General features: G+C 53.1%; 209 protein-coding genes, 2 tRNA genes, 1 pseudogene and 1 riboswitch (1 of these 213 cut by a window edge). Of the genes and pseudogenes, 101 read left to right on the forward strand and 111 right to left on the reverse strand.

The annotated features are described in order from the left end of the window. Positions 1 to 582, reverse strand: a pseudogene (locus J4E05_RS18910) (hypothetical protein); the annotation flags it as partial. On the opposite strand from J4E05_RS18910, the gene J4E05_RS18915 reads away from it, so the two are divergent. Beyond that, the gene (locus J4E05_RS18915; RefSeq protein WP_349598876.1) at positions 548 to 1,081 is read left to right on the forward strand and encodes a hypothetical protein; all 534 of its coding nucleotides are present in this window, start codon (positions 548 to 550) and stop codon (positions 1,079 to 1,081) included. The pseudogene J4E05_RS18910 and the gene J4E05_RS18915 sit on opposite strands and share 35 nt — an antisense overlap. Before the next feature lie 20 nt (positions 1,082 to 1,101). Here the strand turns inward: J4E05_RS18915 and J4E05_RS18920 are convergent, their stop codons facing one another. From J4E05_RS18920 to J4E05_RS18970, 11 genes are all read right to left on the reverse strand, one after another. Beyond that, positions 1,102 to 2,001 carry a hypothetical protein gene (locus J4E05_RS18920; RefSeq protein WP_349598879.1) on the reverse strand — a complete coding sequence of 300 codons (900 nt, stop codon included), beginning with the start codon at positions 1,999 to 2,001 and terminating at the stop codon, positions 1,102 to 1,104. Beyond that, positions 1,998 to 2,261, reverse strand: a complete 264-nt coding sequence (locus J4E05_RS18925) for a hypothetical protein (protein WP_349598881.1) — start codon at positions 2,259 to 2,261, stop codon at positions 1,998 to 2,000. Before J4E05_RS18925 ends, J4E05_RS18920 begins: the two co-directional genes overlap by 4 nt. Beyond that, a complete protein-coding gene (locus tag J4E05_RS18930) occupies positions 2,243 to 4,627 on the reverse strand; it encodes a VirB4 family type IV secretion system protein (protein ID WP_349598884.1) in 2,385 nt (794 codons plus the stop codon). The genes J4E05_RS18925 and J4E05_RS18930 overlap by 19 nt, the downstream gene beginning before the upstream one ends. Next, a complete protein-coding gene (locus J4E05_RS18935) occupies positions 4,624 to 4,926 on the reverse strand; it encodes a hypothetical protein (RefSeq protein WP_349598887.1) in 303 nt (100 codons plus the stop codon). The genes J4E05_RS18930 and J4E05_RS18935 overlap by 4 nt, the downstream gene beginning before the upstream one ends. Before the next feature lie 2 nt (positions 4,927 to 4,928). After that, positions 4,929 to 5,246 (reverse strand): TrbC/VirB2 family protein, encoded by a 318-nt coding sequence (locus J4E05_RS18940; protein ID WP_349598890.1) that lies wholly within the window; start codon positions 5,244 to 5,246, stop codon positions 4,929 to 4,931. A 46-nt stretch (positions 5,247 to 5,292) separates the two neighbouring features. Beyond that, entirely contained in the window at positions 5,293 to 5,733 is a 441-nt protein-coding gene (traM, locus tag J4E05_RS18945) for a conjugal transfer transcriptional regulator TraM (protein WP_085586314.1), read from the reverse strand. Continuing rightward, entirely contained in the window at positions 5,733 to 6,476 is a 744-nt protein-coding gene (locus J4E05_RS18950) for a P-loop NTPase family protein (RefSeq protein WP_349598893.1), read from the reverse strand. The genes traM and J4E05_RS18950 overlap by 1 nt, the downstream gene beginning before the upstream one ends. After that, a complete protein-coding gene (locus tag J4E05_RS18955) occupies positions 6,463 to 6,699 on the reverse strand; it encodes a helix-turn-helix domain-containing protein (protein ID WP_349598896.1) in 237 nt (78 codons plus the stop codon). Before J4E05_RS18955 ends, J4E05_RS18950 begins: the two co-directional genes overlap by 14 nt. Then, entirely contained in the window at positions 6,696 to 7,067 is a 372-nt protein-coding gene (locus J4E05_RS18960; protein ID WP_349598899.1) for a hypothetical protein, read from the reverse strand. The genes J4E05_RS18955 and J4E05_RS18960 overlap by 4 nt, the downstream gene beginning before the upstream one ends. A 445-nt stretch (positions 7,068 to 7,512) precedes the next feature. After that, a complete protein-coding gene (locus tag J4E05_RS18965; protein WP_349598902.1) occupies positions 7,513 to 8,823 on the reverse strand; it encodes an MFS transporter in 1,311 nt (436 codons plus the stop codon). A 229-nt stretch (positions 8,824 to 9,052) separates the two neighbouring features. Continuing rightward, on the reverse strand, positions 9,053 to 10,099 hold the full coding sequence (locus J4E05_RS18970; protein WP_349598905.1) for an aldo/keto reductase: 1,047 nt from the start codon (positions 10,097 to 10,099) through the stop codon (positions 9,053 to 9,055). 553 nt (positions 10,100 to 10,652) lie between these two features. Here J4E05_RS18970 and J4E05_RS18975 point away from each other — a divergent pair. Genes J4E05_RS18975 through J4E05_RS18990 form a run of 4 tightly spaced genes read left to right on the forward strand, consistent with a single transcriptional unit; the run spans position 10,653 to position 13,319 of the window. After that, the gene (locus tag J4E05_RS18975; RefSeq protein ID WP_349598908.1) at positions 10,653 to 10,949 is read left to right on the forward strand and encodes a BufA1 family periplasmic bufferin-type metallophore; all 297 of its coding nucleotides are present in this window, start codon (positions 10,653 to 10,655) and stop codon (positions 10,947 to 10,949) included. 53 nt (positions 10,950 to 11,002) lie between these two features. After that, positions 11,003 to 11,947 carry an MNIO family bufferin maturase gene (gene bufB / locus J4E05_RS18980; protein WP_349598911.1) on the forward strand — a complete coding sequence of 315 codons (945 nt, stop codon included), beginning with the start codon at positions 11,003 to 11,005 and terminating at the stop codon, positions 11,945 to 11,947. Further along, entirely contained in the window at positions 11,944 to 12,759 is an 816-nt protein-coding gene (locus J4E05_RS18985) for an HvfC/BufC N-terminal domain-containing protein (RefSeq protein WP_349598914.1), read from the forward strand. The genes bufB and J4E05_RS18985 overlap by 4 nt, the downstream gene beginning before the upstream one ends. Positions 12,760 to 12,764: 5 nt before the next feature. Further along, the gene (locus J4E05_RS18990; RefSeq protein ID WP_349598916.1) at positions 12,765 to 13,319 is read left to right on the forward strand and encodes a DoxX family protein; all 555 of its coding nucleotides are present in this window, start codon (positions 12,765 to 12,767) and stop codon (positions 13,317 to 13,319) included. On the opposite strand, the gene J4E05_RS18995 is transcribed toward J4E05_RS18990, so the two are convergent. Further along, positions 13,316 to 14,317: an aldose epimerase family protein gene (locus J4E05_RS18995; RefSeq protein WP_349598919.1), complete on the reverse strand. Its 1,002-nt coding sequence runs from the start codon at positions 14,315 to 14,317 to the stop codon at positions 13,316 to 13,318. The genes J4E05_RS18990 and J4E05_RS18995 overlap by 4 nt on opposite strands. Before the next feature lie 152 nt (positions 14,318 to 14,469). Between J4E05_RS18995 and J4E05_RS19000 the strand changes: the two genes are divergently transcribed. From J4E05_RS19000 to yjfF, 4 genes are all read left to right on the forward strand, one after another. Continuing rightward, positions 14,470 to 15,423: an ABC transporter substrate-binding protein gene (locus tag J4E05_RS19000; protein ID WP_085595291.1), complete on the forward strand. Its 954-nt coding sequence runs from the start codon at positions 14,470 to 14,472 to the stop codon at positions 15,421 to 15,423. A gap of 122 nt (positions 15,424 to 15,545) precedes the next feature. After that, entirely contained in the window at positions 15,546 to 17,051 is a 1,506-nt protein-coding gene (locus J4E05_RS19005) for a sugar ABC transporter ATP-binding protein (RefSeq protein ID WP_349598921.1), read from the forward strand. Further along, on the forward strand, positions 17,048 to 18,100 hold the full coding sequence (locus tag J4E05_RS19010; protein WP_349598924.1) for an ABC transporter permease: 1,053 nt from the start codon (positions 17,048 to 17,050) through the stop codon (positions 18,098 to 18,100). The genes J4E05_RS19005 and J4E05_RS19010 overlap by 4 nt, the downstream gene beginning before the upstream one ends. Beyond that, on the forward strand, positions 18,097 to 19,071 hold the full coding sequence (yjfF, locus tag J4E05_RS19015; protein WP_085595297.1) for a galactofuranose ABC transporter, permease protein YjfF: 975 nt from the start codon (positions 18,097 to 18,099) through the stop codon (positions 19,069 to 19,071). The genes J4E05_RS19010 and yjfF overlap by 4 nt, the downstream gene beginning before the upstream one ends. A gap of 107 nt (positions 19,072 to 19,178) precedes the next feature. Here yjfF and J4E05_RS19020 read toward each other — a convergent pair whose 3' ends face one another. After that, positions 19,179 to 19,925 (reverse strand): FadR/GntR family transcriptional regulator, encoded by a 747-nt coding sequence (locus J4E05_RS19020; protein ID WP_085595310.1) that lies wholly within the window; start codon positions 19,923 to 19,925, stop codon positions 19,179 to 19,181. Between the two features lie 619 nt (positions 19,926 to 20,544). Between J4E05_RS19020 and J4E05_RS19025 the strand changes: the two genes are divergently transcribed. Together J4E05_RS19025 and araD1 are read left to right on the forward strand one after the other, a co-directional pair. Continuing rightward, a complete protein-coding gene (locus J4E05_RS19025) occupies positions 20,545 to 21,318 on the forward strand; it encodes an SDR family NAD(P)-dependent oxidoreductase (RefSeq protein ID WP_085595312.1) in 774 nt (257 codons plus the stop codon). A gap of 29 nt (positions 21,319 to 21,347) precedes the next feature. Continuing rightward, positions 21,348 to 22,337 (forward strand): AraD1 family protein, encoded by a 990-nt coding sequence (araD1, locus tag J4E05_RS19030; protein ID WP_085595299.1) that lies wholly within the window; start codon positions 21,348 to 21,350, stop codon positions 22,335 to 22,337. Positions 22,338 to 22,520: 183 nt separating this feature from the next. On the opposite strand, the gene J4E05_RS19035 is transcribed toward araD1, so the two are convergent. Further along, positions 22,521 to 22,886, reverse strand: coding sequence for an antibiotic biosynthesis monooxygenase family protein (locus tag J4E05_RS19035; protein ID WP_349598929.1), 366 nt, complete (start codon positions 22,884 to 22,886; stop codon positions 22,521 to 22,523). Beyond that, positions 22,883 to 23,368: a hypothetical protein gene (locus J4E05_RS19040; RefSeq protein WP_349598932.1), complete on the reverse strand. Its 486-nt coding sequence runs from the start codon at positions 23,366 to 23,368 to the stop codon at positions 22,883 to 22,885. The genes J4E05_RS19035 and J4E05_RS19040 overlap by 4 nt, the downstream gene beginning before the upstream one ends. Positions 23,369 to 23,460: 92 nt before the next feature. Between J4E05_RS19040 and J4E05_RS19045 the strand changes: the two genes are divergently transcribed. Next, complete coding sequence (locus J4E05_RS19045) at positions 23,461 to 23,931, forward strand: MarR family winged helix-turn-helix transcriptional regulator (protein ID WP_349598935.1); 471 nt, start codon at positions 23,461 to 23,463, stop codon at positions 23,929 to 23,931. Positions 23,932 to 24,164: 233 nt separating this feature from the next. Here the strand turns inward: J4E05_RS19045 and J4E05_RS19050 are convergent, their stop codons facing one another. Further along, positions 24,165 to 25,379, reverse strand: a complete 1,215-nt coding sequence (locus J4E05_RS19050) for an MFS transporter (RefSeq protein ID WP_349598938.1) — start codon at positions 25,377 to 25,379, stop codon at positions 24,165 to 24,167. A 90-nt stretch (positions 25,380 to 25,469) separates the two neighbouring features. Here J4E05_RS19050 and J4E05_RS19055 point away from each other — a divergent pair, with 90 nt between their 5' ends. Further along, positions 25,470 to 26,447: an AraC family transcriptional regulator gene (locus J4E05_RS19055; RefSeq protein WP_085595837.1), complete on the forward strand. Its 978-nt coding sequence runs from the start codon at positions 25,470 to 25,472 to the stop codon at positions 26,445 to 26,447. 21 nt (positions 26,448 to 26,468) lie between these two features. Here the strand turns inward: J4E05_RS19055 and coaA are convergent, their stop codons facing one another. After that, the gene (gene coaA / locus J4E05_RS19060) at positions 26,469 to 27,425 is read right to left on the reverse strand and encodes a type I pantothenate kinase (RefSeq protein WP_349598941.1); all 957 of its coding nucleotides are present in this window, start codon (positions 27,423 to 27,425) and stop codon (positions 26,469 to 26,471) included. 276 nt (positions 27,426 to 27,701) lie between these two features. Next, positions 27,702 to 27,896 (reverse strand): hypothetical protein, encoded by a 195-nt coding sequence (locus J4E05_RS19065; protein WP_349598944.1) that lies wholly within the window; start codon positions 27,894 to 27,896, stop codon positions 27,702 to 27,704. A 315-nt stretch (positions 27,897 to 28,211) separates the two neighbouring features. On the opposite strand from J4E05_RS19065, the gene J4E05_RS19070 reads away from it, so the two are divergent. Next, the gene (locus J4E05_RS19070; RefSeq protein ID WP_349598946.1) at positions 28,212 to 30,026 is read left to right on the forward strand and encodes an alpha-amylase family glycosyl hydrolase; all 1,815 of its coding nucleotides are present in this window, start codon (positions 28,212 to 28,214) and stop codon (positions 30,024 to 30,026) included. Here the strand turns inward: J4E05_RS19070 and J4E05_RS19075 are convergent. Continuing rightward, a complete protein-coding gene (locus J4E05_RS19075) occupies positions 30,002 to 30,946 on the reverse strand; it encodes a LysR family transcriptional regulator (protein WP_349598949.1) in 945 nt (314 codons plus the stop codon). The two genes, J4E05_RS19070 and J4E05_RS19075, sit on opposite strands and share 25 nt — an antisense overlap. A gap of 106 nt (positions 30,947 to 31,052) precedes the next feature. Between J4E05_RS19075 and J4E05_RS19080 the strand changes: the two genes are divergently transcribed. Next, positions 31,053 to 31,895: an SDR family oxidoreductase gene (locus tag J4E05_RS19080; protein WP_349598952.1), complete on the forward strand. Its 843-nt coding sequence runs from the start codon at positions 31,053 to 31,055 to the stop codon at positions 31,893 to 31,895. Positions 31,896 to 31,980: 85 nt separating this feature from the next. On the opposite strand, the gene J4E05_RS19085 is transcribed toward J4E05_RS19080, so the two are convergent. Then, positions 31,981 to 33,219, reverse strand: coding sequence for a glycosyltransferase family protein (locus J4E05_RS19085; protein ID WP_085589203.1), 1,239 nt, complete (start codon positions 33,217 to 33,219; stop codon positions 31,981 to 31,983). A 2-nt stretch (positions 33,220 to 33,221) separates the two neighbouring features. Continuing rightward, positions 33,222 to 34,049 carry an HAD-IIB family hydrolase gene (locus J4E05_RS19090; protein WP_349598955.1) on the reverse strand — a complete coding sequence of 276 codons (828 nt, stop codon included), beginning with the start codon at positions 34,047 to 34,049 and terminating at the stop codon, positions 33,222 to 33,224. A 331-nt stretch (positions 34,050 to 34,380) separates the two neighbouring features. Between J4E05_RS19090 and J4E05_RS19095 the strand changes: the two genes are divergently transcribed. Continuing rightward, the gene (locus J4E05_RS19095; RefSeq protein WP_349598958.1) at positions 34,381 to 36,009 is read left to right on the forward strand and encodes an OpgD/OpgG family glucan biosynthesis protein; all 1,629 of its coding nucleotides are present in this window, start codon (positions 34,381 to 34,383) and stop codon (positions 36,007 to 36,009) included. A gap of 13 nt (positions 36,010 to 36,022) precedes the next feature. Here J4E05_RS19095 and J4E05_RS19100 read toward each other — a convergent pair whose 3' ends face one another. Next, on the reverse strand, positions 36,023 to 36,148 hold the full coding sequence (locus tag J4E05_RS19100; RefSeq protein WP_349598961.1) for a hypothetical protein: 126 nt from the start codon (positions 36,146 to 36,148) through the stop codon (positions 36,023 to 36,025). Positions 36,149 to 36,307: 159 nt separating this feature from the next. Between J4E05_RS19100 and J4E05_RS19105 the strand changes: the two genes are divergently transcribed. The 3 genes from J4E05_RS19105 (at position 36,308) to J4E05_RS19115 (ending at position 37,506) form a co-directional block, all read left to right on the forward strand. Beyond that, positions 36,308 to 36,481: a hypothetical protein gene (locus tag J4E05_RS19105; protein WP_349598964.1), complete on the forward strand. Its 174-nt coding sequence runs from the start codon at positions 36,308 to 36,310 to the stop codon at positions 36,479 to 36,481. 132 nt (positions 36,482 to 36,613) lie between these two features. Then, a complete protein-coding gene (locus J4E05_RS19110; protein WP_085589153.1) occupies positions 36,614 to 36,913 on the forward strand; it encodes an ElaB/YgaM/YqjD family protein in 300 nt (99 codons plus the stop codon). Then, complete coding sequence (locus J4E05_RS19115) at positions 36,910 to 37,506, forward strand: phage holin family protein (RefSeq protein ID WP_349598968.1); 597 nt, start codon at positions 36,910 to 36,912, stop codon at positions 37,504 to 37,506. Before J4E05_RS19110 ends, J4E05_RS19115 begins: the two co-directional genes overlap by 4 nt. Positions 37,507 to 37,639: 133 nt before the next feature. On the opposite strand, the gene hpt is transcribed toward J4E05_RS19115, so the two are convergent. Continuing rightward, the gene (gene hpt / locus J4E05_RS19120; RefSeq protein ID WP_085589150.1) at positions 37,640 to 38,176 is read right to left on the reverse strand and encodes a hypoxanthine phosphoribosyltransferase; all 537 of its coding nucleotides are present in this window, start codon (positions 38,174 to 38,176) and stop codon (positions 37,640 to 37,642) included. Between the two features lie 90 nt (positions 38,177 to 38,266). Next, positions 38,267 to 38,986 (reverse strand): glutathione S-transferase, encoded by a 720-nt coding sequence (locus tag J4E05_RS19125; RefSeq protein ID WP_349598971.1) that lies wholly within the window; start codon positions 38,984 to 38,986, stop codon positions 38,267 to 38,269. Between the two features lie 319 nt (positions 38,987 to 39,305). Here J4E05_RS19125 and J4E05_RS19130 point away from each other — a divergent pair, with 319 nt between their 5' ends. Then, positions 39,306 to 39,524, forward strand: coding sequence for a DUF3126 family protein (locus tag J4E05_RS19130; protein WP_085589144.1), 219 nt, complete (start codon positions 39,306 to 39,308; stop codon positions 39,522 to 39,524). Between the two features lie 181 nt (positions 39,525 to 39,705). Here J4E05_RS19130 and J4E05_RS19135 read toward each other — a convergent pair whose 3' ends face one another. Continuing rightward, on the reverse strand, positions 39,706 to 40,560 hold the full coding sequence (locus J4E05_RS19135; RefSeq protein WP_349598974.1) for an oxidoreductase: 855 nt from the start codon (positions 40,558 to 40,560) through the stop codon (positions 39,706 to 39,708). A 141-nt stretch (positions 40,561 to 40,701) separates the two neighbouring features. On the opposite strand from J4E05_RS19135, the gene J4E05_RS19140 reads away from it, so the two are divergent. From J4E05_RS19140 to J4E05_RS19150, 3 genes are all read left to right on the forward strand, one after another. Beyond that, positions 40,702 to 41,613, forward strand: a complete 912-nt coding sequence (locus tag J4E05_RS19140; protein WP_349598977.1) for a LysR family transcriptional regulator — start codon at positions 40,702 to 40,704, stop codon at positions 41,611 to 41,613. A gap of 223 nt (positions 41,614 to 41,836) precedes the next feature. After that, positions 41,837 to 42,298 (forward strand): Rrf2 family transcriptional regulator, encoded by a 462-nt coding sequence (locus J4E05_RS19145; RefSeq protein WP_349598980.1) that lies wholly within the window; start codon positions 41,837 to 41,839, stop codon positions 42,296 to 42,298. A 201-nt stretch (positions 42,299 to 42,499) separates the two neighbouring features. After that, positions 42,500 to 43,825: a methyl-accepting chemotaxis protein gene (locus J4E05_RS19150; protein WP_349598983.1), complete on the forward strand. Its 1,326-nt coding sequence runs from the start codon at positions 42,500 to 42,502 to the stop codon at positions 43,823 to 43,825. 112 nt (positions 43,826 to 43,937) lie between these two features. On the opposite strand, the gene J4E05_RS19155 is transcribed toward J4E05_RS19150, so the two are convergent. Beyond that, positions 43,938 to 45,278 carry an MFS transporter gene (locus tag J4E05_RS19155; protein ID WP_085589134.1) on the reverse strand — a complete coding sequence of 447 codons (1,341 nt, stop codon included), beginning with the start codon at positions 45,276 to 45,278 and terminating at the stop codon, positions 43,938 to 43,940. Between the two features lie 394 nt (positions 45,279 to 45,672). Between J4E05_RS19155 and cyoA the strand changes: the two genes are divergently transcribed. The 13 genes from cyoA (at position 45,673) to J4E05_RS19220 (ending at position 56,405) form a co-directional block, all read left to right on the forward strand. After that, the gene (cyoA, locus tag J4E05_RS19160) at positions 45,673 to 46,773 is read left to right on the forward strand and encodes a ubiquinol oxidase subunit II (RefSeq protein WP_349598986.1); all 1,101 of its coding nucleotides are present in this window, start codon (positions 45,673 to 45,675) and stop codon (positions 46,771 to 46,773) included. Positions 46,774 to 46,848: 75 nt separating this feature from the next. Then, positions 46,849 to 48,852 (forward strand): cytochrome o ubiquinol oxidase subunit I, encoded by a 2,004-nt coding sequence (gene cyoB / locus J4E05_RS19165; RefSeq protein ID WP_085589131.1) that lies wholly within the window; start codon positions 46,849 to 46,851, stop codon positions 48,850 to 48,852. A gap of 10 nt (positions 48,853 to 48,862) precedes the next feature. Next, complete coding sequence (gene cyoC, locus J4E05_RS19170; RefSeq protein ID WP_349598989.1) at positions 48,863 to 49,486, forward strand: cytochrome o ubiquinol oxidase subunit III; 624 nt, start codon at positions 48,863 to 48,865, stop codon at positions 49,484 to 49,486. Continuing rightward, entirely contained in the window at positions 49,483 to 49,884 is a 402-nt protein-coding gene (gene cyoD, locus J4E05_RS19175; RefSeq protein WP_349598992.1) for a cytochrome o ubiquinol oxidase subunit IV, read from the forward strand. The genes cyoC and cyoD overlap by 4 nt, the downstream gene beginning before the upstream one ends. A gap of 90 nt (positions 49,885 to 49,974) precedes the next feature. After that, positions 49,975 to 50,751: an SURF1 family protein gene (locus J4E05_RS19180; RefSeq protein WP_085589124.1), complete on the forward strand. Its 777-nt coding sequence runs from the start codon at positions 49,975 to 49,977 to the stop codon at positions 50,749 to 50,751. Between the two features lie 171 nt (positions 50,752 to 50,922). After that, the gene (locus J4E05_RS19185) at positions 50,923 to 51,396 is read left to right on the forward strand and encodes a MaoC family dehydratase (RefSeq protein ID WP_349598995.1); all 474 of its coding nucleotides are present in this window, start codon (positions 50,923 to 50,925) and stop codon (positions 51,394 to 51,396) included. 2 nt (positions 51,397 to 51,398) lie between these two features. Further along, positions 51,399 to 51,977, forward strand: coding sequence for a TetR/AcrR family transcriptional regulator (locus J4E05_RS19190; protein ID WP_349598998.1), 579 nt, complete (start codon positions 51,399 to 51,401; stop codon positions 51,975 to 51,977). Between the two features lie 163 nt (positions 51,978 to 52,140). Further along, positions 52,141 to 53,133: an Ldh family oxidoreductase gene (locus J4E05_RS19195; RefSeq protein WP_085589118.1), complete on the forward strand. Its 993-nt coding sequence runs from the start codon at positions 52,141 to 52,143 to the stop codon at positions 53,131 to 53,133. A 115-nt stretch (positions 53,134 to 53,248) separates the two neighbouring features. Continuing rightward, positions 53,249 to 54,193 carry a 2-dehydro-3-deoxygalactonokinase gene (locus J4E05_RS19200; protein WP_349599001.1) on the forward strand — a complete coding sequence of 315 codons (945 nt, stop codon included), beginning with the start codon at positions 53,249 to 53,251 and terminating at the stop codon, positions 54,191 to 54,193. A gap of 48 nt (positions 54,194 to 54,241) precedes the next feature. After that, a complete protein-coding gene (locus J4E05_RS19205) occupies positions 54,242 to 54,853 on the forward strand; it encodes a 2-dehydro-3-deoxy-6-phosphogalactonate aldolase (RefSeq protein ID WP_349599004.1) in 612 nt (203 codons plus the stop codon). Between the two features lie 73 nt (positions 54,854 to 54,926). Then, positions 54,927 to 55,709, forward strand: a complete 783-nt coding sequence (locus J4E05_RS19210) for an SDR family NAD(P)-dependent oxidoreductase (protein ID WP_085589114.1) — start codon at positions 54,927 to 54,929, stop codon at positions 55,707 to 55,709. Positions 55,710 to 55,716: 7 nt separating this feature from the next. Beyond that, positions 55,717 to 55,968 carry a GIY-YIG nuclease family protein gene (locus tag J4E05_RS19215; protein WP_085589112.1) on the forward strand — a complete coding sequence of 84 codons (252 nt, stop codon included), beginning with the start codon at positions 55,717 to 55,719 and terminating at the stop codon, positions 55,966 to 55,968. 89 nt (positions 55,969 to 56,057) lie between these two features. Then, positions 56,058 to 56,405 carry a hypothetical protein gene (locus J4E05_RS19220; protein WP_349599007.1) on the forward strand — a complete coding sequence of 116 codons (348 nt, stop codon included), beginning with the start codon at positions 56,058 to 56,060 and terminating at the stop codon, positions 56,403 to 56,405. A 140-nt stretch (positions 56,406 to 56,545) separates the two neighbouring features. On the opposite strand, the gene J4E05_RS19225 is transcribed toward J4E05_RS19220, so the two are convergent. From J4E05_RS19225 to J4E05_RS19275, 11 genes are all read right to left on the reverse strand, one after another. Continuing rightward, positions 56,546 to 58,498, reverse strand: a complete 1,953-nt coding sequence (locus J4E05_RS19225; protein ID WP_349599010.1) for a sensor histidine kinase — start codon at positions 58,496 to 58,498, stop codon at positions 56,546 to 56,548. Further along, complete coding sequence (locus tag J4E05_RS19230; protein ID WP_349599013.1) at positions 58,495 to 59,604, reverse strand: ABC transporter substrate-binding protein; 1,110 nt, start codon at positions 59,602 to 59,604, stop codon at positions 58,495 to 58,497. The genes J4E05_RS19225 and J4E05_RS19230 overlap by 4 nt, the downstream gene beginning before the upstream one ends. Continuing rightward, positions 59,601 to 61,886 (reverse strand): two-component system response regulator, encoded by a 2,286-nt coding sequence (locus J4E05_RS19235; RefSeq protein WP_349599015.1) that lies wholly within the window; start codon positions 61,884 to 61,886, stop codon positions 59,601 to 59,603. Before J4E05_RS19235 ends, J4E05_RS19230 begins: the two co-directional genes overlap by 4 nt. Positions 61,887 to 62,064: 178 nt before the next feature. Next, positions 62,065 to 62,700, reverse strand: a complete 636-nt coding sequence (locus tag J4E05_RS19240; protein ID WP_349599018.1) for a CDP-alcohol phosphatidyltransferase family protein — start codon at positions 62,698 to 62,700, stop codon at positions 62,065 to 62,067. A gap of 148 nt (positions 62,701 to 62,848) precedes the next feature. After that, positions 62,849 to 63,571, reverse strand: a complete 723-nt coding sequence (locus J4E05_RS19245; protein WP_349599021.1) for a GNAT family N-acetyltransferase — start codon at positions 63,569 to 63,571, stop codon at positions 62,849 to 62,851. Positions 63,572 to 63,678: 107 nt separating this feature from the next. Further along, positions 63,679 to 64,599 (reverse strand): nitrilase-related carbon-nitrogen hydrolase, encoded by a 921-nt coding sequence (locus tag J4E05_RS19250; RefSeq protein WP_349599024.1) that lies wholly within the window; start codon positions 64,597 to 64,599, stop codon positions 63,679 to 63,681. Between the two features lie 105 nt (positions 64,600 to 64,704). Then, on the reverse strand, positions 64,705 to 65,751 hold the full coding sequence (locus J4E05_RS19255) for an extracellular solute-binding protein (RefSeq protein WP_349599027.1): 1,047 nt from the start codon (positions 65,749 to 65,751) through the stop codon (positions 64,705 to 64,707). A gap of 100 nt (positions 65,752 to 65,851) precedes the next feature. Further along, the gene (locus J4E05_RS19260; RefSeq protein ID WP_349599030.1) at positions 65,852 to 66,646 is read right to left on the reverse strand and encodes an ABC transporter permease; all 795 of its coding nucleotides are present in this window, start codon (positions 66,644 to 66,646) and stop codon (positions 65,852 to 65,854) included. Next, positions 66,643 to 67,533 (reverse strand): ABC transporter permease, encoded by an 891-nt coding sequence (locus J4E05_RS19265; protein WP_085589093.1) that lies wholly within the window; start codon positions 67,531 to 67,533, stop codon positions 66,643 to 66,645. Before J4E05_RS19265 ends, J4E05_RS19260 begins: the two co-directional genes overlap by 4 nt. Positions 67,534 to 67,536: 3 nt before the next feature. Then, positions 67,537 to 68,628, reverse strand: a complete 1,092-nt coding sequence (locus J4E05_RS19270) for an ABC transporter ATP-binding protein (RefSeq protein WP_349599034.1) — start codon at positions 68,626 to 68,628, stop codon at positions 67,537 to 67,539. A 351-nt stretch (positions 68,629 to 68,979) separates the two neighbouring features. Then, complete coding sequence (locus J4E05_RS19275; protein ID WP_349599037.1) at positions 68,980 to 70,725, reverse strand: SulP family inorganic anion transporter; 1,746 nt, start codon at positions 70,723 to 70,725, stop codon at positions 68,980 to 68,982. A gap of 261 nt (positions 70,726 to 70,986) precedes the next feature. Between J4E05_RS19275 and J4E05_RS19280 the strand changes: the two genes are divergently transcribed. Further along, entirely contained in the window at positions 70,987 to 72,192 is a 1,206-nt protein-coding gene (locus J4E05_RS19280; protein ID WP_349599040.1) for a pyridoxal phosphate-dependent aminotransferase, read from the forward strand. A gap of 150 nt (positions 72,193 to 72,342) precedes the next feature. Here J4E05_RS19280 and J4E05_RS19285 read toward each other — a convergent pair whose 3' ends face one another. Then, positions 72,343 to 73,521 carry an acyl-CoA desaturase gene (locus J4E05_RS19285; RefSeq protein ID WP_349599043.1) on the reverse strand — a complete coding sequence of 393 codons (1,179 nt, stop codon included), beginning with the start codon at positions 73,519 to 73,521 and terminating at the stop codon, positions 72,343 to 72,345. A 516-nt stretch (positions 73,522 to 74,037) separates the two neighbouring features. Between J4E05_RS19285 and J4E05_RS19290 the strand changes: the two genes are divergently transcribed. After that, positions 74,038 to 74,940, forward strand: a complete 903-nt coding sequence (locus tag J4E05_RS19290) for a hypothetical protein (protein WP_349599046.1) — start codon at positions 74,038 to 74,040, stop codon at positions 74,938 to 74,940. Between the two features lie 68 nt (positions 74,941 to 75,008). Here J4E05_RS19290 and J4E05_RS19295 read toward each other — a convergent pair whose 3' ends face one another. The 5 genes from J4E05_RS19295 to J4E05_RS19315 all read right to left on the reverse strand — a co-directional run bounded on the left by J4E05_RS19295 (position 75,009) and on the right by J4E05_RS19315 (position 81,114). Beyond that, the gene (locus J4E05_RS19295; RefSeq protein ID WP_349599049.1) at positions 75,009 to 75,947 is read right to left on the reverse strand and encodes a GIY-YIG nuclease family protein; all 939 of its coding nucleotides are present in this window, start codon (positions 75,945 to 75,947) and stop codon (positions 75,009 to 75,011) included. A gap of 148 nt (positions 75,948 to 76,095) precedes the next feature. Further along, on the reverse strand, positions 76,096 to 78,015 hold the full coding sequence (gene cysN / locus J4E05_RS19300) for a sulfate adenylyltransferase subunit CysN (protein WP_349599052.1): 1,920 nt from the start codon (positions 78,013 to 78,015) through the stop codon (positions 76,096 to 76,098). Continuing rightward, on the reverse strand, positions 78,015 to 78,908 hold the full coding sequence (gene cysD / locus J4E05_RS19305; protein ID WP_246832871.1) for a sulfate adenylyltransferase subunit CysD: 894 nt from the start codon (positions 78,906 to 78,908) through the stop codon (positions 78,015 to 78,017). The genes cysN and cysD overlap by 1 nt, the downstream gene beginning before the upstream one ends. A gap of 212 nt (positions 78,909 to 79,120) precedes the next feature. Beyond that, positions 79,121 to 79,582, reverse strand: a complete 462-nt coding sequence (locus J4E05_RS19310; RefSeq protein WP_085589195.1) for an Lrp/AsnC family transcriptional regulator — start codon at positions 79,580 to 79,582, stop codon at positions 79,121 to 79,123. 122 nt (positions 79,583 to 79,704) lie between these two features. After that, positions 79,705 to 81,114, reverse strand: a complete 1,410-nt coding sequence (locus tag J4E05_RS19315; RefSeq protein ID WP_349599056.1) for an aminotransferase — start codon at positions 81,112 to 81,114, stop codon at positions 79,705 to 79,707. Between the two features lie 100 nt (positions 81,115 to 81,214). On the opposite strand from J4E05_RS19315, the gene J4E05_RS19320 reads away from it, so the two are divergent. Continuing rightward, a complete protein-coding gene (locus tag J4E05_RS19320; RefSeq protein WP_349599059.1) occupies positions 81,215 to 81,583 on the forward strand; it encodes a hypothetical protein in 369 nt (122 codons plus the stop codon). Positions 81,584 to 81,609: 26 nt separating this feature from the next. Here the strand turns inward: J4E05_RS19320 and astB are convergent, their stop codons facing one another. Genes astB through J4E05_RS19340 form a run of 4 tightly spaced genes read right to left on the reverse strand, consistent with a single transcriptional unit; the run spans position 81,610 to position 86,776 of the window. Continuing rightward, entirely contained in the window at positions 81,610 to 82,980 is a 1,371-nt protein-coding gene (gene astB / locus J4E05_RS19325; RefSeq protein WP_349599061.1) for an N-succinylarginine dihydrolase, read from the reverse strand. Further along, entirely contained in the window at positions 82,977 to 84,455 is a 1,479-nt protein-coding gene (gene astD, locus J4E05_RS19330; RefSeq protein WP_349599064.1) for a succinylglutamate-semialdehyde dehydrogenase, read from the reverse strand. The genes astB and astD overlap by 4 nt, the downstream gene beginning before the upstream one ends. A gap of 55 nt (positions 84,456 to 84,510) precedes the next feature. Further along, positions 84,511 to 85,530, reverse strand: coding sequence for an arginine N-succinyltransferase (locus J4E05_RS19335; RefSeq protein ID WP_349599067.1), 1,020 nt, complete (start codon positions 85,528 to 85,530; stop codon positions 84,511 to 84,513). A gap of 4 nt (positions 85,531 to 85,534) precedes the next feature. Further along, a complete protein-coding gene (locus J4E05_RS19340; protein WP_349599070.1) occupies positions 85,535 to 86,776 on the reverse strand; it encodes a hydrolase in 1,242 nt (413 codons plus the stop codon). 235 nt (positions 86,777 to 87,011) lie between these two features. On the opposite strand from J4E05_RS19340, the gene J4E05_RS19345 reads away from it, so the two are divergent. Both J4E05_RS19345 and J4E05_RS19350 read left to right on the forward strand, forming a co-directional pair. Then, on the forward strand, positions 87,012 to 88,232 hold the full coding sequence (locus J4E05_RS19345; RefSeq protein ID WP_349599073.1) for an aminotransferase-like domain-containing protein: 1,221 nt from the start codon (positions 87,012 to 87,014) through the stop codon (positions 88,230 to 88,232). Between the two features lie 347 nt (positions 88,233 to 88,579). Continuing rightward, complete coding sequence (locus J4E05_RS19350; protein ID WP_349599076.1) at positions 88,580 to 89,773, forward strand: MFS transporter; 1,194 nt, start codon at positions 88,580 to 88,582, stop codon at positions 89,771 to 89,773. A gap of 230 nt (positions 89,774 to 90,003) precedes the next feature. On the opposite strand, the gene J4E05_RS19355 is transcribed toward J4E05_RS19350, so the two are convergent. Genes J4E05_RS19355 through J4E05_RS19365 form a run of 3 tightly spaced genes read right to left on the reverse strand, consistent with a single transcriptional unit; the run spans position 90,004 to position 92,524 of the window. After that, positions 90,004 to 90,126: a DUF2474 family protein gene (locus J4E05_RS19355; protein ID WP_085589074.1), complete on the reverse strand. Its 123-nt coding sequence runs from the start codon at positions 90,124 to 90,126 to the stop codon at positions 90,004 to 90,006. Positions 90,127 to 90,128: 2 nt separating this feature from the next. Further along, entirely contained in the window at positions 90,129 to 91,121 is a 993-nt protein-coding gene (gene cydB / locus J4E05_RS19360) for a cytochrome d ubiquinol oxidase subunit II (protein WP_085589073.1), read from the reverse strand. A 17-nt stretch (positions 91,122 to 91,138) separates the two neighbouring features. After that, entirely contained in the window at positions 91,139 to 92,524 is a 1,386-nt protein-coding gene (locus tag J4E05_RS19365) for a cytochrome ubiquinol oxidase subunit I (protein ID WP_349599079.1), read from the reverse strand. Positions 92,525 to 93,095: 571 nt separating this feature from the next. Between J4E05_RS19365 and J4E05_RS19370 the strand changes: the two genes are divergently transcribed. Continuing rightward, complete coding sequence (locus J4E05_RS19370) at positions 93,096 to 93,983, forward strand: hypothetical protein (RefSeq protein WP_349599082.1); 888 nt, start codon at positions 93,096 to 93,098, stop codon at positions 93,981 to 93,983. A gap of 167 nt (positions 93,984 to 94,150) precedes the next feature. On the opposite strand, the gene J4E05_RS19375 is transcribed toward J4E05_RS19370, so the two are convergent. Then, complete coding sequence (locus J4E05_RS19375; RefSeq protein ID WP_349599085.1) at positions 94,151 to 95,038, reverse strand: LysR family transcriptional regulator; 888 nt, start codon at positions 95,036 to 95,038, stop codon at positions 94,151 to 94,153. 118 nt (positions 95,039 to 95,156) lie between these two features. On the opposite strand from J4E05_RS19375, the gene J4E05_RS19380 reads away from it, so the two are divergent. Then, positions 95,157 to 96,314: a YeiH family protein gene (locus J4E05_RS19380; RefSeq protein ID WP_349599088.1), complete on the forward strand. Its 1,158-nt coding sequence runs from the start codon at positions 95,157 to 95,159 to the stop codon at positions 96,312 to 96,314. Positions 96,315 to 96,679: 365 nt separating this feature from the next. Here J4E05_RS19380 and J4E05_RS19385 read toward each other — a convergent pair whose 3' ends face one another. Both J4E05_RS19385 and adh read right to left on the reverse strand, forming a co-directional pair. Then, positions 96,680 to 97,114, reverse strand: a complete 435-nt coding sequence (locus J4E05_RS19385) for a DUF779 domain-containing protein (RefSeq protein ID WP_349599091.1) — start codon at positions 97,112 to 97,114, stop codon at positions 96,680 to 96,682. Positions 97,115 to 97,186: 72 nt separating this feature from the next. Next, positions 97,187 to 98,707 (reverse strand): aldehyde dehydrogenase, encoded by a 1,521-nt coding sequence (gene adh / locus J4E05_RS19390; protein WP_349599094.1) that lies wholly within the window; start codon positions 98,705 to 98,707, stop codon positions 97,187 to 97,189. A gap of 368 nt (positions 98,708 to 99,075) precedes the next feature. Here adh and J4E05_RS19395 point away from each other — a divergent pair, with 368 nt between their 5' ends. Continuing rightward, positions 99,076 to 101,019, forward strand: a complete 1,944-nt coding sequence (locus J4E05_RS19395) for a sigma-54-dependent Fis family transcriptional regulator (RefSeq protein ID WP_349599097.1) — start codon at positions 99,076 to 99,078, stop codon at positions 101,017 to 101,019. A 574-nt stretch (positions 101,020 to 101,593) separates the two neighbouring features. On the opposite strand, the gene J4E05_RS19400 is transcribed toward J4E05_RS19395, so the two are convergent. Beyond that, entirely contained in the window at positions 101,594 to 102,100 is a 507-nt protein-coding gene (locus J4E05_RS19400) for an Lrp/AsnC family transcriptional regulator (protein ID WP_085589064.1), read from the reverse strand. Positions 102,101 to 102,241: 141 nt separating this feature from the next. Here J4E05_RS19400 and asnB point away from each other — a divergent pair, with 141 nt between their 5' ends. The 3 genes from asnB (at position 102,242) to J4E05_RS19415 (ending at position 108,147) form a co-directional block, all read left to right on the forward strand. Continuing rightward, positions 102,242 to 104,182, forward strand: coding sequence for an asparagine synthase (glutamine-hydrolyzing) (asnB, locus tag J4E05_RS19405; RefSeq protein WP_349599100.1), 1,941 nt, complete (start codon positions 102,242 to 102,244; stop codon positions 104,180 to 104,182). Positions 104,183 to 104,538: 356 nt separating this feature from the next. Continuing rightward, positions 104,539 to 106,113 (forward strand): glycerol-3-phosphate dehydrogenase, encoded by a 1,575-nt coding sequence (gene glpD, locus J4E05_RS19410; protein ID WP_349599102.1) that lies wholly within the window; start codon positions 104,539 to 104,541, stop codon positions 106,111 to 106,113. A gap of 147 nt (positions 106,114 to 106,260) precedes the next feature. Further along, a complete protein-coding gene (locus J4E05_RS19415) occupies positions 106,261 to 108,147 on the forward strand; it encodes a Na/Pi cotransporter family protein (RefSeq protein ID WP_349599105.1) in 1,887 nt (628 codons plus the stop codon). Between the two features lie 252 nt (positions 108,148 to 108,399). On the opposite strand, the gene J4E05_RS19420 is transcribed toward J4E05_RS19415, so the two are convergent. Beyond that, entirely contained in the window at positions 108,400 to 108,885 is a 486-nt protein-coding gene (locus tag J4E05_RS19420) for a GNAT family acetyltransferase (RefSeq protein ID WP_349599108.1), read from the reverse strand. A gap of 254 nt (positions 108,886 to 109,139) precedes the next feature. Further along, a complete protein-coding gene (locus J4E05_RS19425; RefSeq protein WP_349599111.1) occupies positions 109,140 to 109,856 on the reverse strand; it encodes a hypothetical protein in 717 nt (238 codons plus the stop codon). Positions 109,857 to 110,062: 206 nt separating this feature from the next. Here J4E05_RS19425 and J4E05_RS19430 point away from each other — a divergent pair, with 206 nt between their 5' ends. From J4E05_RS19430 to J4E05_RS19440, 3 genes are all read left to right on the forward strand, one after another. Further along, on the forward strand, positions 110,063 to 110,788 hold the full coding sequence (locus J4E05_RS19430; protein ID WP_085589052.1) for a response regulator: 726 nt from the start codon (positions 110,063 to 110,065) through the stop codon (positions 110,786 to 110,788). After that, positions 110,785 to 112,464, forward strand: a complete 1,680-nt coding sequence (locus J4E05_RS19435; protein ID WP_349599114.1) for an ATP-binding protein — start codon at positions 110,785 to 110,787, stop codon at positions 112,462 to 112,464. The genes J4E05_RS19430 and J4E05_RS19435 overlap by 4 nt, the downstream gene beginning before the upstream one ends. Positions 112,465 to 112,611: 147 nt before the next feature. Further along, positions 112,612 to 113,916: an adenylate/guanylate cyclase domain-containing protein gene (locus tag J4E05_RS19440; RefSeq protein WP_085589050.1), complete on the forward strand. Its 1,305-nt coding sequence runs from the start codon at positions 112,612 to 112,614 to the stop codon at positions 113,914 to 113,916. A gap of 154 nt (positions 113,917 to 114,070) precedes the next feature. Here J4E05_RS19440 and J4E05_RS19445 read toward each other — a convergent pair whose 3' ends face one another. Both J4E05_RS19445 and J4E05_RS19450 read right to left on the reverse strand, forming a co-directional pair. After that, positions 114,071 to 115,345 (reverse strand): RNA polymerase sigma factor, encoded by a 1,275-nt coding sequence (locus J4E05_RS19445; protein WP_349599117.1) that lies wholly within the window; start codon positions 115,343 to 115,345, stop codon positions 114,071 to 114,073. A 624-nt stretch (positions 115,346 to 115,969) separates the two neighbouring features. Continuing rightward, positions 115,970 to 116,045 (reverse strand) — tRNA-Thr (locus J4E05_RS19450). Positions 116,046 to 116,610: 565 nt separating this feature from the next. On the opposite strand from J4E05_RS19450, the gene J4E05_RS19455 reads away from it, so the two are divergent. Beyond that, positions 116,611 to 117,390 carry a class II glutamine amidotransferase gene (locus tag J4E05_RS19455; RefSeq protein WP_085589044.1) on the forward strand — a complete coding sequence of 260 codons (780 nt, stop codon included), beginning with the start codon at positions 116,611 to 116,613 and terminating at the stop codon, positions 117,388 to 117,390. Between the two features lie 41 nt (positions 117,391 to 117,431). On the opposite strand, the gene J4E05_RS19460 is transcribed toward J4E05_RS19455, so the two are convergent. Then, on the reverse strand, positions 117,432 to 118,205 hold the full coding sequence (locus tag J4E05_RS19460; RefSeq protein WP_349599120.1) for a DeoR/GlpR family DNA-binding transcription regulator: 774 nt from the start codon (positions 118,203 to 118,205) through the stop codon (positions 117,432 to 117,434). 216 nt (positions 118,206 to 118,421) lie between these two features. Here J4E05_RS19460 and J4E05_RS19465 point away from each other — a divergent pair, with 216 nt between their 5' ends. Genes J4E05_RS19465 through J4E05_RS19490 form a run of 6 tightly spaced genes read left to right on the forward strand, consistent with a single transcriptional unit; the run spans position 118,422 to position 124,423 of the window. Continuing rightward, positions 118,422 to 119,402, forward strand: a complete 981-nt coding sequence (locus J4E05_RS19465; RefSeq protein WP_349599123.1) for an ABC transporter substrate-binding protein — start codon at positions 118,422 to 118,424, stop codon at positions 119,400 to 119,402. After that, positions 119,402 to 121,129, forward strand: coding sequence for an ABC transporter permease (locus J4E05_RS19470; RefSeq protein ID WP_349599126.1), 1,728 nt, complete (start codon positions 119,402 to 119,404; stop codon positions 121,127 to 121,129). Before J4E05_RS19465 ends, J4E05_RS19470 begins: the two co-directional genes overlap by 1 nt. After that, positions 121,117 to 122,232, forward strand: a complete 1,116-nt coding sequence (locus tag J4E05_RS19475) for an ABC transporter ATP-binding protein (protein ID WP_349599129.1) — start codon at positions 121,117 to 121,119, stop codon at positions 122,230 to 122,232. Before J4E05_RS19470 ends, J4E05_RS19475 begins: the two co-directional genes overlap by 13 nt. After that, positions 122,232 to 123,320, forward strand: coding sequence for an MBL fold metallo-hydrolase (locus J4E05_RS19480; protein WP_349599132.1), 1,089 nt, complete (start codon positions 122,232 to 122,234; stop codon positions 123,318 to 123,320). Before J4E05_RS19475 ends, J4E05_RS19480 begins: the two co-directional genes overlap by 1 nt. A gap of 9 nt (positions 123,321 to 123,329) precedes the next feature. After that, positions 123,330 to 123,932 (forward strand): histidine phosphatase family protein, encoded by a 603-nt coding sequence (locus J4E05_RS19485; RefSeq protein WP_349599135.1) that lies wholly within the window; start codon positions 123,330 to 123,332, stop codon positions 123,930 to 123,932. After that, positions 123,929 to 124,423: a phosphatase domain-containing protein gene (locus J4E05_RS19490; RefSeq protein ID WP_085589034.1), complete on the forward strand. Its 495-nt coding sequence runs from the start codon at positions 123,929 to 123,931 to the stop codon at positions 124,421 to 124,423. The genes J4E05_RS19485 and J4E05_RS19490 overlap by 4 nt, the downstream gene beginning before the upstream one ends. A gap of 66 nt (positions 124,424 to 124,489) precedes the next feature. On the opposite strand, the gene J4E05_RS19495 is transcribed toward J4E05_RS19490, so the two are convergent. Both J4E05_RS19495 and J4E05_RS19500 read right to left on the reverse strand, forming a co-directional pair. Further along, a complete protein-coding gene (locus J4E05_RS19495) occupies positions 124,490 to 124,942 on the reverse strand; it encodes a thermonuclease family protein (RefSeq protein ID WP_349599138.1) in 453 nt (150 codons plus the stop codon). Between the two features lie 33 nt (positions 124,943 to 124,975). Next, a complete protein-coding gene (locus tag J4E05_RS19500) occupies positions 124,976 to 125,530 on the reverse strand; it encodes an AAA family ATPase (protein ID WP_349599141.1) in 555 nt (184 codons plus the stop codon). Positions 125,531 to 125,677: 147 nt separating this feature from the next. On the opposite strand from J4E05_RS19500, the gene J4E05_RS19505 reads away from it, so the two are divergent. Continuing rightward, entirely contained in the window at positions 125,678 to 126,115 is a 438-nt protein-coding gene (locus tag J4E05_RS19505) for a GNAT family N-acetyltransferase (RefSeq protein WP_349599144.1), read from the forward strand. A gap of 38 nt (positions 126,116 to 126,153) precedes the next feature. On the opposite strand, the gene J4E05_RS19510 is transcribed toward J4E05_RS19505, so the two are convergent. Further along, on the reverse strand, positions 126,154 to 127,140 hold the full coding sequence (locus J4E05_RS19510; protein WP_085589026.1) for a LysR family transcriptional regulator: 987 nt from the start codon (positions 127,138 to 127,140) through the stop codon (positions 126,154 to 126,156). Positions 127,141 to 127,383: 243 nt separating this feature from the next. On the opposite strand from J4E05_RS19510, the gene chvE reads away from it, so the two are divergent. From chvE to araD, 4 genes are all read left to right on the forward strand, one after another. Continuing rightward, positions 127,384 to 128,475, forward strand: coding sequence for a multiple monosaccharide ABC transporter substrate-binding protein (gene chvE / locus J4E05_RS19515; RefSeq protein WP_085589024.1), 1,092 nt, complete (start codon positions 127,384 to 127,386; stop codon positions 128,473 to 128,475). A 170-nt stretch (positions 128,476 to 128,645) separates the two neighbouring features. Next, positions 128,646 to 130,166 (forward strand): multiple monosaccharide ABC transporter ATP-binding protein, encoded by a 1,521-nt coding sequence (gene mmsA / locus J4E05_RS19520; protein ID WP_349599148.1) that lies wholly within the window; start codon positions 128,646 to 128,648, stop codon positions 130,164 to 130,166. Positions 130,167 to 130,176: 10 nt separating this feature from the next. Further along, on the forward strand, positions 130,177 to 131,361 hold the full coding sequence (gene mmsB, locus J4E05_RS19525) for a multiple monosaccharide ABC transporter permease (RefSeq protein ID WP_349599151.1): 1,185 nt from the start codon (positions 130,177 to 130,179) through the stop codon (positions 131,359 to 131,361). A gap of 177 nt (positions 131,362 to 131,538) precedes the next feature. Beyond that, a complete protein-coding gene (gene araD / locus J4E05_RS19530) occupies positions 131,539 to 133,284 on the forward strand; it encodes an L-arabinonate dehydratase (protein ID WP_349599154.1) in 1,746 nt (581 codons plus the stop codon). A gap of 205 nt (positions 133,285 to 133,489) precedes the next feature. On the opposite strand, the gene J4E05_RS19535 is transcribed toward araD, so the two are convergent. Together J4E05_RS19535 and J4E05_RS19540 are read right to left on the reverse strand one after the other, a co-directional pair. Next, a tRNA-Val gene (locus tag J4E05_RS19535) sits at positions 133,490 to 133,566 on the reverse strand. 91 nt (positions 133,567 to 133,657) lie between these two features. Continuing rightward, positions 133,658 to 134,329, reverse strand: coding sequence for an HAD-IA family hydrolase (locus J4E05_RS19540; RefSeq protein WP_349599157.1), 672 nt, complete (start codon positions 134,327 to 134,329; stop codon positions 133,658 to 133,660). Between the two features lie 238 nt (positions 134,330 to 134,567). Between J4E05_RS19540 and glmU the strand changes: the two genes are divergently transcribed. Both glmU and glmS read left to right on the forward strand, forming a co-directional pair. Continuing rightward, on the forward strand, positions 134,568 to 135,914 hold the full coding sequence (gene glmU, locus J4E05_RS19545) for a bifunctional UDP-N-acetylglucosamine diphosphorylase/glucosamine-1-phosphate N-acetyltransferase GlmU (RefSeq protein ID WP_349599160.1): 1,347 nt from the start codon (positions 134,568 to 134,570) through the stop codon (positions 135,912 to 135,914). A 116-nt stretch (positions 135,915 to 136,030) separates the two neighbouring features. After that, entirely contained in the window at positions 136,031 to 137,854 is a 1,824-nt protein-coding gene (gene glmS, locus J4E05_RS19550) for a glutamine--fructose-6-phosphate transaminase (isomerizing) (protein ID WP_349599163.1), read from the forward strand. A gap of 139 nt (positions 137,855 to 137,993) precedes the next feature. On the opposite strand, the gene J4E05_RS19555 is transcribed toward glmS, so the two are convergent. Beyond that, positions 137,994 to 138,530: a carboxymuconolactone decarboxylase family protein gene (locus tag J4E05_RS19555; RefSeq protein WP_349599166.1), complete on the reverse strand. Its 537-nt coding sequence runs from the start codon at positions 138,528 to 138,530 to the stop codon at positions 137,994 to 137,996. A 126-nt stretch (positions 138,531 to 138,656) separates the two neighbouring features. Between J4E05_RS19555 and J4E05_RS19560 the strand changes: the two genes are divergently transcribed. The 9 genes from J4E05_RS19560 (at position 138,657) to J4E05_RS19600 (ending at position 147,175) form a co-directional block, all read left to right on the forward strand. After that, positions 138,657 to 139,655, forward strand: a complete 999-nt coding sequence (locus J4E05_RS19560) for a cupin domain-containing protein (protein ID WP_349599169.1) — start codon at positions 138,657 to 138,659, stop codon at positions 139,653 to 139,655. A gap of 218 nt (positions 139,656 to 139,873) precedes the next feature. Beyond that, complete coding sequence (locus J4E05_RS19565) at positions 139,874 to 142,954, forward strand: hypothetical protein (protein WP_349599171.1); 3,081 nt, start codon at positions 139,874 to 139,876, stop codon at positions 142,952 to 142,954. 192 nt (positions 142,955 to 143,146) lie between these two features. Then, complete coding sequence (locus J4E05_RS19570; RefSeq protein ID WP_349599174.1) at positions 143,147 to 143,548, forward strand: DUF805 domain-containing protein; 402 nt, start codon at positions 143,147 to 143,149, stop codon at positions 143,546 to 143,548. 224 nt (positions 143,549 to 143,772) lie between these two features. After that, on the forward strand, positions 143,773 to 144,060 hold the full coding sequence (gene groES, locus J4E05_RS19575) for a co-chaperone GroES (protein WP_085589000.1): 288 nt from the start codon (positions 143,773 to 143,775) through the stop codon (positions 144,058 to 144,060). Positions 144,061 to 144,122: 62 nt separating this feature from the next. Further along, entirely contained in the window at positions 144,123 to 145,778 is a 1,656-nt protein-coding gene (gene groL, locus J4E05_RS19580) for a chaperonin GroEL (protein ID WP_085588998.1), read from the forward strand. A gap of 162 nt (positions 145,779 to 145,940) precedes the next feature. After that, complete coding sequence (locus J4E05_RS19585; protein ID WP_349599179.1) at positions 145,941 to 146,270, forward strand: ArsR/SmtB family transcription factor; 330 nt, start codon at positions 145,941 to 145,943, stop codon at positions 146,268 to 146,270. Then, entirely contained in the window at positions 146,263 to 146,481 is a 219-nt protein-coding gene (locus J4E05_RS19590) for a hypothetical protein (protein WP_349599181.1), read from the forward strand. Before J4E05_RS19585 ends, J4E05_RS19590 begins: the two co-directional genes overlap by 8 nt. Next, positions 146,481 to 146,780, forward strand: coding sequence for a DUF3817 domain-containing protein (locus J4E05_RS19595; RefSeq protein WP_349599183.1), 300 nt, complete (start codon positions 146,481 to 146,483; stop codon positions 146,778 to 146,780). Before J4E05_RS19590 ends, J4E05_RS19595 begins: the two co-directional genes overlap by 1 nt. Before the next feature lie 41 nt (positions 146,781 to 146,821). Then, on the forward strand, positions 146,822 to 147,175 hold the full coding sequence (locus J4E05_RS19600; protein ID WP_494324088.1) for a HemJ family protein: 354 nt from the start codon (positions 146,822 to 146,824) through the stop codon (positions 147,173 to 147,175). A 107-nt stretch (positions 147,176 to 147,282) separates the two neighbouring features. Here J4E05_RS19600 and J4E05_RS19605 read toward each other — a convergent pair whose 3' ends face one another. Then, positions 147,283 to 148,377 (reverse strand): NADH:flavin oxidoreductase/NADH oxidase, encoded by a 1,095-nt coding sequence (locus J4E05_RS19605; RefSeq protein ID WP_349599186.1) that lies wholly within the window; start codon positions 148,375 to 148,377, stop codon positions 147,283 to 147,285. 273 nt (positions 148,378 to 148,650) lie between these two features. Between J4E05_RS19605 and J4E05_RS19610 the strand changes: the two genes are divergently transcribed. Next, positions 148,651 to 149,154 (forward strand): Hsp20/alpha crystallin family protein, encoded by a 504-nt coding sequence (locus J4E05_RS19610; protein WP_349599188.1) that lies wholly within the window; start codon positions 148,651 to 148,653, stop codon positions 149,152 to 149,154. Between the two features lie 107 nt (positions 149,155 to 149,261). On the opposite strand, the gene J4E05_RS19615 is transcribed toward J4E05_RS19610, so the two are convergent. Beyond that, positions 149,262 to 150,362: a PLP-dependent cysteine synthase family protein gene (locus tag J4E05_RS19615; RefSeq protein ID WP_349599191.1), complete on the reverse strand. Its 1,101-nt coding sequence runs from the start codon at positions 150,360 to 150,362 to the stop codon at positions 149,262 to 149,264. Between the two features lie 189 nt (positions 150,363 to 150,551). Here J4E05_RS19615 and fliN point away from each other — a divergent pair, with 189 nt between their 5' ends. The 4 genes from fliN (at position 150,552) to J4E05_RS19635 (ending at position 157,536) form a co-directional block, all read left to right on the forward strand. Next, positions 150,552 to 150,854 carry a flagellar motor switch protein FliN gene (fliN, locus tag J4E05_RS19620; protein ID WP_085589182.1) on the forward strand — a complete coding sequence of 101 codons (303 nt, stop codon included), beginning with the start codon at positions 150,552 to 150,554 and terminating at the stop codon, positions 150,852 to 150,854. Positions 150,855 to 151,427: 573 nt separating this feature from the next. Continuing rightward, positions 151,428 to 153,788 (forward strand): glucose/quinate/shikimate family membrane-bound PQQ-dependent dehydrogenase, encoded by a 2,361-nt coding sequence (locus tag J4E05_RS19625; protein WP_349599194.1) that lies wholly within the window; start codon positions 151,428 to 151,430, stop codon positions 153,786 to 153,788. Between the two features lie 826 nt (positions 153,789 to 154,614). Further along, a complete protein-coding gene (locus J4E05_RS19630; protein ID WP_349599589.1) occupies positions 154,615 to 156,483 on the forward strand; it encodes a ribonucleoside-diphosphate reductase subunit alpha in 1,869 nt (622 codons plus the stop codon). A gap of 24 nt (positions 156,484 to 156,507) precedes the next feature. Then, positions 156,508 to 157,536 (forward strand): ribonucleotide-diphosphate reductase subunit beta, encoded by a 1,029-nt coding sequence (locus J4E05_RS19635; RefSeq protein WP_085588976.1) that lies wholly within the window; start codon positions 156,508 to 156,510, stop codon positions 157,534 to 157,536. A gap of 157 nt (positions 157,537 to 157,693) precedes the next feature. Here the strand turns inward: J4E05_RS19635 and J4E05_RS19640 are convergent, their stop codons facing one another. The 3 genes from J4E05_RS19640 to J4E05_RS19650 form a co-directional block, all read right to left on the reverse strand. Continuing rightward, positions 157,694 to 158,467: a tetratricopeptide repeat protein gene (locus tag J4E05_RS19640; protein WP_349599198.1), complete on the reverse strand. Its 774-nt coding sequence runs from the start codon at positions 158,465 to 158,467 to the stop codon at positions 157,694 to 157,696. Positions 158,468 to 158,485: 18 nt separating this feature from the next. Continuing rightward, positions 158,486 to 158,839 (reverse strand): DUF2794 domain-containing protein, encoded by a 354-nt coding sequence (locus J4E05_RS19645; RefSeq protein ID WP_085588972.1) that lies wholly within the window; start codon positions 158,837 to 158,839, stop codon positions 158,486 to 158,488. A gap of 198 nt (positions 158,840 to 159,037) precedes the next feature. After that, complete coding sequence (locus J4E05_RS19650) at positions 159,038 to 159,496, reverse strand: hypothetical protein (RefSeq protein WP_349599201.1); 459 nt, start codon at positions 159,494 to 159,496, stop codon at positions 159,038 to 159,040. Positions 159,497 to 159,983: 487 nt separating this feature from the next. On the opposite strand from J4E05_RS19650, the gene J4E05_RS19655 reads away from it, so the two are divergent. The 3 genes from J4E05_RS19655 to der all read left to right on the forward strand — a co-directional run bounded on the left by J4E05_RS19655 (position 159,984) and on the right by der (position 163,752). After that, positions 159,984 to 160,634, forward strand: a complete 651-nt coding sequence (locus tag J4E05_RS19655; RefSeq protein ID WP_085589180.1) for a tetratricopeptide repeat protein — start codon at positions 159,984 to 159,986, stop codon at positions 160,632 to 160,634. Between the two features lie 52 nt (positions 160,635 to 160,686). Then, the gene (locus J4E05_RS19660) at positions 160,687 to 162,036 is read left to right on the forward strand and encodes an outer membrane protein assembly factor BamB family protein (protein ID WP_085588968.1); all 1,350 of its coding nucleotides are present in this window, start codon (positions 160,687 to 160,689) and stop codon (positions 162,034 to 162,036) included. A gap of 114 nt (positions 162,037 to 162,150) precedes the next feature. Beyond that, entirely contained in the window at positions 162,151 to 163,752 is a 1,602-nt protein-coding gene (der, locus tag J4E05_RS19665) for a ribosome biogenesis GTPase Der (RefSeq protein ID WP_349599205.1), read from the forward strand. A 289-nt stretch (positions 163,753 to 164,041) separates the two neighbouring features. On the opposite strand, the gene J4E05_RS19670 is transcribed toward der, so the two are convergent. Then, complete coding sequence (locus J4E05_RS19670) at positions 164,042 to 165,079, reverse strand: aldo/keto reductase (protein WP_349599208.1); 1,038 nt, start codon at positions 165,077 to 165,079, stop codon at positions 164,042 to 164,044. Between the two features lie 101 nt (positions 165,080 to 165,180). Between J4E05_RS19670 and J4E05_RS19675 the strand changes: the two genes are divergently transcribed. Continuing rightward, a complete protein-coding gene (locus J4E05_RS19675; RefSeq protein WP_349599211.1) occupies positions 165,181 to 166,095 on the forward strand; it encodes a LysR family transcriptional regulator in 915 nt (304 codons plus the stop codon). 55 nt (positions 166,096 to 166,150) lie between these two features. Here J4E05_RS19675 and J4E05_RS19680 read toward each other — a convergent pair whose 3' ends face one another. From J4E05_RS19680 to rpsF, 12 genes are all read right to left on the reverse strand, one after another. Beyond that, the gene (locus J4E05_RS19680; protein ID WP_349599214.1) at positions 166,151 to 166,864 is read right to left on the reverse strand and encodes an SDR family NAD(P)-dependent oxidoreductase; all 714 of its coding nucleotides are present in this window, start codon (positions 166,862 to 166,864) and stop codon (positions 166,151 to 166,153) included. Next, a complete protein-coding gene (gene purF, locus J4E05_RS19685) occupies positions 166,861 to 168,321 on the reverse strand; it encodes an amidophosphoribosyltransferase (protein WP_085588959.1) in 1,461 nt (486 codons plus the stop codon). The genes J4E05_RS19680 and purF overlap by 4 nt, the downstream gene beginning before the upstream one ends. 228 nt (positions 168,322 to 168,549) lie before the next feature. After that, positions 168,550 to 169,236, reverse strand: a complete 687-nt coding sequence (locus tag J4E05_RS19690; protein ID WP_085588957.1) for a CvpA family protein — start codon at positions 169,234 to 169,236, stop codon at positions 168,550 to 168,552. A gap of 112 nt (positions 169,237 to 169,348) precedes the next feature. After that, positions 169,349 to 170,761, reverse strand: a complete 1,413-nt coding sequence (radA, locus tag J4E05_RS19695; RefSeq protein ID WP_349599218.1) for a DNA repair protein RadA — start codon at positions 170,759 to 170,761, stop codon at positions 169,349 to 169,351. Positions 170,762 to 170,854: 93 nt separating this feature from the next. Beyond that, positions 170,855 to 171,631, reverse strand: coding sequence for an ABC transporter ATP-binding protein (locus J4E05_RS19700; RefSeq protein WP_085588953.1), 777 nt, complete (start codon positions 171,629 to 171,631; stop codon positions 170,855 to 170,857). A 17-nt stretch (positions 171,632 to 171,648) separates the two neighbouring features. Further along, positions 171,649 to 172,422 (reverse strand): MlaE family ABC transporter permease, encoded by a 774-nt coding sequence (locus J4E05_RS19705; protein WP_085588952.1) that lies wholly within the window; start codon positions 172,420 to 172,422, stop codon positions 171,649 to 171,651. 60 nt (positions 172,423 to 172,482) lie between these two features. Further along, positions 172,483 to 173,604, reverse strand: a complete 1,122-nt coding sequence (gene alr, locus J4E05_RS19710; RefSeq protein WP_085588950.1) for an alanine racemase — start codon at positions 173,602 to 173,604, stop codon at positions 172,483 to 172,485. 29 nt (positions 173,605 to 173,633) lie between these two features. Continuing rightward, entirely contained in the window at positions 173,634 to 175,175 is a 1,542-nt protein-coding gene (locus tag J4E05_RS19715) for a replicative DNA helicase (RefSeq protein ID WP_085588948.1), read from the reverse strand. 210 nt (positions 175,176 to 175,385) lie between these two features. Beyond that, on the reverse strand, positions 175,386 to 175,976 hold the full coding sequence (gene rplI, locus J4E05_RS19720; protein WP_085588946.1) for a 50S ribosomal protein L9: 591 nt from the start codon (positions 175,974 to 175,976) through the stop codon (positions 175,386 to 175,388). Continuing rightward, positions 175,976 to 176,917 carry a DUF2232 domain-containing protein gene (locus tag J4E05_RS19725; RefSeq protein WP_085588944.1) on the reverse strand — a complete coding sequence of 314 codons (942 nt, stop codon included), beginning with the start codon at positions 176,915 to 176,917 and terminating at the stop codon, positions 175,976 to 175,978. The genes rplI and J4E05_RS19725 overlap by 1 nt, the downstream gene beginning before the upstream one ends. A gap of 50 nt (positions 176,918 to 176,967) precedes the next feature. Further along, positions 176,968 to 177,201 carry a 30S ribosomal protein S18 gene (gene rpsR, locus J4E05_RS19730; protein WP_085583988.1) on the reverse strand — a complete coding sequence of 78 codons (234 nt, stop codon included), beginning with the start codon at positions 177,199 to 177,201 and terminating at the stop codon, positions 176,968 to 176,970. A 23-nt stretch (positions 177,202 to 177,224) separates the two neighbouring features. After that, positions 177,225 to 177,593: a 30S ribosomal protein S6 gene (gene rpsF, locus J4E05_RS19735; protein WP_085588942.1), complete on the reverse strand. Its 369-nt coding sequence runs from the start codon at positions 177,591 to 177,593 to the stop codon at positions 177,225 to 177,227. Positions 177,594 to 178,040: 447 nt separating this feature from the next. Here rpsF and J4E05_RS19740 point away from each other — a divergent pair, with 447 nt between their 5' ends. From J4E05_RS19740 to mltG, 6 genes are all read left to right on the forward strand, one after another. After that, positions 178,041 to 179,834: a chloride channel protein gene (locus tag J4E05_RS19740; protein WP_349599226.1), complete on the forward strand. Its 1,794-nt coding sequence runs from the start codon at positions 178,041 to 178,043 to the stop codon at positions 179,832 to 179,834. A gap of 274 nt (positions 179,835 to 180,108) precedes the next feature. After that, on the forward strand, positions 180,109 to 181,050 hold the full coding sequence (gene fabD / locus J4E05_RS19745; protein WP_085588939.1) for an ACP S-malonyltransferase: 942 nt from the start codon (positions 180,109 to 180,111) through the stop codon (positions 181,048 to 181,050). 39 nt (positions 181,051 to 181,089) lie between these two features. Further along, on the forward strand, positions 181,090 to 181,830 hold the full coding sequence (gene fabG / locus J4E05_RS19750; protein ID WP_085588938.1) for a 3-oxoacyl-[acyl-carrier-protein] reductase: 741 nt from the start codon (positions 181,090 to 181,092) through the stop codon (positions 181,828 to 181,830). A gap of 166 nt (positions 181,831 to 181,996) precedes the next feature. Continuing rightward, entirely contained in the window at positions 181,997 to 182,233 is a 237-nt protein-coding gene (locus tag J4E05_RS19755) for an acyl carrier protein (RefSeq protein ID WP_073956513.1), read from the forward strand. 86 nt (positions 182,234 to 182,319) lie between these two features. After that, positions 182,320 to 183,579, forward strand: a complete 1,260-nt coding sequence (gene fabF / locus J4E05_RS19760; RefSeq protein WP_349599231.1) for a beta-ketoacyl-ACP synthase II — start codon at positions 182,320 to 182,322, stop codon at positions 183,577 to 183,579. 89 nt (positions 183,580 to 183,668) lie between these two features. After that, on the forward strand, positions 183,669 to 184,583 hold the full coding sequence (gene mltG / locus J4E05_RS19765) for an endolytic transglycosylase MltG (protein ID WP_349599234.1): 915 nt from the start codon (positions 183,669 to 183,671) through the stop codon (positions 184,581 to 184,583). Between the two features lie 271 nt (positions 184,584 to 184,854). Here mltG and J4E05_RS19770 read toward each other — a convergent pair whose 3' ends face one another. Next, positions 184,855 to 185,646, reverse strand: coding sequence for an SDR family NAD(P)-dependent oxidoreductase (locus tag J4E05_RS19770; RefSeq protein WP_349599237.1), 792 nt, complete (start codon positions 185,644 to 185,646; stop codon positions 184,855 to 184,857). A gap of 193 nt (positions 185,647 to 185,839) precedes the next feature. Between J4E05_RS19770 and J4E05_RS19775 the strand changes: the two genes are divergently transcribed. Together J4E05_RS19775 and gmk are read left to right on the forward strand one after the other, a co-directional pair. Further along, positions 185,840 to 186,721 carry a YicC/YloC family endoribonuclease gene (locus tag J4E05_RS19775; RefSeq protein ID WP_085588930.1) on the forward strand — a complete coding sequence of 294 codons (882 nt, stop codon included), beginning with the start codon at positions 185,840 to 185,842 and terminating at the stop codon, positions 186,719 to 186,721. A gap of 24 nt (positions 186,722 to 186,745) precedes the next feature. After that, positions 186,746 to 187,378: a guanylate kinase gene (gmk, locus tag J4E05_RS19780; protein WP_085588928.1), complete on the forward strand. Its 633-nt coding sequence runs from the start codon at positions 186,746 to 186,748 to the stop codon at positions 187,376 to 187,378. Positions 187,379 to 187,550: 172 nt separating this feature from the next. Here the strand turns inward: gmk and rsmA are convergent, their stop codons facing one another. The 7 genes from rsmA to J4E05_RS19815 form a co-directional block, all read right to left on the reverse strand. Next, the gene (gene rsmA / locus J4E05_RS19785; protein WP_349599241.1) at positions 187,551 to 188,423 is read right to left on the reverse strand and encodes a 16S rRNA (adenine(1518)-N(6)/adenine(1519)-N(6))-dimethyltransferase RsmA; all 873 of its coding nucleotides are present in this window, start codon (positions 188,421 to 188,423) and stop codon (positions 187,551 to 187,553) included. Beyond that, positions 188,416 to 189,480, reverse strand: a complete 1,065-nt coding sequence (gene pdxA, locus J4E05_RS19790; RefSeq protein ID WP_349599244.1) for a 4-hydroxythreonine-4-phosphate dehydrogenase PdxA — start codon at positions 189,478 to 189,480, stop codon at positions 188,416 to 188,418. The genes rsmA and pdxA overlap by 8 nt, the downstream gene beginning before the upstream one ends. Positions 189,481 to 189,512: 32 nt before the next feature. Beyond that, complete coding sequence (locus tag J4E05_RS19795) at positions 189,513 to 190,754, reverse strand: peptidylprolyl isomerase (RefSeq protein WP_349599247.1); 1,242 nt, start codon at positions 190,752 to 190,754, stop codon at positions 189,513 to 189,515. Between the two features lie 45 nt (positions 190,755 to 190,799). Next, on the reverse strand, positions 190,800 to 193,034 hold the full coding sequence (locus J4E05_RS19800) for an LPS-assembly protein LptD (protein ID WP_349599250.1): 2,235 nt from the start codon (positions 193,032 to 193,034) through the stop codon (positions 190,800 to 190,802). A 4-nt stretch (positions 193,035 to 193,038) separates the two neighbouring features. Further along, positions 193,039 to 194,142 carry an LPS export ABC transporter permease LptG gene (gene lptG, locus J4E05_RS19805; RefSeq protein ID WP_349599253.1) on the reverse strand — a complete coding sequence of 368 codons (1,104 nt, stop codon included), beginning with the start codon at positions 194,140 to 194,142 and terminating at the stop codon, positions 193,039 to 193,041. Beyond that, positions 194,139 to 195,278: an LPS export ABC transporter permease LptF gene (gene lptF, locus J4E05_RS19810; protein ID WP_349599256.1), complete on the reverse strand. Its 1,140-nt coding sequence runs from the start codon at positions 195,276 to 195,278 to the stop codon at positions 194,139 to 194,141. Before lptF ends, lptG begins: the two co-directional genes overlap by 4 nt. A gap of 218 nt (positions 195,279 to 195,496) precedes the next feature. Continuing rightward, positions 195,497 to 197,311 carry an acyl-CoA dehydrogenase gene (locus tag J4E05_RS19815; RefSeq protein ID WP_349599259.1) on the reverse strand — a complete coding sequence of 605 codons (1,815 nt, stop codon included), beginning with the start codon at positions 197,309 to 197,311 and terminating at the stop codon, positions 195,497 to 195,499. A 322-nt stretch (positions 197,312 to 197,633) separates the two neighbouring features. Between J4E05_RS19815 and J4E05_RS19820 the strand changes: the two genes are divergently transcribed. Beyond that, positions 197,634 to 199,190: a S41 family peptidase gene (locus J4E05_RS19820; protein WP_246832862.1), complete on the forward strand. Its 1,557-nt coding sequence runs from the start codon at positions 197,634 to 197,636 to the stop codon at positions 199,188 to 199,190. Positions 199,191 to 199,307: 117 nt separating this feature from the next. On the opposite strand, the gene J4E05_RS19825 is transcribed toward J4E05_RS19820, so the two are convergent. The 3 genes from J4E05_RS19825 to J4E05_RS19835 form a co-directional block, all read right to left on the reverse strand. Then, positions 199,308 to 200,177, reverse strand: a complete 870-nt coding sequence (locus tag J4E05_RS19825; protein WP_349599262.1) for an NAD(P)-dependent oxidoreductase — start codon at positions 200,175 to 200,177, stop codon at positions 199,308 to 199,310. Positions 200,178 to 200,401: 224 nt separating this feature from the next. After that, complete coding sequence (gene ppk2 / locus J4E05_RS19830) at positions 200,402 to 201,568, reverse strand: polyphosphate kinase 2 (protein WP_246832861.1); 1,167 nt, start codon at positions 201,566 to 201,568, stop codon at positions 200,402 to 200,404. A 138-nt stretch (positions 201,569 to 201,706) separates the two neighbouring features. Further along, the gene (locus J4E05_RS19835) at positions 201,707 to 202,060 is read right to left on the reverse strand and encodes a DUF1127 domain-containing protein (protein WP_349599266.1); all 354 of its coding nucleotides are present in this window, start codon (positions 202,058 to 202,060) and stop codon (positions 201,707 to 201,709) included. 132 nt (positions 202,061 to 202,192) lie between these two features. On the opposite strand from J4E05_RS19835, the gene J4E05_RS19840 reads away from it, so the two are divergent. Then, the gene (locus J4E05_RS19840; RefSeq protein ID WP_349599269.1) at positions 202,193 to 203,170 is read left to right on the forward strand and encodes a transcriptional regulator GcvA; all 978 of its coding nucleotides are present in this window, start codon (positions 202,193 to 202,195) and stop codon (positions 203,168 to 203,170) included. Between the two features lie 36 nt (positions 203,171 to 203,206). Here J4E05_RS19840 and J4E05_RS19845 read toward each other — a convergent pair whose 3' ends face one another. After that, on the reverse strand, positions 203,207 to 203,623 hold the full coding sequence (locus J4E05_RS19845) for a DUF1489 family protein (protein WP_085588910.1): 417 nt from the start codon (positions 203,621 to 203,623) through the stop codon (positions 203,207 to 203,209). Between the two features lie 206 nt (positions 203,624 to 203,829). Between J4E05_RS19845 and J4E05_RS19850 the strand changes: the two genes are divergently transcribed. Genes J4E05_RS19850 through J4E05_RS19860 form a run of 3 tightly spaced genes read left to right on the forward strand, consistent with a single transcriptional unit; the run spans position 203,830 to position 206,305 of the window. Then, on the forward strand, positions 203,830 to 204,123 hold the full coding sequence (locus J4E05_RS19850) for a DUF2849 domain-containing protein (protein ID WP_349599273.1): 294 nt from the start codon (positions 203,830 to 203,832) through the stop codon (positions 204,121 to 204,123). A gap of 12 nt (positions 204,124 to 204,135) precedes the next feature. Next, positions 204,136 to 205,791 carry a nitrite/sulfite reductase gene (locus J4E05_RS19855; RefSeq protein WP_349599276.1) on the forward strand — a complete coding sequence of 552 codons (1,656 nt, stop codon included), beginning with the start codon at positions 204,136 to 204,138 and terminating at the stop codon, positions 205,789 to 205,791. Further along, a complete protein-coding gene (locus J4E05_RS19860) occupies positions 205,778 to 206,305 on the forward strand; it encodes a DUF934 domain-containing protein (RefSeq protein ID WP_349599279.1) in 528 nt (175 codons plus the stop codon). The genes J4E05_RS19855 and J4E05_RS19860 overlap by 14 nt, the downstream gene beginning before the upstream one ends. Before the next feature lie 145 nt (positions 206,306 to 206,450). Here J4E05_RS19860 and J4E05_RS19865 read toward each other — a convergent pair whose 3' ends face one another. Both J4E05_RS19865 and J4E05_RS19870 read right to left on the reverse strand, forming a co-directional pair. Continuing rightward, positions 206,451 to 207,242, reverse strand: coding sequence for a CbtA family protein (locus J4E05_RS19865; protein WP_349599281.1), 792 nt, complete (start codon positions 207,240 to 207,242; stop codon positions 206,451 to 206,453). 27 nt (positions 207,243 to 207,269) lie between these two features. Then, complete coding sequence (locus J4E05_RS19870) at positions 207,270 to 207,443, reverse strand: CbtB domain-containing protein (RefSeq protein ID WP_085584033.1); 174 nt, start codon at positions 207,441 to 207,443, stop codon at positions 207,270 to 207,272. A 53-nt stretch (positions 207,444 to 207,496) separates the two neighbouring features. Next, a riboswitch (cobalamin riboswitch) is annotated at positions 207,497 to 207,719 on the reverse strand. 233 nt (positions 207,720 to 207,952) lie between these two features. Here J4E05_RS19870 and J4E05_RS19875 point away from each other — a divergent pair. After that, positions 207,953 to 209,629, forward strand: a complete 1,677-nt coding sequence (locus J4E05_RS19875) for a methyl-accepting chemotaxis protein (RefSeq protein ID WP_349599284.1) — start codon at positions 207,953 to 207,955, stop codon at positions 209,627 to 209,629. Between the two features lie 249 nt (positions 209,630 to 209,878). On the opposite strand, the gene J4E05_RS19880 is transcribed toward J4E05_RS19875, so the two are convergent. Then, complete coding sequence (locus J4E05_RS19880; protein WP_349599287.1) at positions 209,879 to 210,313, reverse strand: helix-turn-helix domain-containing protein; 435 nt, start codon at positions 210,311 to 210,313, stop codon at positions 209,879 to 209,881. A gap of 586 nt (positions 210,314 to 210,899) precedes the next feature. On the opposite strand from J4E05_RS19880, the gene J4E05_RS19885 reads away from it, so the two are divergent. Beyond that, the gene (locus tag J4E05_RS19885; RefSeq protein WP_349599290.1) at positions 210,900 to 212,567 is read left to right on the forward strand and encodes a methyl-accepting chemotaxis protein; all 1,668 of its coding nucleotides are present in this window, start codon (positions 210,900 to 210,902) and stop codon (positions 212,565 to 212,567) included. Positions 212,568 to 212,681: 114 nt separating this feature from the next. Here the strand turns inward: J4E05_RS19885 and J4E05_RS19890 are convergent, their stop codons facing one another. From J4E05_RS19890 to J4E05_RS19915, 6 genes are all read right to left on the reverse strand, one after another. After that, on the reverse strand, positions 212,682 to 213,605 hold the full coding sequence (locus tag J4E05_RS19890; RefSeq protein WP_349599293.1) for a hydroxymethylglutaryl-CoA lyase: 924 nt from the start codon (positions 213,603 to 213,605) through the stop codon (positions 212,682 to 212,684). 2 nt (positions 213,606 to 213,607) lie between these two features. After that, a complete protein-coding gene (locus J4E05_RS19895) occupies positions 213,608 to 215,608 on the reverse strand; it encodes an acetyl/propionyl/methylcrotonyl-CoA carboxylase subunit alpha (RefSeq protein ID WP_349599296.1) in 2,001 nt (666 codons plus the stop codon). Between the two features lie 4 nt (positions 215,609 to 215,612). After that, positions 215,613 to 216,419 carry an enoyl-CoA hydratase/isomerase family protein gene (locus J4E05_RS19900; RefSeq protein ID WP_349599299.1) on the reverse strand — a complete coding sequence of 269 codons (807 nt, stop codon included), beginning with the start codon at positions 216,417 to 216,419 and terminating at the stop codon, positions 215,613 to 215,615. Positions 216,420 to 216,434: 15 nt separating this feature from the next. Continuing rightward, positions 216,435 to 218,042, reverse strand: coding sequence for a carboxyl transferase domain-containing protein (locus J4E05_RS19905; protein WP_349599302.1), 1,608 nt, complete (start codon positions 218,040 to 218,042; stop codon positions 216,435 to 216,437). A gap of 435 nt (positions 218,043 to 218,477) precedes the next feature. Further along, a complete protein-coding gene (locus J4E05_RS19910) occupies positions 218,478 to 219,074 on the reverse strand; it encodes a 2-hydroxychromene-2-carboxylate isomerase (RefSeq protein WP_349599305.1) in 597 nt (198 codons plus the stop codon). Between the two features lie 130 nt (positions 219,075 to 219,204). Beyond that, positions 219,205 to 219,678: an Lrp/AsnC ligand binding domain-containing protein gene (locus tag J4E05_RS19915; RefSeq protein ID WP_085588851.1), complete on the reverse strand. Its 474-nt coding sequence runs from the start codon at positions 219,676 to 219,678 to the stop codon at positions 219,205 to 219,207. Between the two features lie 230 nt (positions 219,679 to 219,908). Between J4E05_RS19915 and putA the strand changes: the two genes are divergently transcribed. Continuing rightward, positions 219,909 to 223,718 carry a bifunctional proline dehydrogenase/L-glutamate gamma-semialdehyde dehydrogenase PutA gene (gene putA / locus J4E05_RS19920; RefSeq protein WP_349599591.1) on the forward strand — a complete coding sequence of 1,270 codons (3,810 nt, stop codon included), beginning with the start codon at positions 219,909 to 219,911 and terminating at the stop codon, positions 223,716 to 223,718. Between the two features lie 74 nt (positions 223,719 to 223,792). On the opposite strand, the gene J4E05_RS19925 is transcribed toward putA, so the two are convergent. After that, a complete protein-coding gene (locus J4E05_RS19925; RefSeq protein ID WP_349599308.1) occupies positions 223,793 to 224,014 on the reverse strand; it encodes a helix-turn-helix domain-containing protein in 222 nt (73 codons plus the stop codon). Then, positions 224,014 to 224,565 carry a DUF2975 domain-containing protein gene (locus J4E05_RS19930; RefSeq protein ID WP_085588845.1) on the reverse strand — a complete coding sequence of 184 codons (552 nt, stop codon included), beginning with the start codon at positions 224,563 to 224,565 and terminating at the stop codon, positions 224,014 to 224,016. The genes J4E05_RS19925 and J4E05_RS19930 overlap by 1 nt, the downstream gene beginning before the upstream one ends. Positions 224,566 to 224,882: 317 nt before the next feature. Here J4E05_RS19930 and J4E05_RS19935 point away from each other — a divergent pair, with 317 nt between their 5' ends. Beyond that, positions 224,883 to 225,518 carry a BON domain-containing protein gene (locus J4E05_RS19935; protein ID WP_349599311.1) on the forward strand — a complete coding sequence of 212 codons (636 nt, stop codon included), beginning with the start codon at positions 224,883 to 224,885 and terminating at the stop codon, positions 225,516 to 225,518. A gap of 162 nt (positions 225,519 to 225,680) precedes the next feature. Continuing rightward, on the forward strand, positions 225,681 to 225,914 hold the full coding sequence (locus J4E05_RS19940) for a (2Fe-2S)-binding protein (RefSeq protein ID WP_085588841.1): 234 nt from the start codon (positions 225,681 to 225,683) through the stop codon (positions 225,912 to 225,914). A gap of 138 nt (positions 225,915 to 226,052) precedes the next feature. On the opposite strand, the gene J4E05_RS19945 is transcribed toward J4E05_RS19940, so the two are convergent. Next, positions 226,053 to 227,102 (reverse strand): Glu/Leu/Phe/Val dehydrogenase dimerization domain-containing protein, encoded by a 1,050-nt coding sequence (locus J4E05_RS19945; protein ID WP_349599315.1) that lies wholly within the window; start codon positions 227,100 to 227,102, stop codon positions 226,053 to 226,055. 399 nt (positions 227,103 to 227,501) lie between these two features. Here J4E05_RS19945 and J4E05_RS19950 point away from each other — a divergent pair, with 399 nt between their 5' ends. Then, a complete protein-coding gene (locus J4E05_RS19950; protein ID WP_085588838.1) occupies positions 227,502 to 227,735 on the forward strand; it encodes a hypothetical protein in 234 nt (77 codons plus the stop codon). Between the two features lie 156 nt (positions 227,736 to 227,891). On the opposite strand, the gene J4E05_RS19955 is transcribed toward J4E05_RS19950, so the two are convergent. The 3 genes from J4E05_RS19955 to J4E05_RS19965 form a co-directional block, all read right to left on the reverse strand. Then, positions 227,892 to 228,491 carry a 2-hydroxychromene-2-carboxylate isomerase gene (locus J4E05_RS19955; protein ID WP_085588836.1) on the reverse strand — a complete coding sequence of 200 codons (600 nt, stop codon included), beginning with the start codon at positions 228,489 to 228,491 and terminating at the stop codon, positions 227,892 to 227,894. A 68-nt stretch (positions 228,492 to 228,559) separates the two neighbouring features. Beyond that, positions 228,560 to 229,729: a putative glycoside hydrolase gene (locus J4E05_RS19960; RefSeq protein WP_349599319.1), complete on the reverse strand. Its 1,170-nt coding sequence runs from the start codon at positions 229,727 to 229,729 to the stop codon at positions 228,560 to 228,562. A 2-nt stretch (positions 229,730 to 229,731) separates the two neighbouring features. Next, positions 229,732 to 230,686, reverse strand: partial view of an NAD(P)/FAD-dependent oxidoreductase gene (locus J4E05_RS19965; RefSeq protein ID WP_349599322.1) — the 3' portion only. It continues 182 nt past the right edge of the window; 955 of the gene's 1,137 nt are visible here — the last part of the coding sequence; the start codon falls outside the window, past its right edge; its stop codon occupies positions 229,732 to 229,734.

The raw sequence follows: 230,686 nt of genomic DNA on the forward strand, positions 1-230,686 counted from the left end.
AATGCTGACTGCGATCTGGCTGAAATAAATCACCATCAGAAGCAGCCAGGGAATGGCGATCAGGACGCCATAAACCCCGGCCATCAGATTGCCGAGCGAGAATTCAGACCAGACTTCAAATGCCATCCGAATGACCGCGCGAAAGCCGATTTCCGCGACATAAACCAGTTGGGTCATACCGTTGTAGTCAGCAGAGGCATCTCTTATTAGGCCATTGATTTCGCCGCCTGCCGTGGACGCTGCTTTCAGCACGACGCTTGCGGCCCCGCCCATTGTGGCAAGCGAGGTGTTATAGATCAGATTGACAAGTATCGCGCCCTGGCCCGATAAAAGGCCCGCGCCTATTGTGATGAAGAACAACTCATGCGAGAATCCGATCAGATCGGACTTTGCCATCACCATTTTGATACCGTGGACGATAAACCAAATGGCGACGACAGACCCAAAGATGACCACCATCGGCGTGGTCAGCACCTTGCTTAAAGCATCGGTATATCCGGCAGCTGCATCCAGATACCGCTGCATCGGTTCGCACATGAAACAGCGAATGGCTGTTTCTATTGGCTTATTTTCAAATTCCATCGTGCTGGCCCTCCTGCTGTTTAGTGCCCCAGCACAGGCGGCCTGCAACACATGTGCGAAGCAGGGCGATTTTTTTGATTACGGCTATGCTGAACGGATGTGGAACCAGCTTCAGACCCGCGATCAGTTCTGGGCCGAATGGAACCGTGTCTTCCCGGTGGCCAAGGCGGCTTTTGATGCCGGTCTGTTGACGGGCACTGTTTCGCAGATGCGTGACGCGATTAAGGATCGTGACGACGCCACCGAAATCATGCAGGGTTACGATCTCTGGATTGCTCAATCCAAAGTCTGGGTGAAGGTCGCCAGTGATCAATATGCCGCAGGGTCTGTTGCTGGGATTAATCAAGCCGACGAAGATCGCCAAATGTGCGCTTGGGCTCGTCGGGATGATATTTTTAAACATCAATGCAATGGCTTGCCGGACTGGCGTACCAATGAACAAGCTGAAGCTGACGCCGAAAAATATGCTCGGTGGCAGAAAAAACTGGCCAATCAGTAAGTTATTCAAAGAGGCGATCCTCATTCATCGCCTCCTTCCTGCTCACCGCCATCCCCGGAGGGACGGAACTGCAACAGCATGTTGGCCTGAATGCGGATCAGCTGCGCCATTTGCTGCTGTTGCTGCACCTGGATGCGGCTTTGATGCAGTTCCGCTTTCAGCAGGGTGGCGATGAAGGTTTTAAGATCGCCCGCTTGTTCGCCTTGTGATTCCAGCTCTTCGATAATGTCCTGATTGATCTCGGCCAGTTCGGTCGAGGTGCGATCTGCTTGCGCCAGCCCGGTATTAACCGCCTCACGCGCCATTTTCGCCCGGCGTTCTTCGGTCGCCTTGCGCGCTGCCGCCCTTGCTGCAAAATAAAGCCGCTGTTCTGCCGGGCTGTCGGGGTTTTTCCAGTTCGGCGCATTGCCGTCTCCCCCCGAGCCGCCCGAACTGCCGCCCCAGCTCCCGCCTTCCGGCATCGCCCAGTCATCCGGGCTGCCTTCTTCACCAAACTTCCAGCTTTCCGGGTCCCTGGGATCAAACCACAGGGTGGAGTTATAGAAGAACCGCCGGGCACAGATGCTTTTCCAGTCAACATCATCAAGATTGATCCCGGGCATCAGCTTGGAGAAATCGGGCAGCAAACAGGAGATGTCGCGATTGATCTGCTGGCCGAGCTTGGCAAGGTTGAGAATGGGCACCGCGACCTGGCCGAGCTTGCCAATGGCATTGATCTGGTCCTGGGCGGTCTTGCTGATCTTGCCGAGCAGGTCTGTCTGTTTCATCAGCTCGTCAAACTGCTGTTGCAGCTTGTTGAACTGTTCGGTGATCTTGACAAACGAGGTGGCGTCAAACACCGGATAGGTGGCCGAAGCGGGCAGGCTGGTCAGGGTGAGCAGCCCGGCAACGGCAAGGATGCGCAGATGTTTTTTGTTCATTTCATCCCCCGTTTCAAACGGCAGACAAGAACAGCGCGCAGAACCAGCAACAGGCTTGCGAGACATTGCAGGCTTACCAGGATCAGCCCGGCAACCGGTGCCATGACCAGAAGCCCGGCGGTCAGGACCAACCCGGCCAGTGTGACGATCAGAAACAGAAGATCATCCCGGGATGCTGTGATTGAGGATGCGATCAGGGTTTTGTTCTGCCGTGGGGCTGTGAACCGCCCCGGGGCAGAGCTCAAAGGTGGTTGCGCCATGCGTCCCCCCATTTGCTTTGCAAGGTTTCCATCAGTTTGTTTTCGTCAGGACCGGAGCGGTAAAAGCGCAGCGGATCGCCCAGCGGCGAAAGGTCGACATTGAGAATGGCGCTTTCTTCATAGCCACTGACTTCGTCGCGCTTGATGATCAGAACCCTGCGGTCATTGAACTCTTCCGAGCGCGTGCGGCCCTTCACAAAGGCCTTTTGCTCGTCATTGAGATTGAAGGGTTCCAGGCTTTCGTCATCGATCTTGGAATTGGGAAAGAAGATGAACACGGCGGTGTTTTCGATAAAGGCTTCCGCCTTGCCGCTTTTGACCAGTGCTGCCGGGTCCTGGAAAATCATGCCGACAATGCCGTTGAGCTTGCGATATTCCCGGTACATCTCGGCAGCCAGATCGCAAAAACCGGGATTGCGCAGCAAATTGGCCGCCTCTTCGATCAGGATGATGAAACCGCGCAAGTTCGGTGCGACCGATTTGGCAATGGTCTCGGCGATATGGCCCACAATCGGCGCACCCAGCGACGGGTCTTTCAATGCCTCGTTCATATTGATGCCGACCATGTGCGACTGGTTGAGCATGCCGCCCAGACTGTCATGGGGGGCATTCATGATGTGGCTGCGCAGCCCGGCATTGCCCTTGTCGTCGATCACCCATTGCGCAAACGCCCGGCGCAGTTCGGAGCGTTTGGCAAAGGCATAGGGAAACAGGGCATTAAGTGTGCGGTTGGGCGGATCAATCTGAAAGGCCAGATCAATCGCATGCGACAGGGCCTCGCGATCATCCGGGGCCAGTTCAATCCCGGCCATGGCCTTGAGAATGAAATTGATGCGTTCGCGATTGGCCGGATTGTCTTCCCCGACATCCAGCGGGTTTAAGGCCAGCTTCTCATAGGGCTGATAGAGCCCGCCGAGTGCCTCGACCATGAAGCGCGAGCCTTCCTTGGAATCAAAGATAAAGGAGCGGATGCGATCAAACTTTGACGCCCCGCTGAGAAGATGCATCAGCAGTGTTGATTTACCGCTGCCTGCCGGGGCAAAGACGAGAAAGTTGGCCAGTGTCTTGGGCTTGTTGGTGACATGGAAGTTTGCCGCATAGGCCTGACCACTGGTCGTGGTAAACCAGCGCAACGGGGCTGGGCCGAGCGGGCTTTCGGTGAGACCGGTGGCCGAATGCTGCATCGCCCACAGGGCGGCAATATTCTCGCTGCGCAGTTCGAGCGAGGACATGAAGCGCCCGCCCGGGATCAGCCTGGCGCGGGATCGGGCCGGAATGCGGTTAAACCAGCAGACCGGCGCACCACGTACCTGGACATGATAAAGGATCTGGCGATTTGACAGCCGCCGGGTGATCTTGCGGATCAGGGCATCAAGTTTGACCGATGTATCTGCCCGGGCAATGATCTGGAATTGCGTCGCAAACAGGGTGGCATCCCCCTGATTGATCATGGCGATCAGGGCATCGGTTTCGGCGGCGGCTTCGGCATTGCCAAACAGGGCACTTTGTTCGCCACTGAGACGGCGCGTGAGATAAAGCAGGGCCTTGTGTTGATCAAAGGGATCGCAGATCTGACAAATCTCGATCTCGCCATCGAGTGTCATGATGTCGTTAATGATCTGGCCCGTCACCGTGCCCGGCCATTTGGCGACCGTAATCACCTTTTGCAGTTTCTCGGTCGGGGTGAAACTGCGGATCACCCCGTTATCCTTGTGAAAGTTCAGATCAGACGCGGGCAGGCCGCCCGAGATGTCTTGCGGGATCGGGCCGAGATCGTGGCGATATTCGCCGCAGACAATGCCGTTTAAAAACCCGGTCAGATCACAGTTTTGGCCCTCGGGGGCTTTGGCCAGCAGATCAACCCCGTATTTTGCCCCATCGGCATCGATGATGTCGGTGGCTTCATTCAGGGCGGGCATCGAAGTGCCGGTAATCACCAGATACCAGTCGATAAAATAGCTGGAGCGAAACTGCTTTGCTTCGGCGTCACCGACTTCCTGCAAGGGGGCATTCGGCCATGTCGCCCGGGCATTGATCGCGCGTTTGCGCTTGAGGCCAAACCAGCGCAGGCTCAGGCCCAACTGGCCGAGCTTGTGAACCAGGATGGAGCGGGCTTGCAGCAGGTTTTCCTGTTCGGCTTCGATCTTGGCGTCATAGGACGTGCCGAGAAAGCGAAAGACACGCGACAGGCTGTTATCCTTGCCGCGGATGGTGGCGGCATCGCTTTCGATGCAGTCAAGCTCAAGCTGGTCCTGTAACCAGTCATATTTGACATCACCGAGCAGCAGGCGGCGGCTGGCGGGGACGACAAGGCCCCCGGCCATGGTGGCGACAAGAGAGGTGGCAAGGACGGAAGGCCAGATCATTTCTGTTTCCTCCCGGCATTGAGCAACCGGTTGTGGCGGCCTGCCCGCCAGAAGCGGGGCGGCAGCGACAGTTCCCGGTCAAAGTGCATGTTGTCCTTGGTCTTGCGGATGAAGAACATCCAGGCCCCGGCAATGCCCAGAACCATTGTCGGGAGCATCAGCCAAAAGATTTCAAGGATGACCATCACAACCAGGCCTATCGCGCCGACCACGATACTGAGCATCATCAGCGGTACGGGCAGGCCAAACATGGTCATCTGATTTTGAATGCGGGTGAGAACGGCGCTGCCAGCTTTCATGATCAGGACCCGCCAAACAGACGGCTGGCAATTGCGGGGCCGGACGTAACAAGGACACCGCCGAAGATGATCATGCCAGCTCTGATCCAATCCATCCGGCCAGTGAACCCGGCCCAGATGCCAAGAAACATGACACCGACACCGATCACGATGGTGCCGATCTTGCCGACACCGGTCTGAACAGTTTCAAACAGGCTGACGATAGGTTCGTACCAGTCACTGGAGGCAGACGTGGAGGCCGCCTGGGCAAAGGCGGGCTCGGTGAGAATAAGGGTTGCCACGGCAACCAGCAGGCACAGGGACAATTTGTTTTTGGTCATGGTTTCCTCGGAATGAAGTCGGGTTCAAATCGGAATAAATGCGGGTTCACAGGGTCAGGGCACTGAGCACACCGACGACGAAGACGACGGCGATGATGTTGAGCGTGGTCAGGATCTTCTGGGTGCGCAGCAGGCGGGAGAACTGGCGGATGGCGTCTTCCGCCATCTCTGCCGTTTCATTCATGGTTTTGATGCGTTCGCGCACGACATCGCCCAGCGCCTCGGCCTTGAAGGCTTCAATGGCGGCCAGTACATCTTTCGTGAAATCCTGTGAGGCATCGCGAACGGTCTGGGAAAGGGCGCGGTTATACTGGTCATTGATCCGGCGCTGTTCGTCGAGCGACAGGCGCAGGATGGTATGGACCAGCAGTACCGGATCATCGGCATCGACCGTGATCTGGTGTTGCTGCCACAAATAGGTGCGCAGCTCCTCAACACTGTCCATTGTGACGGGTGGCGGCGGGGTATCGTCCAGAAGCCCTGCCATCACAGTACCCTCTGTTCCATTTCCGCCCCGATGCTGCGCCAGGTCATCTTCAGGCGCTGGCGCGACATCAGCTGGAACTCGGGATGAGATGCTGCCTCGTCGAAGGTCAGACGGGCGCGCATCATCTGCTCGATGTCATGGCCAAAGGTTTCCTTGCGAACCTCGGGCAGGCGCACCAGCGCGTGAATGCGGTCCTTGTTCTTTTTATAAAGGCCGGAATGTTCGAAGCTTCGGACCTCGCCCGAGGCATCCTTGCGTTCGATCCGCCCGAAATACTCGTTGAGCCAGACAACGACGGGAATATCGGGCACGCTTTGCAAGACGTGGTGCAGGCCCTCCATGGTGTCGTTAAGCGCCTGTCCGCCGGTCAGCACGGTATGGAGGCGCACTTCGTGCCCGGCATCGGCGAGCATTTGCAATGCCTGGGCTTCGACCATGTAGCCGAGCAGGGGCAGGAAGGTGGACGCGCCATTGTCGATCACGACAATGCCGTCATCGGGGCCGGCCATGATCTGTTCGATCAGGGCGTCAAAATAACGCGGATTGATCTCGTCGGGGCGTTCGCCAAGGCGGATGGTCTCGACGGGAAAGGCCTTGTATCCGGCAAAGGTCTGGTTTATCGGGTCGGTGTCAAAGCAGGCCAGCGGGATGTCGCGTTTGAGGTAATGCTGTGCGAGAAGGCTGGCGACAAACGACTTGCCGACCCCGCCCTTGCCCTGAAGGGTGAGATTAATCAACGCCATCGGCGATAACTCCATCTGAAATGATAATTTTGAGGCCCAGCTCATGGGCGAGGCGAAAGACATGGGCGGCGGGAAGATCGATCCGGCCTGCTTCAAAATCGCGATAGCTGCGTTCAGACATGCCGATGCAATGGCCGGCCCCGGTTTGGGTCAGACCTTTGTCGAGGCGGGCTTGTCGCAGGCGGGTGTGAAGGGTGAGATAGTCGGCTTGCCACGGGCTCATTGTGCATCCTCCTCATCATCGGAGGGCGCATCTTCGCCATCCCACAGGCGATCAAACACGACCTGTTCTTTTTCCTTGAGCGTGGGCAAGGAACTGGCGGGTTGAGGAACGTTTGGCCGATGTGCCGGATTGGTCGCAGGAAGGGACCGGGCTTGTGGTTTGACAAGTGCCCGGGTTTTGGGAGCAGCGCGCTCGGCACGCAGCAGTTTCACGCGGCGGTAAAACGACCGGCGTGAAATGGTAATCCGCTGCGCAGCGGTTAAAGTTTCAAAGATTTGTCGGGTGGAAATACCCTTCTCGATCTCTGCAAGAATCTCCTCTTGCAGGGCGAGAATTTCGATTTTTGCCTGACCCCATTCGGCTGGCATTGCAGACCCCCATCTCGTCGTTAACGACTTGACAAGGATCGGAAATGTATGGTCTCAATTCGTCACCGGGGACGCCATGAAGGATGTCCCTCGGGGAAAAGAATTGGGTAATCAGGTATGCCCCCGCAACCAATAAAAAGCCCTGCCATCTTCGGATGGTGGGGCTTTTTATTTATTCAGGTGTCTGCTTTGAACTGATGACTTTCTTTGGTTATGGGTCTTCTCATAACGTGAAGGCTGAGAGCATTAAGAAAAGGTGCCGGTGGCACCTTTTTAGCTCGAAGGTCGAGCACGGCAAAGCCGCGCGCAGATTGCGGAACTGCCCACACATACATTACGATTTTGAACCAGGTATTAAGGGGGCTGAATGAAAACGCCCTTAGTCCTGTGCCGCATGCAGTGATGGCATTTTGTACGTTGTGAGTGCTTTGTGTGTGAACGGCGATTAACGGGAAACGGATGTTGCCAGTTTTTGGAGTTTCGCCTTCTCGCCGGTTGGTCGGAGGAGTAAAACCAGAAATGCGGCGGCGATGCACAGGATAGCTGCGGTAAAGAAAGCAGGCAGGTAGCTGTTATAGGTTGTTCGGCTAAGTCCGCCGCCAAAAGCTGCTGCGGCTGCGCCGAGTTGGTGCCCTGCGAAAATCCAGCCAAAAACAATGTTGGTTTTGGCCCCGTCAAAATTCTGTGCGACCAGTTTAACTGTTGGCGGAACGGTGGCGATCCAGTCCAGGCCATAGAACACAGCGAAAATAGACAAGCCATATAAGGTGAAGTCGGAAAACGGCAGGTAAACCAGCGACAGACCGCGTAAAGCATAGTAGGCAAATAGCAATTTGCGGCTGTCGAAACGGTCAGATAACCAGCCCGAACCGATGGTGCCGACAAAATCGAAAATACCCATCATGGCCAGCATGCTGGCGGCGGCAACCGCGGCAATGCTGTAATCCCCACACAAGGCAATGAAGTGGGTTTGGATCAGTCCGTTTGTGCTGGCACCGCAAATAAAGAAACTGACAAACAAAACCCAAAAGGCCTTGTGTTTGGCGGCATCACGCAGGACGACAAGCGGGGCGAGGAAAAGTTGGCCAAAGCTGCTTTTTTGTGCCGGAACATGGATTATGCCATCGGCCCCATAGGGCGGCAAATTAACATCTGCCGGGTGGTTATGCATCAGCAACCATACGACAAAAGCAACGAACCCCAGAAAACAGCATATAAGTGCCAAGGCTGTTTGCCAGCCATATTGGTCGGTCACGCGGGCCAATATGGGCAAAAATACCAGTTGGCCGGTGGCAGAGCTTGCTGTTAGCAAACCTACGACCAGCCCGCGCCGGGCATGGAACCATCGAGTGGCAACGGTTGCCCCTAAAACAATGGCTGTAAGCCCGGTACCAAGGCCAATAACAATGCCCCATAATACAACCAGTTGCCAAAGCCGGGTCATTGCCAGCGATAAAAGAAGGCCGGTCAGAACAATAAACAGGGACGCCATTACCACCTGCCGCACGCCAAAGCGGTTCATGAAGGCGGCGGCAAATGGCCCCATCATGCCAAACAGGGCAAACCGGATGGCAAGGGCAGAGGATATTTCGGCCGCATCCCAGCCAAACTGTTTTTCAAGCGGCACAATAAAAACGCCCGGTGCGCCAACAGCACCTGCCGTGCCCAGCATGGTTAAAAAGGTGACCGCAGCCATGACCCAGCCATAATGAATGTTGCGCTGGCCAAGACGGATGGAAAGAAAATGCGCGAGCATAGGAAAAATCCTGCTGGCCCGGCACGGTGGATTTTATGTGCCGGGCTGATTTTGAAAGGTGATGTTGGGGGGATACCAAAGCCTGTTGATCGAGCCTGATTGACAAGTCCCTTAATCGACCGGCGGGCAGGCAGGCGGGCGTGACGAGGGCCTTGCCTTTCGCGGCACTGGCCGCATGGTCAGTTGTGCCTGCCCAATTGTCGGTAGTTCTTCACATCGATCATTGGTATTAGGCAGCCGGGCGTATGGGGAGATTGATATGGTCGAACATGCCGCCTGAAACGCGATTGCGGTTTTCTTGTGCATTGTTCAGGCTGTGGGGAAATATCGGGTCAAGCGCGCTGACGGCATCAAGGCGGCCAAGGTCGTCGGTAGAGAGCACCAGATCAAGGGCAGCAAGATTATCGACAAGCTGGGAAACCGTGCGCGGGCCAATGATGGGCAAGGGCCCCCTGGCCGCAACCCAGGCAATGGCTACCTGTCCGGGGGTTGCGCCATGTTCTGTGGCAATGGCGATGACTGTATCGAGAATGGCGGTGCGTTGGGGGCTGTTTTCGGCCTGAAAGACTTTTCCACCCAATCCCTGTGCGCGCCCGGTATCGCCAGTGCGATATTTTCCGGTCAACATGCCGCCGCCTAGGGGCGACCATGCCACAACGCCAAGACCCAGGGCATTGGCCATCGGCAGCAAGTCATGTTCGGTTGTGCGTTGAACCAGGCTGTGTTCAACCTGAAGGGCGGCTATCGGTAACTGGTTGCGTAATTCGGCCAGGGTTGCCATACGCGACACCCGCCATGCCGGAAAGTCCGACAGGCCTGCATACAGAATTTTACCCGCCCGGGAAAGGTCATCCAGACCTCGCAAAATTTCATCGCCGGGTGTCATGCCGTCGCTGAAATGTACCCAATAAAGGTCTATGTAATCGGTATTAAGACGTTTCAGGCTGGCATCAACGGATGCAATCATATTTTTGCGGCTGTTGCCACTGCCTGCAAGGGTGCTTTGCGGGGCGGCACCCATTGTATATTTGGTTGCCAAAATCAATTCCGGGCGATTTTTGCCGATCAGGCGTCCCAACCATTCTTCGGATTCACCAAATTGATACGAATCCGCCGTGTCGATAAAATTACCGCCCGCATCAAGATAACGGGCCAAAATACGACCTGCTTCGTCAAAACTGGCACCATGCCCCCACCGTGTGCCAAACGTTCCCGTTCCTAAAACCAGTTCAGATACCCGTAAACCGGTATGAGAGCCAAGCAGATGATAACGCATTTGTGAGCCTTTCAGACGGCAACGCCATGCCGTTAAATGATGGTAATAATTTAACTATTATAAATGATGATTAACATTTAAAGGTCAAGCGAATTTTTCTTTCTTCGTTTTGGTGACAAGGAAGAGAGAGCATTCGCCTATATGGCGATGAGGTATTGGCAGTTGGATGCCTGATTTTTACGGGCAGTTATAAAACGATTATTCCATTATTTTCAGTGCTCAGGCCGATTTTGACGGACGCCATGCGGTCAGTTGCAAAAGCCTGGTTGTGCGATCTTTGTCAAACCCGATGAATAACCATAGGTTGATATTTTGGGCGATTTGAAATGTCGCAACGAACGACAAAAGGTGGAAAAGCAACTGAAAATATAGCCGGGAATTCTCACATGGGCGTGATTTGAAAAGGATTAATCATCACACCCTGTTGATGGCTTGTGTGCAGGAGTTGCAATGACGAGGCGCGTTGCGGTTGCTATCAAATGAGGGTCGCCGCGAATTGGAAAGAACGCGGCGACATGAAAAATCGGGAATTTTCACCAAAGGGAAAACAGAAATGAAAAACGCACTTGTTTTGGCAGCAGCACTTTCAGCCGGTCTGACCATGGCCGCAACCCATGCTTCCGCCGCAGATGGCCAGGAAAAATGCTTTGGCGTTTCCATGGCAGGTCAGAATGAATGTGCCGCTGGCCCGGGTACCACATGTGCCGGTACCTCGAAGGTTGATTATCAGGGTAATTCCTGGAAGCTGGTCCCGGCTGGTACCTGTGAAGAAATGTCCTTTACCACGTCAGATGGCCGTATGGTCCATGGCAGCCTTACAAAGCTCGATCGTGACCTGCCTGAGATGTAAGTCATTTCCCGGCGCGCCGTTTTGTAGGCGCGCCGGAATTTTTGGGCAACGACATGACTGAAGCAAAGGACAGCATCATGATGACAGGTATTGCCCCTGACCAGGATCGCATTTCCAAAAATGTTATACCGGCGGCTTCCCTTCCGGCGCAGGCCGGTGTGGGGTTTAAAGCCGACCATATTGCCGACGTTTTTGAAAATGCCGAACCTGTAACGTGGTTTGAAGTTCATCCGGAAAATTATATGGTTTCAGGTGGGCCGCGTTTGCAAATGTTGACGCAATTGCGCCAGAACTTTCCCATATCATTGCACGGTGTTGGTTTGTCTTTGGGCGGCGGGGAACCGCTGGACAAAAATCATTTGCGGTCGTTACGGGCTTTGGTTGACAGGTTTGAACCCGCCCAGGTGTCGGAACATATTGCGTGGTCGGGGCATGATGGCAAATATCTGGCTGATTTATTGCCAACGCCGCTAACATCTGCGGCCCTGGCCCATTTGGTCGATGCAATTGATGAAGTGCAAAACGCGGTTGGTCGTCGGATATTGATCGAAAACCCAACTTCCTATCTGGCGTTGCCGCAAAACTCGATGGCGGAAACGGATTTTATTATTCAGGCGGCCCGGCAATCGGGCTGTGGATTGCTGATTGATGTGAATAACATTTTCATCAGTGCCCATAACCTGGGATTTGCGGCAAATGATTATATCGATGTTTTGCCCGCGGACCTGATTGGCGAAATACATTTGGCCGGGCACGAACAGGATGCCGATACCCGCGATGATGTTTTGATCGATACCCATTCCCGCCCTGTCGCAGACCCGGTTTGGGCGCTTTATCAGCGTTTGATAACGCGTGTGGGGGCAAAACCCACCCTGATCGAATGGGATAATGATGTACCCGCGTGGCAAGTGCTGGCCGCCGAGGCCGCCCATGCCAACGATATACTGGACCAATGCCGGCACTGGCTTGAAAACCAAAGCCACAGGGTGGCGTCATGATTGCCCGCATTCAAAACCGGCAGGAGGATGACACCGGCGAAGCGAATGATGCCGGTTTTCATCAGGCCTTCGCAACCGCGTTGATGGATGAGGACCCGGCGGCGTTTCCTGCGGGGTTGGATGAGAGGGCGGCAAGACGGTTTGCCATTTATCGCAATAACGTGCATCGCGGTTTGCAAGAGGCATTGGCGGCGGCCTATCCGGTGGTGAAAACCCTGGTTGGTGAGCGGTTTTTTTATGCCATGGCAGCCGATTATATGCGAAGCGAACCCCAGCGTTCCCCGTCGCTTGCGTTATATGGGCAGGGTTTTGCTGCATTTTTGGCAGATAACGATGCCGTGGCCCGTGTGCCTTACATCCCTGATATCGCCCGGACTGAACGTGCATGGCTGGAGGCCCTGCATGAGGCAGACGCCCCTGCCATGATGGCCACGGATCTTGCGGGGCTGGAAGACCGGTTAATCTCGCTTTGTTTTCGCGCACATCCGGCAACCCGGATGGTTTCATCGAATTTTCCAATTGTGTCCTTGTGGCAGGCCAATCAGGCGGATCGCAAGCAGGCGCGACAGGTGCCAATTCCTGACCGCGCGGAAACAGCATTGATTACGCGACCATATTTTCAGGTGCAGATGACACTGCTTGATGGTGGTGCTGGTAATTTTGCCAGCCAATTGTTGGCCGGGGCAAGTGTTGGCGAAGCGTTTGAATACGCCCTGGCGCAGGATGCTGATTTTGATGTAACCCCGGTTTTTGCCCGGTTATTGGCATCGGGCATGTTTTGTGGTTTTACGCTAGGCGACCAGGGGTTTTGACGAAAATGGCGATCAGGGAAATAACCACGCAGGTTTATCGCTTGGGCGACTTTGGCAAGGCACACTGGGATGACTGGCTGGGAGGTCTTACCGCCCGGCTGGTTTTTGCCGCTGTGCTGTGGCCTTATTATTTAAACAGCGCCATGACCAAGCCGGGCATGGGGCCATTGGGCATTTTTATGCCTGGTCCGGGCGCGTTTGCCCAAATTATTCCAACCATTGCCGAAGCCCATTCCTATGATCCGGGGGCGATTGCCTTTTTTCCGTGGCACATTATTGTCATTGCCGGAACCCTGGCCGAATTTGTTTTGCCGATATTGATTGTTTTAGGGGGTGCTACCCGGTTGGCGGCGCTGGGAATGGTCGGGTTTATTATTGTTCAGTCACTGGTCGATATTTTTGCCCATGGGGCAATGCCGGGTGCGCTGTTTGACGGCGACCCGGCAAGTGTTCTGGACCAGCGGGTATTGTGGGTTTTTCCCCTGATTGTTCTGGCGGCCATCGGTGGCGGGCGTTTTGCCATAGACCGTTTGTTATGGCCGCGGTTGCGCAACAACTAGCTTTCAATTTGCCAAACCATAATGTGGGAGTATGTATCCCCCGGGTTTAGGAACGGGGCCGGGAAATCGTCGCGGTTGGGGCTGTTCGGAAAAGTTTGTGGCTCCAGCGCGATGCCGGCTTGCGGGTGTAGTTTGTCGCCATTTTGCGCCGTCATTGTACTGTTAAAGTGTTTGGACAGGTAAAACTGCAAACCTGCTTCTGTACTGGAAAGGCTGAGTTTTCGGTTGCTTGCGCCATGACAAAGTGTCGCGATTTTCCGTAATGTGCCGCGTTTCCCCGCCAGGCAAAAATTATGATCATAGGCCGTTTTTTCACCTTGCGTGTTTGATGGGGCATGAATGGTTCGGGGTGTTCGAAAATCAAATGCCGTACCTGCCACATCAGCCCGGCCCGGCAAGGGAATTAAATCATCATCAACCGGTAAATATTGGTCGGCATGAATTTGTAATTCGTGGTCGGCGGCACTTTGGTCAAACCGGCCCGATAGGTTCCAGTAGGTATGATTGGTCATGTTAACGATGGTCGGCGCATCGCAGGTGGCCGAAATTTCACATCGCAGGCTGGTACCCGCCAATTCGTAACGAACCGTTGTGTGAAATGCGCCGGGAAAGCCCTGATCGCCATCGGGCGAGGATAGGGCATAAATCACGCTGGTTGGCGTTTCTTCCATGATCATCCAGGTTCGCCGGTCAAATCCGTCCGGGCCGCCATGCAGCAGGTTTTGGCCTTCATTGGCGACAAGCGAAACCCTGGTGTTGTGTAAATCGGTGTAGCTTGCGCCGGAAATGCGGTTGGCGTATCGCCCGCAGGTTGCGCCAATGTAGCTGTCCTGTTTGGCGTAATCTGTGACGTCGGGAAAGCCCAGTGCAATATTTACGGGATCATCTTTTTCACTTTTCAGGCAAAAAGACATAATTCGCGCCCCCTGATTGCAAAACCCGACGCGAATCTTTTGATTTTCTAGGGTTGTGAGCCTGTGAAGCGTGTTTCCGGGCATTATTGCTGTGTCCTTTTTTCGGTTTTCGTCCCTGATAAAACCGCAGAAATCCACGGGTATCAATTCATGGTTGCTGATGTGATTGTCTTGGTAACAATCATATTGTATTACTATATGGCTTTTGATGAGAAGGCCAATTCAGGGAGGAAATAATGAAACGGCTTAAAAAACTGGCTTTTGCCGGTGCGACGATGTGTATTGGCATGGGGCTTTCGGTTGCAGCGCAGGCGGAAATGATTATCGGCTTTTCCCAAATCGGGTCGGAAAGCGGCTGGCGCACATCCGAAACCGCATCGATCAAGGCCGAAGCGGAAAAACGCGGCATTGATTTGAAGTTTTCCGATGCACAGCAAAAACAGGAAAACCAGATCAAGGCGGTGCGGTCTTTTATTGCCCAGGGTGTTGACGGTATTTTGCTGGCTCCGGTTGTTGAAACCGGCTGGGATCAGGTTTTGAAAGAAGCCAAGGATGCCGGTATTCCTGTGGTGCTGGTCGATCGCGGGGTTGCGGCTGACAAATCGTTGTATTTGACCAAGGTCGCGTCTGACTTTGTGCAGGAAGGCGCACTTGCCGCATCATGGCTGGCGGCAAAAACCAATGGTGTTTGTGATCTGGTTGAACTGCAAGGGACCGTTGGCTCGTCGGCGGCCAATGATCGTAAGGCAGGTTTCCAGGCCATTATCGATAATTTCCCGAATATGAAAATCCTGCGGTCGCAGTCCGGCGACTTTACCCGCTCGGGCGGCAAGGAAGTGATGGAAAGTTTCCTGAAGGCTGAAAATGGCGGTAAAGGCATTTGTGCGGTTTATGCCCATAACGACGATATGGCATTGGGGGCTGTTCAGGCGATCAAGGAAGCCGGGCTGGAACCGGGCAAGGACCTTTTGATTGTGTCGATTGACGGGGTTCCTGATATTTTCAAGGCCATGGCCGATGGTGAAACCAATGCCTCGATCGAGCTGAACCCGCATCTGGGTGCCCCGGCATTTGATGCAATCAAGGCATCGATGGATGGCAAGGACGTGCCAAAATGGATCAAGGCCAATGGTCCGCTTTACCTGCCTGATACGGCAGCTGAAGAATACAAAAAACGCAGCGGCAGCTGATAACAGCTGAGAACTGCGCCAGGAAAAACACCTGGCAGAATTGCTGGCATATTGGCGTGTCCTTTGGAAAATCGGGGACACGCCCTTTTGCGCAACAGCGACGAAAAATCAGGGAGGATCATATGGCAGATATGGCACAGCCGGTGCTGTCTGCGCGTGGTGTGGGCAAATTTTTTCCCGGTGTCAAAGCCTTGCAGGATGTTGATTTTGCGTTGATGGCGGGCGAAATTCATGCGCTTTTGGGCGAAAACGGGGCCGGAAAATCGACCTTGATCAAGGTGATAACCGGTGTGCATGCGCGTGATGCCGGATCAGTACAGCTTGACGGTGTTGAAATTCATCCCGGCCACCCCGGCGAGGCACAGCATCTTGGTATTTCAACGGTGTTTCAGGAAGTGAACCTGGTGCCGACCTTGTCGGTGGCTGAAAACCTGATGCTGGAACGTCAGACCCGTAAATTTGGGTTGATTTCGTGGAAGAAAACCGAGGCGGATGCCCGTGAAGCGTTGAAAATTCTGGGGCTTGATATTGATATCAATCGTGCCCTTGGGTCCTATTCTGTCGCCATTCAGCAACTGGTGGCCATTGCCCGGGCCGTTGCCCTTGATGCACGGGTTTTGATTTTGGATGAACCCACAGCGTCGCTGGATGCTGACGAGATTAAAACCCTGTTTCGCACCATGCGTGCGTTAAAGGAAAAGGGGCTTGGCATTATTTTTGTCACCCATTTTCTTGATCAGGTTTACGAAATTACCGACCGTATTACGGTTTTGCGCAACGGGCGTTTGGTCGGCACCTTTGAAACAGCAAACCTGCCGCAAATTGATTTGATCAACCATATGCTGGGTCGGGAACTGGCCGAAATCAGCGCACATCGTCACCATGCCAGGGATGGTTTGGTCGATCGTGGTAATCATATTCGTATTAAAAATCTGGGTAAAAAACGGGTGTTAAACCCGGTGACGCTGAATTTATCGGGCGGGGAAATTGTTGGGCTGGCCGGGCTTTTGGGGTCGGGCCGGACAGAACTGGCCGAACTGGTTTTTGGGGCCCAGCGTGCCGATAGCGGCCTGGTGTTTTTAGACGACAAACCCGTGATGTTGCGATCGCCTCGGCAGGCAATCCGTGCCGGGTTTGGCCTGTGTCCTGAAGACCGCAAACAGGATGGTATTGTGCCCGAACTGGGGGTGCGCGAAAATATTGCCCTGGCGTTGCAGGGCAGACGCGGTTGGTTGCGGCCCATTCCCCGCGCCGAACAGGACAAATTTGCCGACGACATGATTGCGGCGTTGGGCATTGCCACGCCAGACCGTGAAAAGCCGGTGGGCCAGCTTTCGGGCGGGAACCAGCAAAAGGTTATTCTGGCACGCTGGCTGGTATCGAAACCGGTTTTCCTGATTTTGGATGAACCCACCAGGGGCATTGATGTGGGGGCCCATGCCGATATCATCAAGCTGATCCGCGATTTGTGCGACGAAGGGCTGGCCTTGCTGGTGGCATCGTCGGAGCTGGAAGAAATCGTTGCCTTTGCCGACCGGGTGGCTGTTTTGCGCGACCGCGAACTGGCAACCGAACTTTCAGGGGCGGACATTACCCAAAATAATATCATCGAGGCGATTGCACGATGACAACATTGAAAGATACGAAAAAATCGCCGCAAAATGGTGGCAGGAAAGGCCCGGCAGGTGGGCTTTTGTCGCGGCAATGGCTGGGGCCGGTGATTGCACTGGTGCTGGTTATTGTTGCCAACGGGCTTATTTCGCCATCCTTTTTCAATATCAAGGTCGTTGACGGGCATTTATATGGCTCGTTGGTGGATATTATCCACCGGGGGGCATCGACCGCCTTGGTGGCTGTGGGCATGGCAATTGTCATTGGCACGCGGGGCATTGATTTGTCGGTCGGCTCTGTCATCGCTATTTCAGGGGCTGTAATGGCGGTTTTGATCCGCGATACCAGCCTGTCGCCCTTTATCGTTATTCTGGCGGCCCTTGGGGCCGGGCTGCTGTGTGGGCTGTGGAATGGCATTCTGGTGGCCTATCTGGATATTCAGCCGATTATCGCCACCTTGATTTTGATGGTGGCGGGGCGCGGCATTGCGCAAATGATTACGGACGGTCAGATCGTTACCTTTCACGGCGCGTTTTTTGAGGCCATCGGCAGCGGCTATTTGCTGGGTATTCCATGGCGCGTCATTATTGCTGCCATCGTGATTGCCGGTTTGTGGGCCATCATGCGCAAAACCGCCCTTGGCCTGTTTGTCGAGGCCGTGGGCGGCAATGCCCGGGCCAGTCGCCTGGCCGGGATCGATGCGCGCGGGATCAAGGTTTTGGCCTATGTTATTTCCGGGCTGTGTTCGGCTGTGGCCGGTATCATCATTGCGGCCGACATTCGCGGGGCCGATGCCAACAATGCCGGTTTGTGGCTGGAACTTGATGCCATTCTGGCGGTTGTTGTTGGGGGGGCATCGTTAATGGGCGGTCGGTTTTATCTGGCGCTGACCGTTGTGGGTGTGTTGATCATTCAGGCCCTTGGCACCGGTATTTTGCTTTCGGGTTTGCCATCGCAATACACCCTGATCGTCAAGGCTGCCGTGGTAATGGTGGTGTTGCTGGTGCAAGCACCCCGGGCACGACAAATGATGGGCAGGTTCTGGCGCCGGAGGGGCCCACAATGATAAACGAACGTTATTATCCGTTATTGGCGACATTGGCGGTCTGTGCCTTGCTTTATGGCTATGGCATATTTGAATATCGCGCCTTTAGCGATACCTATGTTCTGGGCAACCTTCTGACCGATAACGCCTTTTTGATCATTACCGCCGTTGGCATGACGTTTGTCATTCTCTCGGGTGGCATTGATCTTTCGGTTGGCTCCATGATTGCCTTTGTCGGTGTGCTGATGGCCGAACTGGTTACGGGGTTTGGTATTCATCCGCTGGTCGCAGTTGTTATTTCACTGGTGTTTGGTGCGGCATTCGGGGCCTTTATGGGGCTGATCATTGCCAAATTCGACATTCAGCCTTTTATCATCACCCTGGCAGGCATGTTTTTTCTGCGCGGAATGTGTTTTCTGATCAATCTGGATTCCGTGCCAATTACCCATGATTTTGTCAGTGCCTTTGGCGGATTTCGTATTCCGCTGCCGGGGCGGGGCTGGCTAAGTGCATCCGCGATTGTAATGCTGGTTGCCGTTATGTCTGGCATCGTGTTCGCGCATTACACCCGCTTTGGGCGAAATGTTTATGCCATTGGCGGGGATCGGCAATCAGCGCAGTTGCTGGGCATCCCGGTCGAACGGACGATTATACAGGTTTACATGCTAAGCGGTATTTTCAGCGCGCTGGCCGGTGTGGTGTTTGCCTTTTATACGGCATCGGCCTATCCGCTGGCCGCGGTCGGTGTGGAGCTTGATGCCATTGCTGCCGTTGTGATTGGCGGAACATTGCTTACGGGCGGTATGGGCTTTGTTGCCGGCACATTCTTTGGCGGGATCATCATGGGGGTTATTCAAACCCTTATCGCCTTTGATGGCTCGTTAAACAGCTGGTGGACCAAAATCGTGATTGGCGGCTTGCTGTTTGGATTTATTGTGCTGCAACGCCTGATCACACGGTCCTTTTCCGGGATGCGGGCCGGGGCAACATAACCTTGCCGGTTATTTGTGATAGCAAAAGCATATGGGCCGCCATAAAAGGCGGCCCATATGTTTGTCTGGCGATATGAAAAAAGCGATTGGCAGCCGTTGTCTGGCGATTACAACGTAATCCGGTCCCAATCGGTGCTGCCTTTCATGCCCAACTGGTCGCGCAGTTGCATCATGGTCTGACGCAGCAATTGCCGCATCACAGTGCGCGCGGCATCGGGGTCGCGGTCGGCAATGGCCTGATAAACGGCCTTATGGCTGGGAAGCGATTGCACATGTGCCTTTGGCCCGCCACTTGACATGCGAAACGACCCGATCAGCGCGCTTTCAATCAGCATGCCCAGTGATTTCATGAAATCATTTTGCGAGGCATCGAGAATGGCCTGATGAAATTCAAGGTCGGTTAAATAAACCGCTTCAGTGCCCGGTTCGGCCTGTTCCATGCTCAGATAGGTATTGCGAATGGTTTCAAGCTGCGCTTCGCTGCGCCGTTCTGCGGCCATGGCGGCGGTGTTAGGTTCAATGATCAGGCGGGTTTCAAACAGGCCATAGAGAAACGCGGGGTCCGGATCGGGGAAATGCCACGATAAAACATCAGGATCCAGCAGGTTCCAGAAATGGCGGGGTTTTACCCTTGTGCCGGTTTTCGGGCGGCTTTCAATCAGGCCCTTGGCTGATAAAATTTTGATCGCTTCGCGCAGGGCGGTGCGCGATACATCCAGCGTTTCGCTTAACTGCGCTTCGGTTGGCAAATTGTCACCTGGTGTCAGTTGCCCCGACACAATGCGTCGTCCCAGATCATGGGCAACGATACTGTGCAGACTACGCCTGGCATAGGTTCGAGACATGGATGACATAATTTGATTTTCCCTTGGTGCAGCGCGCAAAGCCGTCCAGTTTCGCCCAAAGGGCACATTATTCATATCATATGAATATATTTGACCAGCAATATCAGGCCGGGTCAACCGGCTTTGCATGCCGGTTTTTTGCGCAATACACAAATTTCCGAAGTCTTACCCGCTGGCTTATACCCCATCACGGACAGGGGTAAAAGCAGGGATGTTTTCATATTTCCCCTGTCTGCTATCTTGACACCTTTGGCGGGATTGATCATTACTGTTATAGTATGAAGAATAAGGTTGTCACAAGACAGCCCGCTATCAGGAGGAAACCGGAGCGCCGCCGTGGAATGCTCATTTGCAAGGCTTTCAGGGAATAGTGCCCTGTGCCATTTTTTGCATGATGCCTGTCAATGTCATGAAAGCCAGTTTGAACGTTGTTTCCGGCGAAAAGTGCCTTGCAACAAGGCAGCGCCGAGCCTGAAAATAGTGCTGGTAGCAGGTGTTAAAACGACAATTCCGGATGTGTCACAGGTTTTGTCACGGGCCGATGCCGGGTTTCTTTAATGTGATTTACGTTTGCAACTTTGTTGCCAAGCGGTCCAAGGTTAAATCGATCAAGGGAGAAAGCGCCATCATGGCTGATCGCAAACCAACTCATTATACCAGCCTTCAGGATGCCTCGGTTTTTATTACCGGTGGTGCGACGGGCATTGGCAAGGCACTGGTCGAAGCTTTTTGCGAACAGGGTGCCAAGGTCGCCTTTGTTGATATTCTTCGCGATGAGGGGCAGGCGCTGGTGCAGGAACTTGCGAAGTCGTCATCCCATGCACCGATTTTTATCGAATGCGATTTAACCAATATTGATGCCCTGCGTCGTGCCGTGGGGGATGCAAGTGCCCAGAACGGGCCAATTTCGGTATTGCTAAATAACGTTGCCAACGACACCCGCCATAAGTGGCAGGATGTGACCCCTGAATATTGGGATCAGCGCCAGGCGATTAATATTCGGCCGGCATTTTTTGCCATTCAGGCCGTTGCGCCGATGATGATCAAGGCCGGGGGCGGCTCTATTGTAAATTTTGGCTCGGTCAGCTGGATGATGGGGCAGGGCGGTATGCCGGGTTATACCACGGCCAAATCCGCCGTGCAGGGCCTGACACGCGGCATGGCGCGCGACCTTGGCAAAGATGGCATACGGGTGAACACGCTGGTGCCGGGCTGGGTAATGACACAGCGCCAGCTTGATCTTTGGGTCGATGAAGCCGCTGAAAAGGAAATTGCCGAACGGCAATGCCTGAAAAACAAGGTTATGCCTGATGATATTGCGCGCATGGCGTTGTTCCTGGCCTCGGACGAAAGCCGAATGATTTCGTCGCAAAATTTCATTGTTGATGGCGGTTGGGTTTAAGCCCGCTTACGTTCTTTCAGGATAAAAAAATGAGACTGGTTCAATTTCGTGATGAAGAAGGCAACGCTTCTGTTGCCGTTGTTGAAGATAGCGATACCCTTGTTCCCTTGCGTGGTGTGGCCTCGGTTCGGGAACTGGCGAAAATTGCGCTGGCCGATGGGGAAACCCTGGTTCGTGCCGCAACCGCACAAATGGGCGATGAACGTATTGATTATAACGTTGTTGCCAAATCGGGTCGTTTGTTGCCGCCCATCAGCCATTCCGACCCGGCGCATTTTCTGGTGACCGGAACGGGCCTTACCCATCTGGGCTCGGCATCGGCACGGGCAAATATGCATACGGGCGATCATAAAAAAGCCGATGAAACCGATTCCATGAAGATGTTTCGCATGGGCGTTGAGGGTGGCAAACCTGCTGCCGGTCAGCATGGTGTGCAGCCTGAATGGTTTTACAAAGGCGACGGGTCGGTAGTTGTTGCACCGGGGGCTGATATTCCCAGTCCGTCTTTTGCTCTCGATGGCAGCGAAGAACCTGAAATCGCCGCTATTTACATGATCGACGAGGATGGTACGCCGGTGCGTTTGGGCTTTGCCATTGGCAACGAATTTTCCGACCATGTGATGGAACGTCAGAATTATCTTTATCTGGCGCATTCAAAGTTGCGTGCCTGCGCACTGGGGCCGGAACTGCTGTTGGGCGATTTACCATCTCATGTCGAAGGCACATCACGGCTGTATCGGGATGGTAAGGTAATTTGGGAAAAACAGTTCGTCAGCGGCGAAGACAACATGTCGCATTCATTGGCAAACCTCGAATATCATCATTTCAAATACGACCTGTTCTGTCGCCCCGGTGATATTCACGCCCATTATTTTGGTACGGCAACTCTTAGTTTCGCTGATGGCGTGACCACACAGGATGGTGACGAATTTGAAATTTCGTCCGACACATTTGGCCGCCCCATTCGCAACCGTCTTAAAGTTCAGGTGGAGCGCCCGGTTAAGGTGCGCACGATCTAGGTTTTGCTTTTGGGGCGGGTTTTATCCTGTTGCTTAATGGCAGCGTAAGGCTGCCTCATCCATCTTTCTGACAATCCGGCCTCGTTTTGGGGCCGGATTTTTTGATTTCGGGGACCAGATTGACCCGGCGGACCTGGAAATGTGCGAGAGGGGAAAGTCGTTTGAAACGGCAAGGTGCCGCCGTTAAGCCACACAGATACCAGGCACGTCAACCTTGCGAAAAAGGTGCGGGCTTGCTGTGGTGGAGGCTGGATAATCCCCCAACTGCGCCTGAAAGTCGGGATTGCAAAAGGCCGCGCGGAAATGGGCGGTGGATTGCCAGACGGCATAATTCAGGAATGTCCCACTTCCGGCAATACCCCGGTGAAGCTGGGTCGAGATAAAGCCCGGTTGCGCCTTCATGAGGGCGGCGTCGTGCGTCCATGCTGTTACCAGTTTGTCGGCGTCTTCTGGCGGAACGGTCAATGTGTTGATCAGGATTACGGCACCACCCTCATCGGCGAATTGTGCGGCAAGCGTTACGGTCGGGTCCATCTCGGCAAATTTCATTGTTTTAACGTCCTTTGTTGCGGCTCAGTCGGGGACATATTGACCGGGGACTGGAAACGGCGTGTCAGTTTGAAACCGTCGCGCATATTGAGGCCAAGCAGCGTGATATTGAGCGCACCGGCACAAAGCTCGAGGGCCTGCACCGCATAGAAAACGGTATCAAGCTCGCCCGCCCGTGCCTTAAAGGCCAGAAACAGCGCCGAAGGCACAAGAACCAGAAGGCCGTTGATGGCACAGGCAATGGTTCGCCTGATCTTTGTTGTAATCACTTTTGGCCGTCGTCCCCGGGCCAAATTAAATCCCGTCCCGCCGGTCGCGGCGAGTGCGGGAATAAGCAGCAAAAAGCCCCACGGGATGATGCTTTTGATGGCGATAATCGTGTTTACCGAGCCGAACAGCTCGCCAAACATGGTTGAGAGCCAAAAGGTGACGATGGTGAGAAGGGCGATCCCGCCCGCAACAGGATGAATGATGTTGACCATGTCTGCTATTTCAATATGGTGTTATGATGTCAATTTGGTATTGAGTATTATTATTTTGACATCATGTTGTCAATTGGGTTGTATGGTTTAAAATGAAGAAAGAGAAACGAACCCCGGCCGGCGCCGTCTTGAGCGACACGATCCTTGACCTGTTAAGGCTTAATAGCCGCATCCTCACAGCGGGGGACAGGCTTGTAGCACCCCTTGGACTGACCAGCGCCCGCTGGCAAATCCTCGGCACCATGATTGTTGCGGAACGCCCGCAACCAGTGGCATGGATCGCCCGCGATATGGGGGTGAACCGCCAGAATGTGCAGCGCATCGTTAATGATCTGGCGCGGGATGGCCTCGTCACCTTTCAGCCAAACCCCCATCACCGGCGCGCGCAACTCGTCGTTCTTACTGACGAAGGGATGAAGGCTTACGATGATGCCATGCAGTTACAAACGCCGTGGGTGAATGATCTTGCCGACGGTCTTGAGCCCGAGGACATTGAGGTGACCCGCAAAGTCATTGCCACTTTGCAGCGCAAGCTGGAAGACGGCAACGCCGCTGACTCCTAGGACCTATTCCCGGTGTGCAGAACAGATGATTTAAAGGTGCTTTCGCGGGGTTTAAATTATCCTTTCGCTCGATGCCTCTACGCTTGGCGATTTCCTGGCTAAGCCTGTTTTTCAAAGCTTGGGCAATCTCTATATGGGTAATTTGATGCGAAAAGACCGCGAGGCATTACCTCGCGGTCGTTACTGTCGTTGCTATTTTCGTGCAGATCAGATCGGGTTAATATGCACAGAACCTAAGCTTCATTTTGTGCGCTTGCCTGCGGGGCCGTGCGCAAACCCAGCAATACAACAGCCCCCGCCACCAGCAAAAGGCATCCGCTCAGGCCAAAGACGCCCAGCGCACCACTGGCCGTGTAAATCGCGCCGCCCAGTGCCGCGCCAAGGGCAATGGCAAACTGGATTGCTGCGACCAAAAGGCCACCGCCACTTTCGGCTTCATCGGGCACGGTGCGCGTGATCCAGGTGGACCAGCCAACGGGCACTGCGCCAAAGGCTACACCCCAAATGGCGACCAGTGCTGCATCGGCAACAGGTGTGCCACCCTGCAGCGAGGCAAGGCCCAGCCCGGTGATACCCATGATTATGGGCATCACCGCAAGCGTCAGGCGCATACTGCGTTCCAGCAACATGCCGCCAAGATAAGTGCCAAAGAAATTGGCAATACCAAAGCCGAGCAAAATGCCTGAAACACCGGAAACTGCCACGCCTGTGACGTTTTCCAGAAACGGGCGGACATAGGTAAACATGGCAAAATGGCCGGTGAAAATAAGCATGGCGGCCACCATGCCAAATCGCATGCGCGGTCGCATCATAACTTCGAACAGGGTGCGCAGGCTGCTATGTCCGCGCGGGGCCAATTTGGGCAGGGTGGCGAATTGCACGATCAGGGCAATGGCGCCCAACCCGCCCGCCAGGAAAAAGATATTACGCCAGCCAATAATGTCCCCCAGATAACTACCCAGCGGGGCCGCAAATACGGTGGCAGCAGAAACGCCGCTTAGCATGATGGAAAGGGCGCGCGGCACCAGATGTTCGGGGACCAGCCGCATAACAACAGCTGCCGACATGGTCCAGAAGCCGCCCAGTGCAATGCCAAGCAACACCCGGCCAATGATAAGAAAGCCAAGGTTCGGTGCCATTGCGACCAGAATGTTCGAGGCGATGAGCAAAACCGAAAATGCCAGTAAAACCTGGCGGCGGTCATAGCGGCGGGTCAGGGTTGCAATCAGAAGGCAGGTGACAAGGGCGACAATAGCCGTTGCCGAAACGGCCTGGCCCGCCATGCCTTCGTTAATGCCAAGGTCGTTTGCCATGGGGGTTAACAGGCTGGCAGGCAGAAATTCCGCCGTTACCAGCCCGAAAACACCTAGCGTCATCGAAATGACAGCACCCCACGCCGGGGCAATTGGCCCGGCAGCGCTGGGCGTGCTTGTGTTTGTGGTATTCATTACTATCTATGTCCTGTCTAGAAGGATGTACTTTTGATTAACCCTAAAATAGGCTGGTAATTCCAGACGATCTATGCCAGATACTCTTGAATGTTTGATCAATCGTCCGAAAAATATCGCACCGGTGACCCGGGATATGTTGCAACCGACCTGATAAGCGAATTGCTTTTGGGGATGCGGTTGTTTGGCCTGCATTACAGCCGGGTACAAATGGCGCCGCCCTTCGGGGTGCGGTTTGGCGACGATGTGGGGCGTGCTCAATTTCATTTTGTGGCGCGCGGACCGGTTTATTTGCGCTGTGCATCGGGCGAGCAATGCGTGTTGCAAACCGGTGATGCCGTGCTGCTGCCCCGCGGGGTTGGTCACGAAATGTTATCGTCACCCGATATTACCGCCGACGATATTAAAAGTTTTGTTACTGCCCCGATTTGTAATCGTTTTGATGCAGTTACGGCCTGTGACCCGGCACAATGTAATAACGATGCCCTGTTTTTTAGCGGCTGCATGGAGTTTGATCTTGGCTGCATGAGCCCGCTGATTGGCATGATGCCTGAAATTATGCAGGTTGGCACCATGCTGGAACGAAACCCCGAAATATTGCCGATCCTTGAGGCCATGGAACGCGAGGTTTGCTCCGAGCGGGCCGGTTATGGTGCCATTGTTACCCGCTTGGCTGATGTTGTTTCGGCATCAATTGTACGTGGCTGGGTGGAATGCGGCTGTGGTGATGCTTCTGGCTGGGTCGAGGCCTTGCGCGATCCGCGCCTGGGGCGTGTTATCAGTGCCCTGCACCGTGACCCTGGCCGTAACTGGACCGTGGCAAGCATGGCCGCCGAGATGGGCACATCTCGTTCGGTTTTTGCCGAGCGGTTTCTGGCTGTTACCGGGATCACGCCATTGCGCTATGTGACCGACCTTCGGATGCGCCTTGCAATGCAGTGGATCAGCCGGGAACGCCTGCCGGTTGACATGGTGGCTGAACGGCTGGGTTATGGGTCGGGTGCTGCCTTTAGCCGGGCGTTTAAACGGGTTACTGGCACATCGCCCGGTGTGGCGCGCCGGGCATAAAAGACAGGCCAAAGGCCGGTTTCAGGGTTTGCGCACAGCAACTGTTTCTACGCGGTGGCCTTTGCCTTTGCGTAAAATGGCATCGGCGCGAAAACGCGACGGGGCCACATGCTCTTCCAAAACCCGGGCGTTGATATTTGCCCATATGTCGCCGGCAAGGATGCGTGCTTCGTCGTCATTTAAATGGGCATAGCGGTGGAAATAGGATTCCGGCGTTTGAAATACGCTGTTTTTCAAGGTTAGAAAACGGTGAATGTACCAGGTGCGAATGTCGTCCTCATCGGCATCAAGATACAATGTAAAATCAAAAAAGTCGCCCGCATGGGTTTGGGCCGCAGGGCTGCCTACCGTGCTGATTTCAAGGACATTCAACCCTTCCACAATTAAAATGTCGGGGCTGTTGATAATTTGTTTGCGGTTCGGGTCGATATCATAGGTGACATGCGAATAAACCGGTATTTCCACCCGTTCTGCCCCATCCTTGATTTGCTCTAGCGTATCAAGCAGGGCACGCCTGTCATAACTTTCGGGAAAACCCTTGCGCGCCAAAAGACCACGTTCTTCAAGGTCTGCCAGTGGCCACAAATAACCGTCCGTACACATCAAATCAACCCGGCTTTCACCGCCCAGTGATTGCGCCAGCATTTGCCGTAATACCCGGCAAAAGGTGCTTTTGCCAACGGCGACACTGCCCGCAACCCCGATGATATAGGGGGCTTTGCGCGGCGGGGTTCCCAACAGGTCGCCCATCCCGGTTTTTAGGGACGTAAGATGGTCGCGATGGGTGCGGATCAAATGAATAAGCGGGGCAAAAATCGCTGACAGGTCGTTTTGATCTGTGGTGTCATTCAGGCCGCGCAAGGCATCGAGGTCAGCAGGGGCAAGATGATAGGCCGTATTTTCACCCACAGCCTGCCATGCGTCCCGGTCAAACAGGGCATAGCGGTCCGGGTAAAGGGGCGACGGGGAATGGGGCATTACGGCCTTCTCTGCTTCTGGTGCGGTTCACATTGTCGCTTTATGCCGTTTGGGCGAGGGCGATGCAATGTTAACGGTGACGATTTGGTCAATAACTTTGACCTGACGGGCGGTTTTATACAAAAGGGCAACGCAGGCAGGCATGGTTTCTTTCATTGCCAATCGGCGGTCCCGTTCCGAAGGGCGCCTTGCATGTAGGCCGGAATGGGGGATTGTCAATTCATGCGCCTGTGTGGTCCCCGTTAAGGGTCTTTTGCGCGATAAGGGCTGCATCATTTAAATAATGCAGCGGCCCGAAAGATGCTGGCGGGCAATTTCGCTTTCGCGTTCCGGATTGTACAGGGAACAGCTATCCTGACGCATGGGTGTTAAGTCCTGTTGCAAGATTGATGTGCTGGTGATGGCTGATGCAGCCAGGGACGAAAGATGTGCGGGCGCCAGATAGGCATTGCGTTTGTTTATTTTCCACAAGGGCCAGCCGCGCCAGGACGGCCAGAGTGAACAAACCCGCCGATTTGGTGGCGTCCTTGCAAGCTGCCATCGGCCGATATTGAAGTTTTTCCAGCACCGATACGCAGGGGAACGTCACGATTGCACCCTGGGTGGTTATTTTAATATGTGCGGTGTTGCCGGTATGATTGGGCAACCGGCACAAGCCACCATGCTGCAATGCAAGGGGATGTCGTGCCTGTTTGCCGGGCAATGATAAATCGCTGCTTGCATCATAGGCAGAAAAATTATTTGATTGTATTCAATCAATTGAATTGCCTGTTTTAAGGAGGTCGAATGGACCGGGTTGTTGGCACGTCTGGACGGATTGCTTTTGCCAGTGCAATGCGAAATCTGTTGAGCGATGTTTATCCACAACATGACCCGGCTTTGCTGGTAAGGCGCGTATTCGAGGTTTTGGACTTGCCAATAGATGGCGACGGCCCCGAACCGGCGGAAGAATCCCTGCGAAAATGGGACCAGCGCGACGCCTTTTTAATTACCTATGGCGACAGCATTTCGCGCAATGGCTATCAGGGCCTTAAATCCCTGCGCGACTTTCATCAGAAATGGCTGAAAGACTGGTTGCCGGGGATTCATATTTTACCGTTTCACCCTTTTACATCCGACGATGGTTTTTCAGTTTCCGATTTTACCACCCTGCGCCCGGAACTGGGGACGTGGGAGGATGTCGAGGATTTGTCCAAACATGCCAAAGTGATGGCCGATCTGGTGGCAAACCATATTTCGGCGTCTCATGAATGGTTTGGGCAATTTCTGGCCGGACAGGAACCGGGTGTTAATTACATTAAAACTGCCAACCCGGATGACGATATTTCACTGGTAGTGCGCCCGCGTAGCCATCCATTACTAAATCTGGTGGAAACCGCACTGGGGCCAAAGCATGTCTGGTGTACCTTTAGTTATGATCAGGTTGATCTGGATTACAGCAACCCCGATGTATTTTTTGAAATTCTGAAAATCGTGCTGGATTATGTCAGCCACGGGGTCAGCGTGATCCGGCTTGATGCGATTGGCTTTATCTGGAAAGAATCCGGTACACCCTCGATCAATGCCGAGCAAACCCACAAGATTATTAAGGCATTACGGCTTGCGGCCAATGCGGTGGCACCTGACCTGGTGTTTATTACCGAAACCAACCTGCCGATGGTAGAAAACCTGTCTTATTTTGGTCAGCAGGACGAAGCCCATCTGATTTATAACTTTTCCCTGCCACCGGTTATTTTGCACGCGCTGCTGAGTGGGCGGTCAGATTATATTCGCAAATGCATCATGGCGATGCCACCCGCCCCGGCAGGTTGCACATTTTTTAATTTCACCGCCAGCCATGATGGCATTGGTTTGCGCCCGGCCGAAAATATTGTACCTGATGATGACATTACCCAAATGACCGAACATGCCCGTAAAATGGGCGGCGAGGTAAGTTATCGGTCGGTTGCCGGGGGCGGGCAGCGCCCCTACGAACTGAACGTGACATTGTTTAGCATGCTGGCCGAAAGTTTTGCGGGCGAGCGTACCTTTGGGCTGGAACGGTTTGTGATGTCGCAGGCGATTGCCATGTCGTTAGAAGGTATTCCGGCAATTTATGTGCAGTCAATTTTTGCATCGGAAAATGATCAGCACGGTTATCAGCAAACCGGTATTCCACGGCGGTTAAATCGCAAAATCTGGCAACTGGCCGATGCGGAGGCCGTTTTGGAGGCGCCCGGCCCGGCCCGGCAGGTGTTCGAGCAGTTGCGCGCCTTGATGTCCATTCGCCAGGGGCAACCGGCCTTTCATCCCAATGCCACGCAATATACCCTTAATCTGGGATCGGAATTGTTGGGTATCTGGCGACAAAGCCATTTGAATGATCAAAGTATTTTCTGCGTGTTTAACCTGACGGCGCAGGACCAGGATCTGGATTTGTCACGCATTAACCTGATCATGAATGAAGGCTGGCAGGACCTGATTACCGGCAAGGTGATTCCCGATTACGACGGCATTATGACCCTGGCCCCGTATCAAATTTTATGGATTTCCAACCTGGATGGCCGTCACCGTACCGAAAGCCGGTTGTTGCAGCGCTACCGTGATGCAATGCCGGTATAAGGGGCTGGTGTTTCCGGTTCTGTTGAAACCGATGCTTTCAGGACGTCTATAAAGGCCCGCAAACCTGCCGGAACATGGCGATGACCGGGATAATACAGGCACAGCCCGGGAAAGGGCGGTGTCCAGTCATGCATCATTTGCGTCAGTTCGCCGGATTGCAAATATGGTGCGGCCTGATGGCGGGTGACATAGGCAATGCCGCATCCGGCAATTGCGGCTTCGACTATCATATTGGAACTATCAAGGGTAATGGGGCCAGTGACGTCGATTTCAATTTGCTGGTCGCGTTTTTCAAATTCCCAACGATAGATTTTACCACTGGGTAAACGCAGGCGCAGGCAGGCATGTGCTGCCAGATCGGCGGGGTTTTTGGGGATTGGTTTGCCGCACTTTTCCAGATATTCGGGGGATGCAACGATAACGAATTGCTCAGGCGGGCCGCAAGGAATGGCGATCATGTCTTGCGGGACGGTTTCAAACAGGCGAATGCCCGCATCAAAGCCACCCGCGACAATATCAACCAGCTTGCCATCGGTAATAATATCGACATGCATGTCGGGATAGGCCGCGATAAAGCGGGCCGCAACCGGCATTAAAAACAGCCGTGCCGACCCTTCGGATGTATTCAGGCGCAGGGTTCCGCGCGGTTTTTGCCGGAACTTGTTGGTGATTTCCATGGCATCGGAAAGGTCGGACAGGGCCGGGCGGACGCGATCAACAAATTCCCGGCCTGCCTCGGTAAGTGAAACGCTGCGTGTGGTCCGGTTAAACAGACGCAAACCAAGGCGCTGTTCAAGGTTGGAAATCGCGTGGCTAAGGGCGGATGGTGACAGGCCGAGTTCGGCTGCCGCTGCGCGAAAATTGCGATGGGTGGCAACTGCGACCACACCATGTAGTTCCAATAGGCCACCTTTGTTCATTGTTCGATTTCCTGCATTACTTTGTGCAATAATATCTCGCTTATTCGAACAATAAAACCTTTCTATGGTGCGCCATCGTCAATGATACAGAGCGATGGAGCCTGAAATGGACCAGAAAACAATTTTGATAACCGGAACCTCGTCGGGAATTGGCAAAGCGACAGCGAAGCGGTTTGCCGCATTGGGATGGAACGTGGTTGCCACACAGCGCACCCCGGAAAAAGACACCGACTTACGCGAATTGCCCCATGTGCTGGTCACCCGGCTGGATGTGCAGGACCGTGTCAGCATTGATGCGGCGATAGAAGCCGGCATTGCCCGGTTTGGCCGTATTGATGCGGTCGTCAACAACGCCGGTTACGGTCAATATGGCCTGTTTGAGGGACTAAACCAAAGCCGGATCGACCAGCAGTTTCAGGTGAATGTGTTTGGGGTGATGAATGTCATGCGGGCAATTTTGCCGCATTTTCGCAAATATCAAGGCGGAACAATTGTGAATATCAGCTCAGGGGCGGGTGTTTTTGGTTTGCCGATGGTTTCGCTTTATTGTGCCAGCAAATTTGCCCTCGAAGGTTTTAGCGAAGCCGTTTCCTATGAACTGGCGTCGCAGGGCATTACAGTAAAACTGGTTATTCCGCACGGCGGGGTTAGTGCCACCGAATTTCATTCCCGCAGCGCACAGGAATTTTCCAAAGCCGAAACCCTGGGCGATTATCAGGATTTTGTAGAAAAAACGAACGCCGTTTTTGCTAAAATGGCCGGGGGACGTTTGATGGATTCCGATTATGTCGCGGGGTTTGTCGAGCAGGCCATGACGGATGGCAGTAACCGGCTGCGTTATTATGTTGGCGATGATGCGCGTGGCTTTATTGATGCGCGCCTGCATAAGGGAGAAGATGCCTATATGGCGCATATGCACAGTTATTTTGATACGGGGACCGCAAAATAATATGGCAGATACAGGCGTTTGATATGCAAACAGGCCGGGATATATAGCCATCCCGGCCTGTTTTTAGCGGAGCTGCTGATGTTTGTTATCGGGCAACTTTGCCAATCTCACTATCATTCAAGTCATCGTCAACGGCGGCGGAAAGCTGTTCGAAAATATCGTCCATCGCACTTTCAACCCGCTGCCAACTGGGGATGAACGGGCTTTCCAGCGGGTTTTCAAGGTAATGCTGACCAGCACTAATGATCACCTCGGCCAGAACCTCGACACATTTTTCTTCTTCGTCGCGATTGATTTTAAGGCCGTTAAACAGGGCGTCGGCACGGTATTGTTCAATCAGGTCAAGTGCCGTGCGGTAATAGGTCGCCTTCAGGGTACGGAAGGTTTCGTGCGAGAAAACTGTGCCCTGGGTGGCTAGTTTACGAAACAGCGATTTGGCAATGTCGCTGGCCATGCGTGACAGGCCGTCGTCCTTTTCTGCCGGGTCAAATTCGCGATGTTTGTGGTCGTAAATATCGGCAATATCGACCTGGGCCAGGCGATGGACGGTGTGGTTACGATACATTTCCGAAAGCATCGAAACTTCCAGCCCCCAGTCGGATGCCACCCGCAGGCCATAGGCCACATCGGTGCGAATGGCAATTTCGCCTGACAGCGCATAGCGAAAACAATCGAGGTAATTGAGGAAATCGGTTTTGCCGACGACTTGCTTAAGCGCGCGAATAAGCGGGGTGACAAACAGGCGACAGACACGGCCCTTAAGCGTGCCGCCCGCAACGCGCGCGTAATAGCCCTTGGCAAAGGCAAAATTAAAGGCCGGGTTGGCAATGGGATACATCAAACGGGCAGGCAGGTCGGGGGTGTAGGTGGCAATGTCGCAATCATGAATGCCAATAACCGAACTGCGCCCGGTTGCCAGCGTATAGCCCATGCAATACCACACATTACGGCCTTTGCCAGGTTCGTAACGCGCCAGGTCGTAATTTTCCAGCCGGTCATGTACGGCGCGCAGGCGCGGGCCATCATTCCACAGAATGCGGGTGCGTTGTGGCAGGTCTTTGAAAAACTCGCGCGCATAGGCGTATTGGGTTTCGTTTGCCCGGTCCAGGCCCACCACGATCTGGTCAATATAGGTGGCTTTTTTCAAACCTTCCAAAATGGTGGTCATGGCCGGTGTTTCCAGTTCGGAATACAGGCATGGCAAAATAAGGGTCTGGCGGCGCGACCGGGCAAAGGCGGTCATTTCATAAGCGAGTTCTTCGGGGTCACGATCAATAATCGAATGAAGGGTTGTGATCGGGCCACCCTGATGAAAATCGGCCATTTCTACCTCGCTTTTGTTATTGATGTTGGCGTTTGCGATAAATCGTCGAGTATTGAATTTATGGTGCTGTTCCAGCCATCAGGGCCGGGGGCCGGGGCGATGCGCGCTGTTTTCCCGCCAAGATCAAGGGTGGGAACACCGCCGTGCTTGACCGGAATTTGAACGGCAATGTCGGCATGGGCCAGCATCCCGGCATCATTGGGGGAATCACCAAGGGCAATGGTGGTTATATCGGCCCGCCCTGTTGGCAGCTTTCCTGCTTTTTGCAGCATTTTCAGCGCCGTTTGCATGGCGGCCCCTTTGTCTGTTTCGCCGCATAATGTGTAAAAGCGACCCCCTTTTACCAGTTTTAACCCATATTCGCGGGCGATGTTCCCGGCGAGGGCAATGTCCTTGGCGGTGGGTGCCCATATTAACGGATCCGAACAGTTGCGTTGCCCGGCAAGGGCCGCCTCGTTGGGGGGCAAGCCGGTTGCGGTGGCAATTTCGGCCGCTGTGCTGGTGCGAAACCCTGCAACCGGAACAGATATGGCCTTGGCAATGGCGGTGCGGGCAGCATCAATGGTGGCTGTTGGCGGACCGGGCTGGCGGATATCGCCGTTGATATCGATAACGCCGCCATTTTCACCGATCAGACCGGCAAACAGATGGTGCTGTGAATTGATTGCCCGTAATTCAGCCAGTGTCTTGGAAGAAATTGCCAGCAGGGGAATGTCGTTTTCGCGCAGCCGTGTAAGGGCGGGGCGCGCCGCCTCCCAGGAATAGTCATCGTGATCCAGCAGGGTGCCATCCAGGTCGGTAAAAACGACAAGTCCGGTCAGATGTTGCATGTATCTCGCAAAACGTAGTTAAAACAGTGTGTTGCAGAAGTAACAATTGAAGTCTAGCACAGCGCCCCCGATTGGGCGACAGTGCAAAGATTAAATTTTATGCACATTTTTGCATGATTATAAAAGTGTGTGGAAAATCATCACTTAAGTTTTGCCGATGTCATCATAGCCTGCGCACTGTTGCGTATTGGGAACAGTGCGGGGTGATTTTCGTTTGTAGAATGGCTTTGATGTAAAAAATGCTGGCCCTGACGATGCCATTTTTAGTCGGCATATCGGCAGCGGAAATTGCAAAATTTGGTTGCAAGTCTTTGTGATTTAAGAAAAACGAATGTCGAAACACGATTTTAAAGGTGAAAGTCGCTTGATGGGCGTGAAAATGGGACGACGGAATTTTATCGGACTTGTCGGGGCGGCAGCCGCAGCAGGGCTTGTGCCGGGGGCCTTGCCCCGTGCGTTGGCAGCCGAAGATGGTACGTTGCCGATGGGCGAGAAAAAGCCGTTTTCGTTTAAGGGGGTTATTGGCTGGGCACGTGAGCAGGCCAAACAACCCTTTCAGGCACCGCAAGTTTCCGATGCATTGAAAAATGTTCTGTCGCGTATTGATTATGATGCCTATCAGCAAATCAAATTTGATACCGAAAAGTCATTGTGGTGGAATACGGATGGCGTGCCGCCGGTTGCCCCGTTTCATCAAAATCGCGGGACCATGGAAAAGGTTCGCATTTATACCGTAACGGACGGGCAGGCACAGGAGGTGCAATATGACCCGTCAGCGTTTGACTATAAGGGCGACATCAAAGCAGCCGATATGCCAGATGATGCCGGATGGGGCGGGTTTCGCCTGCTTTATGATCAGGACCATTCGCGCGATTGGCTGGCCTTTATGGGGGCGTCGTATTTTCGCTCTGCCGGGCCATTGGACCAATACGGGCTGTCTGCCCGGGCCGTGTCGGTCAATACTGCCTTGCATGATACCCCCGAAGAATTTCCGCGGTTTACTGAATTTTGGCTGGAGCCGACCCACGATGGCGGAATGCATATTTATGCGTTGCTCGATAGCCCAAGTCTGACCGGGGCTGTGCAAATTCAATGTCAGAAACCAAATGACCAGGACGTCACAATGGATGTTACGGTGCGGTTTTTTACCCGTCAGGCCGTGCGTCGTTTAGGGGTCGCGCCCTTAACCAGCATGTTCTGGTTTTCGGAAACCAACCGTGATGAAGCGGTGGATTGGCGACCGGAAATTCATGACAATGACGGGCTGGCGATTTGGACAGGCTCGGGTGAACGCCTGTGGCGACCGCTTGATAACCCCAAACAGACCCGCACCAGCAGCTTTGTTGACCAAGCGCCCAAGGGGTTCGGGTTAATGCAGCGCGACCGCAGCTTTGCCAATTACGAAGATGATGGCGTGTTTTATGACCGTCGCCCGTCGCTGTGGATTGAACCAAAGGGTGATTGGCAAAAAGGCATGGTTCAGTTGCTGGAAATTCCAACCGACGATGAAATTCACGACAATATTGTTGCCTATTGGACAACAGATGAAGAAGTGCCCGCCGGGGAAGAACGCGCCTTTCAGTATCGGATGCACTGGATGGTGGATGGCCTGTATGGGGATGTAAAAGTTGGCCATGCCATTGCGACGCGTACCGGCCGGGCCGGGGTGCCAGGCCAAAAGCGCCCGGATAAAGGGTTGAAATATGCCATTGATTTTGCCGGGGGCGCGTTGGCAAATTACACCACCGAACAAAAAGCAGTGGAGCCCGATGTAACGGCCAGTAATGCCGCCATTCAAAATGCCTATTGCCTGCGTGTGGTGGGGCAGGATTACTGGCGACTGGTGTTTGATATTTTCCCCGATGGCAATGGGCCGGTTAATTTGCGTGCCGCCCTTAAAACCGGAGACAGATTATTGACCGAAAGCTGGGTGTTTGAGCATCGCGAGCATAATTTCTAGATATCTGTTGATATCAATGCAGAGCAGATAACGGGCCGGTATTTCCGGCCCGTTTGGCATTTGTAGGCATTAAAATATTTTCTATAGCCAGCTGGTTATAGATGTTGGTTTTGTGCAGTTCTTTTTCCGGTTTGTCCATTCTGCTCAAACCGCCGACTTTTTATCCTGTGATCATAGGGCGGCGGCCGGCGGGGCTGTTGTTGTCGCGCCTGTTATATGCGCTCGGCATTTCGTTGGTCATTCTGGCACTAAAAGCCGTGCCTGTGTGGAAGGGCGCATTCGGGCCGGCGTGCCGGAAATGGAAGCCGTTGATCAGATGTGCGCAGCGGGTGTGGATGGCCAAAGGTTTTTCCGGGCAATGACATCAGTGCTGCATCGTTTTGGGGATGAAAACCGTTTTGAGGGCCAGGTATTGCAGGCCGGGCTGAATTATGTCCTGTCATCGGATGCGGGCAAGATGATGCGGGCATAAAACCATGTTGGTTTGCCGGATTAATATCAGCTGCCTCTAAATCATCACAATTGATATGGAACCGGCAGGCATTGTTGTGCGTTAGAGGTGTGTTGTGTGAGGCAACGGTTTAAAACATACAAGGAGGTCCCAATGGTGGCCAAGAATGAAGCCGATACGAGCGCCGACACCTCAAAGCTGCAGGCCGAGGTCGAAATTCTTCGTCAGGATCTGGCGGAAGTGACCAAAACCCTTAAAACAATTGCCCGTGAAACTGGCGAAACCCGTGCAGCACAGGCCGCCCAGCGGGTTCGGGAAGTTTCTGGTCAGGCACGCGAACAGTTCGACCATGCCCGTGACGTGGCTGTCGATCAGGTGCGCGAACGTCCGCTGATAACGGTTGCAGCCACCTTTGGTGTTGGCCTGTTAATTGGTCGTCTGCTGCAACGATGATCGATCAGCTGATCGCCGCGATTGGTGATATGGCGCAGGCCGCAGCCGCAAGGCTTGCGGCCATCGCCGCGATCGGGCTGGTTATTCTGGTTGGGGCCGGGTTTGTTCTGGCTGCGATTTATATGGCACTTGCTGCCCATGTGGGGGCGGTGACGGCGGCGCTGTCGATTGGTGTGGTTTTAATTGTGCTGGGGCTTGTTGCTGCCGCAATATGGTTTGGCAAAAGTCCGACATTTGAAACCGAAAAGCCGCCCCATCCGCATAAGGCAAACCGGACCGAAGATGATGTTATTCTTGATTTGCTGATTGATGCCGCCCGGGCCGGTTTTGCCACCGGACAGGGCGATAAACAGGGTATGAATCAGGGTTTTGAACGCATTTTGCAGGATTTTGACGGGCTTGGCGCATTTGAACGCCAGCGCGCCGCCGAGAATGCAGTTGCAAAAGCCGAAGCAGCACATGCGGAGGCAATGGAGCGTGCCGCCCGTGCCGCAGGCGGGGCGGCAGATAATCCGGGCGTGCCAGACGATAATGGGTTGAAAGCGCCAAATAGTGCGCCATTTCCCCGTGATCCGGGCCTGGACCAGAAGTAACAGTCGCAATGTGATTTGTGCGCTGTAAATTTATTGCAGTTTTAAAACAAAACCGGCGTGCGGGGCAGACCCGAACGCCGGTTTTGCATGTGTGGTGCAATGGCCCATAGGCCCAATGGTTTAAAGACGGATATTATTCGCCGTGAAAATGTACCGTGCCGATATAGGGCAGGTTGCGGTTGTTCTGGGCGTAATCGATGCCGTAACCAACCACAAATTCGTCGGGAATATCAAAGCCGCAATAATCAATGGCAATATCGATATCGCGGCGTGATGGTTTGTTAAGCAGGGTGCAGATTTCAAGTTTGTTGGGGTCGCGTGTGTTTAACAGGCGTACCACTTCGGACAGGGTATAGCCCGTATCAATGATGTCTTCGACGAGAAGCACATCCTTGCCGCGAATTTGCCCGTCAAGATCCTTGATGATGCGGACATTGCGCGAACTTTCGGTCGAGTCACCATAGCTTGACGCCACCATGAAATCGACTTCGACCGGCACAGTCAGTTTACGCACCAGATCGGCGATAAACACGAACGAGCCGCGCAACAAGCCGACCACGATCAGTTTTTGGGTATCTTTGAAATTTTCGTTGATCTGGGCTGCCAGCGTATCGATTTTCGCGGCAATTTCCTCAGCAGTGATCAACGGCTTGACATCATAATCGGCCATCAGTCCGGGTCCCCGAAGGTGGAATGGTTCAATGCAGGCGTTGCTACCACAGGCAATGGGCCTTTACCAGCCTGCTTGAGGTTGAATATGCTATGTTGTTATTGTTTGAGCTTGCAGCAATACCGGTTTATCCCCGTCGTGCCATTGTTCATATTTGGTCATGGCATTGGTAAAAAACGATGTTTGCAGCATGTCGTTTAGCCAGCGTTGCAAATGTACAAACGGCAGGGCATCAAATTTTACCTGATCAGCACGGGCAAACTGGCGAATAAAGGGGGCGATGGCAAAATCAGCCAGTGCCGGGCGGCCACCAAACAGAAAACGACCGACGGCAAGCCTGCCATCAAGCCGGTTCAGAATTTTTTCTGCCTGTTCGCGGTGAAATGCGGGATCGGCACCTTCGTAACGGCTGGCATATTTATAGCGATCCAGGTGATTTTTAAACGGCCCGTCATTTTGCGCAATTAAAACCAGCATATCACCAAGCTCGCCGCTTTCGGGGCTAAGCCACTGGTGCGGGTCGGCCTCGGCCAGCGCCCAAACCATAATTTCAAGGCTTTCATCAATCACGGTGCCATCGGGCAGGATCAGCACCGGCACGGTGGCCTTTGGGGATGCGATAATCATTGCCGCCGGTTTATCGCGCAGGACAACTTCGCGCAGTTCAACATCAATACCGGCCGCAAGCAGCGCCATGCGTGCCCGCATTGCATAGGGGCAGCGGCGAAAACTGTATAATACCGGAATGCCGGCTTGTGCCAGCGGTGCATTTATCGGGGATGATGGGGGAACGTTACTTTGATCGGTCATTCTTCCGGATTAAACATAAGGGGCAATCTTTGCAACCAACTTTGCAGGGCATACGCTGCGGGTATCGTGACGCGGCCAATTTCAGTATAGTTATGTGGCACCAAATATGTGGATAGACAGGTGCGTGCAGTATATTTTGCCGGAACAAGGCAAAAAATTGATCGTTTTACAATCGGCGGGCTTGATTTACCGGTCCGGTTTGTGAAAGGAAAAGCACGGAATTTATCGCCTTTCACCGAACCGGAACGAAAACGCACCAGGTGCCGTTGTTTTGGGGACGGTGAACCGACGACCACAGATGGAAACAAGGAAACAGACCATGACACCGACCGAGATCGCGCGGGTAACCAAGTATTTGCGTCGCACCTTTGACAATAACCGTATTGCCATTGATCCGCCGCGCGCCAAGGATCATCCGATTGAAATGCGTGTCGGCGAGGAATTTTTGGGTGTTTTGCACCGTGACGAAGACGAGGGTGAAGTCAGCTATTCCTTGCAGATCATGATCCTTGAAGAAGACCTGCCGCCGCTCGATTAAGCCAGCGCAAGGTTATTGGTTTGTTCGCGCCTTATACGGGCGAACCATAAAAAACGCCCCCGCACGAAGGGGCGTTTTTTTATGTCCGATGTGTTGCCGGTAATTAACCGGGTATGGCACCGGTGCCGCTGCGGATGGATGGCGTTATGTGGTTCGCCATCCGTCTTCCGTCTGGTCGGGATTATGCTGTGGGGGTGGCAGCAAACGCGGTGGACCGGCTGATATCTTCCCAGCGCGTAATTTCATCGGCCAATGAAGTCAGTTTGTTGCGCACCAGCGACATTGCATCGGCCCCAAGCAGCAAATGGGTTGGGGGTGCGTCGTGATTGACCAGATCCAGCATTACCTGTGCGGCCTTTGCCGGGTCGCCGGCCTGTTGGCCGCTTTTGGCGGTGCGGGCCTCGCGGATCGGGTCAAACAGGGGGTTGTAATCGTCAATGCTGCGATCGGTGCGGACCATTGAACGCCCGGCCCAGTCGGTACGAAACGACCCCGGCGCAATGGCCGTTACGTGAATGCCAAGGTGGGCGACTTCGCTGGCAAGGGTTTCGGAAATGCCTTCCAGGGCAAATTTCGACCCGCAATAATATGAAATACCCGGCATGGTAATAAAGCCGCCCATTGATGTGATGTTGATGATATGGCCGCTTTTGCGTTGGCGCATGGTGGGTAATACGGCCTTGATCATGGCGACGGCGCCAAACACATTAACGTTGAACTGGGCGATCATTTCATCAAGCGGGCTTTCTTCCAGGATGCCCTCGTGGCCATATCCGGCATTGTTGATCAGCACATCAATTGGGCCAACCGTTTGTTGCACGGCCGTGATGGCCGGTTCGATTTTTTCAAAATCGGTTACATCAAGAAGGATTGCGGTGGCGTTGCTGCCCAGTTTTTCAAAATCCTGTTTGGCGGCATCGTTGCGAACAGTGCCGATAACACGATTGCCTGCCTGCAAGGCCGCAGTGGCAAAGGCTTTGCCAAAACCGGAACTGACACCCGTAACCAGAAATGTCTTTTGGGTTGAACTTGCCATTTTTAGAACCCTTTCGGTATTGCAGTACGTCGTTGACGGGGCATTTAAGGCGCCCCGAAAAGTGGAAGGGCAGGCTAGTGGTACATGATTGTTTGGACTATAATATAAAAACAGAACAGACTATGTGGCTGGAGTAACATAATGAGAGGCAGCGAGTTTGCCGACCTGCGGGCGTTTGTCGCCATTATTGAAGAAGGCAATTTTTCCCGTGCGGCGGCCCGATTGCGGATTTCGCCATCGACATTGAGCCAGACCATTCGCCAGCTTGAGGCACGGATCGGGGTGCAATTATTAAACCGGACCACGCGGAGTACCGCCCCAACCGAAGCAGGCAAGCGCCTGTTTGACCGTTTTAAACCGGCGCTTGGCGAAATGGAGGCAGCCCTTGGCGAGGTGCGCAATTTGCAAGGCGCGCCTTCGGGAACCGTGCGGCTGGTATTGCCACGTTTGGCGCTGGCCTCACTGGTCGAGCCGTATCTGGGTGATTTTTACAAGAAATATCCTGATATCACCCTGGAGCTGGGCATTAACGATGCCATGATCGATATTGTGGGCGATGGCTTTGATATTGGCATTACCCTGGGCGAGCTTTTGGAAAAAGATATGATCGCTGTCAAACTGGGGCCGGATTTGCGCCAGGTGGCGGTTGCATCGCCTGATTACCTGGCACAATACGGCAGGCCGCATATACCGGCTGATTTGCTGGGGCATAACTGCATTAACTGGCGGAAACCGGGCAGCAATAAAATCTATAATTGGGAATTTAACGAAGATGGTCGCTGGTTTAACGTGGCCGTTAACGGCACCCTGATTGTATCGCACCGTGACACGGCCCTGATGGCCGCAGCCCAGGGTGTGGGGGTGGCGTTTGCCTATTGGTCATCGCAGTGGATGCAACCCTTGATCAATGCCGGAAAACTTGTGCCACTGCTTGAAAGTTATTCGCCCGATTTTCCCGGCTGGTATTTGTATTATGCCCGCCAGCAACACACACCGCCAGCTGTGCGTGCCGTGATTGATTTTTTGCGCATGGCTAACCGGGATGACGGGTAATGATTACTGATAAAAGTTCGACCCTTGTCGTTAGGGGCGGGGATGGCTTTATTGCGTATGCCGGGCGCAGATTTTGCGGGATTATTCGACTTCATAAGGTGCATTAAAAATATTTGTTTTGATGTGTTAGGTGCGTTATGTGCGAAAAGATAATGAAGCCGGAAAAGCGACCCGTGGACGGGCGGGCATGTAGTAGCGGCAATTGCCGTGTCAGGAATGAATAATGCGGTTGACGGTTTTTAGTGACTACACATTGCGCACCCTGATTTATTTGGGTTTGCACGGCCAGGGTTTGGCAACGATTGATGAAATTGCCACGGCTTATGATATTTCGCGTAACCACCTGATGAAGGTGGTGCATCATCTGGCGCGGCAAAATATAATTACCACTGTGCGTGGTAAGGGCGGCGGAATGATGCTGGCCCGTCCGGCGAGTGACATCAATATCGGGGCGGTGGTGCGCGAAACTGAAAAAGACAGCCATATTGTTGAATGTTTCGATCCGGCCCATGCGGGGATCTGCAAAATCGAGCCAGCCTGTCTGTTGCGCGGCGCCCTGTATAAGGCAGGCGAAGCATTTTATGCTGTTCTCGACGGTTATGTTTTGGCTGATTTGATCGGCCCTCGCACAGCCCTTGCCGATCTGTTGGGACTGGCACCGGCGGGCGATAGTTGCCGTGAATAGGTGCAACTGTGCCGCGTGGCCAGTGTCGCGAAAGGCAACGGCTCCGTCGAGCCCGCCCGCCTGATCAACAAGCTTTGGTGTAAGGTATATTATGAACGGAAACGCCGACAATCTGTTGGTTGGCAAGCATGTTGTCAGACCAGCCATGCATTTTGCGGATTAACATGTATTTTATATATATGTTAAAAGAAGATACTTTTGATGCCCAAAGCCGGTGCCGTAGTGGTGGGGGTGACGGGGGAATGGATGCAAAGTGCGGAGGACAACATGTACGCATTGCAGGAACGACCGGATGGTGACGTAAACGGCGTGGCGCGAACTTCGGTAAAGTCGGCAGCCAACGTAAATTTGGCAACATCGCCTGTATTGGGAAAGCCTGATGCGGTGGCGCAAGCGATGCATGGAGCTGCTTTGACATTAGATGATGACTGCCGTTTTGACGCAGTTTTGCAGGGCTCGTCACCGGGTTTGCCACTGCCAGGTGGTGATACCGAAGGAAGGGCGGGCAGCGTTTCGCAAGAGGGCGCCGTAACGCCGTGCGAGGCCGGGCTTTTGGCCCGCATTCGCGAACTTGAACATCAGCGCGACGTTTATCAGGTGGTGTTTCGCAATCTGGATGGATTTGGCAATTCGCTGGTATCGGTCAGAGAATCGTTTGGCGAGTTATCATCGCTGCTGATTGATCATAGCCGTGCCAACGGAGATTCCCGGCGTGAAACAGAGGCCAGCCAGGCCGGGTTGAAAGAGATGGTTGCTGAAATTGTCGCCATCAGTACCAAGGTTGACCAGGCATCGCAGAAAATTTCAGAATTGAACGTCGATGCCAATCGGATCAGCACTATTTTGTCCTTGATTGACAATGTATCACGCCAGACCCGGTTGCTGGCCTTTAATGCCAGTATTGAAGCGGCCCGCGCGGGCGAGGCCGGGGCGGGTTTTGCCGTGGTGGCAACCGAAGTGCGCACGCTGGCGGGGCAGGCAGCAACAGCGACCGATGATATTGGTTCGCTGGTGCGCGAGATTAAAAAGACCGCCAGCACAACAGATGACAATATGCGGGCCAATTCCCAGGCTACCAGCCATTTAAAGGATGAGGCGGGGGAGATTTTGGCACGAACAGGCCGAATTGTTGAAATGTCGGATCAGTCCGCCAGTGCGCTGACAATGGCGGCAATGTTAAGCGAGGTTGAGTTGGCCAACCTTGAAGAACTTGAATTGAAGCTGGAAGTTTATCGGGTGTTTATGGGGCTTTCAAACGCGACCGAGGCCGATTTTCCACCTGAAACCGATTGTCGGCTGGGGCAATGGTATTATGGGGGATCAGGGCAGGGACAATTTGCCAGCTTGCCCGACTTTGCCGCCATGGAAGAACCGCACCGGCAAGTGCATGAAAATGCCCGTATTGCCGTTGGCCAGTATCGCGCTGGAAACATCGAACCGGCACTGGCAGCATTAAGTGCGATGGAAACCAGCAATCGCGAGGTGATGCAGCGCCTGCGCCGTATGATCAGGGCGCAGCAGCAATAGCTAGTGGTTTGCTGTTTGAGGCTGGCCTATGCGAATTTGCCATATAACAAAGGGCAGCATCAATGTGATGCCGCCCTTTATTTATCAATATATGCCGGTTGGCACCGTGTGGCTAGTCAGCCTGGGTTTCAACCATCTGTTTGTTGAAATAAAGCGCAATCAACGTGCAGATCGCACCGGACAGCAAATAGGCACCGACCATGATCAGACCAAAGCGATCACACAGGAACAGGGCAACCAGCGGCGCAAAACCAGCCCCGATCAACCAGGCAAGGTCAGAGGTGATGGCCGACCCGGTATAGCGATATTGCTGGCGGAAGTTTGATGCCAGTGCCCCCGCTGCCTGACCAAAGGACAGGCCGAGAATGGCAAAACCGCCCAGCACAATAATGTCTTCGCCAATTGCACCCGCTTCGTAAAGGAACGGAGCGGCAAAACTGCCAAGGCCAATGACGACGGCACAAATGCCCAGTAGCTTGCGGCGGCCAATACGGTCGGCAATAATACCCGATGCAGCAATGGTGCCCATACCGATAACCGCGCCAACAAGCTGAACAATCAGAAACCGCCCAACGGAATGGTCGGTATAAAGGCTGACCCAGCTTAGCGGAAACACGGTGACCAGATGGAACAGGGCATAGCTTGCCAGTGGCAGGAAGGCGCCGAGCAAAATGGTGCGGCCATGAACCTTGAACGTGTCGGTGACGCGTACGGCCTGAAGTTCGTTTTGATCAAGCAGATGACCAAATTCGGTGGTTGCTACCAGGCGCAGGCGGGCAAACAAAGCGACAACATTAATCGCAAAGGCGACAAAGAAGGCATAACGCCAGCCCCAGTCGATAAAATCGGCATCACTTAACGTCATCAGGAAGTAGGCAAACAGCCCGGCTGCCACAATAAAGCCCAGCGGCGCGCCCAGTTGAGGCATCATCGCGTACCAGCCCTTGCGGTTTTGTGGCGCGTTGAGTGCCAGAAGAGATGCCAGGCCATCCCATGCGCCGCCAAGGGCAAGACCCTGGGCAAAACGGAACGCGCAAAGCAGGTAAATACCCAATACGCCAGCGCTTTCATAACTGGGAATAAAGGCAATGGCGACGGTGGAACCACCAAGCAGGAACATTGCAACTGTGAGTTTCGCACCCCGGCCATAGCGCCGGTCAACCGCCATAAACAAAAGCGAGCCTGCCGGACGGGCAATAAAGGCGAGCGAAAAAATAGCGAAGGAATAAAGCGTCGCGGTAACCGGATCGTAAGCCGGGAACAGTAGGCGGGGAAATACAATTACTGCTGCAATGCAATATGTGAAAAAGTCGAAAAATTCCGACGTGCGACCAATAATGACACCCAAAGCTATCTTGCCGGGGTCGACCTGGGTACGCGTTGAAAGCTGGCGAACATCACGCTCGAGTTGTGAGGAGGACGCCGCTGCGTAAGACTGACTGGGATAACTCATATACCCCTCCCTTTGTGTTTTATGACCTTTATGGTTGGGTCAAAGCCAGATTTGGAATTGGTCTTAGAACAACTATGAGCCTGTAAAGCATTGGTGTCAAATCGCCTCTTGATTGGGAATGTGACTTATGACGCAGAGGCATGGCAAATGTGGCGGAAAAGCTGGGGTGTCGGGGTTGACAAAATTGGCGGTCGGATGTAGCAATCCGGGCACTGGTTGGAATTTGACCAGCTTAATTTTCGTCAGTCATGGCGGTATTTTACCGTCTTGTTTTTGAAACTGAATCCGGGAACGACAGGCAATTGACGTGATTGGGGCTCTTGGGGCGCAATGCGGATATTGCTGTTTTGTTTGCAAATGGTCTCGTCCTGAGACTGGTCAAAAGATCAAGCGTATGTCATCAAAACTTTCACGCGGCCTGCTGATTGCACCTCTTTTGCTTCTGTTAAACGGATGCAATCTGGTTGTGATGCACCCCTCGGGCGACGTTGCGGTGCAGCAACGCGACCTGATTATTGTCTCCAGCATTCTCATGCTCATCATCATCATTCCGGTGATGGCATTGACTGTGTTTTTTGCCTGGAAATACCGTCAGTCAAACAAAGACGCGGAATACGAACCCGATTGGCACCATTCCACCCGTCTTGAAGTGATCATTTGGTCCGCGCCGCTGCTTATTATTATTGCGTTGGGCGCGATCACCTGGGTTAGCACGCATGCGCTTGATCCGTATCGTCCTCTTGCCCGGCTTGATGAGGCGCGGCCTGTTACACAGGAAATGAAGCCGCTGACCGTTGAAGTCGTTTCGATGAACTGGAAATGGCTGTTCATCTATCCGGAACTGGGCATTGCGACAGTTAACGAACTGGCAGCGCCGATTGACGTTCCGATCAACTTCAAAATCACGTCCTCGTCGATTATGAACTCGTTCTATATTCCTGCCCTTGCCGGTCAGATTTATTCGATGGCAGGCATGGAAACCAAGCTGCACGCCGTGATCAACAAGGAAGGCGTCTATAAGGGCTTCTCTGCAAACTATAGCGGGGCTGGCTTTTCGGACATGCATTTCAAGTTTCATGGCATGAAGCAGGCTGACTTTGACAACTGGGTTGCCAAGGTAAAGTCAGACGGGGAAGGCGACCTTGGTCGTGCGCAATATCTGGACCTGGCTAAGCCGACCACGGCGGAGCCGGTACATTATTATAGTCACGTCGACCCGGAATTGTTTAATGCTGTGGTTAACATGTGCGTTGATACATCCAAGATGTGCATGAACGAGATGATGATGATCGATGCCAAGGGCGGCCATATGTCCCATGGTGAACATTCGGGCATGGAAGCGCCGATGGAGGGCATGTCCCACGATGCGATGTCGCACGGGGAACACGCTGCCGAAAGCGAACCGATGGCCGGAATGAACCATGACGGTCACGCTGCCCCGGGCGAGCCGATGGCGGATATGCCTGAAAATGGCAGTGACGCTGCGAAGCCCTGATCGAACCGCGATCCTAGTTTATCGGACCTTGTCGGCTGTGCCTGGCACAGCCGAATTGAAAAGAAGAGTAAACCGATGCCTTCAAATCCGGATCTGTTAAAGTTGATCTTTGGTCGGCTTTCCCTTGATTCATTCCCCTATCACGAACCAATTCTGGTCGTGACATTTATTGGTGTCGTGCTTGGCGGCCTGGCTGTTCTGGGCGCGATCACGTATTTCGGTAAATGGACCTATTTGTGGCAGGAATGGATTACCAGCGTTGATCATAAAAAGATCGGCGTGATGTATATCATTCTGGGCCTGATCATGCTGTTGCGCGGTTTTTCCGACGCACTGATGATGCGTGCGCAGCAAGCCATGGCGTTTGGCGACTCGCAAGGGTTTTTGCCGCCGCACCATTATGACCAGGTGTTTACCGCACATGGCGTGATTATGATTTTCTTTGCCGCGATGCCGTTCGTCACCGGTTTGATGAACTTTGTTGTGCCGCTGCAAATTGGTGCCCGCGACGTTTCCTTCCCGTATCTGAACAATTTCAGCTTCTGGATGACGGCTGCTGGCGCGATCATCATCATGATTTCGCTGTTTGTTGGTGAATTTGCAAAAACCGGCTGGCTGGCTTATCCGCCGCTGTCCGATATTTCGCATAGCCCCGGCGTTGGCGTTGATTATTACATCTGGGGCTTGCAAATCGCCGGTCTGGGGACCCTGCTTTCCGGGGTTAACCTGATCGCGACGATTGTTAAAATGCGCGCGCCTGGCATGTCGATGATGAAAATGCCGGTTTTCACCTGGACCGCACTTTGCACCAACGTTCTGATCGTGGCTGCGTTCCCGGTTTTGACCGCTGTTCTGGTTCTGCTTTCCCTTGACCGTTATGTCGGCACCCATTTCTTTACCAATGATATGGGCGGCAACGTGATGATGTATATCAACCTGATCTGGATCTGGGGTCACCCCGAGGTGTACATCCTGATCCTGCCCTGCTTTGGTGTATTTTCAGAAATCGTTGCAACTTTCTGCGGCAAGCGTCTGTTTGGCTATAGCTCGATGGTCTATGCGACCGTGGTGATCACGATCCTGTCCTATCTGGTTTGGCTGCATCACTTCTTCACCATGGGTTCCGGGGCGAGCGTGAACTCGTTCTTTGGTATCACCACCATGATCATTTCGATCCCGACGGGCGCGAAAATGTTCAACTGGCTGTTTACCATGTATAAGGGCCGCATCCGGTTTGAAGTACCAATGCTGTGGACCATCGGCTTCATGCTCACCTTTGTGATCGGTGGCATGACCGGTGTTCTTCTGGCTGTTCCGCCGGCTGACTTTGTGTTGCACAACAGCCTGTTCCTGATTGCGCATTTCCATAACGTGATCATTGGTGGCGTGGTGTTCGGTGTTTTCGCCGGTATCACCTACTGGTTCCCGAAAGCGTTCGGTTTCAAACTTGATCCGTTCTGGGGCAAAATGTCGTTCTGGTTCTGGTTCATCGGCTTCTATTTCGCGTTTATGCCGCTTTATGTTCTGGGCCTGATGGGCGTTACCCGCCGCCTGAACCATTTCGATGATCCGTCATTGCAGATCTGGTTTGTTATTGCGGCCTTTGGTGCGGTGTTGATCGCCTGTGGCATTGGGTCTTTCGTTATTCAGCTGGTTGTCAGTGTCATGCGCCGCGACAAGCTGCGCGATGAAACCGGTGACCCCTGGCATGGCCGGACCCTTGAATGGTCAACTTCCTCGCCGCCGCCTGAATATAACTATGCTTTCACGCCTGTGGTTTATGACCATGATGCGTGGTGGGATATGAAACAGCGTGGCTTTGTCCGTCCGACCGAAGGCTTTAAATCCATCCACATGCCGAAAGGCACGGGGACGGGGGCCATTATTGCCGCCCTGGCTGTGGCACTTGGCTTTGGCATGGTCTGGCATATGTGGTGGCTTGCCATCCTGGCATTTGTCGGCATGATCGCTGTCGCCATCGGGCATTCGTTCAATTACGACCGTGACTTCCACATTCCTGCGGAAGAAGTGATCGAGACCGAAGAAGCACGTACCAAGCTTCTGGCAAAACAGGCGTGAGAACTCGATAATGGCTACGCAAACCGCCGTTCATGAAACGCAAACGCCGGTCTTCCTTGCCAAGGAAGAACCGCACGCGCCAAGCAGCACGATGCTTGGATTCTGGATCTATCTGATGAGCGATTGCCTCATCTTTGCGGTCCTGTTCGCAACCCACGGGGTGCTTGGTCGCAATTATGCGGCCGGGCCCGGCCCGCAGCAGCTATTTGATTTGCCGCTGGTCGCGATCAACACCTCGATGCTTCTGTTTTCGTCCATCACCTATGGCTTTGCCATGCTGGCGATGGAAAAGGACAAAAAGCAGGCAACACTGGTCTGGCTTGGTATTACCGGGCTGTTTGGTGTGGCTTTCGTCGGGCTCGAACTGTACGAGTTTTCGCACATGATTATGGAAGGGGCCGGCCCGCAGCGCAGCGCGTTCCTGTCGTCTTTCTTTACCCTGGTTGGCACCCACGGAACTCACGTAACGGTCGGTATTATCTGGTTGATTACGCTGATGGTTCAGGTTGGCAAATATGGCCTGGGTGCGGAAAACAAACGCCGCCTGATGTGCCTTAGCCTGTTCTGGCACTTCCTGGATGTGATCTGGATCGGGGTGTTTTCATTCGTCTATCTGATGGGAGTTCTGGGATGACCTCGCACGCAACTGAACATTCCCACGGGCATGACGGACATGATCATGGCCACGGCGAAACCGAAGGACATGGTTCGTTCAAGGGGTATATGACAGGGTTTATCGTGTCGGTTATCCTGACGGCGATTCCGTTCTGGCTGGTGATGGCCGATGTCCTGTCAAGCCCGACGGCAACCGCCCTTGCGGTGATGTTGCTGGCCGTGGTGCAGATTGTGGTTCACATGGTTTACTTCCTGCATATGAACAGCAAATCCGAAGGTGGCTGGACCATGTTGGCCCTGATCTTTACCATCGTGATTGTGGCGATTGCCATTAGCGGTTCCTTGTGGGTGATGTATCATTTGAATACCAACATGATGCCCGCCATGACCGAAGGCATGATGAAAACCATGCCTTAATCAGCACGGTTTTGAAATTCAAGGCGCGGCGGGGGAACCTGGCGCGCCTTTTTTGTTACGTTATCGGTTGCCAATTGAAAGTGTTGTCTGATGTCACAACCATCATCTTCCGTGTCTTCCGGGCCGTCGACGCAGCGGTCCTTAACCGCGCGGATCGTGATTGGGGTTATTGCCCTGATTCTGTTTTGCGGTTTTGTTGCCCTGGCGGTGTGGCAGGTTGAAAGACGGGCCTGGAAGCTGGACCTGATTGACCGGGTGACAACACGGGTGGCCGCCCCGGCACAAACGGCCCCCGGTCGGGCACAGTGGGCCGAAATTAATGCTGAAGACGACGAATATCGTCATGTTCGCGTAACCGGTCATTTCCTGAATGATCAGGAAACAGTTGTTTACGCAGCGACCGATTATGGTGCGGGATATTGGGTGATGACACCAATGGTGCGCGATGACAGCGGCACCATTGTTATGGTTAACCGGGGTTTTGTGCCAACAGACCGTAAGGATGCCGCAACACGCCAGCAAGGCCAACCGGACGGTGTTGTTACCGTAACCGGCCTGTTGCGAATGAACGAGGCCGGTGGAACCGCGCTGCGCGATAACGTGCCACAAGATAATCGCTGGTATTCGCGCGATGTGAAGGCCATGGCGCAGTTTCATGGTCTGGACCCGGCCAACGTTGCCCCGTATTTCATTGATGCCGATAACAGCAAAAACCCCGGCGGATTACCATTGGGCGGTTTGACGCAAATTACGTTTCATAACAGTCATCTGATTTATGCCATCACCTGGACTGTTCTGGCATTGATGGTGGCTGCGGGGGCTGTTTTTGCCCTGCGCGGGGGCAAAAAAAACAGTAACGATCACTGATTTCGGCATTGGCGGCGGTACCTGTCGATTGCAATCGGGTTTTCCAGGGTTTGCTACATCGGGATTGTAGCCTGTATGCATGTTTTGAACGTGCAAATGTGGTGCTGACTTGCTATAAAATGATGATCGTCATGAATAATGCGACGCGCATATTTGCCGGAGGATCCCATTTTGGCCGAAAAAGATCAAAGCGCTCCGGGTTTTTATCTGGAAGATTTGACCGTGGGACAGCGATTTTCAAGCGGCACTCATACCTTGGATGCCGATCAGATTATATCATTTGCTCGCCAGTTTGATCCGCAACCTTTTCACCTTGATGACGATGCTGCCAAAGGTACCCTGTTTGGTGGCCTGGCCGCCAGTGGCTGGCATACCGCGGCGTTGACAATGAAGCTGATTGTGCAATCAACGCCGTTTTCCAGTGGCGTCATAGGCAGCAATGCTGTGGTGAAATGGCCACGCCCCACCCGGCCTGACGATGTGCTGCATGTCGAAAGTGAAATTATGTCGCTTACACCGTCGAAAAGCCGCCCGGAACGCGGACGGGTGGTGATGAAAAGCCTGACCCTGAACGCAAAGGGCGACGTGTTGCAGGAACTTGAAGCCACGATTGTTGTGCCGCGCAAACCGTTAATGGAGGGCTGATCATGCGCGTAAGCCGGGAACAGGCCGCTGAAAACAGGGTTCGGATTTTGGAGGTCGCATCGCGCCTGTTTCGCGAGAAGGGCTTTGACGGGATTGGTTTGGTTGACATCATGAAAGCTGCCGGGCTGACGCATGGCGGGTTTTACGGCCATTTCAAATCGAAACTGGATCTTGAAGCCGAAGCCAGCCGGGCCGCGCTGGATAAAACCCGGCTTTACTGGCAAAAGCAGCTTGATAATAACCCGGATGATCCGTTTGGCACCCTGGTTGACCGTTATTTGACCGCATCCCAGCGCGATAACCCCGGTGCCGGTTGTGCCTTTGCTGCCCTTGCCCCCGATGCAACACGCCACGGAGAAGGGGTGCAAAGCGTCTTTTCCGAAGGGTTGGAGCAGTTGATTGATATGATTGCAAAGGTCATGCCCGAAGCGGACGAGGCAACCCGCCGGACCGAAGCATTATCGGCCATTTCTGAGATGATCGGCGCGCAAATTTTGGCCCGTATGGTAAGGGATGGCGACCTGTCGGATGACATTCTGGAAGCATCGAAGCTGAAATTGCGTGATCGGTGTGCGCTGTGAATGGCCGGGCGTGTTGACGGGTTAGCTGTTGAATTTATTGTCAAACATTGCTGGTCGGCATCCGTGTGACTGGTTAATGTGGGGGTAACTGAATTTGGTTTGCCAGATGTTGCCGGCTTACGGGGGCATTGGCGGCCTGTCCCACATGCCAAGGTAGCCCCACATGCTTTTGTCCCTGTCTGATGCCCGCCAGTTGGTAATTGATACGCTTGTTCGCAATAATGTTTCCCCGTCTAATGCTGCGTCGGTGGCAACCGCGCTGGTCGCTGCCGAGGCCGCAGGGCAGGGTGGGCATGGCCTGCGCCGGGTTGAAGCATATAGCAAACAGGCCCGTGCCGGTAAAACCGACGGGCAGGTTACCCCGACTTTTTCACGCCCGGCACCGGGCATTCTGGCGATAGATGCCGCTTTTGGATTTGCCTATCCGGCACTTGACCTGGCCGTAGCCGAGTTACCCGAAATGGTGCGTACGCAAGGCATTGCCCTGGCGTCCATTCGCCGGTCGCACCATGCCGGGGTGATGGGGTTGACGGTTGAACGTTTTGCCCAGCAGGGGCTGGTGGCGATTATGGTTGCCAATGCCCCGGCGGCAATGGCCCCATGGGGTGGCTTGCGCCCGATGTATGGCACCAACCCGCTGGCTTTTGCCACCCCGGTTCCAGGTGGCGACCCGATTGTGGTTGACCTTGCCTTATCCAAGGTCGCACGCGGTAAAATTATGGCTGCCAAACAAAAGGGATCGGATATTCCCGAAGGCTGGGCGCTGGACCGTGATGGCAACCCCACCACCGATGCCAATGACGCCCTTGCCGGTACAATGGTGCCCGCAGGGGATGCCAAAGGGGCGGCTTTGGCGTTGATGGTTGAAATATTGTCAGCCGGGTTGACCGGGGCACATTTTTCCCACGAGGCATCGTCGCTGTTTGATGACAAGGGCGAACCGCCTGCGTTGGGACACATGATTATTGCCATAGACCCCAAGGCAACCGCACCTGGATTTAATCCGCTGGAACGTATTGGTTATTTGGCCAGCGAAATTGCCAGCGACCCTGCCGTTCGCCTGCCCGGTCGCCGGGGGCAGGGCGCGCGTGCGCAGGCTGCACAAGACGGCATAGACGTTGAAGATGATGTGATTGCGTTGATCAAGACCTTGTAAAGATGGCAATATCCGCATGTACAGTTTTCTATTTGCGGTATGTACATCGGGCTAAATCGGGTTTAATCGTATGAGGAAATAAATAAAATTTCCAAAACACAATGGGCAGGTAAACGTGGCACCGTCGCACAATACGATATCCGACCAGCTTGAATGGATTGCTGTTGACTGGGGTACATCCAATTTGCGCCTGTGGGCAATGGACGGGGCCGGGGCAATTTTGGCGCGACGTGACTCTGATCTTGGCCTGAACAAAATAACCGATGGTGGCTTTGAAGCGGTGTTGCGGGATTTGGTTGCGCCGTGGATAGCGGATGCCAATGGCGGCACCACAGCGGGCATTCCGGTGGTGATATGCGGCATGGCCGGGGCCAAACAGGGCTGGTGCGAGGCCCCTTATGCCAGCCTGCCTGCCCGGCCATCCTCGTTGGCGGGGGGGGCGGTGCAGCCGGCGTTAAGTAAAACCGGGCTGGCTGTTTATATTTTGCCGGGATTGAAACAGGTGGATGACCCCGATGTGATGCGCGGCGAGGAAACCCAGTTGGTGGGGTTTATGGCTGACAATCCCGATTTTACCGGCTGGGTCTGTTTGCCTGGTACGCATAGTAAATGGGCGCATATTGCCAGCGGCGGCATCACTGCATTTCGTACCTATATGAGCGGCGAGGTTTTTGCCCTGTTGTCGCAACAGTCGATTTTGCGCCATTCGATGCAGGGCGACGAGGATGCCGAGGTCTTTGATAAAGCGGTAAAAGACGTTGCCGGGGCATCGGGCGACTTGTTGCACCGCTTGTTTACCATTCGTGCAGGCGGGCTTGTGGGGGCCACAGATGGTGCCAGTGGGGCAGCGCAATTGTCGGGGTATATTATTGGCAGTGAAATTGCCGACATTGTTGCAAGACTTGCCAAAGGGGATAGCATTGCCCTGATCGGCGATGGAAAACTGGCCGCGCGATATCGCCAGGCATTATCCACCCATGATTTTGATGCTGCGATAATTGATGCGGAAGCCGCAACCCTTGGCGGGTTACGCCGGGCTTATGCCTTTCTGGTTAAATAAAAAGGCACGCCCGAATGGGAAAACGTTCTGATCGGAAAGGATCATGTGATGTCACATCGTAATCTGATTGCCATTTTGCGCGGGGTTCATTCCTCCGAGGCGGGCGACATTGCCCGTGCACTGGTCGATGCCGGAATTACCCTGATCGAAATTCCGTTAAACTCGCCCGACCCGTTCGAGGCCATTCCGGCCATGAAGGCGGCCGTGGGGGATGCCGCCAAAATTGGTGCCGGAACGGTTTTAACGGTCGAGGATGTTGACCGCTTGCAGCAAATTAATTCGCAATTTGTGGTTTCGCCCAATTGCGACATCGAAGTGATTAAACGCACCAAGGAATGCGGAATGGGGTCGTGGCCCGGGGTGATGACCCCGACGGAATGTTTTGCCGCGATCAAGGCCGGTGCCGATGGGCTTAAGATTTTCCCCGCAAGCCAGGTCGGCGCACAGGGTATTGGGGCGATGCGTGCCGTTTTGCCAAAGGACATGCCGGTTTTTGCCGTGGGCGGCGTAGAGCCAATTGATTTTTCCAATTTTGCCAAGGCCGGATGCAACGGTTTCGGGTTGGGATCGGGTATTTATAAACCGGGAATGAGTGCGGACGATGTTGGCAAGCGGGCAATTGAGTATGTTTATACCTATGACGCGGTTTATCGCCATTGATCTTTGACGATGAGCGGGGAGACGGGCTATCTTCGCGTTATCGATCAAACCGATCAAGTCATGGGAGGATCCATTGGATCTTGGAATTAAGGGCCGTAAGGCCATTGTCTGTGCCTCGTCAAAGGGGCTGGGGCGCGGCTGCGCCATTAAACTGGCCGAAGCTGGCGTCGATTTGACGCTTAATGCGCGCAGTGCAGGCCCGCTGGAAGAAACAGCACAGTATATTCGCGACACATTTGGGGTGAATGTACAGACCGTTGCCGTCGATATCACCACCGAAGAAGGCCGCAACAAGGTGCTTGAAGCGTGCCCGGATGCCGATATTCTGGTCAATAACGCCGGTGGGCCACCCCCTGGTGTCTGGTCAGACTGGGGCCAGGATGAATGGCAGGCTGCCATTCAGTCCAATATGCTGACGCCAATTTTGTTGGCAACAGCGGTTTTACCCGGCATGATTTCGCGCAAATGGGGCCGTATTGTTAATATTACATCGGGGTCGGTAAAGTCGCCGATTGCGCAGTTGGGGCTATCCAATGCCGCGCGTGCGGGTTTAACCGGGTTTGTGGCCGGCACGGCACGCCAGGTGGCGAAAGACGGTGTTGTGATGAACAACCTGTTACCTGGCCAGCATGATACAGACCGCATTGGTGCCCTGATGGGCAACCGGGCCAAAACCGAAAATATTACGCTTGATGAAGCCCGCACCCGTGCGCAGGCGGCTTTGCCAACCGGTAAGTTTGGCGACCCGCTGGATTTTGGCGCGACCTGTGCGTTTATGTGCAGCGAACATGTGCGCTTCATGATCGGCCAGAATGTTCTTCTGGATGGTGGGGCCTTTAATTCCACCATGGGCTGAAGGCCCGATGGCTGACCGGACCTTTGTCTATGTGTTGCGCGAATTGGGGGTTGCCCGCCCGCGCACCTATGTGGGCTGGTCCACCGATGTTGAGGCCCGCCTTGCCGCCCATAACGGCGGCAAGGGGGCCAAAACCACCCGGGGGCGGCAATGGGAAGTGGTTTATATTGAACGCTTTCGCACCTTTGGGCAGGCCATGAGCCGCGAATGGCATTTAAAGCGGGATCGCAAGCTGCGCAAACAGCTTGCGACACCGTGATAATTGCAAATACGGGCTTGATGCCAAGGCGTGTTTGCGGCTAAGTCAGGCGATAAAACCCGTTCAACCTTTTTGCCAGGGACACAGCAATGCCGGTACAAAAAGCCAACCCCAAAAAACTGAATGCCTTGCAGGCCCGCACCCTTGCACTGGCACAGATTTTGGCCAAAGACTCCAATTCGGGCGTGATTGACGCCGAAACAGGCGAAGGGACGATCACCCGTGCGCCGCATGGCCATGGTGACCATGTGCATGTGGGCGAATTTGTTGTCGCAGCCCGCGACGCCAGCGGGTTTAGCAACCCGTCGGTCTGGGTGGCGTTGGCACGCAAGGGGCTGGTCCATGAAGGATATCCGCAAACCGTGGTTCTGACGGCGGAAGGCATGACATACGATACCGGCCTTGCCGAACATTTTGTGAATACGTCCGATCATTAAACCGGATATGCAGCATGATTGGCGTTTTACGAAATGCCGGTCGGGCTTGGGCCGTATTTAAAATGACAAAACCCTGCCCCGTTATGTACGCGGGCAGGGTTTTGTTTTATCGGTTCGCCGGGGTGAACACGCCGTATGCTTTAGGCCTTTGCGGTATTGTCAGGTGCCATATAGGGGCAAATCACCCGAAAGCACGTGCCTTCGCCCGGTGTGCTGGTGGCGGTAATACAGCCGCCCAATAGCGAGGTAACAGCGTTTGCGACGATTGCTAAGCCAAGGCCGGTTCCGCCGGTTCCCATGCGGGTAGTGAAAAACGGATCAAAGATATGGTCCAGCACGTCCTGTGGCATTCCTTTGCCGTTATCAATTATTTCCAGCAAAATAGCATCTTCGCGATCAGGCGCGTCGGCCATGTGAACCGTGACGGTGCCCGTTTGACCCGGTTCAAAGGCGTGGATTAGCGCATTGTCGATCAGGTTGGTTATGATCTGGCCAAATTCGCCGGGAAAGCTGTTTAATGTGACGTCGGTTTCAATGTGTTTTTCAATCGTCACGGGCTGGTTTTTTAACGATGGCGTCAGCGTCAGGATCGTTTCATCAATGACCTCGCGGGCAGAAAACCGGCGCCGATGTGATGATGTGCGGTCAACTGCAACCTGTTTGAAGCTGCTCACCAAATCGCCGGCACGCATGATATTGCGTTCGATCATGGTGGTCAGGGTTTGCACCTGGGCCAGATAATCGTCGAGGTCGGATTTTCGCAAACCGTTTTGCAAGGTTTTACCAAAGGCAATGTTCTGGTCGGCCAGGGTGGTAACGGCCATGCGACTATTGCCTAAGGGGGTGTTTAGCTCGTGGGCAATGCCCGCAACCAGCCGGCCAAGTGCAGCCATTTTTTCCGATTGTATCAGTTCATCCTGGGTTAGCCCAAGCGCCTTTAGGGTTGATGATAGTTCGTTGTTGATATGTTCAAGTTCGGCGGTTCGTTCAAGAACGCGCAGTTCCAATCCGTCATTTAATCGGCCCAGTTCCTGCTGGCGGATGCGCACCGCCGTTGCCAGCCGGTCCAGATCGGATGACAGGCGGTTAAATTCGTAAACACCGCCTTTTTTACGCGGCGGCAGTGTTGCCCCGCGTGCTGTGCGCGAGGCATGGTCAACGATGCCATTTAACGGCGACACCATGATACGGGCCCATAAAGGCACCATGATCAGGCCAATGATCAATGAACCACCAAAACAGGCAACGACAATTTCGGTCAGGCTGCGAATTTCCGGATTGTCGAGGCCGGTGGTGACACGGGCGGTAAAATACCAGCCAAGGACGTTGGAATATTTAGAGGCGACATCATAATTAATGTCGTTTATCAGCACATGCCCCAGTTTGGATGGTGTACCTTTACCCCGCTGAATAATGCCTGAAACCTGCGGCATAAAAGTTTGGCGCTGAGCGTCAAGGTCGCTATCGGCGATAATTTCACCGTTACTGTCCATGATGGAAAAACTGATGGAACGGTTGCTGGCAAAGCTGTGGTCAAGGTTTATTTGCTGCCGAATGGATAGCTCGCCAATAATAACATCGCCGGTTTCCGAGGCCTTGATGGCGACGGCCTCGGTCATGCGGCCCGTAATAACGGACAGGTAACGGTCGCTCCAGACAGGGTGGCTGGAAACCGATGCTTGTTGAAACAGAATATTATGCGACAGATCCAGACCGGAAAGTTCGCGCCAGCGGTCCTGATCGGCACTGCGAATATAGGCCGCTGAAAGTTCACCATTTTGATGGATAATGTAAAACGCATCAAACCTGCCCTTGCGGGGATGGGAAATGGCTTTCTGAACGGCATCATGTGGCAATTGCGACAGGGCATGACTAACCAGATCAAGATCGGATTCCACAAAATTCAGCACGGTTTCGATGCGGTTGGTAATTTCCGTCGCGGCCTGACTGATGGCCGCCTGATGACTGCTGCGAATTTGCGGAATTTTTACCAGCAAAATGACGCCGCCAACCACCAGAAAAGTGACTAACGACGTCGTAAACAGCAACAGGATTAACCATGTTCGAAAATGATAAGGCCTGATGATGTTCATTGGATAACAAACTGGCCATTTTGGATGATAACGTGAACGCTTTGGCCTCCTGAATCGCCATATTCATTGAAAGTCAGTAAATGTTGTAATCCCTGAATTTCGCGCAGGCGCAATAATGCTTCCTTAAGTGGCGTTCCATCTTGTGCCTGATGTTTTAACCCGGCAAATAACATGGTGGCAGCGTCATGGGTGGCAATGCTGGCGTATCCCGGATGGACATTAAACCGTTGCTGATAGGTGGTCACAAAATTGCGAAAATGCGGAGCCTGATGGTTGCGGTCATAGCTTTCCAAAACTTCCATGCCTTCAACCGACTTTCCCCCCATCGCAATCAGTTCTTCCGAAGCGGCCCATTCTGCGGCAATGATGGGTAGCTTTGAACCGAATTTACGAATTTGCAGGGCCAGTTGTGCGCTGTCAAAGCCATTGGCAACCAACAACAAGGCATCCGCCCCGGACGTCAGAAGCTGACGTGCAGGATTGGAAAATCCTGTTTTTTCGTCGTCATTGAACGACACGCGGTTAACAACAATGCCTCCATCCTGTGCAAAAAACTGTTCAAATTCGTTGGCCCAGCTTTCGGTGAAGGCTGCGTTTGAACGATCCAGGGCAAGGGCAATTTTGCGGCGCCCCAAATCGTGCTGGTGTTGTGCATAGGCGCGTGCGTTATCACGGTTCGTCGAACTCATCCGAAACAAATAGTCATCCTTGTTCGACAGTTCCATCGCTGAAACGGTTGGCGATATGGTGACAATTTTATGTTCGTTGATTGCCGGTAACATGCCCGATCCGACCGAACTTATGATAGGGCCAATGATGGCGCTAACACCAAGTTCGTGAAATTCCTTCACGCGCTGGTACCCGACCGTGCCGCTTTTTTCGTCGTCGCGAATAATTAGTTCAACCGGGTGGCCGTTGATGCCGCCGTGCTCGTTTACATCGTCAATCGCCATTATAAGGGCATTGCGCGCCGCCAGCCCGGTATCTGCACCCGCACCTGATAACCCTGCAATAAACCCTATTTTGACCGGTTCCGGGTCGCCGCAGCCGGTTAACATCAGGACAGCAGGCAGAACTATGGTTTTTAGATATGTAAAACGGCTCATGAATTTGCCCCTGATGTTGCGAGGGGGGCGAAATTTTGAAGCCAAACCATTATGTCGGCTTCTGGCATGGGACGGCCATAAAGAAAGCCCTGAGCAATATCGCACGACATATCGCGCAGTTTTTGCGCCTGCTTTTCGGTTTCAATGCCTTCTGCGACCACTTTCATGCCCAAACGATGGCCGAGCGGAATAATCAGTTCGGCAATTCGGCTGCCGTCGTTTTCGATATCAAGCGGGGTAACAAAACAGCGGTCGATTTTAAGTTTGTCAACGGGCAGGCGGTCAAGATAGGACAGGGACGAAAAACCGGTGCCAAAATCGTCGATGGCAATGGAAACACCCAAGGCACGAATACGCCCCAGCAACGTTTCAAGGTCGTTAATGCCAAGGTCGCAGGCGCTTTCGGTAATTTCGATTTCCACAAATTGCGGGGCAATTGTGGACTGGTTTAACTGGCGTTCAAGTTTCTCGATGAAATCGTCGGCAACCATCTGGACCTTGGAAACATTGATGGATACGCGCATGTCGGTGAAACCGGCGGCATGTACTTTACCAATCATGTCCATTGCTTCGCGCATAACCCAGTCCCCAATGGGGCGGATAAGGCCCGAATATTCCGCAAGGGGGATAAAATCGCACGGGGGAACAAGGTTGCCATCTTCACGGCGCCAGCGTAGCAGTGCTTCCATTCCGCAAGGTTTGCCGGTTTTGAAATCGATCAGGGGTTGATAATGGGCCTCCAGCTGGTTCCGTTCGATAGCCATCTGCAAATCGCCCAGCCGTTTGGCGCGGTTACGGGTAATCTCGGCCAGTTGCGGATCATATTTGGTTACTTGCCCAAATCCGCTGGATTTTGCCCGCTTCAGGGCGATATAGGCCTGCTTCATGCAGTCCAGTGCGGTTTTTTGCCCGTCGGCTGTCAGTTCGGTTGATCCGGCGGCAACCCGAATGGGCAATTCAAAATGTTCGATGTTAAACGGTGCGGTGAAAATGGCGGACATTGAAATCTGGGTTAACATTTCACTGCGGCCAATAACAGCAAACAGGTCGGCTGCAATCCGCCCGACGATGCAGTCAGGCAGGACAGTTGACAGGCGTTTTCCCACGGCACACAACAGACGGTCGCCATAGGAATGGCCTAACACGTCGTTGATTTCGGCAAATAACTGCAAATCGATCAGGATCAGCGAATTGGGCTGCGGGTTTGGGTCGTTTAGAACTGAAGACATGGCATCAAGGATGGCCGTGCGGTTGGCAAGATTGGTCAGTTCGTCAACATAGGCACGGCGTTTGAGTTTTTCGACCAGTTGTATGTTTTCCGCGCACAGGGTCAAATTGCCACAAAACACCGATAACAGGTGCTGGTCCAGGCTGTTGATGGGTTCTGGCGCACCAATATAGGCAGCCAGCGCATAACCTTCGCGGACATAAAGATACAGGACGATACAACCCGGTAGAATAAGGGTTTTTTTCTGTGCCATGCAGTCGCGCAGGGCTGTCACAATGTCGTTGGAATGCAGTTCTTCAAGATCAAGGCCAATCATGTCGCTATAGCGCCCGGCGGCAGCGATGATCTGGATCTGGTCGGTACGGGACGGTTGCTGATGATCAAGAAGGTCAAGGTGTTCACCGCCGCCAATGGCGCACACCAGGCCCTCGGGTTGTACATCCATCAGGCCGGATAATTGTGTAATGACGCCTTCGGCAAAGTTACGTAACCCGCGTCGCGACAGAAATTCATTGCTGGAAGCTATGATTTTTTCCAGACCGGCACGGTTGGCATCAAGTTTTTGCATGCGCTCGAACGAGCGCAACGCCGTGGTAATAGAGGTAAACAGCTTGTTTCGGGTAAGTTCGGTTTTGGTCTTGTAATCATCAATATCGTATTTGGTAATTGCGTCCATTTCCGGGGCCAGGCCTGGCTGGCCGGTGCGCAGAATAATGCGCACATTTCGTAACCCCATATTCTGGCGGATATGACCAACCAGTTTTAAACCCGCGTCGCTTGTCTCCATTACAACGTCGAGCAAAATAATGGCGATGTCGGTTTCAGATGCAAGAATATGTGCCGCTTCGTGCGCACTGTAGGCATGCAAAAGTGTTGCCGGACGACCCAGAAAGGTCAGATCATACAGGGCCAGTTCGGTAATTTCATGAACATCAATATCATCATCGACAATCAGGATCCGCCACGGCGACAATGTACCGTGCTGTGTATTTTGCTCGCATGGCAAAGGTGCATTGTTGTCGTCGTCGAGAAAAATAAATTCGTCGTTGCCCAAGGACGGAAACCCTTCTGCTTTATTCCATTAACCAAACGGGTAGTTTTCTTCATCACAAAACGCTAATTATATACAAATGTATTAGGTGTCTCGTGATGATTACGTCAAGGTTGGGCAATCAGATTTCAAGCAGAGGAATAAATTTAAAATTTTGGTGTTTTGGGTTCCTGTTGTGCTTTTAGCCGAAATCCCGTGTGGCTTGTAATACGCGGCCAAAGGTGGTGATCAGGCATAGTGCGCCAAACACTGCAGCAATCGGGGCGAAATAGGCGGGGAAAATGCAAAATGCCAGCAGAACGGCAATCGTCTCGCTGCCTTCGGTAATACCAGTCAGGTAATAGAAGCTTTTTTTACCCTGTTTGTCGTGGTTATCGCCGCGTTTGGCCGCAACGATGGCATAGGCCAAAAAACTGCTGCCGGTGCCGACAAAACAGAAAATCAGGAACGCTGCCATTAATGCATGTTCGGGGCGGCCGACGGCAAAGGCCAACACCATGCCCGAATAAAACAGAAAGTCGGCAACAATATCGTAATAACCGCCAAGGTCGCTTTCCTGGGTTTTGGCATTGGGGTGGCGGCTGCGCGGGGCGGCATGGCGGGCAATGGCCCCGTCCATGCCATCGGCAAGGCGGCTAAGGATGATCAGGGTTGCGGCGGCATAATATTGTTCAATGACCAGTGCAAAGGCTGCCATCAAGCCGATCAGAAACCCAAATGCCGTGACCATGTTGGGGGTAATGCCACTGCCCGACAGGCGACGGGCCAGCGCATTTAACGGCGGGTCGATCAGGGGGCGCAGTCGGGCATCAAACATCGGGTACTCCGGTTTGTAAAACGATTATTAGTTGCCCTTATACCCTGCCTTTAAGTCGTTGCATAATCACCAGAACGTCACAATGCCTGTCATAAAAAACGCCGCCCGGATAAAGGCGGCGTTTACGGTGGCGCGGCATGGGCCAGATTTAATGATTGGCAAGAGATTGCCGCAATTTTTGCAGGCTGTTAACCTGTTTGCCGTTGGCATCAAAATTTTGCGGATCAAGCCAGGCTTCGAACGCGGCGCTTACAATTGGCCATTCCTGATCGGTGATGGAAAACCATGCTGTATCGCGGTTGCGGCCTTTATAAACCATGTGCTGACGAAAGGTGCCTTCGTAAACAAAACCATAACGGGCCGCCGCGGCACGCGATGGCAGGTTCTGATCGTCGCATTTCCATTCGTAGCGGCGATATCCCAGCTCGTCAAAGGCCCGTTTCATCATCAGATACATGGCCTCGGTGCCGGCAATGGTTTGTGACAGCGCCGGGGTATAGTTGATATTGCCGACTTCAATGACGCCGTGCGCGGTGTCGATCCGCATGAAAGCAGCAACACCCACGGCCTTGCCCGATGCAAGGTCGATAATGGCATGCAACATCGGGTCTGGTCCGCGCATGGTTTCCAGCCATTTGCGATAGCTTTCAACATCGTCAAACGCTTCGGTTCCCAAATAAGTGAACCGTTCGCCATCGGCAGCAACGCGGTTACCTGAAAACAGGTCGGCAGCGTGTTTTTGTGGATCGATCGGTTCCACCTGGCAATGCTGCCCGGTCATTACGGTTGCCGGGGGCAGGGCGCAGGCCTGCCAGTTTTCAACGGTAACGCCAATGGGTTGGTCAAATTTATTATGGGGTGGTGTCGTCATGGCGTGGATCCTGTTGATAAAATAATGGACCACAATTTGCGACAAAACTGGCCCCATGCGAAGGGCCAGTTCCAAAATAACGGTGGGACCATTTCAAAGGTACGTGGTTAGGCTTCTGTTATTTCGACCTGCCTGGCGGACCAGTTGCCGGGCCATACCTCGGCATCACCTGCGCGCAACTGACGAATTTTTCCAACCGGCACATTATGGGCCAGCAAAACCGGGCCATCGGCACCGTCGCCGCCATCCGGCGTGGTGATGGCGAAAATGCCGGTATGGCCCAAATCGGGTTCGCACGGAATGTAAACAGCACAGCCGCTGTAATTGGTGGGGTTTTGCGTGGTGTTTACTGCCGTGCCAGTGGTGCCGCACGCCGCCACAACACACATTAGTTCCACTGCACGGGCCTTGGCACAGCTAAACACCCGATGATACCCTGAGGCCTTGCCGGTCATGGACGGAACCAGAACAAGGTCGACATTTTGTTTGGCCAGCAGGCAGGAAAGCGCGGGCATTTCAATATCAAGGCAAATAAGAATGGCGATGCGCAAACCGCGCCATTCAATGATCGACAGTTTTTTGCCCGGCGTCAGATTCCAGTTGTCGGGTTCCTGTTCGCCCGGCGTCAGGCTTAGTTTATCCTGAGCAACGATTTTGCCATTGGGCAAAAAGGCCAGGGCGCGGTTGGTTTGCCCGCGCCGCGGGTCATCGCCAATGTGCCAGGGCATGCTACCGGCAACCAGCATCATATCGTGACGGGTGGCAAGGTTGGTGGCGGCATCTTGCGCGGTCGGGGCCTGATCAGCCATCCAGGCAATTTCATCTTCCGGGCGCAGACCATCGGGTTTAAAGGCCATCCATTGTTCGCTGGCATATTCCGGCAGCATAAAAATATCGGCACCATCGGCACGGGCCTGTTTCATTTTGCGGTCTATATGGCTGATCCAGTCGTCAATCCCGGTCAGGGGCACACCCAGATTGGTGGCCCACAGGGCGATGTTTAAAGTGTCGGTCAAGTCATGGGGCATGGGGACGTCCGCTATTTGAAGGCGGGGCACAGATGGCAGCCGGAACAGATATGTTCCGGCTGCCGGTTTGGATCTGGTGCCGCAGGGGCGGCGACGGGCAACGGGTCAGGTTTTCAACTTGGTCCAGACGCGGTTGCGCAAATCACGCGCCTTGGGCGAACAGTTTTTACCCGGAACCAGCCGGTCGGCATATTCCTCGGGCATGTTCACGGCCGGGTCGGCTTTTAGCGCATCGTCAAGAAACGCATCCGACCCCTTGATGCCGTTCATATAGCCGGCATAGTTCGAGGCGGCGGCAGCATTTTCGGGCTGCATCATCCAGTTAATAAAAGTTTTGGCATTCTCAAGGTCGGGCGCACCGGCCGGAATAACAAAATGATCCGACCAGAAGGTAAGCCCTTCTTTGGGGTAAACAAAAACAGCACTGGGTAGACTTTCCCTGGTGCGGTGCGAAGCGCCGTTCCATTGCATATGCATCGAAACTTCCTTGGCCGCCATGCGGTCAATCGTGCCTTCTGAACTGTAAACCGCGATATAGGGTTTCTGTTTTTGCAAAACATCAAGGATCTTTTGCGCTTCGGCCGGGTCTTCGGTGCATTTATCCACCCCGGCATAATAGGACGCAGCCGCATACATTTCGACTTCGTCATTCAGCGCGCCGATTTTACCCTGAAATTCCTCGCGCGGTTCAAAAAACTCTTTCCAGCTGTCATCAAGCTTTTCTTTGGCCACGTCTGAATCATAGGTAAAACCGGTAGTACCCCACAAATAGGTAACGGAATATTTCCGTTCCGGGTCGTATTTCATGGTGTCGTGCGGTTTGGCGACATTCTTGAAGTTTTCAAGGCTTTTGGCATCAAATTCGGTTGCCAGCTTTTCCTTGATCATGACATCGACCATATAGTCCGACGCCACAACAATGTCATAGCCCGATGCCCCGGCCTGGAGTTTTGCCAGCATGGTTTCATTGGAATCGTACACATCCAGCGTCACCTTGATGCCGGTTTCCTTTTCAAACTTTTCAAACAGTTCGGGCGGGAAATAGTTTGACCAGTTATAGAAAAACAGTTCGCCGTCGGCTTTGGCCGCGGTGGCGCCCATGCCAAGCATGGCAAAGGCCGATGCCCCTAAAAGGATAGAACGTAGTTTCATCTTAAAACTCCCTGATTGGACGGTATGATTTATGTTCTGGCATGCGGCCCGTCCCCCAACCACACGCGATTTAATTCGGGTAAACTGCCGGGGCAGATCGTTAATAGCGCACCCGGTCGATCAAAAACGAAATGCTGACAAAGACGATGGAGATGATCAGCATTAGTGCTGAAATGGCGTTGACCTCGGGCGTGATGCCAATGCGGATCATGCCGAAAATGTAAATTGGCAAGGTGGTGGATCCAGCCCCGCCAACAAAATACGAAATCACAAAATCATCTAGCGAAATGATGAAAGACAACATCGCGCCAGATAATATTCCCGGCCATAGCAACGGAAATGTGATGCGTTTGAAGGCTTGCCATTCATTGGCATAAAGGTCGTTGGCGGCCTCGATTAATGCCGGGTCCATGCCGTCCAGCCGTGCACGAATGGGCAGATAGGCAAACGGGATACAAAAAACCGTGTGGGCGATGATAATGCTGAGCAGCCCCAGTTTGACGCCAATGACGATAAAAAACAGCAACGTCGCAATGGCGGTGACAATTTCGGGCACCAGCAATGGCAGGGTTAACATTGCCGCCACGCCACCTTCACCACGAAACCGGCCCCGTGCCATGCCCGTCGCGGCAAGGGTGGCGGCAATGGTGGCAATAATGGTGGACGATAATGCAATGATCAGCGAGTTTTTGGCTGAGCGTAGCATGTCGTCATTGCCCAGAACGACGCTGTACCATTTGGTGGAAAAACCGGTCCAGATGGTAGCAAGGCGGTTTTCGTTAAAGGACAGAACCAGCAAAACAATGATGGGCAAATACAGATAGGCGAAAAAGAAAATCGCCATCGGTGTAATTCCGTGAAACCGCCAGAGCGGATTGGCGCGATCTATTTTCATGATGCGTCCTCGGGCAGTTTTTTGAATTTTAGCGAATAAACCAGCATGGCGAGTAGCACCATGGCGAGAAGAACAAAACCAAGTGCCGAGCCAAACGGCCAATTGCGCGCCGCCCCAAACTGGCTGCCGATCAGATTGGAAATCATCATGAATTTACCGCCGCCCAATAGTTCGGGCGTGACATAGGCCCCAAGGCAGGGAATGAAAACAAGAATGGCCCCGGCGACAATACCAGGGGTGGCGAGCGGTAAAATGATGCGCGTCATCGCTTTACGCTTGTTTGCACCCAGATCAAAGGCTGCCTCGATCAGGCGGTGGTCAAGCTTTTCCAGGCTGGCATAAATTGGCAGCACCATGAAAGGCAAATAGGTGTAGGTCAGCCCGATAGAGACGGCATAGGGCGTATAGAGAATATCAAGCCCGCCGGTTTGAATACCGACAGATGCAAGAAAATGGTCAATCAACCCGCCATTGCGCAAAAGCAGCATCCAGGCATAGTTGCGGACCAAAATGTTGGTCCAGAACGGGATGGTGACCAGAAAGATAAACATGTTGCGCCGTTTTTGCGGCTGCATGGCAATGTAGAAGGCAGTTGGAAAGCCCAAAATCAGGGCCAGCACCGTGGTAAGGGCGGATAAACCAAAGGACCGGAGGAAAATTTGCAGATAGTCGGTATTGACCATCAGATTGTCCATCAGATCGCGTTCAAAAATGAACGAAATATAGGAATCAAACGAGAAACTTCCCCAATTAACCCCGCCATTGGCCCCGCGTTCAAGGATTGAAACATAGGCCATTTGGACCAGCGGCAACCCCATGAAAAAGCCGATATAAATTACGGCAGGGGCAACCAGCCAAAAGCGTTTGTGACGTGTGAATATTTCCATTGCTTAATCCACCAGCACACGAATGGCACCCGCAGGCAGGGTGATGTCAACATCGTTACCTTTGGCATAGGCCATTGTGCTGCCGTCGCGGTTTTGCACCCGGGCGAGCAGTGCTGTCTGGTCGTCAATGGCGATGTGATAGGTGGTGTCGGTGCCAAAATAAACCACATCGGCAATTTTGCCGTGCAAGGCGGTGTCGCTGGTGCCGGCGGGATGAAGCATCAGGCGTTCGGGCCGAATGCCGATGGTGGCCGTTTGCGAAAGCCGGGTACCGGTGTCTACGTTGGCAAGGCTGACATTTTGCCCACCGGGCAGGGTCAGTACAGCATGGCTACCATTTTGTTTGATGTCGCCTTGCAAAAAGTTGCTATCGCCAATGAAGTCGGCAACAAAGCGATGGGTCGGGGTTTCGTAAATGTCGCGCGGGGTGCCAATTTGCAGGATTTTGCCCGCTTTCATCACCGCGATCCGGTCCGACATCGCCAGGGCTTCTTCCTGGTCATGGGTGACAAAAACAAAGGTAATGCCGGTTTCGGTTTGCAGACGTTTAAGTTCGATCTGCATTTCCTTGCGCAATTTCAAATCAAGGGCGGATAATGGTTCGTCCAGCAATAATACCTTGGGCGCGGGGGCCAATGCGCGGGCCAAGGCGATGCGTTGTTGCTGCCCCCCGGAAAGCTGGCTGGGTTGTCGATCGCCAAATTGTGACAGGCGCACCAGTTCCAGCATTTCATCGGCCCGTTTGTCGGCATCCTGGCGCGAGATATTTTGCATTTCCAGGCCAAAGGTAATGTTTTGGCGCACGGTTAAATGCGGAAACAGGGCATAGGATTGAAAAACGGTGTTAATCGGCCGTTTGAACGGTGGCAAATCATTTAAAACCTGGCCTTCCAGGGCAATTTCACCGGCCGTTGCCTGTTCAAACCCGCCAATCAGGCGCAGCAATGTGGTTTTGCCGCAGCCCGACGGGCCGAGCATGGTGAAAAATTCGTTTTGAAAGATATCAACTGAAACATCGTCAAGTGCGTGGACGGCGTGCGTGCCACTGCCAAATCGCTTGCTGACCGAGCGGGCCGAAATCACCACTTCTGACATAAATATTTCCCTGATTTGTCGATTGTTGGTTGTATGAAATTCCCGCCATCTTGCACTTATTCCTGTCTGTCTGGTTAGTCAGGAATGTATGCAGGGTTCTTGCGACCACGGTCGGGCAAAGCAATACGTTAATAGAAACGCCGTAATTCGGAATTGGTTTCCAAAAAACATACGCTATAGCAAAGTTTTATTGCTGCCTATGAAATCTGTCTTCGCGATACAGATGTGGATGGGGCGATGGAAACAGCGGGACGGGATATGATGTTGCGAGCGCAATATGATGCGATGGTCTGTCCGCGTGGTATATCGCAAAAGCCCCGAAACATGTTTTCATGTTCGGGGCTTTATGGTTTAGGCGGCAGATGGCGTTATTTTATGGAGTGCGGCGGTGATGTCGGTTTCAACATAAAGACCGGAGCGTTCCAGAATGCCCATGCCTGCCAGCACCTTTTGCGGTTGCTGGCGAAGCCCAACCAGAAACAGCCTTGTGCCGTGCCGGTTGCAGGTTGAAATGAAATGTTCGATGCGGGATGCGCCGCTGGCATCGATCATGGGTACATCATCCATGCATAGAATAAAGTCACGCGGGTAACCTGCCACACTGTCGATCACGTCGGTTAAACGGTTGGCGACACCAAAAAATAATGGGCCGGACAGACGGTAAATTTCCAGATTATCGGGGATGCCATCGCGGGAAATTGGACGGTCCGACGATGTGTCAGGCTGGTCCTGGCGAATGAGCACACCTGATGATCCCGTACGGGAACCGTCATCGCCGATGGCATTGCCGGCCGAAGTTTGTGAAATGATCACGCTTTCAGACATGCGATGCATGAACAGGATGGCTGCCAGCACCACACCGGCCTGAATGGCAACAGTTAAGTCGACCATCACGGTTAAGCCAAAGGTAACAATCAACACCAGCCGGTCGCCTATTGGACCACGCAGCAGGCGGGCGAAGCGGTCAATCTCGCTCATATTCCAGGCGACAACCATTAAAACAGCAGCAAGGGCAGCTAGCGGAATGTAATTGGCCAAAGGGGCCAGTAACAGCATGAAGATCAGCAAAAACACGGCATGCAGCATACCTGAAACAGGCGATTTCGCCCCTGAGCGAATATTGGTTGCCGTACGAGCAATGGCCCCGGTCGCAGGTAGGCCGCCAAATACACCTGATGCCAGATTTGCCAAACCCTGTGCCACCAGTTCGCAGTTTGACCGGTGACGCCGCCCGGTCATGCCATCGGCGACCATGGCCGAAAGCAGGCTTTCGATTCCGGCGAGAAAGGCAATGGTGAAGGCGCTGGGCATTAGCTCCATGATGCGTGCTGTGGTGAAGGTGGGCAGGTGAGGCAGGCCGATTTCGGCTGAAATGCCGCCAAAACGCGAACCAATGGTATCAACCGGCAGGTTACCCACGGCAACGATAAGCGAGGCAATGCTTACCGCGATTAAAAAGCTGGGCAGTTTGGGGGCAGTTCGCCGGGCAAGGATGATTACGGCCAGTGCGCCAACGGCAATCGCCAGATTAACCGGGTCCAGGGTGTCGCGTGCCTGCCACATGGCTTCGATTTTGGCAATGAACTCGGCAGGCATTTCAGCCATTTTCAGCCCGAACAGATCCTTGATCTGGCTGGTAAAAATAATAACGGCAATGCCCGATGTAAACCCCGTGACCACCGGTTCGGGGATATATTTGATCCAGGTGCCAAACCGCGCCAGCCCGGCAATAATCAGCATGACGCCTGCCATCAGGGTGGCAATGATCAATCCGTCATAACCGTATTGGGCAATGACATTAAACACCACCACCACAAAGGCGCCTGTTGGCCCGCCAATTTGAAAGCGGCTGCCGCCAAAGGCCGAAATGAAAAAACCGGCAATAATAGCCGTGATCAGGCCTTTATCCGGGCTGGCCCCACTGGCAATGGCCAGCGCCATGGACAAGGGCAGGGCAACGACGGCAACGGTCAGGCCCGAAATTGCATCCTGGCGTAAATTTGCCAGTCCATAGCCTTCGCGAAAAACCGTGACCAGTTTGGGTAGAAATAAAGTCCAGCCCGAGTTTTTATTCGCAGAAGCAGGCGCGTGATGCATGGGAAAAGGTCCGATCTTGCAGGGGTGAGTTTGTCCACTAAAAATAGTGTGGTTGATTATCGTTCTACCGCATTTAAAATGTCAATCATCGGTGTAACAAAGAACCCATGTGCAATTGGCATGGATGTGGCCAGATGTTGCTTTTGATGAAAATTCTCGCTTATGCATTTTTATTAATTTCATAAGGACGGTTGTTGACGTGTTGCGTTTTTTCGCGCTGAAATTGCCTGGCAGATTGTTTTGACGAATGGATATACCAGCATGAGCAACGCCAACTTTGCCACCCGTAACCCTTTCGTTCATCAAGGCATTCGCCAGGTGGTGCGTGATATTACCCCGTCGCAAATTCGCGAAGTTGCGCATTTGGGGATGGGCCGGGAAAATGTTGTACCGTTATGGTTTGGTGAACCCGACCAACCAACACCTGAATTTATTCGCCAGGCTGCAATGGATGCGCTGGCGGCGGGCGACACATTTTATCAGCCCAATGCCGGAATTGCGCCGCTGCGCGACGCCTTGGCAGGCTATATGAACGGCCTGTATCAAACCATGTTAGGCCCGGATAACGTGATTGTCACCGTATCAGGCCTGAACGCCATTATGGTGACATTGCAGGCAGTTTTGGGGGCGGGTGACCATCTGGTGACCACGGCCCCGATTTGGCCCAACATTGTTGCCATTCCCCGGGTTTTGGGGGCTGATGTTAGCACGGTGCCCTTACTGGCCGATGGTGAAAAGGGTGGGTGGCAGCTTGATCTGGACGCATTGTTTGCTGCGTGTGGGGCAAATACAAAGGTGATCTTGCTGAACACGCCCAACAACCCGACCGGCTGGATGATGCCCGCCGATGATCAGGCGCGGCTGGTGGAATTTGCCGACAAACACGGCATATGGATTATCGCCGACGAGGTATATGCCCGGCTGGTGTATAACGGGCAAAATCATGCGCCATCCTTTGTACCGTTTATGACGGAAAACCGCCGCATCATGGTGATTAACAGTTTTTCCAAGGCCTGGGCGATGACGGGCTGGCGGCTGGGCTGGATTACAGCCCCCGCCGCCATTACCGGCGAGCTTGAAAAGCTGATGGAATTTAATGTGTCGTGCCCGGCCGGGTTTATTCAGCAGGCGGGTATTGTTGCGCTGCGCGATGGCGAGGATTTCGTGGTGTCATCGCGTAATCGTTATGCCCGGTCGCGCGATGTGCTGGTCGAACGATTATCCAGCATGCCACGTATTATACTGCCCGAGGCAGAGGCGGCGTTTTATGCCTTTTTTAAAGTCGATGGTGTGTCTGATACCTTGGCATTTGCCAAAAACCTGTTGCTTGACGAAGGCATTGGATTGGCTCCGGGCGAGGCATTTGGCCCGGAAGGGGCTGGTTATATTCGCGCCTGCTATGCCGTGTCGGAAGAACGGATTCATCGGGCAATGGATGGGTTGGAACGATTTTTGGTGCGAAGCTGATTTTGTCGCGTCTCATATATCTATGCGAGCGGTGCGCTGTGCATCGGGTTTAGAGCAGGCAAACAAATAATCCCCGGCACGGTATTGCGCCGGGGATTGTTTGTGAGGGCATTGCCCGATATTACCGCTGCAGCAAGGCTATGTGTCGGGTTATGTCGCCGGAACAGGTGCCACAGCCAGCCGGTTACCGACTGATGCGAGAAAATAGTCGTAGGCACGGTCAATAATGTCGTCCAGCGATTTGGTTTTGGCAAACATTTGCCGGGCGGTTGCCATAAATTCATCGCGGCTGGGCAGGTGCGGCAAATGGAACCCGTCCAGCGCATCACTGGTACGGTTGCGGGCATTGGCCAGCGCCTGTTGCAGGTTTTGCAGTTCAGGCCCGTGCAAGGTGGCGCTAATCGCCTTGGCGATGCGGTCCGAATCAAAATGTGCGGCCAGCTGTTCGGCGGCACGGTTAATGACCTTGGTGCCAAGACGCTGTTCATTGCGCAAAACCTGTTTGGGCGGTTGTTTTAAATCGTAAACCAGCCCAACCCATGACAAAACGCACAGCGCATAATAGGTCGGATCATATTCCCACCAGCGAAAACCCTGGCGCGCACTGCTTTGATAGGCGTGATGGTTATTGTGCCAGCCTTCGCCCAGGGTGAAAATCGCCAAAATCCAGTTATTGCGGGAATCGTCGCCCGTCACATAACGTTTGCGCCCGCTTACATGGGCCAGCGAATTAATGCCGAATGTGCCATGGTAACAGGCAACCGTGCTCCAGAAAAAACCAACCACAAGACCGGACCAGCCAGCAATCAGGAAACAGGCAACCGCCAGAATAATCGCCGGGGCCGTTTCAAATTTATGCAGCCACATCAATTCGCGATAACGGGTTAAATCGCCTACCGCCGAAAGATCTGCATTGTCGTGTTTGCGGGCAAAGATCCAGCCAACATGACTATAGATAAAGCCGCGATGGCGCGGGGAATGCACATCATCGACGGTATCGGAATATTTGTGGTGATGGCGGTGTTTTGCCGCCCACCACAAAACGCTTTTTTGCGCACTGCTTTGTGCCAGAACGGCCAGAACAAACTGAAACACCCGATTGGTTGAAAAGGCGCGGTGTGAAAAATAGCGATGATACCCACCCGTAACGCCAAACATGCGAACGACATATAAGACCAGCCCCAAAATGGCGGCCTGCCAGGTAATGCCCGTCCAGATGGCGGCAAAACACGCCAGATGCACCAGTGTAAAGGGGATCAATGACGGGTAAATAATATCATCATGATGGTTTGGTGCGTCGGGTGCCGGGGCGTTGGTCGTCACAGGCATATTTGCGTTCCAGTTTTACCGTTCAGGGAAGGTTTGGGGTAATGGTAAACCCCGGTTCTGATACCGGCCTTTGCAATTCATCAACACCGGTTAATGCAACATACATTGCAACGGTGAGTGGGCGACGAAACGCCCGTATAAGGCAAACAGCTATATTTAAAATTTTCTGTTCGCGATCCTGAATTTGCAGTTATGGACCCTGTCCAAAAGGCTTGGATAGAACATGGGGCTTATGGCGGGTTGATGCAATGGAAAACCTGATAAAACAACATTGGGCAGATGCGTTACTATGACCCATTTCACGCGGGAAACCGCGATTTTCAGGCTTGATGAATTTTTTGCGTCATGCTGTATCGTCTGCGCGTGAACTGGTTTGGCAATGAAACCTTTGGTTCTGTTGTGATATCCCGCATTCAAAATCGGTCAAACTGGCCTGCTGTATTTTTAGGCATGCCGACACGTTAAATGCTGTGTATGGTGCGTGCAGAAACGGCAAACAGAAAAAAGGTAGGCTTGATGGCCGCGCAGGAACTGACCCTTGAACAAATTGCGGCCCGTGCGGGCGAGGAAGCCCCGGTGGAGATCAATTTCCGCCAGAACAAGCTTTCCAAAACCTATCTGGCGCCACATATCGACGCATTAAGGGCCGATCTTCAGCAAATGCGTACGGCTTTTGATAACAGTTATAAAAATTCGGCTGAAGTCCGCAATAATCCGCGCCGCACTTATCCCAAGGGATATTGTCTTGAGATTACCAAAGGTGTGCGCGACATGTTGCAAAATCAGATGCAAAACCCGACCACACCGGCGATGAAAGCCCTGCATGATTTTTGCGCCAATGGCGGCATTGCCAAACGAGTGTGGGGCAATTTGCGCAACAACTATTTCCAGAATGCCTTTCAGATGGGTAACCTGTATGTCGATGTTGCCAATGATACGGTTAATCCCAGCAAGCCCCAGATCGAGATTTTGCCTTGGGCGAAATCGGGGTTTTATGGCATCCGCGATTATAACATGTATGGCAAACTGGCGGAAAAATACTGGGGCGGGCAGGTTTATGCCAATCGTTGCCTGCCGGAACTGTCGGTGATGTTTCCAATTCTGTTTGTAAACCGGTACGGCGAGCTTGAAATGCACGCCAATTATCAAGCCCTTTTATATCGCAATATGGAACAGAACTTTAAGCTGTCAGAACTCTATCTGCTTAATCGTAAAAACCGGCAGCAGCTGTTACCCGAAAAATATCAGGTGTTTTTACAGGAAAATTTTGGCGCCCTTGTTGAACCGGTTGGTGATAACGATTTGCGGGCGATTTTTGCCAATGCCCGTGATACCAACCTGCGCTTTGATATTTCGCGCTGTCAGCCCTTGCTCGATATCGCACTTGAGATTGGTAAAAAATCTAAAGCACAGGTTTAATCGGCAGCAGGCCACTTTGGTGACATGCCTGTTCTGTTAATATGCATGACCTTCTTCTGTGCCATCCGTTAAGTTTCGGCATTAATCATGGAATGCTCGATTTGAGAATTTTGCCAGTCGGCATAGGTTTCTCCTGTCGGCTTTCTTCGCCAGGAAATTCGCCCATTGTCTGAGCGCCCTAAAATAACATTGGAAGCGGCACTGGGGCTGCTGAAACTATAATCCTCGGCAAAAATGCGGCGGTTCTCTCCGTTGTTGACAAGGATTTTATCTGCGACGAGTTGATCGTGCAGGGCTTCGTATCCTCCTTTAACGCCTTCCCATGTAAACCTCGCATCTGAGCCTGCCAGCACAACAAAATCGCCGTTGATTTGTTGTGCTGTTGCTTCAAGATCGTGTTTTTTGCTGCGAAGGACAAAAGTTGGCACAGCATCGTTCACATAGGTCATTAAAGTGTCAGAAGACGATTCTGGCTTCGGTGCTTCGCTTTTGGTTTTGTCACGCAGAAAATCGAGGCCTAATACAGGCAGAACAATTCGGATTTGTTCGATGAAGAATTCCATGTCGGCCAAATCAGCTTCGGGAAGATACCCGTATTCGGGGGCGGTATTGTTGTCGAGTATTGCGCGTCCGGCATTTTGTATGATGTTAATCAGTCTGCTTTCCAGATAGCGTACGTGAGCTTTGGTCAGGTTTTGGTCTTTGCTGGAAATCACACAGGCTTTGTCCCAAAATGCTTTACGAGGATCGTTGTTATGGGTGATCAGGCGGTTTGCGACATTGTCACTTTCCCCAACATAGACGCGGTTTTTATTTGGGGATATTTCATCCGGACCCGTGAGAAAATAAATGCCTGTTCGTCCTGTTTCAGCGCGTTTTACGAAATCAGGCAATCGTGTTCTGGGGGCAGATAATACATGTCCTGTCCAGTTCATGATTTCGGCGGTTAGTATGCCGTTCGGCGTTCCATCAACAAGGAAAAGACGGATACTGCGACCTGTTACCACCTGTTTGTCTCCTTGTTTCAAATGCTTGCGGCGAACTTAGATTATCGTGCAACCACAAATATTACAATTGAGACCTTATGTATAAAAAACACCCGGCAACAATGTGCCGGGTGTGATTGCGTCGGGATGTGTCTGGTGGTGTGTATTATCAGATTTCCGGGAACCACGCGGCAAGAATGCCAAGATCTTCAAGCTGGTTCACAACCATTTCGGCGGCGTCCTCAGCACTTTGATCCGACGTGTTTACCGTAATTTCCGGGTTCTCCGGGGCCTCGTAGGGGCTGTCAATGCCGGTGAAATTGGCGATTTTGCCTTCGCGGGCCTTTTTATAAAGGCCCTTTACATCGCGTTCTTCACAGACTTCAAGCGGGGTATTGATAAACACCTCGATAAACTCGCCATCTTCAAGCAGGCTGCGCGCCATTTGCCGTTCGCTTTTGAACGGTGAAATGAACGATACCAGCGTGATCAGCCCGGCATCAACAAACAGCTTGGCGGTTTCACCGACACGGCGGATATTTTCCACCCGGTCGGCGTCGGTAAAGCCAAGGTCTTTGTTTAAGCCATGGCGCACATTGTCGCCATCAAGGCTGTAGGTATGTTTACCAAGGGCGTTAAGCTTTTTTTCCACCAGATTGGCGATGGTGGATTTGCCCGCACCCGACAGACCGGTAAACCACAGCACAGCCGATTTCTGGCCTTTCTGGGTGGCGCGCGCCTGTTTGTTAACGTCCATTTCCTGCCACTTGATGTTGGTCGCGCGGCGTAATGAATGGTTGACCATCCCGGCGCCAACGGTGGCGTTGGTATAGCGGTCGATGATGATGAAACGCCCGGTATGGCGGTTATCGTCATAGGGGTCAAACGCCAACGCACGGTCAGCCGCAATATTGGCAATACCGACTTCGTTTAGTTCAAGCGTTTTACCGGCCACATGTTCGAGCGTATTAACATTGACCTTGTATTTCAGGGTGCTGATTTGCGCGCCTGAAAGCTGCCCGCCCATCTTGATCAGATAGGGGCGGCCCGGCAGCATTTCGTCTTCGTGCATCCAGATGATTTTGGCTTCAAACTGGTCGGCATAATCGGTGCGGGCTTCGCTGGATGCCAAAACATCGCCGCGAGAAATGTCAATTTCGTCTTCCAGCGTCAGGGTAATGGCTTGCCCGGCAACAGCTTGGTCAAGATTGCCATCAAATGTCACGATTTCCTTGACCGTACTGGTTTGGCCCGATGACGAAACAACAATTTTATCACCCGGTTTGACAACACCCGACGATACCGTGCCCGAGAAACCGCGGAAATCGAGGTTGGGGCGGTTGACCCATTGAACGGGCAGGCGGAACGGTTTTTCAATCGCTTCCTGTTCAACCTGAACCGTTTCAAGATGGCCAAGCAGGCTGGGGCCATCGTACCAGCCGGTGTTGGGGCTGGGTTCGATAATGTTATCGCCGCGAAGGGCCGACATTGGAATAGCCTGGATCGACTTGTAATTCAGTTGCTGGGCAAATTCCCGATATTCGCCAACGATACGGTCAAAGGTGGCCTGATCATAATCGACCAGGTCCATTTTATTGACCGCCAGCACCACATTGCGAATACCCAAAAGAGAGGTAATAAAGCTGTGGCGGCGGGTCTGGGTTAAAATGCCTTTGCGCGCATCAATCAAAATCACAGCGACATCGGCGGACGACGCACCGGTTGCCATGTTGCGGGTATATTGTTCGTGGCCCGGGGTGTCGGCGACGATGAATTTTCGTTTGTCGGTCGAAAAGAAACGATAGGCAACGTCAATCGTAATGCCCTGTTCGCGTTCGGCCTGAAGCCCGTCGAGCAGCAAGGCAAAATCAATTTCGCCGTTCTGGGTGCCCACCTTGCGGGAATCTACTTCCAGGGCTGCCAACTGGTCTTCAAAAATCAGCTTGGAATCCCAAAGCAGGCGGCCAATCAAGGTGCTTTTGCCATCGTCAACACTGCCGCAGGTAATGAAACGCAGCAGGCTTTTTTCTTCCTGGGCTTTAAGATAGCCAAGAATATCATCGGCAATCAGGTCGGATTTATGTGCCATTAGAAATATCCTTCCTGCTTTTTCTTTTCCATTGAACCGGCTTCGTCATGGTCGATCATGCGACCCTGGCGTTCGCTGGACCGGGTCAGCAGCATTTCCTGAATGATCTCGGGCAGGGTTGCAGCCTCGGATTCAACGGCTCCGGTTAACGGATAGCAACCAAGGGTACGGAACCGGACGGATTTCATTTCCGGCACTTCACCATCGCGTAGCGGCATCCGGTCATCATCAACCATGATCAGCGTGCCGTCACGTTCAACAATCGGGCGCTTGGCGGCGTAATACAGCGGCACGATGGGAATTTGTTCAAGATAGATATATTGCCAGATATCAAGTTCTGTCCAGTTCGAGATTGGAAAGGCACGGATGCTTTCGCCCTTGTTAATGCGGGAATTATAAATGTTCCACAATTCAGGGCGCTGGTTTTTCGGGTCCCAGCGGTGGGTTTCGGTGCGGAAGGAAAATACGCGTTCCTTCGCACGGGCTTTTTCCTCGTCGCGGCGTGCACCGCCAAAGGCTGCATCGAACTTGTATTTGTTGAGCGCCTGTTTAAGCGACTGGGTTTTCATAACGTCGGTATGCACACTTGAACCATGGGTGAATGGGCCAACACCCTGTTTCACGCCTTCTTCATTGATATGCACAATCAGCTCGAAGCCATATTCCCTGGCAACCTTGTCGCGAAATTCGATCATTTCGCGAAACTTCCATGTCGTATCGACATGCATCAGGGGAAACGGCGGCGGAGCCGGATAAAAGGCCTTGCGCGCCAAATGCAGCAAAACCGATGAATCCTTGCCGATGGAATAAAGCATCACCGGGCGCTCAAAGGATGCCGCCACTTCGCGAATGATATGAATGCTCTCTGCCTCTAGCTGGCGGAGATGGGTCAGATTAGGCTGCATTGTCTTTCCTGACGGTAAATAACACATTTAAAGTGTTATTGAATTAATTTCACCACTACAAACCGGGTAATACGGATTGCGTCCCGATGCAAGCGCCATTTGACAATTCACAGTAAATTTGTTGTCTCTGTGGCGAATTCCAGTTTTAATTTGTGCAATTAAAGGGCTTGAATGCGGTAGGTGATTGTTGTTTCGGGATATTAAACCGGAAAACCTTTAAATTCCTTGGTCTGGGCCAGGGCGACATGACCGATGAATTTGGTAATGCCAAGGTTGCCGTAAATCATCTCTTCGGACAGGGAATGGTAGTGCTGCACATCGCGACACACCAGACACAGCATATAGTCATACGGGCCGGAAATGCGGTATCCGGCGACAACTTCGGGAATGTCGTGAATGGCATTGGCAAATTTTTTATAATCATCCACCCCTTTGCCTTCCAGCGTTACTTCGGCAAAAACGCGCACATGCGGGCATAGCTTTTCAATATTGATGACGGCGCGATACCGCTTGATCACCTTTTCCTTTTCCAGCTTCTTAACCCGGTCAAGGCAGGGGCTGGGGCTTAAACCGACCAGCTTTGACAGGGCAAGGTTGGTTAGCTTGGCATTGGCCTGCAAGGCGCGCAGGATTTTATGGTTAATCGCGTCTATTTTTATCATTTTGCCCAATCTCGTGTTGCGCGCGCATTGTAGCGGGGAACGACAGGGAACAAAAGAACCCCGGTTGCAAAAAGCAAACCGGGGCGATGTGTGGCTGTGAATAGCACTTGTATTTTGTCGGCCTAGGCGGCAAGGCCCTTGCGTTCGTCGCTGCTAAGCCCCCCAATCACCTGATCAAGCCCCTTGCGCAGGGCATCAACCATCTGGTCGGCCTCGTTCCGGGTCAGGCACAGGGGCGGCGAAAACGCCAGGCTGTCGGCGGTGGGAAGCGGGCGGTAAATTACACCCAGTTCACCAATCGCAGCAACGCAACGTGCAGCGATTTTGTGTTTCAGATCAAACCCGGTTTTTGTGTCGCGGTCTGCCATGAGCTGGATTGCGCCGATCAGGCCGCGCCCGCGAATTTCGCCAATATGGGCGTGATCGCCCAGGGCCTGTGCCAGTGATCTATGCAAATAGGTGCCCACCTCGGCGGCATTGCCAACTAGGTTTTCGTTTTCAAGAATATCAAGGTTTGCCAGGGCGGCCGCACATCCAACCGGATGGCCGGAATAGGTAAAGCCATGGGCAAATGCACCCAGTGTCGCCGACCCGTCGCGCAAAACATTCCAGATCTCGTCGCTGATAAAGGCAGCGGAAAGCGGAAAATAGCCGCTGGTAATGCCTTTGGCGGTGGCGATCATGTCGGGGCGAATGTCATATACCCGGTGACCAAACCAGTCACCAAGGCGGCCAAACCCACAAACCACCTCGTCGCAAATAAACAGGATGTCGTGTTTCTTAAGAACCTTTTGAACCGCAGCAAAATAACCCTCGGGCGGGGTAATCACGCCGCCAGCACCCATAACCGGTTCGGCGATGAAGGCGCCGACAGTTTCCGGGCCCTCGGCGATGATCATGTCTTCAAGCTCGCACGCAAGGCGGTTGGAAAATTCCAGTTCGCTTTCGCCCGCTTTGGCCTCGCGGTAATAATGGGGCAGAGAGGTGTGTTTGACTTCCGCCAGTGGCAGGCCGAAATTGCGATGAAAGGATGCAAGGCCGGTTAAGCTGGCCGAGGCAATGGTGGTGCCGTGATAGGCCTGCTTGCGCGAAATAATTTTGCGTTTTTCCGGCTTGCCGCGCAGGCCGTTATAATACCATACGATTTTCATCAGGCTGTCATTGGCATCCGACCCGGAACTGCCAAAAAACACCTTGTTGATATGGTCGGGCATCTTCGCCACCAGCCGTTCGGCCAGATCGATTTGGGCGGGGTTGGAATGCCCGGCAAAAGTGTGGAAATAGCCCAGCTGATCGGATGCCTTTTTCATGGCATCGCCAATTTCGGGGCGACCATAACCGATATTCATGCACCAAAGCCCGCCAACGGCATCAAGCTGGCTTTTGCCATCGGTATCGGTAATGACGCATCCCTTGCCTTCGGCAATGATGCGCGGCCCTTTGGCCGCAACATCGGCAACAACGCTGGCAGGATGCAAAATATTGGCGGAATCAGCCTTTTTCAGGCGGTCGCTATCGTAAGAGGTGGGCATGGCTGGTCTCCCGGATGGGGTGGCGTTTTATTCTTCCCCGTCATAGTGCCACGCTCCGTCCGGCATTAAATTTTGAAGCCACATACCGGCACCGCAGGGGATGCGGCTAAAAAAGAGTGACACAACTTGGGCTGGTGCATATTTTATCGGCTTGAAATCTATTCGTGGGGGCTTGGAATTGATTTGTTCGCACTGCAATACAGAATCGGCAGATAACGTAAGAGTATGTATCGGATGCAAGGCTGAGGTTGTACATGGGGCAAGCCCAAGAGAAATGAAGCGTGCAGCGGCGTTGATCGCCATGTTGTCAGCTGTTGCCGTTGGTTTGTTCGCACATTTTTTTGACACCGACTATGGCTTGGAAGTCTATCTTGAGGCAGCAATCATTGGTGCAGTTTTGGGGGCAGGCCTTGCCTATTTTCATCATCGCGGCTCGACGAGATTTTTTCGTTATTATTGGCGAAAGTAATGCCGATCCGCTTTGAGCAGGTTGTATTATCGTTGAAAATCGTAAATCGGCCCCAGACTTAACAATTGGGTCAACTCATCCAGTGCCGTGCGAACCTCGGTCAGCAATTGTGGATCGCGGAAATCATCGGCGGTGAGGTGGTCGCGGTAGTGGCGGTTGACCCAGTTGGTAAGTTGGGTAAAACCGTTATCGCCCAGAAGCGTTTTAGGATTGGTGGCGGCCAGTTCGGCTTCGGTCAGCGCGACGCGCAGGCGCAGGCAGGCCGGGCCGCCGCCATTTTGCATGCTTTGGCGCAGGTCAAAGAATTTGACCTGTTTGATTGGCGTGTTGCCTTTGCCGATCAGGTCGTAAACATAATCGCGGACAGAAATGGTGTCTTCGGCTTCGGTGGGCAGAACCAGCATCATGTCGCCATTTTCGGGCAGGCGCAAAAGCTGTGAATTAAACAGGTAGCTTTTGATTACATCCTCCAGGGGAACACGATCCTGTGGGACTTCGATACTGGTGAAATCGGCGATGCCGGTTAGTTTGCGGCGGATTTCATCTAGCACTGCCGGGGTATCAACAAAGGCATCCTGATAATGAAACAGGGTATTGGCATTGCCGACCGAAATAACATCGTTATGGAAAACTCCGGCATCAATCAGGTGCGGGCTTTGCTGGGCATGGACAGTGCGATTTTCTGAAAGCCCGTGATGGCGGGCGATGGCGCTGCCTGCTTCAAAAGTTTGCCGGGCCGGGAAAAGGCCAGGCCGGGTTTGCCCGCCCTGAAAGGCATAACGGCCAAAGACGAAAAATTCGACGCCTGCCTCGCCGTAATCATCACAAAAACGGGTGTGATTGGCGGCCCCTTCGTCGCCCATCTGGCTGACCGAGGGCAGGGCCGGGTGATGGGTGAAATGTTTGGGGTCGGGGAAGGTTGCGGCAAGGGCGCGCCCGGTTACGTCATGTTCGATCGATCGATGGAACATGGCGCACAGATTGGCCGGGGTGAAATGCACCTTGCCATCGGCGGTGTCGCCGCTGGGCGATACGGTGGCGGCATTGGCCGTCCACATTGGTGATGCCGATGCACTGGCCAGCACAAAATTGGGGTTGGCTTGCCATGCCTTGGCAAGAATGTCGCCGTCCGTTCCCGTAAAGCCGAAAACATCGCGCAGGGTTTTGATATGCGGGCGTTCATGAGGCGGCAAAACGCCCTGAACAAAGCCCATATCGTGCAGGGCCTTCATTTTGGTCAGCCCCTGCAACGCGGCTGCTTTTGGGTTGGAGATGGCGGTGGCGTTGCTGGTGGAGGCAACATTACCAAAACTTAACCCGGCATAATTATGGGTCGGGCCGACCAGCCCGTCAAAATTGGCCTCGACATTGCTGGAAAAGGCATAATCGCGGGTCATGGGCGAACTCCGTTAGGCAAGTTGGCGGGGGCAACAAGAGTTTCGGTTTCAAGCGATGCCACCGGCCAGGCGCAATAATCCGCCGCGTAATAGGCCGAGGGGCGGTGATTGCCACTGTCGCCAATGCCGCCAAAGGGGGCTGCACTGGAGGCGCCGGTAAGCTGTTTGTTCCAGTTTACGATGCCCGCCCGGCTTTCGCGCAAAAAGCGCTGCCACAGCTTGGCATCATCGGATAGTAAACCAGCCGCCAGCCCAAAGCGGGTATTGTTGGCCTCGGCCATTGCAGCATCAAAATTATCAACCCGGATGATCTGTAAAAGCGGGCCAAAAAATTCGTCATCGTGGCGGTTGTTAACATTGGTAACATCAATGATAGCCGGGGTGACAAAGGGCAGGTCCATGTCGGGTCGGGTCATGGCGCGCAGGGCAATGCCGCCATTTTCGATCAGCTTATCCTGTGCAGCCATCAAGCCATCAGCCGCAGTATTTGAAATAACCGGCCCCATGAAAGGTTCGGGATTATGGCCGGGGGCGGCGACGATTAATCGGTCTGTCAGGGCCAGAATGGCCTCAAGCATGGCATCACCCGCAGCCCCCTTTGGCACAATTAGCCGTCTGGCACAGGTGCACCGTTGCCCGGCGGTGATAAAGGCGGACATGACCGTATGGTGGGCAACGGCGTCCAAATCGCTGGCATCCCAAATTACCAGCGGGTTGTTGCCGCCCAGTTCAAGAGCAAGGATTTTTTGCGGTTGATCGACAAAAGCACGAGCAAGATGGCGCCCGGTTGCCGCACTGCCGGTAAAAAACAGCCCGTCTATTTGGGCATGATTGGCAAGGGTGATGCCGGTATCGCGTTCGCCCTGGGTCAGGTTTAAAACGCCTTTGGGCAACCCGGCACTGTGCCAGAGCTTCACCGTTTCCTCGGCCACGAGCGGGGTGAGTTCGGAGGGTTTAAACACCACGCAATTGCCCGCCAAAAGGGCCGGAACGATGTGGCCGTTAGGCAAATGGCCGGGGAAATTATAAGGGCCAAACACGGCCACAACCCCGTGCGGTTTATGGCGCAAAACGGCGCGCCCGCCGCCGGGAACATCGGTGTTTTTAGTGCCGGTGCGTTCATGATAGGCGCGGATCGAAATGGCAATTTTACCCGCCATCGCGCCCGCCTCGGTTAATGCTTCCCAATGCGGTTTGCCGGTTTCCGTGCTGATGGTGCGGGCAAGCGTATCTTTATGATCGTCCAGCAATTGGGCGAAGCGTTCCAGTATGTCAATGCGTTCGGATAATGGACGGGCAGACCAGTCGCCAAGGGCGGCACGGGCGGCCCTAATTGCGTTGTCAATGTCATTGGCATCGGCGGCATTGCCACGCCAGACAGTTTCGCCGGTTGCCGGGTTAAGCGATGCAAATTCCGCCCCGCTGGCATTGGCCCATGTGCCGTTAATGTAAAGCCCGGAAGACATGGTGGACATAATGCGCCCTCCCTTATGCTGGAGCCCGACATGATCGGGCCGTTTTAGGTATGTTTTAATCGGTGACGTAGCGGATCTGATCGCCAGGTTTGATGCCAAGTTTCGCCGCTTCGTCCATGTCCAGATCAACGGTGTCGCGATTGATCGGTTGCATGTGCAGCCAGCTTGACTGAAAACCTTTCAGCGCGATGGTGCAGGCGAGGTGGCGGCTCATGGATGTGTTGCGATCCACAAGGTTGCGCACCGTTGCCAGGCGAGAATGGCGAATGGTGCGGATATCATCCAGACGCACATCAACGCACGGCCCGCCGTCAAACACATCAACCGCATTGGAAAAGCGAAAGCCTTCTTTTTTAAGCAGGTTCAGGGCCGGGCGGGTTTCGTCATGGGTTTTGCCAATTACATCCTGTGCCGCCTTGGGCAGCAGTTCGATATAGATCGGGAATTTTGGCATCAGATCGGCGATGAACTGGTTATTGCCTACGCCCGAAATATAATCGGCATCGGGGAAGGGTAACTTGAAGAAGTGCGAGCCCAGGGCCTCCCATAACGGGGATTTACCGTCCTTGTCCTGCCAGCCGCGCATTTCGGCCATGACAATTTCGGAAAAGCGCGATGCAAAACATCCCATCAGCAAATAGCGTGAGCGTGCCAGAAGCTGCCCATTGCCATCCTTGCGATATTCCGGGTCCAGATACAGCGTGCCAACCTCGGTCGCACCCTGATAATCGTTGGCAAGGTTCAAAAGGTGCGAGGTCGAGGTAACGTTAAGTTCGTGCGAATATTGGGTGATTTTCAGGATTTTATAGTTATAAAACGCCTTGGATAACCCGACTCCGGCATAGATGGCACAGGTACCCGCGACCTTGCCATTTTCGGTATCTTCCAGCACCATGAAATAGCTTTCACCACCCGGGCCGTCGACATCGCTTTCAAAGGCGATAATGGAATCGGCAATGCGGGTTTCAAGGATGCCACGATTGGCGGGCAGGGTGGTTAGCCCCTTTGACGCACCAGATGCCAAATCAACCAGCCGGTCCAGATCGGCCATTATTGCGGGGCGCACGCGCATCATGTGCTTAAATCTCCGTTTTTATAAAATTGGCGGGCAATTCACCGGCGCCGGCCTTCATTAAAATCAGGGCGGATAATTTGGCGCGCTCGATCAGGCTGTCGAGTTTCACAAATTCCTGATCGGAATGAATAAGACCGCCGCGCACACCAAGGGTATCGATATTGGGCAATCCGGCTTCGGCCAGATTATTGCCATCACAACAGCCGCCAGTTGCTTTCCAGGCAATGTCGAGATCAAGGTTGCTTCCAAGATCTCGGACCCATTCAAACAGGGCCTTGGTTTTGCCTGCCATTTCCTTGGGCGCACGGCCAAAGCGGCCATGCAGGTCGGCGGTTATGCCGTCCATAGCATTTAGCTGGTCGATAATGGCGCTCATGCCGGTTTCGGCGCTGTGGCGTTCATCATGGGTGGCGACACGAACATTAAAGCGCACAATGGCGGTATCGGGCACAATATTAACTGGCCCACCGCCATCAATTTTGCCGATGTTAAAGGTGGCGTCGCCGGTTTTGCCGTTCAGGGCATCAAGGGCGGTAACACAGTGTGCGGCGGCCACCATGGCACTGCGCCCGGCATAAAATTCGCGCCCGGCATGCGCGGCTTTGCCTTTGATGCGGATCGAAAAATTGCCCGATCCCTTGCGTGCCCCGGCAAGGGTGCCATCGGCCAGAGCGGGTTCGAATATCATGCCAAAATCGGCAGCACGTGCGCGTTCGGCCAGTATCGCGGCTGATCCTGCCGATCCGGTTTCTTCATCGGGGTTGAGGACCACATCCCAGCCAATGCCGTTGGCAAAGGGACTGCGTTCCAACGCTGCCAGCGCATTAAGGATGGTTAGAATGCCGCCTTTGGCATCGGCCACACCGGGGCCGTTTAGCGTGGTGTCATTTATCAATCGCGGGGATTGAAAGGGGCTATCGGTGCCAAATACCGTGTCATAATGAATGCACAAAAGCGCACGCACCGGGGCCTGCGGGCGTTTGGAAAAATGCAAAACCTTGCCATAGCGCACCGGCACAATATCGCCACCGGGCGACACTGCTTCGCCATCGGGGAGGTCGATGATGTTGGTTTCTGCGTCCAACTCGGCAAAGGCGGGCAGGATGGCATCGGCCATTTGTGCCAGGCCGTCGATATTGCCGGTGCCCGAATTAATGGCAGACCAGGTTTTCAGGCGATCCAGCGTCTGGATGTAACGCGGATCAAGCCAGTCCAGCCACGGCTGAAATTTTGCATGTTCGGTCATGATACCCTGTGGGACGGTTTGGCGTTTATGGGGTTTGTTGACAATAGAGTGCCAAAATCTGCCCGGCAGGTGGTGCGGGATGCGGGGTTGGAAACAGTATTACCTGCGGGTCGCGACAAGCCACTTGCGTAATTTTATTTCAAAAATTTGTCCTGTAGGAAAATAAACTTGATTTAATGCCGGGTTGCTCGCTTAATAACGTCAGTAAAGCTGACCTAAATATAGAGAGCCGCCCATGACCATCCAATGGAATGACCTGATCGTTCGTGATGCCCGCGCCCTGACCGCATCTGAAATTCGCGATTTGCTGAAGGTGGCAGAGCGCCCGGAAATTACATCCTTTGCCGGGGGCGTACCGGACCCGTCACTTTTTCCGTTGGGTGATTTTAACGGTGTTTACCGCGATTTGATGGATGATGATGTGGCGGGCCGCCGCAGCCTGCAATATTCGATCAGCGAAGGATTGCCAGCTTTGCGCCAGTGGATTGTCGATGATCTGGCATCAAGCGGGGCTGTGCGCGGTATTGATAACATCCTGATCACCTGTGGCGCGCAGCAAGGGTTGGATATGCTGTCCCGGCTGCTGCTGGAGCCGGGACGGGAAATTGTTGTTGAAAAGCCGACCTATCTGGGGGCGATGCAGGCGTTTTCCATGCGCCGTCCAACCTATGTCGGTGTGGCTATGGATGCAGATGGCCCGGTGGTTGCCGACCTTGACGCTGCCTTTGCGGCGGGCGCGCGGATTGCCTATTTAGCACCGGATTTTCAAAATCCGACCGGGCGATCCTATAGTCTGGAACGCCGTTTGGCGGTGCTAGAGGTTGCGCGCAAATACGGCGCGGTTATTCTCGAAGATGCAGCATATTCCAAGTTGTCTTATGACGGCGATGTCGCCCCGTCGTTGTTGGCGCTTGATGAAACGCATGGCGATCAGAATGCCGGTACGGTCATTCAGTTGGGGACATTTTCAAAAACGCTGGCACCGGCCCTTCGCATTGGTTGGGTTTGTGCGCCGCGTCCGGCGATTGAACGGCTGGTATTGATGAAACAGGCGGGGGATTTGCATGTTTCAACCATCAATCAGGAAGTCGCCTTGCGGGCAGCGCGCAAATTGTTCCCGGCCCATATTGACACCCTGCGCGATGCCTATCGCCATAAACGCGACACCATGCTGGCCGCGCTTGATGACTTTATGCCCGAAGGTGTGACCTATACCCGCCCGGAAGGGGGCATGTTTATCTGGCTGACCTTGCCAGAAAATATCGATAGTCGCCAGTTGCTGGAGCTGGCATTGGAGGAAGCAAAGGTTGCCTTCGTTCCCGGTCAGGCTTTTTTCTGTGATCACGGCGGGTGTAATACCGCAAGGCTTAGTTTCGCGACCGAAAAACCGGAGCGCATTCGTGCCGGGATCGAACGGTTGGCTGCGTTGATCCGGCGTGTGCATAATCAGTATTAACCTGTTTCGTACGGCGGGTTGATGTGTTTGCGGTATCGGTGTCGCAGGTGGCTTGACCGGCAGAAATATTCGGATGATGGTTAAATTCTTTCTATCCCTGCGCAATAATCAGGATGCCTTAACGTGTGAGCTTGTGGAGCAGGGCCGATATTCAAGAGCCAGTTTTGTGCTTCAACAGGGTGCAGGTGTGTAAGGAGGGGGAGTATATCCGTTTGAATATCTGCGCTAAATGCATGGCAGGGCGGCCTTTTTCGCGCTGCTGATTTAATTGACTGCGCGCAGAGCGGGTATATCGTCAAAAGATCATTTTTGGCGCCACCACGCCGTTTTGCCGAAAGCCCCACCCGATGACCCTTAACGCCAGGCTGTTTTTTGCCTCGATGTTTTCTGCCCGTTTGGGCGATCAGTTTTTGCTGTTTATTGTGCCTTTGGTCGTTTACCAGACGACCCAAAGTGTTGCCCTTTCCGGGCTGGCCTATGCGGTGGAAACCCTGCCGCGTACGCTGTGTTTTCCCTTTTGCGGTATTTTGTCGGATCGCGTTTCCCCCATTCGCCTAATTCGGATGACCCAGCTGGGCCGGGCCGTTATTGCCACGGCGGGGCTGGTTTGTTTTGCCTTTTACCCCAATCCGGTCTGGGTGGTGATGATTTCGGCCTTGTGCGGGGTGCTGGCAAGCCAGGGTTTTATGGCGCGCGAAGTGATGCTGCCGCAAATTTTTGCCACTGCCCGGTTTGACCGGGTGCAGTCTCTGGCGCAAACAGTGGATCAATGCTGCATCATTATTGGCCCGCTGGCGGCGGCTACCCTGTTTGGGTTGACCAACTGGCAGGTGGTTGTGGGCGGGGCTGTGGTTTTGTTTTTGCTGGGCGAAGCCGCAATGATGGTTTGGCGGCGGATCAATACCGTAGAGCTGATTGAACCCGAAGTCACCACAACGCCGTTTATGGCCCCGTTGCGGGTCGCGTTTCATCATGTGATGTATTTACCGGGCTTAAAGCGGCTGGTGATTTTAACCGCTGCGATCAACCTTGTTTTCGGGGCGACACTGGCAACCTCGGCGGCAATGGTAACCGGCCTGTTTGACTTGCCCGGCAATTATTATGCGCTTTTGCAAACGCTGGGGGCCTTGGCAACGGTTGCTGTGCTGTTGATTATTGCGGCAACGAATATGGGTATCGGGCGGATCGGTGCCATTGGTTATGTCATGGTTATTGTAGGAGGCATCATTACCGCGTTCAGCCCCAATTACTGGGTTTATGCGTTGGGTTTTGTGCTGATTTTAGGGTTTGACGGCATGTATGCGGTTTACATTCGTACGGCCCGCCAGCGCATTATTCCTGCCCGCGACCTTGGCAAAACCACCGGGGTGGTAATTTTGTTTAATAATCTTAGTCTGCCGCTTTCCGGGTTAATTGTGGGTTTGGCGGCAAGCCCGGCACAAACCGGCTGGGTAATTTTAGGGTTAAGCGCGTTAATGATTGTTGCCGGTTTGACCGTGACAGTTGGTATTTGGGCGCGCAAACCTGTTGCGACCGCCTGACGGGCAGGGTTTGCTGTTTTACTTTAGCCGAAATGAAAACGGGCCACCCTGAATGTTGGGTGGCCCGTTTGTTGTTTGACTTATACCAAGTTTGCGCTGATCGAAACCAATCAGTGCAGCCCTTAATCGGCGGGCGGGCTTCTCTGAAGCCCTTGCCAATCGCTCTTGGGCTGCGCGGCGCTGTCGCGCCTAACAAGTTCTCAATGAGTTTCACTTATAGAAAACTTGTATTAGTTAAGCCCCATCAGGGCGCGCAGGCCATAGGCAACGATGGTCAGTGTGCCAAGCCCGGCCAGATAAAGCCCGACAAACCATAAAAGACGTTGTGTTTTGCTGTTTTGAACCTGCGCCATGATTAATGATACCCTGCATCGTCAATTTTGCCGCGAAACACGTAATAGGCATAGGCGGTATAACCCAGAATGATTGGCAGCAAGATGGCCGCCCCCACCAGCATGAAAGACAGGCTGTTGTCTGGCGATGCCGCATCGCGAAAGCTGATAACCGGCGGCACGATATGGGGAAACAGCGTGATGCCAAAGCCCAGATAGCTAAGAAAAAACACCGAAAGTGTAATGCCAAAAACGGTCTTTTCCCGCCGTTTCACCGCATGCCATAGCCAGAACATCAACCCTACCGTCACAATCGGGATCGGGGCGAGGTAATAAATGTTCGGTGTTGAAAACCAGCGTTCGCCATAGGCCGGGTTTAAATAGGTCGTCATTAGCGAAACAACGCCAAGATTGGCCGCCATCCAGATCACCGCGGGTTTGGCAATGGCGCGTAATTTGCCTTGCAAGGGGCCGTCGCATTTCATAATCAGCCAACCTGCGCCAAGCAGGGCATAGCCGACAACAACGGCCGTGGCACAGAACACTGAAAACGGGCTGATCCAGTCAAACGCGCCGCCAATAAAATGTCCGTCCTTGATGTTAATGCCTTCGATAAAGGCGCCGAGCATCGCCCCTTGCATAGCTGCGGCAAGAATGGAGCCCGTGGCAAAGGCAACATCCCAGTGGTTGGTATGGTTGCGGCTTTTAAAGCGAAATTCAAACGCCACCCCGCGAAACACCAATGCCAGCAACATAATAATGACGGGAATGTAAAAAGCCGTCATTAGCAAGGAATAGGCTGCCGGAAAGGTTGCATAAAGACCACCGCCGCCCAGTACCAGCCATGTTTCATTGCCATCCCAGATCGGGGCGATGGAATTCATCATTTTGCCCCGGTTTTCCGATTTCCTTTCAAACGGAAACAGAATTCCGATACCCAGATCAAAGCCATCAAGCGTGACATAGGCAAAGACGGAAAAAGCAATCAGCAGGACCCAGATAAGTTGATAATCCATAATCTTTCTCCTGCCGGTTAATGTTTCGATGTGTCGATATGATCGACAACATTGGCATGATCGGCGCGATAGATTTCGTGCGGATCAATATGGGCATGGCGCGGGTCCTGGCGCATGGCGCGCAGGATATAGGCGGTGCCAACACCAAAGACGATGGTATAGGCAACAAAGAACGCGGCAAGCGACCCGGCAATGGCCACCGGCGATATGGGCGATCCGGCATCGGCGGTGCGCATGATGCCGTATATCACCCAGGGCTGTCGGCCCACTTCGGTGGTGATCCATCCCGCCAGAATGGCAATAAAGCCACTTGGCCCCATGATCAGGGCAAAACGATGCAGCCATTTGCAGTCAAACAATGTTTTGCGATAGCGCGCCCACAGGCTGCCAGCCGCGACCAGCAACATCAGGGTGCCAAGGCCGACCATGATGCGGAAGGACCAGAACAGAATGGGGGCGTTGGGCCGATCTTCGGGGGCAAATTCGTTTAATCCGCGAATTTCACCATCCAGCGTATGGGTTAAAATGATGGAGCCAAGATAGGGAATTTCAACGGCATATTTGGTTTCACCTGCCGTCATATCGGGCCAGCCAAACAGGATTAGCGGGGTGCCACCCTTGGTGGTTTCAAAATGGCCTTCCATGGCGGCGACTTTGGCGGGTTGGTGTTCAAGTGTATTAAGGCCATGCATGTCGCCCGCAATGATTTGCAAGGGGGCAAAAATTGTAATCAGCCACAGGGCCATGGAAAACATGATGCGTGCTGCATTGTTTTCGCGGTTGCGCAGCAAATGCCATGCGCCTACGCCCGCCACAACAAAGGCGGTGGTCAGATAGGCCGCCAGCACCATATGGACCAGACGATAGGGAAAACTGGGATTAAAAATAACATCAAACCAGTTTTCAACAACAATGCGCCCGGTTTCAATGGCGTAGCCTGCCGGGGTTTGCATCCAGCTGTTGGCAGATAAAATCCAGAATGCCGAAAACAGCGTGCCGATGGCGACCATGGCGGTAGCGGTAATGTGCAGTTTTGGGCCAACCTTGTTAAGGCCAAACAGCATGACGCCGAGAAAACCGGCCTCAAGGAAAAATGCGGTTAGCACTTCATAGGCCATAAGCGGGCCAATAACCGGGCCGGAAAGTTTGGAAAACGGCCCCCAGTTGGTGCCAAACTGATAGGACATAACAATGCCCGAAACCACCCCCATGCCAAAGGCCAGGGCAAAGATTTTTATCCAGAATTTATAAAGCGACAGATATGTATCATTGCCGGTGCGCAGCCACATCGCTTCAAGCACCAGAAGAAAACTGGCCAGCCCGATGGTCAGGGACGGGAAGATAATGTGAAATGCCATGGTAAAGGCAAATTGCACACGCGCCAGTATGTCAGGATCAAGCATTGCCTGGTTGTCCTTATGTTAAGCGAAGCTCCCTGTATTTGGTGCCTCTGCCTGCGCAAAGACTGTTTTGCAGCCATTGGGCTAGTGATCAGGTAAAGGCGACACCCATCTCGATGGGGTGTTCTTGGGCGCCAGCCTACGCAACCTCGGGATCTGAAGGTCATCTTTACCGGCACCGATCTTTTGGTAAAGCACTTGCTTGAATGCTGCATTGCGAACGCGCAATTTTCATTGAAATAATTACAAAAAACTACATGTACCAAAAATTACAGGAGCTTTCGCGTGGGGGAACTGGGGCGATCCGTGATAATCGTCGCGTGTAAAACTGGAGCAATTTTTTGTTTTGAAGTTGCATGAAGAGCCATTCGGCATGTTCAAGGAGTAGTACGAAGAACCTCAAGTTTCCTAAATTTGCATCCGTTTACTTGTTGTCAAATGCTTGAAATTCCTAGATCTCTGCGATGTTTAATATACTATATGTTTTGATATTAGCATCCTCGTTGTCAGGCGAGATATTTTTCTAGTGGATTAGATAGGTATTTGGGGTTTCTTTTTAATCAGGGCGGGGGAAATGACTGAAAGTGAACATAAGGAATTTGAGCAAAAATCATTGTGTCCAAAATTCGATCGTTGGGTTCTTGCCGATAGTTGGTCTGCATTTTTGGCGAATCTGCCGATAATAAGTGTTGTTTATGTGGGGCTTATTATTGTTACAGTTTTGAGGACGTATTTTGATTCGTCTCTTATCTCAGGCAGAGGAATGGATCTTTCTTGGTTGACCACTTTAATATCATATTTGTATGACATCCCTTTGGCAGTTCTGAGTATTTTTATGATTTCGATTTTGATGTATGTTGTGCACTCTACTATTCTGGGTGGAAAGTCGTCCTGGGATGCACTTTTATTGGAGAAGAAGAAAAACGTAAAAAAATTCTCAAAGCGATTTCTGCTAATGTTTCTTGCCGTCTTTGGCTTAACGATGCTCATTCAGATTGTCGTTCTTCTCATGATTTTTGCTTTGGGTTCAAAGCCGCCGGCCATTAAACTCATGGTTACTTTGGGGGCAATATGTTCTCTGGTTGTATGTGTTGTTGTTGCGTTGTCGGTGACCTGGCCAGCTTCGGCTGTTTGGTGTGAGGATAAAACTTGGAACCGTGCTCTTCTTCGTGGAAGAAAGAGCTTTTGGTATCTGGTAAGTCGCCATTTTTTTATTTTGCCGGTTTTTTTGGTGATGGCAGGTATTTTGTTTGCTGTCGTGCTGCCAATTTTAATTTCCAAGGTTGGAAATGGCGGGGTGCCTGTTGAACTTAATTTGGGAGTTCGTTTGTGGGGGAGCTTCCTTTTTAGTCTATTCGGCGGTGTGGTGTTTATTTTTTGGATAGTCGCGCAGACCGTAATTATTTCTCGTGCTTTGCTCATAGGCGAAGCACGATTGCCCGCTGTAGAAACGTACGAATAGTTTTATGCTGCCAATACAGTACGGGAACTCGTTAAAATGTGATATTCAGTTTTGGGTGCGTTAAGCCTTTGCCCCGGCAATAGGACAACTTTAAAGAAAAATGGATCGGTAAAGGGCCTGTTTTTGATACTTGGTCTATGAATGTTTGATCGGGGTGGACTTAGAGTTTAATTGTTCAGCGCAATATCAGCGAGCACGCTGGCCGCGCGGCTATGATGACGTTCCTTGTGATGCAGCATCATGAAAGACCGTTCGGGCAGGGTGATGTTTGCGGCAAATAATCGGCCCTGTTCGATGAAAGGCAGGGCGACGCTGCTGGAGACGACGGTGGCAGCGTTGCCGGCGGCTGCGGCCGAAATTACCGATTCATTTGAAGGTAATGTCAGCACGACATTAAGGTCATCGGCGTTGTGCCCGGCACGTTTCAGGGCATTTTCAAATTCGGATCGCGTGCCGGACCCGGTTTCACGCAAAACCCAGCTGGTGTGTGTGACCAAATCATCGAAGGTTAAAGGTGCTGCTGATTTGGCCCAGATATGATCGGGGCCAACTACCACCATCAATGCGTCTTTGGCAATTTCGCGCATCATCAGGGCGGGTTCGTTTATTTTGCCTTCGATAAAGCCTAAATCGGCAACGCCTTCGACAATGGCGTCGCTGACATTTTTGGTATTGCCAATCACAAGGTTAATTTCGATACGCGGGTATTGGTCGTGAAAGCGCATTAAGACTGGTGGCAGCCAGTAACTGGCGATGGTCTGGCTGGCCGATACATTTAACGTGCCGCGCTGTAATCCGCCCAGTTCGGTAAGGGTTAATTCGGCGGCACGGGCGCGGGCAAGGGTGGCGCGGGCCTCGATCAGAAAAATCTGCCCGGTATCGGTCAGTTCGATCCGCCGTCCGACGCGGTGAAACAGCTCCACCCCATAAAAAGTTTCCAGGTTTTTGATTGCGGCACTGACGGCAGATGGTGTGAGATTGATGATTTCGGCTGCCCGTGTCAGATGTTCGCGCTGGGCCACGGCAACAAAAATGCGCAATTGTTCGAATGTCATGGTGCGATGGCCTTGTTTAATCGTGCAGTAAAATCGAATGATTTATATCATTTTATTCGATGGAAGCGAACTGTGTAAAATGTGAAATTCCGCCTGTATCAATTCTACAGGTGTCGCGATGTTAATTTTTGATCGTATCAAATTGCTTTTGCCCGGCCTTGCATTGACAGCAGTAATTTCACTGGTGGCGCAGATTGGCGAGAAGGTTGAATTAAGTTTGTTTGGGCATCCGTGGATTGAGGGGCTGGTACTGGCGATTTTGCTGGGTACGGCATGGCGCAGTATTTTTGGCTTACCGGATAAATTTGATGCCGGTGTTAACTTTAGTGCCAAAACCATCCTGGAAGTTGCGATTGTGCTGTTGGGGGCGTCGATCAGCATTGAAGCCTTGGCAGGAGCCGGGTTTTACCTGGTGGGTGGTATTGTACTGGTGGTGTGCCTGAGCCTGGCCGTTAGCTATATCATTGGCCGGGCGTTGGGGTTGCCAACGCGGCTGGCGATACTGGTAGCCTGTGGTAATTCGATTTGTGGTAATTCGGCAATTGCCGCTACCGCCCCGGTGATTGAAGCTGACGCCGAAGATGTGGCGGCGTCAATTGCCTTTACCGCCGTTCTAGGGGTGGTTTTTGTGCTGGTTTTGCCTTTTTTGCAGCACGCATTGGGAATGTCGGCAACGCAATACGGGGTTTTCGCCGGGTTAACGGTTTATGCTGTGCCCCAGGTGCTTGCGGCAACGGCCCCGGCAGGGTTGGTGGCAACGCAAATTGGCACTTTGGTTAAACTGGTGCGGGTTTTAATGCTTGGGCCTGTGATTTGTGCGTTAGGGCTGGGGGCGCGCCGCCAGATGGCGCGCAATAATGCGGCGCGGGCTGAAACCGTTTCTGTTTTGCCCGCCGGTGCAGGTGCAAGTGCGATGACGATGGTAAATGACGGCGATAGCGCGACGGCAGATGATCGACAGAATGATGGTATGCAGGCCGTAAAGGCGGGACGCGGTGTGGGGCTGCCGATCAGCAAATTGTTGCCATGGTTTATTGTTGGTTTTCTTGCCATGATGACACTGCGATCAATGGGGCTGCTTCCTGATGCAGCAGTTATTCCGATGCAGCATGTCTCCTCGATCTTAACGGTGATGGCTATGGCCGCATTGGGGCTAAGTGTTGATGTGCGCAGTGTGATGAATGCCGGCGGGCGGGTTGTGTTTGCTGCCAAATTATCTCTTATCTGCTTGTCGTTGGCTGCGTTTGGGTTGCTGGCAGTATTGCAGATCGCCTGACTGATCACGAAGTTCGTATCGGAATTTATGCACCGTGTGGTATATAGAACTAATAATATTGATAAAATTTAATTGAATATATACGCCACATGTTGATTTCAGGTCAGGAAGGAAGAGTGAACTGCTTCGTCCTCGTCGTTACTGCTACACGGCAAAAAAAGTCCGCCATCCCGTTGCGGGTGGCGGACAAGTTTGCAAGATAAAGCGTTGGCGCAACCGGGACCGTCCGGGGCGGGGTGGACAACCCGCATGGGACGGGAGGCAAGGTGTTTGCGCCACATAAACCAGATCGGGGTAAAGACCGGCTCCGTTTTATCTCGCTGTGTACAATGCGGTTTTGGGCTGGTCGTTAGTCAGCCGGTTTTTCAGGTTTTTGTTTGCTCTGTGTCCTTTAGTTTTGCCCATTCATCGTCGCTAAATACGCGTGATCGGGTTAAAAAGCGTTTTCCTTCGGGGCCTTCAAGCGAGAACATGCCGCCACGGCCATCAACCACATCAATGATCAGCTGGGTATGTCGCCAATATTCAAATTGTGCGGCCCCAATATAAAAAGGGCTTTCTTCAATTTCGCCCAGCAATACATCCTGTGCGCCGGTTTTGAAATCGCCCAGGGCGAAGCACATTGGCGCGCTGCCATCACAACATCCACCTGATTGATGAAACATCACCGGACCGTGAATGTCTTTCAAGGTCCGTATCAGGGCGATTGCGGCATCGGTTGCGGTGACGCGGGGCGGAATATCGTTTGCAGTTTTGTCGTTTGTTGTTTCGCTGGAAGAAGGCGCTATATCATTGGTCATTTCTGGCTCCTGTTCCGGGAATGTTGCCGGGCCACCCGGGAGGGAGACGGCCCGGCAACGCTCAGGAAGAAATCAGAAGAAGCCCATCGGTTTCGGATCGTAGCTGACCAGCAGATTTTTGGTTTGCTGATAATGGTTCAGCATCATCTTGTGGTTTTCACGACCGATACCCGACTGCTTGTAACCGCCAAATGCCGCATGGGCCGGATAGAGGTGGTAACAGTTGGTCCAGACACGGCCGGCCTTGATGCCGCGCCCAAAGCGGTAAGCACGGTTGGCATCGCGGGTCCATACACCGGCACCCAGACCATAAAGGGTGTCATTGGCAAGGTGCATGGCTTCGGCTTCGTCCTTGAAGGTGGTGACAGAGACCACCGGGCCAAAGATTTCTTCCTGGAAGATGCGCATCTTGTTGTGGCCCTTGAAAATGGTCGGCTGGATGTAAAATCCGCCCGCCAGGTCGCCTTCAAGTTCGGCCCTGTTGCCACCACACAGAACTTCGGCCTTTTCCTGTTTGCCAATATCAAGATAGGACAGGATCTTTTCCATCTGTTCGGTGGATGCCTGTGCGCCGATCATGGTGTCGGTATCAAGCGGGTTGCCCTGTTTGATTTTTGCAACGCGCGAGAGAACGTTATCCATGAATTTGTCATAGATGCTTTCCTGGACCAGCGCCCGCGACGGGCAGGTGCAAACTTCGCCCTGGTTCAAGGCAAACATGGTTAGCCCTTCGGCCGCTTTCTGGCGGAAGTCATCGTCCTGTGCCATGACGTCGGCAAAGAAAATGTTGGGCGATTTGCCGCCGAGTTCCAGCGTGACCGGAATGATGTTTTCACTGGCATATTGCATGATCAGACGGCCAGTGGTGGTTTCGCCGGTAAAGGCGATTTTGGCGATGCGGTTGCTTTGTGCCAGCGGCTTGCCAGCTTCAACGCCAAAGCCCTGTACAACATTCAACACACCGGCAGGTAGCAAGTCACCAATCAGGTCCAGTAACACACAGATGGATGCCGGGGTTTGTTCGGCCGGTTTTAAAACAACGCAGTTGCCAGCGGCCAGTGCCGGGGCCAGCTTCCAAACCGCCATCAGGATCGGGAAGTTCCAGGGAATGATCTGGCCAACAACGCCCAGCGGTTCATGGAAATGATAGGCGACGGTGTTGTCATCAATTTCGCCAAGCGACCCTTCCTGTGCGCGGATGGCACCGGCAAAATAACGGAAATGGTCAATTGCCAGCGGAATATCGGCAGCCAGGGTTTCGCGCACGGCCTTGCCGTTATCCCAGGTTTCGGCAACCGCCAGCATTTCCAGGTTTTGTTCCATGCGGTCGGCAATTTTATTGAGGATATTGGCGCGGTCGGTGACCGACGTTTTGCCCCATTTTTCTGCAACAGCCTGGGCGGCATCAATCGCCTTGTTGACGTCTTCTTCGCTGGAGCGCGCGACCTCGCAGAAAACTTTGCCATTCACCGGCGAAACATTTTCAAAATAGCGACCGTTTGCCGGGGCGACCCATTCGCCACCGATGAAGTTTTCATAACGTGATTTGAAAGAAACAAGGCTGTCGGAATCGCCAGGGTTTTTATAGATCATTTGAACTTATCCTCCGTGATGAATGGCGTTTTGCCACTTTTTTAATTTCTCCATCTCAGACTGGCAAAGTCTGTGCCAATTTGTGGCTGATGATGCAAAACAGGTAAAATCATAAAAATTTCAAACGGTTGCCAAGACTTGCCGTGGGGATGCACTGTGTCGCGTTCTGGCGGGAAGGCCGTGACAGATGGGACGAAATGTCTCGTTTTTGACACATCTTTTATGCTTTGGTCGCAAGACGACGAAACAGGTTGGTGCTTGTAGCGGGCTTTGTTAGGATTTGGCGGTGACCGGGTTGCTGTTCCTACACAGCGCAGGCCAAAAAAACAGGCCATGAAAACAACCGGCACAAGAAAAAGGAACGTCTGATGTCTGGAAGCCATGCCGGTGGACGGATCGAGGCTGCCTTGCAACTGAGCGGTGTTGCCCAGAACCGTGCCGTCCTTGAATCGTGGCAGCGATGCCACGACCAGTTCGGTCTTGTTCACGAAACAGCCCGACGCCCCGAAATTATATCTGAAAGTCAGACCCGCCAGCGCCGGGATCGCAGTGGCCGGTTGTTTCACCATGCCCATGAAATGGTGCGCACCCTGTATCGCAAGATTGATACGGCGGGATATGCGGTTTTTCTAACCGACCGTGACGGCGTTATTCTTGATAGCGTTGCCGCCCATTCCATGTTGCCATCTTTTCGCACCAACGGCCTTTTGCCCGGTGCGATCTGGAGCGAGGAACGCGAAGGGACCAACGGTATTGGCACCTGCCTGGTCGAAGGACGGCCCATTACCATTCACAAGGACGAACATTTTTTAACCCAGCATGCCGGGCTGACCTGCACTGCGGCACCGGTGTTTGATCCGGATGGCAAAGTGTGTTCGGTCCTTGATGTTTCCGCCGTGCGCAATGACATTCGCCGTGAAGATTGCCTGCGAGTGCGCAGCCTGGTGGCCGATTATGCCGATGCGCTGGAACGTATTTTGTTTTTTGATGAATGCGCTAACGACATTATTGTGCATTTGCACCCCGATGCCGAACATGTTGGCACCGCGCGTGATGCCCTGATTGCGGTGCGCCCTGACGGGGCGATTACCGGCAGCACGGCGCTTGCGCGCAGGTTGCTTTCGGCGTCGGGCGGGGCGCAAAATATTCAGTCCCTGTTGGGTGCTGATATGGACAGTTTAATGGCGCGGATGTTGGCCGCAAACCCGGTTGCCACTGGCAATACCGGCACCCAGGCCGTGCCGATTGGCGGCGGCGGGGTGATGTTTGGCCAGTTAACCCTGCCCGAAAAACAACGCCGCCGTTTTTATTCGGTAAAGCCCCAACCTGCCAAACGCCCGGCCAATGATAGCGATGATATTCCCGATCAGGATGGGGTTCTTCGCCGCCTGTTCCAGGTTGGCAGCAAATTGCTGGCCAATGATATTCACCTGTTGATGTCGGGTGAAACCGGCAGCGGCAAGGAACATCTGGCGCGTGCCATTCACAATAGCGCCATGGGGGCAGGCAAGCCGTTTGTTGCGATTAATTGTGCGGCCCTGCCCGAAAGCCTGATTGAAAGTGAATTGTTTGGTCATGCCAGCGGGGCTTTTACCGGGGCGGCGCGCGACGGGTTTGGCGGACGGATCAAACAGGCCGATGGCGGGACGCTGTTTTTAGATGAAATTGGCGATATGCCGGTGGGCATTCAGGGGCGGTTGTTGCGCGTGCTGGAACAACGTTGTGTTGAGCCGCTGGGCAGTACCAAATCGGTGCCGGTAAATTTTCGGCTGATTTGTGCGTCCAATGTTGATTTGGCCCATGCGGTTGCCAACGGCAAGTTCCGCGAAGACCTGTTATATCGTATCAAGGGCGCGCGCCTGGCTTTGCCGCCGCTGCGCGAACGGGCAGATTTGGCCGATCTGGTGGCGCGGTTGTTGACGGGGTTTGCCAAAAATGGTCCGGTGCGCTGCGACGACAGTGTGATGAACCTGTTGCAGCGCCATAACTGGCCTGGCAATGTGCGCGAACTGGTTAATGTGTTGCAATATGCCTGTGTTTTTGCCGAAAACGGCATCATCAAGGTATCGCACCTGCCCGATGATTTGCAGGGATTGATCAAAACTGCCACGGCACCGGCGCCGGAGCAGACCAACGGCCATAACCCCCTGTGGCAGGCCGAGCGCGATGCCCTTGGCAAAGCCCTGAGCGATCAGTGCTGGCATGTGAGCAAGACGGCAAAAATGCTGGGGATCAGCCGGAATACCCTGTATCGCAAAATGGAAAAATACGGCATCGAGCGTACCGGCCGCAACGGTATCGCCTGGTTTTAGAACATGAAAACGAGGGGCAATAAGCAGGGCCGGTTCCAGCACCGCGGCCGATAATGCAACTGGTGCGCGTGCGCGGGTTATAAGGGCGTCCTGACCAGGTGCCGAGCGCGTATCTGGATGTGATGGTCAGCTATGGGTTTATCGATAGCCGCGTTATGAAAGCCCCGGATTATTAAGGCAAACGACTGCCAGACATAGTGCGCCCTATCGGGGTGCTTTATGTGACCTGCGATTTTGAGAATGCCGTTCCCGGTGCCAACAGGTTCCGTTCGGGGGCAGCATTCATGCCGTTGGCAAATGACCGGGGGATAACAATAGCCGTTATGATTGGCCGGGATACACCACGGTCGATCTGCTTTTGGTTTATGCTGTCGATGCTGTGCGGCCAGTTATTGTTCAGCAACCTTAAGGCCATTTTGGATAAGGTTTATGGCGCAGCATTGTCGGGTCGAACAACCTGTCTAATCCGATTTTTGAGGCGTTTAATGCGGTACTGAGTGGGAAGGTGGATTTCTAAATTCGGATAAATACGAAACCTGAACAAATGGCTTTTGGGCTGTTTGTTGCGGCTGGTTTAATCGGACAGCACACCGCGCAACGGGGTGGGGGCAGTCAGGCTGTCGAGCGGGTAGCCCGCGAAACTTTTGGTGCGTTCCATAACGATATGGCCGCGAAAGGTTTCGATGCCGATGCTGTCTTTGATCAGCTTTTCCTTGATGCTGTTAAAATGCGGAATATCGCGGCAGATCATATCAAGGCTGTAATCGAATGGCCCGGCGATTTTGTAACATGAAATAACTTCGTCGACTTCGGCAATGGCGGCTTCAAACTGTTTGAAATCCTCCACCAGGTGGCTGCCCAGGGTGACTTCGGCCATTACATGCAAATTTGCACCGATTTTATCGAGGTCGATATCGGCAATATATTGCGAAATCATGCCGTTTTCTTCGAGTTTGCGCACCCGTTCCAGGCATGGTGATGGCGACAGGTTTACCGCCTCGGATAAATCGAGGTTCGATATCCGGCCATTGGTTTGCAAGATTTGCAAAATGCGAATGAAAATACGGTCAAGTTTCAGCATTCCATGCTTATGCCTTAACCCGGCATGAAAGAAAAGTTACTGATTTCCATTGTCGCGCGCGCCGGCGTTCGCTATTACCGGAGCAGACCCGGAAAGCGGCATTTATCGCGGGCAAATTGATCAGGGCAGCAGGGGCATTTTATGTGCGGTATTACCGGCCTGTGGATACCAAAGCAATCAGAACACGGCAGCCTTGGCGACACGGTTGCTGCCATGAACACTGCCTTGCTGCATCGCGGCCCCGATGGCGGTGATGTATGGGTAGATGATGCCGCTGCAATTGCCCTGGGGCAACGGCGCTTGGCAATTATTGATTTAAGCGATGCCGGCAAACAGCCCATGCATTCCGCCGATGGCCGTTATGTAATGGTCTATAATGGCGAAGTTTATAATGCCGAGGATTTGCGCGCCAAACTGACCCGCCACAATATTGCCTGGCGCGGCCATTCCGACAGCGAAGTGATATTGGAAGGTTTTGCCCATTGGGGCATTGCCGAAACCCTGAAATTGCTGATTGGCATGTTCGCCATTGTGTTGTGGGACCGGCAAAATCGTAAATTGACCATGATCCGCGACCGGCTGGGTATCAAGCCGTTATATTGGACGCATCATGACGGAAAATTTGGCTTTGCATCGGAATTAAAGGCACTGGTTGCGGGTGGCGTATGCCCGCGTGATGTGGATAGCGGGGCGCTTGACGCTTATTTGCGCTTTGGGTATGTGCCGTCGGGCCAATCGATATATCGCAAAACGCGGCAATTGCGCCCCGGTCATATGATTGAAATTGATAGCGATGGGCAAATTCGTGATTCCGTTTACTGGTCAATGGAAGATGTGGTTTTAAATGGCCGCAACAACCGCTGGGCCGGGGATGACGATAGCGCGATTGAAGCCCTGGAAGATTTGCTGCGTGATGCCGTGCAACGCCGAATGGTGGCCGATGTGCCCCTTGGTGCGTTTTTGTCGGGCGGAATTGATTCATCGACCATCGTTGCCCTGATGCAGTCGGTATCGGACCGCCCTGTCAAAACCTATTCCATCGGGTTCGAAGACGAGGCCTTTAACGAGGCCGCCTTTGCCGGTGCGGTGGCAAAACATTTGGGCACGGACCATACCGAGCTTTATGTAACCGCCGATGACGCCCTGAATATCGTGCCCAAACTGGCCGATATGTATGATGAACCGTTTTTTGACAGTTCGGGCATCCCCACGGCATTAATGTCGACTTTGACGCGCAAGGAAGTCACCGTGGCCCTGTCGGGCGATGGCGGGGATGAAACATTTGGCGGATATAATCGCTATTTATGGGCCAAAAACCTGGCAAAAACGGCAAAGTCCATTCCGTTTGGTGCACGGCAGATCGCCAGTGCCTTGACCCTGCTATCGCCGCGCCAGTGGGACCGTGTGTGTTCGGTTTTGCCGATTGGCGGTAAAGCGGGCACGATTGGTGATAAAATTCATAAGGTCGCGCCGCTTCTGGCGATTGGCAACGATATTGACCGTTATGTTGCCCTGCTGGAATTGTGGGACCCGGCAACCTTGCGCCCGGGTGGCCATGATGGTGAAAAGCCGGCACCTTTTCATGTGCCGGGCGAGAAATTTTCGCGCAATCGTAACCTTGATTATGTGTCGTCGATGCAGGTTATGGATACGATGATGTATATGGTCGACGATGTGCTGACCAAGGTTGACCGGGCGTCGATGGCAGCCTCGCTTGAGGTGCGCGTGCCCCTGATTGATCATCGCGTGATTGAATTTGGCTGGCGTTTGCCAGCACATTTAAAGATTGATGACGGGGTAGGGAAAATCGCCCTGCGCCGAATATTGCACAAATACGTACCCGACGAGCTGATTAACCGGCCCAAAACCGGGTTTGGTGTGCCATTAGCCGCGTGGTTGCGCGGGCCACTGCGCGATTGGGCCAATGATTTACTGGCCCGCCCCGCCCTGTATGACGATTTTGGTCTTGATCGCAAAATAATCGACCGGGCAACGAAAGATCATCAAAGCGGGGCGACCAATAATGCCCATCGTTTATGGTCGATCCTGATGTTATCGGCCTGGCAGCAACGCTGGCAATAGCGGGCAGGGTGGTTCTACCCTGCCGGATTGATATTTTCCTGCCTGTTTGATGCCGCATATGCGCGCAGATGTCCTTTGCGTGTGACGGTTTGCGTTTCCCGAAAATATTTTCGAAATATTACATTTTGGTTGCGTTTTGGTGGTCGGTGGTTTGCAGATTGCCCTGCGCGCAAGAAGATAACTGCCTAATTCCAGTGCTTTGTGCGTCCAAAATGTTGTGTTGCAAGGCCGTATGGCGAAGATCCCACAGGGTGATATTCGGTGCTGCCTTTCAAAATGTCATAATCTCCATCTTGAAAAATGTTCGTAAATGAAATAAATAACGTTCATTCAGAAAAATTATCAAGGTCAAGGCAATGTCAAGCGCGTCGCAGCAATCCGGTTCAGCACTTAAAACCCGGCCCGTCCCTGGCGAGGATTATGATCTTGTGGTTATTGGCGGTGGTATTAACGGCACCGGCATTGCGCGTGATGCCGCCGGGCGTGGTTTACGTGTTTTACTGTGCGAAATGAACGACCTTGCCAGTGCGACATCTTCGGCCAGTACCAAACTTATCCATGGCGGGTTGCGGTACCTGGAGCATTATGAATTTCGCCTGGTGCGCGAAGCATTGAAGGAACGCGAAGTTTTGTGGGGCAATGCGCCACATATTATTTGGCCTTTGCGCTTTGTTTTGCCCCATGTGCCGGGATTGCGCCCCACATGGATGATCCGGTTGGGGCTGTTTTTATATGATCATTTGGGCGGGCGTAAAAAACTGCCGGGCAGCGAAGGCATTAATCTGGGAACCCATGCTGCCGGGCAACCTTTAAAGGGGGAATTGCGCAAGGGGTTTGTTTATTCTGATTGCTGGGTTGATGATGCGCGTCTGGTCGTGCTGAATGCCATGGATGCGCGTGATCGCGGGGCCGAAATTTTAACCCGGACAGAATGTGTTGGCGCGGTGCGTCATGCAGATGGCTGGGACGTTACCTTGCGCGGCAAGGATGGCAGCGATGCCCGTGTTGTGCGCGGTAAAATGCTGGTGAATGCTGCAGGGCCGTGGTGTGCGTCGCTGATTGATCCGCAAAATGGTGTGGTGGATGCGCAAAAAACAGCATCAATTCGTTTGGTTAAAGGCAGCCACATTGTGGTGCCCAAACTGTTTGATCATGACAAATGCTATATTTTTCAAAACCCCGATGGTCGCATTGTTTTTGCCATTCCCTATCAGGGCGATTTTACCCTGATCGGCACCACCGATATTGACTATAAAGGCGATCCATCCAGGGTGAAAATCACCGAAGGTGAAACAGCCTATTTGTGCGAACTGGCAACCAGCTATTTTAAAAAACCGGTTACACCGGACACGGTTGTCTGGGCCTATTCCGGGGTGCGGCCGCTGTATGGTGGTGAAAGCGAAAACGCATCGAAGGTATCGCGTGATTATACCCTGAAGCTGGATGACGGGCCGGGCCATGCGCCGCTTTTGAACATTTTTGGCGGCAAAATTACCACCTATCGCAAGCTGGCCGAGCACGCCTTGCAGATCATTTGCAAAAAACTTAACCGCGATGATGTTTCATGGACGGAAAATGCCGTGTTGCCAGGTGGTGATTTACCCGGTGGTTTTGATGTTTCCCTTGATCATTACGGCCAGCGTTATCCCTGGTTGCCAAAAACCATGTTGCATCGTTTGTTGCGGGCCTATGGCAGCAAGATAACAGTTATCTTGGCGGATGCCGGAAGCCTGGATGATTTGGGCCAGCATTATGGGCAGGGTTTATACGAAGCCGAATTACAGTACCTGATTGATCAGGAATGGGCGCATGATGTGGAAGATGTGATCTGGCGGCGGTCCAAACTTGGTTTGCGGTTAAGCGAAAACGAAATTTCCCGGCTGCGCGCACGACTGGCGCAGGATGGTAAGTTTGTTCGGGCCGCCCAATAACCGGTAATCTATGACCCGCAGGCTCATGCCACCCCGCAAGAATGCGGGGTGGTAAATATATTTCCTGTTGCATTTGATCTATTCCAAACGGAACGGCAAACCTGATCTATAGATTGAGGATCAGATTTTGTTTTGCGGGTGTTCCAAATGCGTTTCAAGCCAGCCACGTCGTCTGCCCGCCATTTGACTTGTGCGGCGTTATTTTTGCTGTGCGCCTTTATTCTGGTGCCATCGTTTGTTGCTGACGCATGGGCGCAAATGGGGCCAGGTGCAGGTGTGGCGGAAAACGCCGGGGGCACCGCCAATACGGGGGGCGAAACCTTACGCAAGGGCTGGATGGTGGTTCAGCTTTTGGGGGGGCTGGCCCTGTTTTTATATGGCATGGACCATTTGGCCGGGGCGTTGCGTGTCCTGGCGGGTTCTAAGCTGCGATTGTTTTTGGGCAAAATGACCCGCAACAGGTTTGTTGCCGTGGTGTCGGGGGCGGTCATCACGGCACTTTTGCAATCATCATCGGTAACGACGGTGCTGGTGGTGGGATTTGTATCTGCCGGGTTAATGACCCTGCAACAATCCATCGCGGTCATTATGGGGGCCAATGTTGGCAGTACCCTGACGGCGCAAATTATTGCCTTTCAAATTAACGAAATTGCACCGGTCCTGATTGCGGTCGGTTTTGCGGCGATGTTTTTTATTCGCATTGAACGATGGGTGCAGCTGGGGCGCGCCATTTTGGGCCTTGGCCTGTTGTTTTTCGGGATGGGCATGATGGGCGAAGCAATGGAGCCATTGCGCCATTATCAGCCCTTTATTACCATTATGGCGCAAATGACCAACCCGGTATTGGGCATTGCCATTGCCGCCCTGTTTACCGCCCTGGTGCAGTCCAGTGCCGCAACTACCGGTATTGTTATTGTGCTGGCCGGGCAAGGGTTGTTATCGCTTGATACTGGCATCGCATTGATATTTGGCGCAAACATTGGCACCTGCGTGACGGCTTTATTAGGTACTATTGGCAAAAATCGCGAGGCATTGCGCACGGCCATCGCCCATGTTGCCTTTAACGTGGTTGGTGTTTTAATCTGGTTGCCGCTTATTCCGCTGCTGGCCGATATTGTGCGCGATATTACGCCAAGCCATGGCGGGGCCATTGCCAGTGGTGCCGGGCACGAAGACATCGCCCGGCAAATTGCCAATGCACATAGCATTTTCAATATTTTGAATGTTGTGCTTATGATTGGTGCCGTACCCATTATGGCGCGATTAATCAAGCGAATTGTTCCAGATAATGCGGCATCTGGCCGTAGCCTGGATGCAAAACCAAAATACCTGAATAATGATATGATCCACACCCCGGCGGCGGCGTTGGCGGTGATGAAGCAGGAAGTTTTGCATATGGGCGATATTGTGCGCGACATGGCACAACAGGGCCGGCATTGCCTGTTGCATCGCGATCCCCGCAATTTGCAAGGCATTGCCGAGCAGGACGACGGCGTTGATGCCTTGCAGGAGGCAATCGTGGCCTATGCCGTGCGCCTGCGTCACGAAGATGCCGCCCCGGGCGACCGCGCCCGACTGGAAGAACTGGTTGCGGTTGCCAACAACCTTGAAGCCATTGGTGATATCGTTAGCGAGGAACTGGCAGACCTTTTAACCCGGTTAAGCCGGCTGGGGCGCGAACCTGATGGTGAAACCGCCGATGGCCTTATAACTTTGTTTCGCGATGCTGAAACCGCATTGCAATCAGCCCTTCATGCGCTGGCCGATGAAGATGGCCCCCGTGCCGAAGCCCTGATTGCCAGCAAGGCCGCTTTTAGCGCCCGGCTGGACCATATGCAGTTATTAATTGCGCAAAAGGTCGGCAATAGCGAGGAAGATGTGAAGCTGTACCGGTTGGAAATTTCGGTGATTGAACGCATTCATCGGCTGTTTACCCGTACCCGGCGCATTGCGCGCAACACCCTGCATTTGGCCGAAAATAAAAACAACCTATCGGAACCTGCATCCACCAGCAGTGCCGAGGCCGCAAAATAAAACAGGCTGACCAAGTGCCGTGGTGTGCGCCTGGTAATTGCGGGGGCAATTTGCGGGTACAGGCTATGTGTTGCGCAATGCCGGAGCCTGCCTGATCAGTAGGGTTTTGCATGTTGCCTGAGCATGGCAATAAAATAGCCGTATGGAAGCGCCGTGGTGACAGGTGATACGGCTTTGTTGCCTGGCCGGATTATGCGTTAGGGCATAATCCGTAAGGTAACGTGATAATTGCGCCAAGCCAGTGATTATAAATCAGTTTTCGTTGAAGGGCGGTTCAAACGGTGCACCGCGATCGGCCGGTGCCGTGTCGATGTCTTTTTGCATTACAGTAACATCCAGCGCCCGATAGCCAAGATGGCGGTAAAAATCCTGAACTTTGCCGTTTTCGGACCGCACCATAAGCTGCATCCGCCATACGCCATGTTCACGTAGCCAGTTTTCGCCCTGTCGCATCAAACGGCGCCCCAGCCCGGTTTTTTGATAATCGGGGGCCACCGAAAGGTAATAAATCCAGCCGCGATGGCCATCATGGCCCATCATGACGGTGCCAATGATAACGCCATTTACATTTTCCCATACCAGCAGGGTTGCGTTATCGGAACTAATTGCAAAGGAAATATCCCACGCGGGCGGATTATAGGGGCGATACAGGTTTGTTTCCTGCCAAAGCGTTGTAATTGCGGGAATGTCGTCTAGCAGGGCGGTTCTGGGGTGGGCAGAAATTTCGGAAACAGTCATGGGGCGATCCTTCTAAAAAGAAAGAATTATCCGAAATACCGAAGGCGTCAATTATTCTTGTGCGTGAGGGGTAAAAAGAATGGCCCTGCATAAAGCAGGGCCATCAGTTTGTCCGGTTTGACATATCGGTTGGGGTTGATACACCGGACGAAAAAGAGCCATGCACACCTTACGGGCAAAGCGGAGGGGGAGGTCAGGGTGAAGATTGGCAAGGTGTTGTCGCGGTTCTTTTTTATGAAAATCAAACTGCAGGATTACATCTTTTTCAGTGCACCCTCAGGGCCAAATGCCGGGTGACCGTCGATCGGGCGAGCAGTAACGCGGCTAAGCTCAACTTCGCGCACAATGTCGCCGCCTTTGTTGGTAATGGTTGCGATATAGGTGCCACGGTCAGTTTCGGTCAATTTGCCCAGCACAAGGTCGCCCTTGCCGCGCATCAGGATCATGGCTTTGGTCAGGGTTTCCATCTGCTCGGTGCTATATTGGGTGTTAAAGCGGTCCTTGCGGTCAGGTTTGCCCATCATGTGACGCAATTCCCGAAACTCGCCCCGTTCCGGGCGGCCGGTAAAGGCATCCAGGGTAATGTTTTTCACAATGTCGCCTTTGGCATTCACCAGTCCCAGCGTAATTTGCTTGCCGTCTTTGCTGGCGTCTACCTTGCCGGTTTTAAGGTCGGTATTGGCGTGGCGCAATAACATGGCGTCGATTAACAAACGGGCTTCGTCCACTGAAAGCGGGGTGTCGCGCTTCATGGCTTTCATCATGCCGTGATGGCCAGGGAACCCGCCTTTTTTCTGGTCAAAATCGCCATGATGAAATTTACCGCCCTGACAATCACCGCGCATGCCTTCGTGCATTTCGCTGCGCATATCATCGGGGCGGTTTTGCGCCAGCGCCGATGCCGTTGGGATTACACCCAGGGTGAAAGCAAGAACGGTGGCAGTCATCATCAGTTTACGGGTTGTGTTCATTTTATCCTCGTCACGTTGGGGGAACCGTTTGACGAAGCCATCTAACCTGACAAATGTCGCGAAATGATCCCGGTAAACGGGTAAAATGGTCGCAGACTGTCGCAATGCCCGGTTTTGCGACAGTCTGATACAAATTGATCGTTATCCCCGGCGGGATTACTGCGTTAAGTTTGCATGTAATGATACTTCACAGCAGGACAAAGCGGATGTCGGAGACAGCACATATTCTGGTCGTTGATGATCACCGCGATATTCGTGATCTGATTGGTCGTTATTTGCGCCAGCATGGTTATCGGGTGACGTTGGCTGCCGATGGCAAGGAAATGCGCAAATTACTGGCCGATGAAATTATGCCCGATCTGGTGGTGCTTGATTTGATGATGCCGGGCGAAGACGGGTTGAGCCTGTGCCGATGGCTGCGCGAAAGCCACGACATGCCAGTTGTTATGTTAACCGCCCTTGGCGAGGAAACCGACCGTATCATCGGCCTTGAAATGGGCGCGGATGATTATTTGGCCAAGCCGTTTAATCCGCGTGAATTGTTGGCCCGGATCAAGGCGGTGTTGCGCCGGGCGCAAAGCCTGCCGACGGGGCGCAAACGCCCGCTGGCTGGGGGCGAGGTGTGCTTTGATCGCTGGGTGCTGGACCGCAACCGCCATGAATTGCGCAATGACGATGACATGGTAATGCCCCTTAGTGCCGGAGAATTCGCCCTGCTTAATGCCTTTGTTGAACATCCACGCATGGTGTTAACCCGTGATCAGTTGCTGGATATTACCAAGGGCCGCGAAGCTGCGCCCTTTGATCGCAGTATTGACAATCAGGTAAGTCGTTTGCGCAAAAAGATTGAACCGGACCCCAAAAACCCGGTGATTATTAAAACTGTATGGGGTGGGGGATATATGCTGACAGTGGATGCCGTATCACAATGAAACGGGTTTTGTTTCGGTTGTGGCCGCGCACATTGGCGGCACAGTTAATTGCCCTGTTGTTAGGCGCGGTTATTTTGACCCATGTTGTTCTGGCAGTGTTACTGGCTGAAGAACGCCATGATGCCCTGTTGTCGGAACGGCGCGGCGGGGCATTGTCGCGGGTGGCCGCGATTTCGCGTATCCTGGCAACCACCCCGCGCGAAAACTGGCGCGATGTGTTGCGCGTGGCGCAAAGCCCGCAATTCCAGCTGCGTTTGCTAAGCAAGCCGGTAATCTATAGCGAAAAAACAGATGTGACCCGGCTGTTGTCCGAGCGGGTGAATGCGGCCCTTGGTAACCCGCCCATTGCTGCCCATGTCAGTTTTTTGTCGGAAAGCGATTGTCGCCAGGAACGTCATCGCGAACATCAACGCCTGCGTGAAGATGAAGAACGTTATGAAAAGTCCGACAAAAGCGAAAAAGACAAACACGAACACAAAAAACTGAAATTTCGGCGCTTTTTTAGTAATATTTCCTGCGATGGCCCACCGGTGATGGGGGTTGCCGTCCCGATTTTTGGCCTGCTTGACGGCGATGCGACAGGCATGGGAAATGACAATTCCGGTTCTGACGGCGGGGAGGATGCGGCATTGGATCTGGCACCTGCCAGTACCGGACGCTCCGCAGTACAAGGTGGTTTTCCTGGTAATAAACCCGATGTCAATGTTCATACCGATGATGATGATATTGTTTCTCAAACCACCATTGTCAGCCCGACCATTTGGCTTGACGCCCGGATCAATAATTTTTCGGCCCCGCCGTGGGTTGTGTTTCAAAGTATTGTGCGGGTTGCTTTATCGGCTGTTTTAATTGGGATTATTGCGTTTTTTGTTGCCCGGCGCATCACCCGGCCCTGGAAGGCGCTTGCCGTTGCAGCCGATCGGGTGGGGCGCGGTGATTTCCCCGAACCGGTTGCCGAAAAGGGACCACTGGAAATTCGTCATGCTGCGCGTGCCTTTAACCAGATGACGGCACGCCTTAAGCGTTTTGTCGAAGATCGCACCCGGATGTTGGCCGCGATTTCGCATGATTTGCGTACGCCGATTACCAGTTTGCGTTTACGTGCCGAATTTGTCGAAGACCCGGAAAACCGGCGCAAAATTATTGAAACCCTAAACGAGATGGAGCAAATGGTTGCTGCTGCCATGACATTTGCCCGTGAAGAAACTGCCGATGAAAAAACCCGTAAGATCGATCTGGTGGCGTTGGTCGAGGCATGTTGTGCTGATCTTGAAGAAACCGGCCATGCGGTGACATTTGAAACCGGGATTGAGCATTTTTCCTATGCCTGCCGTCCATTGTCGATCAAGCGGGCCCTGGGTAATTTGCTGGCAAACGGGTTGGCTTATGGGACCAATGTTTTTGTCTCTGTAGTTGGTGCGCAAGACGGCGGCCTGTGGATTAATGTATGTGATGATGGCCCCGGTATTCCGGCGGATCAACGTGAACGTGTCTTCGAGCCGTTTTTTCGGTTGGAGGAATCGCGCAATCAGGAAACCGGCGGGATTGGCCTGGGATTGGCAATTGCAAGAACGGCCGTTCGGGCGCATGGTGGTGAGATATATCTTGAAGATTCCAGTCAGGGTGGTTTGCGCGCCCGTATTTATTTGCCTGCTCCGGTAGGGGCGCAGGCCTGATCGGGTTGTTGCATCAGTTTGATGTGATCAGGCCGTTCCGGTTATGCATGGCTGCCATTCTTTTGTGGATTTGTGATTGCGCTTTTTGGTGTTTCGACCATTTAAGCGGTGTAACAAAAATGAAAACATGTAGGACGGAGCGTGCCGATGGCGCAGCAGAGCAAGCATTTTGGCAATGTGACATCGTTGCCGGGAACAAATTCGGCTCTTTCGGGCGGCGGGTTTGTGCGGTCTGTCAATGATTGGCTGATGGAAAGTGCATTACAGGATACCGATATCGACGAAGTGATTTCCGGTATGGTGTCGCGTCTTGTTGCTGCCGGGTTGCCGATAGACCGGGTTATGGTGGGCTTTAAAACCTTGCACCCCCTATATGAAGGGGTCAGTTATATCTGGTCAAAACCCACAGGTCAGGTTGAGCGGTCGTTTCATCTTGGTGTTCGTGAAAATAACCCGGACTGGGTTGAAAGCCCTATGAAATGGATGATCGATAATGGTGTTACGTTTTTACGCCGTCATTTGATCGGTCCTGGTGCCATTCTGGATTTTCCGGTTTTAAAATCTTTTCGTGAACTTAGCGGTACCGACTATCTGGCGCTGGTAACGCCTTTTACCACCGATCGCGACAGCGAACTGGGCGAAAACCGCATCTTTATGACCTACCTTACCAGCCGCCCAAGCGGGTTTACGGACGAAGATCTGGCGATCCTGTCGGCCATACAGCGCCGGTTCGCTGTGACCTGCAAAATGCGTATCATGCATGATGAAACCAAAACCATTCTTGAAACCTATTTGGGGTCTGATGCCGGTCATCGTGTTCGGGACGGGCAAATCAAACTGGGTGACAGCACCAAAACCCGCGCTGTGATCTGGTTTTCCGATATGCGCAATTCAACAGCGATGGCCGCCCATGTTGGCGATGACGCGTTTTTAGAGCAAATGAACAGCTTTTTTGCCGCAACGGCGGGTGCAGTTTTAGCGCATGGCGGACAGGTTTTACGTTATATCGGCGATGCGACATTGGCGATTTTCCCGATCCGTGATGATGAAGGCGACCTTGAACAGGCTTGTCATGCCGCCCTTTATGCTGCGGCTGAAGCCCAGATGAATATCGACAACCTCAATGTTGGCCGTGAAGATCAGGGCCTGCCGGAATTTGATTATGGTTTGGGTATGCATGTCGGGGATGTCGTATATGGCAATGTCGGGGTTAAGGAACGGGTTGATTTTACCGTTGTCGGGCGTGCGGCGAATGAAGCATCCCGGATTGAAAAACTGACGAAACAGCTTGGTAAGCGGGTATTGGTAAGTGCACCTGTTGCCAAATACATTTCCTGCCCGACCGAAAATATTGGCGAATATGAATTGCAGGGAACGGGAACGAAATTAACGTTGTTTGCTCCTGATTTTAAAGAAGCCTGTCAGCGTTTGGAACTGTTGCGCGCTGGATAATTCCACGTGCTTTATGTCTTCGGATAAATGACAAAAAGATATGGCGATGGATTGCTCCATCGCCATATGGCGTTTTAGGCCTGTTTTATGAGATGTCGTTTGCTGGCGCATGTGCCGGCAGAGGCGCGATAAATATTACTATCAGAAAAGTGCTTTAGCGAATTTCACATTCCCGCAATTGATCCCGGGCAAGTTGTACCCGTTTGCGAACGGCGCAGTTGCTTAGGCCCAAATGATCAGCGATTTCATCATAACTTTGATCCTGCACACATCGCATCAAAAGTGGACGACGCAATTTTTCCGGTAGTTCGGATAATGCCTTGTCCAGATTGGCAAACATTTCGCCGGTCAGGGCGTTTTGTTCCGGTGTGGTCATATTGCGATGGGAAATGACCGGCATGGCATCGTTAGCGGTGCTATGTGCGTCTTCATGATATTCGGCTTTGCGTTTGTTTTGGCGGTGCAAATCGATGCAGGCATTATGAACAATGCGCGACAGCCACGCCCGATGATTGCGAATTTCATCTATCGATTCTTCAAATTTAACCGATGCCTTGACCATGGCTTCCGACAGGGCGTCCTGGGCATCGTCCATATTCCCCGACATCAGCTTCAGGCATTGGCGCAACAGGCCGTCCTTTTGGTCAATCCACAGGGGCCAGAAATTAGGTGCTGTTGGCGGCAGGCCGGGATGTGCCGTGTGCAAGGATTGCGTGGATGTTGCGGATGGCTGAATATCGTCTGATATTCCGGGCGTGGCCGGTGTTTCCGCTGATTTCGATATTGCCGGTTTAACTGCAATTTTAATGGCTGTTTCGGTGCGGGTGGCATTAATTTGCGGGCCCTGGTCCTTGCCGTAACCAGCCGATTTTCGGGGCTCAATCAATGTCGGGCGTGTGGCATGTGTGCGGTCTGGCACCGCCGCAATATCGGAACCGGGGCGAGACGTGAAATCAACCGGTATCACCTCAACCGGCGTTGCAAGACCATATGCCCGCGCTGCTAAATGCTCGGCGTAACGATTGCCACGATCATATGGGCCATCAGTCACATTTTGAGGCGGAATGAGCGGTGTTGTGTCCGGTTGCATACGGGGGAAAAAAGGAGGCCGATCAAGGTCGTCAACGGCTGTTACCGGCGCGCAAGGGGGGATTGCTTCAATTGTAACCGGTTGCGTCACTATGCCTTGCGTCGAATGTGCTGCGCCGGGTGCTTTTTTAAAATGATTGTTGGCATGTGTGCTGACACCTGCGACAAAATCGCATGCTAATCGTTTGCGAACCGGTGGCGCAAGATGGGCCCAGATCGATGTTATTTTGTGTTCGCCGTGCCCCAGTGCTTTTGCCAGTGCATCTTGCAGCGCCTCGGCAAAGGCGGTTTCGTTCTCGGTTAAGGGTACAAGAAACTTGTTACGGTTAAGGTCACCCACCACGAAATCTCCCCTGATCTGAAATACAACTAAAAGTTGCTTGCTGTATTTGTTATCAAGTATGACGGGCTACAATCTTAATTGTGATATTTTTTATATTTTACTCGTATAGGTTGTTTTTTGGCTGGTTTTCCGGTGTTTTTTCGGCGTTTGACCAACAAATTGTGGCTTAGGTTGCTAAGTGTTCTCTGTCAGATGTTTTTGAGGGCGAATCTATTTTGAGGTGATCAGCCCCACACGGATCAAAGTGGCTACGTAGGGAATGGTACAACGCCGCAGTTGCAGCTGTGTGCGTATTCGTTGGATACGGCTATTTATGTCGTGCCATTCGAGCGAGAAAAAGCTGCGAAAAAGTTTCCATTATTGACGCTGATCGCGCCAATTTGTGACATGGCCGTACAGGGGCCATTAGGCGTTAAACGCCCTTCACATTGTGGGTGCAGCTATGTTCCTGAGCATTATTTTTATTTAATGAGGTTGCTGCATTTTCGCGGGCCAGGGTGTTCGTGCTTCATTCGCTTGCCGGATAAAGAATGTCGATTGCGCACCATTTTTGCCAATCAGACAAAAAGAAACCCGCCAAAACGCAGCACTACTGCGTAAGAGCGGGTCTTTTGTTCAAAGTGGTGCTGGTGATAGGATTTGAACCTACGACCTACGCATTACGAATGCGCCGCTCTACCAGCTGAGCTACACCAGCACGACTCACTTTGTGGCGCGGAAAATACGGATAATATGGGTACATGGCAAGTGCTTTATTTGTGTTTTTGCACATGATGTTGTGAATGCCCACGCGATGGACAATTGATCTATAGTCTGAGTTATTGCGCGTGAGGCATCGTAGTTGTTTTCGCCAATATTTTTGTACCAATCATATGATGGTTCTTGTGGCAACTAAGTTGTACCTGCCTTGGCAGGCACTATTGTGATCAGATATTGATGCCGGGACTCCTCAATAACATTTGCCGCAGATTTTGGCATGACAGTCGATGTTTATTGGATGTTTCAGGCCGGATTTACGCCAAAGTTACAAATGCGATCCTGCATCGGGTTTTAGCGGCTATTGCCAGTGCCAGAAAGGGGACGCAAATATTAGAAAATTTGGTTCCAAGCCGTTATCAAAGTCTGACAGGCAGGTCTCATGGCAGCCATGCGGGACAATGCGGTTTTGAAGGGTTATAGAACATTGACCGCGCTGTAGTTTGACGGCATAGATAGGCACCTTATCCTGATAATGCCGGGTAAAAATCGGGGAGAATAACTATATGTGCCGTTGGCTGAGCTATATCGGGGAACCTGTTTACCTCGACAGTCTGGTTTTTGAACCCAAACATTCCCTTGTTGCGCAAAGCCTGCATGCGGAGGAAGCCAAGACGCCAACCAACGGTGATGGTTTTGGTATTGGCTGGTACGGAGACCGTCAAACACCTGGCTTGTATCGCGAAATTTTACCCGCCTGGAACGACGCGAATTTGCAATCACTGGCGCATAATATTGAATCGGGCCTGTTCTTTGCGCATGTGCGCGCGTCGACGGGGACAGGCACCAGCCGGTCCAATTGTCATCCGTTTGCCTATGACAAATACCTGTTCATGCATAATGGGCAGATTGGCGATTACAAACTGGTTCGTCGCGAACTCGAAGCCTTGATTGACGATAAATATTATTGTTCGCGCCAGGGTACGACCGATAGCGAACTGATTTTTTATTTGATGCTGAGTTTCGGGTTGGAGCTTGATGCCCACCGCGCTGTTCGCAAGGCAATTGAAATGGTGGAAAGCGCAATGCGTCGGCATGATATCGAAGCCCCGTTTCGCTTTACCGCCTGTTTAAGTGATGGCGAAAGCCTGTGTGCAGTTCGCTATGCCAGCGATGATAAGCCTCCATCGCTTTATTACCGTAAACGGGGTAATCAGGTGATTGTGGTATCCGAGCCGCTAGATGCCGAAAGCGCCAGCTGGATTGCCCTGGATCGTAACCAAAGTCTGCATGTTACACGTGATCTGACCATTTCCAAGGATATGATGTTGGGAGCATGTGCCTGATCCAGGCCCGGTTTTAGGTCCGGTGTAATCGATATTTCCCATCAGGACGCAACAATCAGGCTGGTGCGGTTTTGCACCAGCCTTGTTTGTAATATATCTGACGGGGCGGCATTTAAAATAACCGTGTCAAAATCGCTGGCATGGCCATCGCGGCACAGGGCCTTGCGACCCATTTTGCGGTCATCAACCAGCAAAATCGCATGGTCGCAACACTGTATCAGTGCCCGCCTGGCGCGTACTTCGTCCATGTTGAAATCCATTAAATCGCCATCCGGGCTCATGCCGCCCACACTGACAATGCCAAAATCGGCGCGATAGCAGCCAAAAAACTCGGCACTGTCAGCACCGATCACATCAAGGTCGCGCGTACGGATGGTCCCCCCCGATAACCGTAAGGTGACGCCGGGCGCATTTTGCAGGGTCAGCACGACATGCAGATTGTTGGTTAACACCGTTAAGTTGCGGTGCCGGGCAAGGCTTGATGCCGCCAGTTCGGCGGTGGTGCCTGTTCCAATCGCAATGGTGCAGCCTTCGGGAATGATGCCGATCAGTTTGGCGGCAAGGGCGCGTTTGCCATCGCGGTTCCATACCTCGCGTTTTTCATAACTGGTATTGTCGGGCACCGGGGCGGGCCCGGCTTTGCCGTGGCGGCGAAAAATGCGGCCCTGTTCCTGCAGATCGCGCAGGTCGGTGCGGATGGTTTGAACGGAAACGTCAAACCGGCGTGCGAGTTCCTCGACAGCCATGAAGCCGCAGGATTTTACCAGCGACACGATGCGGTCGCGACGGTTTTCTATCGGCACGGGACGGGGCATTTAAAGACCTTTTCTATTTTCACACGAAAGTTTCCATTTCGTTTACTCCCGATTATAGCGGCGCAAAAATTCGGCTGAGAACCCCGTAATTGCTGTTGAAACAATTAATTCTCAGCTTTGTCACACAACTGTTATGAAAATATCGGTAGCGTCCCCCTCACGTTGTTTTCGTACGAAACCTTCAAAAAGTTTCAACCGGTCCAAGGGATGTTGATCATGCGTAAAGTTCTTCTTGCTGCCGTGGCGTCGGCCACAATGATGTTGCCAATCGTGGGGCAGGCTGCTGAAAAGCTGGTTCTTTATACCAGCCAGCCCAACAAGGATGCCCAAACCACCGTCGATGCCTTTAAGGCGGCGTACCCTGATATTGAAGTGGACTGGGTGCGTGATGGCACCACCAAATTGATGGCGAAACTGGGGGCCGAAATTGCTGCAGGTGATCCGCGGCCCGACGTGTTGCTGATTGCCGATACCGTCACACTCGAAGGTATGAAACAACAAGGCCAGCTTCAGGCGTATAAATCTCCGCAAGCGGGTGCCTATGACCCGGCCCTGTATGATGAAGCCGGCTATTATTATTCGACCAAGCTGATCACGACCGGGATTGTCTATAATACCGGTGTGTCCAAAAAGCCGACTTCGTGGAAAGACCTGGCGGATCCGGCCCTTAAAAATCAGATTGCCATGCCCAGCCCGCTTTATTCAGGTGCGGCCCTGATCCATCTTTCCACACTGACTGAGAACCCCGATCTGGGTTGGGATTATTATCGGGCCCTGGCCGATAACAATGCCCGGGCGCAAGGTGGCAATGGCGGCACGTTCAAGGCTGTGGCATCGGGTGAAAAACCTTATGGTGTTGTGGTGGATTTCCTTGCCCTGCGCGGCAAGGCTGCGGGCTCGCCGGTCGATTTTGTATTCCCCAGCGAAGGCGTTACCTATGTGACCGAACCGGTGGCGATTTTGAAAACCGCCAAAAATGTTGAAGCCGCACACAAGTTTGTTGACTTTGTTCTGTCGGAAAAAGGTCAGAAGCTGGTGAAAGATATGGGCTATATCCCGGCGCGTAACGACATGGGTATGCCTGCCGGTTTCCCGGCGCGCAAGGACATCAAGCTGATGGCATTTAACCCGGCTGTTGCCCTGAAAAATGCCGACGCGAACAAGAAGAAATTCGCAGAGATGTTCGGGGCAGAATAATGTCGGCTGTCGGACGCGCGAAAGCAGCATCCGGCCTGCAAATGGGAAGCAACCGGTTTTCGGGCCGGTTGCTGCCTTTGTTGTTTGTGCCGGTAATTATTATTTCGGTTTTACCCATGGTTCGCCTGGCGACCGAAGGCCTGTTTGTGCAAGGAACGCCCAGCCTGGATTATTTGCGCGATGTGGCGCAAAGCAGCCAGACATGGCAGGCAACGGCGCATAGTCTTTACACGGCGGCATTGGGAACTCTTATATCCTTGCTGATTGGCGGGGCGTTTGCCTTTTTGGTGGCCTTGACAGATATCCGCGCCAAGGCGGCTCTGGTTTTTTGTTTCATGATCCCGATGATGATCCCGCCGCAAATTACCGCCCTAGCCTGGGTGCAATTAACCGGGCCAAGCAGTGCACTTTTAAATGCCATTGGTATGGCCCCTGCAATGGGGTCGGCCCAGCCGCTTTATTCGGCCGAGGGGATTGCCCTGTTGTTGGGCATTCAGCATGCTTCAATTGTATTTTTAACCCTGCGGGCTAATTTGCGCCTGTTACCGCGCGAACAGGTCGAAGCCGCACGGCTGGCCGGGGCGCGGGGCGGGCGGCTGTGGTGGCAGGTGATTTTGCCGCTGACCAGCCCCGGCCTGATTGCGGGCACGGCCATGGCCTTTGTGACGGCACTGGGTAATTTCGGCATTCAGGCCATGCTGGGCATTCCGGGCAATTACATTACCTTGCCCACCCTTATTTATCGTAAACTTTCCAGTTTTGGCCCCTCGGCGCTGGGCGAGGTATCGGTGCTGGCCATGCTGATTGGTGTGATTGCGGTCGCCGGTGTGATTTTGCACCATCGCTTGCTGAGCAAACGCGATTACCGTTTGATGGGCGTGGTCGGCAGGCCATTAGACATCAAGCTGGGCCGCCGCCGCATTGTGATTGAAATTGTATTGTGGAGCGTTCTGGTTGCCATTTTGGTGGTGCCGCTGATGGCGCTGGTGGCAACATCGCTGGTGCCTGCTTTTGGCGTGCGCCTTGGTCTGGATAATTTCAGTTTTGATGCCTTTTATCAGGTGCTGTTTGTGCAACCCGCTACCATGCGTGCCTTTCAAAACAGTCTGATGTTATCGGTGGGGGCGGCGATTGTGCTGGTTGGGGTGTGTTTGCCACTGGCCTATATTATTGTCCGCCGCCCGACACCGTTAACCCGCGTGATTAATTTGCTGGTCGAAATCCCCTATGCCTTGCCTGGCGTGGTGCTGGCCATCGCGTGCATTTTGCTGTTTATCCGCATTCCGGTTTTGAATGTCAGTTTGTATGGCACGCTGGCAATTATCTTTGTCGCCTATTTGGCGCGGTTTTTGGTAATTGCCTTGCGCCCGGTGATGAACAGCTTTTTACAGTTGGACCCCGCACTGGAAGAAGCCGCCCAGGCTTGTGGGGCCGGGGTGGGGCGGCGGTTGCGCGATATCTTGTTGCCCCTTGCCGCACCTGCGGCTGCCGCAGGCGCATTGTTGGTGTTTTTAACCGCGTTTAACGAACTGACTGTTTCGGCCCTTTTATGGTCGGCAGGCAATGAAACGCTGGGTGTTCTGATTTTCAATCTTGATGATAGTGGCGACAGCGTCATGGCATCGGCCGTGGCTGTGCTGGTCGTGAACGTTGTTGTTGCCCTGATGACCGGGTTTCAACTGGCATCGCGTCATCTGCCCAAGGGAGTTATACCGTGGCAGACATAAATTTAAGCAATGTGACCAAAACATTTGGTGACTATCATGCCGTTAATAATGTGTCGTTAAACATTGCCGACGGTGAATTTGTGGCCCTGTTGGGGCCATCGGGCTGTGGCAAAACCACATTGTTGCGCCTGTTGGCCGGGTTCGAAGAACCCGATGGCGGTGTCATCTCGCTGGCCGGGCAGGCGGTCGCCAACCCCGCAGCAAACATTATGGTCGCGCCTGAAGATCGCAACCTGGGCATTGTGTTTCAGTCCTATGCGCTTTGGCCGCATATGTCGGTGGCACGTAATGTGGGGTATCCGCTTGAAGTGCGTAAATTATCGCGCGCGGATCGTGAAAGGCGCATTCGCGATGCGTTGGCGATTGTATCGCTGGGCGATTATGCGGATCGTTCCCCCACCGAGCTGAGCGGCGGGCAACGCCAGCGTGTGGCCCTGGCCCGTTGCCTGGTGATGGAACCGCGTGCGGTGTTGTTAGATGAACCGCTGGCGAACCTGGATGTGCATTTGCGTGAAACCATGCAGCAGGCCTTTCTGGATTTTCATCGCCGGACTGGCGCCACCATGATTTACGTAACCCATGATCAGGCCGAAGCCATGGGGATGGCAGACCGGATTGCCGTGATGGATCGCGGGCATATCCGCCAGATGGCCGCCCCTGAAACCCTGTACCGTGAACCGAATGATCATATGGTTGCCGGTTTTGTTGGGGCCGGGGCCGTTTTGCCGGTGGGTGAGTTAACGATGCAGGGCGAGGGTCGATGTGCCGTGCGTATCGGCAATGCCGATGTAATGGCCCGGATCAGTCATGCGGCAAGTTATCACTGTTTGGGCCAAGGCAATATCGACAGGCCGTCGAATGATGGTTTGGAGCCGGTTTTAGGCCTGTGTTTGCGCCCGGAAGATGTCAGTGTTGATACACAGGGTACGCTTGCTGGGATGGTGGATGACTGCGTTTACCTGGGCGGGCGGTTTCGCCTGATGGTCCGTCTTGATGGCCAGCATTCCGTGCCGGTTTATGCCGATCAACGGGCGCGTATTGGGGAACAAATTTCATTGTCGATCCGCGATGGTTGGGTCTTTTCACGCCAGGAGGCTGCATAATGGCGGCGGGTATTCGTGTGTTATCGGGTTTGGGCGAAAAAGCCCCGGCCTGTATCCGGCTGGATTTTTTGAACCGGCGCTGGCTGCTTGATTGTGGCGATGGACTGGAAAATGAACCGGGGTTTGACCCGGCATGGCTGACCAAAGTTAACGCCGTTTTCATTTCACATGATCATGTGGACCATATCGGCGCTGCGCATTATGCCGTCGAGGCCGGTTTGCCAATTTATTGTACCGCTGTGACCGCCAAAGCCTTGCCTGTGGGGGCCGATGTGAACATTTTGCCTGCTTTTGGAGAAATTCAGGTTGATGGCGTTACCGTGACCACCGGGCGTACCGGCCATGCATTTGGCGGGGTGTGGCTGCATTTTGATGTGGGCGGCGGCGTGCTTTATACGGGCGATATTTGCACGGAATCCGACTATTTTTTATATGATCAGGCCCCCGATGCCGCGACGATTTTGTGTGATGCATCTTATGGCATGGATAATGTGTCACAGCGTGATCGTATTGATGGTTTGTTAGGTGCTGTTGCCGGGTTTGAGGGGCAAATTCTGTTTCCGGTTCCACCCAGTGGCCGGGCTGCTGAAATGGCTCTGTTGTTTGAACGCCACGGGCTGGCGGACTGGACGATGGACATGCGCTGTTATGGCCGGGTTCAGCAGGTTTTAACGCCGGGCGGGCAGGACTTTGTAAGTTCCGAAGCTATTGCCGATTTACGCCGCCTTAGCCTTAAGGCCCGCGAATTTAACCCCCAGGCCAAACTGTTATTGTGCCATTCGCCGTGTGGCACCAGGGGGGCATCGGGCGAAATTACCCGCAAATGGCAGGAACAGGGGCGTTTGGGGCAGGATGCCAAGGTGATTTATACTGGCCACATGTCAGAAACGGCCCGCAGGATTTTCGCAGAAGGCAAGGGCGAGTTTCACCGCTGGAACGTGCATCCGCGTTTGCGTGATGTGGTTGAACTGGCCCAAAACTGCCATGCCTTACAGATCGTTCCGTTATTTTGCACCCGTCCCGAGGAATTCGGCCTTGTCGAAGGATTTGAAGGCCGGTTACAGCTATCGGACCGGTTTTATCTGTAAGGTTTTCACATGATTTTTCCCTATTGGCACTATGACATGCCCGCAGTGCCGTTTGTTTTTATGCGCCACGGCGAAACCGAAGCCAATCGCACCGGCATTATTGCCGGATCGACCGACGTGCCGTTAAATACCACAGGTGAGGAACAGGCACGTTCCGTGGCCCCCTTGATGGCGCAGCATAAATGGCGGGCCGTATATGCCAGCACCCAGTCACGGGCGCAGCGTACAGCCGCCCTTGCCGTGCCCGGCCATCAGGCGGAAATCCTGAGTGGCTTGCGTGAACGCCATTGGGGCGACCTGGAGGGACGGCCGGTTACTGAAATATGCCCACGTTTTGAAACCCCGCCAAATGGCGAGCCGTTTAACGATATGTGTAAACGGGTGTGTGAGGCGTTGAAAATTGCCCTTGCCGGGCATGATGATGCGCAAGGCTTAACCGTAATTGTCGGTCATTCCGGAGTGATGCGCTGCATTTTACATTTAACCGGGTTTGATGCCGATGGCCCGCGTATCATGAATGCGACGCCGGTTTTGTTCACGCCGCAAGATGGTCGCTGGACCCATAAGATTTTATCAGAACAGGCAAATGCCGCCAGACAGGATATGGAATGACCTTTGAAAACGATGCGCTGATGCCAGGAACTGCCAGTCAGCCACGCCCGGCGGTGGTTTTTGATGTAGACGGCACACTGGCCGAATTCGATGCCGATGCCCTTGGCCATCTGGTGCATGGGCCGGTTAAATATTGGGACGCATTTTTTGACGCGATGGATGTGACAGCGCCGGTGGCCGATATTGAACGGCTGTTGCGCATTTTGCATGGCACCGGACAGGCGATTGTCATTTGTACTGGTCGCCCCGAAGGCTGGCGGGATCGAACCGAAGCGTGGCTAAAGGCGCATGAAATTCCGTTTGACGGGGTTTATTTGCGTCCGGTCGACGCTGATCATCGCAGTGACGAGGATGTTAAGGAAGATTTGTTGCAGCAAATCCGTGCCGATGGCTTTGCCCCGTGGCTGGTGGTGGATGACCGGCAATCCGTAGTCGATAAATGGCGCGATCTGGGGTTGACCTGTTTGCAATGCGCGCCGGGTAATTTCTGACTTGATATTTTAAGCATGATGCAAAACCGGCGGCAGGGAATGCCGCCGGTTTTGTTATGGGGGCAATTAACCACACCATGGTGCACGTTTTGTTTTGCCATCATAGGCGCGTGCAAGGCCATTATTGATTAATTCCTGATCCAGCGCGCGGCCATCAATGCGCACCGATGCCACAACACGCCCGCCATAGCGGCCCCATTCAGGTTCGCAAAATTCGACCTTTTGCGCCTGTTTCAGGCTGTGGCGTGCATAATCGCGTGCCTTGTTGGCCAGTTCTTTTTCCATTGGGCATTTACCGCGGATTTCGGGGGTATCCACCCCGCGTACGCGCACCGACATTTTGGCAATTTCGCGCGGTAACCCGGGGATTAGCACATAAATTGTATCGCCGTCATAGGCATATTCGCCGCCGCGTTCACGCAAGGGCCAATCGTAACAGGTGGCATGTGTCGTCGCGGGTATCAGGCAGCCCGCCACAAGGGCCGCCGTAACGGCAGGGCGATAAAAAGATGCAGGCATTGTTTGCTCGTATTCTGTTTTGTTGTTTTTTAATCACAGTTTTAACCGCGATAATATTTGCGCGGCCCGTTGTTCGACCGGGCCTTTGCGTATTTCGATGGGTTCGTAGCCGCATTCAAGATAGGTGCGATACAAAACCACATAGGTTCTGACGGCTTCGCTGAAGTTTTGTGTTCGTGCGGTGTCGGTTTGATAAATTTCAGCCCAGGGCGGCAGGATGAAAACCGTGCGCCGGTAGCGATAGGTTTCAATCGCCCGCATCAGGGTCGGGTCATCGGGCAGTTTGGATAAACGGCGATGGGCCAATGTATCGGGCAGGCCACGGTCAAAAAACACGCTTAGCGGGTCTTGCTCCATGCCGTCCTGCCATGCGCGGATAGATCCGCGCATCATAAGGCCGCTATAGGCTTCATTGTCTTCCCACGGCAGGGCATTGCCGCCGCGTTCCTGCTGGTTTTCGATAACGTTTCGGGCTACCTCCCGGCTGGTTTCATAGCCAAGGTCATTTAAGTGATTGATCAGTGTGGTTTTGCCCGCACCGGGGCCACCTGTGATGACAATAAGGTTCGATGGATAAGGCAATTGCATTGATATTCGTATTCCCTGCTCAAGGCGGCACCATATGGCGGCGCTTTGCGGCAAGCTGATGGCGTAAACAAAGGATTTTATTGAGAAGGTCAAACCCGGCATGTAAAGAGAGGCTGGGCATTAATCGCAAGAACAAAGGCTGTCAATATGCTGATTGCAAAACCCGGTTTGGCGGACCGAAGCCGCCTGATCAGGTTATGGGAAAGTTCGGTGCGGGCCACGCACGGATTTTTGGACGAAGGCGATATCGCCCGCCTGCGCGTGATGATCCACGATCGGTATCTTGACGCGGTTGTCCTGTATTGTGCGGAGGATGAGAACGGTAATATTACCGGATTTATCGGCATTGCGGAAGGGCGCATTGAAATGCTTTTTGTGGACCCGCAACGGATGGGGCAGGGCATTGGCCGGGCTTTGGTCGAATATGCCATATCACGGCACAATATTACCGATGTCGATGTGAACGAACAAAACCCCGATGCCGCCGGTTTTTATCGTTACCTGGGGTTCGTTGACTTTGCCCGTTCTGAAAATGACGGTGAAGGTAACCCGTTTCCGATTTTACATATGCGACTGGGGCGCTAATGACCCTTTTGACAGGGCGTGTTGCACGGGCGGGTGGCTTACACGCCGTCGGGACCGTCAATTCGCGCCAGAATATGGTCCGATATCAACTGTGCTGATGGCGACAGGCGATGCCCGGCTGCGGTTAGCAGGCTATAGGGTTTGATTTCGATTGCTTCGGTCAGGGGTAATTCGGCAATCGCGCCCCCCCGTGTAAGCAATGTTGTTACTTCTTCGGCCATCGGGGCAACGGCGTCGCTGTCGCTGATGGATGCAAGGGTTACCAGCAAAGATGCAGTGTTTAACCCTGAACGCGGTAACGGCAGGTTTTGGGCGATAAAAACATCCTCGATTGTACGCCGCATCAGGTTTCCCGGTGGCGGCAATATCCATTCATATTGCGCCAGTTGGGCCATTGTAACCGGGTTATGCGCCAATAGCGGATGTCCGTTACGCACCAGAAGGCGGATTTTTTCGCTGCGGATCTGGCGAATATGAAACAGGCGCGGGTCCACATCCTGTGGCACCCGGCCAATGATAAAGTCATATTCCCCCGCCAGCAGGCTTTTGATCAGGACGTGGGACGGGCCAATTGCAACCTGCGCCTCGAACCTTGCATTGTGCGACTGGATATCGCGAACCACAGGCACCACCAGGTCAACGGCGGCGGCGGTAACCGCGCCGATAAATACCGTGCCGCCACCATTTTTAATATCTTCAATTTCGCGTTCGGCTTCGCGCATTTCAATAAGCATGGTGCGTGCGCGCTGGGCCAGTGCCCGGCCGGCATTGCTCATTTCTACACCGCGTGCGCCACGTTCGCACAGGCGGGTTCCCAGCATGTCTTCCATTTCCGATAATAACCGCGATGCGGCAGGTTGCGATGTTTTTAACATGGTGGCGGCCAAGCTGATCTGGCCGGTTTCCTCCATGGCAACAATCATGCGTAAATGGCTGATTTTTAGCCCGCGCTTAAACAGGTTTCCCGACCCTGTTAACAGGGTTTGTGCCGGTGTCATAATGCTGGGCGGGGAAGTCTGAACCATAAAGCAGCTGCTACTGTTAACGCGTTTCGGATATTGATTTTAATAACATATCGTTTTTGATATGCAATGTTCAGTTTTCATTATTTGAATGTTATGGCGAAGCAACGGAATATTGCGCCGTCGGCGTCATTAAAAAATGGCAGTCGCTACGTAAAATAACGCCACACAACAAGGACGGGCACCCGGTGCCTTAACCAAACAGGCAAATGCCGGAAATTGTTGTGTCATTAGGGAGAAAATATAATGAAACGTCTGAGTGCTGTATTGGCCGGCATTGCCTTTGGCGCGGCCGCGACCTTTGCCCCCTCCATGCCGGGTGGCTTTGGGATGAGTGCCGCCCACGCTGCTGACAAGGGCTATGTCGGGATCGCCATGCCGACCAAATCTTCTGCACGCTGGATTTCGGATGGGGATTCGATGGTCAAGCAGTTTGAAGAAGCCGGTTATAAAACCGACCTTCAATATGCCGAAGACGATATTCCCAATCAGCTTTCCCAGATTGAAAACATGATTGTGAAGGGCGTTGATGTGTTGGTGATTGCCGCCATTGACGGATCAACCCTTTCCAATGCTCTGGCAAATGCCAAGGCCGCCGGGATCAAGGTTTTCGCCTATGACCGCCTGATCCGCGATAGCGGCGATGTCGATTATTATTCGACGTTTGATAATTTCAAGGTTGGCGTTCTTCAGGCATCTTCATTGATGGATGGCCTCGCGTCACGCGGCGATGGTCCGTACAATGTTGAATTGTTTGGCGGTTCGCCGGACGATAACAATGCCTATTTCTTCTATAATGGCGCGATGTCGGTTTTGCAGCCGCTGATTGATAATGGCACTGTTGTTATTAAATCCGGCCAGATGGGCATGGACAAGGTTGGTACCCTGCGTTGGGATGGTGCGGTTGCCCAGGCCCGTATGGATAACCTGTTGTCGGCTTATTACACCGACGAAAAGGTCGATGGTGTGCTGTCGCCCTATGACGGGTTGTCAATTGGTATTCTGTCCTCGCTTAAGGGCGTTGGTTATGGTTCGGGCGACATGAAAATGCCGATCGTTACCGGGCAGGACGCCGAATTGCCGTCGATCAAATCGATCCTTGCCGGTGAACAGTATTCAACCGTTTTCAAAGACACCCGCGAACTGGCCCGTGTGACGGTTAGCATGGTGAACGATGTGCTGGCCGGTAAGGAACCGACAGTGAACGACACCAAAACCTATGACAATGGCGTCAAGGTTGTTCCGTCCTATTTGCTGGAACCGGTTCTGGTCGATAAATCCAACTGGGAAGGCATTATCATTGGATCGGGTTATTATACCGCTGATCAGGTTAAATAAGCACGGTTTTGCATGAAAATCGAAACGGGCGGTGAACCATCGCCGCCCGTTTTTGTGCCAAGCCGAAAGCCGCCGGATCAAACCAGGTGGCGGTCGGTCCGGTGTTGAAAGGCAGACGGGCCGTTTTGCAAAAGGGAGCCGGCAGAACTGCCGGAATTCGGGAGGACCGGATGGATACCATCCTGGAGATGCGCAATATCACCAAGACTTTCCCCGGTGTGAAAGCGCTTGATGATGTTAACCTTAAAGTACGACGGGGCGAAATTCATGCCCTGTGCGGCGAAAATGGCGCTGGAAAATCAACATTGATGAAGGTTCTTAGCGGGGTTTATCCGCATGGAACCTATGAAGGCGACATTCTGTTTGATGACGACATTCAGTCATTCAGGGATATTCGCGATAGCGAAGCGCGCGGCATTATCATCATCCATCAGGAACTGGCCCTGGTGCCGTTACTATCGATTGCCGAAAACATTTTTCTGGGCAACGAGCTTTCTGAAAACGGTGTGATTAACTGGCCCAAGACCTTTGCCCGCACAACCGAGCTTTTAGGCAAGGTTGGCCTGCGCGAGGCCCCCAATACGCTGGTGACCAATATTGGGGTCGGCAAACAGCAACTGGTGGAAATTGCCAAGGCTCTGTCCAAGGAAGTCAAACTTCTTATTCTGGACGAACCCACGTCAAGTTTGCAGGAAAATGATAGCCAGAAATTGCTGGATCTGCTGATCGAGTTTCGCAATCAGGGCATTACCTCGATCCTGATTTCGCACAAGTTAAATGAAATCAGCCGTGTTGCCGACCGGATTACGGTTATTCGTGATGGCAGGGCCGTTTCGACGCTGGATTGTCTTGATGGGCAGATCAGCGAGGATGATATTGTCAAGGATATGGTCGGGCGTGATATGGCGCATCGCTATCCTGAACGGACCCCTAATATTGGCGCAACCATGATGGAAGTGCGCAACTGGACCTGTTATCACCCGCTGCATCCCACCCAAAAGCTGATCAAGGATGTTAATATTGATGTGGCCGCCGGCGAGGTGGTTGGTATTGCCGGTTTGATGGGGGCCGGGCGTACCGAACTTGCCATGAGCATTTTTGGCAAGTCATATGGACATAATATCAGCGGCGAGGTTTTGATGCATGGCAAACCGGTGGATGTTTCCACCGTGCAGCGTGCCATTGCCTCGGGACTTGCCTATGTGACCGAGGATCGCAAGGAAATGGGGCTGATCCTTGACGAAAGTATTACCACCAATATCACGCTTGCCAATCTGCCCGGTGTTTCGGAACGCGGGGTCTTAAACGACGGGGCCGAACGGGGTGTCGCCGAGGAATACCGCCAGAAGATCAATATTCGCACACCCAATGTCGGCCAGAAGGTGGTTAACCTTTCGGGTGGTAACCAGCAAAAGGTTGTGTTGTCCAAATGGCTGTTTGCCGGGCCGGAAGTATTGATCCTGGACGAGCCAACCCGCGGCATTGATGTGGGTGCCAAATACGAGATTTATTCAATTATCAATCAGCTGGCAGCCGATGGCAAAGGGGTCATTATGATCTCGTCGGAGATGCCGGAACTTCTGGGAATGTGCGACCGCATTTATGTGATGAATGAGGGCGAAATCAAAGGGCAGCTGGCCGCAAGTGATGCCAGCCAGGAAAAGATCATGCACATGATCCTGAAGGGGTGAGGACGGACCAATGAGTGAGACTTCGACAAAAAATATCAGTTACTACCTGCGCACCCATATGCGTGAATATGGCATGGTTCTGGCCCTGATTGCGATCATGGCGTTTTTTCAGTATTTGACCGACGGCGTGTTGATGAAGCCGGTCAATCTGACCAACCTTTTCCTGCAAAACAGCTATGTCATCATCATGGCTGTCGGCATGTTGCTTGTTATTGTGGGCGGTAATATCGATCTTTCGGTGGGCTCTGTTGTTGGCTTTATTGGCGCATTGGCGGCAGTTATGGCCGTTCAGTGGGATTTGCCGACATTTGTGGTCATTCCGGTTTGTCTGGTTGTTGGCGGTTTGATTGGCTGTGCCCAGGGCTATTGGGTGGCCTATTGGCGCATTCCATCCTTTATCGTGACCCTGGCCGGGATGCTGGTTTTTCGCGGTTTGACGCTGGCCCTGCTGGGCGGCGCATCTGTGGGGCCATTTCCGTCAAACTTTCAGTTAATGTCATCGGGTTTCATTCCCGACCTGATGGGCGGGTTGATCGACGGCCGGTTTAATGTTTTTTCCATGACGCTGGGTGTTCTCGTTGCGCTTTTGCTGCCGGCCCTTGGTTTGCGCTCGCGGGCAAAACAGGCGCGGTTTGCCGTTGTAGAAGAGCCAATGGCCTTTTTTGCCGCCAAACATGCGCTTGCCGGTTTTGCGATTTTGTATATCGCCTATCTGCTTTCGACCTATCGTGGCCTGCCTAATGTGCTAATCGTCATGGCCTTGCTGATTGCGATTTTTACCTTTGTTACCAACAGCACAACAATTGGTCGTCGCATTTATGCGATGGGGGGCAATGAAAAGGCCGCCCAGCTTTCGGGCATCAATACCCGCAAACTGGCATTTTTGACCTTTGCCAATATGGGCATGCTGGCCGCATTGGCCGGGTTGGTTTTTGCCGCCCGTTTGAATACTGCAACCCCGAAAGCCGGGATTGCCTTTGAACTTGACGTGATCGCAGCCGTCTTTATCGGTGGCGCGTCCATGTCTGGTGGCGTTGGTAAAATTATCGGCGCTGTCGTTGGCGCCCTGATTATGGGCGTTATGAATAACGGGATGTCGATTGTTGGTGTCGGGATTGACTGGCAACAGGTGATTAAAGGCCTGGTGTTGCTCGCCGCCGTGATTTTCGATGTCTATAACAAGAACAAGGCCTAAAGAATTGACCAAACAACAAAACGGACCGGAAACCGGGGCGATGTCGATATGTGAAAGCACATTTCGTTTTTGCAGCCCTGTGTCTTTGCACCGTTTGAATATCTATCCGGGCGCGTTTTGCGCCCGGAGCGCGCGCGATGAAAACAGCGCGTTTAACATAAACTCAGGAGACCGGGCATGAGCAGCTTTAAACCCGCAGCCTGGCCGCGCACGTTGCGCTCGCAAGGATGGTTTGGTGGTACGAGCAAGGATAATATCTATCACCGCAGCTGGATGAAAAACCAGGGCCTGCCTGCCGACCTGTTCGACGGCCGCCCGGTGATTGGTATTTGTAATACCTGGTCGCAATTAACCCCTTGCAACGCGCATTTGCGCGACCTTGCCGAGCGGGTCAAACACGGCATTTACGAAGCTGGCGGTCTGCCGCTGGAATTTCCGGTGTTTTCACCGGGCGAAAGCACGCTGCGCCCCACAGCCATGATGTTCCGTAACCTGTGCGCCATGGATGTGGAAGAAGCCCTGCGTGGAACCCCGCTGGATGGTGTGGTGCTGATGGTGGGCTGCGATAAAACCACCCCGGCATTGCTGATGGGGGCATCCAGCGTTGATATTCCTGCCATTGTTGTAACCGGCGGGCCGATGCTGAATGGCAAATGGCGCGGGCAGGATATTGGTTCGGGCACCTCGCTGTGGCAATTATCCGAAGATCGCAAGGCAGGCAAGATCAGCACCGAGGATTTCCTGGATGCCGAAATGGCGATGTCGCGTTCACCCGGGTCATGCAACACCATGGGCACGGCATCAAGTATGGCCAGCATGGCCGAGGCGCTGGGCATGGCGCTGTCGGGCAATGCTGCCATTCCCGCTGTTGATAGTCGTCGCCGGGTGATGGCCCATTTAACCGGGCGTCGCATTGTGCAGATGGTTAAGGACGACCTTAAACCGTCTGACGTGATGACCAAGGATGCCTTTGAAAACGCCATTCGTGTTAATGGCGCGATTGGTGGCTCGACCAATGCGGTTATTCACCTTCTGGCGATTGCCGGGCGCTTGGGCGTTGATCTGACGCTGGATGACTGGGACCGTTTGGGACGCGATATTCCGACCATCGTTAATTTGCAGCCATCGGGCAAATACTTGATGGAGGAATTCTTCTATGCCGGTGGCTTGCCGGTGGTCATCAAGGCGCTGGCCGAAAGCGGGCAGATCCATAAAGACGCCATCACGGTTTCGGGCGAAACCATGTGGGACCAGGTTGCCGAGGTGCGCAACTGGAACGACGATGTGATTTTGCCGTTCGAAAAAGCCCTGACCCAGCATGGCGGCATCGCCGTGGTCAAGGGCAACCTGGCCCCGAATGGCGCTGTGCTTAAACCTTCTGCCGCGTCAGAACATTTGATGACCCACCGTGGCCGCGCCGTGGTGTTTGAAGATATCGACGATTACAAGGCCAAGATTAACGACGAAAGCCTTGATATTGACGAAAACTGCATCATGGTTTTGAAAAACTGCGGTCCCAAGGGCTATCCCGGCATGGCCGAGGTTGGCAATATGGGCCTGCCGCCCAAGGTTTTGCGCAAAGGCATTACCGACATGGTGCGTATTTCCGACGCCCGCATGAGCGGCACGGCATACGGCACCGTTGTTTTGCACACATCCCCCGAAGCCGCCGCCGGTGGCCCGCTGGCGATTGTGCAAAATGGCGATATGATCGAACTTGATGTGCCGAACCGTCGCTTGCATCTTGACGTACCCGACGATGAAATCGCCAGTCGCCTTGCCGCGTGGGAAACCATTGTTCCGGTTCCTGCCAGTGGTTATGCGTCGCTTTATTACAGCCATGTCATTGGCGCGGATAAAGGGGCCGATTTTGACTTTCTGATCGGTGGTCGCGGCAAGGAAATCCCGAAGGACAGCCACTAGAATTGACGCTCAAGATGCCATGCTAGTTTGCTAAAAGGCAAGTTGGTATGGCGGTAAAGCTGAATATTATACTAGGCACCAATGCAACCAACTGGGTTGCGTTGGTGCCTTTTCTTTTGGGTCGGGCACGCCAACAGAAACAATCAACAGATACGTTTACGCCAGATTTCAGGCGTCAATAGAGATCGTTCGGGGATTTGGGAAATGGTGGGCGTAACAAGATTCGAACTTGTGACCTCTCCCGTGTGAAGGGAACGCTCTAACCAACTGAGCTATACGCCCGAAACGGGGAAACAGTGCGTAGGTGACTGCTTCGTATTCCGTCGGTGGCGCGGGTTATAAGGGCCTGCGCCGGGGGTGTCAAGCCGCGTTTTCAGGCAATTTTTTCCAATGCGTCAGGCAGTTGGGCAAAGCGGGTTAAAACGGCATCGGCACCCAGTGTCCGGGCCTTGGCATCATCCACTTCAAAGGCAACGGCGATGGCAGCAATGCCAATGGCGCGTGCCGCGTTTATGTCATTGGCGTGATCACCAACCATAACGGCGGTATCGCCCGCATCGCGCTTATACCCCATGCCTTTCAGGGCAAAGGCCAAATGCCCGCCATCGGGTTTACGTACATCGGTTGCGTCACCGCCAGCAATGGTCGTAAACAAATCGTCGATCCCCAGCAATGACAGGATTTCGCGGCAGGGCCGGGTGGGTTTGTTTGAAGCCAGACCAATTTTCCAGCCCTTTTCATGCAGGCCGCGCAATGTGGTTTCGGCATCCTGATACAAATATGTATCGCGATAGCCTGTTGCCTCGTACAGCGATACAAATTTGTCATAGGCCGCGGACAGGGCATTTTCGTCCAAACCGGAATTTCGGGCGGCAAAGGCACGTTTGGTTAACATGCGCGCGCCATCGCCCAGCATGGGTTCAAGTTCGTGCCGGGTCAGCGGGGGCAGGGTGTGTTCGGCCAGCAGGTGATTCATCGCCACCACAAGGTCCTCAACCCCGTCAATCAATGTACCGTCAAGATCAAACAGGATGAAGTTGGTCATGGGGCTGCCTTTTGTCATGATAAGAACACAGAAATGTATCAGTTGAACTTATCAGTATGGATGCCAATAACAAGCGCATTCACAATCTGTAACATCTGCTAACATCAGGTTACAAAACGTGATTCAGCAGGGCTTTTGCATCGCACCGATTTACGGTAGGAGTGCGGATGTTAATGTGGTTTCGGTTTGGCGGGCCGCGCTTTGATGTCACGATGCGTTCGGGAATAAAGGATTTTAAATGTCTAGATCATTAAGTGTTGTTGTTCTGGCGGCCGGTATGGGAACGCGAATGAAAAGCGCGCAGCCCAAGGTTTTGCACAAGGTCGCAGGCAAGCCAATGGTCAACCACGTGATCGACGCCGCCCGGTTCCTGCATGCAGAGCAAACCCTGATTGTGGTTGGCCCGGATATGGCAGCCCTTGAACAGGCCGTGGCCCCGCATCCGACATTCGAGCAAACAGATCGGCTTGGCACGGCCCATGCCGTTTTGGCGGCGCGTAACGCCCTGGAAAACGCCAGGGGTGATGTGCTGGTGTTATATGGCGATAGCCCGCTTTTTACCCCCGCCACGCTGGAACGCCTGATTGCGGCGCGCAAGGAAGGCCCGCATGCGGTGGCGGTGCTGGGCTTTACCCCCGATGACCCGGCCGGGTATGGTCGACTGGCGACAGACCCGTTCACCGGCGAATTGCAGGCAATTATTGAAGACAAGGAATGCACCGATGCCGAACGCCGGATCGGGTTTTGCAATTCCGGTGTGATGTGCTTTGCTGCCGAGGGCATGGTTGATTTGCTTGATGCAATTAACAACAACAATGCCAAAGGCGAATATTACCTGACCGATGCGGTCGCTGTGGCCCGTGATCAGGGCCGGACCTGTGTTGCCGTGGAAGTAGCGGAAGAAGAAACCCTTGGCGTTAATTCGCGTGCCCAGCTGGCGATTGCCGAACAACTGATGCAAACCCGCCTGCGCAATGCCGCCATGGATAATGGCGCAACGCTGGTGGACCCGGCATCGGTGTTTTTATGTGCCGATACTGAAATTGGCCAGGATGTGGTGATTGAACCCAATGTGGTGTTTGGGCCGGGGGTTAAAATTGGTGACAATGTAACGGTTAAGGCATTTAGCCACCTTGAAGGCTGCATTATTGCCAATAACGCCGATATTGGCCCCTATGCCCGGTTGCGGCCCGGTGCCGACATTGGTGCGGGCGCACGGGTTGGCAATTTTGTTGAAATAAAAAAAGCCACCCTGGAAACCGGCGCGAAGGTTAATCATTTGTCCTATATCGGTGATGCGCGCATTGGGGCTAAGGCCAATATCGGGGCCGGCACCATTACGTGCAATTACGACGGTTTCCAGAAATATAAAACCGACATTGGTGTTGGGGCATTTATCGGCTCCAACACGGCATTGGTTGCGCCGGTAACCGTGGGCGATGGCGCATTTGTTGGCGCGGGCAGCACGTTAAGCGGCGATGTTGCCGCCGATGCGCTGGTGCTGGTGCGTGCGGAACGAACCGAAAAGGCGGGCTGGGCTGCGCGGTTTCGTGAAAAAATGCGTGCTTTGACGGGCAAGGATTAAGGCAGACGGCCTGTTTGCAGGTTCCATTACAATGCCGGTTTTGGCGTTTGATATTTTGTGCAGTCTGGCCCGATGATGGCCGGCGGCAAGGGTAAATTTGGGGAAAGACACAGCATATGTGCGGCATTATCGGCATTATCGGCAAAGACAGTGTAAGTGAACGCATTCTGGAAGGGTTAAAACGCCTGGAATATCGCGGGTATGATTCCGCCGGTATTGCGACCCTGATTAATGGCAATATCGAACGACGCCGCGCCGAAGGCAAACTGGTGAATTTAAGCCAACGTCTTAAGGAACAGCCATTGGGCGGGGATGTTGGCATTGGTCACACCCGCTGGGCAACGCATGGCGTACCCACCGAAAATAACGCGCATCCGCACACCGACGGCAAGGTTGCCGTTGTTCACAATGGCATTATCGAAAATTTCCGCGACCTTAAAGCCGAGCTGACCGCCAGAGGCCGTGTTTTTGAATCCGATACCGATACCGAGGTGATTGTACATTTGGTGTCGGACTTTCTCGATCAGGGTAAATCCCCGCGTGACGCGGTACAGGCAACCTTGCACCGGATTGAAGGGGCCTTTGCCCTTGTGATCGTTGTTGCCGGTCATCACGATGTGATTTTTGGCGCGCGGCGCGGCACACCGCTGGCGGTGGGCCTTGGCGAGGGCGAGATGTATCTGGGGTCCGACGCGATGGCCCTGTCGCACCTGACCAATCGATTGATCTACCTGGAAGAAGGCGACTGGGTGGAAATGACCCGCGATCATGTTCAGGTTCGTGATGAGCATGACAATGATGTCACCCGCGAGATCAAGCTTTCGGCGGTTTCCGGTGCCATGATGGGCAAGGGCAACTATAACCATTTCATGCAAAAGGAAATTTTTGAACAGCCTGCCGTGATCGGCGATACGCTGCATTCCTTTATCAACCCGGCAACCCGCACCATCAAGCTGCCCGATATGCCGTTTAACATTGGCGAGGCCACCCGCTTAACGATTGTTGCCTGTGGGACCTCGTTTTATGCCGGGCTGGTGGCAAAACACTGGATCGAACGCTATGCGGGCCTTGGCGTGGATGTAGATGTTGCATCGGAATTTCGCTATCGCTGCCCGCCGCTTCCCAAGGGCGGCATAGCGTTGTTTATTTCACAATCCGGTGAAACGCTGGATACGTTGGCAGCCCTTCGGTATGCGAAGTCGAAAGGGCAAAAGATTTTATCCATTGTTAACGTCGCCGAAAGCACGATTGCGCGCGAAAGCGACGTTGTGTTGCAAACTTATGCCGGGCCGGAAATTGGCGTGGCATCAACCAAGGCTTTCACAACCCAGCTTACCGTTCTGGCCTGCCTTGCGGTGACCATCGGTCGTGAAAACGGCACGCTCGGCAAGGATGCGGAAGCCGCCATCGTCAATGCCCTGACCGAACTGCCCAAGCAGGCGGCCGAAGTGCTGCATCATGACGAAGAAATTCGCCAACTCGCGCTTAACATCGCGGATGCCCGGGATGTTTTGTATCTGGGGCGCGGCCTTGGTTATCCGATTGCGATGGAAGGGGCGTTAAAGCTTAAGGAAATTTCCTATATCCATGCCGAAGGCTATGCCGCGGGTGAAATGAAACACGGGCCGATTGCCCTGATTGACCAGTCTGTGCCGATTATCGTGATTGCCCCGTCGGACGAGTTGTTTGAAAAAACCGCATCGAACATGCAAGAAGCCGCCGCGCGTGGTGGCCGGGTGATTTTCCTTTCGGATGCGCAAGGTTTGGCAATGGTGGGCGATATGGCATCGGCCACGGTGGAGCTGCCCAAGGTCGCCGATTTTATCGCCCCGATCCTCTATACCATTCCGGTGCAGATGCTGGCCTATCATGTGGCGGTACATAAGGGGACGGATGTGGACCAGCCCCGTAATCTGGCAAAATCGGTGACGGTGGAATAGGTGTTTCGCCCCAACCTGTTTTATTAATTCTAAAAGTTTGATCGCGTTATAGCGCCCCGCAGCCGGTTTGGTTGCGGGGCGCTGCGCTTGTTATAGGGCGTTTTATTCGGGCAAGATGAAATGCCTCGACACCGATGTTTTAGTTAACAGCGGGGAAGTCAACCACAGTGTCGTTGATGCGGTTAAACACATTGGTGAAAGTAATGATGGCGATGGTCAGGCTGATATCAACCAATTGCACATCGCTGTATCCTGCTGCCTTGATTGCATCGAATTCGGCCTGGCTGATGGTGCCGGGGGTGTCTTGCAGGGTGCGAACAAAACGGATCAGTGCATCCCGTTTCGGGTCGTTTGTTGCTTCACCCTGGCGGATGCTTTTCAGGGTTCCCTGGTCGATGCCGCTTAACTTTCCAACCAGGCTGTGTGCGGCAACACAATAATCGCAACCGGCAACTGTGCTGATTTGCAATTTGATAATTTCCTGATCCTGTTTGCTTAGCGTGCTTTTTGCCAAAACGGCATCGGCGGCCAAAACGGATTGTAACGCCTGTGGGTTCAGCGAGCCGATTGCCGCGTAAGCGTTGGGAACAGTGCCAACAGATTTTTTGATCCCGGCAAAAAGATCGGCGGTGGCACCGGTGGCGGATTCAACGGCAGGTACGGAAATGCGTGACATAATGTCGTCTCCTTGATGAAGGGTGTGTGGTGTCTATGTCTGCACTTTACGGGCCGGGGATGAGTTTGTTAATGTCATTAAGTTTCTAAAATATGCTAAATAATCTCAATTTCGGGGTTTGTGGTGATGGATTGGCTTAGTCAGCTGTTTGATTTGATGCCGGTGCGCGGCAGCCTTGATATTCGCTGTTCATTTGGCGCCCCGTGGAATGTGGTTGAAGGGCAGGCGGCCAAAGGCGAAATTCCCTATCATATCATCGTGCAAGGCAAGGCGACGCTCGATGACCCGGCGGGGCGTGAAGTTGTTCGATTATCGGCGGGAGATATTTTGTTACTGCCCGGTGGGGCGGCACATTTCCTTCATGACGGCAGCGGCAAGCCACCGTCGATAATGACGGTTCGTCATGGCATGAATCTTGTGCTCAATGAAAACAGCGGCGCTGGCGATCGCTTGGATATGCTGTGCGGGCGATTTAAAATGGCATCATTTCATGCAAGGGTTTTAGCACGGTATTTGCCTGACAGGCTGATTGTGCGAACGGCAAATATGCCTATCGCGTCGGCACATTCATCCCGGATGGGTGTGGCGGGTGGCGGTGCATTTGATATGCCGTGCGGAACCGGAACAGAAAACCGTTTGACCACCCTGATTAATTTGATGCGGGCCGAAGCGGATAACGCTGCCCTGGGCGGCCGGGCGATGTTAAATGCCTATTCTGCTGCATTGTTCACCCTGGCATTGCGGTTGGTCAGTGAAACTGCAGATGCGCCTGTCGGGATTTTGGCGCTGGCGGGGCATCCGCGTTTGGCACCGGCATTAAATGCCATGCTGGATAATCCCGGAGATGACTGGACATTGCCGCGGCTGGCCCGGCTTTGCAATATGTCACGGGCAACGCTGGTGCGCCATTTTCAGGAATTACTGGGATATTCGGCAACGGATCTGTTGCTGGAAATCAGAATGATGCTGGCGGCGAATAACCTTGCCAATAATGATATGTCGACAGGGACGGTTGCCGATCTTGTTGGCTATCAGTCCGAGGCCGCATTTCAACGTGCCTTTAAAAAACATATGGGAATGACGCCAGCGCAATGGCGTCGTAAAGACAGGGTTTCCCTGACCTGATTATTCAAGGGCAAGATGGCTGCATAAGGCGGGGTGTCGCCGTCATACAAAGCAGGCTGCATGACGCAGAACGGCAATGTTTGTGAACCAAATTTAGCGAAAGATTAAATTTATTTCAAATTTATCAATTATAGGTTGATGGTAATTTTACCGGCCCTTACACTTTTTAATGGAGCTGGCTGGCAGGGGTGCCGCCGGGGACAGGGAGAGAGAGGGCCATGTCATATTGGGGAAGGCTGCGGGCCATTGTGCTTGCGGGGATGGCAAGTTGTATTGCCACAGTTGCCATCGCACAAACATGTGAAACAGCATTGCGCGATACACCAATGGTGCCAACGGATCTGGCACTGTGCCAGTCATTAAGTGATACGGTGCGCCATCCCGGTGCGTTGCCGTTAAACGAATATGAAGCGGCATTATCGCAATTTTTTAATAACTGGTGTCATCGTGATACCCAATCGGGCTGGGTGCGTGACAAATATGTGCGCGATACCGGCCCTTATACGGCGGCGCGCGTCGCCGGGCAAAAAGGTGCCCCGTGGGACGGCACCTATCACGGTACGCATTCGCCGGTCGTGATCTGGTATTCGCCCGATATGGTGTCGTGGCTGGAGAAAAACCGGCCCACCGGCAAAGCCCACCCTGATCCGCAACAAGCCATTCCCGATGGTGCGATTATGGTGAAGGAAATGTATCCTGAACCAGCATCGGCCTGTGCGAAATATGATCCGGACCATCTGTTTCCAACCAGCGGTGCCGCAATTATGGTGCGTGATGCCCAAGGGTCCAAAGATGGCTGGTTTTGGGGCTGGTATGGCTGGCCCGGTGAAGGCTGGGTACCTGATTGGCCCGCAAGTGCCAGCAATGGCCCGCCCAATATGGGGTTTGGGCAATATTGCGTAAATTGCCATGGGTCCGCCCATGATCTGACTTTCGCCGAAGAACGCAATTTACAAGGCCATCCTGGCCAGCCCGAAGTATTTTTATCGCAGGACTTTTTTGCCAATCAGTATCTTGGTGGGGCGGCATCGCTAACCGCAACCTCGGCCCGGACAACAATGGCGACCGGCACCACCCAGATGGCGGCAACCGCCCCCGACGATTTGGGCGATGATATTCATGCGTTGCGCGCCCATATGGAAAAAAAGCCGGTGCCACATGGGCAGCCCCGTATCAAGCCGCTGGAAGATTTGCTGGCCTTTGTCACCAGGGCCGACCGGTTTGGCGCCGTGCCCGAGCATGGCTTTATCATGCCATCGCAAACCTATGACAATGTGTGGATGCCTGCGGCCGGGCCGTCGCCCGAAAGCCAGTATTTAACCAGCGATCAATGCACAGGCTGCCACGATGCGGGCAGTACCGGGTTGCAGTTTGACATGACAATGCCCGACCCGCAAAGCGACAAGCTGCTAAACCTGTCGCCTTATGCAACATGGCGGTCCTCGCCAATGGGCCTTGCCGGGCGGGACCCGATTTTCTTTGCCCAGATGGCCAGTGAAACCCAGACCTTTCATCATGATCAGGCTGATCTGGTGCAAACCACCTGTCTTGGTTGCCATGGTATTTTGGGCCAGCGGCAGTTCCAGATTGATCATGCGGCCGTGAATGACGGCGATTGCGGTGTATTTGATCGCGATATTGTGAATGCGGTGCCTTATCCACCGGGCAATCCGACGGCTTCCCATGCATCCTATGGGGCGCTGGCGCGTGATGGCATTTCGTGCATGGCGTGCCATCAAATGGTGCTGGGCAAGGAAGCGACGAAGAAATATGCCGATGACCCGCAAAATGCCTGTGTGTTGAAACGTCAGGAACAGCTAAACGCTAAAAATACCGGTTTTGGCAAAACCTTTACCGGCAGTTTTCTGGTGGGGCCTGCGGGCAAGTTGTTTGGGCCATTTGACAAACCCAAAACCCACCCGATGGATTATACATTGGGGATAAAACCTGAAAAAGGTGATGCCATTTCAACATCGGAAATGTGCGGCACCTGCCACACCGTACATTTGCCGGTGTTGCATGAAGGCAAAACCATTGCCCATGTTTATGAACAAACGACCTATGCCGAATGGGCATTCAGTTCGTATCGTACTGGCACCACAATTGACGGGCCATTGCCCGGCGGGGCAGGGGATATGCCGCAAACCTGCCAGGATTGCCACATGCCATCACGCGATGCCGGCGGCGAGTTCAAAAGCAAAATCGCCAGCATTCAGGAATATTCAAACTTTCCGGCGGCGGCCAATACCTTTGACCCCAAAGATATCGACCTTGAACCTCGCGAAGGTTTTGCCCGCCATACGCTGGTGGGGTTGAACCTGTTTTTGGTCAAAATGTTCCAGCAGTTCCCCGATATTATGGGGGTTCCAACCGCCGATCCGATGATGAATTCAAAAAAGGCAATTGATCCGCTGGAATTTACGGCACGTGCCATTACCGAACAGGCGGAAAATGACACCGTTACCATCAGCCTTGCTGATGACCCGGTGATTGCCGATGGCAAACTTAGCGCCTCGGTTAAAATCGCCAGCCATACCGGGCATAAATTTCCATCCGGGGTCGGGTTTCGGCGTGCGTTTGTTCAGTTTGAAGTGCTGGATGCCAAAGACAAGGTTTTGTGGGCATCAGGCCGGGTGAACAAAGCCGGTGTTCTGGTCGATCAACATGACAAACCGTTAAAAGGCGAGCTGTGGTGGGATGATAAATGTACCCACCGGATCGAGCCGGAAAAACGCCTGCATCAGCCCCATTTCGAGGTGATCACGTCGCAGGACCAAACCCAGATTTATCAGGAACTGGTCAGCACGCCTCCTTTGGATGGATCGCAGTTTTCCTGTGGTCATAATGTGCGCCCGCAAGGGGAATTGACCACCAGTTTTCTGTCAATCTGTGCTGAGGTAAAAGATAACCGCCTGCCGCCACCGGGTTATCTGGCGCTGGAACAGCGCGAAGCGATTTCAAAGGTGCTGGGTGCTGGAAGCGAACTTGCCGAGGATGCAGGCTTTAGTGCGGTTGGGACCGACCCGGATTATTTGGGACCAACCCAAAGCGGGGGCGATAGCTTGCGTTATGAAGTGAAGTTGGCTGATATTCACGGCAAACCGGCCAAGGTGCAGGCTCGGCTTTATTATCAGGCAACGCCGCCATTTTACCTGCAAGACCGTTTTTGTACGGCCAAGGGTGACGATACTGATCGGCTGGCCTATCTGGCGCAGTATCTGAACCTTGATGATACGGCTGCAGAAAACTGGGCCTTGAAACTGGTGGATACCGGCAAGGTAGAGATTGCCCGCCAGTAAACCGGATGTGAAAAGCATGACAGGGAACCGGTGCTGCATTTACAGCACCGGTTCCCTGCTGTTTATGAAAGGTGCAAGATAAAAATTATTTAAATCATGCATATAGGCCGCGAAAGCGGTTTTCAATCTGTGGGTGGTGGCCTAAAATAGGGGCTGGATGGTTAGGTTTGGAAGTTGGACAGGGCAGGTGAAATGAAATTTGGCGAAGCAATCCGCTCAGGATTTCACAATTACTTCAATTTTCGAGACCGTGCCTCGCGGTCTGCTTTTTGGTGGTGGCAACTATTTGTTCTGTCGGTTTCTATTGTGTTGTCGATTATCGATGGGCAATTTTTTGGCAACCATCGCGATATCGGTTTTCTCGAGGGTATTTTTAACCTGATCACGTTTTTCCCGGGTTTGGCGGTATCTGTGCGCCGCCTGCATGATACTGATCGTTCCGGCTGGTGGGTGCTGATCAGTCTTGTGCCATTGATTGGACTTATTATCCTGATTGTTTGGTGGTGCAAGCCAACCCAGTTGGGCCCAAACCGGTTTGGGCCAATGCCCTATGATTATTTTCGTCAGGACAATGACGGGGATGCTGTTTTTTAGGGGCAGCGCGCCGGGCCCGGAGAGGTTTCATGTGCCGTTACGGTGCTTTTGGAAACCGGCGGAAAATATGACTTTTTTGCGACTTGCTCCATTGGGCTATTGACAATTTTCGACCGTTACCTTAATTGCTGTTAGCACTCACTTGGGGTGAGTGCTAACGTGGGCTCATCCCGGTTAGTGTTTTAAACAATCGAGCCCTAGATTTTTACACGGAGTTGTCGAAAATGAAGTTCCGTCCGTTACATGATCGTGTACTGGTACGTCGTGTCGAATCCGACCAGAAGACTGCTGGTGGCATCATTATTCCCGATACCGCAAAAGAAAAGCCGCAGGAAGGCGAAGTTATCGCTGTTGGCACCGGTATCCGCAAAGACGACGGCTCGCTCGTCGCGCTTGACGTTAAAGCTGGCGACAAGGTTCTGTTCGGCAAATGGTCGGGCACCGAAGTCAAGGTTGATGGCGAAGAGCTGCTGATCATGAAAGAATCCGACATTATGGGTATTCTGGCCTAAATCAGCCCATTTGGGTGATTTTGGTTTGATGTTCATCCGTCTCATAGAGAGGAAAGAATAGAATGGCTAAAGAAGTAAAATTTTCGACAGAAGCACGTGCAAAAATGCTGCGCGGCGTAGACATCCTTGCTGATGCTGTCAAAGTGACCCTTGGCCCGAAAGGCCGTAACGTTGTTATCGAAAAATCCTTTGGCGCACCGCGCGTCACCAAGGACGGCGTTTCTGTTGCCAAGGAAATCGAACTTTCAGACAAGTTCGAAAACATGGGCGCACAGATGCTGCGTGAAGTTGCCTCGAAAACTGCCGACATGGCAGGCGATGGCACCACGACTGCAACCGTTCTGGCACAGGCCATCGTTCGTGAAGGCAACAAATCTGTTGCTGCCGGCATGAACCCGATGGACCTTAAGCGCGGTATCGATCTGGCGTCGGCCAAAGTGATCGAAGCCATCCAGGCCCGTGCACGCAAGGTTTCGGGTAAAGACGAAATCGCACAGGTTGGTAACATTTCGGCTAACGGTGACCGTGAAGTTGGCGATATGATCGCTGAAGCCATGGAAAAAGTTGGCAACGAAGGTGTTATCACCGTCGAAGAAGCCAAAGGCCTGCACACTGAACTTGACGTTGTCGAAGGCATGCAGTTTGACCGTGGTTACCTGTCGCCCTATTTCGTAACCAACCCTGAAAAGATGGTTGCTGAACTGGACGCACCTTACGTCCTGCTGTTCGACAAAAAGGTTTCCTCGCTCCAGCCGATGCTGCCGCTTCTCGAAGCTGTTGTTCAGTCCGGCAAGCCGCTTCTGATCATTGCAGAAGACGTTGAAGGCGAAGCCCTGGCAACCCTGGTTGTCAACAAGCTGCGCGGCGGCCTGAAAATTGCTGCTGTTAAAGCTCCGGGCTTTGGTGATCGTCGTAAAGCCATGCTTGAAGACATCGCCATCCTGACCGGTGGCCAGGTTGTTTCCGAAGATCTCGGCATCAAGCTTGAAAGCGTTACGCTTGACATGCTTGGCACCGCGAAATCGATCACCATCACCAAAGAAGAAACCACCATCGTTGATGGTGCCGGTGAGAAAGCACAGATCGAAGCCCGCGTTGGCCAGATCCGTGCGCAGATCGAAGAAACCACCTCTGATTACGATCGCGAAAAACTGCAGGAACGTCTGGCGAAACTCGCTGGCGGTGTTGCTGTGATCAAGATCGGTGGCGCTTCGGAAATCGAAGTTAAAGAACGTAAAGACCGCGTTGACGATGCCCTGCATGCAACCCGTGCAGCTGTTGAAGAAGGCATTGTTGCTGGTGGTGGTACGGCTCTGCTGTACGCAACCCGTGCGCTTGAAGGTCTTGAAGGTGCAAACCACGACCAGACCATCGGTGTCGACATCGTTCGTCGTGCGCTTCAGGCTCCGGTTCGTCAGATCGCGCAGAATGCCGGTGTTGACGGTGCTGTTGTTGCTGGCAAGCTGCTCGAACAGGATGACGTCGAATTCGGTTTCGACGCCCAGAAAGGCGAATACACCAACCTCGTTAAAGCTGGCATCATCGATCCGGCCAAGGTTGTTCGTACCGCCCTTCAGGATGCCGCATCGGTTGCTGGTCTGCTGATCACCACCGAATGCATGATCGCTGAAAAGCCGGAAGACAAGTCTTCGGGCGGCGGCGCACCCGACATGGGTGGCATGGGCGGTATGGGTGGCATGGGCGGTATGGGCTTCTAAGCCAAACCAACCAAGCGACCTTACAGTTAGGAAGGGGGCCTCGCAGCAATGCGGGGCCCTTTTTCGTTGTGCGAGGCAAAACGAGCGTCGGAATGAAAATTCGATATTGCGTAACAAAAAAATTACATGTAAATTTTTTGTTACGTAAAAGGACGATACCGAATGAATGATGCCGAAAAAATGCTGCTGCAACTACAAGCACTTTCCCATCCGGTGCGGTTGTGGATTGTGGCAGCCTTGACGCGTGAGGGGGCCTTATATGTAAGCCATCTTGCGCGGGAGGCCGGGATCAGCCGCCCCTTGATGAAAATGCATTTGCGCAAGCTGGAAAATGCGGGCCTGGTTGCCAGTGCAACCGGGCAGGCGGACAATGGCAAGATGGCGAATTTTTACCGGGTAACGTCCTTTAATTTGGCATTGTCGCCGGAAACAATTGCACAGGTCGGGCCGCTGCCCGAAACCTTGTTCGCCAGGGGAGACAGTAATGTCTGAAGCGCCACCCTTTGTGATGCTAACCATTTTAATGCTTGTGACTGTTTTGCTGATTTTTGCGATGAAATACGCAGCACAGGCCATGCGTGCGCGCAGTGATGCCGCGCAGGCAGCGCAAGCCAGTGCAGAGCTGATTGCGATACGCGATGAGTTAAAGGGGATGGACGGGCGTTTAACCCGGATTGAATCCCTGTTGCGCGAGGTGGAATAATGCCGGGGCGGATGTTGCGATTTGGGGCAATGGCCGAGGCCACCACATTGCTGGTGCTTTTGTTGATTGCCGTGCCGTTAAAATATGGGTTGGGGCTGGATAATGCCACCCGCATCATGGGTCCCGTACATGGCGTCGCCTTTTTGTTTTTTACCTGGCTGGTGATACGAGCTTATTTCGAGGGGCTGATTGACCAGCGCAATATTGCGCGATTGATGCTTGGGGCGGTGGTGCCCTTTGGTGGTTTTGTGAATGAACGCTGGTTGCGATCCCGCCTGATTGGACGAAAGGCATCTTGATGCTTTATCTGGTGATAAAATCTGCCCATTTGTTGGCGGTAATGACGTGGATTTCCGGAATGGTCGCGGTGGCGCTGTTTTTGATCCGGCCAAGCCCGGCTGCCATAAGTGCCTTTCGACAGTGGGACCAATACGTAACCGCGCCAGCAATGCTGGTGGCGTGGGTTTTGGGGCTAACGCTTGCCTATATGGGGGGCTGGTTTGGGGATGCGTGGCTGTGGGCCAAACTGGTGCTGGTGGTTGTTCTTTCGGGGATGCATGGTGCGCTGGCGGGCCGTTTGCGGCGGGTAAGTGCGACGCGGGCTTTGCCCCGCCATGAGTCATATCGCTGGCTGGGGCTGATGTTTTGTGCGCTTGCCGGGGTCATTTTTCTGGTAATGGCCAAACCGTTCTAACGGATTGTTTCGGCGGGTAAAATTCCATGCCTTTTTGAATTTTACCGATCGTTGATCGCTCAACAAAGAATAAAGCCCGGGGGAATCCGTTTCCCCCGGGCTTTAATTTAGACAAACAGTTTTTTATATGCGCGCGGCTGGCAGCGCAAATACTGGTTTGGTGCCTTGACCGAGGCACCAAGGATGGCTGCCGCATGCCACGGCCAGCGCGGGTCATAAAGAATGCCGCGGGCGAGGGCGATGGCGTCAGCCTGGCCGGTGCCAATGATGGCTTCGGCTTGTTCTGCTTCGGTTATCAGGCCAACGGCGATGGTGGTAAGTCCGGTTTGGGCCTTGATGCGGTCGGCAAAGGGAACCTGATAATTCGGGCCAACCGGAATTTGCTGTGCAGCATGAAGCCCGCCAGATGAAACATGGATAAAGTCACAACCACGTTCCTTAAGAGCCTGTGCCAGAACCAGACTTTGTTCAAGGTCCCAGCCGCCTTCTACCCAGTCGCTGGCGGAAATGCGAATGCCAACCGGTTTATCGGCGCTAAATTCGGCACGGACGGCATCGTAAATTTCCAGCGCAAAGCGCATGCGATTTTCGAGGCTGCCACCATATTCGTCGGTACGCTGATTTGACAGCGGCGACAGGAACTGATGGATTAGATAGCCATGTGCGCCGTGCAGTTCGATTGCGTCAATACCCAGACGATCCGCCCGTTTTGCCGCATCGGCAAAGCGTGTAATGATTTCGGCAATACGCTCCTTGCTCAGGGCTTCGGGCACGGGGTTGCCATCAAGAAACGGAATGGCAGAGGGGGCTGAAACCTGCCAGCCATTTTCATCATTCGGGGCAATGGCATGGCCGCCATCCCAGGGTTTGGCCGTGCTGGCCTTGCGCCCGGCATGGCCCAACTGAATGCCAACTGGCATGTCAGAATTGGCACGGATGGCTTTTAAGGTGCGCGCCAGGGCCTGTTCCGTTTCGTCGTTCCACAGGCCAAGGTCGGCATAGGTGATGCGGCCTTCGGGTTCAACGGCTGTTGCCTCAAGGATCAGCAGGCTGGCTCCCGACAGGGAAAGGTTGCCCAGGTGGATGGTGTGCCAATCGGTCGCTTTGCCATTGTCGGCAGAATACTGGCACATTGGCGCGATGATGATACGGTTATCAAGCGCCAGCTTGCCCAGGGCAAGCGGGGTGAAAAGTTGACTCATGGGATTTTGGTCCAGTTCAAAGGTGGGGGCACGACATATGGCGTGCCTGCATATGGTATGATCCTAGCGTTGGGGCGCGCCAATTGCCAATGTGAATTGTGCAACGCGGAACAGATGCCAAAAAATTCAAAAAAAATGTGTCACGCCCTTGCGACTGTCTAAAGGCGTATTATCTTCTGGTTTGAAAGGGCCATGGTGGCCTTGATCGCGCAAAGGTTGCAGCCTCGCTGGACCAAAAAGCGCAAGAATGCTCGTCTTGTATGGAGAGTTATTATGACCGGTTTTTCACATGTAAACGGTGCTTCCCGTCGCATTGCCAATGTTCCAGCATTTGGTGATCCCTTTGGTGTATTTTCGCGCGATATTGACCGTGTTTTAGGATCGTTCCTTGGCCGCGGCGCGTTACGCCCGACACAGGCGGAAGGGGATGCAGAAGCAACCAAAACCCTTAATCCCCGCATCGATGTTCATGAAAGTGACGACGCAATTGAATTAAGCGCCGAGCTTCCCGGTGTTGAACAGGATGATGTGGATGTTTCCGTTCTTGAAGGTGTTTTAACCGTCAAGGGCGAAAAGAAGTCGACCCGCGAAAGCAATGAAGGTGCCCGTGTTGTCGAGCGCAGCTATGGCAGCTTTACCCGGTCGTTCCGCCTGCCTGAGAATGTTGATGCCGATAATATTTCGGCCACATTCAAGAATGGCGTTCTGACGCTTTCACTGCCAAAAGTTGTGGAGCAAAAGCCGGAGCCACGCAAGATTTCGGTCGCAGGCGCATAATAGAAAATTGATGATGGCATCATAACGAAACGGGCGGGGTTTTCCCCGCCCGTTTTTATTTGTGTGGTGTTGTCGGCTGTTCGCTTTGGAAATGCAGGTGGCCGGTTTTATGCGCTGTGCCGGTCCAGTTTCACATCAAAAACGCCAGTCTGGTCGAACTTTTCCAGGGCCGCGTGCCACGGGGCAAGATCAATGCCCTGATCGGCAATCCATTGCGGATTATAATAGGTGTCGCTATAGCGATCACCGCTGTCGCACAGCAATGTTACAACCGATCCACTTTCGCCAGCCTGTTTCATTTCACTGATCAAAGCCAGTGTTGCGATCAGATTGGTGCCGGTTGACCCCCCGCAGCGACGCCCCAGATGTTTTTCCAGATAATGCAGTGCGGCAAAGCTGCCTGCATCGGGAATGCGCATCATGCGATCAACAACGGTAGGGTTAAAGCTGGGTTCAACACGGGGGCGACCAATGCCCTCGACCCGGGAACCACATGTGCCGGTAATGCTGCAGTCGCCTGTGGCATAGGCATCGTAAAATACCGAATTTTCAGGGTCGGCCACGCATAGTTCGCAACCGTTAGCCAGAACCTTGCCATAACGAATAAAGCGGCCAATGGTTGACGATGTTCCACCCGTACCTGCCCCGACAACGATCCAGCGTGGGGTGGGGTGGGGTTCGCGGCCCAACTGTTCAAAAATGCTTTCGGCAATATTGTTATTGCCGCGCCAGTCGGTCGCGCGTTCGGCATAGGTGAACTGGTCCATGTAATGGCCGTTTAGTTCGCGCGCCAGGCGGTGGGATTCGTCGTAAATCATGCTGCCATTATCAACCAGATGGCATTCACCACCATAAAAGGTGATTTTTGCAATTTTTTGCGGCGACGTGGTTTTAGGCATGACAGCGATAAAGCGCAGGCCGAGCAGGCGGGCAAAATAAGCCTCGGAAACAGCGGTAGAGCCGCTGGATGCCTCGATGATCGGGGTGTTTTTTGTGATCCAGCCATTACACAGGCCATATAGAAACAACGAACGGGCGAGGCGGTGCTTCAGGCTGCCGCTGGGATGGGTGCTTTCATCTTTCAGATACAGCCCAATATCGCCCAGTTGCGGCAGATCCAGCTGGATCAGGTGCGTGTCGGCGGAGCGGGTGAAGTCGGCTTCGATCCGGGCGATGGCATCGGCCACCCATTGGCGATCCTGCGGCATGGTTATCCTGTATCTTTTATAAAGGGCTGTGTACTGGCAACTGTATGGGGTTCCGTTTAGTGCAAAATTATACAAAAATCCACCGTAGTTTTGAAAACTGTTTGCTAACCAAATCTTCAGCGCTAGGGTATAGTATTCATGCAACCGGTATTCTTTACGCGCCCAGATTTTCAGGAATGGTTTTCAGACATGGCCGATAACGACAAAGACCATTACGAAAAACGCCACGGCGAAAGCGAAATTGGCGCGGCATATGATATTCCGGTGCGGGTTTCGACCGTGATCGGGAAAAGCCAGATTCAGGTTGCGCAATTGATGCGGCTGACACGCGGTGCCGTATTGGAACTTGACCGCAAGGTTGGCGAGCCGGTGGATATTTATGTTAATAACCGGCTGGTCGCCCGTGGCGAGCTTGTGGTTGTTGACGACCGGCTTGGTGTAACCATTACCGAAGTGATCAAATCGGGCATGGTCATTGAAACCCACCATTAAACGCCCTGTTTAAGGATCTGGCCTGCATCTGGCAGGTTGTTTTGCTTGCGGTTTTTCACCCTTCCTTATGTTTCATCCCGTTTGGCCAGGGTTAAAGTCTTTGTGACGCGGGTTGTTGCTTTGAGGTGGCGCCTATATTGCGTTTACTGATCCGCTTTGCGGCACTGTGTCGTGTCTGTGGTGGCATTAAGGGGCGGATGTGAAAATGATGTGTTCTTTGTGGAACCTGATGCCCGGGTTCGCGTTTTACATTAAATGAATTCCACATTTCATCTGTTACGGGTGGTGTTCGGCCTTTTGGGTTGGGTGCTGGCGTGATTGTGCTGGCTTTCGGCCGAAGGGATAACAGGCCCGAAACGTTCCGGTCAGGGCATGAAAGCGTAACAGGCGGTGTGGCCGGATATGATTTTGCAGTGGCGGATCATGGCCGGAAACCTCGATTTGCGCGGTATATTGGCCTTCGGATGCATTTTCTCTGATCTTGTTTGATCTTAAAGGTGCTGTCTGACGGTCTGCCTTCATGGACGGATAAACAATATGCCGTGTGTTCGCAAAACGAAATGGAACAGATAGATGGTTAATCTGCTGAGCGTTGTCGTCTTTGCGCTGGTTGGACTTGCACTTGCTGCTGGCGGTGTGTGGCTAATGGCGTTGGGCGGCAGCTGGTATTATGCCATTGCTGGCGTTGTCTTTTTGATCGCCGCATGGCTGTTGCACCGTCGTAAACCGGTTGTCCTGTGGTTTTACGCAGCCTTTCTGATTGCAAGTCTTGCCTGGGCTTTGTGGGAAGTTGGCTTCGACTGGTGGCAGCTTGCACCGCGCGGGGGTATTCCCGTGTTGTTGGGCTTGTGGTTATTAACGCCATGGGTGCGGCGTGGCCTTGGTCATGGCAGTCACAGCACCGGTGCTGACGGAAAAACACAGTATCCTGGTGGTATTGGTTTAAGCATGGCAGTGGTGATTACCGTTGTTGTTGCCGTTGGTTCCATGGTCAATGATCCCAATGCCGTTACCGGCCGTTTAAACGACAAGGTCGTGACGCAGAACCCGGATATGGGCAATTCCATCCCTGATGGGGACTGGCACCAGTATGGCCGAACCCAGTATGGGCAACGTTATTCGCCATTAAGCCAGATTACGGCAAAAAATGTTGATCAACTGACAGAAGCATGGCGTTACGAAACCGGTGATGTTCGCCAGTCCAGCGATGTGCCGGAAACCACCTATCAGGTAACACCGTTAAAAGTTGGCGATTCCCTGTATTTATGCACGCCGCACAGTTGGGCCATTGCCATTGATGCGAAAACCGGTAAGGAAAAATGGAAGTTTGACCCCAAGGTGGGGGCAAATACCGACCGTCAGCATCAAACCTGCCGGGGCGTAACCTATTATGCCGACCCGCAAGCCAAAACAGGTGACCATTGTGCCGAGCGGGTTTACCTGCCGACATCTGACGCTCGCCTGATTGCACTTGATGCCAAAGACGGCAGTGTGTGTGACAGCTTTGCCGAAAATGGTACGTTGCACCTTGAACAGAAAATGCCGCATAATCCGTCGGGTTATTATTATTCGACATCGCCCCCGGTTGCCGTTGACGGCAAAATTATTATTGGCGGGGCGGTAAACGATAACTATTCAACACAGGAACAGTCGGGCGTTATTCGTGCCTTTGACATTCATAGTGGTGAATTGTTGTGGAATTGGGATTCCGGCAATCCGACCGAAACCGAGCCGTTGGCGGAAGGTGAAACCTACACCACCAATTCCCCTAATAGCTGGTCGGTTTTTTCGGTCGATGAAAAGCTGGGCATGGTTTATATCCCGCTGGGAAACCAGGTGCCTGATCAGTTGGGAATGAACCGTAGCGAGAATGTCGAGAAATATTCGTCTTCCATCGTTGCGCTAAATATCGAGACCGGCAAGGTTCAATGGGTCCGTCAGACGGTTCACCATGATTTGTGGGATATGGATGTTCCTGCGCAGCCTGTTTTGACCAATATTTCCGATGAAATGGGCAATGAAACGCCGGCCTTGGTCGGTGCAACCAAACAGGGTGATATCTATGTGCTGGATCGTCGCACCGGCGAACCCCTGATCAATGTCCGCGAAGTTGCCGCACCGGGCGGCACCATTCCCGAAGATCATAGTGCGCCGACCCAGCCGGTATCGGATTTAACCTTTATGCCCGAAAAGCTGACGGGAAAGGATATGTGGGGCATAACGCTGTTTGATCAGCTGGCCTGCCGCATTGAATTTCATCAGTTGAAATATGAAGGTCGCTATACCCCGCCATCCTTGCAGGGATCGCTGATTTACCCGGGTAATTTTGGCACTTTTAACTGGGGTAGTGTTGCGGTTGATCCGAAACGCCAGGTGATGTTTGGGATGCCGACTTATCTGGCATTTACATCCAAACTGATCCCGCGCGACGAAGTACCGCCGCAGGGTTCCAAAAAAGCCAGTGAAATGGGCATTAATCAGAATACCGGCGCTCCTTATGCCGTTAGCATGGGGCCGTTCCTCTCGCCGATTAAGGTGCCTTGTCAGGCACCGCCCTGGGGTTATGTCGCCGGGGCCGATTTACGCACCGGTGATATCGCCTATAAGCATAAAAATGGTACGGTCTACGATATGACACCGCTGCCGTTGCCAATTAAACTGGGGGTTCCCGGTATTGGCGGGCCGATTATCACCGCTGGTGGTGTTGCTTTCCTTGGGGCCGCCGTGGATGACTATTTCCGCGCCTATGACCTGACAACGGGCAAGCAGATTTGGGAGGCACGGTTGCCTGCAGGTGGCCAGTCCACCCCGATGACCTATGCCACCGATGATGGCACGCAATATGTTGTGATTGTTGCCGGTGGTCATGGTTCCGTTGGCACCAAACCGGGCGATTATGTAATGGCCTATAAACTGCCAGATCAAAGCCGGTAAACCAGCAAAAGGGTAAGGCGCCATATGATGGCCTGTTTTAAAGGGTCGATTATATGGCGTTGCCTGTTGGCAGATTTCTTAAAAAGCTCCCTTTACGGGGGCTTTTTTTGGAAGGTGGGTGCAAAGCCTTCTTTGCGTTATGGTAATGGATCTGACTGCAAAAAATAATATCGGGCTAAATTTTTGCACGTTGGCAGAACTGCGACGCCGACGGGGGCGGTCGCGGGCCGAGTTGGCCGCATTGATTGATGTGTTACGCCAAACTGTAAATGCGAGCGAAAAGCAGTGTTATGATCCCGGTTTGCCGCTGGCTTTTAAAACTGGCCGTATTTTTGAATGTCGAATCGAAGATGTTTTTTGCAACAACGATTGACAGGTTTGGTCCGGCTTTATCCCTTTGGTTGCGAGCTTTGGCCTTTTTCGTTGAGCTACGTGTACGAAACAGGGCCGTCGATTTTTTGATGTTTTTCTTGACCGTTCAAACGGCAGGGAACCAATCATCTGCGAATCACTGGTTATCCGGGCTTGTAACGGTTCTGATACAATCAATGGATAAAATTTTATCGTCAAACACCAGATATAGTGTTTTCAAACCTGTCTGGAACAGGCATAAACTTCCCTCATAAAGAAAATGGGACACGGGAACACACCCGTAAGACACAACCAGATCTGGTATCGGAACATGGCATCTGCGGCATTGGCTGGCGGATACAGGCTTGTTTTGTGCGCAGTTCAAGGCAGTGCGGTGTGGCCCGTCGCGATTGGTTTTAGCGACGTATCGGCGATGGGCCGGTGAACGTCCAGTTTGAAGGATAGCAGCATGAAAATGCTAGATGTCGTGCAGCATGAAAAAGGCGCGCGGGTTATTGTTGACCGTACCCGTGATGACTTGCTGACTGATTTTGGCAAAGCGGTTCTTACCGACCGTTACTTGATGCCCGGTGAAAGCTATCAGGACCTGTTTGCCCGGGTTGCCAGCTATTATGGCGACAATGCCGATCACGCCCAGCGCATTTACGACTATATGTCCAAACACTGGTTTATGCCGGCAACGCCGATCCTGTCAAACGGGGGTACCACGCGTGGTTTGCCTATTTCGTGCTTCTTGAACGAAGCTGACGATAACCTGTCTGGCATCGTTGATTTGTGGACCGAAAATGTCTGGCTGGCAGCGCGCGGCGGTGGCATTGGGTCTTATTGGGGTAATTTGCGCTCGATCGGTGAAAAAGTCGGTAAAAACGGCAAAACATCCGGCGTTGTGCCGTTTATCCGCGTGATGGACAGCCTGACGCTGGCAATTAGCCAGGGGTCGCTGCGGCGCGGGTCTGCTGCGGTTTATTTGCCCGTCAGCCACCCGGAAATTGAAGAATTTTCCGAAATGCGCCGCCCGACCGGGGGGGATCCCAACCGTAAAACGCCCAACCTGCATCAGGGGGTGTCGGTTTCCGATGCCTTTATGCGCGCGGTGGAAAATGACGAAGAATGGGCATTAACATCGCCCAAGGACGGGCATGTGGTGCGCAAGGTTAGTGCGCGGTCCCTGTGGATCCGTCTTCTGACATCGCGGGTCGAAACCGGCGAACCCTATATGCTGTTTATCGATACGGTAAACCGGGCGGTGCCGCAGCATCATAAAATGGCCGGCTTAAGCGTCAAGACATCCAACCTGTGTGCGGAAATTACCCTGCCGACCGGGCGTGACCAGCACGGCGGCGACCGGACGGCCGTTTGCTGCCTGTCCTCGCTTAATCTGGAGCATTACCAGACCTGGAAGGAAGAACCGCAATTTATCGAAGACATTTTGCGCTTCCTTGATAACGTTCTGGAAGACTTTATTAAAAACGCCCCGGACAGCATGGCGCGTGCCAAATATTCGGCCATGCGCGAACGTTCTGTTGGCCTGGGGGTTATGGGGTTCCATTCCTTCCTGCAATCAATGGGCATTCCGCTTGAAGGTGTGATGAGCAAGGTTTGGAACAATCAGATTTTTGATCATGTGCAAAAACAGGCCGATGCGGCATCGGAAAAGCTGGCCGATGAACGTGGTTCGTGCCCGGATGCGGCCGAATATGGCATGAAGGCGCGTTTTTCCAATAAAACCGCCATTGCACCGACAGCATCAATTTCCATCATTTGCGGCGGCGCTTCGCCAGGGATCGAGCCGACAGCAGCCAATTCCTATACCCATAAAACCCTGTCGGGGTCTTTTAACGTGCGCAACAAATACCTTGCGCAGTTGCTCGAGGAAAAAGGCCAGAATAACGAACAGGTCTGGACCTCGATCACGGTGAATGAAGGCTCGGTTCAGCATCTGGACTTCCTGTCTGATCTGGAAAAGGATGTGTTTAAAACTGCTTTTGAAATTGATCAGCGCTGGTTGATCGAACTGGCAGGTGACCGTGCGCCGAAAATTGATCAGGCCCAGTCGCTTAACATCTTCCTGCCCTCGAATGTGCATAAGCGCGATTTGCACCAGATCCATTTCCAGGCCTGGAAGAAAGGTGTCAAAAGCCTTTATTACTGCCGGTCGAAATCGATCCAGAGGGCCGAAGTCGTCGCCAATGTGCCACGCAAGGAAAAAGCAGCCGATCTTGATATCGAAGCCGTGCTGGCCGCTGCCCGTGCCGCAGGTAACGCTGTAGCCTCACAGGACAGCACCCAGACCGAATATGAAGAATGCCTGGCGTGCCAATAAGGCCCGGGCGGGAAAGAGATTGATATGACCGACGAAAAAACCATGGACCTTTTAACCGAAAACCCGGTTTACAAGCCGTTTCGCTACCCTTGGGCTTATGAAGCATGGTTAACCCAGCAGCAAATTCACTGGTTGCCTGAAGAAGTGCCGTTGGCCGACGATGTGAAAGACTGGAATCATACGATTACCGATGCAGAACGGAACCTGTTAACCCAGATTTTCCGTTTTTTCACCCAGTCCGATATCGAGGTGAATAACTGCTATATGCGTCACTACACCCGGGTGTTTAAACCCACCGAAGTGCAGATGATGCTGGCGGCCTTTTCCAACATGGAAACCATCCATGTCGCGGCCTATTCGCATTTGCTTGATACCATCGGCATGCCCGAAACCGAATATGAGGCCTTCTTTCAGTATAAGGAAATGAAGGACAAATACGATTATATGCAGATTTGGGGTATTGACGCCGAAGATGAATATATCGATGAACGCGGGGATTTGCGCCTGACCGAAGACGGGATGCGCAAAATGGCAAAAACCCTGGCGGTATTTGGTGCTTTCACCGAAGGTTTGCAGCTGTTTGCGTCTTTCGCGATGTTAATGAACTTCCCGCGCTTTAACAAAATGAAGGGCATGGGGCAGATCGTGACATGGTCGGTGCGCGATGAAAGCCTGCATTGCGAAAGCGTGATTCGCCTGTTTAAAACCTTTACCCGCGAAAACCCGCAAATCTGGGACGATGCAATGCGGGCCGATTTGCTGGAAGCCTGCGAAACCATTGTGGTGCATGAAGATGCCTTTATCGATCTGGCATTTGAGGCAGGCGCGGTCGAGGGCTTAACGCCGAAGGATATCAAGCTGTATATCCGCTATATTGCTGATCGCCGTTTGACCCAGTTGGGACTGGACCCGATTTATCACATTGAAAATAATCCGCTGCCGTGGATGGATGCGATGTTAAACGCGGTCGAGCACACCAATTTCTTTGAAAACCGGGCGACCGAATATTCAAAGGCTGCAACCCGTGGCACCTGGGGCGAGGCATTTGACTGATTTGGTCGATGTCCACCTGTTCGCCGTAATATGATGAAGGCCGCCCGGTTTGGGGCGGCCTTTTATTTTATGTAGTATTATTCGGGGCTGAACGTCGTATCGCTCCGCATGGCATAGGGCCTTGAAGATATCGCAGGCTAAAATGTTTTGAACGTGACTAGCGAATTGCCGTACCCAGCCGGTCCTCGACATGGCGTATTTCTTCGGGGCGCAGTTTTTGTTCAAGCTGGGCAATGGCTTTGCCAGGGTCGGCCTCCAGCTCGGTGCCAGGCGGGGTATTGATCGGCTTTAGGGCCGACAGGCGTAGCCAGTAATAGGCCTCGGCCAGGTCCGGGTCCACACCCCAGCCACGTTCATACATGGCCCCGATCATATATTGCCCGGCGGGCAGGCCTTCCTGCGCCGCCTTCAGGTAATAATGTGCAGCATCGACATAGTTTTGCATGGCGCCCCGGCCATGCATATATTGTTCACCCAGTAAAAAGGCGGCATCGGCGTTTTTGCCATTGGCAATAAAGGCCCGTTTTAAAAAATCGGTGGCTTTGAACTGGTCATAGTTTACCCCCCAACCGTTTAAATATAGCAGGCCCATGTAATAAAGGGCATTGGGGTGGTTGGCACGTGCCGCAACCGAAAACCATTTTGCCGCGTTCTCGTAATCCTCGCCACCCAGTTTGCCGCGGTAATAAAGCAGGCCAAGCGCATAGGCCGCCCGTGGGTCGGTTGATGCGGCATCCTGCCATTCCTGTTGGGCATTACGGAAATTCCCGGCTTTGTAGGCGAGATATCCTGCCTTGTAATCGGCACGGGCATTTTGGGAAAAGCCAAGGCATAACACCACGAGCAACGGCGCTGCCAACACTATGGTGCGGCGGTTTTTACCCGAAAGGCGGGACGGGCGGGTAAGGGGAAACAGGCAATTTTGCAACATTGATCAGACCGGTTGGAGTTAGCGGTTTTTAAACAGCGGAACAACCTTGCGGGCACGTTTTTCGATGGCCTCAAGGACGGTTTCAAGTTGCGAACTTTGTTTGATTTTCACCCCGCTATGAAGGGCAAGATATTGACCGGCATTTTTCTGGTCTGGCGGAAGTTTGATGACAGCAAATAATGGATTTTCATGGGTGGCGCGAAACATGGAAAACATTGCCATGCCGTCAAGCTGGTCTATCGCGTAGTCGCGCCAAGCCCCACCGGCGACTTGTCTGGAATAGATATTCATCAATTTTTGTAGTTCAGCCCGATTGAAGTGAACAAATGTTTTGCTTTTACGATATTGCACCAGATTAAGAAGTGTTCCCATGCCGGGCTCCGGGCTGTGGAAATGGCTGATTGTCATCTAACATTTACAATCGACCAATACGGTAGCGCGGATCTGGCAGCCTCTCAAGTCGCAATGGCAGGTTTTTAGGCAAATTTCTGCCAGCCACCTGCTAGAGTCAGATGTGACTTTGGGATCATTCCAGAAAGGCGCACTGCAAAATTGTGCAGGGGCTGTGGGCTACAGGCTTCTGCCACGGGTTGGCGGCCAGTCGACGGTGCGTTTGCCTGTGCTATAGGGGTCGGGGGTCGCATAGCAGGTTACAGCGGCAAGTGTGCGGTAACAATAAAGCGGGGGTTCGGGGATCGGGTCTGTCTTGCAATAGGGTTCACCCATGCTTGATCGTACGGTTGAACAATCGCGACCGGTCGACATTGATACAATGTGATCAACGATGGTTTTATCGGTATTAATGATCGAGACGACATCAAGGGCGATATACCACTGGGTTGCTGTCAAAAGTTCTGTGCCGGTGGCGCTTGCAACCGTATTATCCAGGCTCGAGCAACCGCCAAGCCCGGCAAAAAGGGTAAATAACCCGCATGCAGCGACGATGGGGCGACAATAACGCGTCACAGCGCGTAACGCACTTTTTTGCCGGGTTTGTGGCCGGGCAGAGGGGGTATATATGCCGGTCATGCGGTTTATCCCTTTGCAAACCGGCCAAATTTGCCGGGTTACGGTTGTTATGGTCTGATCCCCAAGATCTTCTATTTCGATAAAGCAAGTTTTATGCCGGTTAAACCGTTATATCCAGCAAGGCCTTTATTGTGGCAGCCGATTGCCCATTTTGTGATTGCTTTGTACCTGTGGTTTTGAACGACGGGCGATATATTATGTATCTTATATCGGGGTCAGGAGTCCTGCTTGCGATGGGGTGCTTTGCTTTGATGGGGGGCAGGCGCGATATTGCGGATGCAGGGTGAAAATTTTGCCGGGATGAGTGTGTTTTACCGGCCAAATCGGATGAATAAGCCGAAATTGGCGTGTGGCGCGTTTAAAATGCACCCGAATCACGCAGCACCCTTGACCCCTTGGGTCGTGGCGCGTTAAATCCTTGCCGTTATTTTATTCTGACGGGCGGGCATGTGGCCCGCTTTATTTTGATCGAATTGGAGCGGGTTTCGTGGTCGATATTTTCCAGGAAGTCGAAGAAGACCTTAAGCGCGAGCGCACTGAGCGCCTGTGGCGCAAATATGGTAAGGTCGTCATCGCAGTGGCTGCCGTTGTTGTTCTTGGCGTGGCAGGCCGTGAAGGCTGGAAAAGTTATGAACATTCCACCCGTCTTGAAAACGGTACGCGTTTTGCCAACGCGCTGGAACTGGTGAATGCAGGCCCGGATAAAAGCCAGGCCGCCCTTGATGCGTTTGACACGATTATTGCCAAGGGCAATGACGGTTTTGTTGCGCTGGGCCATTTCCAGAAAGCCCGGATTTACCTAAGCCAGAATGACACTGAAAACGCCGTCAAGGAACTGGAAGCCATTGCGGCAGATAGTGATGTTGACAAGGTTTATCGTGATTTGGCCGTTGTGCAGATTGCCATGAATACCGGCAGTGCCGACAATGCCGATGCCTTGATTGCCCGCCTGAAGCCGATCGCGGTGCCGGAAAACCCGTGGTATCACTCGGCACGCGAAATGATGGCTGTTTTAAACATTGCTGCTGGTAAAACCGATGAAGCCAAATCGCTTTTGACTGAACTGGCCGATGACAAAACAGCACCGTCTGACATGCGCGGCCGTGCGAGCGAGCTTTTGAAGGCGATCAAGGCCTGATTGTCGATAAGGGGTGTCCTTTCAGGATGCCGTCGGGACAGGATTAAAGGATATGGTTTTGCAATTACACCGTCTGGACCGTTTAAAATCCGTTTTATGCGTATTGGGCTTTGCCGTTCTGGTTTCGGGTTGCTCAAGCTGGATGGGGGAATCTGAAGATCCGCCCTTGCCTGGCGAACGGCTGGCGGTTTTGTCGCTGCAAAGCACGCTGGTACCTGATCCCGGCCTGACCGATCAGAAAGTTGTTTTGCCACAGCCGCAGGTGCAGGAAGACTGGACCCAGAATGGCGGTGTCCCCAGCCATTCATTGCAGCACCTGGCGTTTGACAACGAAACGATGACAAAACAGTGGTCCAGCAGCATTGGCACCGGATCACTGGACGAAGACTTGTTGCTAAACCAGCCTGTCATTGCCAAGGGTGTTGTGTTTACCATTGATGCCGATGCCGAAGTGCGCGCCTTTAGTGCAAAAACCGGCAAGCAGATTTGGGATGTGGATATTGCCCCGGATCAGGAAGATGACAGTACCCTTCTGGGGTCTGGTCTGGCATATGCCGATGGCATGGTTTATGCCACCACCGGTTTTGCTGAAGTGGTTGCCATTGATGCCGCAAGTGCGGAAGTAAAGTGGCGTACCACCTTGACCGCACCAATGCGTGCCGCCCCTACCGTTCGTGGTGGCCGGGTGTTTGTGATAACGGTCGATAACCAGACTGTCGCCCTGAATGCCTATAGCGGCGAAGTTTTGTGGAGCCATCGTGGTGCTAGCGAAGGTGCCACCTTTATTGGTGGTGCCAGCCCGGCAGTTGACCAGGGTGTGGTGATTTCAGCCTATAGCACCGGCGAACTTTACGCCCTTCGTGTTGAAAACGGCCAGGTGATCTGGTCCGATACCCTGGCGTCGGCCGGTCGGACAGATGCTGTTTCGGCTATTGCCGATATTCGGGGCTTGCCGGTGATTGATAATGACCTTGTCATTGCGACCAGTAATTCCGGTTTGACGGTAGCGATTGACCTTCGGACCGGTGTTCGTTTGTGGGAAGTGGAAGAAGGTGGTATCCAGTCTCCGTGGGTGGCCGGCAATTATGTATTCCTGCTATCGAATACCAACGACCTGATTGCCTTGCAGCGGCGCTCGGGACGGGTTAAATGGGTGTCAGCATTACCGCGTTATGTTGATCCGGAAGATCAAAGCGAAGCCATGGTATGGACCGGGCCGGTTTTGGCGGGTGACCGTTTGATCGTCGGGAACGAGCAAGGTGACGTTGAAACGATTTCGCCTTATGATGGAACAGTCATCGGGACCGATACGTTGCCAGGGCCGTTAACATTGCCGCCAATCGTTGCCGGAGATACATTGTATTTCCTTACGGCAAATGCGTCGCTGGTCGCCTATCGTTAAACGTCGATCAGAATAAGTTTTGAAAGGCTTTGCCTTTCCCTGTTTTTTGCGAGTGCGCCACCGATATATGTATCGTGGCGCACATCGCCGTTTTTATAAAGAGTCTGAAGTCAGATGACCTTGAAAGTTGCCATTATCGGTCGCCCGAATGTCGGGAAATCGACCCTGTTTAATCGCCTGGTGGGCAAGAAGCTAGCGCTTGTCGATGACCAGCCCGGCGTTACGCGTGATCGTCGATATGGCAAGGCACGGCTTGGCCATTTGACCTTTACCGTTATCGACACTGCCGGCCTTGAAGAGGCCTTTGACGGCTCGATCGAAGGCAAGATGCGCCAGCAAAGCGAGATCGCATTTGAAGATTGCGATGTTGCTCTGTTTTTAATTGATGCGCGCGCCGGTCTGTCACCGCTCGATAACCATTTTGCCGACTGGTTGCGTAAACGCAAAAAGCCGGTTCACGTTATTGCCAACAAACATGAAGGCAGGGCGCAGGACCCGGGCTTGTACGAAGCCTATGGCCTTGGTCTGGGCGATGTGGCACCGATTTCGTCGGAACACGGCCAGGGCATGGAATTGCTGATCGATATTCTTTTGCCGTATTGGGAAGATGACCGCCAGAAAGAACGCGACGCCCGCAAGGCTGCCCGCGCTGATCTGGTGCGCAGCACCCCGACCGAAGATGATGCCGACGACGATAGCAACGACGATATCGAAAACGATAACGATGCGGACGCCGATTTCGGCCCTGATTTTGACGGCGATGACGACATTGATATCGACCTGGATAGCGACGATTTTCCGAACGGTTTGGGGGGATCCCTGAAGTCGGTTGAAGAAAACGGCGAATTTGACGAAGAAGACGACGACGAAGATGCCGATGATTTGCCCCGGGACAAAGGCAAAATTCAGTTGGCGATTATTGGTCGTCCCAATGTTGGTAAATCAACCCTGATGAACCAGCTTTTGAATGAAAACCGTGTGATGACCGGGCCGCAGGCAGGCCTGACCCGCGATGCGATTGCGGTTGACTGGAACTTTAACGGTCGCGAGATCAGGCTGGTCGATACCGCCGGGATGCGCCGTAAAAAGAAAATCGATGATCGGGTCGAGAAACTGTCGGTCAGCGACACGTTGCGCGTTATTCGCTATGCCCAGGTCGCGGTTTTAATGATTGATGCGACCAACACCATCGATAAACAGGACCTGACGATTGCACGTATGGTGCTTGAAGAAGGCCGTGCGTTGATCATCGGGGTGAATAAATGGGATCTGGTCGATGATAAATCGGCCTATATGAAGCATCTCAGTGATACGCTTGAAAGCTCGTTTGCACAGGCACGTGGTATTCCTGTCGTAACGCTTTCAGCCCTTACGGGACGTGGTTCCGAACGGATCATGCCGACTGTTCTTGATATTTATGATATCTGGAGCCGCCGTATTCCGACATCCCAACTGAACCGCTGGCTTGAAGAAACAACCGAGCGTCATTTGCCGCCGGTGATCAGCGGCCGTCGTATTCGTCTGCGTTATATGACCCAGGCGAAATCGCGTCCGCCAAGTTTCTTTATTAACTGTTCCAAGGCCGCAGAATTACCGGAAAGCTATACCCGTTACCTGATTAACGGTTTGCGCGATGATTTTGACATGCCGGGCGTTCCGATCCGAATTTATTTGCGGAGCAGCGACAACCCGTTTGCCAAAAAGAAAAAGCGGTAATCGTTACATGTGAAAAAAGGGTCGTTCATGAAACGGCCCTTTTTTATTTGTGTGTCTTGTCCTGAAATATGTTGTCATCCGGAGGGTGGACGCATGACACGCATCGATACAGAGGACTGAAGCAACCCCCACCACCGCCTTGATTGTAAACGGCATTTAACCACACCCGTTCGGCAGATATAGGCGCCATATGCTATTTAAAGAAAGCAGCAATCAAAATGGCTGCGCAAACATCAGCTGTTATGTTTGCTGGTGGCAGGGTGCAGGAGATTATCGTTGCCGTTTCTGTTTATGGAAATAATGGCGGGTTCAGTCGCGCGAAACCTTCCTGAATATGATAGGGATAATGCGGATAGGGTGGTTGGCATTTACTGACAGCATCAAGTTGTTCAATGTGATTTGCGCTTAATGCCCATCCTACCGCGCCAAGGTTGTCACGCAACTGTTGTTCATTGCGTGCGCCGATGATGACCGATGATACGGTTGGACGTTGCAATAACCAGTTAAGGGCAATTTGCGGCACAGATTTTCCGGTTTCTGCCGCGATTTGGTCCAGTACGTCGACAATGTCATAAAGGACATTCTCGTCAACCGGCGGGCCATATTGTGCGGTTTCATGCAAACGGCTGTCGGCTGGAACGGGCGTGCTACGCCGGATTTTACCGGTTAGTCGCCCCCAGCCAAGCGGGCTCCAGACGATGGCGCCAATCCCTTGATCCTGTGCCATTGGCATTAAATCCCATTCGTAATCCCGGCCTACCAGCGAATAATAAACCTGATGGGCGACATGGCGGCCATAGCCCTGCGCCTGCGCAACTGCCTGTGATTTCATTATTTGCCAACTGGCGAAGTTTGAAACGCCGCTATAGCGGATTTTCCCTGCCTGCCTAAGGGTATCAAGTGTTTCCATGACTTCATCTGCTGGCGTGTAGGCATCAAATGCATGAAGTTGCAAAAGATCGATATAGTCTGTGTTCAGCCGCTTTAACGCGGCCTCGGTCGCACCAATCAGGCGATGGCGTGACGTGCCATAGTCATTGGGGCCGTCGCCCATAGGCAGCGCCAGCTTGGTTGATATAATTGTTTTATCCCGGCGTCCTTTGATCGCCTCGCCCAGTATTTGTTCGGCGGCCCCGTTTGAATAAACATCTGCACTATCAAACATGTTCAAACCGGCATCGAGGCAGATATCGATCAAACGGGTCGCTTCGCGAACATCCGAGGAGCCCCAGGCGGAAAAAAGCGGTCCTTGCCCGCCAAAGGTGCCGGTACCAAAGCTGAGAGCGGGGATACGCAGGCCGGATTGGCCCAGTTGCCTGTATTCCATTGAAATCTCCTGTCATAAAAATGCGGTTGACGGGAATATGGACAGCCACTGAATTTTCAACTATTGGGAAAACAGGAAAATTATTTGTGAGTTGAATTCATATGTCGCGACTTGATACCAACCGGTCCGGTGAAATGGAAGTTTTCATCCGGGTGGTGGAAAGGGATGGTTTTTCCGCAGCCGCCCGGGATTTTAATATGACGCCATCGGCGATCAGTAAACTGGTTGGCCGGCTGGAAGACAGGTTAAGGGTGCGGCTGTTTAACCGTTCAACCCGGAAATTGCAGCTTACGCCGGAAGGGCAGCGGTTTTATCAACGTGCTGTATCCGTCATTGCCGATCTTGATGATGCCGAACAGGAGGCCGCCGTTGCCTTATGTCCGCGTGGGCATTTGCGAATTAGCGTTAATATGCCGGTTGGACTGCATCGATTGTTGCCGCTGGTGCCGGTATTTCGTCGGGCTTATCCGCAAATTACCCTGGATGTTACGGTTAGCGAGAAGATGGTGGATTTGTACGAAGAGCGGGCTGACATTGCCATTCGCAGCGGTCCACTACAATCCTCGGGCCTTATTGCCCGTAAGCTGGGTGTATGCCGAATGGCGATTGCGGCCTCGCCGGATTATCTGGCCCGATATGGAACGCCACAAACGGTGGCAGACCTGCGGGATCATGTGCTGATCGGATACAATTTTGTTCGGGCGAAAGCCGAATGGCCATTCAAGGTAGATGGTGAAATTGTAACGGTTTTGCCAGGCGGGACGATTGATGTTGGTGATGCCGAAAGTGCCCGTCATTTGGCAATTGCGGGGGGCGGTATTGTTCGCCTTGGCAAGTTTCATATTGAACAGGATGTCAAAGCGGGCCGGTTGATCGAAATTCTTGACGCTTATTACCCCGGAAATGGCAAGGGCGGCGTGGAAATCAATGCCGTATATATTGGTGGTGGGGGACATTTACCCGCGCGTGTGCGGGCCTTTCTGGATTTCTGTGGCGAAAACTTGCATCTGAAATAAAAAAGCCGGACCTCACAATCGGGGTCCGGCCTTGATGTTTTAAGGTGCGGCTTTGTCAGCTTGCGGTGACGATTTCACCGTGTTTGGCACAGTCTTCTGCGGCCAGATCAACGAAAACATCCATGATGCTTTCGGGGGTGCGCAGTGTTTCCGGGTCTTCACCGGGAAAAGCCGCAGCGCGCATGGTGGTGCGGATGGGGCCGGGGTTAACCAGGTTGACCTTTACGGTGCTGTCATCCATTTCCTGGGCATAGGACAGAACCAGTGCTTCAAGGGCGGCCTTGGTGGCAGCATAAAGGCCCCAATAGGCGCGGCCCTTGGCCGATACACCCGATGTGACGAAAATGGCGCGTCCGGCATCAGCCAGGCGCAGTAATTTATCGACACTGCGGATCAGGCGGAAATTGGCCGTAACATTAACCGCAAGGGTATTTTCAAACATTTGCGTGTCAATATGGCCGACCGGGGCCAGTTCACCCAAAACGGCGGCATTACCAACGATGATATCAAGTTTGCCGAACCGTTCATAAATCGACGCGCCCATGGCATCGATTTTTTCATACATGGTTAAATCCAGCGGCAACAAAACGGCCTTGCCGCCTTCGGCCCGGATTTCATCGTCAAGTTCTTCAAGGGCACCAACATTGCGACCAAGGGCGATGACTTCGGCCCCTTCGGCGGCAAACCGTTTGGCAATCGCACGGCCAATGCCGTGCGATGCCCCGGTTATCAGTGCAACTTTGCCCTCAAGGCGTTTTTGCACACTCATGCGGACTGCCTTTCGACCAACTGCGATAATTTCCGATCCTTGTTTTCAGCCTGGTGGTCAACCAGACGGATGGGATAGTCGCCGGTAAAGCAGGCATCACAAAATGCCGGGCTTTCGGCATCGCGGCCGGGCAGGCCGGTGGCACGATACAAACCATCGATGCTGACAAACGCCAGACTGTCGACGCCAATCATTTTCGCCATTGTTTCAATGTCGTAATTGGCAGCCATCAGCTTTTCTTTTGACGGGGTATCAACACCGTAAAAACACGGGTTTGCCGTGGGCGGGCTGGTGATGCGCATATGCACTTCGGCAGCACCTGCCTGGCGAACCAGTTCGACGATTTTGGTCGATGTGGTGCCACGTACAATTGAATCATCAACCAGAATAACGCGTTTGCCCTTTAGCTTGCCGGGGTTGGCGTTATGTTTCAGCTTTACGCCAAGGTGGCGGATCTGATCGGTCGGCTCAATAAAGGTCCGGCCCACATAATGGTTGCGGATAATGCCCAGTTCAAACGGAATACCGGATTCTTCGGCATAGCCCAGTGCCGGTGGCACGCCCGAGTCGGGAATGGGCACAACCACATCGGCCTCGACCGAACTTTCGCGTGCCAGTTCGCGGCCAATATTTTTACGTACGTCATACACGCTGGAACCTTCGACAATGCTGTCGGGGCGGGCGAAATAGACATGTTCAAAAATACAAAAGCGCGATTTGACCGGTTTGAACGGTTTAGTCGAGCGAATACCGGAATCGGTGATTTCAACAATTTCGCCCGGTTCAACATCACGAATGAACTCGGCCCCGACAATATCAAGACCAACTGTTTCAGACGAAAAGATGTACGAGTCGTTGAGTTTTCCCAGCACCAGTGGACGTACGCCTAGCGGGTCACGCACGCCGATCAGTTTTTTCTGGGTCATGACGACCAGGCTATATGCGCCTTCAACCTGACGCAGGGCATCAACCAGGCGATCGACGATCTTTTCATACAGGCTGGTAGCGATCAGGTGAATAAACACCTCGGTATCGGCGGTGGACTGAAAAATAGAGCCACGACGGACCAGGCGGTCACGCACGGCAAGGGCGTTGGTCAGGTTGCCGTTATGGGCAATGGCCAGGCCGCCAAATTCAAAATCGGCAAATAGCGGCTGAACATTGCGAAGGCCTTTGCCCCCTGCAGTGGAATAGCGCACATGGCCGACGGCCCGGTGGCCCGGCAGGCTCTGGATGACATCCTGTGATCCGAAAATGTCACCAACCTGGCCCGAAGCCCGGTGGGCGGGGAAATCAGACCCGTCGTAAGCAACGATACCCGCTGCTTCCTGCCCGCGATGCTGAAGAGCATGCAAGCCAAGGGCGGTTAAGGCTGCCGCATCGGGCGAACCAAAAACGCCAAAAACGCCACACTCTTCGCGTAGCTTGTCGTCATCGAATGGATTGGTGGTCAGCATGAGTGGGTTCCGCTCTCTCGCCGGTGGCGCCTGTTGGATGCCGCACGCGTTAACGAAATCCCGACGCCTCACTCGTTGGGGATCGCCACCAGGGGCAATCCATATCTTCGCGCGTGGGCGTTTTATAACGCTTTTGAGCTTTTGGTCCAGAACCTTTTGTGGTTCTGCGGCATCACGATGACGTTTAAAATAATTTTATATGTAGCACAGACCGGGTGTGGTCTTCCATCATTGCTGGGTAACAGCATCAATCAGACGGTTTTTCGCGTCGATTTCTTCCTGGGTATAACCTTCTATCTGCGTGGATTCCTTACGTTTTGGCGTAGGGCCTAACAATTTGCGATAGGTTTGGTCACGCGCATCGGCTTCGCGCTGGGTGCGGGCAATTTCTTCGGCGGTGTTGTCAAACAGCGCATCGGGCATGGCAGCCTTGAGCAAATAGGCACCCTCTTGCAGAACGGGGCGGGTGCGGGCGGTTTGCACCCACATCGGTTGCTGGCTTGGCGGCATTAACCACGACAGGGCGATATAGGCGATGCAAACGACCAGCCCGCCCCGGACCAGACCAAAAACAAAGCCCAGCGTGCTATCCAGGCTGTCGAGGCCGGAATTTTGCACCGCTTTGGCAATGCGTCCGCTAATGAACGAAAAAATCAGAAACGCGATCAGAAACAGGCCTATACCCGTTGCAAGATCGGCGATCAGTTGCGAAGGGATCAATTCGCGGACATAGGGGCGCGCAACCGGATAGCCATAAAGGGCGGTAACACCAGCACCCACCCAGCCCAGCATTGACAGGCTTTCATGAACAAAGCCGCGAAAAAACGCGAATAGGCCGGACAGCAGCACAATGGCAACCACCACCAGATCAAAAATGTCTCTGGCCCCCAATTCGGAGAGGAAGGAAAAATCCATTCTGTGTCGGTCCTGTTATGGCTTTGCGCGGAATATACCAGCGCCGAAGAATCGGAATAGGGCTTGTTGCAGTGTAAGGCAAGCCTGATATGGGTGTATGCGGAAGCGGGAATTAATACATGCCTTCGCGGGGACGTACTTTTTCCCGCACATCCTGACCGAATAAATTTACCAAATCCTGAAGATGGCTAATTTCGATCTGTTTCAAACCCTTGATGGTCAGCTTCTTTTTGGCTGTTTGACCCTGTTTGGGGACATAACCATTAACGAAGCCAAGTTTGGCCGCTTCTTTCAGGCGGGCCTCGGTCTGGCCGACCGGGCGAACTTCGCCCGACAGGCCAATTTCACCAACAATAACGGTTTCAGCAGGTACAGGACTGTCTGCAACTGCGGAAATAAGGGCCGCGGCAACCGCAAGGTCGGCGGCCGGCTCGCCCACACGCAGGCCACCTGCGACGTTCAGGTAAACGTCAAATTGGCTAAGGGGCAGGCCACAACGGGCATCAAGCACGGCTAAAATCATGTTCATGCGGGCAGAATCCCAGCCGACCACGGCGCGGCGCGGGGTTGCCAGGGCCGATTGTGCGACGAGAGCCTGAATTTCCACCAGCATCGGGCGGGTTCCCTCCAGCCCGGCGAAAACGGCGGTGCCGCTAACCGGGGCATCACGGTCAGCCAGAAACAGGGCAGACGGATTGGGGACTTCGACCAGCCCGGCATCGCCCATTTCAAACACGCCAATTTCGTCGGTCGCGCCAAAGCGGTTTTTTACCGCACGCAGAATGCGGAACTGGTGGCCACGTTCGCCTTCAAAATAAAGGACGGTATCGACCATATGTTCCAGCACGCGGGGACCGGCGATCTGGCCTTCTTTGGTAACGTGCCCCACAAGGATGACGGCAAATCCCTTGCGTTTGGCAAGGCGGATCAGCTCCAGCGCACAGGCGCGCACCTGGGAAACCGTTCCTGGCGCACTATCAAGGGTGTCGGCATACATCGTCTGAATAGAATCGATGACCACAACTTCGTGGCTGCTTTGATCCAGGGTGGCGATGATATCGCGCAGGCTGGTGGCGGCGGCGAAATCGACCTTTGATTTTTCCAGCCCCAGCCGTGCCGCGCGCATCCGTACCTGATCAACCGCTTCCTCGCCCGAGATATAGGCGCATTTATGCCGGGCGGCGAGAACGCCAACCGCCTGTAACAAAATAGTGGATTTGCCAATGCCGGGGTCGCCGCCAACCAGCAGGGCGGACCCGGGAACCAGGCCGCCGCCACAGGCACGGTCAAGTTCGGCAATGCCGGTTATAATGCGGGGCGGGCGCGCACTTTGGCCTTCAAGGGCCACAAAATCCAGCGGTTTGCCGCGGGGGCCGGTCGTGATGCCGCCGGTGGCTTTGGGGCCGGCTTCAATGCGTTCTTCCTCGATGGTGTTCCAGGAATCACAGGCATCACAATGCCCGGTCCATTTCCGGTATTCGGCTCCGCAATTCTGGCAGATAAATCGGCTTTGGGTTTTTGCCACAAAAAGCTCCGTTGGAAAAAGACCGGGGGCGGGCTGGTTTTGAGCCCGGTATCAGGACCATAAGCCTGATCATAAATCAAAGGGTTGGCCGGATTAAAGATGCTTTAAATCCAGATCAAGCGGACCTTCGGTGTTGCCCGATATGAATTGCGCCAGATAGGGGTTGTCGCTGTGTTCAACATCGGCAACCGGGCCATCCCAGATGATTTTTCCCTGATAGAGAAAAGCAATGCGGTCGGCAATTTTGCGCGCACTGGCCATATCATGGGTGATGGTCAGGGCACAGGCACCAAGTTCACGCGTACATTTGACAATCAGGTCGTTAATCACATCGCCCATGATCGGGTCAATGCCGGTGGTGGGTTCATCAAAAAACAGAATTTCGGGTCGGGTGGCGATGGCACGCGCAAGACCAACGCGCTTTTGCATGCCGCCAGAAAGTGATGCAGGCGACAAATCTGCCATTTCGGCCCCCAAACCAACATCGGCAAGGCGGGCGATGGCAATGTCATAGGCTTTTTTGCGGTCAATGCCCTGGCCTTCGATCAGGCCAAAGGCAACATTTTCCCATACCGGCAATGAGTCAAACAGGGCTGCCCCCTGAAACAGCATACCGGTTTTTGCCAGCATGGCGTCCTGGGCTTTCCGGTCTGCGCCAACCATTTCAACGCCGTCAATTTTGATCGACCCGCTGTCGGGGGTAAGCAACCCCAATACACATTTCAGGGTTACCGATTTACCGGTGCCCGATCCGCCAATGATGGCAACCGATTCCCCGGCTGCCACATCAAGATTAATACCTTGCAGGACTTTTTTGGCACCAAACCCTTTGTGAAGGTCGGTCAGACTGATTTTCGGGCTGTTTGACATAAGTTTGCGGCCCTGAATTAGCGAACAAAAAACAGTTCGGTCACGATGTAATTGGCAATCAGGATCAGGATGGAACTGGAAACCACGGCATTGGTCGTTGCCTGGCCAACGCCCTGGGCACCGCCGCGCGAGTAATAACCCTGATAGCAGCCCATCAATGTGATGATGAAACCAAACGCTGCTGCCTTGACCAGCCCTGAAACCACATCAAGTGTTTCAAGATACTGAAAGGTGTTCTGGATATAGGAACCGGAATTGAACGACAGTTTGTTCACGCCGACCATATAACCGCCCATCACCCCGATGATGTCGCCAACAAAAACCAGTATCGGCAAGGTGACCAGGCCCGCGATAACCCGCGGAACCACCAGATATTTGAACGGATTGGTTGAAAGGGTTACTAGTGCGTCGATTTGTTCGGTTACACGCATGGTACCAATTTCGGCGGCAATGGCGGCACCTACACGTCCCGCCACCATCAACCCGGCCAGAACCGGGCCCAGTTCGCGGGTCATGGAAATGACAACCACCGTGGCAACCGCACTTTCGGCTGAAAACCGCGAAAACCCCGAATAACTTTGCAGGGCCAGAACCATGCCGGCAAACAGCGTGGTCATGGCGACAACCGGCAGCGAAAAATAGCCGATTTCGCACATTTGCTTAAAGATCAGCCGGAAATAGAAACGCGGCGTCACACAATGCAAAAGTGTTTTGGCGGCAAAAACCGTAACCCGGCCGACAACAGCCAGAAATGCAAGAAATATCCGGCCTACCGGCGCTAAGATCGGCATCTGGGGCGTTATTCCCTTGTTTTGGCAATGTCTGTATTGGGCAAAATCGCCACAAACAGATCAGCCTTCGGTGTAAACCCGCTGATAACGATGACCAAGCGAGGTCAGGATTTCATAGCCAATAGTACCGGACATCGTACCGATATCATCAACTGTGCAGTCTTTGCCAAGCAGGGTTACATCGTCGCCAGCTTTCAGCTTTCCTTCAGGCAGGTCCGTAACATCAATGCCAAAGGCATCCATTGAAACACGACCAACCATTGGCGTCTGAATGCCGCCGATTTTCAGTTTCCCGGCGTTGGAAAGGTGGCGCAACCAGCCATCGGCATAACCTGCGGCAATGGTTGCAATTCTGGAGGGCCGTTCAGCCCGCCAGGACGCACCGTATCCGACCGACTCTCCGGTGTCAATCTGACGCAATTGCAAGACCTTGGCTGTTAACGTGACCACAGATCGCATCGGGTTGGCTTTTTCCGGCGTCGGGTTGCCACCCCATAGGGCATAACCCGGGCGGCAAAATTCCAGGTGGTAGTCCTTATGGCGGAAAATGGCCGATGAATTGCAAAATCCGCGCGGTGCGGGCGGTAAACGCCGATACCATTTCATGAACAGATTATATTGTTCGCGGGTGATCGGGTTTTCGGCTTCGTCGGCGGCGACCGGGTGGGTCATATAGCCAGCCTTTTCAAAGCCATACAGCAATTGCGAATGCCGTTCGATTAATTCCTGCATATCACGCGGCGACAGGCCGGTGCGGTTCATGCCGGTGTCAAGGTGAATGAAAGCCGGCGCCGGGCGTTCATATTCGCGGCACAAATTGGACCAGCGTTCAATCTGGCCCAGGTCATTAAGAACCGGGATAACGTCGTTTTCGATGAAAAATTCTTCATCGCCGGGCATCAGTCCGTTAAAAACGGCAATGCGCCCGCCGCCCCGCAAAAGCGGAAAAAGATCGGCGGCTTCATTGGCATGGGCGACAAAAAACAGGCGGCAGCCCTGTTTTTTCAAAACCGGTACAATCGCCTTGGCACCCAGCCCGTACGCGTCTGCCTTTACAACGGCACCCATGGTACGGCCGGTATAGGTTTTTTGCAGACGCTGATAGTTTTCAGCAATTGCTCTCAGGTTAATTTCCAGCTGTGCGCAATCGGCTGCACGGCCAGGGGCGGGTAGGACGCTCATTGGCTAAACCCCGTTATATGCATAGTGGGTTATTCGTCGAATTCTTCGGCGACATGATCAAGATCGCCAAATTTGGTAAAGTTGCCGTCAAAAAACAGCCGGACGTTGCCAACCGGGCCATGTCGCTGCTTGGCCACAATGACTTCGGCGGTGTTGTAAACCTGGTTTAGGCGTTCCTGCCATTGGGAATAACGCTCGCCGAATTTATCTGTTGATTCTTCGGGCTTTTGTGCAGGTTCAGCCCGTTCCAGATAATATTGTTCACGGTAAATAAACATCACCACGTCGGCGTCCTGCTCGATCGAGCCGGATTCACGCAAATCCGACAATTGCGGGCGTTTGTCGTCGCGCTGTTCAACTGCACGTGAAAGCTGCGACAGGGCCAGAACCGGGCAGCCCAGTTCCTTGGCAATTGCTTTGAGCGAGCGGGTAATTTCCGAGACTTCCTGCACACGTCCGTCGCCGCGAAAGTTGGTTGGCGGGGCCAGAAGCTGAAGGTAATCGACGACAATCATGGCAAGGCCGTGCTGGCGTTTTAGCCGGCGGCAACGGGTGCGCAAGGTTGACACCGGCAGGGCCGGTGTATCGTCGATATACAGCGGAACCGTATTTAATTCGCGCGACGCAATAACCAGACGTTCAAAATCGTCCTCGTTCAAATCACCACGGCGCATGTTATCGCCCGAAACCTCGGCAGCCTGCGACAAAAGACGCCCGGCAAGCTGTTCGGCCGCCATTTCAAGCGAGAAAACGGCAATGGCACCGGTGCGCAATTCGTCAAACTGGTCTTCGCCGCTGGCACGGGTTTTGTGCGAAGAAATGGCGGCGTTAAACGCCACGTTCATGGCCAGGGCTGTTTTACCCATTGACGGGCGCCCGGCCAAAATCAAAAGGTCGGAAGGGTGCAGGCCGCCCAGTTTGCGGTCGATATCGCGAAGACCGGTGGTAACACCAACAACCTTGCCCGCATTTTTATAGGCATGTTCAACGTTTTCAACCGCACGCGTCAGTGCCGGGCCAAAGGCGACAAAACCCGATTCCGCTGCCCCGGCAGTCGCCAGGGAAAACAGGCGTTGTTCGGCATTTTCAATCTGGTTGGCCGCGTCGGCGTCCAGTTCGTATTGATAGGCCTCGTTGACAACAGATTCGCCAATTTCGATTAATTCGCGGCGCAAATACAGGTCGTAAACCAGCTTTCCATAGTCACCCGCATTAATGACCGAAACCATGTTATTGGATAATTCGGCCAGATATTGCGCACCACCAATTTCGGCCAGATGTTCATCCTGGCGAAAAAAGGCTGACAGGGTAACCGGGTTGGCCAACTGGCCGCGTTCGATCAGTTTGCCGCAAGCTTCGTAAATGCGGCCGTGGCGGGCATCGGCAAAATGTTCGGGGCGTAAAATATCCGAAACGCGCTCATAGGCAGCGTTGTTGTTCAGGATCGCACCCAAAAGCGCGGCCTCCGCCTCAAAGTTGTGAGGCGGCATACGCTCGAGCGGAAGATGGTGGTTAGCACCGTCGTCTGCATCCATGGGCGCAAACAGGGCATCAAGCTGGGGATCATTCATGATGGCGGAGCCTACCAGTCATCCTGTTGAGCTGAAAGTGGAAAACCAACGTGGTCATAGCGGGTATACCGTAACCGCAATGGTCAGGATACATGGTGTTTTTTCACAGGGCGGAATATTTTCCGTTCAAACAGGTGTTTGGGGAAAAAGAAAAACGGCGTACCCGCGAAGGATACGCCGTTTTTTGAAAAAACGTCAGGCAACACCAGATCAGGCGTTGGCTTCTGCTGCTTCTTCTTCGCCTTCAGCTTCCAGTTCTTCTTCGGATGCTTCTTCGGCAAGTGCTTCTTCTTCTTCCATCTCGTCGATGGTGCCAAGAACAGCCGCACCTTTACGAAGCTGCTCGGCGGCATCTTCTTCGGTACGGGCGACGTTGGCGGTAACCGTGATCAGGACTTCCGGGTGCAGCGCGACGACAACGTCATGCAGACCCAGGGACTTGATCGGGGCTTCCAGGCGAACCTGACCACGCGAAATGGTGCAACCTGCGTCGGTAACAGCAGCGGCGATGTCGCGTGCGGTAACCGAGCCATACAGATGCCCGACGTCAGATGCCTGGCGAACCAGGGTCACTGCCAGATCGCCAAGGCTTTCAGCGACTTTCTGGGCTTCCGAACGGCGTTCCAGGTTGTCAGCTTCGAGCTGTGCTTTCTGTGCTTCGAAAACAGCAAGATTTGCCTTGTTTGCACGCAGGGCCATACCCTGGGGCAGCAGGCGGTTGCGGGCGTGGCCCGGCTTTACGGTGACAACGTCACCCATCTGGCCGAGTTTTTCTACCCGCTGGAGCAGAATAACTTCCATCACCGATCCTCCTCATTGCTACGGGTCATCGGTTGGTTCCCCCGCAGCCTGATTAAATGCTCAACAATTCCAAGTCCGCAGATCGCGATGAACGACCAGCTGGATAGAACCGTGACGATATAAAACACCGTCAATATCATACGCTTTTGCGGCCATCGGGCTGCCTGCCCGTGTACCAGCGCCAATCCCTGAAACAGGAACGGCACTGCCAGTACAACCGCGACGTTGCGCGCTATATAGGCCAGGTTGCCATCGCTAAACGCGATGGATGCCCCGGCCAGGGCAAACGCAAAAAGTGACCAACCGGGCAAAGCCAGCGACGCCAGTGATGGCGTCGGGCGCAGGTTTTTGCCTGCGCGCACCAGAATTGCCTGTGCAATCATGACATTGACCAGTACCATCAGGTACCAGGACAATGCCGCAATCGCCGGGAAATATGTCTGGAACATCACAATGATCTGTTGAACATCCGGCGTTAGCGGAACACCCATTTCAGAATACATCGTCGAGAGGAAGTGAGCGATCACTCCCTGAATATCCAGACCATCCGCCGCGACAGTTGCAAGGATGACAATCATCATCACGGCAACGGCCAGGGCCATGGCGGCTAAAATGATACCGGGCTGAATAAACGCCGGTTTCCCGGAGTCGTCAGCCCGCATTATCAGCGCCACGCGGGTCAACATCGTCGCTGGTCCGGCGATCACGACCAGAAAGACCGTGAACGGCAATGGGCCACCCAAAAGAAGCAGGGCCGCACATGCCGCAATTGCCGCAACCAGCAGGCTTTTGGGTCCGCGCCACAATCCGATAACGAAAAGTGGCAGGTGCCCGAAATAGGAAAGCAGCAGCGCTAGCGGATTTCCGGTCAATACCAGCAAAAACAAGAGCGCACTGCCCAGTCCTGCACCGATTGACGATAGGGTATCACGCGAAGACATCAGCTACTCCGTTGGCCGAGACCGCAAAACAAAGTCTCTTGCCGACTGCCTCAGACCTGGTCTGAGTAGGGCAGCAGCGCCAGGAAACGAGCGCGTTTGATGGCTTTTGAAAGCTCACGCTGTTTCTTGGCCGAAACGGCCGTGATACGGCTCGGAACGATCTTGCCGCGTTCGGAAACGAAACGCTGCAACAGTTTGACATCTTTATAGTCGATCTTCGGCGCATCCGCACCCGAGAACGGGCAGGTTTTGCGGCGACGGAAAAACAGACGACGTCCAGCCATGGTATATCCTCCTCGTTAATCGATTACTGGCGCGGGCCGCTGCGGCGCGGGCCACGGCTGCCACGTTCTTCGCGGTTACGCAGAATGGCTGACTGTTCTTCTTCGAACTCGTCAACTTTTACGGTCATCTGACGCAGCACGTCTTCATTGAAGCGCATCTGACGTTCATATTCCGCAATCGCGTCCTTGTCGGCTTCGATCTGGAAGAGGGTATAATGACCCTTGCGGTTTTTCTTGACCCGGTAGGTCAGGGAACGCAGGCCCCAGTATTCGGTCTTGGCAACAGTTGCGCCGAGGCCTACGAGGGTTTCGTTCAGTTTTTCGTTCAGGGCTTCGACCTGTGCAGTCGAGAAGTCCTGACGTGCAATATACACGCTTTCGTACTTGCTCATAATTCTCCTAATCACCCCTTGTGGCTTGTCTCTTCCTGAACGACCTCATGTCGAGCAGGCATAGCCGGGCATTCCCGGCAAGGAGCCGTGAGCCGGGCAATATACACTTTTCGCCATCAGGTGCAACGGCAAATACCGGCTTGTTCAAACGATTCGACCTGCCCGTTTTTGCAATGCTGGTTTGCACAATTCTTCAACGGTACGCCAGGCGGGAAATTTTGTCATAAAAGCGTTGCACTTTTCTAAGAGCCGCTATGCAAAGCCCGATATTCCCTTGATTTGCAAAGGGTGTGCGGGTAGTTCTTAATGCCATTCGTCGAACCGGTCGACCTCTCTTCATTGCACATTTTCCCGGCCACCCCCCACTGACAACAAAAATAGCGGGGCTGGGAATTTATGTTATGGGGCGCTAGACCGGGCTATACTCAGAATGTACATGGTTTGGTGATGGTTGAATCCCAGGTTGAAGGCGCGTCTCCCCGGCGCGCGACACTGCTTACTTTATGTTTCTTTTCCCTAGTCGTCGGTATCATTACCGGTTATGGCGCAGTCGCGTTTCGCGCCTTGGTCGCGATTATTCATAATCTGGCGTTTTATGGCACTTTTACGCTGGAATATGATGCCAATATGCTGACCGAGCCGTCGTCATGGGGGCCTCTTATTATTCTTGTTCCCGTTCTTGGCGGGATGCTGGTTGTTTTTCTGGTTAATAATTTCGCACCCGAAGCCAAAGGTCACGGTGTGCCGGAAGTGATGAATGCCATCTATTTTAATCAGGGTCGTATTCGGCCTCTGGTGGCAGTGATCAAGTCCGTTGCATCCGCCCTGTCAATTGGTACCGGGGCCGCAGTTGGCCGTGAAGGACCAATCATTCAGATCGGCTCGTCGCTGGGTTCCAGTATTGCGCAGCTTCGCAACCTTCCGACCGGACAGCGTATTACGTTGCTGGCGGCCGGGGCAGGGGCTGGTATTGCGGCAACGTTTAACACCCCGCTGGGGGCTGTGTTGTTCGCGATTGAACTGATGATGCCTGAAGTGTCGACGCGCACGTTTTTGCCGGTGGTCATTGCGACGGGTGCTGCAACCTATATCGGGCGTATTTCCTTTGGTCTGGCACCGGCATTTGAAGTGCCGCTGGCCGCCATTCCACAGGTTTCAGCAATCGATATTGAAGCCCTTATCATTTATGTCGTGCTGGGTGTTCTGAGCGGCGTTGCAGCCTGGATGCTGATCCGTTCGATGCTGATCACGGACAAGTTTTTCAAAAAGATGCCCGGTAATGATTATACCCGCCATGCGGTCGGTATGCTGTCGGTCGGCATTTTGATGTATGTCCTGTTCCTGACGGCAGGCAATTATTATGTTGATGGCGTTGGTTACGGCACCATTCAGGCCATCCTGCGTGGCGGGATGACATCGTTGCCGTTGCTGGTGATCCTGTTCTTTGCCAAAATGTATGCAACGTCGGTCAGTATCGGTTCCGGCGCATCGGGGGGCGTATTTTCGCCGTCACTGTTTGTCGGGGCGACCATGGGCGGCGCTGTTGGTGTTATTGGTACCATGATTTTCCCCAATGCAGGCATTAACCCGGCTGAATTTGCGCTTGTTGGTATGGGCGGCGTGGTTGCGGCCGGTACTGGCGCGGCGATGACCGCGATCATCATGATTTTTGAAATGACCCGCGATTATAACATTGTCGTGCCACTGGTGGTGGCCGTGGCAATTGCGCTGGGTGTACGTCGCATGTTGATCAGCGAAACCATCTATACATCGAAACTGGTGTTGCGCGGGTTGCACATTCCCAAGGAACGCCACAGCAATATGTTCATGGTTCATCCGGCCCACGAGGTAATGGACCGTGCCCCGATTTTCCTTGATGCCGCAATGCGGGTTAGCGAAGCGGTTGAAAAAATTGGTGCAAAGCCGAAAGTTGCATCGATTGTGGTGGTTGCCGGTGACCGGATTGTCGGGGTTGTTCCCGATGTGGACCACCTCTATGCCGTTGCCAATGAAAAGGCGAATGCAACATTAAGTGACCTGGTTGACGAGGATTTTGTGGTTGTTGTTGATAAAACCACATTGTTTGATGTGATCAAGCGTATGCATCGCCGTAATGCACGGGCCGCCGTTGTTGTGCAGCCTTGTCGTGGGTTGCCGCGTCAGTCTGATGTGCGCGGCGTCATTACCAAATCGCATATCTCGGACAGTGTTGTTTCAAGCATGCAAAACTATCTTGAATAGGCACGGGTTGGGGCCGCAGGACCGTTTTGGTACTTGATTGGCTGAAACCCTGGAAAGATAAGAAGGCAGTGGGTAAATCATGATACCTGCTGCCTTTTTTCTTGCAATCGTGTAATTCTACGCCACCTTTGAGGGCAAAGCAGGTTTTTTCCTGACCAGCGCGGTGGTGTCCGGTCTTGACAGGACGGGCGGGCGCGTTATCAAGGGGGCCTTTATAAAAGCCGGGTCGGGCTGCCCGAACGGCATAAACGCAGACAAGGGTGCTATATCAATAATGACACGCGCATTTGTATTTCCCGGTCAGGGATCGCAGGCCGTTGGTATGGGCAAGGAACTGGCCGAGGCCTTTCCGTTGGCTCGTGAAGTGTTTCAGGAAGTCGATGATGCGCTTTCACAAAAGCTCAGCACATTGATGTTTGAAGGCCCGGAAGGCGATTTGACGCTGACGGAAAATGCGCAGCCTGCCCTGATGGCCGTAAGCCTGGCTGTTACCCGTGTTCTGGAAAATCAGGGCGGTTTTACCCTGACGGACAAATGTGATCTGGTTGCCGGTCATTCACTGGGCGAATATTCGGCCCTGGCGGCGGCAGGCACATTTAGTATTTCCGATGCGGCACGTTTGCTTAAAATTCGCGGGCAGGCCATGCAGGCCGCTGTGCCGGTGGGTGTTGGTGCCATGGCGGCCCTTTTGGGCCTGGATTACGCCGACGCAGCCGCCGTTGCCGAATTGGCAGCACAGGGTGATGTTTGCACCGCTGCCAATGACAATGCCAATGGTCAGGTCGTTGTATCGGGTCATAAGGCCGCAGTGGAACGCGCCATTGAAATTGCCAAGGAAAAAGGTGCCAAGCGCGCGTTGTTGTTGCCGGTATCTGCCCCGTTCCATTGTGCCCTGATGCAACCTGCGGCGGACCGCATGGCCGAAGCCCTGGGCGATGTTACAATGAATGTGCCGCGTGTGCCGCTGGTTGCCAATGTAACGGCGCAAAAGGTTCAGGATGCCGATGCGATCCGTGATTTGCTTGTCAAACAGGTTTGCGGCACAGTGCGCTGGCGCGAATCAGTTCTTTATATGAAAGAACAGGGTATCGACACGCTGGTTGAAATTGGTGCGGGAAAAGTTCTGAGCGGAATGGTGCGCCGTATTGACCGTGATATGACAGGGACCGCAATTAATGGTCCGGCCGATATTGAAGCCTTTCTGGGCGCGTTGTAACGCTGCACCGGTTTAAATTGCGACAGGGAAGAAACATATATGTTTGATCTGACAGGTAAAACAGCACTGGTTACGGGTGCAACCGGCGGCATTGGTGGTGAAATTGCCAGGGTTCTGGCGCAGGCCGGGGCAAAGGTTGCACTTTCGGGCACCCGTGCTGAACGGCTTGAAGCTGTTGCTGCCGAAATTGGCGAAAATGCTGTCGTTGTTCCGGGTAATCTTTCGGATGCAGCATCGGTTGACGGTTTGATCAAGCAGGCGGAAGAAGCCCTTGGCGGGCAGCTTGATATTCTGGTTAATAATGCCGGTATCACGCGTGACCAGCTTGCAATGCGCCTGAAGGATGAAGACTGGCAGGCCGTGCTTGATGTGAACCTGACAGCAGCATTCAAACTGGCACGTAATTCCTTGCGTGGCATGATGAAGCGTCGTTTTGGCCGTATTATTAATATTACCTCGATTGTTGGTGTAACGGGGAATCCGGGGCAAACCAACTATGCGGCAGCCAAAGCAGGTATGATTGGCTGGTCCAAATCACTGGCGCAGGAAGTTGCTGTGCGAGGTATTACTGTAAACTGTGTTGCCCCTGGTTTTATCACCACGGCAATGACCGACGAGCTTGGCGATACGCAGAAAGAAAAGCTGTTAGGCGCTATTCCTGCCGGTCGTATGGGGGAAAGTGCAGAAATCGCAGCAGCGGTTTTGTACCTTGCCAGTAGCGAGGCTGGATATGTCACAGGTCAGACCTTGCATGTAAATGGCGGAATGGCGATGATTTAACCCGTTGCGGGTTGCTTGCTTTTCTGTTTAAAAGAGGCCGCTATACCAAATCACCGGAACCGGCAATTGCGGTCGCCGGTTTCACGGTCCCCGTTCGTACCTTGAAAGGGCGGATTTCGGGACAAGATAAACTAACTGACAAAGAACCTATTGAAGGATTTAAGCTATGAGTGATGTCGCAGATCGCGTGAAGAAGATCGTTGTCGAACACCTCGGTGTTGAAGAAGACAAGGTCACGGAAAACGCCAGCTTCATCGACGATCTGGGCGCCGACAGCCTGGACACCGTCGAGCTGGTTATGGCGTTTGAAGAAGAATTCGGCGTTGAAATTCCTGACGATGCCGCTGAAAAAATTCTGACCGTCAAAGACGCGATTGACTTCATCGAAAAGGCAAACGGCTAATTTTGCTGTTTGACGCGGGCGCCAGAGGCATCCTCGGGCGCCCTTTTCGTCTTTGCAATTTTCATAAAATAAAGGCGTAAAGCGGGATGAGACGCGTAGTTGTAACCGGTATTGGCGCAGTCACGCCTGTCGCAAACGGTGCCCAGACCACATGGCAGGGGCTGCTGGACGGAAAATCAGGCATCAGAACCATCGATAATTTTGATGTTACTGATATCCCCGCAAAGATTGCGGGTATGGTTCCGCGTGGAACGGGCGCTGGCCTGTTTAATGCCGAAGACCATGTTTCTGTCAAAGACATGAAAAAGATGGACGAGTTTATCATCTTTGGTATCGCTGCTGCTGATCAGGCGCTGGCTGATTCCGGCTGGGTTCCGGAAACGGAAGAAGACCAGGAAGCGACCGGGGTGATGATTGGTTCGGGGATTGGCGGGTTGCCGCGTATTGCCGAATCTGCACAGCTGATTGCCGATGGCAAAATTCGCCGTGTCAGTCCTTTCTTTATTCCTTCTTGCCTGATCAACCTGGTTTCTGGCCAGGTTTCAATCAAGCACGGGCTTAAAGGCCCGAACCATGCTGTTGTTACCGCATGTTCGACCGGCGCGCACGCCATTGGTGATGCATCGCGCATGATCATGCTGGGTGATGCCGATGTTATGGTCGCTGGCGGTGCCGAAGCTGCAGTTTGCCGTTTGGGCATGGCCGGTTTTGCCGCTGCCCGTGCGCTGTCGACCGGTTATAACGATACACCGACAGAAGCATCCCGCCCGTGGGATCAGGGCCGTGACGGCTTTGTAATGGGTGAAGGTGCCGGCTGTGTCGTGCTGGAAGAATATGAACATGCCAAGGCACGTGGCGCACGCATTTATGCGGAAGTTGTCGGTTATGGCATGTCGGGTGATGCCTATCACATTACGGCTCCGGCTTCGGATGGTAATGGTGGTTTCCGCTCGATGCGCAATGCCTTGCGCAATGCCGGTGTCACGCCCGAGCAGGTTGATTATGTCAACGCGCACGGGACATCGACGCCGCTGGGTGACGAAATTGAACTGGGCGCGGTTAAGCGCCTGTTTGGGGACGCCATCAACAATGTGTCGATGTCGTCGACCAAATCGGCAACCGGGCACCTGTTAGGGGCTGCCGGCGCGATTGAAGCTGTGTTCTCGGTTCTGGCGATCCACGAAAGTGTGGTGCCGCCGACCCTGAATTTGCACAATCCGTCCGAGGCTTGCCTTGGTATTGATCTGGTGCCGCTGGAAGCCAAACAGCGCAAGGTCAATTACGCATTGTCGAATTCGTTCGGCTTCGGGGGCACCAACGCATCGCTGGTGTTCAAATCGGTCTAACAAGTCAGTAGGGGAACGCATTGCGGCGTTTTCTGCTCTTACTTGGTACTTTATGCATCACCGCTGCGTTCGTTTTTGGGGGCGCGGCGGTGTATGTGTATGTTGCCTATACATCACCCAGCCGCCTTGCACAGGGGATTGACCTTGTTATTCCGCAAGGAACCGGCGTGCGCCAGATCGGGGCTATTCTGACCCGGCAAAAAATTGTGGCTGATCCGCTTATTTTTCTGGCGGGTGTGCGGGCGTCGCAGCTGGATCATTCCTTGCAGGCTGGCGAATATCATTTCCCCGCCCGGGTTAGTCCGCGGCAGGCTGCCGAAATTCTGGCATCCGGGGAAACCGTTAAACGGTTTGTGACCATTCCCGAAGGTTTACGTAGCGTCGAGATTGTAAAGCGGCTGGCACGTGTTGACGGCCTGGTTGGCACCATTGACACTGTGCCTGATGACGGTACCCTTTTGCCCGAAACCTATCAGTTTTCCTATGGGGACAGTAAACAGGGTATTCTTGACCGGATGACCCAGGCACAAACTGACCTTGTTGAAAAACTTTGGCCCAAACGTGCCGCCGATTTACCGTTTGATACCCGGTTGCAAGCCTTAACGCTGGCGTCCATTGTAGAGCGTGAAACCGGTGTTGCTGCGGAGCGCGCCCGTGTTGCGGGGGTTTTTGTTAACCGCCTGCGTCAAAATATGCGATTGCAGTCGGACCCGACAGTGGCCTACGCGGTAAGCCCTGACTTGCCACTTGACCGGGCCTTAAGCCGTGCTGACCTTAAGTTTGAAAGCCCGTATAACACATACGTTGTAACCGGGCTTCCGCCTGCGCCGATTACGAATCCCGGTCGCGAAGCCATTTATGCCGTGTTGCATCCTGCGGCAACCGACGAAGTTTATTTTGTTGCCGATGGCACCGGCGGGCATGCTTTTGCCAGGACGCTGGATGAACATAATCGCAATGTTGCGCGCTGGCGTAAATTGCGCGCCGATAATAACGACAATTAGGCGTTATGCGCGATTACAAGCGACCAGTTATGTGTCGCAAGGGCAATTTGCCGGTTTGGGATTATCCGGTTTTTTTTGCCCAGTGGCGGATGCCTGCCTGGGCCGTGCCAAATTCCGGTGCCGATGCTTAAGCTATTTCTTTGTTAAACTAACGCGAGACGGTGCCGGGTGGGCGGTAGAGCGGTTCTGTGGTCCGCTTTGCATGTCTGTTTTGGCGACCAGGTCTCACCCCAAACGCATCTGCTTATCAGGCGTTTGGGGTGCAATACGTTTATTTAGCTTGCGAATTTTGCCGACGGGCAGGTTTATTGGGTAGCCGGGCAACGACGCGGTCAAATATGGCGGATGGCAAATGTTTTAACATGCTGGTTAGCATGTTCATTTGCCAGGGAAAGGCAATCGTCGCTTTGTTACGGGTGAGGCCACGATCAATGATCCTGGCAGCTTTTGATGCTTCCATCAAAAAGGGCATGCGAAAATTATTGGCATCGGTGATCCGGCTTTTTACGAAGCCAGGGCAGATAACATTTACCCGTATTCTGTCGCGTACAAGGCTGCCTCGCAGGGCCTCGCCGTAAATGCGAACAGCAGCCTTGCTGGCACAGTAAGCCGGCGCTGTGGGCAGGCCGCGCCATGATGCCTGCGACGACATGATGGCAATTTGACCACGTTGTTGTTGTTTCATAACGGCGACAGCCGGATCAATGGTATTTAATACACCGTCAACATTTGTCGCCATGATATGGCGGACCTGATCGGGCGTTTCGCCGTCATCGCCGCTTCCCGCTGAAATACCGGCATTTGCGATGACCAGGCTTAAGGGCATGATGCTGTGGCATTTGCTAACATAATCGGCCATCATGTTCTTGTCGGTGACATCCAGAATATCGGCAAAAACATTGGCGCCGGCGTCCCGGCAGTCATTTTCAACCAGCTTCAGGCGCGCCTGGTTGCGTCCGCTAATGAACAGCGTAACACCGGCGCAGGCATAATATCGTGCCAAAGCTGCACCAATACCCGAACTGGCACCAGTGATTAGAATTGCGTTATATTGCAAAGACATACGTGGACGTATTCCATTTTGTTTGGATGGCTTTATCAGGCTTTTTTACCTTGCCGCGACCATGACGGATGATTGGGGCATCAATATGGATGACCTTTATATTCGCAATTTTGAAAATACCGCGAGTATTCCTTGGCGGGATCGCCGGGCAACGTTATAAAACCTCACATATTATAACAGGATGGACAGCAACATGACCGTTTCAAGCATGACCGGGTTTGGCCGCGCCGAAGGGGCGGGTAATGGATTTGGCTGGGTCTGGGAACTTCGCAGTGTGAATGGTAAGGGGCTTGACGTGCGGGCGCGCCTTAACGGGGCAGAACGCCTTGAAGCCCCGGTCCGCGACGCTGTTTCCAAAACCTTCAAGCGCGGCAATATCGGCATTACCTTAACCGTGACGCGGCCGGGTGAAGAATCCAGTTATCGTATCAATCGTGAATTGCTGGCTGATCTGATCGGGTTGGCAGAAGAATTTCACGGGATCAGTCAGCTTGATGTTGGCAGTATTGCCGATTTGTTGAATGTGCGCGGGGTTTTGGAAACTGTTGAACATACTGAAGATGATGCGGCACGTGAGGCCCGAGAAAACAGTATGATGGCGACCTTGAGTAACGCGATTGCCCAATTGGCAGAAAATCGTGATGCGGAAGGTGTCAAGCTGCATGAAATGATGGTTGGCCATATTGACCGGATCGAACAGACGGTTGCGCAGGCAGAAAACTGTGCCGGTGCCCGTGCGGAAGCTATTCGGGCCAGGTTACAGCGCCAGATTGGTGATTTGATGGATGCCGGTCAATTTGATGCCGACCGTTTGCATCAGGAAGCAGCCTTGCTGGCGACCAAAGTTGACGTGCGTGAAGAAATCGACCGTTTGAAAGCTCATATCGCAGCAGCACGCAGCATGATTGCCAAGGGTGGCGCGATTGGCCGTAAGCTGGATTTCCTGTGTCAGGAATTTAACCGCGAGGCCAATACATTGTGTTCTAAAGCGAATGACATAGACCTGACCAGTTGCGGCATGGACTTGAAAGTGATCATCGATCAGCTGCGCGAACAGGTTCAAAATGTTGAATAACTGCGTGTTATAAAGGACGGACCCATGATTGATTCTCATAAACGTCGTGGTGTAATGCTGGTGTTTTGTGCGCCTTCCGGAGCGGGAAAAACAACTATCACGCGGCAATTGCTGGCAACGGATAACCAGATTTCGCTGTCTGTTTCGGCCACGACACGCGACGCCCGGCCGGGTGAAGAAGAAGCCATTCACTATTTTTTCAAATCGGTGGACGGTTTTAAACACATGATCGCCGATGACGAACTGCTCGAATGGGCCGAGGTTTTTGGCAATTATTATGGCACCCCGCGCCAGCCTGTTGAACAGGCATTGTCCGAAGGGCGCGATGTGTTGTTTGATATTGATTGGCAGGGCGCACGTCAGCTACGCGAAAAAGGCGGCGATGATGTGGTTTCAATTTTTGTGTTGCCGCCATCTTCAGCTGAACTTGAACGCCGTTTGCGTGATCGCGGGCAGGATGCCGATGATGTGATTATGAAACGCATGGCCAAGGCAGGGGCTGAAATTAGCCACTGGGAGGAGTTCGACTATGTTTTGGTCAATGATGACCTGGAACAGTGTTTGGCCTCTGTGCAGCATATTATCGGGGCGGAGCGCGTGAAGCGTGAGCGCCAGATGGAATTAAATGCGTTTGTAAAAAAACTTCTGACCGATTGATTGGAAAACCCCGACGATCAAAGGGGATTTGTGGGGATCAAACCAGTTCTCTATAAGGTTTATATGGAGAACTGGTTCGCGCAACGGGTTATGTGATTTTCGTAGCAGCGGAGCCTATGTTGAATAACCTCGCCAACCAGGAAATTCAGGGGTGGGCCGGGACTGGCAGGGTTTATCTTGCGTCGTAAAGCTGTGTCAGGCGTACAAATGCGTTAACATCAAGCTCTTCAGCCCGTGATGTTTCGGCAATGCCTGCTTTTTCCAGCAATTCCAGTACATTGACATCCAGGCTTTTTAAACTGGCACGCAACATTTTGCGGCGTTGACCAAAGGCTGCCTGCGTCACCTTTGCCAGGCTTTGCAGGCTGATTTCGGTACCACGGTCAGCTTTGGGAACAAGCTGAACGACAGCCGATGTTACCTTTGGCGGCGGGGTAAATGCACTGCGATGGACATCAAACAGAATATCGCAATCACACAGATATTGGCACAGCACAGATAACCGGCCATAGGCCTTGGTTTTTGGTTTTGCCACGACCCGTTCAGCAACTTCTTTTTGAAACATCAATGTCAAACTGGCGAAATCGTCGATTTTCTCCAACCAGCCGATCAATAATAACGTTCCGATATTATAAGGAAGATTGGCAACGATTTTGCGCGGGGCTGCACCCAAAGTTGTTACATCGACCTCAAGGGCATCACCGTCTATGACGTGAAGGCAGCCGGGATAATGCGTGCTTATTTGGGCAAGGACAGGTTGGCATCGCGGGTCGCGTTCAATCACCGTCAGATTTTTTGCACCATTAAACAGCAATGCACGGGTCAGGCCGCCAGGACCAGGGCCGATTTCGATCACGGTTGCATTATCAAGCGGGGCTGCCGCCCGGGCAATACGGCCTGTGAGGTTCAGGTCGAACAGAAAGTTCTGGCCAAATTTCTTTTTTGCCGAAAGGTCGTGCTGCGCAATGACCTCGCGAAGGGGCGGCAGGCCATCATTGGCCATTTTGCCAGTTTCATTTTCGGCGGAGGGGGATGCTTCACTCATGTGATGGAGTTTCTTCCGGTGAAAGTCGGTTATAGACCATTTGACCCGCCATTTTCAGGGCGGCAAGCAAGCTATCTACCCGTGCAACACCTTGACCGGCAATGTTTAAGGCGGTGCCATGGTCCGGTGATGTGCGAATGAAGGGCAAGCCCAGCGTTACATTAACGCCACCGTGAAAATCCAGTGTTTTGACCGGAATCAAAGCCTGGTCATGATAGGGGCATAAGGCAACATCATAAGCTGCGCGGGCTTCTTCGTGAAACATGGTGTCAGCGGGCAACGGGCCTGTAACGTCGTAGCCTTCGGCCTTTAACCGGGCAATGGCGGGGGCAATAATGGTCTGTTCCTCGCTTCCCATGGTGCCATCTTCGCCCGCGTGGGGGTTTAGGCCGGCAATGGCAAGGCGGGGGCGAAGCAGGCCAAAATCGCGGGTCAGGGCTGCGGCTGTGATTTTGCAAAGGGTAACAATTAGATCCGGTGTCAGTTCGCTTTGGACGCGTGACAGCGCAATATGGATGGTCAACGGCACCACGCGTAATTTGCTGTTTGCCAGCATCATGACAGGGGTTGTTCCCGGACCCGCAAGTTCTGCCAGAAATTCGGTATGACCCGGATGAGGGAAACCAGCCTGATAAAGCGCACTTTTCTGGATCGGGTTGGTAACAACAGCCGAGGTAATGCCCTGTCGTGTTAATTTAACGGCAGTTTCGATACTGTTGATAACCATGGGCGCGGTTGCTGCGGCGGCGACGCCAGGAATGACTGGTGCGTCATTATCGGCAATTTCGAAAACAGGCAAAGCACTGGCAAAAACAGAACTGGCCATTGCCGCGCTCTCAACCCGGACAATAGGGACTGGCAGGCCCAGTTGCGTGGCATATTGTGCCATAATACGCGAAGGTCCGATCAGGCAAAAGGGCAGCATGTTGCTGCCCTGTTTTCTGGTGCCGGTTGCGGATGCTGTTTGTGCCAGCCAGGCTTTCAGGGCCAGTTCCGGGCCAATGCCGCCGGGGTCGCCGATGGTCATTGCCAGTGGGTGTGGCTGTTGGTTTGCCATCGGCAATCTCACATGTTGTTGGCCGCGATTGATCAGATACGAATATCGATAAAGGCTTCGCGGCGCAGTTCGCGCAATTTGCGACGGGCGGTAATTTCCAACCGGTCCATTGTCAGGCGGTTCCGAATGGTTTCACGGTCAGGAAGGGTGCTTTGTACGGTTTGACCGCACAACATGACGACCAGTGCGCCGCCATCAACCTTGATGACATTGGTTGTCTGGCCTTCCTGTATCTGGCTAACTGCGTTCGCAACGGTGGGCGACAGTTCTTGCGGTGACACACCTTTGGTGCGTCCGCTCAGGTCCGATCCCAGGTCAACCGCGATGTTGGCCATATCCTGACAGCTTTTTGCCGTTGCCCGCGCATTTTGCAAAATACTAACTTTGGTTTTGATTTCGTCCTGACCGGCGTTTTCGGCAATCGGAATATAAAGCTGGTACAAGTCCAGCTTTACATCGCGTTCGGCATTGGCATCACCCTGCGCACGATCCAGCAATTTCAAAATATAGAACCCGCGAATGGTTCGGATGGGGGAACTGATTTGCCCCGGAGACATGTTGCTAAGGGCATCCTCCAGGGGTTTATCCATTTCGCCTGACGACATCCAGCCAAGGTCGCCGCCATTGGCAGCACTGGCATTGGCGGAAAACTGGCGAGCGAGCCCTTCGAAACTTGCACCATTACGCAGGGCCCCAACAATTTTGCGGGCATCGTCAAGAACCTTGTTTTCTTCCTGGGGATTATCGATGGGAAGAAAAATTTCCTGGGCCTTGGTGCGGGGCTTGTCCTGGTTGCGCTTGATGCGTTCGAGAACATCGTCAATTTCGCTTTCGGAAATTTCGATATCACGACGCATGGAGCCAAGGATTTTTTGCCATGCAATTTGCGGGCGAAGCTGGTCCTGAAGGGTTTCAATCGGAATGTGACTTTGTTGCAAATACCGTTCAAGGCCACCTGGTGGCATACCGGAATTTTGCTCAACGGCGGCGGTGGCCCGCGCCATGTCATTATCAGACACGGTAAAGCCACGACGTTTGGCTTCCTGCATTTGCAGGGTTTCGTCAATTAGCTGCCGCAGAATTTGCGGGATCATTTCACGGCGCCGGTCATCCGTTAACTGGATGTTGGATGTGGCAGCCACAAGATTAAGGCGGTCAATCACGTCAACAACAGAAATTGGCTGGTCGTTAACGACCGCAGCAAGACCAATGGTTGTTGATTGGGCGCGGGCAGTGCCGCTCGACAAGGTCAACAGAACAATGCCAACAAGCATGACGCAAAGCCGAAACGGTCTGGAAATGTAAGGTCTCATATTCTGTTAAAGTCCTGCTTGCGAGGCAAATTCGCCCAATGTCTTAAAGACGAGACGGAAGATGATTTCGTCGGATTGTCCAAGATCCTGATCCTGGTAAAATGTCCGGCGGACACGTCCGTCAAAGAGAAAGCACTCGTCTTCGTACTCAAAGCCGATGCCGTATTCAAGGGGGTCGGCATCCTGATCCATGTCGAAACGCCCATAAGCATTGCCTGACCAATGGTCGTCAAAGCGATGCTGTGCGTTGAAATACAGCTCTTCACGGTCGTTAAATTCGTCGGATCCGGCATTTTCAGATAACTGCAAATAACTAAGGTCAAGGCGAAGAATGCGTTCTTCACCCACCCCGGCAGCCAACTGATTGCGGCGCGGTGAAAAGTCATTATTGTCGAGCCGAAAGCGATAGGTCAGGTCTACATACTGGTTCGGCGCGACCGTGATGCGACCGACATAGTCTGAAAGATGTTTATCAAGGCCGGAACCTTCCGCAAAGGTACCATTATCAGCCAGACGATAGCTTTGACCGAACAGGGCATTGGTATAGCCACCATTTGCGCCATACACCCCCCATTCCAGCCCATAACTTGCACGTAGCCCGTCTTCGGTTTTATCCAGTCCACCATAACGGTCATGGGAAAACAGATTAATGTCGTCAAATTCAAACGACTGGGAATCTTCGTTGGGAATTTCGTCCGGGTTGCCACCATTGGGTGACCATGCAACCATTGCAATCGGTTTGATGACCTGATGGTAGCCACCTTCGTCGCGGACAAAGGGCATGTTCCAGTCAATCGCGGCGAGGGGAACTGTCCGCCCGGCATAGCCGGTGTAATCGGATTGGCCGTCGCGGGTGACGTTGTTTACCATGTAGCTGTCACCCCGCATGGACAGGGTTAATTTGGTAACATCGCCATACGTGCCAATATGTGGAAGTTCCCAGCCAACTTTGCCCGACAGACGATTGGAATCGGCCCCGGTTCGCCGTGACAGGGACAGGGCATCCAGATCAAAAGTGGTATAGGAACCGTTGGGGTTGGTATCACCACGACCATGATACTGGGCATGAGGCAAGACAAGCGGGCTGGTGGCACGGTTGTCTTCTTCTTTTAAGCCCTGGAAATAATATCCGTCGATACGTCCATAGTTCTGACCTGAAAAACGTTCGCCAAACAAATTCGAGGTTAGAACCGACGGTGAACCAAAGCCGTAGCGTGACATATATGTTTTGCTTGATGCCTGTTCGGCATCAAAACCCCAACGCCAGTTATTGTCGATATCAAAACGACCCCTGGCATCAATATGCCCTTGCCAGCCATCGTCACCGCCTTCGGTGATACTGTCGAGAATGTCCAGATTGCCGGTATCGAACTTGCGGCGATACTGAGATGCAAGCACGGGGCCCTTATCTGTTGTGATAATGGGACGCAACGTCAGATCACTCGACTTATCAATCGCCCAGTAATATGGAAGTTCAAAACGGCTGCCGACATAACTGGTGCTGCCAAATGTGGGGGCCAATATACCGGATCGGCGTTTAACAGTCGGGTCAGGATGGCTGAAATAGGGGCTGTATAAAATAGGTATGCCTTCAAATTCGAGACGGGCATCCTGATATTCGATATTCTGCCCCTGTTGGTCATGAATGACACGGGCAGCGCGAATACGCCATAAAGGCGGCTTTTCGGGATCATCAGCACAGACATTGCACGGCGAATAAACGGCTTTTGCCAGTTCGGTGAAATTGCCTTCACTACGGCGCGCACCTACACCAGCCAAACGGGTATGGTCATCGATCAGGATATAAATATCCTTGATGATGCCTTCCTTGAAATCGCCGGTCAGTTCAACATAATTGGCAAACATAACCTCGCCGGTTGGTTCAAGCAGTTTGACATTCCCACTGGCTGAAACCACATCATTGGTCATGTCATAGCTGACCGTGTCGGCCATTAAAACCCGGTTGTCGCGCGAGATTTCAACATTGCCGCGCGCCGTAACCGTTTTTAAATCGTCGCTGTAATCAACCTCGTCGGCCGAAAAAAGCAACTGGCTTTCTTTTTCTGCCGCCGCATCTGTTTTGTCACCCGTGCTACTATCCCGGGTGCTGGTTTTTACGGTTGGCTTCGCTGCGTCTGTGCCCTGAGCGTATGTGATAACAGGCGTGGTCATTGTAATAATGCCCCCGATCATGCCCCATACAGCCAGTGCTTTCAGACTTCCCCCTGACAAGTCCGCCATCTAGTTAGCCATCCTCCAGATGTAACAATGTTGATATTCCCAGCAATGCAGAAATACCAGCTGGTGCCCAAGCTGCCAGGGCCGGAGGCAAGCCACCCGAAACACCCAGTGCAGAAGCAACGTCGGTAAAGAAATACAACAGAAATCCCGTGGTAACACCACCACCGATAACAAGAGAGACCCTGCGCCGTCGAGAAAATTTAAGACAAAATGCTGCCGCGATCAAAACCATGGCGCATAATAAAAGCGGTCGGGATAGCAGGCTGTTGAAGTGGATGCGATGCCGTTTGGCATTGAAACCGGCGCGTTCAAGCAAATTGATGAACGGCTTTAGGTCCCAGAACGACATGGTATCGGGCGAGGCAAAACTGTCCTGGATTTTACGCGCGGTCAGATTGGTCGGCAGTTCCATGTCTTTGGTAAACGTGCTTTTTTGTCCCGGCACAAAGCTCCAGGCATCATAGAAATGCCACAAGCCGGGTTCCAGAACGGCCCGGGCTGCATCAATGCGTGATGTGAAATCATCCAGATTTTCAAACCGGAAGACAGTTACGTCGCGTAAATCGATGCGCTCTTCTTCCTGGGACTGAACCGTCCGGGCAAAAATAACAGCCTGGCCTTTTTGTGTGCCCTGGCGTAGCCACAACCCGCTAGATGACAGGTTCATCACACTCGTCACACCCTTGAGATAGCGGGCATCAAGTTTTTCGTATTTTTGCAACAGAATGGATGAAAGCGGGTTCAGAGCGGTCATCTGGATGGTGCCGAGCAAGAAGGCACACATAAGGGGCGGGAGCAAAAACTGCCATGCCGAAACCCCGGCGGCCCGGGTTACAACCAGTTCCTGATTGCCGGTCAGTTTCCAAAATGAATACATCGACCCGAAGAGCACGCCAAACGGCAAAACCTTTTCGGTCATGAATGGAATGCGGGCCGTGGCCATTTGCAAAATGATGCTCATGGTGGCATCGGGGCGACTGCTGGCACGGCGCAAAAGTTCGATCACATCGCCAATAAAAATCAAACCGACCAGCAAAACCAGAATGGCAAGAATGGAAAACAGCACATGGCGACCGAAATACCACGTTAAAATGGGAGAGACCCTCATGCGCGGGATCCTTCTTCGTGGTCTTCCGGTCCTTTGTTATCTTTGCGTGCCAATGTAATTTTAGGCCCCCTGAAGGTCCAGTACAGGCCGCCGACAATAGGTAGCAGCACGTTTATATACATCAACACAATGAAGGCCGGGTTCTTAGCGGCAATGTTCTTGAGCGCAATCGACATGGCTTCGCAGCCAACCATCATGGCAATGGCAATGAGCAAGCGCGAATGTTGCGTGCGGCGGGAAAAACTCCCCGATACCAGAACAGCAAGTGCCAGTGATGCAAAGCCCAGGGCGTAAAGCGGGGAAATAAGCCGTTCATGCCCTTCAGCGCGGTATTTTCTGATGTCCTGGGGCTGGATGTCGGGCGGGTCGGCGGTCAGCAAGTTGCCAACACTGCGCTCGCGTGCCTCAAGATATCGCAGAGACGGATCATCAACATCTTCGGCAATATCAACGGCATAACGGTCAAAATACAGGATGGACATCGTGCCGTCCGTGGTGTTGACTTCCTGACGGTTGCCATCCAGCAGCACGATGCGCGGGCCTTTATCGGTGCGAACCAGCGCACCATTTTTGGCCATCATGGTGCTTTGCGCGTTGGGATTACGGGCATCATGAACAAGAATGCCCATCAATTCGTTATCCTGCCCGACTTCGCGCACATAAATCGTTAACCCGTCAATATCGGTAAAGCTACCTTCCTGCAACAGCACCGAGGAATAGTCATTTCGGATGGTATATTGCAGTTCCTTGAATTGACGATAACTGTAGGGAAGATAATAGAGCGTTAAAAAATAACCTACTGCTGCCACGCCAATCGCCAGAAAAATAGCAGGTTTTGCCAGCGCCCACTGGCTAAGCCCGGCCGAACGCATGACGATCAGCTCACGATCCTGAATAAGTTTGTTGTAGGTAAAAACCACAACAAAAAACAGGGCGATCGGTAAAATGATCGTCAGGAAGCTGGGCAGCAAAAGCGAGGTTAAATGCAAAAAGACCGAAATCGACAGACCCCGGTTTACAATCATTTCAACAAAACGCAGGCTTTGCGACAGCCAGATGACACAGAGCAAACCCAGTGTCACAAAAACCATCATGATAAGCTGCTGTTTGAGCATATATCGGGTTAAGCGATTCATCGGGCGGATTATAGAGAAGCCGATAAAAACAGAAACAGGAAATTGGCTGAAAATTTCCGTATTTTTTTGGTTTTACGCAATTGAAGGCTTGCTTGCCGGTTTCGGGCGGTTTTGCCGGGCGTTACAATGTGATTTTGAGGGCAAAGTTATTGTTCCCTGCCACGAAGATGCCATGATCCGGGGATCGGGCAATTTCGTGGCGGGGGATTGTTTGGGTGCTAGTTGGCAAAGCTGATTTCAGGATCGAGCATGCTGGCGCGAAAGACTGTGGTAAATGCGGGATCAAGGCAGTTCTCAACCTGGGCGGCCAGCATCGCGCATTCGGGCATGATCTGGGTCAGGTAAAAACCGGTTGATGCCGTTTTTTGTGTCAGAAAGGCAGATGAGAAACCTTGTGGTTGGCTCAGGGCCGTTGCGTGCGATTTGCACATTAACCAGCCGCCACAAATAGTGGCAAAAAGCCGCAAATAGGGGCTGGCAACGGCCTGAGCCATGTCGGGTGCATTTGCACATTGGTTCAGAATGTTTCCGGTGCAGGCTTCAAGTTGTTTAAGCGCTTGTTGAAACCCTGAAAGGACAAATGCCATATCCGGCGTTGCGGCAGCAATATTTTCGCAGTCATTTTTTATGTCGTTAATCAGTTGCGTGGCGGTTTGGCCCTGGTCACGCAGGAGTTTCCTGCCAATCAGGTCGAGTGCTTGAATGCCGTTGGTGCCTTCATAAATTGGCGCGATCCGGGCGTCGCGTAAATGTTGGGCCGCGCCGGTTTCCTCAATAAAACCCATGCCGCCGTGGACCTGAATGCCAAGCGATGCGTTTTCAACACCGAGGTCGGTGGACCAGGCCTTAACCATCGGAATTAGCAGATCGGCACGATTCTGGGCATTTTTCTGGTGTTCAGGGTCCGAGTGATGATGGGCGATGTCCATCTGGCTTGCTGTATACAGGGCCAGTATTCGTGCGGCTTCGGTACTGGCACGCATCCGTAGAAGCATTCTTGAAATATCAGGATGATGAAGGATAGGGCAGGGGGCTCCGGTGTTGGTATCACGTCCCTGAATTCGGGTTCGGGCGTAATCAAGTGCTTGTTGATAGGCGCGCTCGCCAATGGCAATGCCCTGTTGCCCGACGGCAAGGCGCGCATTGTTCATCATGGTGAACATGGCAGCAAGGCCCTTGCCTTCTGCGCCTACCATTTGGCCAATCGCGCCGTCGGTGTCACCAAAAGACAATACCGCTGTCGGGCTGGCATGAATCCCCAGTTTGTGTTCAAGCGAGACGGTATGGATATCGTTACGCGCGCCAATAGCCCCCTGATCGTCGGTTAGAAATTTGGGCACAATGAACAGGGAAATGCCGCGCACACCTTCGGGTGCGTCGGGGGTGCGCGCCAGAACCAGATGAACGATATTTTCCGTCAGGTCGTGGTCGCCATATGTGATGAATATTTTTTGTCCATGAATGCGCCAGTTACCGTCATCATCACGAACAGCACGGGTTCGCACCTGGGCAAGGTCGGACCCTGCCTGGGGTTCGGTCAGGTTCATGGTGCCAGTCCATTCCCCTGATATAAGGCGGGTAAGATATAAGTCCTTTTGGCCCCCGGCCCCATGGGTGGTGAGCAGTTCAATCGCACCAGCGGTTAACATCGGGCACAGGGCGAACGCCATATTCGCGGAATGCCAGAATTCGGCAACGCTGGCCCCCACCACCAAAGGCAGTCCCATGCCGCCATGCTCGGGGCTTGCTGCAATACCTTGCCAGCCGCCTTCCTGAAACAGGCGATAGGCATCTTTCCAGCCATCGGCCGTTTTTACCGTGCCATCGGCCAAAATTTGTGCGCCCTGTAAATCGCCAACACGATTAAGCGGAGCCAGGTGACTGGCGGCAAGTTTGCCTGCCTCGTCAAGAATGGCATCAATTATATCGGCTGTGGCCTCGGCAAAGGCGGGCAAGGCCGAAATTTCTTCAAGACCGATAACATGATGAAGAATGAAACGGATATCGTCTATTGGCGGCGAATAGTCAGTCATGAAAAATGACGTCTCCTGAAAATGTGAGCCGCCCGCTCGGATGTGCTGTGGTCTTTTGTGCCCCAGCATCAATTGTTATTTACAGCATAATAAAGCCCGAACAGGATTTCGAGTCCATATTGTAGTTTGGTGCGCCTGCACGATGAAAAGTACCAGCCTGATACTGTGTCCGTGCAATTAAGTGCCTATATAAGGCCATCGATATATTGCCATGCCGCAATTAGGATATATTTGTCTTTAAAATATCAGGTTCCGGGTCGCGTTTATGCGATGAAGGATATAATGTCTGATTAAGTTTGAATTTAAGTACAAGGAGCAGGCGGTGCTGCGAAAGGGAATTTTACCAATCGTTTTCGGGATTATCATTGCATTTGCCGGAACGCGATTGGTGGCCTGTGCCGGTCCGGTTTGGGCCAATCAGGATGAGCAACGCTTCCTTGATGCCTATCGTGACTATGTTGACGAGAACGCAACAGAAGATCAACTGGATCGGGCAGATAGCCTGTTTATCGAAACGGTACAGGTGTTGCGGGAAACATATGTTTTTGATGTCGATACGGCCAAATTTGTTGATGACGCGATAGCATCTCTGCCCAAACTGGAAACCAAGGACCACTCGCCTGATAATATCGTCGGTGAAGCCCTTGATCAAAGCCTGCATGACCTTGACCCGCATAGCGCCTATATGTCGGAAGATATGTTCAAGCGTTTGCAGGAAAGCACGGAAGGCAGCTTTGCCGGTGTTGGCATTGTGATTGCCCAGGATGAAGACAAACAGATCCGCATTGTTTCGCCAATTGATGATACGCCTGCCGCACGTGCAGGATTGCAGCCAAATGATCGCATTACCCGGATTGACGACCATGACATGAAAGGCCAACCGATTGCCGAGGCCGTTCGGCTTATGCGGGGCCGGGTTGGCGAGCCGGTAAAACTGGGCATTTTGCGCAAGGAAAAGACGTTTGATGTCACGATCAGGCGTGCCAAAATCGAGGTGCCCTCTGTCACTGCATCTATTATCGATAATGACATTCCCTATGTGCGGGTGTCGCGGTTTGATGCCAATACGCTCGAGCAAACCCAGGATTATTTGCAGGAATTAAAAGATAAAGTCCGTAATCCGCGCGGCATTATTGTTGATTTGCGCCGTAATCCTGGTGGCTTGCTGGATTCTGCTGCCGACCTGGCCGACCAGTTTTTGACCAAGGGCCTGATTGTTGCGACAGAAGGCCGTGGTGAGCGCAAAATGCGCACCTACGAAGCGGACCGCAGCAGTTATTTTGACGGTACGCCGATGGTGATTTTGCTCGACCGCGGTTCGGCATCCGGTGCGGAACTGATGGCGGCTGCCCTGCGTGAAAACGGGCGGGGTATAATTATTGGCGAACGGTCGTTTGGGAAAGGGTCGATGCAGCGGATTATGCCGCTTTCGGGGGGCGGTGGTGTTAAAATCACCACCGGATATTATACCACCCCGGAAGATCACATTGTGCAAGGCAATGGCGTGGTGCCCGATATTGAAGTGCAGTTAAAAGACGCTGAAGAATTTGACCGCGAAATTGACCTTGCCCATGCCCTGCCGCCCCGTCGTCGGGACCCGCGTAAAACAATTACCACGGTGCAGGCCGATAAATGTGCCGCCAATATCGAAATCGAACGGTTGGGTAATGCCGGTTTTCACCCGGAAGACCAGGCCCCGAACCCGCAAACCGACGAAATCGAACCACAAGATGGCGATAAAACGACAGATAACGCCGAAGCAGACAAGGCCGAAACGCCGCATGACGAGGTTCTTGAATGTGCCGTTGGCTATTTCAATAATGGCATGTTGGCCCAGTATCGTGCCCAGGTGGAACCCCTGTTACGCGCTGGCCTGTAAAAGATTTGCCGGAAAGAAATCGGTAATGTCATGAAAAATGGCGGCATTTTCGGATGCCGCCATTTTTGTGGTCAGATTGCATTTAACGGGTGAGGCTGCCGGGGAGACCGGCCGTGATCAGGGTTTTGCCAGAAGGTCGATCAGGCTGGAGGTATCCCAGCGGTTGCCGCCACGCCCCTGGACCTGGGCGTAAAACTGGTCGACAAGGGCCGTGACGGGCAAACGGGCACCATTGCGACCTGCTTCATCCAGGCAAATTCCCAGATCCTTACGCATCCAGTCTACAGCGAAACCAAAATCAAATTTGCCATCCACCATCGTCTGGCCGCGATTTTCCATTTGCCAGCTTCCGGCGGCCCCTTTGGAAATCACATCAATTACCTTGGTCATATCAAGGCCGGCCTTGTTGCCAAAATTCATAGCTTCGGACAAGCCCTGCACCAGGCCGGCAATACAGATCTGATTGACCATTTTAGTCAATTGTCCGCTGCCGGTTTCGCCCATTAGTTTACAGGACCGGGCAAAGGCATCAATGACGGGGGCGGCCTTGTCAAACGCAGTCTGGTCGCCGCCGCACATTACGGTCAAAACACCGTTTTCGGCACCGGCCTGTCCACCGGAAACAGGCGCGTCGATCATTGATACATCCTGCCGGGCCGCCAGTTGGTAAAGTTCGCGCGCAACATTGGCCGATGCCGTGGTGTGATCCACCAATATCGTTCCGGCAGACATACCTGCCAGTGCGCCATCGGGACCGGTAATAACGCTGCGCAAATCATCGTCATTGCCAACGCAACAAAATACAAATTCTGCATCTTTCGCAGCATTGGCCGGGGTTGCGGCAAACGTGCCACCAAATTCTGCAGCCCATTTTTCGGCCTTGGCGGTGGTGCGGTTATAGACCGTTACGCTGTGGCCCGATTTCTGAAGATGCCCGGCCATTGGGTATCCCATAACACCCAAGCCGATAAATGCACATTTGGCCATGATACAGCCTCCCGTTTTAAGGTTTTTCCTGTGCCTTATAAAGGCCGGGGGGCGGTGCCTTGTCAATCGGTGGCTGTTTGTACCCGCTGTTTGGTTGACAGAGATAAGCAAGTTTCCGGCAGCAAAGCGTCAACTCAACAGGGGCCAGGATATTATGTATAGAAATGGTTCGCCGGGTCAGGGGCAAATTGACACAACCCCTGACCGTCAAAAAATTATATTGTTCAGTCGTCGATGCCCAGTTCCTGGTCAACATTGCGAACAATGCGCGGATCATAGTGCAAAATGTCGGGCAGTTTTCCCTGATAATCGAATTGGGACAGGAAATAGCGAATGGCATTAATGCGGGCGCGCTTTTTATCGTCCGATTTAATGATTACCCATGGGCAGGCCTGGGTTGATGTGGCGTAAAACATTTCTTCCTTGGCCTGGGTATATTCATCCCACAGGTTTTGCGACGCCAGATCAACCGGGCTGAGTTTCCATTGTTTTAGCGGGTCTTCCTGGCGCTGGGCAAAACGGCGTGCCTGTTCATCCTTGCTGACCGAAAAATAGAATTTGGTCATCGAGGTGTGCGAGCGCAGCAACATGCGCTCCAGTTCGGGAACGGACTGCAAAAATTCGCTAACTTCAAAGCGGGTGCAAAAGCCCATTACCCGTTCGACCATCGCCCGGTTATACCACGACCGGTCAAACAGCACGATTTCACCGCCTGAAGGTAAATGTTGCATATATCGCTGAAAATACCATTGCGTCACTTCGCGATCATTGGGTTTGTCCAGCGCAACAACACGGGCACCACGCGGGTTCAGATGTTCGGTAAAGCGTTTGATGGTGCCACCTTTTCCGGCGGCGTCGCGGCCTTCAAAAATGATCAGGGCCTTGACCTTTTCACTTTTGACCCAGTTTTGAAATTTCAGAAGCTCTATATGTAGCGGCGCGATCAGTTCCAGATATTGTTTGGTTTTGATTTTTTCCAAAGGTTCATCCGGAGAAGCTGGCAGGTCAGGGGGCACACTCACGTTTTTATGAACAATATGTACCGCACGCTTTTCCACCGTAGAGACTTCTTTTTCATGTTTCTTGGTGTCTTTACGGGCCATTTCTACGTCATTCTTTCTTTGGTTTTCGGCATCCCGGGCGGATTTGGTCTTTGGCTTTTGGGCATGATGGTGATCGGGTTTGCCATCATCAAGCTGTTCCATGGTCAGGCTTTCGGCATCCAGCAACATGTGATCGCGGGTTTCGCTATCAAGGTCGCGTAAATCCGGGTTCAGGTTCGCATGGCTACGGCTATGCTGTGTTTTGTGAAGCGCGCGTTCCAGCTGGGGGGCGCCATGGTCTTTGGCCTTTGGCGTTTTTTCCGGCGTAGGCTTTTGCTTTTTCGCCATGTTCAATCCTTTTCCCGGGGCACAGGACAGGCGGGCAAGAAGGTAGTGTTGCCCGCCTGATGTGAATGTCTTGTTGCAGGATAGTGAATGTCTTGTTGCAGGATACGTATTGTTTCCACGTAACCGCAAGGAGACAGATCAATTCTTCAAATCAATGTGCCAATGATATGATTTTTCATATTCATTGTTGATATCCGATCGATGCAAACCGATATCGGCCAACTGATAATCGGTCATATATTCGGGCTGCAGCGGTTGTCGTTTATCGGGCCACTTTTGTGCAAGATACAGTGACAGGCGGTGGAAAAAGCGGTTCACACTGTCAAGAAAATCAACGTTATTATGATTCCCCTGGGTGGTTCTGTCGTTGGGTTCGGCTGTATGGTCGGTAGCATGGCTAATGAGTGATCTTCGCATCATGGCGAAAACCTCCTGTTCCTTTGGTCGCCAATTGTTGGCGCTGAAATTGGTGTGATTTAATTTTTCGACCAAAAAACAGCAGGTGACAAATCATACATTCTCAGCCTAAGTATTAGTTTGGCTAATGATAAATTTTAGATGTCTAGTGAACGTGGCGGTGTTTGGACATGTTCATGCCTGTTTTGTTAAAGTGAGAGCCCGACCATGAGATTGCCCCCGTTGCAGGCCCTGCGTGCGTTTGATGCCGCCGCCCGGCATTTAAACTTTACCCGCGCCGCCGAGGAGCTTTTTGTGACCCAGGGGGCGGTCAGCCAGCAAATTCGCCAGTTGGAAGAATATTTGGGATTTCGGCTGTTTTTTCGCTTGCCGCGCCGCTTGCAGTTAACTGATGAAGGGGAGCGGCTGGCACGTGCCACCAGCGAAGGTTTTACCCGCATTGCTGGCGAAATTGAAAGCCTTCTGGCAGTGGAAGAAGCCGGGGTGGTGACGGTAAGTGTGCTGCAATCCTTTGCTGTGAAATGGCTGATCCCGCGTCTGGGGCATTTTCGCACGGAACATCCCGATATTGATGTGCGTATTCACGCCGATGACCGGTTGGTTGATTTTCGCACTGAAGGGATTGATTTGGCCGTGCGCTTTGGCCGGGGGCATTATCCCAATCTGCATACAGAACGTTTAATGCGCGACGAGGTTTTCCCCGTTTGCAGTCCCGATTATCTGGCCAATAGCCCGATATTGCATGTACCGCAAGATATTGCAGGGCACCAGTTGCTGCATGATGCAACCTCGGATCCGAGCCTGCCGCGTGCTGCCGACTGGCAGTTTTGGCTGGATGGGGTTGGGGTGACCGGCATTGATTTACGTCGCGGGTTGCGGTTTAACAGCGGCGATATGGTGATTCAGGCTGCCTTGATGGGGCAGGGGATTGGGGTTGCACGCACATCTTTGGCAGCACAGGATTTGAAGGCGGGGTTGCTGGTGCGGCCATTTCCACAAAAAGTGGTATCAAGTTATGCCTATTATGTGACCTGCCCGGAAGAAAACCTGAACCGTCCTCGTGTGATGGCGTTTATTCGTTGGCTTAAAAAGGAAGTTGAAGCCACCCTGAAAGATATTGAGGAAAACCAGCCGGGCTTGTCGGCCGGACAAAAGCTGGTCCCCGGAGTGATTTCGCAGGATTAGCTTTTATCAGGCCCGCCGCACCATAGCGTTTCCGTGTCAAATCAGGCCCAGATCGCGCAATTCCATTGCCATATCTTCGGGCAGGGCGTCTGTATTGCCACCGGCTTTGGCATCGGGCGGGGTTTTATCTTCGGCCAGATAACGCCAGCCCTGAAAAGCCCGATGCGGATAGGCCGCGGTTTCGATCAGGTTGTCGTCCAGAACAATGCGGCAATGTTTAATGCCGGCTTCATCGGTAAATTCTTCAAGATCAATGACGCGTTGACGGCACCGGATGGCCCCTTTGATAACCCAATAAATGGACCCTCCGTCTAGAACATCGTCGCGGCGCTTGGGCGTCATGCGGGTGGTATGATAAATGCGCCCATAGGTTTGGCGCATATATTCCTGCCATTGGCGCAGGGTTTCCGGGCTTTCAGTGCCAACACTTAGCTTGATAAGGTTCTGGGGCATGGTTCGATCTGCTGTTATTTGCAGCTGTTGACCTAGCGGAGGGCGCGGTGATCGTCAAGTTTCTCGAAAAATAACAAATAATAAATGTTATTTAAGGTATTTAACAAAAAAACTTGACCAATAACGCCCGATCAGCCAAATTCCACATAACAAAAGCCCGGTTCAATGCGGGCACCCATGAGAGATTTACTGTCTGAGAGAACCCAATGTCCTTGCAAGTTGTTACGGCAAACCGGCTTGATGATGGCCTGGCGGTCTTTATGACCGCTGATGACGGATGGAGCACCGACCTCCGTGATGCTGTTTGCGCAGAAAATGCCCCGCAAGCGGAAGCCTTGATGGCGCGCGCCGATACCGAAAAGCAGCAAGTAACGGTTGTTGGCCCGTATCTGATTGATGTTGCGCAGGAAGATGGTGTGTTGGTGCCCACCAAATACCGTGAAGTGTTGCGCACATTAGGGCCAAGTGTTCGGACCGATCTTGGTTATCAGGCGGGATAAGGAGGGTACATTATGTATCGTTATGACGATTTTGACCGCCAGCTTCTTGCGGAACGCACTGCGCAGTTTCGCGACCAGGTTGCCCGGCGTATTTCAGGCGAACTGACCGAAGATCAGTTCAAACCCTTGCGCCTGATGAATGGTGTTTATTTGCAGTTGCATGCCTATATGCTGCGTGTTGCCGTGCCTTATGGCACCATGAACGGCGAACAGATGCGCAAGCTGGGCTATATTGCGCGCACCTATGACAAGGGTTATGGCCATTTCACCACCCGGCAGAATATCCAGTATAACTGGCCAAAACTAAACGAAATTCCCGATGCGCTGGCCGATCTGGCAACGGTTGAAATGCATGCCATTCAAACGTCGGGTAACTGCATTCGTAACACAACGACCGATCAATATGCCGGTGCCGCCGCCGACGAGATTGAAGATCCGCGCCCTTATTGCGAACTGATCCGTCAATGGTCGACTTTCCACCCGGAATTTACCTATTTGCCGCGCAAGTTTAAAATTGCGGTTACCGGCTCGCCAAATGATCGTGCTGCGGTGCGCGTGCATGACATTGGCCTGCGGATGCACAAAAACGATGCTGGTGAAACCGGGTTTGAAGTAATCGTGGGCGGCGGATTGGGACGGACGCCATTTGTTGGTAAAACCGTTCGCGATTTTATCGGCAAGAACGATTTGTTTTCGTATCTGGAAGCCATTTTGCGGGTTTATAATCGTTTTGGCCGCCGCGATAACAAATACAAGGCACGTATCAAAATTTTGGTTCATGAAGTTGGCGTTGATGAAATTCGCCGTCTTGTTGAAGAAGAATGGTCAAAAATCAGGGACGGTTCCTTGCGTGTAAGCGATGACGAAATTGCGCAATATATTGCCCAGTTCGCACCGCCCGCGTTTGAGGAATTGCAAGAGAACGATCCTGAATTTGAACGCCGCAAACAGGCCCACCCCGATTTTGCTGCCTGGGTGCGGTCCAATGTGATTGCGCACAAACAGCCCGGTTACGCCATTGCCAATATTTCGCTTAAACCGATTGGCGGTATTCCCGGTGATGCCACGGCCGACCAGATGGAACTGGTGGGCGATCTTGCCGATCAATACAGCTTTGGCGACGTGCGTGTGACCCATGAACAAAACCTTGTTTTGCCGCACGTTAAAAAGGCCGATCTTTTTGCCCTGTGGGCCGAATTGAATAGTGCCTTATTGGCAACAGCCAATCTGGGTTTTGTCACCGATATTATTGCCTGCCCGGGGCTGGATTATTGCGCCCTGGCAACCGCACGGTCGATTCCGTTGTCGCAGCGTATTTCCGAACGGTTTGGCGACCTGGAACGTCAATATGATATTGGCGAGTTGAAAATCAAAATTTCGGGCTGCATTAATGCCTGTGGGCATCATCACGTTGGGCATATCGGTATTTTGGGTCTCGATAAACGCGGCAAGGAATTTTACCAGATCACACTGGGTGGCGATGCCAGCCAGGATGCCTCTATTGGCAAGATTGCCGGTGCCGGTTTTTCCGAGGCCGAAGTTGTTGATGCGATTGAAGCGCTAATTACCCGTTACATTGACATTCGCACGGTTGGCGAACGTTTCATCGATACCTATCGCCGTGTTGGCATGGACCCGTTCAAGGAGGTGCTTTATGGCGATCGTTAAAAATGACAGCGTGATCGAAAATGAATGGGTCACGCTGGATGATGAAAGTTCCATTCCCGAAAGTGGCACCAATGTTCTGGTTAGTCTGGGCCGCTTTAAGGCCGAACGTGACAGCCTGATTGCGCGCAATGGCGGACTGGGTGTGTTGCTGGTACCCGGTGACGCACCGGAAGATCTGGCCGAGGATATTGATCGTTTTTCGCTGATTGCAGTTAAATTCCCGGCCTATACTGATGGGCGCGGATATTCCTATGGCCGCGTTTTGCGTGAGCGTTATGGCTATGCCGGAGAAATGCGGGCCGTTGGTGATGTGCTGCGCGATCAGATTTTGTATATGCATCGTTGTGGTTTTGATGCCTATGAACTGTCTGACGACGTTGAAACTGCCCTTGAAAAAGTGCGTGCAGCCCTGCGGGATATGACGGTTTATTACCAGCCGACCGGTGATGGTCGCGCGACGGCAGGGTCCTTGCGTGATCGTCGTCGGGCTGTTCTTGACGATGCGACGTCGTAAGATATTCGATATAAACTGCCGACTGAACCTTGAATGGGCACCTTTTGGTGTCCATTTTTTTATATACCCCCAAATAAAAATGCACCCTTCAAGGATGCATTTTTTCGTGGATTTGGATGGGCAATGCGTGGTCGTCTCCCCGATATTATGTCTGCGATAAAGGCCTGCGGGCCAGAAACGCGCCGGACAAACCGCCCAAAACCAGCCAGAAAGCCGCGCTGGTTATAATTGACGCTATGGCAAATTCGGCGGCGAGTTCAGCGGGCAGGGCGCCGCCAAGGGCTTCCTTGACATGTGGTGCCCCATATATATGGGGGGTGATAATGGCGACCAGGCCAATCAGTTTGTAAACCCAGCCTTTACCAAAGGCGATCAGGGCCAATCCTGCTGCACCGCCAATGGCAGCACTTAACCACCATATCTGACGTGCTTCAAGCGGGGCCGCCACCGAACCGGGCAATTCGGGCGGAAGACCCAGTGCTGGAAAAAGTGAAAAAGCCATAAAACCGCCCATTCCCCACATCATGCCCTGGCGAATGGTGATGTCTTTACCGCGCAATACAATACCGGCACATAACAACAGGGCATAACCGACACCAATTACGATATTGGCGAGCAAAGTATAGGAAACCCGTTCAAACCCGTCTTGTGGTGCCCAGGCATTTTCATCGTGATGATGCTCGCTCGCCATTGTTGCGGCGTGATCATGGTCGGTATTGGCTGTGATGCCAGCATGGTCATGAGTATGATCATGACCTGCGATGGATATATCATGGGGGGCAGATGCCGGTTCCGGTGTTGCTGCGCCGGCGTCCATTTCCTCGTAGGTTTCAGCCTCAAGGATAAGAGGGGTGACTTTTAAATGCTGGGCAGCGGAAATAAACACGCCACCAAGCACGCCCGCGAAAATCGCAGCGAACAGGATACGTTGGATCATGTCAAAGACCTTTTGGGAAGGTGTGCCTTAGTGGCAGGGAAACGCAAAAGCATGGCGCCCGTCGTGGGCGGCATTATGCAAGGTATTGGCACTGGCAAAACCGGCCCCATACAACAAAACCCCGCCCAGTACCATTGCCACGGCGGCAGCGGCAATACGCTGGCTTATTCCCAAAGATACTGTTTTGGTTGCTGTCGTCATTTTCAGAAAACTCCCTCCGAGTTTTTGTATGTCCCGAATGGCTAAACAATTTCACGCCATCGTCCGTGCGGGCAGGTTTCCTGGCTCGTGCGTCGTCGCTGAAAACAGCCTTCCCGATCCTGTTTGTCCGGATCAGTGACCATTCCCGTTTCCAACTCGTCACTCACAGTTGCGGGGGCAGCCCGGGCGCAAAGAACGCAATTAAAAGTTGTGAATTGCGTCTTCTCCCGTGTTCCCTTGGCCAAACCGGCCAAACCCGACACAGGAGTCGACTATGCCAAACTATCGCTTCAGGGGAAAGTTAAAACCGGGGCTGATGGTGCTTGCTCAAAAGAACAGTTCCCAAAGTGTGGATTTATTTGGCAAATAAAAAATAACCCATACTTATGGATGATGAAAATTCTATTGTGTGACCTAAATCACTGTTGTTCAAGGCAAAATCAGGGACAGTTCTATACAATGATATAGATTCAGGCGGCATTTGCGGCCTGTGTTTTGCCGGGGGCGATATGCTTAAAAATATCAATATTCCAACAAAAATATTTGGCGGGTTCGGCATTATCATAGCACTTCTGCTGGTGATTGCCGTTGTTTCGGGGGTTTCGTTGCGGGCAGCGGATGATAATTTTAAAAGTTATCGCCACCTGGCATTGCAGACCAACCTTGCGGGGCGGGTGCAGGCCAATCTTTTGGAAGCACGTTTGGGGGTGAAGGATTTTCTTCTGACCAAATCGGAAAATTCCGGAAATACAGCAAAAACGCGTGCTTCAAAGACGCTGGAATTAAATCAGCAACTTGCGGCTTCAAATAGGAATGAAGACGTCCGCGCTATGCTTCTGACCGTTGATGAGGAACTTAAAACCTACATTAGTACATTTGACGAAGTTATTGTGCTGAGCCGAGAGGATGACCCGGTATCACTAACACGTCGGGATGATTTGGTGCGTAATACACTTGATGTCATTGGGCCGAAGGTTGCTGCGGCAATGGAACAATTGAAACTCAAGTTGAAAGCCGAGCAGGACGAACTTGGCCCGCGCGCAAGCAATGCGACCGAAATGGCTGTTATAACGTCGGTTGTGGTTTCGGCGGTTGCGCTGATTTTGGGGATAGGGGCCGCGATTGTCGTTGGACGGGGAATTTCCTCTCCGATTCTGGCAATTACCGACGCCATGCGAACATTGGCCGAAGGCGATAAATCGGTGGAAATTCCCGGTCAGGATCACAAGGACGAGATCGGCAATATGGCCGATGCGGTACTGATTTTTAAGGAAAACATGATCAAGGCGGCGGAGCTTGCCGAAAATGAACAGCAAGCCCAGAAACGCCGGCAGCGACGTACCGAGATGATTGATAAGCTGACAACCGATTTTGATGCCGATGTTAGCGCTGTATTGAAAACAGTTGCGTCGGCCGCGACGGAAATGCAGGCAACCGCGCAATCGATGACCGCGACTGCCGAGGAAACCAGCCGTCAGTCGACTGCCGTGGCGGCGGCATCGGATCAGGCGTCCAATAATGTGCAGACCGTCGCCAGTGCAGCCGAGGAATTAAGCGCGTCGATTAATGAAATCAGCCATCAGGTTAGCCAATCAGCCCGGATTTCAACCAAGGCGGTTAACGATGCTGAACATACAAATGCCCAGATACAGGGCCTTGCGCAGGCCGCACACAAAATTGGCGAAGTCGTTAATCTGATTAACGATATTGCCAATCAAACCAACCTTTTGGCGTTAAATGCCACGATTGAGGCCGCCCGTGCTGGCGAAGCAGGCAAAGGGTTTGCCGTTGTTGCCGCCGAGGTGAAAAACCTGGCTTCGGCAACGGCGCGCGCCACAGATGAAATCACCAGCCAGATTACCGGCATTCAAAATGAAACCCGTGATGCTGTGACGGCTATTCAATCGATTGGGGGCACAATTGCCCAAATCAATGAAATAGCGTCAAATATTGCCAGCGCGGTTGAGCAACAAGGGGCAGCGACACAGGAAATTACCCGAAATGTTCAACAGGCATCGTCGGGGACCAGCGAAGTTTCACAGAATATTTCCGGTGTCACCGAGGCTGCATCCTCGACCGGTGCTGCTGCGGAACAGGTACTGGCGGCGTCTGGCGAGCTTTCAGAACAATCGGAAGTCTTGCGCAGTCGGGTTGAACAGTTCCTGCTTGCGGTAAAAGCGGCCTGATGACAGGCGGCTAAATCAACTGTTGAAAATTTATGCCCCGCAGATCGAGCTTGCTGCGGGGCTTTCTGTGTTTGGGCGGTGACGACGTACCTTGTTTGTCAGGTACATGTTGCTTTGACATTGGGTTACTGGTGGAGAAACCGCCCTTCCCGGGAAAGCAGATAACGCATGGCTTTTCTGCCTGGCATCCTTTGCGTTGTACCAAAAGGTTTTAGGGACTGTTGTGGTCTCCATGACTTTATACCAGCTTTATAAAAGTGCGGCTTGCATAAGGAACAGAAGATTGGCGGTTTCGGGCGTGTTTCCTTTTTGCTTTTCGGTTGCCAGCATTTGATAGCCTAGCGCGATGATGCGGGCGATTTGCTCGTTGCTCCAGGCTGGGCAATTTTGTGCGCGAAATTTTTCCAATTCATTGACGGTAAGTTTTAGTAAGTCATGGTCCAGTACAGGCTGCGTATTTTGGGGGTTTGGTGTTGTCATGTCGCCTTTTCCCGTCAGCAGCCAATTGCCATCAATTCCATGTTCTACCAACATGGCCAGAGATATTGCACGTGGTTCATTTTTGTCCAGTTCATAGCGTTCCCAGGATTTTCGCGTCAGCCCTGTAAGGTCTGCTGCCTGTGATGCGCTTAATCCCAAGTATTTTCTCGCGGCCCGGATGCGGTCGCTAAGGCGACTGTTCATAGGGAATTCACCCGGCCTTCATCAAAATATGGTATATTTTTATACCATTTTTGACCAATGAGTTTCTTTTTCCGCTTGAAAAAGGGTACTTTATGTTCCATTGTTTGGGGTGTCCAAAATTTGGATGTCTTTCCGGCTATGGGGGTTCGTAAAAGAGCTAGGATTTGCAATCGGCAGAAATATTCAGGGGTTACAAAATCTCGGTTAACTGGTCTTCACGAAAATGTATGTGCTCTTCATGGTGCGAACGATCAATTCACGCCATGTCATTTAAGTGAGGGGTCGTTCATTTGATTCAAGGTTGCAGGTAGCACTTTGTTCCAGGGTGCTCGGTATTTGTACCTACTTCACCGAAGATACACATTCCAAACTTAATGATACCTCCTGATTGATCTTGAGTCACGTTCGAGAACGCGTCTTTTCCTGTGGTTTAGCTGGAAGAGTTTCTTCGTGCCTGATCATTATCCTTTTGGTTTGTCTCGTTTTTTTGCCAGTTACGCATAGCGAGCGATGGCGATGTATGGAGTTTTGTGCCTGGGGAAAAGGAGCATGCGTCATCACGTGCGTTAATCAGGGGGAGTATCAAATGATGAATTTTCTAAAAAAAATTACGGTCCGGCAAAAAGTGTTCGGCGGCTTTGGAATTGTGCTGGTTTTGTTGTTGATGGTTGCCTTTGTGGGTGTGTTTTCGCTGCGATCGGCAGATGAAAATTTCACCAGATATCGTCAAATTGCATTGCAGTCACTTCAGGCTGGTCGGGTGCAGGCCAATTTGCTCGAAGCGCGTCTCGCCGTGTTTGAATATGTGAAAAATGGTTCGCCTGAAGCTGCGGAGCATGTGCGCGAGCGGTTAAAATCGACACACGAATATAGTGTCGAGTTAGCAGGACTTTTGATCAAGCCTGCGAGGCAAGCTGTTGCAAAGGAGAGCAGTGATGCAATCAGGATGTATACCGAGAATTTTGCCAAGCTGATCGGAACATCAGATGCTGTTGATCGGGATCGGCTTTTTGCGGAAAAAATGAGTGCCACCGGATCAAAGATTGCTGCGGATATGGAGCAACTGAAGCTTGATATCAAATCCGAGCAGGATGCACTCGGTCCGCATGCCGAGAAGGCGATAGGCAATGCAGTTATCTGGGTTTCGATTATTGCGGTTGCCGCGCTGGTGGCTGGTATTTCGGCAGCATCGATTATAGGTATCGGGATTTCCAGGCCTATTTTATTTATTACAGATGCAATGAGGGTTCTTGCTGGCGGGGATAAATCGGTTGATATCCCCGGGCAGGATTATCGCGATGAAATCGGCGATATGGCGCAGGCTGTACTTGTTTTTAAGGAAAATATGATCAAGGCAGATGAAATGGCCGAACATGAAAAAGAGCAAGCCCGGTTACGACAACACCGTACCGATTTGATCGAGCGTTTGACCAGGGGGTTTGACCAGGATGTGGCGGATGTTTTGGATGGTCTGGCCTCGGCTGCAACTGAAATGCAAGTGACAGCGCAGTCAATGACAGCAACGGCCGAACAAACCAGTCGGCAGTCAACGGCGGTTGCCGCGGCAGCGGATGAAGCCTCGGTAAATGTGCAGACAGTTGCCAGTGCCACTGAAGAGCTTAGTTCGTCAATTGGTGAAATTAGCAATCAGGTTAGTCATTCGGCCAAAATTGCGTCCAAGGCAGCGGAGGATGCCCTCCTTACCAATAAACAGGTACAGGGACTGGCCGATGCGGCGCAGAAAATCGGAGACGTCGTTAACATGATTAACGATGTCGCCAATCAGACCAATCTTCTGGCACTTAATGCAACGATCGAAGCGGCACGCGCCGGAGAAGCAGGCAAGGGGTTCGCCGTTGTGGCGGCAGAGGTTAAAAATCTGGCATCCGCTACCGCGCGTGCAACGGACGAAATTACCAACCAGATCAGTGCAATCCAGAATGAAACCCGCGGTGCGGTTTCTGCCATTCAGGGGATTGGGGCAACGATTGACGAAATCAACGAAATTGCGGCGAACATTGCCAGTGCTGTTGAACAGCAAGGGGCGGCAACAGGCGAAATCACGCGCAATATCCAGCAGGCATCAGACGGCACCAGCGATGTTTCCCACAATATTTTTGGGGTAACAGAGGCAGCCGCAACAACAGGTGCTGCTGCCGAGCAGGTATTGGCGGCGTCTGGCGAGCTTTCAAAGGAATCCGAAGTCTTGCGGGGCCGGGTTGAGGAGTTCCTGCGCGCAGTAAGGTCTGCCTGATCATTACATTGCGCAGGTATGAAGACAGAGAAAACGCCGCAGCATGGCACTATGCTGCGGCGCTGTTTTATGTGATGTTTGCACATAAGAACCCATTGACGAACGTCATGAACGTTACATCCAGTGGGCAGATATCGCCAGTTGTGCCTTTGATGCCGAGGGGCGGCCCGCGCGGCTGCAAATCCAGTGGCCGGTGGCGACCAGTTTTTCCAGATCAACACCGTTTTCAATGCCAAGTCCGTTAAGCATATAAACAACATCTTCAGTGGCAACATTGCCGCTGGCCCCTTGCGCATAGGGGCATCCGCCCAGCCCGGCCACCGAACTGTCGATGGTGGCTATGCCCATTTGCAGGGCTGCCAGCAAATTAGCCAGCGCCTGACCATAGGTATCGTGGAAATGGGCGGCCAGTTTTTCAATCGGGATATTTTGTGATACGGCGGCAATCATATCTTGCACCTTTGCGGGGGTGCCCGTGCCAATAGTGTCACCGAGGCTGACTTCGTAGCAGCCCATAGTGTAAAGTTCCTGTGCCACTTCGGCGACTTTTTCCGGGGCAACATCGCCTTCATAGGGGCACCCCAGCACGCACGAAACATATCCCCGTACGGCAATATTGTTTTTGCGAGCCTTGTCGATCACCGGACGAAACCGTTTCAGGCTGTCTTTGATCGAACAATTGATGTTTTTTTGTGAGAAACTTTCCGATGCTGATCCGAAAATGGCAATTTCGGTCACGCCTGCTGCAAGGGCGGCTTCCAGTCCTTTTAGATTGGGGACCAAAACCGGATAGGTCACGCCGTCTTTGCGGTTAATCCGGGTCATCACATCATGAGCATCGCCCATTTGTGGCACCCATTTGGGGCTGACAAAGGCGGTGGCCTCGATAACGGAAAGTCCGGCGTCGCCCAATTGATGGATCAACTCGATTTTGGTGGCGGTGGAAACCATCGCCTTTTCGTTCTGCAGACCGTCACGCGGGCCGACTTCGACAATCTTTACCTGCTTGGGCAAATGTCCCAGCGTGCGTCGTGGCATGGTCAGGCCTCCTCGATTGCGATCAATTCATCACCGTCGCCCACCTGGTCGCCGACGGCAAAATACACCTCACGGACGGTTCCTGAAACGGGGGCCGAAATGGTATGTTCCATTTTCATTGCCTCCATAATCACCAGTTTGTCACCAGCTGTCACAGCATCGCCGGTTTTTGCCATCACCGCAATGATCTTGCCGGGCATCGGGGCATTAAGGTTGCCGCCACTGCTTGCATTGGCACCGGCATTTTCGGCGGGATCAAATATTTCCAGCCGGTCCATCTTGCCGGGGCGAAAAATTGTCAGGCTGTTGGCAACCCGGCGTATATCTGCCCGTTTGCGAATGCCATCCAGTGTTGCGCTGACTTTACCATCTTCATGCCGGGCTTGTTCAATGCGCACGGTGCCGCCGTCTGGCAGGTCGCAAATATAGCCAAAGTCGCGATAGTGAACCTTGACGGTCAGATCATCCTCATTGTGACGCAGAATAATATTGTGATGGTTGTCATCATTCATGCGCCAGCCATTGGTGCTGTGCCACGGCGACCACGGGTCGGTGCTGGTGTTGGCATAGAGGCGTGATTCGCAATCACGCTGGTGCAAAATTTCAAGCGCGGCAAAGCACAATGCTTCATTATCGGGTTGGGTTGCGGTCGGGATCAGGTCGGTCAGATATGTCGGGATAAACCCGGTTTCAACCTCGGCACGTTCAAAGGCAGGGTGGCGGGCGATATTTGCCAGAAAGCCGGTATTGGTGGTGACGCCCACAATTTGTACATCATCCAGTGCGCGCGACAAACGCCGCAAGGCCGATGTCCGGTCCTGATCCCAGACAATCAGTTTGGCGATCATGGGGTCGTAATGGATTGATACTACACCGCCCTGATAAACCCCGGTATCAATGCGGACATGCGGGTTGGCAGCAGGCATGTGCATATGAACCAGTGTGCCGGTAGCGGGCAGGAAATCATTATGCGGGTCTTCGGCATACAGACGGACTTCAAAGGCATGGCCGTTGATTTTTAACTGGTCCTGCGTTTTAGGCAGGGTTTGGCCATCTGCCACGCGCAATTGCCATTCCACCAAATCTTCACCCGTGATCATTTCGGTCACCGGATGTTCGACTTGCAGGCGGGTGTTCATTTCCATGAAATAAAAGTCGCCGGATGCATCAAGCAGAAATTCCACCGTGCCCGCCCCCTGATAGCCAATGACACGTGCGGCATCGACGGCGGCCTTGCCCATGCGGGTACGAAGGTCTTCGGGCATATTCGGGGCAGGGGCTTCTTCGATCACTTTTTGGTGGCGACGTTGCAACGAACAATCGCGTTCAAAAAGGTAAACGGCATTGCCATGGGCATCGGCGAAAACCTGAATTTCCACATGGCGGGGATGCAAGATGAGCTTTTCAATCAGGCAATGATCGTCGCCAAAGCTGGACCGGGCTTCGCGTTTGCAACTGATCAACGCATCGGCAAAATCGGCGGCGCTTTCAACAGCGCGCATCCCTTTGCCGCCACCCCCGGCAGAGGCCTTGATCAGCACCGGATAACCGATTTTGTCGGCTTCGGTGGCCAGCAGTGCAACATCCTGATCGGCACCATGATAGCCCGGCACCAGCGGTACACCCGCCTTTGCCATGATCTTTTTTGCTTCGGATTTTGATCCCATCGCCCGGATGGCATTGGCAGGTGGGCCAACAAAAACCGCACCGGAGGCGGCAACGGCATCGGCAAATTCAGCATTTTCGGATAAAAATCCATATCCGGGATGCACGGCATCGGCGCCGGATTTTACCACAACGTCAAGCAAGCGGTCGCTGCGCAAATAGCTATCCGCAGGGGCGGGGCCGCCAATGTGCCAGGCCTCGTCGGCCTGTTGCACATGCAGGGCATTGGCATCGGCGTCGGAATAAACGGCAATGGTGGTAAGGCCCATGCGTTTGGCGGTGGCAATGACACGGCAGGCAATTTCACCGCGATTGGCGATCAGGAGTTTACGCAGCATGTGTTTATTCCTTAATCCAGAAGGCGGATCGTTTTTCAAGAAAGGCGCTAACCCCTTCGCGGCCTTCAATACTGGCGCGTTGATCGGCGATGCGGACGGCGGTTTCTTCTATGATGGCGTCATCAATCGGATGGTCGGCGATGGCGTAAATCAGGTCCTTGGCTGCGGCCATGGCGCCAGGGCTGTTTTGCAGTAACAACTGTGCCATTTCGTCACCTTTGGCGATTAGACCATCGGCATCGGTGATTTCATGGACCAGGCCAATCTTTTGTGCGGTTGCGGCGTCAAACCGTTCGGCGCTGATAAAATATCGTCGTGCCTGTGCGGTGCCGATGGCCTCGATCACGTAGGGCGAAATGACGGCGGGGATCAGCCCTAGGCGGGTTTCTGACAGGCAAAATTTTGCCCGGTCCGATGCAATCACAATGTCGCAGCAGGCCGCGAGGCCAACACCGCCGCCAAATGCGGCCCCGTTAACCATGGCAATGGTGGGCTTACCCATGAAATTAAGGGTTTTCATCAACGTTGCCAAATGGCGTGAATCTGCCAGGTTTTCGGCATGGCTATAGTCTGCCATGCGTTTCATCCAGTTAAGGTCGGCCCCGGCGGAAAAACTTTTTCCCGCCCCGGTAAGCTGCACCACACGCACGGCGGTATCGGCATTCAGGGTGGTCAGCGTGGCGGTTAAATCGCGGATCAGGGCATCGTCAAAGGCATTGTGAATATCGGGGCGGTTCAGCGTGACCCGGGCAATACCGTTTTGATCGATGGTGCAAACCAGGGCATTGTTATCGTCGTTAACTTTTGACATGTTAATTCCCCTGCATCACATGCGGAAAACGCCAAACCGGGTATCTTCTGCCGGTTTGTTTAATGCCGCCGACAGGCCAAGGCCCAGCACCATGCGGGTATCGGCCGGATCTATCACGCCATCATCCCACAACCGGGCAGAGGCATAATAAGGATGGCCCTGTTCTTCGTATTGATCGCGAATGGGGGCCTTAAAGGCATCCTGTTCGGTTTGCGGCCAGGTTTCGCCGCGTTTTTCAAGCGCGTCGGCTTTAATCTGGGTTAGCACATTGGCTGCCTGTTCCCCGCCCATCACCGAAATGCGGGCATTCGGCCACATCCATAAAAAGCGCGGGCTATAGGCGCGGCCACACATGCCATAATTGCCCGCCCCAAATGACCCGCCAATCAAGACGGTGAATTTGGGGACTTTGGCCGTGGCAACCGCTGTCACCAGCTTGGCGCCATCCTTGGCTATGCCGCCGCTTTCGTATTTTTGGCCAATCATAAAGCCGGTAATGTTTTGCAAAAACACCAGCGGAATGCCGCGTTGGGCACATAGTTCAATAAAATGCGCGCCTTTAAGTGCACTTTCAGAAAACAAAATGCCGTTATTGGCAATAATGCCCACCGGATAGCCAAAAATTCGCGCAAAGCCGGTGACCAGTGTGGTGCCATAAAGGGCTTTAAATTCGTCAAAGTCGGAACCATCGACAATGCGGGCGATGATTTCGCGCACGTCATAGGGTTTTTTGGCATCTGCCGGGATGACGCCGTAAATCTCGCGCGGGTCATAGGCTGGTGCTGCGGGTTCGTGCAGCGTGATGCCGGGGTTTTTGGTCCAGTTCAGGTTTTTAACAATGGTACGCGCAATCGACAGGGCATGGGCATCGTCCTGGGCGTAATGGTCGGTCACGCCAGATGTTTTGCAATGCACATCCGCCCCGCCCAAATCCTCGGCGGAGACAACTTCGCCGGTTGCGGCCTTCACCAAAGGCGGCCCGCCTAAAAAGATCGTGCCCTGATTGCGGACAATAATGCTTTCATCCGACATGGCGGGCACATAGGCCCCGCCAGCGGTGCAAGACCCCATAACCACGGCAATTTGCGGAATGCCCTTGGCCGATAAATTGGCCTGGTTAAAAAAGATGCGGCCAAAATGATCGCGGTCGGGAAAAACATCGTCCTGTCGGGGCAGGTTGGCCCCGCCGCTATCAACCAGATAAACACAGGGCAGGTGGTTTTCCAGGGCAATTTCCTGGGCGCGCAAATGCTTTTTAACCGTCATCGGGTAATAGGACCCACCCTTGACCGTGGCATCGTTGGCGACAATGACGCATTCAACGCCCGAAATACGGCCAATACCGGTGATGATGCCGGCCGCTGGCACGTCTTCGTCATCATACATGCCCCACGCGGCCAGTTGTGATAGCTCTAGAAAAGGTGAACCCACATCTAGCAATTGGCGAATGCGTTCGCGGGGTAACAATTTGCCCCGGCCAGTATGGCGGTCACGTGCACGTTCGCCGCCACCCAGTTTGATTTTGCTGATCTGATCGCGCAAATCGGCAACCAGTTTTTCCATCTGGTCGGCATTGCTGCGAAAGTCTTCGGCGCGGATATTGATGGCGGATTTTATCTGCATGTCCCGTCCTGCTGGGTCGAAACCAAACCGTTCCGGGCCAGCCAAGCGGCAGGCGGCGCGGCCCACATAAATGTTGTTCTGGCCGATTGGCCCTGTGCCTGTTATGGCGGAAGTTTACGTAAACGGCAAGCATAAATTGGTATTTCAGTACCGAATATACGTATATGTCTTGGCGGAGGGACGTTTTTATTCACCGTTGGCGGGTGTTATTCTGTAGTGAACTGTTTTTGATCACAAATTTTGGCGGGGTGACCTCGCATCAAGAGCTTGGTCCGGCTGTTCTTATGTGGTGCAGGCGGGTGTGGAAGGTAATTCTGTGGTCATATAACCACGGGGCTTTACCGTTGTTATGGTCGCTATTTTGCTATGGGGTTTATGCGGTTCATTGCGCGGGCAAAAGAACGGGCAGCGTTGTGTGCTGCCCGTTTGGTGTTGTCAGGCCTGGCTTTTGATCCACTGTTCAAGCTGATCCATGCGGTCATTGCCGAAAAAAGGTTCGTCCCTGTAAAAAAAGAACGGCGAGCCAAAGGCGCCACGGGCGATGGCTTGATCGATTACCTCGCGCAGGTGCTGTTTCCATTTTTGATCGGAGATGGCGTTGCGAAGTGCGCCTGCGTCAATTTCGTGGCGGGTGGCGGTGGCAATCACGGTTTCGGGGTTGCTCATATCCAGGCCGTCGGCGAAATAGCCACGGTAAATGTCGTGGGCAAATTTTTGTGCCAATTTGGTATCAAAACTGTCGATCCAATAGAAGGCCCGGCTTGGAGCCACTGCGGCGTAGGGGAATTTGGCCGGTAGTTTAAAGGGGGTCCCTTGCAGCCGTGCGCAGCGTTCCATGTCATGACGGAAATAATCGCCGCGAATCGGCTGGCTGATAAGGGGGCTTTGCCCGGTTTGTTTGAATGCCGCGCCGATCAGAAACGGTCGCCAGTGCACTGTAACGCCACAACGTGTTGCAAAATCGTCGATGCGTTCGCTGGCGAGATAGCCATAGGGAGATGAAAAATCGAAGTAAAAATCCAATTCTGACATTGGTTACCGTCCCTGTTGATCCGTTTGTTTTCCCTGATCGTTACGGATTTGCGGGCAAATATGCTAGCTTAAAATCACAAGCAAATAATTTGACCGGTGTCAGTCTGGCTGGCATCGTCGGGAATGCCGGTTATAGAATTGTAATTCCCGGACGGACCTTTACTTCTTCCATCACCACATATGTGTGGGTCTGGCTGACCCCTTCGATGGATGAAAGGCGTTCAAGAAATTCGCGATAGGCATACATGTCAGATACCCGCGATTTCATTAAATAATCGAAACCACCGGCCACCATATGACATTCTTCGACTTCAGAGAGTTTGCGCACTGCAGAGGAAAATTTATCGAACACATCGGGGGTGGTGCGGTCCAGCGTGATTTCGACAAAAACCACCAGTGACTGGTCGAGCTTTCGCGGGTCCAGTCGCGCCATATAGCCGATGATAAAGCCCTGTTGTTCAAGCCGGCGGACACGTTCAAGGCAGGGGGTAGGGCTTAGATTGACGCGCCGTGACAGTTCGACATTAGACATTCTGCCATCATGTTGCAGTTCGCGCAGGATTTGCTTGTCGATCTTATCCAGGTTCTTGACATTCTTCTGCATTTATTGCGTCCAGCCAGTGTTTAAAACTGCAATTTAGAAGTTAACGTGGATGATATATCGCAATTTACGCAAAATTGGCAGCACATTTTTCTAAACCAACATTATTCTGGAGCCATTATAGAGGCCCGTGCGTTTCAACCTTGTCGGGAAAATGCGGATGATAACCGCCCCGTTTGATTGATGCGCCTGATTGCGGGCCGCACCACAGTAAACAGGGAGTTTTTTGCGTGATGTTTCGTTCCCCCTTGCCAGCAACTGACAAATTGCGCGACCAGATCCGCGCCACATACCGGTGTGATGAAGAAACCGTTGTTAATAATCTGATCGCGCAGGCGACATTATCGTCGGATGACAAGGCAAGGGTGCAGGAAAAGGCCTATCAGCTGGTTGCCAATGTGCGCGCCGCCGATACGGGCAAAACCGGCATTGACGCATTGCTGCATGAATACGAACTGACCAGCAAGGAAGGCGTTATTCTGATGTGCCTGGCCGAAGCCTTGCTTCGCGTGCCAGACGCGGTTACCGCCGACAAGCTTATCCAGGACAAATTATTTGATGCCGACTGGAACAGCCATTTGGGCCATAGCGGCAGCTTTTTTGTCAATGCATCGACCTGGGGCCTGATGCTGACCGGGCGGGTGATTCGTTTTGGCCGCGAAGAACGCGCTAATCCCGGTGCCTTGATCAAACGCATGATCGCCCGTTCGGGTGAACCGGTTATCAGGCGGGCCTTTAATCAGGCGATGCGTGTGATGGGGCGGCAGTTTGTGATGGGGCGCACCATTGCCGAGGCCGCCGAACGCGCCCGCGCCAACGAAGAAAAAGGCTATCGTTATTCCTATGACATGCTGGGCGAAGCCGCCCGCACCATGGAAGATGCGGATCGTTATTTTAAATCCTATGAAGATGCCATTGCTGAAATTGGCAAGGTTGCCAAAGGGCGCGGCCCCATTGATAGCCCCGGTATTTCGGTAAAACTGTCGGCCATTCACCCGCGCTATGATTTTGCCAATCGCGACCGGGTGATGGATGAACTTGTCCCGCGCCTGAAGGCGCTGGTGATGATGGCGAAAAAACACGATATCGGCTTTACCGTCGATGCCGAGGAAGCCAACCGTCTGGACCTGTCACTTGATGTGATTGAGGCGGTGTTTGCCGACCCCGACCTGGATGGCTGGGAAGGGTTTGGTCTGGCAGTGCAGGCCTATCAGAAACGGGCTTATCATGTGCTGGAATGGCTGGCAGATTTGTCAGTTCGGGTAGGCCGCAAGATGATGGTGCGTCTGGTCAAGGGGGCATACTGGGATACCGAAGTTAAAAACAGTCAGGAAAACGGTTTTGAAGGATACCCGGTTTTCACCCGCAAGGCGGCGACCGATGTTTCCTATATTGCCTGTGCGCGGTTGATGCTGTCGCGTCGCGATGCATTCTATTGTCAGTTTGCCAGCCACAATGCCCACACCGTTGCGGCCATTCTGGCAATGGCAGGCAATGACCGTACCTTTGAATTTCAACGCCTGCATGGCATGGGCGAAGCCCTGTACGAACAGATTGTGGGTAAAACCGGCGAGAACCTGCCATGTCGTGTTTATGCCCCGGTTGGCACCCACGAAGATTTGCTGGCTTATCTGGTGCGCCGCCTGCTTGAAAACGGCGCCAATACCAGCTTTGTAAACCGTATTCAGGACGATCAACTGCCGATCGAGGAAATGATTACCGATCCGGTTGAAAAAATGGCCGCCTTGCCGCGCAAGGCACATCCGAAAATTCCGGCCCCGGTTGATTTGTATGGGGCGGGGCGCATCAATTCGCGCGGGATGGATTTGACCGATCCGACCAAACTGGTGCCGCTTGCCCACCATATGAAAGATTTGGCGAAAAACGACTGGCGCGCTGCCCCGCTGATTGATGGTGATTGGCAGGATGGCGAAAGCCACGACGTGATGAGCCCGGTGGATCGCAGTGAAAAGGTTGGTACTGTGATTATGGCCGGGGCGGAACAGGTTGAAGCCGCCCTTGTTGCGGCCAGTGCCGGGTATCCCGCCTGGAATGCCACACCAGCTGGTGAACGGGCGGCCTGCCTGCGTCGCCTTGGCGATTTGCTGGAAGACAACCTGGATGCGTTTATTTTGCTGTGCCAGCGCGAAGCCGGAAAATTGTATTCCGACGGGGTTGCCGAAGTACGCGAGGCGGTGGATTTTTGCCGGTATTACGCCAATCGGTGCGAAGAATTGTATCGCGAAGGCAGCATGATGGAAGGGCGCGGGGTGTTTGTTTGCATCAGCCCGTGGAACTTCCCGCTGGCTATTTTCCTAGGTCAGGTTACTGCGGCCCTTGCCGCCGGGAACGCCGTTATTGCCAAACCCGCCGAACAAACATCGCTGATTGCGGCAAAGGCCGCCGAACTTATTTTGGCTGCCGGTGTGCCGGGCAGTGCGTTTCAGTTGCTGCCGGGGTCGGGCCGTAAACTTGGCGATATTCTGATTAATGATCGTCGGGTGGCCGGTGTCGCCTTTACCGGGTCAACCGAAACCGCCCAGGTGATCAATCGTAACCTTGCCAAACGCCCCGGCGCACCGATTCCGCTGATTGCGGAAACCGGTGGTCAGAACGCCATGATTGTCGATTCAACCGCCCTTCCCGAACAGGTGGTTCAGGATGTGGTGATGTCGGGTTTCCAGTCTGCCGGGCAGCGTTGTTCGGCCTTGCGGGTGTTGTTTGTGCAGGAAGATATTGCCGACAAATTATGCCACATGCTGGTTGGTGCGATGAAGGAATTGCGCGTCGGCGACCCGGCCTATCTTGATATTGATGTCGGGCCGGTGATTGACGACAATGCACAGGCAATGTTGCAAAAACATGCCGATCGCATGAAACGCGAGGCAAAATTGCTGTATGCCTGCGAGGTGTTGCCAGAAACCGACAAGGGTACTTTCTTTGCCCCGCATTGTGTGGAAATTTCCAGCCTGGATGTGCTGGAACGCGAAGTGTTCGGGCCGATTGTGCATGTCGTACGATTTAAGGCGCGCGAGTTGGACAAGGTGTTGGACCAGATCAACGATGCCGGTTATGGCCTGACGCTGGGTGTGCATTCGCGCATTGACGGGACTGCACGGCATATTGCCCGCAAATTGCGGGTGGGTAACTGCTATATCAATCGTAATATGATTGGCGCGGTTGTCGGTGTGCAGCCCTTTGGCGGGCAGGGTAAATCCGGTACCGGGCCCAAGGCGGGCGGGCCGCACTATGTTGCCCGTTTTGCCAAACCGGTTGTCGATCAGGGCAAGGTGGCTGTTGGCGATGCCTCGTTGGCGGATGATCGCGAAACGATTTTTGTAAATACGCCGGTCCCGGCAGCTGAAATCACCACGCTAAGCAAAGGGCAGATCGAGTGGCAGAATATGCCCGGTGAGATGCGCATGAAGCAGCTTGAAAATCTTGCCGCTAAACTTGCCAGCGAGGGTAGCGAGGAACTGGCGCAGGGTGCGCAGCATTTTGCTGATTTTGCGGCGATTTCGCAAAATGGCTTTTTGGCGCCGGTGCGTTTGCCGGGGCCGACGGGTGAAACCAATGACCTGGAGCTTCTGGGACGCGGTGTTTATCTGGTACAGGCGGACCGCGGGGCGGAACCCGGCCGGGTTTTGCGCCATGTTGCCGCGGCCCTGGCGGCGGGTAATAGCGTGCTGTTGGCGGGCAACGATAAATGGCTGGCCCGGGTGGAAAAGCTGGTTGTGAGCCTTGATTTGCCCAAGGCGATGGTCAAGGCGGTGAATGATGAAGCCGGGCTGGCGACCATGAATGGCGGTGCTGTTGCCGGTGTTTCCTGTGTCGCCCCCTTGCAGCGGGTAACCGTGTTTAAACAGGTCCTGGCCCGCCGTGATGGTGCCATCCTGTCGCTGATTTCCGATAGCGGGATCGAGGATGACGGTGCGTTGCCCGGTGAATTGTTCATGCACCGCTTTGCGACCGAAAAAACCGTGACCATCAATACCACGGCAGCGGGCGGCAATGCCTCGCTGATGTCGATGGAAGAGGCGTAACCGCCGTCAGCATAAACGCCTAACGAGAAAACGGCCAGCCTCCACCAGGACTGGCCGTTTTTTGTGTCTTGTGATCAGTTTTCGCTATCGTCGCTGGCTGTATATTCCAGAAGGTCACCAGGCTGGCATTCCAGCGCCTTGCAAATGGCGGCAAGGGTTTCAAACCTTACGCCCCGGACCTTGCCCGATTTTAACAGCGACAGATTTTGCTCGCTAATGCCAATCCGGGTTGCAAGGTCCTTGGACTTCATTTTGCGTTTGGCCAGCATCACATCAAGGCGAACGGTAATCGGCATCAGACGAAGCTCCGGTTTTCGTCATGCAGACTGACGGCTTCACCCAGTACCCAGGAAATAATCAGGAACAGCCCGCCGAGGAAAAGGCTGGTGGCTTCGATATTGCTTAATCCTATCGATATGGCGCGTTCACCTTCGGGGCGGGTGATGGTGACAAACAAGGACGTTAACGTACCCGCAAGCGGCGAAAGCAGCGTTTGCGACAACAGGGCGATGCTGAAGATTTTGAGATGACGGATTGTGCCATGTTCAAAAATGGCGTTGCGGGCAAAGCATAAAAACATTTTGCGCAAGTGCCACAGGCCAAACACAAGCACCAGAGAAGGCACCATCAGCGTGATGAACACCACGGCAAGCTGCACACCGGCAAGGGATTGAAGATCATTAAGCGGGATGGGAATGAGGCTGTCGGAATAGGAAACGGCATCGCGGGCGAAATCAGGGGTGAGCCAGATCAGCGGGACAAAGCAGAGCTCACAGATAATCGCGATCAGGCACAACCAGCTTAGGATCAGGCTGACAATGCGTATTCTGGTGACAGTCGGGCTCATTTCCACGCTCCTGTTGTTTTAAGGTCATTAATTATCGTAAAACATGAATAAATTAATGAAATGAGTCAATGCCAATTTTGATGGGCGCATGTGCGGCGAGAAAATTTCATGCAGGTCGAGCCTTGTGGGCACGTGATGCGTTAATTTGGTGGGTGTTTTGAACGATTTTTTATCTTTGCCATAATTATGGTGCCGATTTTGTCACAATCCGCCTGTAAGGATTTGAGGTAAATGTGCTGTTGTTTCCGGGGAGTGTGTGCCTTTTTGTGCCGCAGGCCTTTGGGTCGAAATAACGAAATCGATTTAGGAGTAGCCGAATGATACATATGTCTCGCGGTTTGAAACGGACATTGCAGGTCGTTGCGCTGGGAATTGTCTTTAGTGCCCCACTGGCCGCTTGCGGACCATTGCAAATGCCGGTTGAGAACCGGGCGGGTGATGATCAATGGCTTGATACCAAAATTAAAACCGGAATTTTGGGTGAATTCGCTGAAACGGATCACAGTTATCTGATTGATGTAAACGTCGATATCTGGAAACAGCAGGTCATGGTGACCGGCATGGTTGATTCCAAGGGCAAATATTATGACGTGATGTCAATCATTCGCCAGGATAAGCGCATCAAGAAGATTTATGATCATCTTCAGATTGCCGATGCACAGACGGTGGCTGAATATCGTGATGCTGAATCGAAGTATGGTGAAGAGAATGCCGTACCTGCCGATTCGGCAAAACAATCGGTTTCGGATGCCTGGATCGAAAGCCAGATCAAAGCCTTGTTGTTGGCCGAAAAGGGCGTGCGCTCGGTTAATTACCGGTGGCAGTCGGTCGGCAATATTGTCTACATCATGGGCGAATCTGCCAATAAAACAGAATATGACAAGGTGCTCAGTATCGTGCGTCGCATTAAAGGCGTGACCAAAGTGGTCAGCCATGTGTCGGTTATTGGATGACCTTATAAATAAACGATAATTCCAGAAAGTGATCCGCAGCCTGGTTTGGGCTGCGGATTTTTTTTGTCATGAAACATGAAATTCGTACGAAAACGTTTGAAACCTATTCGCATTTGCACTATTGAAATCGTGTGTAACTAATAACTGATTGCATTTGCATTTATGTTTGTTTGTGTTTGTAATGCCCTTAATCAGGGCGATGTAAAACGTGCAGCAACGCAGGGCAATGCCACGCGCCCGGCGGAGGTTTTCCGTTTTCATGGCTGCCAGCCGCAATGTGGCAAATGTGCCTGCCACATGCGGGCAGAGCTGAGCCAGCATTGCTGTTCGGGTGACAATGGGAATGACCGTATTGTTGCCAATGTCGCCGCTGATCAGGCGATTGCGGCAGAATAGGCAGCTTTGGCAAAGCAAACAAAGATAAGAGGAGTACTGAATACTCCTTCGATGCTGGCAGATATCAGAAATTAAAAAGGCGAAGCCATCGGGGCCTCGCCTTTGTTGTTTTCAGGTGCAGGCACGATCTGCAATATGTTAAGCGGCCTTGCCAAACCGTTCTTCGGCCAATCGGTCGGCGACAAAACCGGTTGATTTGTTTTCACGTGCTGCGCGGGTAAAAATTTCACGCACGGTTTCACCAATGCTTTCGATATGGCGTTTGGTTTCGGCCACCGGGCGTCCCTGACGGCAATAGTGGACTTCGACCACGCCGCCTGCATTGATCACGTAATCAGGGGCGTAAAGTACCCCCATATCGCGCAACATTTCGCCGTGACGGTCGGCTTCAAGCTGGTTGTTGGCCGCACCGGCAATGATCCCCGCTTTCAGTTTGCCGATCGAGATATCGTTGATGACCCCGCCCAGCGCACACGGCGCAAGAATATCGGCATTAACTGACAGGATTTCATCGATCGACACAGCCGTTGCGCCCAGTTCGGTGGTTGCGCGTTCGACCGCTGCGGGGTTGATATCGGCAACAATTAATTCTGCACCGGCATTGTGAAGCATTGCACATAAATGAAAGCCGACATTGCCCAATCCCTGTACGGCAACGCGCATACCGGTTAAATCGTCGCTGCCCTGCCTGAATTTGACGGCTTCTTTCAAACCGATAAATACACCATAGGCAGTAAAGGGCGAGGGATCGCCAGTGCGTTCGGCATCCTTGCCATCATTGATGCCGCCTACATGGCCGGTCTGACGGGCAATTTCCTGCATATCAGCCGGCGTCGTGCCGACATCCTCGGCCACAATGTAACGGCCGTTCAGGCGTTCAACCGCGCGGCCAACGGCTTGAAACAGGCCAGGGCTTTTATCGCTGCGCGGGTTGCCAATGATAACCGATTTGCCTCCACCCAGCGGCAAATTGACCAGGGCGGATTTATAGGTCATGCCACGCGACAGGCGCAACACATCGTGAATGGCTTCCTGTTCGCTGGCATAGGGCCACATGCGGCACCCGCCAAGCGAGGGACCCAGATTGGTATTATGAACCGCGATGATGGCTTTAAGGCCGGTTTCAGGGTCGCTGGCGAAAACAACCTGTTCGTGGTTGTCAAAGGCAGAATCGGAAAAAATAGTCATCCTGGTGCAGCCTCCCGGGCTGTTTTGTTATGATTGGGGCAAAGAAAATTGTTTCCTCCCTTTGAATGTTTGTTGTGATCGGCCTTTGAGCAAATGGAAAATCGCGCCTGAATTAAAAAAGACCGTTTCGAAGAAAAGCCCACGGTTGCGCGGAATTTAATGTCTGGCACAGAGCGGTTTTGTAATTTTATTTCGTGCAATTATTGCAAGGCGACCATGCAAAACCGGCGCGCTGTGGTTTTACATGTTTCAATTAAATTACGAATCAGGCTGAATGATTTACGGCTCGTTAAACTACTGGTCGCAGACTTGTGGTTGATATTTCATTTTTATGAGAAATATCATCAGGACATATCAAAGCGTCTGGTCGGACGCTGACAGCAAAAGGAGTTTCGGGGGATGTCAGCTTTTACAGACCACCGGAAGCGCGTTTATCAAGTTGGGTTACACAATCAAATCGTGCGTGAATGCGTAAAAGAAAACCGTTCTCACGCCTTGTATGACGATCGTTGGGCCGATGTTCAGACCCACGAAGTTGCAGCACAGACCAAAACAAAGGCACTTGCCCTGATCGAAAAGAATTATCCGTCCTGTGACGGGTTTGTTGTCGATCACGTCAAACGCCACGATTGATATTTGGCTGTGATTGTGTGCTGTAAATGCGTGGCACCTGATCGCAGTTCTGTCGCAGATAGTTCACAGGAAAAGGGCGGAAACCACCTCCGCCCTTTTCTTTAGATGCTGCCTGCTGAAACAGGGTGTCGTTGGTTATGGTAATGTAACCGGCTGTCAGTCTTGTAATGCCAGCGCGCGGTCGACAAAATCCAGCCTGTCTTGTCCCCAGAACATTTCCGTGCCGATAAAATAGGTTGGCACGCCAAAAATATTGGCAGTTTTGGCATCCTCGGTATAAGCGTCATAGGTATCAAGCACGGCATCGTCCTGTGCCAGTTCCAGATATTGCGACGACAAACCATTCGTGGTCAGGGCTTCGGCCAATACATCGGGTGACGACGCATCACGCTGGTTGACCCAGATATCGCGCATAATGGTGGTGATCAGCCCTGAAACGTCCTGCCCATCAAGTTTGGCAGCGATGATGGTACCTGCTGCAAGCGATTCGTTTACCGGGAAAAAATCAGGATTTTCATTAAGCGGAATGTCGAGATAGGCGCGCCAGCGCTTTAATTCCACCATGCGATATTCCTGGCGGGGCAGGGGGCGCTGTTTAAGGGGAACGCCGCCACCATGTTTGAATATTTCGCCGGATTTGACAGGCCGGTGGTCAATTTCGGCATTGTGGCGGGCGGCAATTTCCATAGCGCGTTCAATGCCAAGGAACGCCCAGGGCGACTGGACGAAAAAATAGTGGGTAATAATCTTGGGCACGGCCCTCTCCTGTAGGCTGGGCGATAAAACGCCATTTTTTTAATGACGTTATAGCGCCCTATTTACGCCTATTGGTCAACCCACCAGCGATAGTCATCGATGCCATCCATGACAATGCCGTCAAACCCCATTTGCATCAGTCCGGCAACATAACTGTTGGCATTGCCAAAAATGATGTTCTGCCATTGTGGTTCCCAGTAATAGACATGATTTTCCTGTCCCCAGCGGCCCGTATTGCTTGCGCTGCTGATAAAGCCGGGCGATCCGGCACGCCAGTCATTGCGCCAGTAATAACGATAGGTTTGTGCGGTGCCGACATCAATGTAAGCGAGCAACAAACGCGGTGTTCCGATTTTTTTGTAACGCAGTTTGCGCATGTCATCGAAGGAAAGCGGGGTTGTGCCGCGATGAAAGGCATCCAGGACCAGAATGTCGTAATTGGTGTTGGCAAGGGCATCTACATAGGCATCCTTGTTGCCGTATGGCGCACTATCAACCACCATCGCATAATTGCGGGCTTTCTGGAGTGTATCGATCACAAACGGGTTTTCATTAAACGGCGTTGAAGGAACCTTCGCTAACGCCGCCAATTGCATGTCCGGTGGTGGGGCTGCGTAATAAAGTGGGTCCATTTTACTGGTTTTTGCGCGCGATTTGCGGATGTTTTCCAGCTTGTCGGTGTAATCAAGCATGAAAAACCGCATACCGGTATCTGACAGGCGTTCCAGATATTGCTGGTCGTATTTTACCTCGCCTTCGCCTGTTTCCTTGTTATATCCGTCGCGGCCATAATTGGGGGCCTCTATCAGCATTCCATCAAGCGCACGGATGAAATTCCGCGCCGGTTTGGCATCGGATTTGGTCACAAACAGACCCGGCTCAATAAATGTCGTCAGATCCAGCCCGTTCATGGCAATGACGGAAAAATCACTGCGCTGGTTTTTTGCCCAACGGCTAAGCGAGATAACCATTTTTCGCATTTCGTCGGCGAAATCGCGCTTGGGTTTGCCGTCGTCTTCGCTGTCCTGGTCCAGTTTCGGCCCGTTAGACAGGCTGTTGGCGGGCGGAATAAACGGTTCCAGGTTTTGCCCCATTGCGGTTTGCGGCAGGCTAATTGTGGCTATTCCCGCAGTCATAACAATGGCAAGGAATGCAAAAGCCGATGCACGTATCCCAAGTCCCGGGCGAACCGGAAAATTGGTCAGATGGCGAAACCGGAATGGGCGGGCATGAACCATAATCAGGATGCTACTTTTTTTGCCAAAGATGAGGTTAATTGCGCACAAACATAGTCGCCAATTGCCATTGATGCCGTTAAGCCCGGCGATTCGATTCCGTAAAGGGCGATCAACCCGTTAAGGCCGTGGGTGTCCGGCCCGGCAATCATGAAGTCGCGGGCGGCTTCGCCCTGTGCCTGAATTTTCGGACGAATACCGGCATAGCCGGGCTGCAGGGCTGTTTCATCAAGGTCCGGGTAATATCGGCGAATGGCGTTGGCAAAAACAGTACGCCGGTTTTCATCCACACTATAGTCGGGGTGGTCGACCCATGTCACATCCGGCCCGAAACGGGCTTGCCCACCCAGATCCAGCGTCAGATGAATACCCAGTCCGGCCTGTTCCGGCGCCGGGTAGATCAGGGTGGAAAACGGGCTTTTGCCGCTTAGGGTAAAATAAATGCCCCTTGCATAATGTTGTGGTGGAATTGTCGCGGGTTCTAAGCCCGAAAGCGCATGGGCCAGTGTTTGCGTATGCAGGCCCCCGGCAATAACCAGCTCCTTGCATGAAATTTGCAATTCTTCACCGCTGGTATCAACGGTATCAAGAATATATATGCCATCGCGGTGGTTGCCGGATCGAACATTGGTGTTTAAAGCCAGTGTCGCCCCGGCAATTTCAGCATCCCCTAACAATGACAACATTAATTCATGGGAATCGATGATGCCCGTTGACGGGCTTTCAAGGGCCGCAACACCCCTAAGGGCAGGTTCGCGCATTTTGATGTCGTCGCTATTGCGCCATATCAGATCGGTGACACCATTGCTCACGGCGTGTTGTTCGATCTGGCGCAATGCGTCAATCTGGCTGTCGTCTGTGGCGACAATCAGTTTTCCGGTGCGACGGTGATTAACCCCGCGAAGGGCACAATATTCATACAGGGCTTTTTTTCCGGCAAGGCATAGCCGGGCTTTCAGA

The organism is Thalassospira sp. NFXS8, from assembly GCF_040148805.1.
In the GTDB taxonomy this organism is placed as follows: domain Bacteria; phylum Pseudomonadota; class Alphaproteobacteria; order Rhodospirillales; family Thalassospiraceae; genus Thalassospira.

Bases quoted from the DNA above. Each gene is read 5' to 3' on its own strand.
- J4E05_RS18915 (WP_349598876.1), top strand. From the start codon at position 548: ATGGCTGTTTCTATTGGCTTATTTTCAAATTCCATCGTGCTGGCCCTC.
- J4E05_RS18920 (WP_349598879.1), bottom strand. From the start codon at position 2,001: ATGAACAAAAAACATCTGCGCATCCTTGCCGTTGCCGGGCTGCTCACC.
- J4E05_RS18925 (WP_349598881.1), bottom strand. From the start codon at position 2,261: ATGGCGCAACCACCTTTGAGCTCTGCCCCGGGGCGGTTCACAGCCCCA.
- J4E05_RS18930 (WP_349598884.1), bottom strand. From the start codon at position 4,627: ATGATCTGGCCTTCCGTCCTTGCCACCTCTCTTGTCGCCACCATGGCC.
- J4E05_RS18935 (WP_349598887.1), bottom strand. From the start codon at position 4,926: ATGAAAGCTGGCAGCGCCGTTCTCACCCGCATTCAAAATCAGATGACC.
- J4E05_RS18940 (WP_349598890.1), bottom strand. From the start codon at position 5,246: ATGACCAAAAACAAATTGTCCCTGTGCCTGCTGGTTGCCGTGGCAACC.
- traM (WP_085586314.1), bottom strand. From the start codon at position 5,733: ATGGCAGGGCTTCTGGACGATACCCCGCCGCCACCCGTCACAATGGAC.
- J4E05_RS18950 (WP_349598893.1), bottom strand. From the start codon at position 6,476: ATGGCGTTGATTAATCTCACCCTTCAGGGCAAGGGCGGGGTCGGCAAG.
- J4E05_RS18955 (WP_349598896.1), bottom strand. From the start codon at position 6,699: ATGAGCCCGTGGCAAGCCGACTATCTCACCCTTCACACCCGCCTGCGA.
- J4E05_RS18960 (WP_349598899.1), bottom strand. From the start codon at position 7,067: ATGCCAGCCGAATGGGGTCAGGCAAAAATCGAAATTCTCGCCCTGCAA.
- J4E05_RS18965 (WP_349598902.1), bottom strand. From the start codon at position 8,823: ATGCTCGCGCATTTTCTTTCCATCCGTCTTGGCCAGCGCAACATTCAT.
- J4E05_RS18970 (WP_349598905.1), bottom strand. From the start codon at position 10,099: ATGCGTTATCATCTGCTTGGCTCTCATACCGGTTTACGGGTATCTGAA.
- J4E05_RS18975 (WP_349598908.1), top strand. From the start codon at position 10,653: ATGAAAAACGCACTTGTTTTGGCAGCAGCACTTTCAGCCGGTCTGACC.
- bufB (WP_349598911.1), top strand. From the start codon at position 11,003: ATGACTGAAGCAAAGGACAGCATCATGATGACAGGTATTGCCCCTGAC.
- J4E05_RS18985 (WP_349598914.1), top strand. From the start codon at position 11,944: ATGATTGCCCGCATTCAAAACCGGCAGGAGGATGACACCGGCGAAGCG.
- J4E05_RS18990 (WP_349598916.1), top strand. From the start codon at position 12,765: ATGGCGATCAGGGAAATAACCACGCAGGTTTATCGCTTGGGCGACTTT.
- J4E05_RS18995 (WP_349598919.1), bottom strand. From the start codon at position 14,317: ATGCCCGGAAACACGCTTCACAGGCTCACAACCCTAGAAAATCAAAAG.
- J4E05_RS19000 (WP_085595291.1), top strand. From the start codon at position 14,470: ATGAAACGGCTTAAAAAACTGGCTTTTGCCGGTGCGACGATGTGTATT.
- J4E05_RS19005 (WP_349598921.1), top strand. From the start codon at position 15,546: ATGGCAGATATGGCACAGCCGGTGCTGTCTGCGCGTGGTGTGGGCAAA.
- J4E05_RS19010 (WP_349598924.1), top strand. From the start codon at position 17,048: ATGACAACATTGAAAGATACGAAAAAATCGCCGCAAAATGGTGGCAGG.
- yjfF (WP_085595297.1), top strand. From the start codon at position 18,097: ATGATAAACGAACGTTATTATCCGTTATTGGCGACATTGGCGGTCTGT.
- J4E05_RS19020 (WP_085595310.1), bottom strand. From the start codon at position 19,925: ATGTCATCCATGTCTCGAACCTATGCCAGGCGTAGTCTGCACAGTATC.
- J4E05_RS19025 (WP_085595312.1), top strand. From the start codon at position 20,545: ATGGCTGATCGCAAACCAACTCATTATACCAGCCTTCAGGATGCCTCG.
- araD1 (WP_085595299.1), top strand. From the start codon at position 21,348: ATGAGACTGGTTCAATTTCGTGATGAAGAAGGCAACGCTTCTGTTGCC.
- J4E05_RS19035 (WP_349598929.1), bottom strand. From the start codon at position 22,886: ATGAAATTTGCCGAGATGGACCCGACCGTAACGCTTGCCGCACAATTC.
- J4E05_RS19040 (WP_349598932.1), bottom strand. From the start codon at position 23,368: ATGGTCAACATCATTCATCCTGTTGCGGGCGGGATCGCCCTTCTCACC.
- J4E05_RS19045 (WP_349598935.1), top strand. From the start codon at position 23,461: ATGAAGAAAGAGAAACGAACCCCGGCCGGCGCCGTCTTGAGCGACACG.
- J4E05_RS19050 (WP_349598938.1), bottom strand. From the start codon at position 25,379: ATGAATACCACAAACACAAGCACGCCCAGCGCTGCCGGGCCAATTGCC.
- J4E05_RS19055 (WP_085595837.1), top strand. From the start codon at position 25,470: ATGTTTGATCAATCGTCCGAAAAATATCGCACCGGTGACCCGGGATAT.
- coaA (WP_349598941.1), bottom strand. From the start codon at position 27,425: ATGCCCCATTCCCCGTCGCCCCTTTACCCGGACCGCTATGCCCTGTTT.
- J4E05_RS19070 (WP_349598946.1), top strand. From the start codon at position 28,212: ATGGACCGGGTTGTTGGCACGTCTGGACGGATTGCTTTTGCCAGTGCA.
- J4E05_RS19075 (WP_349598949.1), bottom strand. From the start codon at position 30,946: ATGAACAAAGGTGGCCTATTGGAACTACATGGTGTGGTCGCAGTTGCC.
- J4E05_RS19080 (WP_349598952.1), top strand. From the start codon at position 31,053: ATGGACCAGAAAACAATTTTGATAACCGGAACCTCGTCGGGAATTGGC.
- J4E05_RS19085 (WP_085589203.1), bottom strand. From the start codon at position 33,219: ATGGCCGATTTTCATCAGGGTGGCCCGATCACAACCCTTCATTCGATT.
- J4E05_RS19090 (WP_349598955.1), bottom strand. From the start codon at position 34,049: ATGCAACATCTGACCGGACTTGTCGTTTTTACCGACCTGGATGGCACC.
- J4E05_RS19095 (WP_349598958.1), top strand. From the start codon at position 34,381: ATGTCGAAACACGATTTTAAAGGTGAAAGTCGCTTGATGGGCGTGAAA.
- J4E05_RS19100 (WP_349598961.1), bottom strand. From the start codon at position 36,148: ATGGACAAACCGGAAAAAGAACTGCACAAAACCAACATCTATAACCAG.
- J4E05_RS19105 (WP_349598964.1), top strand. From the start codon at position 36,308: ATGGAAGCCGTTGATCAGATGTGCGCAGCGGGTGTGGATGGCCAAAGG.
- J4E05_RS19110 (WP_085589153.1), top strand. From the start codon at position 36,614: ATGGTGGCCAAGAATGAAGCCGATACGAGCGCCGACACCTCAAAGCTG.
- J4E05_RS19115 (WP_349598968.1), top strand. From the start codon at position 36,910: ATGATCGATCAGCTGATCGCCGCGATTGGTGATATGGCGCAGGCCGCA.
- hpt (WP_085589150.1), bottom strand. From the start codon at position 38,176: ATGGCCGATTATGATGTCAAGCCGTTGATCACTGCTGAGGAAATTGCC.
- J4E05_RS19125 (WP_349598971.1), bottom strand. From the start codon at position 38,986: ATGACCGATCAAAGTAACGTTCCCCCATCATCCCCGATAAATGCACCG.
- J4E05_RS19130 (WP_085589144.1), top strand. From the start codon at position 39,306: ATGACACCGACCGAGATCGCGCGGGTAACCAAGTATTTGCGTCGCACC.
- J4E05_RS19135 (WP_349598974.1), bottom strand. From the start codon at position 40,560: ATGGCAAGTTCAACCCAAAAGACATTTCTGGTTACGGGTGTCAGTTCC.
- J4E05_RS19140 (WP_349598977.1), top strand. From the start codon at position 40,702: ATGAGAGGCAGCGAGTTTGCCGACCTGCGGGCGTTTGTCGCCATTATT.
- J4E05_RS19145 (WP_349598980.1), top strand. From the start codon at position 41,837: ATGCGGTTGACGGTTTTTAGTGACTACACATTGCGCACCCTGATTTAT.
- J4E05_RS19150 (WP_349598983.1), top strand. From the start codon at position 42,500: ATGCCCAAAGCCGGTGCCGTAGTGGTGGGGGTGACGGGGGAATGGATG.
- J4E05_RS19155 (WP_085589134.1), bottom strand. From the start codon at position 45,278: ATGAGTTATCCCAGTCAGTCTTACGCAGCGGCGTCCTCCTCACAACTC.
- cyoA (WP_349598986.1), top strand. From the start codon at position 45,673: ATGTCATCAAAACTTTCACGCGGCCTGCTGATTGCACCTCTTTTGCTT.
- cyoB (WP_085589131.1), top strand. From the start codon at position 46,849: ATGCCTTCAAATCCGGATCTGTTAAAGTTGATCTTTGGTCGGCTTTCC.
- cyoC (WP_349598989.1), top strand. From the start codon at position 48,863: ATGGCTACGCAAACCGCCGTTCATGAAACGCAAACGCCGGTCTTCCTT.
- cyoD (WP_349598992.1), top strand. From the start codon at position 49,483: ATGACCTCGCACGCAACTGAACATTCCCACGGGCATGACGGACATGAT.
- J4E05_RS19180 (WP_085589124.1), top strand. From the start codon at position 49,975: ATGTCACAACCATCATCTTCCGTGTCTTCCGGGCCGTCGACGCAGCGG.
- J4E05_RS19190 (WP_349598998.1), top strand. From the start codon at position 51,399: ATGCGCGTAAGCCGGGAACAGGCCGCTGAAAACAGGGTTCGGATTTTG.
- J4E05_RS19195 (WP_085589118.1), top strand. From the start codon at position 52,141: ATGCTTTTGTCCCTGTCTGATGCCCGCCAGTTGGTAATTGATACGCTT.
- J4E05_RS19205 (WP_349599004.1), top strand. From the start codon at position 54,242: ATGTCACATCGTAATCTGATTGCCATTTTGCGCGGGGTTCATTCCTCC.
- J4E05_RS19215 (WP_085589112.1), top strand. From the start codon at position 55,717: ATGGCTGACCGGACCTTTGTCTATGTGTTGCGCGAATTGGGGGTTGCC.
- J4E05_RS19220 (WP_349599007.1), top strand. From the start codon at position 56,058: ATGCCGGTACAAAAAGCCAACCCCAAAAAACTGAATGCCTTGCAGGCC.
- J4E05_RS19225 (WP_349599010.1), bottom strand. From the start codon at position 58,498: ATGAACATCATCAGGCCTTATCATTTTCGAACATGGTTAATCCTGTTG.
- J4E05_RS19230 (WP_349599013.1), bottom strand. From the start codon at position 59,604: ATGAGCCGTTTTACATATCTAAAAACCATAGTTCTGCCTGCTGTCCTG.
- J4E05_RS19240 (WP_349599018.1), bottom strand. From the start codon at position 62,700: ATGTTTGATGCCCGACTGCGCCCCCTGATCGACCCGCCGTTAAATGCG.
- J4E05_RS19245 (WP_349599021.1), bottom strand. From the start codon at position 63,571: ATGACGACACCACCCCATAATAAATTTGACCAACCCATTGGCGTTACC.
- J4E05_RS19250 (WP_349599024.1), bottom strand. From the start codon at position 64,599: ATGCCCCATGACTTGACCGACACTTTAAACATCGCCCTGTGGGCCACC.
- J4E05_RS19255 (WP_349599027.1), bottom strand. From the start codon at position 65,751: ATGAAACTACGTTCTATCCTTTTAGGGGCATCGGCCTTTGCCATGCTT.
- J4E05_RS19260 (WP_349599030.1), bottom strand. From the start codon at position 66,646: ATGAAAATAGATCGCGCCAATCCGCTCTGGCGGTTTCACGGAATTACA.
- J4E05_RS19265 (WP_085589093.1), bottom strand. From the start codon at position 67,533: ATGGAAATATTCACACGTCACAAACGCTTTTGGCTGGTTGCCCCTGCC.
- J4E05_RS19270 (WP_349599034.1), bottom strand. From the start codon at position 68,628: ATGTCAGAAGTGGTGATTTCGGCCCGCTCGGTCAGCAAGCGATTTGGC.
- J4E05_RS19275 (WP_349599037.1), bottom strand. From the start codon at position 70,725: ATGCATCACGCGCCTGCTTCTGCGAATAAAAACTCGGGCTGGACTTTA.
- J4E05_RS19280 (WP_349599040.1), top strand. From the start codon at position 70,987: ATGAGCAACGCCAACTTTGCCACCCGTAACCCTTTCGTTCATCAAGGC.
- J4E05_RS19285 (WP_349599043.1), bottom strand. From the start codon at position 73,521: ATGCCTGTGACGACCAACGCCCCGGCACCCGACGCACCAAACCATCAT.
- J4E05_RS19290 (WP_349599046.1), top strand. From the start codon at position 74,038: ATGGCCGCGCAGGAACTGACCCTTGAACAAATTGCGGCCCGTGCGGGC.
- cysN (WP_349599052.1), bottom strand. From the start codon at position 78,015: ATGGCACATAAATCCGACCTGATTGCCGATGATATTCTTGGCTATCTT.
- J4E05_RS19310 (WP_085589195.1), bottom strand. From the start codon at position 79,582: ATGATAAAAATAGACGCGATTAACCATAAAATCCTGCGCGCCTTGCAG.
- J4E05_RS19315 (WP_349599056.1), bottom strand. From the start codon at position 81,114: ATGCCCACCTCTTACGATAGCGACCGCCTGAAAAAGGCTGATTCCGCC.
- J4E05_RS19320 (WP_349599059.1), top strand. From the start codon at position 81,215: ATGCGGCTAAAAAAGAGTGACACAACTTGGGCTGGTGCATATTTTATC.
- astB (WP_349599061.1), bottom strand. From the start codon at position 82,980: ATGACCCGCGATTATGCCTTTTCCAGCAATGTCGAGGCCAATTTTGAC.
- astD (WP_349599064.1), bottom strand. From the start codon at position 84,455: ATGTCCACCATGTCTTCCGGGCTTTACATTAACGGCACATGGGCCAAT.
- J4E05_RS19335 (WP_349599067.1), bottom strand. From the start codon at position 85,530: ATGATGCGCGTGCGCCCCGCAATAATGGCCGATCTGGACCGGCTGGTT.
- J4E05_RS19340 (WP_349599070.1), bottom strand. From the start codon at position 86,776: ATGACCGAACATGCAAAATTTCAGCCGTGGCTGGACTGGCTTGATCCG.
- J4E05_RS19345 (WP_349599073.1), top strand. From the start codon at position 87,012: ATGACCATCCAATGGAATGACCTGATCGTTCGTGATGCCCGCGCCCTG.
- J4E05_RS19350 (WP_349599076.1), top strand. From the start codon at position 88,580: ATGACCCTTAACGCCAGGCTGTTTTTTGCCTCGATGTTTTCTGCCCGT.
- J4E05_RS19355 (WP_085589074.1), bottom strand. From the start codon at position 90,126: ATGGCGCAGGTTCAAAACAGCAAAACACAACGTCTTTTATGGTTTGTC.
- cydB (WP_085589073.1), bottom strand. From the start codon at position 91,121: ATGGATTATCAACTTATCTGGGTCCTGCTGATTGCTTTTTCCGTCTTT.
- J4E05_RS19365 (WP_349599079.1), bottom strand. From the start codon at position 92,524: ATGCTTGATCCTGACATACTGGCGCGTGTGCAATTTGCCTTTACCATG.
- J4E05_RS19370 (WP_349599082.1), top strand. From the start codon at position 93,096: ATGACTGAAAGTGAACATAAGGAATTTGAGCAAAAATCATTGTGTCCA.
- J4E05_RS19375 (WP_349599085.1), bottom strand. From the start codon at position 95,038: ATGACATTCGAACAATTGCGCATTTTTGTTGCCGTGGCCCAGCGCGAA.
- J4E05_RS19380 (WP_349599088.1), top strand. From the start codon at position 95,157: ATGTTAATTTTTGATCGTATCAAATTGCTTTTGCCCGGCCTTGCATTG.
- J4E05_RS19385 (WP_349599091.1), bottom strand. From the start codon at position 97,114: ATGACCAATGATATAGCGCCTTCTTCCAGCGAAACAACAAACGACAAA.
- adh (WP_349599094.1), bottom strand. From the start codon at position 98,707: ATGATCTATAAAAACCCTGGCGATTCCGACAGCCTTGTTTCTTTCAAA.
- J4E05_RS19395 (WP_349599097.1), top strand. From the start codon at position 99,076: ATGTCTGGAAGCCATGCCGGTGGACGGATCGAGGCTGCCTTGCAACTG.
- J4E05_RS19400 (WP_085589064.1), bottom strand. From the start codon at position 102,100: ATGCTGAAACTTGACCGTATTTTCATTCGCATTTTGCAAATCTTGCAA.
- asnB (WP_349599100.1), top strand. From the start codon at position 102,242: ATGTGCGGTATTACCGGCCTGTGGATACCAAAGCAATCAGAACACGGC.
- glpD (WP_349599102.1), top strand. From the start codon at position 104,539: ATGTCAAGCGCGTCGCAGCAATCCGGTTCAGCACTTAAAACCCGGCCC.
- J4E05_RS19415 (WP_349599105.1), top strand. From the start codon at position 106,261: ATGCGTTTCAAGCCAGCCACGTCGTCTGCCCGCCATTTGACTTGTGCG.
- J4E05_RS19420 (WP_349599108.1), bottom strand. From the start codon at position 108,885: ATGACTGTTTCCGAAATTTCTGCCCACCCCAGAACCGCCCTGCTAGAC.
- J4E05_RS19425 (WP_349599111.1), bottom strand. From the start codon at position 109,856: ATGAACACAACCCGTAAACTGATGATGACTGCCACCGTTCTTGCTTTC.
- J4E05_RS19430 (WP_085589052.1), top strand. From the start codon at position 110,063: ATGTCGGAGACAGCACATATTCTGGTCGTTGATGATCACCGCGATATT.
- J4E05_RS19435 (WP_349599114.1), top strand. From the start codon at position 110,785: ATGAAACGGGTTTTGTTTCGGTTGTGGCCGCGCACATTGGCGGCACAG.
- J4E05_RS19440 (WP_085589050.1), top strand. From the start codon at position 112,612: ATGGCGCAGCAGAGCAAGCATTTTGGCAATGTGACATCGTTGCCGGGA.
- J4E05_RS19455 (WP_085589044.1), top strand. From the start codon at position 116,611: ATGTGCCGTTGGCTGAGCTATATCGGGGAACCTGTTTACCTCGACAGT.
- J4E05_RS19460 (WP_349599120.1), bottom strand. From the start codon at position 118,205: ATGCCCCGTCCCGTGCCGATAGAAAACCGTCGCGACCGCATCGTGTCG.
- J4E05_RS19465 (WP_349599123.1), top strand. From the start codon at position 118,422: ATGCGTAAAGTTCTTCTTGCTGCCGTGGCGTCGGCCACAATGATGTTG.
- J4E05_RS19470 (WP_349599126.1), top strand. From the start codon at position 119,402: ATGTCGGCTGTCGGACGCGCGAAAGCAGCATCCGGCCTGCAAATGGGA.
- J4E05_RS19480 (WP_349599132.1), top strand. From the start codon at position 122,232: ATGGCGGCGGGTATTCGTGTGTTATCGGGTTTGGGCGAAAAAGCCCCG.
- J4E05_RS19485 (WP_349599135.1), top strand. From the start codon at position 123,330: ATGATTTTTCCCTATTGGCACTATGACATGCCCGCAGTGCCGTTTGTT.
- J4E05_RS19490 (WP_085589034.1), top strand. From the start codon at position 123,929: ATGACCTTTGAAAACGATGCGCTGATGCCAGGAACTGCCAGTCAGCCA.
- J4E05_RS19495 (WP_349599138.1), bottom strand. From the start codon at position 124,942: ATGCCTGCATCTTTTTATCGCCCTGCCGTTACGGCGGCCCTTGTGGCG.
- J4E05_RS19500 (WP_349599141.1), bottom strand. From the start codon at position 125,530: ATGCAATTGCCTTATCCATCGAACCTTATTGTCATCACAGGTGGCCCC.
- J4E05_RS19505 (WP_349599144.1), top strand. From the start codon at position 125,678: ATGCTGATTGCAAAACCCGGTTTGGCGGACCGAAGCCGCCTGATCAGG.
- J4E05_RS19510 (WP_085589026.1), bottom strand. From the start codon at position 127,140: ATGGTTCAGACTTCCCCGCCCAGCATTATGACACCGGCACAAACCCTG.
- chvE (WP_085589024.1), top strand. From the start codon at position 127,384: ATGAAACGTCTGAGTGCTGTATTGGCCGGCATTGCCTTTGGCGCGGCC.
- mmsA (WP_349599148.1), top strand. From the start codon at position 128,646: ATGGATACCATCCTGGAGATGCGCAATATCACCAAGACTTTCCCCGGT.
- mmsB (WP_349599151.1), top strand. From the start codon at position 130,177: ATGAGTGAGACTTCGACAAAAAATATCAGTTACTACCTGCGCACCCAT.
- araD (WP_349599154.1), top strand. From the start codon at position 131,539: ATGAGCAGCTTTAAACCCGCAGCCTGGCCGCGCACGTTGCGCTCGCAA.
- J4E05_RS19540 (WP_349599157.1), bottom strand. From the start codon at position 134,329: ATGACCAACTTCATCCTGTTTGATCTTGACGGTACATTGATTGACGGG.
- glmU (WP_349599160.1), top strand. From the start codon at position 134,568: ATGTCTAGATCATTAAGTGTTGTTGTTCTGGCGGCCGGTATGGGAACG.
- glmS (WP_349599163.1), top strand. From the start codon at position 136,031: ATGTGCGGCATTATCGGCATTATCGGCAAAGACAGTGTAAGTGAACGC.
- J4E05_RS19555 (WP_349599166.1), bottom strand. From the start codon at position 138,530: ATGTCACGCATTTCCGTACCTGCCGTTGAATCCGCCACCGGTGCCACC.
- J4E05_RS19560 (WP_349599169.1), top strand. From the start codon at position 138,657: ATGGATTGGCTTAGTCAGCTGTTTGATTTGATGCCGGTGCGCGGCAGC.
- J4E05_RS19565 (WP_349599171.1), top strand. From the start codon at position 139,874: ATGTCATATTGGGGAAGGCTGCGGGCCATTGTGCTTGCGGGGATGGCA.
- J4E05_RS19570 (WP_349599174.1), top strand. From the start codon at position 143,147: ATGAAATTTGGCGAAGCAATCCGCTCAGGATTTCACAATTACTTCAAT.
- groES (WP_085589000.1), top strand. From the start codon at position 143,773: ATGAAGTTCCGTCCGTTACATGATCGTGTACTGGTACGTCGTGTCGAA.
- groL (WP_085588998.1), top strand. From the start codon at position 144,123: ATGGCTAAAGAAGTAAAATTTTCGACAGAAGCACGTGCAAAAATGCTG.
- J4E05_RS19585 (WP_349599179.1), top strand. From the start codon at position 145,941: ATGAATGATGCCGAAAAAATGCTGCTGCAACTACAAGCACTTTCCCAT.
- J4E05_RS19590 (WP_349599181.1), top strand. From the start codon at position 146,263: ATGTCTGAAGCGCCACCCTTTGTGATGCTAACCATTTTAATGCTTGTG.
- J4E05_RS19595 (WP_349599183.1), top strand. From the start codon at position 146,481: ATGCCGGGGCGGATGTTGCGATTTGGGGCAATGGCCGAGGCCACCACA.
- J4E05_RS19600 (WP_494324088.1), top strand. From the start codon at position 146,822: ATGACGTGGATTTCCGGAATGGTCGCGGTGGCGCTGTTTTTGATCCGG.
- J4E05_RS19605 (WP_349599186.1), bottom strand. From the start codon at position 148,377: ATGAGTCAACTTTTCACCCCGCTTGCCCTGGGCAAGCTGGCGCTTGAT.
- J4E05_RS19610 (WP_349599188.1), top strand. From the start codon at position 148,651: ATGACCGGTTTTTCACATGTAAACGGTGCTTCCCGTCGCATTGCCAAT.
- J4E05_RS19615 (WP_349599191.1), bottom strand. From the start codon at position 150,362: ATGCCGCAGGATCGCCAATGGGTGGCCGATGCCATCGCCCGGATCGAA.
- fliN (WP_085589182.1), top strand. From the start codon at position 150,552: ATGGCCGATAACGACAAAGACCATTACGAAAAACGCCACGGCGAAAGC.
- J4E05_RS19625 (WP_349599194.1), top strand. From the start codon at position 151,428: ATGGTTAATCTGCTGAGCGTTGTCGTCTTTGCGCTGGTTGGACTTGCA.
- J4E05_RS19630 (WP_349599589.1), top strand. From the start codon at position 154,615: ATGCTAGATGTCGTGCAGCATGAAAAAGGCGCGCGGGTTATTGTTGAC.
- J4E05_RS19635 (WP_085588976.1), top strand. From the start codon at position 156,508: ATGACCGACGAAAAAACCATGGACCTTTTAACCGAAAACCCGGTTTAC.
- J4E05_RS19640 (WP_349599198.1), bottom strand. From the start codon at position 158,467: ATGTTGCAAAATTGCCTGTTTCCCCTTACCCGCCCGTCCCGCCTTTCG.
- J4E05_RS19645 (WP_085588972.1), bottom strand. From the start codon at position 158,839: ATGGGAACACTTCTTAATCTGGTGCAATATCGTAAAAGCAAAACATTT.
- J4E05_RS19650 (WP_349599201.1), bottom strand. From the start codon at position 159,496: ATGACCGGCATATATACCCCCTCTGCCCGGCCACAAACCCGGCAAAAA.
- J4E05_RS19660 (WP_085588968.1), top strand. From the start codon at position 160,687: ATGGTTTTGCAATTACACCGTCTGGACCGTTTAAAATCCGTTTTATGC.
- der (WP_349599205.1), top strand. From the start codon at position 162,151: ATGACCTTGAAAGTTGCCATTATCGGTCGCCCGAATGTCGGGAAATCG.
- J4E05_RS19670 (WP_349599208.1), bottom strand. From the start codon at position 165,079: ATGGAATACAGGCAACTGGGCCAATCCGGCCTGCGTATCCCCGCTCTC.
- J4E05_RS19675 (WP_349599211.1), top strand. From the start codon at position 165,181: ATGTCGCGACTTGATACCAACCGGTCCGGTGAAATGGAAGTTTTCATC.
- J4E05_RS19680 (WP_349599214.1), bottom strand. From the start codon at position 166,864: ATGAGTGTGCAAAAACGCCTTGAGGGCAAAGTTGCACTGATAACCGGG.
- purF (WP_085588959.1), bottom strand. From the start codon at position 168,321: ATGCTGACCACCAATCCATTCGATGACGACAAGCTACGCGAAGAGTGT.
- J4E05_RS19690 (WP_085588957.1), bottom strand. From the start codon at position 169,236: ATGGATTTTTCCTTCCTCTCCGAATTGGGGGCCAGAGACATTTTTGAT.
- J4E05_RS19700 (WP_085588953.1), bottom strand. From the start codon at position 171,631: ATGTCAAACAGCCCGAAAATCAGTCTGACCGACCTTCACAAAGGGTTT.
- J4E05_RS19705 (WP_085588952.1), bottom strand. From the start codon at position 172,422: ATGCCGATCTTAGCGCCGGTAGGCCGGATATTTCTTGCATTTCTGGCT.
- alr (WP_085588950.1), bottom strand. From the start codon at position 173,604: ATGAGCGTCCTACCCGCCCCTGGCCGTGCAGCCGATTGCGCACAGCTG.
- J4E05_RS19715 (WP_085588948.1), bottom strand. From the start codon at position 175,175: ATGAATGATCCCCAGCTTGATGCCCTGTTTGCGCCCATGGATGCAGAC.
- rplI (WP_085588946.1), bottom strand. From the start codon at position 175,976: ATGGAAGTTATTCTGCTCCAGCGGGTAGAAAAACTCGGCCAGATGGGT.
- J4E05_RS19725 (WP_085588944.1), bottom strand. From the start codon at position 176,917: ATGTCTTCGCGTGATACCCTATCGTCAATCGGTGCAGGACTGGGCAGT.
- rpsR (WP_085583988.1), bottom strand. From the start codon at position 177,201: ATGGCTGGACGTCGTCTGTTTTTCCGTCGCCGCAAAACCTGCCCGTTC.
- rpsF (WP_085588942.1), bottom strand. From the start codon at position 177,593: ATGAGCAAGTACGAAAGCGTGTATATTGCACGTCAGGACTTCTCGACT.
- J4E05_RS19740 (WP_349599226.1), top strand. From the start codon at position 178,041: ATGGTTGAATCCCAGGTTGAAGGCGCGTCTCCCCGGCGCGCGACACTG.
- fabD (WP_085588939.1), top strand. From the start codon at position 180,109: ATGACACGCGCATTTGTATTTCCCGGTCAGGGATCGCAGGCCGTTGGT.
- fabG (WP_085588938.1), top strand. From the start codon at position 181,090: ATGTTTGATCTGACAGGTAAAACAGCACTGGTTACGGGTGCAACCGGC.
- J4E05_RS19755 (WP_073956513.1), top strand. From the start codon at position 181,997: ATGAGTGATGTCGCAGATCGCGTGAAGAAGATCGTTGTCGAACACCTC.
- fabF (WP_349599231.1), top strand. From the start codon at position 182,320: ATGAGACGCGTAGTTGTAACCGGTATTGGCGCAGTCACGCCTGTCGCA.
- J4E05_RS19770 (WP_349599237.1), bottom strand. From the start codon at position 185,646: ATGTCTTTGCAATATAACGCAATTCTAATCACTGGTGCCAGTTCGGGT.
- J4E05_RS19775 (WP_085588930.1), top strand. From the start codon at position 185,840: ATGACCGTTTCAAGCATGACCGGGTTTGGCCGCGCCGAAGGGGCGGGT.
- gmk (WP_085588928.1), top strand. From the start codon at position 186,746: ATGATTGATTCTCATAAACGTCGTGGTGTAATGCTGGTGTTTTGTGCG.
- rsmA (WP_349599241.1), bottom strand. From the start codon at position 188,423: ATGAGTGAAGCATCCCCCTCCGCCGAAAATGAAACTGGCAAAATGGCC.
- pdxA (WP_349599244.1), bottom strand. From the start codon at position 189,480: ATGGCAAACCAACAGCCACACCCACTGGCAATGACCATCGGCGACCCC.
- J4E05_RS19795 (WP_349599247.1), bottom strand. From the start codon at position 190,754: ATGCTTGTTGGCATTGTTCTGTTGACCTTGTCGAGCGGCACTGCCCGC.
- J4E05_RS19800 (WP_349599250.1), bottom strand. From the start codon at position 193,034: ATGGCGGACTTGTCAGGGGGAAGTCTGAAAGCACTGGCTGTATGGGGC.
- lptG (WP_349599253.1), bottom strand. From the start codon at position 194,142: ATGAGGGTCTCTCCCATTTTAACGTGGTATTTCGGTCGCCATGTGCTG.
- lptF (WP_349599256.1), bottom strand. From the start codon at position 195,278: ATGAATCGCTTAACCCGATATATGCTCAAACAGCAGCTTATCATGATG.
- J4E05_RS19815 (WP_349599259.1), bottom strand. From the start codon at position 197,311: ATGACTGACTATTCGCCGCCAATAGACGATATCCGTTTCATTCTTCAT.
- J4E05_RS19825 (WP_349599262.1), bottom strand. From the start codon at position 200,177: ATGGCCAAATGTGCATTTATCGGCTTGGGTGTTATGGGATACCCAATG.
- ppk2 (WP_246832861.1), bottom strand. From the start codon at position 201,568: ATGGCGAAAAAGCAAAAGCCTACGCCGGAAAAAACGCCAAAGGCCAAA.
- J4E05_RS19840 (WP_349599269.1), top strand. From the start codon at position 202,193: ATGAGATTGCCCCCGTTGCAGGCCCTGCGTGCGTTTGATGCCGCCGCC.
- J4E05_RS19845 (WP_085588910.1), bottom strand. From the start codon at position 203,623: ATGCCCCAGAACCTTATCAAGCTAAGTGTTGGCACTGAAAGCCCGGAA.
- J4E05_RS19850 (WP_349599273.1), top strand. From the start codon at position 203,830: ATGTCCTTGCAAGTTGTTACGGCAAACCGGCTTGATGATGGCCTGGCG.
- J4E05_RS19855 (WP_349599276.1), top strand. From the start codon at position 204,136: ATGTATCGTTATGACGATTTTGACCGCCAGCTTCTTGCGGAACGCACT.
- J4E05_RS19860 (WP_349599279.1), top strand. From the start codon at position 205,778: ATGGCGATCGTTAAAAATGACAGCGTGATCGAAAATGAATGGGTCACG.
- J4E05_RS19865 (WP_349599281.1), bottom strand. From the start codon at position 207,242: ATGATCCAACGTATCCTGTTCGCTGCGATTTTCGCGGGCGTGCTTGGT.
- J4E05_RS19870 (WP_085584033.1), bottom strand. From the start codon at position 207,443: ATGACGACAGCAACCAAAACAGTATCTTTGGGAATAAGCCAGCGTATT.
- J4E05_RS19875 (WP_349599284.1), top strand. From the start codon at position 207,953: ATGCTTAAAAATATCAATATTCCAACAAAAATATTTGGCGGGTTCGGC.
- J4E05_RS19880 (WP_349599287.1), bottom strand. From the start codon at position 210,313: ATGAACAGTCGCCTTAGCGACCGCATCCGGGCCGCGAGAAAATACTTG.
- J4E05_RS19885 (WP_349599290.1), top strand. From the start codon at position 210,900: ATGATGAATTTTCTAAAAAAAATTACGGTCCGGCAAAAAGTGTTCGGC.
- J4E05_RS19890 (WP_349599293.1), bottom strand. From the start codon at position 213,605: ATGCCACGACGCACGCTGGGACATTTGCCCAAGCAGGTAAAGATTGTC.
- J4E05_RS19895 (WP_349599296.1), bottom strand. From the start codon at position 215,608: ATGCTGCGTAAACTCCTGATCGCCAATCGCGGTGAAATTGCCTGCCGT.
- J4E05_RS19900 (WP_349599299.1), bottom strand. From the start codon at position 216,419: ATGTCAAAAGTTAACGACGATAACAATGCCCTGGTTTGCACCATCGAT.
- J4E05_RS19905 (WP_349599302.1), bottom strand. From the start codon at position 218,042: ATGCAGATAAAATCCGCCATCAATATCCGCGCCGAAGACTTTCGCAGC.
- J4E05_RS19910 (WP_349599305.1), bottom strand. From the start codon at position 219,074: ATGTCAGAATTGGATTTTTACTTCGATTTTTCATCTCCCTATGGCTAT.
- J4E05_RS19915 (WP_085588851.1), bottom strand. From the start codon at position 219,678: ATGCAGAAGAATGTCAAGAACCTGGATAAGATCGACAAGCAAATCCTG.
- putA (WP_349599591.1), top strand. From the start codon at position 219,909: ATGTTTCGTTCCCCCTTGCCAGCAACTGACAAATTGCGCGACCAGATC.
- J4E05_RS19925 (WP_349599308.1), bottom strand. From the start codon at position 224,014: ATGCCGATTACCGTTCGCCTTGATGTGATGCTGGCCAAACGCAAAATG.
- J4E05_RS19930 (WP_085588845.1), bottom strand. From the start codon at position 224,565: ATGAGCCCGACTGTCACCAGAATACGCATTGTCAGCCTGATCCTAAGC.
- J4E05_RS19935 (WP_349599311.1), top strand. From the start codon at position 224,883: ATGATACATATGTCTCGCGGTTTGAAACGGACATTGCAGGTCGTTGCG.
- J4E05_RS19940 (WP_085588841.1), top strand. From the start codon at position 225,681: ATGTTTGTTTGTGTTTGTAATGCCCTTAATCAGGGCGATGTAAAACGT.
- J4E05_RS19945 (WP_349599315.1), bottom strand. From the start codon at position 227,102: ATGACTATTTTTTCCGATTCTGCCTTTGACAACCACGAACAGGTTGTT.
- J4E05_RS19950 (WP_085588838.1), top strand. From the start codon at position 227,502: ATGTCAGCTTTTACAGACCACCGGAAGCGCGTTTATCAAGTTGGGTTA.
- J4E05_RS19960 (WP_349599319.1), bottom strand. From the start codon at position 229,729: ATGGTTCATGCCCGCCCATTCCGGTTTCGCCATCTGACCAATTTTCCG.